We start from the raw sequence: 230686 nt of genomic DNA on the forward strand, positions 1-230686 counted from the left end.
GCGATCCAGCCCGACGCCGACGTCCCCGCCATGGGATGACCGCCGACATAGCGAGCACTCAGGCCGTGCGCGGCCACCGCGGTGGCCATCTCGGCCTTCACACTGACGACGTCCGTGACCGCGCAGGCGGGTGCGTACTGCGCCACTGCGGTCAGGACCGAGTCGACGGCTGTCATCGGAACCGCGACGACGATCAGAGCATCGGCGTCGGCTGCCCGGCGGAGCACCGCCTCGAGGTCGTCGTCCGCGTCGTATCCGTCGGATCTCGCGGCCTCCACGGACCCGGCGGAACGGTTGTATCCCCACGCGGTCCGCCCGGTCGACACGACGGCCCTGAGCAGGGAGCCACCGATCAATCCCAAGCCCAGAATGCACACCGGTCCGTCCATTCAGCACAGGTTTCCACATCCAGTGGAGGTTGACTTCGTGGACGCGTACTTCTCGGACTACCGTTGCGCGCATGGCCACAAAGCGTGGGGGCAAAAGCGCCTCGTCGGACCGCGACGACGACCTCGAAGGTTTCGCCGTCGCGGTCGTGCGTGAAGAAGGCAAATGGACCTGCACCGCCCTCGGCAACGACGCGTTGGTCAGCTTGAGCAAGGCAGAAACAGAGCTTCGTGAGATGCGCAGCGCCGGCGCCGTCTTCGGGCTGCTGGACGTGGACGACGAGTTCTTCGTGATCGTGCGGCCCGCGCCGTCGGGCACCCGGTTGCTGCTGTCCGACGCGTCGATGGCCATCGACTACGACATCGCGGCCGACGTTCTCGACAAACTCAACATCGACATCCCCGACATCGACGAGGACGATCTCGACGACGTCGAACCGTGGGAGGAAGGCGACCTGGCCGTGCTGGCCGACCTGGGCCTTCCCGAACCGGTGCTGTCGGTGATCCTCGCCGAAACCGACCTCTATCCCGACGAGCAGTTGGGCAACATCGCGAACCGGCTCGGATTCGCCGACGAGTTCGCTGCGGTTCTCGACAAACTGTCTCGGTAGTGCGCGACGACGACTGGATGCGGCGGGCTCTCGACGTCGCCGCCGGTTCGTCGGGCGACGAGGTGCCGGTGGGTGCCGTCGTGGTCGACGCCGACGGCACCGAGATCGCGGCGGCGGCCAATGCTCGCGAAGCGCTCGGTGATCCCACGGCCCATGCCGAAGTTCTCGCGCTCCGGGAGGCCGCGAAGAAGCATGGTGACGGGTGGCGGCTGGGTGGCTGCACCCTGGTGGTGACGCTGGAACCGTGCACGATGTGCGCCGGAGCTCTCGTCGCCGCCCGCGTGGAGCGGGTGGTGTTCGGTGCTTGGGAGCCCAAGACCGGCGCGGTCGGGTCACTGTGGGACGTGGTGCGTGACCGTCGACTCACCCACCGGCCACAGGTCCGGGGTGGTGTCCTCGAAGACGAGTGCGCAGACGCCATTCGCACATGGTTTTCTCAGCGACGGAGCGTTTAGCAGCGGTCGCGGTTCGGGTATCTGCAGTAACGACGCAACGTTGCGTCGCCTGCCTTGCCGAAATGGAGGGGCGGAAGATTCATGCAGTACCAAACCGTGAAGGGACCAGCAATGGGACTCGACGACAAGATCAGCAACAAGAGCGAAGACCTCAAGGGCAAGGCCAAAGAGGGAGTCGGCGCTGCCACGGGCAACGAAGACCTGCGCCAGGAAGGCAAGGGCGACCAGGCCTCCTCCGCCGTGAAAGACGGCGTCGAGAAGGTCAAAGACGGAATCAGCGACATCAAGGACAAGCTGACCGGCAAGTAGTTTCGGGCCGCTGACGGCTGATTTCGGTTACATGCCGACCATCGGGTAACGTACCCGCCGGTGGCGTGTCCGAGCGGCCTAAGGAGCGCGCCTCGAAAGCGCGTGACGGGTAACCCCCGTCCGAGAGTTCAAATCTCTCCGCCACCGCCAAAGAGCCCCTCATCTGCCACAGCAGGTGGGGGGCTTCTTCGTGCATTCACAGTAAGTCCACAGCAACTCGGACATTCGCGACGTTGAAGCTGCAACTACACTGTGAGCCATGAAGAAGTGGTGGATTGCCCTCGTCGTCATCGTGATCGTCGCGCTCGGCCTGTACTTCGGGCCGAAGATCTACGCGAACGTCTTCGCCGAGGACGATGCGCCCGCCGCATCGGTGTCGACGTCGGGCGTGCAGGCGGCCACCGGCAGCATCGACGGCTCGTTCACCGTCGTACCCGGTGACGACGCCAACAAGACCGCCGCCGGGTACACCGTCGCCGAAGTGCTGAACGGTTCCGACGTCACCGTCGTCGGCTCCACTCCGGACGTCTCCGGTTCCGCCACCGTCGCCGACGAGAAGTTGACCGCCGGTGAGATCACCGTGCAGACGGGCACCATCACCACCGACAGCGATCGTCGCGACAATCAGTTCCGCGGCAACATCTTCGACGTGGCTGCCAATCCGACTGCGACCTTCACCGTCACCGCGCCGGCCGACCTTTCCGGCATCCCGAAAGATGGCACCACCACGACGGTCGACGTGACCGGAACGCTGTCGCTCAAGGGCGTGACCAAAGACGTGACGGTGCCGATGCAGGTGCTGCAGTCGGGTGAGAACCTCATCGCGTCCGGCAGCATCCCCACCACCTGGACGGATTACGGCGTGCAGCCCCCGTCGCTCGGATTCGTGACCGTCGCGCCGACGGGGTCGGTGGACTTCCTGGTGACGTTGGCGAAGTCGTAGCTCCCGCCGCTGCGACTCAGGGGCACCCTCACGCCGATAGATCGACTCAGGGCGCCCCTGACTCGGTCGGGTGACCCGCCCCCGACTCAGCCGGTTCGCGAGAGTCGACCGGCACCCACCCCGGCGGCCCGAAGACGTACCCGAGTTTGGCCCGTAACCCGTTGGCGCCGCGCACATCTCGGGCGATCGCCTCGTACTCCCGCGTCTGCAACCGGACGATGTTGTACGTCTCGACCGGCTTGGTCAGGCCGTAACGGGGGCGCGACGTCTCCTCCGCGTAGGTGCCGAACAGTCGGTCCCAGATCACCAGGATCCCGGCGTAGTTCTTGTCGAGGTACTGCGGATCGCTACCGTGATGAACGCGGTGGTGCGACGGAGTGTTGAACACGAACTCGAACCAGCGCGGCATGCGGTCGATACGTTCGGTGTGGACCCAGAACTGGTAGACGAGGTTCACGGAGAAGCCGACGAACACCATCCACGGCGGTATCCCGATGAGCGGCAACGGAATCCACATCACGAGCTCACCGCTGTTGTTCCACTTCTGACGCAGCGCGGTGGCGAAGTTGAAGTACTCGCTGGAGTGGTGCGCCTGGTGTGTGGCCCAGACGATGCGGGTTCGGTGCGCGATGCGGTGGTACCAGTAGAACAGCAGGTCGACGCCGATCAGCAGGATCAGCCACGTGTACCAGGCGTCGGCGGGGAGGTGCCACGGTGCGACGTGGTCGTAGATCAGTGTGTAGACGACCAGGCCGAGCGCTTTCCACGCCGCGGAGGTGAGGATGGAGACCAGGCCCATCCCCAGGCTCGCCCGAGCGTCCTTGGTCAGGTAGGTGCCGTGTTCGAGTTTGACCGCGGCGACCCACTCGACGACGAGGAGAAGCACGAACGCGGGGACGGCGAGCGCGACGGGGTCACGCAGCAGCTGCGGCAGCGAGTTCCACGCGTCGGCGATCATCGCCGCAGTTTACGTGACGCGCGTCACCGGTATTCGCGGAGCAGCGGGCACTCGAACGGGTTCCGCTTGGACAGTCCGACCTGGTTGAGGTACCGAACGACGATGCCGTAGGACTTCAGCAACGTGGTTTCGGTGTAAGTGACGCCGTGCTTGGCGCAGTGCTCGCGCACGAGCGGACGCACCTTGCGCAGGTTGGGTCGCGGCATGCTCGGGAACAGATGATGCTCGATCTGATAGTTCAAGCCGCCCATCATGAAGTCGATCACGACGCCGCCCTCGACATTTCGTGACATCAGAACCTGGCGACGCAAGAAGTCGACCTTGGCGTTCTCCGGGACGATCGGCATGCCCTTGTGGTTGGGGGCGAACGATCCGCCGAGCAGAACACCGAACACGGCGAAGTGGACGAGGATGAACCCGACGGCGAAACCGGGGGACATGAAGAGGAAGGGCACCACGAAACCGAGCGTGAGGCGGACGGCGATCAGCGTCAGTTCCGTCTTGCGGCGCTTGATCTTCCTGTCGCCCAGAAGCGTCTGCACGCTGGCGACGTTGAGCGCCGCACCTTCGAGAGTGAGCAACGGGAAGAACAGCCACCCTTGGCGGCGGGTGAACGCCTCGGCGAATCCGGTCCGCTTGTGCGCGTAGGCCGGTACGAACGCGAGGAGGCCGTCACCGATGTCGGGGTCGACGCCGATCTGGTTGGGCGCCTTGTGGTGACGGTTGTGTTTGCCCTGCCACCAGTACAGCGACAGACCTGCGAATGCGCCGGCAATGATGCGCGCGGTCCACTCGTTCCATTTGGCGGAGTCGAACATCTGCCGGTGGGCTCCGTCGTGTCCGAGAAAGCCGAACTGGGTGCTGACCACGGCGAGAACCGCGGCCAACGCCAGCTGCCACCACGAGTCGCCCAGGAACGCCGACGCAACCCATACGCCGAAAAACGCTGCGACAGTGGCGATTATGCGTGACCAGTAATAGCCGTGTCGTCGACCGAGAAGTCCTGACTCCCGCACCTGGACGGAGAGCTCGGTGTAGGTGCTGACGTAGCGAGCAGCGGGTCGCTCGACGAGCGGACCTGTCGATGCAGCAGTCATGAATCCTCGTCGCTGTGGCGGCCCCGAGCGCCCCGGACGCGGATCGCGTCGACGGTTGAGCACCCACGAGAACGAAATCTCCGGACTCGGAGCCGTGCATTCCCGTTGACCTGCCCAAGTGTGGCACAGGCGACCCCGCACGTCGACAGCTCCGAATCGGGGCGGTTCACCCTGTCCGTCGCTGCACGTTGCTAGTGTCGAAGCAATCAGGCGACCGTCGACGAGAGTGTGTGCGGCGACAGACGAACACTCGAGCCCAGTGGTGTCCGATGTCGGTTTCGCCGCGAACGGAGCGCCGCAGAAACATGAGCACCCATCAATTGCTCGCTCAGAAGGTCGCCCGCTACCTCGAACGTCGGCTGTCCAAGCACGACATCACCAGCCCGGTCGGCGGCGACGTCACCGCGCAAGGGCAACTGCGCGAGAACGAGTACGCGCAGCTCGAGACGGACTGGGAGAGCGCTCTCGCCATCGCCGCCATCCCGTCGAAGCCCGGTCCCACCGCTGCCGACACGACCAAGCTGGACGAGCTGTCCAAGCGATACGGGATCAGCTGACACGCCCCGTCCGTGCACGCCATCTCGAATCGATGGCGTAGGGTGGAAGTTGTCGGATGATCTTCAGGCATCGAGCCGAAGCGTCACCTGCACGTTGGAGTCCCAACGCACGCCGACACACCCACACTGACATGTACGTCGATGTCCCTTATCGAAGGGGTTTCCATGGAACCCAACCCGTTGTTTCTCGCACCCAGCGATCCTGATTCCGAAATCGCCGAGGCCGCTGCCAATTCGCCGGTGACCGACACGGCCACTCGCCCCGCCCCGTCCTACACCGGGCTGTTCTCCGAAGCGCCGTAAGGCATTCCGCGGGCCTCGTGCCGGATGGTTCGCTCCATCCGTTCCGTGGCCTTCCGAAGCTCGCGCCGTCGTAGTGCGGCTTCGAAGCGTTGCCGTGCAACGTCTCCCACCGGAGTGAGCGGTGGAACCGCGATGGCCTTGCCGTCGGAATTCACCGCCACCATCGTGAAGTAGCAACTGTTGGTGTGCCGGGTGACGCCGTCGCGAATGTTCTCCGTCTGCACGTGAATGCCGACCTCCATCGAGGTCTTGCCGGTGTAGTTGACCGACGCGGAGAACGTCACCAACTCACCCACGTGGATGGCCTCCCGGAACACGACCCGATCCACCGAGAGTGTGACGACGTACGCCTGCGCGTATCTGCTCGCACACGCGTACGCGACTTGGTCGAGAAGTTTGAGAATCGTTCCGCCGTGGACATTCCCGGAAAAATTGGCCATGTCCGGTGTCATCAGCACCGTCATGGAGGTCGTGTGCTTCGAATCCGACATGTTTTTTCCTTCTCGACTCGGAACAGAGCGTGTCCCTCTCGACTCGAGACACAAGGTATCGGTGTCCGGCCTCACCCGCACCCGGTGTGCATTAATTGCTCCGCGGTTGCACAGTTGGAGGCATGACAGAGACCTCCGTGACCACATCGGTGGTCAGGCGCATCAGCGACGGTCGTGAGCAGGAGTTCGTGGCCTGGACCGACGCCGGCATCTCCATCGTGCGCACGTTTCCGGGCTTCCTCGGTGGCGGTTGGCTCCGGTCCTCGTCGGATCCGTCCGAGTACTACGTGCTCTACCGCTTCCGCGACAACGCGACGCTGGACGACTGGCTCGCATCCCCGCTGCGGAAAGCGTGGGTTGCCCGCGGCGAGGGAGTGGCCGACGACCATGCGACGCATCGCCTGACCGGCATCGAAGGGTGGTTCGAACCGCAGTCGAATCTGACCAACGCCGTGCGCGTCGTGGGGGCGCCGCCGCCGCGCTGGAAACAGGGAATCACCATCTGGATCGCGTTCTTCCCGCTCAGTCTGGTGCTCAATGTGCTTGTGGCGCCGCATGTTCTGAACGTCGTTCTGCGGACCCTGCTACTCACACTGATCAACACGCCGTTGATGGTCTACGTGCTGTTGCCGTTCATCACGGCCCGGCTGAAGCCGTGGCTCTCGCGCTGATCTGTGCCGGACTGTCCGCAGGGCATGATTGACTCCCCCAATGGACTTCCTGGTCGACTCTGTCGACTTGAACGAACCGCCGCCTTGGTCACGCTCTAGGCTGCGTGCGTTGGGCAAAGCGCTCGTTACCGCTACCGAACCACCCGGTGGGTGCCCAACCTATACCGACGTTATGTTGTGGCACAACGAGTTAGTCGCAAATGTGGCGGCAATTGTTTACTTGGGGGAGTGGTCGTCCTTCGATCACGATCGCATGGATGTGACATCCAGACCGAAAACACTGGACACACTGTTGCAGAAGCTTCGGCGACTAGTCCGCACCTAACGCTCGACGCCGTGCAAGACCTCGCGGGCGTGCGAGTAGATGCGGACTTCAGTCTGACTCAGCAGCTCGCGATGGCCAACGAACTGGCAACGCACTTCGGCGGGCAAGGAACGCAGGTCAAGGATTTGCGAGATAATCCGCATAGCGGATACCGAGCAGTCCACGTTTGGCTCCGCCTACCTGCCGGAAGGGTTGAGATCCAGGTGAGGACACTTGGCCAGAGTGCTTGGGCAAACATGTACGAGGCAGCAGGGGACAAGTTCGGCCGAGGGATCCGGTACGGAGAAGCCCACCCGGAGCCTGCTGTTCAAAGTCTGGTGCTAAGCCTCCATGAGGCAGCTCAGCAACTCGCAAGCGCAGAACAGTTTCGTCAGCGCCTCGAAGATCGAGCGACCGAAGTCGCTTTGCTTGCGCAGCACGCAGGTCCTGATCAACAAGCAGCGCTAGAGGTGTTCCGTCGTGAAAATGAGGAAAGGCTCGCTGAGCTTCGCGTCCTCGATAAACGATTCAGGGATGTACTTCTCGATACGAAACGTATGATCGAGGATATGGAGTTGGACGACTGATGGCAGGCTACGTGATTCAGTTCAATAGGCTGACCAGGGAGCGGCGGGTTCGTGAGTTCACTGGTGCGACCGGTCCCCGCGAAGCGATGGCCTACCGCTTGGAGCTTGAATCCCAGCGGACGGATGAGAACGTCGAGATCGCTGCGCTCACGAGCCGGTCGCTCGGGACTCTCGAGCGCACTCATTCGCGGTACTTCACAGGCAGAGAGCTCACCACAATTTGATGACGGTCAGCGGGCGACTCCCTAACGTGCCGCGTTCTTGATGAACTCTTCCACTCCCGATTCGGGAGCCACGCCCGCGAAGTAGCCGCCGCGCACGTGGCGTCTCGTCGCGTGGTCGTCCGTGGCGCGGGCAGCGGAATGCCACAGGTACGCGTCGTGCAGGATCACGTCGCCGCGCTCGACGTAGACGGCCACCTCGCCCCGCACCTTCTCGAAGCCGAGGGGCATCGGAAACGGGGGTGGGGTGGTCGAGCGTCCGCCGGTGGCGCGCGCCGTTGCCGGGACCTCGACGTTGTTGATGTTGCGGTAGGGCGCGGGCGTCGCCCACAGATGGCTGCCGGGTACCACGCGAAGAAACCCGTTGGCGGGCGAGGTTCCGTCGATGTGGAAGGTGAACGCCGTCGACGGCCAGATGTCCAGGCTCGGGCTGGCCTGCCAGTCCGAGTGCCAGCCGATGCGCGTGTAGCCGGACTCCTTGCCGGGCCGCGCATCCTGGTAGACGACGCCGAACTGCTCGCTGTCGCGCAGCCACGCCGTCTCTCCCAACAGGCGACGAACGGCGTCGACCAGAATCGGGTGGGTGACCGCCTCGTGGACGGCGGGGGAGAGTTCGTTGACGAACTCGACGTAGTTGGCGAATTTCTCCGCCTTCGCCGCCTCGTCGAGGAAGACCGTCGATCCGTAGCGTTGGTCGAGTTCGCCTGCCACGACGGCATTTTGGGCTGCGACGCATTCCGCTTCCATCCGGTCGACGTCGGCGGCGCTCTGCATTCCGCGCAGCACGGCGTACCCGTGCATCGAGTAGAACCAGGCGAGACCGTCGATGTCGTCGGCCGAGAACACACCGGGTTCGCTGAGGGTCGTCATGGACGCTCAATTTAATGTCATCGGCGCCGATCGGCACGTCGGGCGTGGGTGTCGGGCGTCAGTACTGTGTGGCACGTGCACATCACCGCGAAAGCCGACACGGCAGTGCGAGCTCTCGTGGAAATTGCGGCGCGGGGCGGCGGCGCGGTCAAGTCCGATGCTCTGGCGGCAGCCGTCGGTGAGTCGTCGAAGACGCTCGAGGTCGTGCTGGCGGATCTTCGTCGCGCCGGCCTCGTCTCGGCACGTCGCGGACCGGACGGCGGGTACTGGCTGGCGCGCGACGCGTCGGACATCTCGGTTGCCGACGTCATTCGGGTGGTCGACGGTCCCTTGGCGTCCGTCCGGGGCCGTCGGCCCGAAGAACTGACGTACGACGGTCACGCGGCGCCCCTGCAGGACGTATGGATTGCGGTGCGGACCAACATTCGCGCGGTTCTCGAACAGGTGACCGTCGCCGACGTCGCTGCCGGTGTCGTTGCCCCCTTCGTTCGGGAGCTGACCGAGCAGCCGGGTGCGTGGCTACGGCGGTCGTGACCAAGACCACAACTTTGCACTCACACGCAACTTTGCGTGGTTCTGCATAAATCCGTACCGTTGTTGTGGTGAGCCCCAACCCGAGCCTTCGTGACCGCAAGAAGGCCGCCACCCGCGCGGCACTCAGCGCTGCGGCCATCAAACTGGGTCGTGCGCTGGGTTTCGAGGTCGTGACGGCCGAGGCCATCGCGGCGGAGGCGGGTGTGTCCACACGCACCTTCCACAACTACTTCTCCAGCAAGGAGGAGGCGGCGCTGCACTATCTCGAAGAGGGCGCCTACGAATGGGTCCAGCTGCTGCGTCAGCGGCCGGCCACCGAACCGTTCTGGGAATCGTTGCGGCACATCGTGCTCGGGATCATCGACGACCCCGAACGCGACATCCACGAGACGATCGAGGTGGCGAAGATGGTCGAATCGACGCCCAACCTCCTGGCCCGGAAGCTCGAGCTCGACAGCACGCTGAGTCAGGCGTTCACCGACGCCATCGCCGAGCGGATCGGGATGGATGCCCGCGCCGATCTGTATCCCCGCATGCTGCAGTCGATCATCGGTGCGGCCGTCAGCGCGGCGCTGATGTTGTGGGAAAGCGGCCAATCGCACGCATCGTCCGCACGTGAACTGGTCGAACAGTCGCTCGCCCAGCTCGAACAGGGTTTCGTCCACCCGGTTCCACTGAACAAGAACCAAGGCTGAGAAGAACCAAGCCCAAGAAGAACCACGCCAGAAACAACCACGTCACCGAGGAGTCCACCGTGGCCACCTATCTCTACCGAGTCGGCAAGTTCGCCTACCGGCGAAAAGCCGTCGTGCTCGTTGTCTGGCTCGCACTTCTGATCCTTGCCGGGGTCGGGGCGGCCACACTGTCCGGCCCCACGTCCAACGCGTTCTCCATTCCGGGAACGCCCGCCCAACAGGCACTGGACCTGCAGTCGGAGCGTTTTCCGGCGGCAGCGGAAGATCCGCTGACGGCCGCCACGGCGCAGTACGTCTTCCAGGCTCCGGCCGGCACCACGCTGGACACGCCGGCCAACAAGGAGGCGATCGACAAGGTCATCGCCGACATTCGCGGCATCGGCGCGGTGGAGGATTCGGCCAAGGTCGATCCGGCGGCAGGGCCCGTGCCGGAAGGCGCGAAGCCCATGCTCGATCCGGTGGCCGGGAACCAGTCGATCGTCGACACCTACGCCAAGTCCGGGGTGGCCCCCGACGTCGCCGCAGCCAACGCTGCCGCCGTCTCGCCGCTCTCGCCGGACAAGACCATCGGCACGCTCGAGGTGCCGCTCTCGGGCACCGTCTCCGACGTCACCGCCGACACCCGTGCGCAGCTCGATCAAGCGGCGCAGCCGGCGCGTGACGCCGGGCTGACCGTGGAGATCGGCGGCAGTGCCATGCAGGAGAACACACCTCCCGGTGGCACCGCAGAGCTCATCGGCCTCGGTGTGGCCGCCGTCGTGCTGGTCGTCATGTTCGGGTCGCTGGTCGCCGCCGGTCTGCCTCTGATCACGGCCATCGTCGGTGTGGGTATCACCAGTCTCACCATCACGACGGCTACCGGTTTCGCCCAATTGACCCAGTTCACACCGATTCTCGCGTTGATGATCGGTCTGGCGGTGGCCATCGACTACTCGCTGTTCATCGTCGCTCGATTCCGCAACGAGCTGTCCAACACCGGTGACCGCGAAGAGGCGGCGGGCCGAGCGGTCGGAACCGCCGGTAGCGCAGTCGTTTTCGCCGGTACGACCGTGTTGATCGCCCTCGTCGCGCTGCGCGTCGTCGGCATTCCCTTCCTCTCGCAGATGGGTCTGGCCGCCGGATTCGGCGTCCTGGTGGCGGTCCTCGTCGCACTGACTCTTCTCCCCGCCGTATTGGGGCTGTTCGGCCGAAAGGCGTTCGCGGGCAAGGTCCGCTCCGTTCCGGACCCCGAGCACAGCGAGAACCCGACCAACGGTCTGCGCTGGGTCCGCCTCGTGGTCAAGCGCCCCGCACTGTTCCTCGTCGCCGGTGTGGTGATTCTCGGTGTCATCGCAGGCCCCATGACCGGTCTGCGACTGGCTCTTCCCTCCATCGCCACGTCCGATCCCGGAACGTCCGTGCGTCAGGCATACGACCTTGTCGACAAGGGCTTCGGTCCCGGACGCAACGGTCCGCTCCTCGTCGTCGTCGATGCGGCCGACGTGCCGGAGGCCGACCGCGCCGCGGCGTTCTCCCGAGTGGTGGAGCTGGCGGCGTCCAACCCCGACGTCGCCAATGCGCAGCAGGCCGGTGTCAACCAAGCCGGCGACACGGCCCTGGTCTCGGTCACCCCGAAGAGTTCGCCGAACAGCGACGCCACACGCGATCTCGTGAGCTCCCTGCGCGACGCGGAGCCGGGTCTGCAGTCGCAGTTGGGCGTCAAGTATGGCGTCACCGGTCAGACGGCGCTCGAACTCGATGTCTCGCAACAGCTTCAGGATGCGTTGATTCCGTACCTTGCAGTGGTGGTCGGCCTTGCGTTCCTGCTCCTGATGGTGGTGTTCAGGTCGATCCTCGTGCCGTTGACGGCCACGGTCGGCTTCCTGCTGAGCGTCCTCGCGACGTTCGGTGCGACGGTCTTCATCTTCCAGGAGGGCGGACTCGGCCTCATCTCCAACCCGCAGCCCATCGTCAGCTTCATGCCGATCTTCCTGATCGGTGTGGTGTTCGGACTCGCGATGGACTACCAGGTGTTCCTGGTCTCCCGCATGCGCGAGGCCTACGTCCACGGTGCGGACGCTCAGGAAGCGATCGTGACGGGCTTCAAGTTCGGGGCCCGAGTCGTGGCCGCTGCAGCCGTCATCATGATCTCGGTCTTCGCCGCGTTCATGCTCGAACCCGACGCGTTCATCAAGTCGATCGGCTTCGCTCTGGCGGCGGCCGTGTTCTTCGACGCCTTCGTGGTGCGCATGGTGCTGATCCCGGCCGTGATGTCTGTGCTCGGCGACAAGGCCTGGTACCTGCCGAAGTGGCTGGACAAGATTCTGCCGAACGTCGACATCGAAGGGGAGAAGCTGCAGAAGGTGCTCCACGCGGACGAAGCCGACAAAGACGTGGTCGAAGCCCGGTGACGTCCGCCGTGGTGGAAAGCGGGTTCGTGCGCAGGGCGACCGGGAAGGTCGTAGCCCGGTCGCCATTTTTCAGCGGTAATGTCGTCACGTCATGCTGATCTCGCTGCTGCGCACCTACCTCGCGCCATACCGCCGCCCCTTGGTGGCGGTGGTGGTGCTCCAGCTTTTCGCCACGGTGGCGTCGCTGTATCTGCCGAGCCTGAACGCCGACATCATCGACAACGGCATCACACGGGGCGACACGAACTACATCCTCTCGACCGGTGCCGTCATGCTGGCGGTGTCCTTCGTGCAGATCATGTGTTCCATCGGCGGCGTCTACTTCGGTGCCAAGGCGTCGATGGCGGCCGGACGCGACATGCGCGGAGCGTTGCTCGACCGCGTGGGTACGTACTCGGCGCGTGAGGTCGGCAGGTTCGGTGCGCCGTCGCTGATCACTCGCAACACCAACGACGTTCAGCAGGTTCAGATGCTGATCGTGATGGGCTGCACCATCCTGGTCATGGCGCCCATCATGTGCGTCGGCGGTGTGTTCATGGCGCTGCGTGAAGACCTCGGACTCTCGTGGGTCCTTGCCATCGCGGTGCCCGCGCTGGCCATCTCCATGGGTCTGATCATCGTGCGGATGATTCCCGGCTTCAAGCAGATGCAGACGCGCATCGACACCGTCAACCGTGTTCTGCGCGAACAGATCACGGGTATCCGCGTGGTGCGCGCCTTCGTGCGCGAGCCGTACGAGATCGCCCGATTCGACGACGCGAACTCCGAACTAACCGCCACCGCGTTGCGCGTCGGCCGGTTGCAGGTGTTGCTCTTCCCCGTGGTCATGCTCATCAGCAACCTCACCTCGGTGGCCGTCATCTGGTTCGGTGGGCACGCAATCGACCAGGGACGCATGGAGATCGGGTCGTTGACCGCGCTGCTGAGCTACATCATGCAGATTCTGATGGCCGTGATGATGGCGTCGTTCATCGCGATGATGGCGCCGCGCGCGTCGGTCTGTGCCGAGCGCATTCAGGCCGTCCTCGACACCGAGTCGTCGGTTGTCCCGCCCGCAAAGCCGGCCTCGTTCCTCACCTCCCCGTCCACCGTCGAGTTCGACGGAGCCGGATTCTCCTACCCCGGTGCAGAATTTCCGGTGCTGTGCGACGTCTCGTTCACCACGCGAGCAGGAACCACCACGGCGATCATCGGCAGCACGGGCTCGGGCAAGACCACACTGGTGAACCTTCTTCCGCGACTGATCGATACGACGGCAGGCGCGGTGCGTGTGGGCGGCGTCGACGTCCGCGAGCTCGGTCTGCAGGATCTGCGCGCCGAGATCGGTCTCGTGCCGCAGCGGCCCTACCTCTTCTCGGGCACCATCGCGTCGAACCTGCGCTACGGCAAGGACGACGCCACCGAGGACGAGATGTGGGAGGCCCTCGAGATCGCGCAGGCCGCCGACTTCGTGCGGGCCATGCCGGACGGTCTCGACACGGCCGTCACGCAGGGCGGTACGACGGTCTCCGGCGGGCAGCGCCAGCGCCTGGCCATCGCACGCGCGGTGATCCGTCGCCCCAGCGTCTACCTCTTCGACGACGCGTTCTCCGCGCTCGACCTGACCACCGACGCCAACCTGCGTCGGGCGTTGCGCCCCATCACCCGCGACTCGTCCGTGATCGTGGTCGCGCAGCGTGTGTCGACGATCCGTGACGCCGAACAGATCGTGGTGCTCGACGACGGCCGGATGGTCGGCGTCGGGACGCACGAGGAGTTGGTGGCGTCGTGCCCCACCTACGCGGAGATCGTCGACTCCCAGGCCGCAACGGCGAGCGTCTCGTGACGCGGCCAGGCGGGCCGATGGCGGCCGCACCCGGAGCGCCCGGCACCAAGGCGATGACCTTCGGGCCGTCCGTCAAGCGACTGCTCGCGCGATTGCGGCCGCAGCGCGCCATGATCTCGGTCGTGCTGATCCTGGCGTCGGCCAGCGTCGTGCTGACTGTGTTGGCTCCCAAGATTCTCGGCGACGCGACGAACCTGATCTTCGACGGCATCGTCGGACGGCAACTGCCGCCCGGTGTGTCCAAGGACGACACGGTGCAGAATCTGCGCGACGCCGGTCAGGGCACCTTCGCCGATCTGGTGTCCGGGATGAACGTGACCCCCGGCGCGGGAATCGACTTCGACGCCGTCGGCCGCGTGTTGATGATCGTCCTGGCGCTCTATCTCGCGTCGTCGCTGCTCGGTTGGGTGCAGGGGTACCTCCTCAACGTCGCGCTCCAGAAGACCATCAAGAAGCTGCGCACCGACGTCGAAAGCAAGATCCATCGACTCCCCTTGAGCTACTTCGACTCTCACAAGCGGGGCGACGTTCTCAGCCGGGTCACCAACGACATCGACAACGTGTCGCAGAGCCTGCAGCAGACGCTCAGTCAGCTGGTCACGTCGGTTCTGACCGTCGTGGGCATCCTGGCGATGATGCTCTACATCTCACCGTTGCTGGCTTTCGTTGCGGTGCTGACGGTTCCGGTGTCGGTGATCGTGACTGCGCGGATCGCGAAGCACTCACAGCCGCACTTCGTGGCGCAGTGGAAGCAGACCGGTTCGCTCAACGCTCAGGTCGAAGAGGCATACACCGGGCACGAGCTGGTCAAGGCCTACGGCCGTCAGGAAGAGACCGAGCGCGTCTTCCACGAGAGCAACGAGGGGCTCTACCAGGCAAGCTATCGGGCGCAGTTCATCTCCGGAATCGTCATGCCCGCCATCATGTTTCTGGGCAACATCAACTACGTCATCATCGCGGTCGTCGGCGGGTTGCGAGTGGCCTCGGGCACGCTGAGCCTCGGTGAGGTGCAGGCGTTCATCCAGTACTCGCGCCAGTTCACGCAGCCGCTCACGCAGATCGGGTCGATGGTGAACCTGCTGCAATCGGGCGTCGCGTCGGCGGAGCGCATCTTCGAGATCCTCGACGCCGAGGAAGAATCGAAGGACCCGGTGCCGTGCGAGACCCCCGAGAGCCGAAGCGGACGAGTCGAATTCGATCACGTGTCGTTCCGCTACGAGGCGGACCGCCCACTGGTGGAAGACCTGTCGTTCGTGGCCGAGCCCGGACAGATGGTGGCGATCGTCGGGCCCACCGGCGCAGGCAAGACCACGCTGGTGAACCTGATCATGCGGTTCTACGACATCGATTCCGGGCGCATCACCCTGGACGGCGTCGACACGCGGAGGATGACCCGCGACGACCTGCGGGCCCGAACCGGCATGGTGCTCCAGGACACCTGGCTGTTCGGCGGCACGATTCGCGAGAACATCGCCTACGGCGATCCCACTGCCTCCGAGGACAAGATCATGGAGGCAGCGCAGGTCAGTTACGTCGACCGGTTCGTGCACTCGCTGCCGTTGGGCTACGACACGGTGATCGACGGTGAGGGCGGAAACGTCAGTGCCGGTGAGAAGCAGCTGATCACCATCGCGCGGGCGTTCCTCGCCAACCCGTCGATCCTCATCCTCGACGAAGCGACGTCGTCGGTCGACACCCGCACCGAGCTGCTCGTGCAGAAGGCCACCGCTGCATTGCGCAGCGACCGTACGAGTTTCGTCATCGCGCATCGTCTGTCGACGATCCGCGATGCGGATCTGATCCTGGTGATGGAGAACGGATCCATCGTCGAGCAGGGCACGCACGAGCAGTTGATCGATGCGCGCGGTGCGTACTACCGCCTCAGTGCGTCCGGCCTCGAGGCCGCGTCCGATTCGATGAGCCGGTGACATTGCCCTACTTCGACATCGGAACGCGGATAGACGGGCAGGCCGGAGGCCGGTCGACATCGAACGGTGAGCTCGGTCGAACCGGGGTGATCCATACCCCCCACGGCGACATCCGCACCCCCGCGTTCATCGCGGTCGGCACCAAGGCCACGGTCAAAGCTGTTCTGCCCGAGACAATGAAGGACCTCGGGGCGCAGGCGGTCCTCGCGAACGCGTACCACCTGTATCTGCAGCCCGGTTCGGACACCGTCGACGAGGCCGGCGGTCTCGGGAAGTTCATGAACTGGGACGGTCCGACGTTCACCGACAGCGGCGGCTTCCAGGTCATGTCGCTCGGTGTCGGTTTCAAGAAGGTCATCTCGATGGACAGCACGCGAGTGCAGTCCGACGACGTGATAGCCGAGGGCAAGGAACGCCTCGCGCGCGTCGACGACGACGGGGTGACCTTCAAGTCGCACCTCGACGGCTCTCGCCACCGCTTCACCCCCGAGGTGTCGATGCAGATCCAGCATCAGCTCGGCGCCGACATCATGTTCGCGTTCGACGAGCTCACCACCCTGATGAATACCCGCGGCTACCAGGAACTCTCGGTGGACCGCACCCAGGCGTGGGCCGTCCGGTGCGTCGATGAGCACGAGCGTCTCACGGCCGAACGGGTCGGCAAGCCGTACCAGTCATTGTTCGGCGTGGTGCAGGGCGCGCAATACGAAGACCTTCGACGCAAAGCCGCACGCGGCCTGGCGGCGTTGGACTTCGACGGATTCGGCATCGGCGGAGCGCTGGAGAAGCAGAACCTCGGCACCATCGTGCGGTGGGTGAACGAGGAACTGCCCGAACACAAGCCGCGTCACATGCTCGGGATCAGCGAGCCCGACGACTTCTTCGTCGCCATCGAGAACGGCGCCGACACCTTCGATTGCGTCAACCCGTCACGCGTCGCGCGGAATGCGGCGATCTACACCCGCGACGGACGCTTCAACATCAACACAGCACGCTTTCGTCGCGACTTCACCCCCATCGACGATCAATGCGACTGCTACACCTGCGCCCATTACACCCGCGCCTACATGCACCATTTGTTCAAGGCGAAGGAAATGCTCGCCTCGACCCTCGCCACCATTCACAACGAACGGTTCACGGTGAAGTTGGTCGACGACATTCGTGCGTCGATCGAGGCCGGGCGGTTTCAGGAGTTCAAGGCAGAGGTGCTGGGGCGGTTCTACTCGGCGCGGTAGCCCCCTGTTTTCCGGTGATCACGGCCAAAATGTTCGCTTTCTGCTTATTTGCGCGCAATTTCGCCGTGATCACCGCGGTCCTGGGGGCCTACACCTCGTACGTCGGCTCCCGCTTCTTCAGGTACGCGATGACGCGGTAGGTGATCGGCATGACCAGCACCTCGGCCAGCGTCTTCCACAGGAACCCGACGATCACGTAGTTGATGAAGTCGGCCCATGTGCTGATCCCGATGACGCCCGCGGCGATGGAGCAGAAGATGAGGGTGTCACCGAACTCGCCGACGATCGTCGATCCGAGCAGGCGCGCCCAGAGATGCTTTTCCTTGGTGCGTTCCTTGATCGCGACGAGCACGAGCGAGTTCAGCAGCTGCCCGACGAGGTAGCCGGCGAGTCCGGCTAGCACCAGTCGCGGCACGACACCGACAACCGTTTCGAGCGACTGTTGGTTCTCGTAGAACGACGCCGACGGAAGCTCGATGGCGATCCAGAAGCACACCGACGTCAGGATCAGTGAGGCGAAGCCCAGGTAGATGGCTCGGCGTGTGGCTTTGAAGCCGTACACCTCGCTGAGCACGTCGCCGAGGATGTAGGCGAGCGGGAAGAGGAAGAACGCGCCGTCGGTGTTGATCGGCAGAATTTGGAACGGTCCGAGGAAGACGTCGGAGCCGGAGAAGAACGACACGCCTTTGCTGGCGGTGACGTTGGAGATGAGGAGGGTGGCGGTGAAGAGCGCGACGATGGCGGCGTAGTAGCTCCCGTTGACGCGAGCGAACACCGCCTGTCCAGAGTGCGGCTCTTCGGTTGTTTCTCGAGTATCGGTCATGGGGGCAATACAAGCACCCGACCGTCGACGCGAGCGAATCCGGCGAACTACGCCACCCGGCCGCCGGTGACCACCCGATAGGCGAAGGTGCCGGCGATGATCGTGACGGGGATCGTGATCAGCAGCCCGAGTCCGAGAGGAATGGCTCCCAGGATGTTGATGCCGATGCACGCCAACGCCAACACGAACAGGGTGCCGACGTTCGACGAGATCGCCTGCGCGCTGGCCTTGATCGCCCCGATGGGTCCGAGATCGTGGTCGAGGACGAATTGCAGTGTCCACCACGTCAGGAAGATGGCAATGATGCCGGGAATGATCAGCAGGATGAAGCCGATTCCGGTGAGCAGTCCCACCAGCACGCTCGACAGCACCACCGTGAGTACGTTGGAGAACTGGAAGAACGCCGCGAACGTGGGCTTGTTGCCGTCGGTCTCGTGCAGGGCGCCGCGGACGAATGCGGCGTTGAGCAGATAGCTGACAACGGCCGAGGCCAGCGTGCCCAGGATGTTGAGAATCGAGAACGTTGCCGCCAGATCGGTTGTGTCGCTGCTGAAGCCGCCGGTGAGGAAATTGACGACGATGGAGACGACGGCGGCGATCACCATGATGCCGACCCATACGCCGGCGTTGGCCTTGAACTTGTTCCAGCCGTACGAGAGTGCGTTGCCCACCGTCAAGGTCGGGGCGCCGCCGTACCCGTATCCGGCGTCGACCGGATTCATGGGCGGGGGCGGCGGATAGTTGCCGAAGTTCTGCTGAGGTGGCGGATAGTTGCCGTAATTCTGCTGCGGCGGCGGGTAGCTCCCGTAGTTCTGAGGGGGCGGCGGATAACCACCGTAGTTCTGCGGAGGCTGGGGGTTCTGGCCGTAGGGATCAGGCCCGCCTTCGTTTCCCAGCGGTGGATGCTCGTACGGGCTTTTGTCCGATCCGTCGGTCATGCCCACAGAATAGTGCCTGCATACGACAAAAGGCGCGGACACATGTCCGCGCCTTTCGTCGACGTGCAGATCAGTTCTTGACCACCTGGGTTCCGCCGGCGAGTTCGTCGTGCTTTCCCTGCTTGGTCGGGCTGTTGTTGATGGTCACCGCGATCACGATGTACGCGATGAGAACCAGCAGGCCGCCGATGAACGGAATGATGCCGAGCAGGAGGAACGAGTTGCGGATCGCCGACTGCTGAGGCGTGGTCCGCGCTGCACCGCCGGGTCCCCGAACGCCCAACCCCAGCGCGCGCTTTCCCAGCGTTGCGCCCTGCGTCGTCTCCATGGCGACGAAGTATCCGAAGCCCAGGATGCCGACGAAGACGCCGGTGAGGGTGACGTCGCCGATGCTCGCGAAGATCACCACCAGGATCGTCGCGACGATTCCCACGATGATCCCGTCGATGATGCGGGCACCGAAACGGACCCCGAGACCGGCGGGCGTTCCGCTACCACTCGGATTGGGAAATCCGCCGTACTGCTGGCCCTGATCGTATTGCGGCTGCGAGGAGTAACCGCCCTGCTGAGGCTGCCCCGGGTACCCGCTCTGCGGTGGGGGCGGGTAGCCGCCGCTCTGTCCGTACTGCGGGCCGCTCTGGGGCGGTGGGTACTGGCCGGGTGGGGGGTACGAGCCGGGAGGCGGGTACTGGCCGGGCGGGGGATACGAACCGGGAGGCGGGGTTCCGCCCTGTTCGCCCTGCGGTGGGTTTCCTTGCGGGTTCTGATTCGGGTCGTAACCGCCAGAAGTCATGTCGTCCCTGTCGTGGAAAGGAAATGGTCGCGTCGCCGCACACCCTACGTCGCGGCGACGCTGCTGCCTAGCTTTTACAACCGAACGACCCACGGTGCGGACGGAACCGACGTCGGATTCCACCGCTCCAACAAGTCGGCCGCATCGGTCGCGGGAACGCCGAGCGAATCGGCGACCATCCGAAACACATCCGATGGGGACTCTCCGAGTTCCATTCTGTCCCTGAGAGTTACCGCGCCGTCGCGTTTGGCCAATCGCTTGCCGGTCGGGCCGAGTGCGAGCGGAACATGGACGTACTGCGGAGGTTCGATCCCCAACAGCGTGGCCAGGTACGACTGCCGGGGAGCGGAGGTGAGCAGATCGTCGGCTCGTACCACCTGGTCTATTCCCTGATCGCCGTCGTCGACGACCACGGCGAGGTTGTAGGCAGGAGTGCCGTCGCCCCGGCGAAGCACGAAATCGTCCACCACGCCGGTGAATTCGTCGTGAAGGAGATCCTCGACCGTCCACGACGACGTGCCGGACCGCAACCGCAGCGCGGCCGGACGGACTGCTCGACGGGCAGAGCGCTCCGCGTCTGTCAGAGACCGGCACGTGCCGGGATACGCACCGTCCGGTGCATGCGGCGCCGACGCTGCGTCGAGGATTTCTCTACGGGTGCAATAGCACTCGTAGACCAGATCGGCAGCGACCAGCCGATCGATCGCCGCGTCGTACAGTTCGCGGCGTTCGGACTGTCGGACCGGCTCTCCGTCGAAATCGATTCCGAAAGCACGTAAATCGGCGATCTGACGAGCTTCCGCGCCGTCCGCAACACGGTCGAGGTCCTCCATTCTCAGCACGAACGCCCGGCCCGTGGAACGCGCGAAGAGCCACGCCAACAGCGCCGTTCGCAGGTTCCCCACATGCAAATCTCCCGACGGACTCGGAGCGAAGCGCCCGGCCGTCACTGCCGCCCCAACAACGCGTCTCGCTCCTCCACCGTCACCGCCCGAATCGACTCCACGACGGCGGCAACCTCGGGTCGACGCAATGCTTCGGGCCGCGCGACCAACCAGTAAGACAGTCGGACGGTCACGTTGTCCGCCATCAAACGGATCAGGTCGTCGTGCCGGTCGGCCATGAAACAGGGAAGCAAGCCGATTCCCGCATGCGCTCGGGTGGCCTCGACGTGAACGAAAACGTTTGTGGAGGTGACCGATTCGTGCATCGACGGGGCGATGCTACGAGCCTGGTCCAGGTCGTCGACCGCCAGGACGGAGTCGATGAAGTAGACGAGCCCGTGGCCGGCCAGGTCGGCGACTTCCCGCGGTTCCCCGTGCGTGTCCACGTACGTTCTCGAGGCGTACAGGCCCAGGCTGTAATCGGCGAGGCGTATCGACTCCGCTCGGTGGACCTGCGGCTGCCCCACAACGACTTCGACGTCCATGCCCGACCGTTGCTGCGACGCCCGCCTCGTGGTGGCGACGATCTCGACGGTGATGCCCGGGTGTCGTTCGCGGACACGGGCGGCGGCAGGAGCCACCACGTACGCGCTGAATCCGTCCGTCGCGGAGATGCGCACGACGCCCTCGAGTTCGCCGGTCCGGTTGCCGGTGACCAACCCGCGCAGGACGGCGTCGACGGACTCCGCGGCGTCGAGTGCGGTCCGGCCCAGCTCCGTGAGTTCCCAGCCGCCGGCTCCCCGCACGAGGACGCGGCCGCCCAGCGCCCGCTCGAGGGCGGCGATCCGCCGCGACACGGTGGTGTGGTTGATGCCCAGATCGTCGGCGGCCGCGGTGAACCGGCCGGACCGTCCCACGGCCAGCAATATGAGGAGATCGTCCGGGCTGGGCAGCGGCCGACCTGCGTCCGACTTTCCCGCAGTAGACACGGCCACATCTGCATCTTTGCAGAGGGCGGGTGCAATTCGGGTCATTGTGGACGACACCCCTGTGCGCTGATACTCCTAACGGACGGCAGTATGTGCACTGCGTCACATATCGAGGAGAAGCAATGACAGTCGACAGCACAGCCCGCGCCGAGGACGACAGCGCGCCCAGCGGTTTGAAGAAGGTGGTCGCGGCGTCCATGGCCGGGACCGTGGTCGAGTGGTACGAGTTCTTTCTCTACGGAACCGCCGCCACTCTGGTCTTCAGCAAGATCTTCTTCGCAGAGGGGACGAGCGAGCTCGACGCCATCCTCGCCTCGTTCGTCACGTACGCCGTCGGATTCGTCGCGCGCCCGTTGGGCGGCATCGTGTTCGGACACTTCGGTGACAAGTACGGACGCAAGAAGCTCCTCCAGTTCAGCTTGGTTCTCGTCGGATCCGCGACGTTCCTGATGGGATGTCTGCCGACGTTCAACCAGATCGGTTACTGGGCCCCGGCGCTGCTCGTGACACTGCGATTCATCCAGGGATTCGCGGTCGGTGGCGAATGGGGAGGCGCCGTTCTTCTCGTCGCCGAGCACAGCCCCAACAAGAGTCGCGGTTTCTGGGCGAGCTGGCCGCAGGCCGGGGTGCCCGGAGGAAACCTCCTCGCCACCGTCGTGCTGCTCGTGCTGACCACCACGCTCTCCGACGACGCCTTCCTGAGCTGGGGATGGCGCGTGGCTTTCTGGCTGTCCGCGGTCATCGTGTTCGTCGGCTACTACATCCGCACCAAGGTGACCGACGCCCCGATCTTCCTCGAGGCGCAGAAGCAGACCGAGATCATCAAGGCCGCGTCGTACGGCGTCTTCGAGGTCGTCAAGCGCTACCCGCGCGGCGTGTTCACCGCGATGGGCCTGCGATTCGGCGAGAACGTCATGTACTACTTGGTGGTCACCTTCTCGATCACGTACCTCAAGGTCGAGGTCGGCACCGACACCAGCACGATTCTGTGGTGGATGCTCATCGCGCACGCCATTCACTTTGCTGTGATTCCTCAGGTCGGACGCCTCGCGGATCGCGTCGGACGCCGACCGGTCTACTTCGTGGGTGCGATCACGGCGGCAACGTGGGGCTTCTTCGCCTTCCCGATGATGAACAGCGGCCACAACGTGGTCATCATGCTGGCCATCATCATCGGCCTTCTCTTCCACGCATTCATGTACGCGACGCAACCGGCGATCATGGCCGAGATGTTCCCGACGCGCATGCGGTACTCCGGTGTGTCGCTGGGCTACCAGGTGACGTCGATCGTCGCCGGTTCGCTGGCACCGATCATCGCGGTGAAGCTGCTCGACGTGTACGGCTCGTCGGTTCCGATCGCGCTCTACCTCGCCATTGCCTGCGCCATCACGGTGGTGGCGGTCGTGGTCGCGCGTGAGACCAAGGGTCTCTCGCTCGAGAGCATCGACGTCGCCGACGCCAAGAACCTCGCGACCGAGGCGGAGCTGTCGAAGGTCGGGTTGAAGTGAGCGATCTGCAAGGTCGCTCGGCGCTGGTGACGGGGGGCGCCAGCGGAATCGGCGCCGCCTGCGCCCGCCGCTTGGCCGAACGCGGCGCGCGTGTGACGATCGCCGACGTCGACGAGACGGCGGCCAAGGAACTCGCCACCGAACTCGGCGGCGAAGCGTGGGGTGTCGACCTGCTCGACACGGCCGGTCTGGAGTCGTTGTCGCTCGACGTCGACATTCTGGTCAACAACGCCGGTATCCAGACCGTTGCGGCGATCGTCGATTTCGAACCGGCGGCGTTCCGGCGAATTCAGACGCTGATGGTCGAGGCGCCGTTCCTGCTTGTACGAGCTGCGTTGCCGCACATGTACGCTCGCGAATTCGGGCGCATCGTCAACGTGTCGTCGGTACACGGACTTCGCGCGTCGGAATTCAAGGTGGCGTACGTGACCGCCAAACATGCTCTCGAAGGAATGTCCAAGGTGACCGCCCTCGAAGGCGCGAGTCACGGCGTGACCAGCAACTGCGTCAACCCCGGATACGTACGAACCCCGTTGGTGGAGAAGCAGATCGCCGATCAAGCGAAGGCGCACTCGATACCCGAGAGCGAGGTGCTCGAGAAGGTGATGCTGACCGAGAGCGCCATCAAGCGGCTGGTCGAGCCGGACGAGGTGGCGTCGTTGGTGAACTGGCTGGCGTCGGACGACGCCGGCATGGTGACCGGAGCGTCCTACACCATGGACGGTGGCTGGACCGCGAGTTAGCTCGCGGTCACCGCGGGCCGAAGCGAATCGACGCCGCAGTCGGCCATGAACTCGTCGAAGACGCGATCGAAGCGGTCCGGGAGATCGAGGTGCGGGAAATGCCCTGCGCGCGGGAAGATTTCGACCCGCCCGTGGGGCAGTTCTGCGCGTGCGTTCTCGGTGTGAGCCTGGGGAATGATCGTGTCGCGCTCGCCCCAGATGAGCAGCGCCTGAATGTCCTGATACGCCGCGAAATGCGGTGTCGCGCTCACGGTCTGGCCGCGGAAGCTGATGACGGATCGAGCGGTGGCTAGGAATGCGCGGCGAGTCTTGGGGTCCTGGACGGACGCGAAGGCGCGCCACGCTTCCGTCGAGCTCGCGCTCATCGGATTCAGGCCGATCTTGCTCAGGCCGTCGAGCGCGAGGTCGATGCCGTCACGCACCTTCTGTGAGGCGACGACGGGAAGGACGAGTTCGCTGCCGGGAAGGGTGGCGGCGCGCAGCAGCGGGCTCACCTCGGGTCCCAGGCCGCCGCTGGCGATCAGCACCAGGCGCTCGACTCGGTCGGGGAACAGGTACATCGTCTGCATGGCGATGCCGCCGCCGAGCGAGTGGCCGACGAAGGTTGCCGAGTCGATGTCCAGTGCTTTCAGCAGGTCGCGCACCGTGGCCGCGTGCGCGCTGAGCGAGTAGTCGCCCGCGGGCTTGTCGGACTCGCCGTGGCCGAACAGGTCGGGAACGATGACGCGGTACCGCGTGGACAGCGACGTGACCTGCGGCGCCCAGTTGTGATGTGAGCCGAGCAGGCCGTGGATCAGGACGACGGCAGGGCCCGAGCCCTCGTCGAGGTAATGCAGTTCGTCGCCGTGCAGTCGGAGCGTGTGCATGTCCGTCTGTCGTGCCATGGTGAATCCCTTCGATGGTGCAAGAGTGAATACCTCTCGCCTACCCAGTGTGCGCTTCTCGACCCCTTTACACAGAACAGCTCGCTGTATCGGCCAAACACGCTAGTCGCACACAAACTTTCTCCGGGCCCGTTGTGGTTGCTCCCTTGTATTCGCTGCCGCCGCCACCGCGGCTCGGTCGCAGGTCAGCGCACGGTTCGTCAGTGCGTCAACGCCACCTTGACGGCGACGACGATCGTCGCGGTGATCGCGAGAGTGATGCCGGCCGCCACCGCCCGCCACGAGAGGCGTTCGCCACGCAACCGCTGCGCGAGCAGCGGAATCCCGGCAATTCGGGCAGTGACCAGCGCCGACGCGGCGATCTGAGCGACGCCCGTCGGAACCACCTGGAGCCATCCGAGCCCGAGAAGAACCGTCGGGATCAAGCCCGACGACGCGATGGGGACACTGTCCCGCAACTCTTCGAGCCAATGCCGTCGACTCCGCTGCTCGGTGGGAAGCATCGCCGCAGCGACGCTGTCGGCGAAGATGTGCGCGAGGAAGGTGGTCACCGTCGTGCCCAGTGCGAGCGCCGTGGCCGAGCCGTCGTCGATACTGGCCGTCGACGCGGCGACGATCACCGCCAGGACGAGCACGTTGCCGTAGACGTACGACGACAGCCGGGCGGACGCGCGAGACGGGGACAGAATGCCCTGCGGCCTAGTGGTCACGTAGCGATGCAGGGCACGCACTCGTCGGGGCAGCGGCATGGTGGTCGATTCTGTCAGGGGCGTGTCGATAGTGTGCGGTGGTGACGGAACTGGTGCGTGGGGTCACCTGGCCCCGTCTGCGACCGGAGCTGGCCGTGTCGGACGTCGAGACGGGACGGATACGCAGGATCCCGCTCGACTCGGGGTTTCTGTCGTTCCGAGTGGTGGGTGAGCGGGGACGAACCTACTGCCTCGGCCGTTCCGCAGCCGACGGCGACGGTGGTTCGATCCACATTCCGTGTCCGGATCGGGCGTACGCCGTGTCCGGAGGCCAGTGCGACGAGTGCGCATCGAAGGATCAGTTCAGATTCGTTCACATCGTGCACCGACAGAACTTCGTCTCCAAGGACATCGAAGCAGCTGTGATGCAACCACATTGGCTGTACGTCGCCACCTTCGCCGGTGGTGTGAGCAAGATCGGTACCGCGGCCGACACACGAAAGTGGGGACGGCTCGCCGAACAGGGTGCTCTCGTGGGCCGATACGTCGCGCGCGGCGCGGACGGTCGCGTCATCCGGGAGATGGAAGACGCGGTGACCGCGGGTATCGGACTGCGCCAGGCGGTTCGGGCGTCGGCGAAGGCGATGGCACTCGCGCGGCCGATCGATCTCGCCGAGTTGGATGCACTCAACTCGGCCGACGCGCAGCAGGCGCGAGAGCTGTTGTCGGGCTCGGACTTCGGTGAGGGATCGGCGACGGTCGACGACACCTGGGACCCTCCGCCGGGACGCGATGCCCTGATCGACGCCGGTGAACGAATCGCCTATCCGGCAGACCTCACGCAGGGAGCTCACGGATTCTCGATCGAATCGGTGGTCGGATCCGCCGCGCTGGTCGCCGTCCCGGAGGATCCGACCACGGCATACGTTGCGGATCTGTCGAGGCTCAAGGGTCGGCGCATCGAGTTCGGTGAGTACCGCACCACCATGCCCGCGGTTCAGGCCGTGCTCTTCTGAGATCGGTCGACGACAACGGAGAAGCCCCCGACCTGTGACAGTCGAGGGCTTCCCGTGTGGCGGAGGATAGGGGATTTGAACCCCTGAGGGCGTTAACCCAACCCGCGTTCCAGGCGAGCGCCATAGGCCACTAGGCGAATCCTCCGTGTGGGAGCATACCGGCGGAACCCCCTGAGAGACGAATCCGGTCCGGATTGCCGGATGGGCGCAGTGTCCGACTACAGTGGTCCCCGGATCCCGCGCGGCGCGCATCCTGTGAACTCCCCCAGGGCCGGAAGGCAGCAAGGGTCAACGGGCTCTGCCGGGTGCGCGGGGTCCCCTTACCTCCCTCCTCAGGCGTTCGGAAGGCCTTCTCGCATGCCAGCCCAGACTCAACTCGGACTGATGAATCGCGACGAACTCGCCCGAGAACACCAGAAGCAGCAAGCCAGGTACGACGAACTGAAGGCCCGCGGGCTCAGTCTCGATCTCACCCGCGGCAAGCCGTCGCCCGAGCAACTGGACCTGGCGAACGAGCTGTTGTCGTTGCCCGGTGACGGCAACTTCACGGACGCAGCCGGAACGGACTGCCGCAACTACGGCGGGCTGACCGGGCTGCCGGAGCTGCGCGAGATCTTCGGCGAGCTTCTGAACGTGCCGGCCTCGAACCTGTACGCGGCGGGCAACGCGAGCCTCGAACTGATGCACGACCTCGTCGTGTACTCCCTGCTCCACGGCAACCCGGATTCGCCGCGGCCGTGGTCCGCCGAACCGGTGGTGCGCTTCCTGTGTCCGAGCCCCGGCTACGACCGCCATTTCGCGATCTGCGAACGCATGGGCATCGAGATGATCCCCGTGGGGATCGGTCCGGACGGGCCGGACGTCCACGAGATCGCGCAGCTGGTCGGGAGCGACCCGACCGTCAAGGGCATGTGGGCCGTGCCGAACTACTCCAACCCCACCGGAGCCGTGTTCTCCGAGGACGTCGTCCGCGCTCTGTGTGACATGCCCACTGCTGCACCGGATTTCCGGCTGTTCTGGGACAACGCGTACGCGGTTCATCCGCTGATCGAGGATTTCGCACCGTCGTACGACGTCCTGGGTTGGTCGCGCGACGCGGGAAATCGCAACCGGCCGTACGTGTTCGCCTCGACGTCGAAGATCACCTTCGCCGGTGCGGGAGTGTCGTTCCTGGGTTCGTCGACGACGAATCTCGAGTGGTACACCAAGCATCTGGCCATTCGCAGCATCGGACCGGACAAGCTGAATCAACTTCGGCACGTGCGTTTCTTCGGCGACGCCGACGGTGTCCGTGCCCACATGGCGAAGCACCGTGAGATTCTGGCGCCGAAATTCGCGCTGGTGCAGCAGATCCTGGACGACCGGCTGGGTGCGGCCAAGGTGGCGTCGTGGACGGATCCCAAGGGTGGGTACTTCGTCAGCCTCGACGTCATGGACGGCACCGCAGCTCGGACCATCGCCTTGGCCAAGGACGCCGGTATCGCGCTGACGGCGGCCGGGTCGGCGTTCCCGTACAAGAAGGATCCGGACGACCGCAATATCCGTCTGGCGCCGAGCTTTCCGTCGCTGAGCGAGGTCGAGGCGTCCATGGACGGAGTCGCGACCTGCGTCCTGCTCGCGGCCACGGAGAAGCTGATAGCCGACGAGTGACCCTGGTCACGTTTGGGCGTGATGGTGTTACTTACCCCAAACCTGGTGGCGTCGAACAGGTTCGATGCCCAAATGCGTACTGCCCCGTCTGTTTTCCGGTGCTACCTTCTGTCACGCCGATTCGTCTGTCGGCCGTGATGGGGGGAAAGCATGCGGGGTGCCCGCGGACTCGTGTCTGCGACGGTGTCGACTCTTGCCGTTGCATCGCTGACCGTGTTGTCGAGCTCGCCTGCGGCCGCAGAGCCGTGCGGTGGCGTGCCCGGCACCGGAATCACCGGCGTGGGCCTGCCGTTCCAGCAGCCCAGCGGCATTCAGGGCCCCGTTCCGTACTACCGGGGTGCCAACACGAACACGGTGGCCTGGGTGACCGGACCCGCCAGCGCCAACAACACGTTCGAGCGCTTCGGTATCTCCGGCACCGATCTGGGCATCTCGTGGGACAACGGCGCCGGCCAGACCCTCGTCGCCTTCGGTGACACGATCGGCAACTGCACCGTCCCCGGCGGCGAGTGGCGCCACCAGGTTCTGCTGCGCAGCAACGACTCCAACCTCGCCGACGGCATGAGTCTCGACGAGGCGGTCTCCACGGTCAGTCCGAGATTCGCCACGCAACTTCTCCCGACGCTCGGCATCGCGCCCGTCGAGACCACCGTGATTCCCACCGCGGCCATCGCGGTCGACGGCGTCCAGTACATGAGCTTCATGTCCGTGCGGGCATGGAACGGCAGCACCTGGTCCACCAACTACTCCGGCATCGCCACCTCCCGCGACAACGGGCAGACGTGGGTCTCCGAGCCCGGCACCCTGCGCTTCAACTCCGGTGTGCCGATTCCTGGTACCGAGCAGTTCAACGCGCGATTCCAGCAGTCGGCGTTCGTCCGCGGCAACGACGGCAAGGTCTACCAGTACGGAACGCCCAACGGGCGCCTCGGATCCGTGTATCTCTCGCGGGTGGCGCCGGACGCGATCCTCGATCTGAACCGGTACGAGTACTTCACCGGTGGAGGGTGGTCGTCGGACCTCAATGCGGCCGCGCCAATCGTGCGTGAGCCGGTCGGCGAACTGTCCGTCGCCTGGAACGCGTATCTCGGCAAGTACGTCATGCTGCACGGCAACGACATCGAGGGACGCATCGTCCTGCGCACCGCTCCGTCGCCGGAGGGGCCGTGGAGCGGCCCGACCACCCTCGTCGTCAACTCCGAGCTCGGCGGTTACCCCGGCAGCGGTCTCTACGCCCCGTACATCCACCCCAAGTCGTCCGGCAGCGACCTCTACTTCACGGTGTCGCAGTACTCGTCGTACAACGTCATCCTGATGCACACCGATCTGGACGCGATCGGCTGACGCTGACAGGATCGTCGCCATGGCCACGACCTTGCACCTGGTAGGCGACCCCGCGGCCGACGAGCTGCTGGCGTCGGACCCCCTGGCACTGCTGATCGGGATGCTCCTGGATCAGCAGGTTCCCATGGAGTCCGCGTTCGCCGGACCGAAGAAGCTCGCCGACAGGCTCGGTGAGTTGGACGTCCACACGATCGCCACGATGAACCCCGACGAATTCATCGAGATATGCGCGACGCCGCCGGCCGTCCATCGATTCCCGAAGTCCATGGGCAAGCGCATTCAGGACATGTGCGCGGCGATCGTCGAACGGTGGGACGGTTCTGCGGAGGCCATCTGGACCGACGGCGACCCCGACGGCAAGGAAGTGCTGAAGAGGCTCAAAGCGCTCCCCGGATACGGCGATCAGAAAGCCCGGATCTTCCTCGCGCTGCTCGGCAAGCAGATGGGCGTCGACCCGGACGGGTGGCGCGACGCCGCCGGCGCGTACGGCGACGAGGGTTCCCGCCGCTCGATCGCCGATGTCGTCGACGAGAAGTCGTTGCACGAGGTGCGCGATTTCAAGAAGGCAGCGAAGAAGGCGGCCAAGGAGTCCGCGGGGTAAGCCGGACGGAATTATCAGCTGTCGGGGGCCGCCGGTACCCTTTCGGGCGTGGCCCTGTACCGGAAATACCGCCCAGCGACGTTCGCAGAAGTGGTCGGTCAGGAGCACGTCACCGAGCCGCTGTCCGTCGCTCTCGACTCGCATCGCATCAACCACGCCTACCTGTTCTCCGGCCCGCGTGGCTGCGGCAAGACGTCGTCGGCGCGCATCCTCGCCCGCTCCCTGAACTGCGTCGAGGGGCCCACGTCCACGCCCTGCGGTGTCTGCAACTCCTGTGTCGCGCTCGCTCCCGGAGGCCCCGGCAACCTGGACGTGATCGAGCTCGACGCGGCCAGCCACGGCGGTGTCGACGACACGCGTGAACTGCGCGATCGCGGCTTCTACGCCCCGGCCGAGTCTCGGTACCGCGTCTTCATCGTGGACGAGGCGCACATGGTCACCACCGCCGGATTCAACGCGCTCCTCAAGATCGTCGAGGAGCCGCCCGAGCACCTCATCTTCGTCTTCGCCACCACCGAACCGGAGAAGGTTCTCCCCACCATCCGCTCGCGCACCCATCACTACCCGTTCCGACTGCTGGCGCCCACCGCCATGCGCGGCCTCATGCAGAAGATCTGTGCCGAAGAGAACGTGACCGTGCAGGACGCGGTGTATCCGCTCGTCATCCGCGCTGGTGGCGGTTCGCCGCGCGACACGTTGAGCGTGCTCGATCAGCTTCTTGCCGGCGCCGGTGACGACGGTGTGCGATACGAGCGAGCGCTCGCGTTGCTCGGTGTCACCGACGTCGCGCTGATCGACGAAGCGGTCGACGCATTGGCCGCCCAGGACGGAGCCGCTCTGTTCGGCACCGTCGAGAAGGTCATGGACGCCGGGCACGATCCGCGACGCTTCGCCGTCGACCTGCTCGAGCGGCTGCGCGATCTCATCCTGATCAAGGCCGTTCCCGACGCAGCCGAACGCGGACTCATCGACGCTCCGGCCGACCAACTCGATCGCATCCGAGGTGAGGCCGAGAACATCGGGCCGGGCACCTTGGCGCGGTACGCGGAAACGGTGCACGCAGGGCTCGGTGAGATGCGCGGGGCGACGGCGCCGCGGTTGCTGCTCGAAGTCATGTGCGCGCGCATGCTGCTGCCGTCCGCCTCCGACGCGGAATCGGCTCTGCTGCAACGCCTCGAGCGACTCGAGCGGCGTCTCGACGTCACCCTGCCCGACGGCGAGCGGCCGTCTGCTCCGGCGGCCGAGCGCGCCCCCGAGCCGGCCAAGCCGGCCGAGGGGCAGCCGGTGTATCGACGGCCGTCGGCGCCGGCAGCGTCGGCTCCGGCGCCTGTGGCTCCGGTGGCAGCGCCGGAACCTGCTCCGGCGCCCGCTCCCGCGACCCCCGCTCCCGCTGCTCCCGCTCCTGCTGCTCCCGCTCCTGCTGCTCCCGCTCCTGCCGCGAGTCAGGGGTCCCCTGAGCCCGATAGATCGACCGAAAGTGCCCCTCAGTCGGATCGGACGGACGCCGCTCCCGCTCCTGCTGCGAGTCAGGGGTCCCCTGAGCCCGATGGATCGACCGAAAGCGCCCCTCAGTCGGATCCGGCGCCGGAAACTCCCGACCCCGCTGTGTCGGGCGAGCCAGACGTCACCGCGGTTCGCGCTGTGTGGTCGGAGGTGCGGGCCAAGGTGCGCGAACGCAGCCGCACGGTCGAGGTGATGCTGTCCGGCGCCACCGTGCGTGCAATCGAGTCGGGTTCGCTTGTGCTGGGCCATGATTCGGCGCCGCTGGCCAAGCGTTTGATCGAGCCGCGCAACGCCGATGTCATCCGTGACGCACTGCGCGACGTGTTCGGCGTCGACTGGACGGTCAGGTGCGAGGTCGGTGCGGAGCCGCATCGTCAGGCCCCGGCGCAGCGCGCACCGGCACCCGAGCAGCCCAAGGCCGCGCCGCCGCGCTTCTCGCGTCCGAGCCGAGCCGCACCCGCAACCACCCCGTCGTCGTCGGATCGGTCGAACGGTGGCTCGCCGCGGGCCGACGACATACCGCCGCCCGCCGAGGAGCCCGACTATCCGGACGACCCCGGACCCGCCTTCGCCGACTACTCGGGTCCGCCGCCTCCCGAGAGCCCGGAGGACGAGGAAGAGCTGATGAAGCAGGCGAAGGAGCCGGTGGATCCGTCGACGCGGCGCGATCCCGACGAGGTTGCGCTCGAGCTGCTGCAGAACGAGCTGGGTGCGATTCCGCTCAAGGACGTCTGAGCGTTCTCCGACGCGGAAACGCCACGGTGCAGTCACTTTCTGCGCTCGTTTGGGTCCTGTCGGTGTGTGGTCGGCGCGCATAACATGGTGGCGTCGAGGTCTCGATCTCGTGGGCAAGGGCGCCTCGCGCCTGTCCCCATGGCAACGAACATCCAGCCATGACCACATCATCGGAAAGGATCTGCGCGCTGTGAGCACAGAGGCATTCATCTACGAAGCCATCAGAACACCGAGGGGGAAGGGCAAGAACGGCTCCCTCCACTCGATCAAGCCGATCGATCTCGTCACCGGGCTGATCGACGAACTGCGTCGACGCTTCCCGGACCTGGACGAGAACCGCATCTCCGATGTCATCCTCGGCGTCGTCTCGCCCGTCGGTGACCAGGGCGCCGACGTCGCCCGCGCCGCCGTCAACGCGGCCGGAATGCCGGACACGGTCGGCGGAGTGCAGATCAACCGCTTCTGCGCGTCCGGCCTCGAAGCCGTCAACATGGCGTCGCAGAAGGTGCGCTCCGGCTGGGACGAGCTCGTGATCGCCGGCGGTGTCGAGTCGATGTCGCGCGTACCCATGGGATCGGACGGCGGACCGTGGGCGCTGGACCCGTGGACCAACTACCACACCTCCTTCGTGCCGCAGGGCATCGGCGCCGATCTGATCGCCACCATCGAAGGCTTCTCGCGTGAGGACGTCGACGCGTACGCGGTGCAGTCGCAGGACCGCGCCGCAGCCGCCTGGTCCGGTGGCTACTTCGCCAAGTCCGTTGTGCCGGTCGTCGATCGGAACGGAATCCTCGTTCTCGACAACGACGAGCACATGCGCCCCGGTTCCACCGTCGAATCCCTCGGCAAGCTCAAGCCTGCCTTCGAGGGCATCGCGGCCATGGGCGGCTTCGACGACGTGGCGCTTCAGAAGTACCACTGGGTCGAGAAGATCAATCATGTACACACAGGCGGTAACTCGTCCGGAATCGTCGACGGAGCGGCACTGGTGCTCGTCGGCAGCGAGCAGGCCGGCAAGGATCTCGGTCTGACCCCGCGCGCCCGCGTCGTCGCGACCGCCACCAGCGGCGCCGATCCCACGATCATGCTGACCGGGCCCACACCTGCGGCGCAGAAGGTGCTCAAGCAGGCCGGGCTGACCGTCGACGACATCGACATCTTCGAGCTCAACGAGGCCTTCGCGTCCGTCGTGCTGCGCTTCCAGAAGGACCTGAAGATCCCGAACGAGAAGCTGAACGTCAACGGTGGCGCCATCGCCATGGGTCACCCGCTCGGTGCAACCGGCGCCATGATCACGGGCGTCGTCGTCGACGAGCTCGAGCGTCGCGGCGGCCGCTACGGGCTCATCACCCTGTGCATCGGCGGCGGCATGGGCGTGGCCACCATCATCGAGCGAGTCTGAGGTACTGAAACATAATGTCTGACAACATGATTACGTGGGATCAGGATGCCGACGGCATCGTCACCCTGACGATGGACGACCCGAACCAGGGCGCCAACACGATGAACGAGCTGTACAAGGACTCGATGGGTGCCACCGTCGACCGCCTCGAGGCCGAGCGCGACTCGATCACCGGCGTCGTCATCACCTCGGCGAAGAAGACCTTCTTCGCCGGTGGCGACCTCAAGAACATGATCAAGGCCGGCCCCGCCGACACCCAGCAGGTGTTCGACGAGGTGCAGGGAATCAAGGCGCAGCTGCGCCGAATCGAGAAGCTGGGTAAGCCGGTCGTGGCCGCGATCAACGGCGCCGCGCTCGGCGGCGGCCTCGAGATCGCTCTCGCGACCCATCACCGCATCGCCGCGAACATCCCGGCCGTTCAGGTCGGACTGCCCGAGGTGTCGCTGGGTCTGCTTCCCGGCGGCGGTGGCGTCACGCGCATCACGCGCATGCTCGGTATCCAGAACGGCTTCATGACTGTCCTGTCGCAGGGCACCCGATTCAAGGCGCAGAAGGCGCTCGAAATCGGACTGCTGCACGAATTGGTCGACACCGTCGAGGAATTGGTCCCGGCCGCCAAGGCATGGATCAAGGCCAACCCCGAGGGCGGCGTCGCGCCGTGGGATGTCAAGGGCTACAAGATCCCTGGCGGCACTCCGTCGAATCCCTCACTGGCGTCGATCCTTCCGGCGTTCCCGTCGAACCTTCGCAAGCAGATCAAGGGTGCGCCCATGCCGGCGCCGCTCGCGATCCTCTCGGCTGCGGTCGAGGGCGCCCAGGTCGATTTCGACAACGCATCGACCATCGAGTCGCGCTACTTCACCTCGCTCGTCACCGGCCAGGTCTCGAAGAACATGATCCAGGCGTTCTTCTTCGACCTGCAGGCGATCAACGCCGGTAAGTCGCGTCCGGACGGCTACGAGAAGACGCAGTTCAGCAAGGTCGCCGTCCTCGGCGCCGGCATGATGGGCGCGGGTATCGCGTACGTGTGCGCCAAGGCCGGCATCGACGTCGTGCTCAAGGACGTCGAGCAGGCCGCCGCAGACAAGGGCAAGGCGTACTCCGAGGCCATCGAGGCCAAGGCGCTCTCGCGCGGCAAGACCACGCAGGAGAAGTCCGACGCTCTGCTCGCACGCATCCATCCGACCGCCGACGCCAAGGACGTCGAGGGAGCAGACCTCGTCGTCGAGGCCGTGTTCGAGTCGGAGTCGTTGAAGCAGAAGGTGTTCCAGGAGATCGAGGACCTGGTGGCCCCGACGGCGCTGCTCGGCTCCAACACCTCCACGCTGCCGATCACCTCCCTCGCGACCGGTGTGAAGCGGCAGGAAGACTTCATCGGAATCCACTTCTTCTCGCCCGTGGACAAGATGCCGCTGGTCGAGATCATCCGCGGTGACAAGACCTCGGATGCGGCTCTGGCCAAGGCATTCGACCTCGTCCAGGCCATCAAGAAGACGCCGATCGTGGTCAACGACAGCCGCGGATTCTTCACCTCCCGCGTCATCGGCACCTTCATCAACGAGGCCATCGCCATGCTCGGTGAGGGTGTCGAGCCGGCAACCATCGAGCAGGCCGGATCGCAGGCCGGGTATCCCGCACCGCCGCTGCAGCTTTCGGACGAGCTCACGCTCACGCTGATGCAGAAGATCCGCAAGGAGACCTACGACGCCGTCGTCGCGGCCGGTGGAACGCCGCCGGTCGATCCCGCGGGCGAGGTCATCGACAAGATGGTCGACGAGTTCGAGCGTCCGTCGAAGGCCAAGGGCGCCGGGTTCTACGAGTACGTCGACGGCAAGCGCACCGGCCTGTGGCCGGGTCTGCGTGACGCGTTCAAGTCCGGTACGTCGGAGACGCCGTTCCACGACCTGATCGAGCGCATGCTGTTCATCGAGGCCATCGAAACGCAGAAGTGCTTCGACGAGGGTGTTCTCACCTCGACGGCGGACGCGAACATCGGCTCGATCTTCGGCATCGGCTACCCGGCCTGGACCGGCGGTGTGCACCAGTACATCGTGGGTTACGAAGCCGCCGACGGCTCGATCGGCCAGGCCGCATTCGTGGCTCGCGCAGAAGAATTGGCGAAGACATACGGCGAGCGGTTCATGCCGCCGGAGTCGCTGCGCTAGGGGGCTGCGCCACCCGTGCGCGATTTCCGCCCCTATGGGGGCGGAAATCGCGCACGACGTTGGGTCACGAACGCCCCGTACCGAGAGGTGCGGGGCGTTTCGTCCGTTCGGGTGGCGCGAGATCGCGGCCGACTCTAGACCCTGTGCGCGATTTCCGCCCCTCTAGGGGCGGTTTTCGCGCACAGGGTTGTGCCACTCCGGATGCTCGTTCTCGGCCCACTCCGTTGTCACCGATCCAGTGCGCATGCCGCGCATGGCTTCCGGATCGCGGAACGCGTAGACGATGTGGCCAACCACCAGCAGCCCGAATGCCAGGGCGAACCAGTCGTGCACGAATGTCGCTCCGGTACGCCAGGACAGCGGGCTCCAGTCGGGGAAGAACATCACGGTGCCGGTGATCAGGAAGACGATGATCGATCCGGCACACAGCGCCCCGTTGAGCTTCTGACCGGCGTTGAACTTGCCCACGCCCGCAGCTGCGAGGCGACGACCCTTGGAACGCAACCACTTCCAGTCGTCGGCCACGAACCGGTTCAGCAGCGACAGGTCGGAGCGGTACGCCTTGGACACGACGCCGAGGATCAGCGGTACCGGAATCAGGAAGCCGCTCCACACATGGATCAGTTCCACCACATGGCGATTGCCGACCAGAACGGCCAGTGATCCGTTGTACAGGACTGCGGCCGTCAGGATGCAGACGATCACGGTGGCGCCCATGGTCCAGTGAACGTACCGTTCTACCCGGTCGAACCGGTGCCGCTCAGCTTGTCGGGTCATCGTCACGTCCGTTCGATGCGCCGACCCAGCCGTCGATGGAGTATCCACGCGTCTCCCAGTAGCCCGGGACGACGTCGCGGGTCAGCTCGATTCCGCCCAGCCACTTCAGGCTCTTGTAGCCGTACATCGGTGCGACGAACAGTCGGACCGGGCCGCCATGGTCGTGCGTCACCGGGCCGTCGATCATGGTCAGCGCGACGAGGACGTCGTCGCGTCGCGCTTGGTCGAGAGTCAAACTCTCCGTGTAAGTTCCGTCGAACGAGGTGAACCGGACCGCGGTGGCATCCGACGTCGGACCGACAGAGTCGAGGATGTCGGACAGTTTCACTCCGCTCCAGGCGACTTCCGGAACCCGCCACCCGGTGACACATTGGAAGTCGCAGGTCAACGACGTCTGAGGCATACCGTTCAGATCCGAAAGACTGAGTGTCCGAGCTGATTTCACCAGACCGCCGACGGTGAGTGCGTAGTTCGTCTCGTCCTTGCGTGGCGCGCCCCGTGTCACCGAGTAGAAGCGGAACGTGTTGCCGACGGGTATCAGGCCGATGAGTCCGGTGGGATCGTGGTTGCCGATCGGTCCGAGGACGCTGGCCAGACCTTTCTGGATCGCCCCACCGCCGACGATCCCGGCGACGCCCGCGACCGCAAGTCCGAGCACCACCCGCCGGCCCACCGGGGCGCCGGGTACCTCTGTTCGTCTGGCCATGGACTCCACTGTCCACCGAATTCGTTGTTCCGTCACGTTCGAGCAGCCCGCCGGGGATACGGTGGAGCGGTGAAGAGCCCTGTGGTTACCGTCATCGGCGTCGTCCTCGTCCTCGCCGGCCTGCTGTTCAGCCTGCAGGGGTTCGGGGTGATCGGTGGAAGTGCGATGAGCAACACCACGACGTGGTCGGTCCTCGGACCGATCATTCTGATCGTCGGAGTCGTCCTGGTGGTGCTGAGTCGGGGCGGAAGGTCTAGCTACTTCGACTGATTCCTGCGCCACCGCTGAATCAGCTGCGATGCGATGAACAGGGCGATGACGATGATGGCGGCGCCACTCATGTCAGTGGCCCTCGACGTCGGCTCGAGCATCCCGTCGACGTGGTGTGACAACCGTCGTACGAAAGTCACCATGATGGCGCGGTCATCACACCTGACGCGATACCAGGAATCGCCAAGGACCAGATCTCGCTGAACCCGGCCTTGCGAAGGACGAAGTACAGACGGATCGACACGACCAGAGGAGATTTCTACTGGGTCGACTGCCGCAGCGCCACTTTCACCACTTTGCCGCTCGCGTTCCGCGGAAGGGTGTCGACGACGATCAGTTCCTTCGGGTGCTTGTATCGGGCGAGATGTTCGTCGAGCCACCCGGTCAACTGGTCGAGAGTGAGATCGACGGTCGGGTCCGTCAGCGCCACCACCGCGACGGGTACCTCACCCCACCGGTCGTCGGGCCGCCCGATCACGGCTGCCTCGAGAATCCTTGGGTGCGAGAACAGTACGTTCTCGACCTCGGCGCAGTAGATGTTCTCCCCACCGGAGATGATCATGTCCTTCTTGCGATCGACGACGAAGACGAAGCCCTCCTCGTCCTGCCGCACGAGATCACCCGAATGGAACCAGCCACCGCTGAACGCGTCGGCCGTCGCCGTGGGGTTCTGCCAGTACTCGTGCATCAAAGTCGGCCCACGGTAGACGATTTCACCGATCTCGCCGCGGGGTACGTCGTTCATCTCGTCGTCGACGATGCGCGCGGCGATGGTGGGGATGACCGTTCCGACCGACCCGATCTTGCGTAGCGCGTCCTCACCGTCCAGAACGCAGGTGATGGGCGACATCTCGGTCTGACCGAACACGGCAACGTTCAGAGCGTCGGGGAATGTCTCCGACATGGCGCGCAGGACCGTGTCGGACGCCGGCGCCGCGCCCCACGAGATGACCCGCAGTGCAAGCGTTCTCGGGTTGCGTGCCTGTTCTGCGCACATCGCTTGCCATTGCACGGGAACCAGGAACAGGGTGGTGACACGTTCGGCTTCGAGAACGTCGAGCAGCACCGCGGGATCGAAGGCGCCGACGGGGTGGATCACCGTCGGAATGCCCAGCAGCAGAGAGGGAGCGAGGCTGCCGAGGGCGGCGATGTGGAACATGGGGGAGGCGCAGAAGCCCACCTGGTCGTCGCCGTACATGTGCAGCGCGCGTAGGCACGTCAGCGCCTGCGCCTGCATGTTCGCGTGCGAGAGCACCGCGCCCTTGGGGCGTCCGGTGGTGCCGGAGGTGTACATGATGAGTGCGGGAGTGTCGTCGGGGACGTCGACGTCCGGCGCTGGTTCGTTCTCGTCGAGCAGCGAATCGAAGTTGCCACCGCCGACGGCGATCGTCTCGGTCAACGAGCCGACCTGTCCGGCCACGGCCGACGCGAGGGGTTCGAGGGTGGTGTCCGTGATCAGAAGCGTCGCCCCACTGTTCTCCGCGAGGTAGACGACTTCGGGCGGGGTCATGCGGAAATTCACCGGCACCGCGATCGCTCCGAGCGCCGTGACGGCCAGGACGGACTCGAGGTTCTCGGGCCGATTCAACATCAGGATCAGTACGCGGTCGCCGAAACCCACACCGCGCCGGCTCAGCGCTCCCGCGAGCCGGTCCACGCGGTCGTCGAGGCCGGACCATGTCGTGGTCGCGCCGAGAAAACGCAGGGCGACGCCGTCGGGATTCATCATCGCGTGCCGCCGGACCTGGTTGTTCCAGTTGTTGCGTCGCGCGCTGTCGGGTTGGTGACTCACGGCTGGGGAGGTGGCCATGCCGAGAACGATCCCACGGGGTCACCCCCGCTGTGCGCGATTTCCGCCCCTCAGGGGCCGGAAATCGCGCACAGCAGGTGCGGAGCGCCTACCCCTCCCACCACGGGCGAAGCGGCACGTGCGCGTTCGACTTGTCGTCGAGCTTGACCGCCAGAACCTGGTGCAGCTGCACCACGTTGCGCTCGAAGCCGAGACGCGAGCCGGCCATGTAGAGGCCCCACACCTTGGCGGTGCCGATGCCGACCTCGGCGACGCAGGCGTCCCAGTTGTCGACCAGGTTGCGGCACCAGTCGCGCAGCGTGAGTGCGTAGTGCTCGCGAAGGTTTTCCTCGTGCCGAACCTCGAGGCCCACGTCCTGCATCTCGGTGATGATGCGCCCCGACCCGGTCAGTTCGCCGTCGGGGAAGACGTAGCGGTCGATGAAGCCGCCGGCGCGGCCGTTGCTCCGGTTGTCCGGGCGGGTGATGCAGTGGTTCAGCAGTCGCCCGCCGTCGCGCAGCTTCGACTTGATGAACTCGAAGTACGCCGCGTAGTTGGCGACGCCGATGTGCTCGGTCAGTCCGATCGACGAGACCGCGTCGAACCCGGTCTCGGTGATGTCGCGGTAATCGGAGAACCGGACTTCGGCGAACTCGGAGAGGCCCTCGTCGACGACGGCCTTCTGCGCCCACTCCGCCTGCTCACGTGAGAGCGTCGCGCCGATCACGTGGACACCGCGCCGGGCGGCGTAGCGGACCATTCCGCCCCAGCCGCAGCCGATGTCGAGCAAACGGTCGCCCGCTTTGAGGCCCAGCTTGTCGAAGACGAGGCGGTACTTGTTCTCCTGGGCGTCCTCGAGCGAGGCGTCGAGAGTGGGGTACGCAGCGCACGTGTAGGTCATCGACGGCCCGAGCACGTACTCGTAGAACGTGTTCGACACGTCGTAGTGGTGATGGATCGACTCCGCGTCGCGAGTCTTGGAGTGGCGCAGCCCCTCCGCGATCCGGCGCCACCGCGGCAGCGACTCCTGGGGCGGCGGGGCGATGGGCCGAAGCAATTCCCACCCGAGCGAGCGCGTCACCATCGCGAGTGTCTTGGCGGACGGACGCTTGAAGCTGAGGTCGTCGCCCATGACCTTGAGCACCTCGTAGGGGTCACCGGGGTGCACGCCCTCCATCTCGAGGTCCCCGGAGACGTAGGCGCGGGCCATGCCGAGATCGCCGGGAGCCGTTGCGAGGTAGGTCGTTCCGCGCGGGTTCTTGAGAGTCAGGCCGTACGGAGCGTCGGGCGCACCGGCGGTGCTGCCGTCGTAGGCGCTGAACCTGAGCGGGATCTGACCCTCGGCGAACTCTTCGAGAATCTCGGAGATCGTGAGCTTGCGATGAGTGCTCGTCTGTTCTTTGAATGTCGTCATTTGCGTTGCACCGCTTTCGAATACAAATCCAGTAATCTCGAATTCGGGTCGTACTTCTTCTTCAACGTCGAGTACACCTCGCCGCCGTAGAGCACGTCGAATTCTTCCTTGTCGTAGAACGCGTCGGAGTAGAGCGACTTGTGCCCACCCTGCTCGGACACCTTCTTCTCTATCAGCCGATTGGCTGCTCCTTCACGCTGCCCGTCGACTTTGGGCACCGATGACCAGAAGCCGATGTTGACGTACGTGCGGTGTGGCTCGAGCGGGTAGAGGGGCCACGTGCGTGGACCGACCTCTGCGCTCGGGTCGTGAGCGGAGTAACCACCCGATTCACGAAGCCGCAACGGACACAACCACAGTGGCTCGATGGGTATTTCCTCGAGGAACCAGTGGACGAAATCGGCCGTCTTCTCGATCGGCACCTCGACGTCCTGCACCACCCGCTCGCGCGGCGGGTTTCCCTTGCGCTTCTCGAGGCGGTCGCCGATGTCGTATTTCTGGTCGAGTCCGATCAACTTCCAGTAGAAGCTGCTGCGGCGGTACTTCTTCGGCCAGAACCGCCGGATCGTGGGGTTCTGCGCGCCGAACGCGCGGGAGCACCAGAACCAGTCCGTGTCCCACCGCCACAGATAGTCGCGGATGGTCAGTCGATCGGTCTTGGGGGTGTCGCCGTCGTGCTGGATCGAGCGGTAGAAGATCTCGGATCCGGTGTAGTCGCTGACGGGCCCTTCCTCGGCGGTCTGGACGCCGAGGGTCAGGTAGGCCTCGTCCGCGGTGAAGACGACACCGTCGAGGTAGTCGACGGCGATACCGTCGTAACTGCGCTCGGCGACGATCTTGTCCATCGTCGTCTCGAGCGTCTTCAGGTCGTGGAAGCGGACGTGGCGCAACGCCACGTAGGGGAGGACCGGTTCGAGTTCGATGCGCAGTCGGGTCGAATATCCCAACGTCCCGTACGAGTTGGGAAAGCCCTCGAAGAGGTCCGCATGCTCACCGTTCGGCCGCGCGGTGACGATCTCGCCCGAGCCGGTCAGCACGTCGACCTCGAGCAGCGACTCGTGCGGAAGTCCGCTGCGGAACGACGTCGACTCGATCCCCAGCCCGGTGACCGCCCCGCCGAGGGTGATCGTCTTGAGCTGCGGGACGACGAGAGGAACGAGTCCGTAGGGCAGCGTCGCGTCGACCAGGTCCTCGTAGGTGCAGACGCCGCCGACGTCGGCTGTGCGCGCCTCGGGGTCGACGGAGACGACCTTGGCGAGACCCGACACGTCGAGCCCGGGGGCGGTGTTCTTCGGACGCGCGCGGAACAGGTTCGACGTCTTCTTGGCCAGTCGGACGGTGGCGCCGGCCGGAATGGCGCGGTAGCTCTCGAGCAGACGGGCGACTCCGGCGGCGTACGCGGTTTGTCCCATTTCGAGTGGGGCGCCGGTTCCGTCGGCATGATGATCGACAGTGAGAGCCACGCGAGAACGCTATATCGCGATCGTTCTCCTAGCTACCGAAGGCTCACCGAAACGGCGAAACGTCACACAAAAGTTGCGGCAGGGTCGCCCCGCCGTCGCACGCACGTCGCCCATTGGGAAGATGGGTGCCCACATCACTACACAGCGTAGGAGGAACGGCATGGCGCAGGTCAGTGCATCCAGTTCGCTCGACATCTCGGCGGCGCCCGACGCAGTGCTGCGGGCAGTGTCGGACTACGAGACGGTTCGGCCGCGCATTCTCTCCGACCATTACCGCAACTACCGCGTCGAGCAGGGCGGGCAGGGCACCGGGACCGTCGCGGGGTGGACGCTGCAGGCGACCCAGAAGCGGCAGCGCGACGTCCTCGCCACCGTGTCCGTCGACGGGTCGACGGTCACCGAGAAGGACGCCAACTCCTCGATGGTGACCACCTGGTCCGTCGCCCCGAACGGGCAGGGCTCCACCGTCAGCACCACGACGCAGTGGACGGGAGCCGGCGGCATCGGCGGATTCTTCGAGAAGACGTTCGCGCCGCTGGGACTGAAGAAGATCCAGGCCGAGGTTCTGCAGAAGCTGGCCCGCGAGGTCGAGTAGCTAGGCTGTAGGCATCTGTTTTCCCTTTCGAGAGGACACCCACTCGTGCAACCCGGTCAGCAACCCGACATGGCACAGCTCATGGCTCAGGCCCAGCAGATGCAGCAGCAGCTGATGACGGCCCAGGCCGAGATCGCGGCCGCCGAGGTCACCGGTCAGGCCGGGGGTGGGCTGGTGACCGCGACGGTCAAGGGCAGCGGCGAGGTGGTCGCGCTGGCGATCGACCCGAAGGTCGTCGATCCGGACGACGTCGAGACGCTGCAGGACCTGATCATCGGCGCCATCGCGGACGCGTCGCGGGCGGCCTCCGAGGTTGCGACGCAGAAGCTCGGCCCCCTGGCCGGTCTCGCCGGCGGCGGTCTGCCCGGACTGCCCGGGTTCTAGGACCTGACGCGTGTACGAAGGTCCGGTTCAGGATCTGATCGACGAACTGGGCAAGCTGCCCGGCGTCGGCCCGAAGAGCGCGCAGCGCATCGCCTTTCACCTCCTCGCTGTCGAGGCTCCCGACATCGATCGTCTGCAGCGCGCGTTGCAGAAGGTGCGCGACGGGGTGCAGTTCTGCATCGTGTGCGGAACGGTGTCCGACAAGGAGATGTGCCGGATCTGCTCCGACTCGCGGCGTGACCGCACCAAAATCTGTGTGGTCGAGGAGCCCAAAGACGTTCAGGCCGTGGAACGTACACGTGAGTTCAAGGGTCGCTACCACGTGCTCGGCGGCGCGCTCGACCCGCTGAGCGGTATCGGGCCCGATCAGCTGCGCATCCGAGAGTTGTTGACACGCATCGGCAATCAGGTCGATGGCGTGGACGTCTCCGAGGTCATCATCGCCACCGACCCCAACACCGAAGGCGAAGCGACGGCGACCTATCTGCTGCGGATGCTCCGAGACTTTCCGGGGTTGAGCGTCACGCGTCTGGCCTCGGGCCTGCCGATGGGCGGGGACCTCGAGTTCGCGGACGAGCTGACGCTGGGCCGGGCGTTGTCGGGCCGGAATGTGATGAAGTAGGCGCCTTCGGCGCCCGTGCGCGAATTAGTGCCCTCCAGGGGCGGAAATCGCGCACAGCGGTTATCCACAGACCAACCGTTTCCCCAGGTCGCAGTCAATCCTCCGCCGCGTCGATGCTCCACCCTCGTCTGCATGGGGGACGACTGGCAGGAACTTCTCGACATGCAGGACGGCGTCGTGACCACGGCTCAGGCCCTGGCACACGGCTTCACGGAAAAAGGAGTGCGCCACCGGACCCAGTCCGGGCAGTGGGTTCGCGCGCTGTTCGGAGTCCTCGTCGTGACCAACGGCGCACTGACCCGCGATCAACAGCTGCGCGCGGCCCTGCTGTACGGCGGCGCCGGAGCGTTGCTGTCCCATCACAGCGCCGCAGAAGAATGGGGAATGAGCCGGGCGACGGCCGGCCCCGTGCACGTCACCCGGCGATACGGCGCGTCCAGCGTGAGCGCGCCGTCACGAACTCGACCGACGACGCCGAGGCCGACGGGGTCGGGCCTGGCCCTCGTCCACCCCGGTGTCGTCGTGCACCGATCCCGAGCACTGCGGCACATCGGCGTCGACGGCGAGCTCCCCAGGACGTCCGCCGCGGACACCGTGCTCGATCTGGCGCAGAGCGCACCGAACCCACGTGCCGCGATGTGCGTTGCGGTGGACGCGATGTCGTCCGGTCGCGTCCAGCCGTCGACCATGCGGCGGCGCATCGAGTACCGACGACCCCGGCGGTACCTGCGGGCAATCTGCAGGACGCTCGACATGCTCGAATCCGGGGTCCATTCAGTGCTCGAGCATCGCTACGTTCTCGACGTCGAGGACGCGCACGGTCTCCCGCACGGCCGGCGGCAAGCGCCGCACGTGGTCGACGGGCGGGTCCTGTTCGAGGATCTCGACTATTCACCGGACGGCGTGCCGCTTATCGTGCGGCTCGACGGTCAGGAATTCCACACCGCCGTTCAGCGACGGTTCCGCGATCGTCGGCGCGACAACGCGTCGGAGCTCGAGAAGCGGCCGCGCCTGTCGTACGGGTGGGACGACGTGACCGGTGATCCGTGCGGTGTCTACCGGGAGGTCCGGGCCGTGCTGGTCCGGGAAGGGTGGCCCGACCTCAGCCATCCGTGTGCCCGGTGCTCACCGCTGTGCGCGATTTCCGCCCCTGGAGGGCACTAATTCGCGCACAGCAGGGGCTCACCCCGCGCAGTGCAGGGGGTTCACCCCGCACACAGCAGCCGCTCCTCCAACTGCTTGCGCCCCCGGTTCAACCTCGACTTCACCGTCTGCACCCCCACACCCTGATGCTCGGCGATCTCGGCGTAGGACATGTCGCCGAACTCGCGCAGCACCAGTGCAACCCGGAACTCCTCGGGGATGTCCGCCAGCGCCGTGCGTAGCTGGTCGCGGGCGGCCATCCGGTCGCCGAACGACGAAGCCGCCCCGTCCTCGAGGTGCACGGGTTGCTCGGGATCGTTGAAGTCGACGGTGTCGGTCTGCGGCTTGCGCCTACGCACCAGCGCCAGAGCCGCATTGGAGGCGACGCGGTGTAGCCACGTGGAGAAGCGCGCGTCGCCGCGGAACTTGTCGAGGTGCTGCCAGGCGGCGATCAGCGTGTCCTGCACGGCATCCTCGGCGTCCTGCCGATTCCCCGCGATGTTCAGGCATACCGCCCACACCCGATTCTTGTGCAGCCCCACCAGCTGACCGAATGCATGCTGGTCGCCGCCCCGCGCCGCCATCAGCAGCGCCGACTCGTCCAGCGTGGACCCGGCGAGGTCAGTCATGCCAGTGGTGGTCGTCGTTCGGGTGATCGGCCGGGTGCGCATCGTCGACGATGTGGTCCGTGGGATCGTGAGACGGCGCGTCCAGCGTGATGCCGTCGTCGTCATAGGCACTGTCGTGACCGGAGGAGTCCTCAGAGGAATCCACAGAGGAACCGTCGTGACCGTGATCCCCGACCCCGTGATCCCCGACGTCCGAATCCATCGACTCGGGCACGATCAGATCGTCGTCGTACTCGACCACGTCGTCGTCCATCTCGGGGACGACGCTCGGATCGGACTCGGCAGTGTCCGGATCGAACGCGACCTGCAATGCGTTGTCCCACAGCGAGTCCGGCATCACGTAGTCCTGCGCGAGATCGAGCCCGAGCGTGGCGGCGATCGTTGGTTCCTCGGTCATGGCGTTTCCTGTCTCACGAGATCAGTCCGGACCTGGTCAGGAACGTCTTGCCCTGATCGACGCCGATCAGGCCGTACACGTCGACGCTCAGGAAGGTGCTGTTGTTGGCGTAGCGGATGATCGTTCCGTTGGTGCCTTCGGCGCCGGGCGGCCGAACCACCGCTGCCGCAGTGCGATTCGTGTTCTCGACGACGGCGTCGCCGGGGTCGCCTCCGGCTCGGTTGGTCACCACTTCGCTGCGGGCCTGCTGCTCGTCGATGGTGAGGAAGATCGACGCCCGGTCGACGATGTCGGTGGTGGAGATGACGAGACCGTCGACGACGGGCGCGTCTCGGGTGAAGTTGCAGCTGATCTGCAGAGCGTTGTTGTTGGTGAAGGACAACTGCTTGCAGTTCGTGAGGTCTGCGGACAGTGCGGTCGGTACCGCGGCGAGGATCTCGTCCTGCGTCGCGGCCAGGGTGACGGGGCCACTGGCCGAGGTCGTGGTGGTCGAGGGCGACGCCTGCGTGTCGGATCCCGAGTCTCGTGTTGCTAGAAAGGCAACCGCGGCTCCGACGGCGAGCACGGCGACGGTGGCCGCGGCCACGATCGGCAGAGTCTTGCTTCTCGCCTTCTTCTCGACCGACGGCGGCGGGGCCTGCGGCTGCTCCCAGCGCGCCATGAGGGCGTCGCTGCCGGTCATCGGCGGTCTGGTCGGATGTTCGGCGAGCCACGAACTCAAGGCGCCCTGCGCCACGACCGTTTTCGGGTCGTCGAGTGTCGCGACAGGACCGACCTCTTGAAGCGCTCTGTGCACCAGTGGAATACGAGAGGTACCGCCCGTGAGATACAGCGCGCTGATCTGATCCCGATCGATGATTCCGGCGTCGGCGAAGGTCGCCCGCGTCAGGCGCACGGCCGCGTCGATCGGGCCGGCGATCAGCTCGTCGAACTCGTCCCGCGTGAGCTGAAGTGTCTCGTGGAACCCACTGCCCGCCGCCGTGATGGTGGCCGACGGCGCTTCGGAAAGAAGCTCTTTGGCGCGGCGGATGGAATCGTCGAGTTGCTGCCGGACGCCGGGCGGCGCCTCCCTGCGCAGGTACTGCACCAGCTCGGGCGATCGTGCGTCCAGTTGATGATCGACCCACTGCCGGATCAGCGCGTCGAGATTCTTCCCGCCCAATCCGTTGTCACCCCGCGCGGCGAGCACGGTGAACGTCCCGTCGCCGTTCTTGGCCAGCACCGCGACGTCGAGTGTGCCGCCGCCGAAGTCGAAGACCGCGATCTTCGCTCCGTCGGCCAACCGGTTGCTGCGCGCGTAATGAGCTGCGGCGGCGCATGGTTCGGAGATAGTGCTGATCGAACCGGGAGGCATTCCCTGCGACGCGGCGTCGATCAGGGTCTGGATCTGACTCGGCGACCACGCTTCGGGATGGGTGAGCACCAGATGCTGCGGGAGTTGGCCGGCGTGCGCCGCGGTCGCGCGAGACAACACGGCGCGCAGTACCGCGGCGATCGGAGCGGACGTCGGGATCATGAACCCGTTGACTGCGATCGAGGGTTGTCCCACCAGACGTTTCGGCGACGGCAGGAACGCACCGGGGTTGCGTTGCGCTTCGTTGAGGGCGTGGTCACCGACTGCAATGCGGTCGGGCGCGTCGACGAAGACGGCGGACGACATCAGGTTGCTTGTGTGCGAGAGCGACAGCGTCTCGACCGCGCCACTGACCGCGGCCGAGTGGGCGGCCGCCGTGTTCGACGTTCCGAAATCGACGCTGAGCAGCCAATCGGACGGCGTCATCGCGGTGTTCCTCCTCGGTGTGGTTCGCACATGATTACATTCCCCGTCCCTCGGCAAGAACCGTGTAGGCCTGCACGACGTCCACCAACGCGGCGTCCTCGGCTGCGGTGACCGTCGACATGGCCTGCGCCCGGGCGTTTCCGAGCTTGGTCATCGCGTGTGAGCGAACGTGGTCGACGCTCGCGTCCGGTCCGAGCCCCAGACACTGTGCGGGCGTGTGCCCGGTCAACAGCGTGCGCAGTTCGTCGACCAGCGGTGCGCGTGGATCGGCCACCAGTACCCGCTGGAGATCGCCGAGCAGTGCCACCCGCAGCATCGCCGGGTCGCTGCGCATCGAATAGGCGATCGCTCGAATGTTCTCTCGGGCCGGGTGCGCGTAGGCGAGTTGATCGACGTAGTCGAGAACCCGGCGAGCGCGAGAGAGGACCGCGAACTCACCGAGAGAGGTGTGCAGGACCCGATTGAGCTCGGCCACACCCGATTTCGCGGCCAACCACTCGTTCAGCGCCGCCGCGCCTCGGTGCGCGATCTCGCGACCGTGCAGAATTCCGTATTCGCCCAACAGATCCAGGAGGCGATCGCGCACCATCGGAGACAGCGGACTCGGCGCGTCGGACTCCAGGACGTCGATGAGGTCGAGCGGATGCAGCCCGGCCAACGACGCGAGCGCACGCGCATCGTCCTCGACCAGCGCGCCCGTGTGCGACGTCTGGGCCATGAGTCCGGAGATCGGGACGACGGTCGCCACCGTGTCGGCGAGGTCGTGTGCGACCGAGCGTGCGTGTTCGCGCGCGTGGTCGAGCGGATCGCGGCGACCGAGCGCTCCCTCGCCGAAACCGTCGGCGCGCGAGAGGACTCCGAGCGTGTTGAGCGGCGAGAGCGGGAGCTGCTCGAGGAACGCGAGTTCGTCGACGCGCGGGGTGGAGTCGAACAAGAACACCGCTGCGTCCGCGTCCACCGACGCGGTGCGGGTCTGCTCGAACCCGTCGATGAGGACGCGTCGAGTGGCCCGCTCGTTGCGCGTGGTGAGCGTGGCCAGGCCGGGAGTGTCGATGAACGTGAGGTCGCGAATGGCGGCCGAGGGCAGCCACCGATCCACGTAGGCGATGCGTTCCTCCGGAATCGGCAGTGTCGCAACCGAACCCGGAACCAGGTGGACGGGGTGGCGGGTGCCGTCGACGGCGACCGCATCGGCACGTGACGGTGCGCCGTTCTGATAGACGGTCACCACCCGCGTCGCCTCGAGGGCGGCGGTCTCGGCGACCGGCGCCCCGATGAGGGCGTTCACCAGCGTCGACTTCCCGGCCTTCAGGCGGCCGACGACGACGAGGCGCGGCGGCGCCCACAGCGTCGCGCCGATTCTGTTCGCGTGGTCGACCAGGTCTCCGCCCAGTCCGGCGAGTCGATGCAACCCGCGGTCGAGAACGGCATGGACCGGTCCGGGCGCGCCCGCGTTCACGACGCGGCCCGCAGTTCGTCGAGCATGCGTTCGGTCTCGGCGAGACGCTTGTCGATCACGTCGCGGTTGTTCGTCAAACGCTTGAGCTCCTTCTCTCGACGTGCCGCGTCGGTGGAGCCGGCCTCCTTCGCGACGGCGATCTGCCGCTGCAGCTCCTCGATCGAGGTGCGCATGTATTCGCGGTACCGCACCACGATCTCCGGACGAGCCTGTGCCATGGCCATTTCCAGCAATCGTGCGGTGACCGTCTTGGTGAGCGCTATGGTCTCGCGCAACCAGGTGAGCAGATTGGTCTTGCCGGTGCGCATGGCGCGGAAGCCGAGATTGACTCCCACCCACAGTGTTCCGACGACGGCACCCACGCCGAGGAAGGCGGACAGTCCGACCAGACCGCCGAGGGTCGACGATCCCATCACGCCCATCGTCAACAGCGTCGGGTCGAACAGTCCGTGTCGCTTGCTCCCCACCTGCGGTCCTTCGATGTTCTGGGCGCCGAGGGAGTCGACGATGCGTGTGCAGATCTGTTCCCACACGACATCGGAATCGAACCTCGGTGCGACGATCGTGGTGTAGAGCCGCTCCAGGAAACCCGACATCGACTGTGCGAGAGCCTGTTGCAGCTCCGCTTGCATGTCGGCGGTGAACTTCTGGGGACTTCGGCGCAGAACCTCCATGCCGTTCTTGTTGATCGTGTTCGTCCATCGCTGACGGATCTCTTCCAGACGGCGATCACTGTCGTCGATCGACTGCTGGCGCAGCTGCGTGAGGTCGCGCGCGAGGTACTGCTCCCATTCGCGGCTCTCGTCCTTGAGGCGTTCGAGTTCGGCGAGTTGAGCGGTGAGATCGGGGAGCGTCTTGCCGCGACCCTCGACGGCGGCGAGTTCCGAATCGACGCGCCGCTTGATGGTCGACAACCCCTCACGCGTCGTGCGAAGAGCGTCCATCATCGGCAGGTCCTCGGCGGAATCCAAGCGTCGCAACAGTTCCGAGCGCAACGCCGTGATGCCCGACGCCTCCTCCGCATGGTCGCGCGCCGGCCCGGCGGGTATCTCCGACGCCATGACGGCCCGTAGGCTCGACACCCCGATCACGGTGACGTCGCGATGCAGGTGCTCGGCGAGCAGGCGACGATTCTCGTCCGCGATCGCCTTCCACCGGCGAAGGTTCTTGTCCGTCTTCGTTACCGCGACGATCAGGGCGTCGACCGAGGCACCCGCGTCGCGGATGAAGTCCATCTCCGGCGCGGACAGGGGAGACGAGGCGTCGCACGCGATCACCAGCACGCACGCCTGCTGCGCGCTGTGCTTGGCCAGTGTGGCCATCGACGGATCCAGTCCGCCGACGCCCGGAGTGTCCACGATCGTCACGCCGGGGAGTGCGGTGTCCGTGATCGGGATGCTGGCTCGCGTGGGCAGCGACTCGACATGGGCGTCGCGCACGTACTTGCCGCCGACGGTCACCCAGTCCTCGAGGGTCGTGAGCGGTACCTGCTCGGCCCGACCCGGGAACAACAGATCGGCGGTGCCGTCGAGCGGCGGGTCGTTGGTGGGGCAGATGCTCACCGCGACCGTGGTGGCGACGCCGACACCCACGGGGGAGAGGTCACGCCGGCCGACGAGGGCGTTGGCCAGCGAACTCTTGCCTCGTTTGACCTCGCCGACGACCACGACGGTGCGCACCTGACTGTCCCGCTCCGCCTTGCGGGCGGCGAGGTCGGCCACGTCGTCGAGCTTGTAGGCGCGCAGAACCGAAGCTGCGGCGCTCAGGACCGGGTGAATGTCGGTCATGTGGTCCTCCTTGCGTGGCATCTGATTCGGAACCGATCGGTCCGGTGCTCGTCGTGGGTGGGATATATCGTTGCACCGACTCAGGACCGGTTCACGGATGGACCGGTCACGATCGACGACGAGAGGGATTCTTGTGCGACCGACCATCGTCCGGGTGATCGCAACGGGCATCGCCGCTGGGTGTGTTCTGACGTCCTGCAGTTCCACCGTCCAGGGAACCGGTGTCGCCGCGGCGCCGGAGATCGACATCGCGAGCCTCGACACCGGTGATTTCCCCACCGATCCGTCGCCGCCGTTCGGCACGGTGGATTCGAACGATCCCGTGATCACCGACCTCGAGGGCCAGCGGATGGCCGAGTTCGTCACCATCCCGTTCGAGGTGGTGCCCGGCGCCACGGAACCGGAGCAGCCGACGGCGGTCATCCGCAGCGAGAAGTTCCTCGACTCGCCCTTCGGTGGCCGAGAGGACATGGCTGCCGCGTCGTCGCCCCCCGATGCCCCGCTGATTGCCGGGTTCGTCGCCACCGCGAGTACACCCGCCGTAAAGAACACCGATCCGAAGACCACGATCACCGAGATGGTGCTGCGCTACGCCACCGCGGCCGCGGCGACGGCCGCCGCTCAGGCGATGAACGACGTGTCCCATCAGCCGGCGGCCGAGTTCACTCGCGCCTTCGCGCCCGCCACCGTTCCCGAGCTTCCCAATTCCCTGTCCAGTACCTGGAGCTACGCCGGAGATCCGGGACTCGGGGCACCGTCGTCTGGCCTGAGCGTTTTTACCCCGCACAACTCCTACGTGATCTACACGAACGTGTCCGTCCCGACCGGCGATGCCGCCACTCTGCCCTCCATCGTGAGCAAAGCGCTGAGCCTTCAGTTGCCCCTGATCGACACCTTCCCGCCGACGCCCACCCGATCGCAGAACGGCGGCGTCGCGCCGACCATCCAGATCGACCAGAACAACATCCTGATCTACGCGATCCCGAACACCGACGAATATCAGGCGTACGGGACCAACCGCGCCGTGTACGGGCCCCGCGGTCTCGCACTGCAGTTCACGGACCCCGCGTTGGTTCTGAAGACGTTGCAGGACGTCGGATCCGATCACAACGCCACCTGGAAGACGACGGTCACCCGCGCCAAGTCGGAGGACGGTGCCAAGAAGATCATCACCGACTTCGTCAATTCCGACCTGTCCCTCGGCAGCCGCCGCGACGACCCGCCCAAGAACCTTCCCATCGCTCAGTGCGTGGTCAAGGACGAGGCGATCGGGCAGGTCACCAGCTGCTATGTCCAGGTCGGCCGGTACGTGGGTCAATTGACCGACCTGGACAAGACCACCGTCGATCAGGCGATCTCCGCGCAGTACGTCATCCTGACGAAGGCCGACCAGAACGCTGAGTAGCACCGGCCCGCGGCTCTAGATGTGGTGGTCGTACGACGACTCGGTGGCGGAGGTGTCGCCGCCGGCGTGCTCGAGGTTGGTCTCGGTCTCCGGCGCCGGGTCGTATGCGCCGGACTCGGTGATGTCGTAGGTGCCGTCGCCGTCCGTGTCGAGCTTGGTGGTGTCGAACTCGCCGTCGAAGTCGGTGTCGGTGAGCTGCACGTCCGCCTGACCGTCGCCGTCGACGTCCACCAGTTTGTAGTCGACGATGCCGTCGCCGTCTGTGTCGACCTGCACGACGTCGACCTTGCCGTCACCGTCGGTGTCCCAGACCGCGACGTCGTAGTCGCCGTCGGCGTCCGTGTCGGTCAGGGTGACCTCGTCACCGGCGACCGTGCCGCTCCAGCTGTCGTCCGACGAGGTGCTGGTGGAGACGTTGCGATCCGCCGACGACGAGGGCGCCGGTGCCGGTTCGGGGTGAGGCGTGGGTGTGGGGGTGGGGCTGGGGGCGCTCGAGCGGGAGCTCGAGTCGGTGTCGTAGTAGCCGTCACCGTCGGTGTCGGTCTCGACGGTGTCGTAGTAGCCGTCGCCGTCCGAGTCCGTTTCACGCTGGTCGGCGTAGCCGTCGCCGTTGTAGTCGGTGAGCTTGACGTCGGCGACGCCGTCGAAGTCGGTGTCGTCTTCCTCGATGTCGGTCACGCCGTCGCCGTCGAGGTCGACCAGGTACACGTCGTTGGTTCCGTCGCCGTTGGTGTCGAATTCCTGGCTTGTCATCGCATTCTCCGTGTCGCTCGTAGTTGTTGTCGATCGTTCACAGCATTGGATGCGGCCCGGGGTGGTGAATGTTCCCGGCCAACGAAAAAAAATCTGCTGTGCGCGATTTCCGCCCCTGGAGGGCACTAAATCGCGCACAGCAGGGGGCTACTCACACGCGGCGCAGCCGCTCCCTCCGCAACTGCTCCACATCCTCGAGCACGAGCGGCGCCAACGTCGTCCCCATGGCCCGCTCGAGGAGGTAGTCCGCCAGCTCGGGATTGCGCGCCAGCGCCGGTCCGTGCATGTACGTGCCGATGACCGAACCCTGGACGACGCCCTCGTTCCCGTCCCCGACTCCGTTGCCGACACCGGAGTCCACCCGCGCGAACGCGGTGGCAGCAGGCCCCAATGTGGTTCCACCGCGGTGATTTTCGAATCCGGTGAGCTTCTGCGTCAGTCCGGCGAGCGTGGGAGTCGTGGTGACCTCGCCGATCGAGCGGGTCTGCTGCGGCGAGGTGGTGACATCGAGCATCGACACCCCGTCGACGCGTTCCCCCGAACTCGTCTCGTACCAATTGCCCAGCACCTGAATGGCCGCGCAGATGGCCAGAACGGGGGCGCCTCGCTCGGCCGCCTTCTGCAGCCCCGGGTACCGCGCCAGGTGTTTGGTGGCCAATCGCTGAGCCGAGTCCTCCGCACCGCCGAGAACGTAGACGTCCAGCGAATCGGGTACGGGATCGTTCAGCGTGATCGAGACGACCTCCGCGGGGATGTCTCGCATCAGAAGTCGTTGCCGCAGAACGAGAGCGTTGCCACTGTCGCCGTACGTGCCCATCACGTCGGGGAGGACCAGCCCGATCTTCACCGTGTCGGTCATCGTGCGATCGCCCTTCCGAGATCACGGAACGCCGTGTAGTTCGCCAGCACCTCGACCCGACCCGGCGGGCAGGACGCAATGGCCTGCAACGGGTCTCGGACCACGGTATGGGGTGAGCCTGCGTAGGTCAGTCGCACACCCAGATCGGTGGCGCGCTCGCCCGAGGCGACCACCTGCACGCCCTCGAAGTGCTCGAAGCGCACGTCCCACAGCCACGACAGGTCTTCACCGTCCGGCACCTGCCCGTTGACGGCGATCACGAGGCCTTCGACGTCGGGGTCGATCATCGACAGCGCTTCCTGCCAGCCGGCGGGGTTCTTCGCGAGAAGCATTCGTACGGAATGGGATCCGACCTGGACGGTGCTGTAGCGGCCCGCCACCTCGTTGACCGTCGACACGGCCGCGACGGCGTCCTCCACGGACGCCCCGAGTGTCACCGCGGCGGCAACGGCCTGAGCGGCGTTGCCGCGGTTGGCGTTTCCGGGCAGCGCAAGCGACATCGGGATCTTCACGCCGTCCGGGCCGTACAGAAATTCCGAGTCGAGCCACCAATCCGGTTCCGGTCGTGCAAAATCCGAACCGGTGCTGCGCCAGTGCGGACCGTCCCAGACGATCGGTTCCCCGGTGCGCGGGCAGCTGACGGAGTCGCCGACCCAGCCGCCGCCCGCCGCGACCCACACCACGTTGGCAGCGTCGTACGCCGCCGACGTCATCAGGACGTCGTCGCAGTTCGCGATCACCACCGTCTCGGGATGGCGTTCGAGCCCGGCACGGAGCTTGCGCTCGATCATGTTGATCTCGCCGACGCGGTCGAGTTGGTCTCGGCTCAGGTTGAGGAGCACCACAGCTGCCGGGTTCACGGCGTCGCAGACGTGCGGGACGTGCAGTTCGTCGACCTCGAGCGCCGCCAGAGCGGCGGTGCGATTCACGTTCAACGCTGCCACGATCCCGGCGTCCATGTTGGCGCCGTCGGCCTGCGTGGCCACCTCGCCGAGTGTGGCGAGGGCAGCTGCGGTCATACGCGTCGTCGTCGACTTGCCGTTGGTCCCGGTGATCACGACCGTGCGCCGACCGGCTCCGAGCTGCGCCATGATCGTCGGATCGATCTTCAGCGCGATCAATCCGCCGATCATCGAGCCCTTTCCGCGGCCTGCCTTCTGAGATGCCCACGCCGCTGCGGACGCCGCGCCCAAGGCGAGACGGCCGCGTGTACGTACACGCTTGTCGACCATGGCGCCGAGTCTCGCACAAACTCGGTGTCCATCCGATGCGGCCGTGACTACCCTCGGCGCATGGCTTGGACGACGATCACGGACGCCGACGAACTTACCGCCCTGATGGGAACGCCGTCGTTCCGTGCGGCGAACAAGGACCGATCCGCGCTGCATCCGCTGGACCGGGAATGGTTGGCGGCGTCGCCGTTCGTCGTCGTTGCGACCTCCGACGCCGACGGTCGATGCGATGTCTCACCGAAGGGTGACCCGCCCGGCCACCTGGTCCACGTGATCGACGACACCACCATCGCCCTCGCCGAGCGACCGGGCAACAAGCGCATGGACGGCTACCGCAACGTGCTCGTCAACCCGCACGTCGGTCTGAACTTTTTCGTTCCGGGCCGCGGCGACACGCTCCGGATCAACGGCCGCGCGTCGCTGGTCACCGATGCGCCCTTCTTCGACGACCTCGTCGTGAAGGGCCACCGGCCGATCCTGTGCCTGGTGGTCGAGATCGAGCAGATCTTCCACCACTGCGCGAAGGCGTTTCTCCGCTCACAACTGTGGGAGCCGGACACCTGGAACCCGTCGGTGCTGCCGTCCGTGGCGGTGATGAGCAAGACCTTGATCCCGGACAGCCCCGAAACGCTGGCCCAGCTCCAGACCTATTACGGAAAGGCGTACAGCGAGGGGCTCTACCGCGACGTCTGATCAGTCGTTCGCGAGGATGCGCTCGATGTCGTCGAGCACGGCCTGTCCGCCCTTCGGCCCGACGCCCGTGATCCAGTACGACTGGTCGACGGCGTGCGGATCGGGGAAGGCCGACGCGTTGGCGGTGACCACGGCCGGGATCGACGACGGATCGCCCGGGGTCGTCGACGTGATCACCACCAGATCGGCCTTCGCCTCGGACACCAGCTCCGGGGAGAGGTCGATGCTGATCTCATCGGTCCACTCGGGGCGGGGCGGCGTGGTGAATCCGGCGCATTCGAGGGTGCTGCCCGCGAAGGACAGCGGCCCGTAGAGCGTCAGCAGATCCTCGCGAGGTCTGATCAGTTGTGCCGTGCGACCCGCGGTGGCGAACTCGGAGGCGATGCCCTCGCACCGGGCGCGATAGTCGTCGAGCAGTGGCTGCGGGTCGCGTCCCAGTGCGGTGCCGACGAGTCGCACGTTGTCCTGCCACGGGTCCGACTGCGACGCCATGAAGACGGTCGGTGCGATCGCGGCCAGCTGGTCGTAGATCCCGCCGTGTCGGGTCTCGGTTCCCAGAATGATGTCGGGGTCGAGCGCCGCGATCGCCTCGATGCGCGGCTCGGCCACCGTCCCGACGGTCTCGATGTCGGCCGCCTCCGGGCCGAGGTAGGGCGGCACTCCGGTGACCTCGCTGAGCACGGCGGTTCCGACGGGCACGATTCCGAGCGCCACGGCGGTGTCGAGTTCGACCGGCTCCAGGGTGACGACCCGCATCGGGTCGGCCGGCACCTCGGTGGTGCCGCGGGCGTGCGTGACGGGTCGAGTCTGCGCGTCCGACCGGTCGTCCGAGGTGTCGGCGGAACAGGAGGTCAAGGCGAGTCCACATGCGGCGAGTAGCAAAATTCGTCTCATGTGAGGGGACCCTAACTCACTGGACGCGCCAATTGTGGTGCGTCGACGGCGACCACCGGCGCCGACTTCGCCGCCCGAAATCCCCACCCACATCCGCCGATGACGACGGCCGCGCCGATCAGGGACACGACGCTCGGGGTCTCGTGGAGCACCAGCCACGACGCCGCGATGCCCACCACCGGCACCAGCAGCGAGAAGGGTGCGACGGTTCCGGCCGAGTAGCGGCCCATCAGCGACGTCCAGATGCCGGTGCCGACGAGGGTGGCCGGCCCGACGATGAACGCGAGCCCGGCCAGCGCCGTCCACCAGGTGCTGCTGAACGACGTCGCGAGTGCAGACCACCCGGCGGTCGGGCCTTCGAAGGCGGCCGAGAGGGCGAGCATCGGCAGCGGCGGGACGACGGTCATCCAGAGCATGAGTCGCATCGGACTGTCTGCTCGTGCCAGTCGACTGCCGAGATTGCCGAAGGCCCAGCCGAGTCCAGCGAGCAAGGTCAATAGGACGGGCAGGAGCGACGCTCCGACCGCTCGGTCCCACCCGATAAGGACCATCCCGCTGATGGCGACGGCGATGCCGATCCACTGCCGCCCACTGACGTGCTCGCGCAGCAGGATCGCACCCAGGATCACGGTGAACGGCGCGGACGATTGCAGAACCAGCGAGGCCAGGCCGGTCGGCATGCCCACGTGCATCGCGGTGAACAGAAACGCGAACTGCAGGAACCCGAAACCGAAGCCGTACAGCAGAAGCCATCTTGTCGGTACTGCTGGCCGTGGCACGAAGAGAACGACCGGGATCGCGATGACCAGGAAGCGCAGCGCAGCGAAGAAGAAGGGAGGGAAGTGATTCAGTCCGGCGCGGATCGCGAGGAAGTTCAGCCCCCACAACACCGCGACCGAGACGCCGAGGAGTTTGTCGCGTGTGGTCACAGCGACAACAGTGACGATTCGAAATGATCAGCACAAGCGAATTCTCGTGACGTATCCATGTAGTTTTACTTCATGGATGCAGAGCGTCTCAGGGTGCTGCGCGAGCTGTCCGACCGAGGCACCGTCGCCGCGACGGCGGCGTCGCTGTCCATGACCCCCTCCGCGGTGTCGCAGCAGCTCAAGGTGCTCGCGCGCGAAGCCGGCGTCGACCTTCTCGAGCCGGACGGCCGACGCGTACGCCTCACGGACGCCGGCCGAGCGCTGGTACTCCGAGCCGAGGACGTGCTCGGCGCCCTCGCCCGCGCCGAGGACGAAATGGACTCCTACCGCGGATCACCCCGCGGGACGGTGCGAGTCGCGATGTTCCCGTCCGGAGCGGCGCTGCTGCTGCCTGGTGTGCTCGACCGTCTCGACGGAGTCGGCCTGGTGGCCGGCGACGAGGATTACCCCGCGTCCGACGTCAACCGCTTGCTCGCCGATTACGACGTCGTCCTGACCCACCGCGACGAACGAGCTCCGTCGACCGCTGCGCCGCGCGTCGACGTGCGCACTCTGATGCGTGAACCCATCGATCTGGTCCTGCCGAACGATCACCGTCTGGCGGACGCGTCGTCGGTCGACATTCATCAACTGGCGGGCGAGCGGTGGATCAGCGTGCGCGGCGGTTTCCCGGTCGACGACGTGCTCAACTCCATCGCCACGGTCACCGGGATGCAGCCGCGAGTAGTGCAGCGCATCAACGACTTTCGAGTGACGGAAGAGCTCGTGGCACGTGGTCACGGGGTGGCCCTGATGCCGCGTTACGCCTCGACTCATCCCGACGTCCGACGCGTTCGGCTGGGTGGGGTGCGGGCCGCGCGGGTCTACGAGCTGGCCACCCGGCCGGGGGCCGACCAGCGTCCTGCGGTGGCGACGGTGATCGGGGCGTTCGAGGCAGAGTCCGCTGTGCGCGAAAACCGGCCCTAGGGGGCCGGTTTTCACGCACAGGTTACTTCTGGGCCCTGTTGACCGCCGACACCACGGCCCGCAGCGAGGCCGTCGTGATGGAGGTGGCGATACCGACACCCCAGACGGTCACACTCTCGCCGCCCGGACCCGTCACAGACGCTTCGACGTAGGCCGCTGCCTGCGCGTCGTCACCGGCGGACATGGCGTGCTCGGAGTAGTCGAGGACGCTGACGTCGTACCCGACGGTCGAAAGTGCGTCGACGAACGCGGCGAGCGGGCCGTTGCCGGCTCCGGTGATCTCCTGCTCGGTGCCGTTGATCTTGACGGTGGCGGTGATCGAATCGATGCCGCCGTCTTCCTCGGCGGCGGTGACCTTCTGTCGCATGCGTTCCAGCGGCCTCAGCGGCGCGAGGTATTCCTCGGAGAACACGTCCCACATCGCCTTCGGCGACACTTCGCCGCCCTCGCCGTCGGTGACGCGCTGCACCAACTGCGAGAACTCGATCTGCAGTCGTCGCGGCAACGCCAACCCGTGGTCGGCCTTCATGATGTAGGCGACGCCGCCCTTGCCCGACTGGGAGTTGACGCGGATGACCGCTTCGTATGTCCGGCCGACGTCCTTGGGGTCGATCGGCAGGTAGGGAACCTGCCAGAGAATGTTGTCGACGTCCGAATCCTGCTCGTCCGCAGCAACCTTCATCGCGTCGAGGCCCTTGTTGACCGCGTCCTGATGACTTCCGGAGAAGGCGGTGTAGACCAGATCGCCGCCGTACGGATGCCGCTCGTGCACCGGCAACTGGTTGCAGTACTCGACGGTGCGGCGAATCTCGTCGATGTTGGAGAAGTCGATCTGCGGGTCGACCCCGCGGGTGAAGAGGTTCAGGCCCAAGGTCACCAGGCAGACGTTTCCGGTGCGCTCACCGTTGCCGAAGAGGCAGCCCTCGATGCGATCCGCGCCGGCCTGGTAGCCCAGTTCGGCTGCGGCCACGCCGGTTCCGCGGTCGTTGTGCGGATGCAGGCTCAGCACGATCGAGTCGCGGCGGGCCAGGTTTCGGCTCATCCATTCGATCGAGTCGGCGTAGACGTTGGGCGTCGTCATCTCGACCGTGGCAGGCAGATTCAGGATCATCGGGTCCGAGGGCGACGGATTCATGATCTCGGTGACGGCGTCGCACACTTCCTTCGCGAACGTCAGCTCGGTGCCGGTGTACGACTCGGGCGAGTACTCGTAGCGCCAGTGCGTGTCCGGGTACTTGGTCGCTTCCTCGAGGATCTTGTGCGCACCGTCGGTGGCGATCTTCTTGATGGCGTCGCGGTCCGCGCGAAAGACCACGCGGCGCTGCAGAATCGACGTCGAGTTGTAGAAGTGCACGATCACCGATCGCGCACCTTCGCATGCCAGGAACGTCCGCTCGATCAGTTCGGAACGGCACTGCGTCAGGACCTGGATCGTGACGTCGTCGGGAATGGCGCCGTCTTCGATGATCTCGCGCACGAAGTCGAAATCGGTCTGACTCGCGGACGGGAAACCGACCTCGATCTCCTTGTAGCCCATACGAACCAGCAAATCGAACATACGACGCTTACGCGCCGGGCTCATCGGATCGATGAGGGCCTGATTGCCGTCGCGCAGGTCCACCGCGCACCACTGCGGTGTGCGATCGATGACCTTGTCCGGCCACGTGCGGTCGGGCAGCGTGACGGTTTCGACCTCTTCGGCGAAGGGACGGTACCGATACGTCGGCATCGAAGAATTCTTCTGGGTGTTCCATACCGGCTGATCCGTAGGCGCGGGACGGGACGGGGTGACGACGGTGTGAGTTCCGGACGTGAATGCGTCGGCGGGTGACATAGCTGATTCTCCGTGTTTTGAAAGCTCGAAACCGGGAGACCCGGGAGACCGGCGCAACGAAACCCCGCGACGGGAAGCCGGTCTATGGAATCAGACCCCGCCGCGGCTGCGAAGAAGAAGCGCGCCGTACGTGTGCGCTGACCGAAGCATGGCCGTCACCCTACTCCAGCTTCGGCCGCCTTTTTCCGCCAATCCTGGTCGGGTTCGAACGGGCGACCGTCGGGTGTCGCCCAGCACTGCGCCAACAACCCGTACCCGAGCTCGTCGACGCGGGTGTGGCCCGGCCAGACCCGAGCGGTCCAGTCGCGATTGTCGTGGGCCGAGTGCTCGGCGGCCATGGCCGCGCCCACCAACTCGAACTGCAGGTCTCGCCGAAGTTCCAGCGCGGCCGACGGCGGATCGGTCTCCAGGCGGTCCAACAGCGCGGTCGACACGGCGACGACCCGGCGATCGCTCCACCGCAGCCACCGCTGGTAGGCGTGCGGCGACACCAGCCACATCGCGGCCAGGGCACATGCGACTCCGAGTGCCGTCTCCACCAGTCGATCTACGCCGAGGGTCACGGCGTTCGCCCCCGGGTGCGACGCACCGCCGATGAGCAGCGCCAGTGGTGTGATGAAGGTGACGGCGACCGCGTAGTTGCGGGCGATGTAGAGCTCGATGAGGAACTGCAGTGCCATCAGCACCATGATCAGCACGATCCCGCTCGGCGACAGCGACCAGGCGACTGTGAACAGCACCACTCCCGCGGCCGTGCCGACGAGGCGATGAATGCCGCGGACCGTTCCGCGGCGGCGGTCGGGTCCGGCCTGCAGGACGAGGACCGCAGAGATCACGGCCCAGTCGGGGCGGCCGAGCCCGAACGCGATGGTCAGCGCGCCGGCTGCGGTCGACGCGACGAGGACGCGCAGGGCCGTCGTCGCGGCATGGGATTGATACGTGGCGGCGCGGCGCAGTCGGTACAGAACTGTCGGTCGCGCCAGCGGAACCTGACGATGACCCACGTCGGTGGCAATCGAAGCAGCGGCGGGCGGAGTGCTTACGGCGGCGAACGCGACGTGCGCCTCCCACAAGCGGGCGACCAGCGGGTTGTCCGGTCGGCGCACCGGCACCTTCGCGTCGTGCAGGGTCGACCACGCGGCGTGCAGGCGGACGGCCGCCGCGTGCCGCACGTGCGCCACGTGCTCGCCGTCGGCGTGGACATCGGTCACTCGGGCGACGGCCGACACCGCGGCGTTCACGGCGTCGTCCTGCGGTTTGGTCGGTCGCCACAGCACGCCGGACATGCCCACGAGGAGCGAGGACACCACTCCGATCGCTACGCACGCGACGTTCGTCGTGGTCGCGATCCCCGCCGCCGGCAGCACCGACGAGACACCGCAGACCAGGACGAAGAAGAACGGACCCGGCGGGCCCAGGCGCAACGCGTCGACCGCGAAGGTCGACACCACACCTACCGTCACCATGGCCGCGACGACCGCCCACGCGCTTCCCGTCTCCCCGGCCAGCCCGCCGAGCAGGGCGGACACCATCAGCGCGGCTCCCGCGGTGAGGATGATCGCGGGCCGCACTCGGTAGGCCCGACCTTCGCCGTAGACGATAGCGAAACCACCGGTCACGGTCAGCAACGCCTCGCTCTCGAACCCCGCCGCGAAGGCGATCAGCGCCGGAATACCGAAGGCGAGTGCAGCGCGCACTCCGCCCGGCCAGCGAGTGCCGACGGAGGGAAGTGCGAACAGAAGACTGCGCCGACGTGCGACGGGTGGAAGCGGGGTGGTCACCCGCCGATTTTAGGGTGACCTCCGCAGTCGGTAGTCTCAGCATCTGCATATCCCGCCAGCAGGAGGTAAGTGACACCGTGGCTCTCGTCGTCCAGAAGTACGGAGGGTCCTCGGTGGCGACCGCCGAGCGGATTCGCCGCGTCGCTGAACGGATCGTCGAGACCAAGCGCAAGGGCAACGACGTGGTGGTCGTCGTCTCCGCGATGGGTGACACGACGGACGAACTTCTCGACCTCGCCCAGCAGGTCTGCCCGGCGCCGCCCGCCCGCGAGATGGACATGCTGCTCACCTCCGGCGAACGCATCTCCAACGCACTGGTGGCCATGGCCATTCACTCGCTCGGCGCCGAGGCCCGCTCCTTCACCGGATCGCAGGCCGGCGTCGTCACCACCAGCGTGCACGGCAACGCCAAGATCATCGACGTCACCCCGGGGCGCGTGCGTGACGCGCTGGACCAGGGCTCGATCGTCCTCGTCGCCGGCTTCCAGGGTGTGAGCCAGGACAGCAAGGACGTCACGACGCTCGGACGCGGTGGTTCCGACACCACGGCCGTCGCCCTCGCCGCCGCGCTGAAGGCCGACGTGTGCGAGATCTACACCGACGTCGACGGCATCTTCACCGCCGATCCGCGCATCGTCCCCAACGCCCGCCACCTCGAGACGGTCTCGTTCGAGGAGATGCTGGAAATGGCGGCGTGCGGCGCGAAGGTCCTGATGCTGCGGTGCGTGGAATACGCGCGGCGCTACAACGTTCCCGTACACGTCCGCTCGTCGTACACCACCAAAAAAGGGACCATCGTGTCCGGATCAATGGAGGACATCCCCGTGGAAGAAGCCATCCTCACCGGCGTTGCGCACGACCGCAGCGAGGCCAAGGTGACGGTCGTCGGCCTTCCCGACGAGCCCGGCTACGCAGCCAAGATCTTCCGCGTGGTCGCCGACGCCGAGATCAACATCGACATGGTTCTGCAGAACATCTCCAAGATCGAAACCGGCAAGACCGACATCACCTTCACCCTGCCCAAGACGGACGGGCCGCGCGCGGTCGAGCAGCTCACCAAGATGCAGAGCGAAATCGGCTTCACACAGGTGCTCTACGACGATCACATCGGCAAGGTGTCCCTCATCGGCGCGGGCATGAAGACGCACCCGGGCGTGACGGCGACGTTCTGCGAGGCTCTGGCCGACGCGGGCGTCAACATCGATCTGATCAGCACGTCCGAGATCCGAATCTCCGTGCTGTGCAAGGACTCCGAGCTCGACGACGCGGTTCGTGCACTGCACGCCGCGTTCGAACTCGGCGGCGACGAAGTAGCCGTGGTGCACGGCGGGACCGGAAGGTAGACACTCGTGGGACTCGCTATCGGAGTAGTAGGCGCGACCGGCCAGGTCGGCGCCGTCATGCGAAACCTGTTGCAGGAGCGCAAGTTCCCGGCCGACTCGGTCCGGTTCTTCGCCTCGCCGCGCTCTGCCGGTAAGACGCTTCCGTGGGGCGACGGTGAGATCACCGTCGAGGACGCCGCCACTGCGGACCCGTCGGGCCTCGACATCGCGCTGTTCTCCGCCGGCGCCACCATGTCTCGCGAGCAGGCACCGCGTTTCGCCGCGGCCGGTGTGACCGTCATCGACAACTCGTCGGCGTGGCGCAAGGACCCGGATGTGCCGCTGGTGGTGAGCGAGGTCAATCCCGAAGCCACGAAGAACTTGGCCAAGGGCATCATCGCGAACCCGAACTGCACCACGATGGCCGCGATGCCCGTGCTGAAGGTCCTGCACGACGAAGCGGGCCTGCAGCGGCTCATCGTGTCGAGCTATCAGGCCGTCTCCGGCAGTGGGCTGGCCGGAGTCGAGGAGCTCGCATCGCAGGCGCGCGCGGTGATCGGCGACGCCGAGAAGCTCGTGCACGACGGAAGTGCCGTCGACTTCCCGGCCCCGAACAAGTACGTCGCTCCGATCGCGTTCAACGTTCTTCCGCTCGCCGGCTCGCTGGTGGACGACGGATCCGGCGAGACCGACGAGGATCAGAAGCTCAGATTCGAATCGCGCAAGATCCTCGGGCTGCCGGACCTGCTGGTCAGCGGCACCTGCGTGCGCGTGCCGGTCTTCACCGGGCACTCGCTGTCGATCAACGCCGAGTTCGCGAACCCGCTGTCGGTCGAACGTGCGCAGGAGCTGCTGTCGTCCGCGCCGGGCGTCCGGTTGGTCGACGTGCCGACACCTCTGCAGGCCGCCGGTATCGACGAGTCCCTCGTGGGCCGCATCCGTCAGGACGAGGGTGTTCCCGACGGCCGCGGACTCGCGCTGTTCGTCTCCGGCGACAACCTGCGCAAGGGAGCGGCGTTGAACACGATCCAGATTGCGGAGCTGTTCCTGTAGTCGACGAATCGAACGGTCGGCCGTTACATACCGGTCGGTCGTAACGCTGCCGGTGGATCGGGCGATTCCACTGGTATGAAGCCCGCCGGTACGAAACCCGTGCCCACAACCCAGCGACCGTTACAGGCGGACCGTGTCCCCCTGATCAGGTCGCTGCTGTTCGCCCTGCTGCACCGCTGATCAGAACTGCGACTTGGGCATGATGATCCACAGGAGCAGGTAGAGCACGAACTGCGGTCCGGGCAGCAGGCAGGACAGCACGAAGATGAGCCGAACGACGTTCGGGCTGATGTTGAAGTAGTTGCCGATTCCTGCGCAGACGCCGGCGATCACCTTGCCGGAGCGGGGGCGGATCAATCGTCGTGCGGGTGCGTTCATCTGGATTCCTTCTGTCGGGTGCCTTGGTTACAACATCGTGTGCTCAACACAGTGCCCGAGGGCGATCCGCTCGTGCATCGCCCTGGAGTCTGACAACGACCCTGAGGTGTCTCAGGGTTCCATCGCCGAATTCTCTTCCGAATGCCGGAAGGTGCGTGCCGCGAGTCACACGGGCGGATGCACACTTTCCTCCATGACTGCAATCGTTCGTAACCAGTGGTACGTCGCCGCGTACGGCCGTGAAGTGAGCCGCGACCTGTTCTCCCGCACCATCTGTGGGGAGCCGATTCTGTTCTGGCGGACCGAGAGCGGCGAGGTGACCGCCATGAGCGACCGGTGCGTGCACCGCCGCTTCCCGCTGTCGCAGGCTCCGAGTCATCTCGTCGACGACACCGTCGTCTGCGGCTACCACGGCTTCACCTACGGAGCCGACGGCGTGTGCGTCGCGGTTCCCGGGCAGAAGCGAGTGCCGCGCACCGCGCGCCTGACGTCGTACACCGTGGTCGAGCAGGACTCGTTCGCGTGGGTGTGGATCGCCGATCCCGATCGGCCTGCCGAGCCGGACCCGGCGACCATCCCGCGCGCTCACTGGCTCGACTCCCCGGACTGGGACGTCGTCAACGGGGTGGAGCACATCGACTGCAACTTCGGGCTGCTCGTGGACAACCTCCTCGATCTGTCCCACGAGACGTACCTGCACGGCGGGTACATCGGCACCCCCGAGGTGGCCGAGACCCCCATCACGACCGAGGTCGACGACGAAGCGGGCGTCGTCTACGTCTCTCGGCACATGGACGACGCGGAGTGCCCGCCGTTCTACTCGAAGTCGACCGGGGTGCAGGGGCGCATCACCCGCTGGCAGGACATCGAGTACACCCCGCCTTGCCTCTATCTGCTGCACAGCCGAATTGCGCCCGTGGGTGCGGCACTTCCCGCCGACGACGGCACCGACAGCGAGGCGTTCCACACCGAGATCGTCTACGCCATCACACCCGAGACCGAGAATTCGACGCACGACTTCTGGTGCGTCGCACGTGACTTCGCCCAGGGTGACGACGAGGTGACCACGTTCCTGGCCGAGAACAACCGCACCGTCGTGATGCAGGACGTCGTCGCTCTCGACGTGCTGCAGAAGGCGCTCGATTCGGAGAAGGCCGGTTACCAGGAGCTGTCGATCAACATCGACGCCGGGGGACTGGCGGCGCGTCGTCTCCTGGCCGCCATGGCCTCCCCGGCCCCCGCTTCGGCATCCGTGAGCTGACCGTGGAGCCGACACGCATGCTGCGCGGCAAGAACGTCATGCGCATCGTCTGGGTACCCGGAACCGATCTGTTGCAGGGTGAGTGTCATTGCGGTGCAACCCATGTGGACGAGGACCCTGCGGCCATGTGGGACTGGTTGCTGGCCCATCCGATCGGACACGACGCACCCGCGGTCGAGGCGGTGGAACGCACCCTCGCCACCGTGGGATGAGCGGACGTACTGTGACGGTGTGCCTCGCACCGGATCGGTCACCGTTCGCGCATTGCGCCTGCTCGAATCGTTCACTCCGGCGACGCCGACACTGACCCTCGCCGAGCTTGCGCGCCGCTCCGGATACCCCCTGACCACCACTCACCGGCTGACGTCGGATCTTGTGGAATGGGGGGCGCTGGAGCGAGATGCCCACGGGCACCTGCGTATCGGACTTCGGCTCTGGGAGGTGGCGTCCCTGGCTCCGCGGGGTGCGCAGCTTCGTGAGGTGGCCATGCCCGTGATGGAGGATCTGTCCCAGATCACGCACGAGAACATTCAGCTCGGGATCCTCGACGGGCACGACGTGATCTTCCTCGAGCGCATCGCGGGCAAGAACGCGATCCCGGTCCGGACGCGCGTCGGTGGCCGATTCCCAGCTGCGGCAACGGGAATGGGTCTTGCTCTGCTCGCCCACGCCGATCCGGCGATTCAGGAAGCGGTGCTGTCCGGTCCGCTGCAGCGCTTCACCGACCGCACCATCACGGACGCCGACGTTCTGCGCCGAACCCTCGCATCGGTGCGCCTCACGGAGGTCGCGATCAGTGATCGGCAGGTGACCATGGACGCGGTGTCCGTTGCGGCGCCGATCTTTTCGCGGCCCGGAGTGGCGATCGCCTCGGTGTCGGTGGTCGTGGCGGCCGAGACCGCCGACACGGCGTCGTTGGCCTTGCTGATCCGGGCGGCAGCGCGAACCATCGGGCGGGCGCTTGGCTACGAGGCACGTTCGGCCAGGTAGGGCGTTCTCACCCCAGAGTGCTCAGAAAGCGTTCCGCGACAGCAAGAGTGCCGTGTGTGAACGCGGATCCGAGTTCACGGGCGGTGTCGGCCTCGGGGTGCGAAGCGATCCATGCGGTCAACAACATTCGACGCATCGCGACGAACGTGGGGAGTTCGGCGACCTCGTCGGCGGACAGGGGCGTCACCGTCCGATATCCGGTGAGCCACGCGTCGACGAGGTCGGGCACATCGTCCCGGTCCTCGATGAACGACAAAGACGCTGCGAGGTCGTAGAGGAACCATCCGAAACCGCAGTCGTCGAAGTCGATCACGGTGACCGCGTCGCCCGACACCATCAGGTTCGCAGCCCTCAGGTCGGAGTGGACGAGTCCGAATCGGTCGGCCCCGCAACCGAATCGGGCCAGACGCTCCTCGATGGTCCGAGCGCAGCGGCCGAGGACGTCGCGTCCGTCGTCGTCGAGTCCGAGGCTGTCCTGCCACCGACCCCAGTGTCCGTTCGGTCCGAGCTGTTCCGAGAAACCCCACGTCATCCGTGAGAACGCCTGCGGGCGTGTCCATGTGCGGGAGTGCTGGTGCAGTCGAGCGGTGACCTCGCCGATCTGCTCGAACCACGGCAGTAGGTCGTCCTCGTCGGGTGCGTGGCCTTCCACCCAGTCGAAGAGCACCACGTGCCGCGGCCCTGATGCGGTGTCGACTTCACACACCCGGTCGCCGGTGAGGGTTCGCGCGACCGCGGGTGTTCGGACGGTCCGGTCGGCGCGCAGCTTGTCGATCCACGCGAGTTCGCTTTCGATGTCGCGGCGCGGGTGGTAGCCGTCTCGGTGGACCCGAACCGCGTGCCGGCGGCCGGTGGGGGCGTTCTGTACCGAGAAAGTGACGTTTTCGGACACGCTGATCAGGTCGAGCTGGGATGTAGAGGCGAACCCGTATTCGGGCAGAGCTGTGCGGGCGATGGTTTCCGATCGCGTTGCGATGGAGCGGTAGTCGAGCGCGGTCATCGCGCCGACGTCTCGTTGGTGCGCCGCAGACCAGTCAGGGTGTCCGTCATCAGGACATCGTTCACCACGGGCCGGGTCCGCTCTGCAGAACCCTCGACGCAACTTAAAGTCAGGCTGGACTGTTTGTCGTTTCGCGTCTACTGTCGTGGACGTGACCACCGACACACCTCCTCGCCGCACGCAGCCCGAGCGCACCGCCCTGATGCGCGCGCGGCTGCTGGACGCCGCAGTCGAGAGTCTGGTCGAACTGGGCTACGCGAAATCGTCGACGCAAGAGATCGCGCGCCGCGCAGGAGTGTCCCGCGGAGCGCAGCTTCACCACTTCCCGACCAAGGAATCGCTGGTGGTCGCGGCGATCGAGCACCTGGTGCAGAAGCGCCTCGAAGAGCTGGTCGCCGCTGATCGCGAAGCCGGCCTCGACATCCTGCTGGACGCGTTCTCCGGCCCCCTCTTCTACGCGGCGCTGGAACTGTGGGTTGCCGCCCGCACCGATTCCGCACTTCACGCGGCCATGGTTCCGCTCGAACGCACCGTCACCGAGGCGTTGTCCGAGGGTGGACGCGAGGTGTTCGGCGACGCGATCAGCGGCGAGGCACTCGAACTCAGTATCGAACTTGCACGAGGACTGGCGGTGTCGGCGATCTTCCGCACCCCCGAAACGGATACGACACTCCGGCAGCGGCTGCTCCCGGTGTGGGAAGCGATGGTGATGAAGAAATGACCCGACAGTTGGAAAGGCCGGAGGCCGGCCCGAAAAAGCACGTCAATATGTTGATCGTGGGCGCCGGTTTTGCCGGGATGGCGCTCGCCGCACGGACCTTGAAGAAGGACCCCTCCGCGGATCTTCTGGTGATCGACAAGGGGCACGACGTCGGCGGAACGTGGCGTGACAACACCTACCCCGGTGCCGCCTGCGACGTACCGACGGTTCTGTACTCCTTCTCCTTCGCGCCGTACGCCGACTGGTCGCACACGTTCGCGCGCGGACCCGAGATCTACGCATACCTGCGGAAGGTGGCCGACGACTTCGGGATTCGCGAGCATCTGCTCACCGACTGCGAATTGCTGGGCGCCCGGTGGGACGACGAGGAACAGCGGTGGGAGGTCAGCACCAGCGCCGGCGACATGACCGCGAACATTCTCGTCGCCGCCACGGGGACTCTGTCCACCCCCAGCCTTCCCGACGTTCCCGGCCGGGACACGTTCATCGGCAGCATGTTTCACTCGGCAACCTGGGATCACGACGTCGACCTGCGGGGCAAGAGGATCGCCGTCGTCGGGACCGGGGCATCGGCCGTCCAGTTCGTCCCGGAGATCGCGGACGACGCCGAGCACCTGTTCGTCTTCCAACGCACCCCGGCCTGGGTCATTCCGCGAATGGACCGCACCCGCGGCGCCGTCGAGCGGTGGGCGTACCGGAACGTACCCGTCACCCAGAAGCTGATGCGCGGACTCAACTACAGCTACCGCGAGGTCTACGTCGAGATGATGGCGAAGCGGCCACGGCTGTTGGCCATTGCGCACCGTGTTGCTCAGGCGCACATGCGACTTCAGGTGACCGACAAGTCGCTTCGCCGCAAGCTCACTCCGGACTTCGTGATCGGGTGCAAGCGCATGCTGCTCTCGAACGACTGGCTCAAGACGCTGGACCGTCCCGACGTCGATCTCGTCCCCAGTCGACTCACCGCCATGACGGAGAACGCCGTCGTCGACGCCGAGGGGCGTGAGTACCCGGTGGACGCGGTCATCTTCGGCACCGGTTTCACCCCGACCGAACCGCCTGTGGCACACCTGCTCACGGGCCGCGACGGCCGCACTCTCGCGCAGCGGTGGGCGGGAAGTCCCAGCGCGTTCCGCGGCACGACGATCAGCGGATTCCCGAACCTGTTCATGATGTACGGCCCGAACACCAACCTCTCGCACAGCTCGATCGTCTACATGCTCGAATCGCAGTCCGCCTACATCGAATCGGCCGTGGAGAAGATGGCCCGCGACGGTATCGCCTCCGTGGAGGTGACCGACAGCGCGCAGCGTCGGTACAACACCGATCTCGACAGTCAGCTCGAGGGAACGGTGTGGAACACCGGCGGCTGCTCGAGCTGGTATCTCGACGCCAGCGGACGCAACTCGGCGATGTGGCCGTCGTTCACCTGGCAGTTCCGCAACCAGACGAAGCAGTTCGATCTGGAGAACTACAAGACCCGCACGGCGCAGAAGGCGGTCACGGTATGAGCTTCGACTACGACGTTCTGATCATCGGTTCCGGGTTCGGCGGCAGTGTGTCCGCCCTGCGGCTCACCGAGAAGGGCTACCGCGTCGGCGTTCTGGAGGCCGGCCGACGGTTCGAGGATTCCGACCTGCCCAAGACCAGCTGGCGGCTGCGCAAGTATCTGTGGGCACCGGCGCTGGGCTGCTACGGAATTCAGCGAATTCACCTGCTGCCGGACGTGCTCGTCATGGGCGGCGCCGGCGTGGGAGGCGGTTCGCTGAACTACGCCAACACGCTGTACCAACCGCCGTCGTCGGTGTTCGAGGACGACCAGTGGGCCGACATCACGGACTGGGAAGAAGAACTCACCCCGTACTACGACCAGGCTCGCCGCATGCTGGGCGTCGAGGACAACCCCACCATCACTCCCGCCGACAAGGTGATGAGCGACATCGCCAACGAGATGGGCGTCGGCGACACCTTCACGACCACGCCGGTCGGCGTCTTCTTCGGAGAGGGCCAGCGCGGCAAGAACATGGCCGACCCGTACTTCGGTGGAGCCGGCCCCGAACGCACAGCGTGCACCGAGTGCGGCTCGTGCATGACCGGATGCCGGGTCGGCGCCAAGAACACCCTGGTCAAGAACTACCTCTACCTCGCCGAAAAGGCAGGCGCGCAGGTTCTTCCGCTCACCACGGTGCGCACCGTCCGGCCGAGGCCGGGTGGCGGCTACGAGGTGGTGACCCGCCGTACCGGCGCGAAACTGCGCCGGAAGGAGACGGTCCTGACCGCGCAGCAGGTGATCTTCGCGGCAGGAACCTACGGAACGCAGAAACTGATGTTGCACGCCAAGGCGATCGGTGATCTGCCGCAATTGTCGGACCGGCTCGGGTCGGTCGTCCGAACCAACTCCGAAGCAGTCCTCGCCGCCACGGCCCACAACCGGGACATCGACTACACCGAGGGCGTCGCCATCACGTCCTCCTTCCACCCCGACGATCACACGCACGTGGAGCCGGTCCGATACGGCAAGGGCAGCAACGCGATCGGACTGTTGCAGACAGTGTTGAGCGACGGTGGTGGTCGCGTTCCCCGTCCGCTCAAGACATTGGGCGTGGCGCTGCGCCACCCCGTGGCCGCGCTGCGGAGTCTGTCCGTCCGGCACTGGTCCGAGCGGACCGTCATCGCCCTGGTGATGCAGACCGACGACAATTCGCTCGAACTGGGAACGAAGCGTGGGCGGCTCACCAGCCGCAAGGGACCGGGAGATCCGCCCCCGTCGTGGATCCCGCAGGGCCACACGGTGGTCCGCAAGGCGGCCGAGAAGATCGGCGGTGACCCGGGCGGGTCGTTCGCCGACGTCGTCAACATCCCCATGACCGCACATTTCCTCGGCGGCTGCGTCATCGGGTCGTCGCCCGATCGCGGTGTGATCGACGGCTACCAGCGGGTCTACGGATATGACGGGCTGCACGTCGTCGACGGGTCGTCGGTCAGTGCGAACCTCGGCGTGAACCCGTCGCTCACCATCACCGCGCAGGCCGAGCGCGCAATGGCGTTGTGGCCCAACAAGGGCGAGCCGGACCCGCGCCCCGAGGTGGGCGACGGCTACCGGCCGACGAAGGCCGTGAAGCCGGAGCGCCCCGTCGTTCCGGAGCACGCGTCGGGAGCGCTGCGGTTGCCGCTCTTCGTCGTGAACCGGGAAGGCCGGAGGCCGGCCGACATGAACCGGGAAGGCTGAGTTTTATGTGGAGTGTGGTCGAATCGGCCATCGACGAATCCGAAACTCTGCCGGTGAGCCCGCCGCCTCCGTGGCCGGCTCCCGTCCGAGCAACCATGTGGTGGCACAAGGCAACCGACGCCGGTCGCGCGTTGTCGACCATCGACGGAACGATCCCGATCACCGTCGGCGCGGTCATCGACTACCTCGACTCACCGGTCGGCCCCTACCGCGAAATTCTGGCCAGTCCGGTCACGGTGAAGCCGGGGCGCGGACTGGGATTGCTGCCCCGTGTCGCCATTCCGTTCATTGCCGTGGATTCCGACGCCTCGGTACACGGCGGCCGGACACACTGGAACCTGCCGAAGGTGTTCGCCGACTTCACGGGCGACGTGCTGGGTGAGTCGGGTGCCGACGGAGCGGGGTGGTCCGTGCGCACGGTCGCGGCGCCGTCCGGACCGGCGTTCCCCGTCGCAGCGGTCACCGGTTTCGCGCAGCCCTCGAGCGCGGGCCTGCTGCTGGCGAGCGGGCGGGTTCGAGGCCGGGCGCGGTTCACGACCGTGACCGTGACGTCCGACGGCCCGACGCTGAGCTCGTGGCTGCCGTCCGGGACGTACCGGGGTGTGCAGGTGGTGTCCGGGAAGATCGTCACCGGCCCGGCGAGGACGTTCCGGCGCTGAACGCCTCTTGACGGAGGCAAGCTCTCGACGAACAATTGGGTGAAATTTCACCCAACCGCCCCGGAGGTCGTCGTGGCAGATGCCGCACTCGAACAGTTGATGCACGCCAACCTGCTTGACGTGTTCGGCGAACGCTCCCCCGAGCGCCGCATGGATGCGATCCGGCGCACGTACACGGACGACGTCGTCGCTCTCGACCCGGAAGGTTCGGTCCAGGGGTACGAGGCGCTGTCGAAGAAGGTTCAGTCGATTCTCGACGGCGCCCCGGGTTTCGTCTTCCGCCCCGACGGCGCCGTCCACCAGGTGCAGGATGCGCTTTATCTCGGGTGGACCCTGGGTCCCGAGGGTCAGGATCCCGTCGCGCGGGGAGCCGACATGGCTTTCGTGCGAGACGGCCGCCTCGCGAAGGTGTACACCGTCCTGTTCGGCTGACGGCGCCGCGGTGAGCAGGTACGAGGTTCCGGCGGAGTCTCCCTTCGCGTTGTTGAGCGACACCGAGATTCGAGCCTGGTACGCCTACATGAAAGTTCACTTGCGGCTGCGCTACGAGATGAACCGGCAGCTGCGCGACGACAGCGGGGTGTCGCTCGCCGACTACGACGTTCTCGTCGCACTGACCAGCGAGACCACCGGAACCATGCGCATCACGGACCTCGCCACGCGGATCGGCGCCGAGCGAAGCCGCGTCTCGCATCAGGTGCAGCGCATGGCAGAACGATCGTTGGTCACCCTCGAACCCAACCCTGACGACAAGCGGATCACCGACGTCAGCCTGACCGGCGTGGGTCGAGACCTCCTCACGCGGGCGGCGCCGAATCACATCGCGTTCGTTCGATCGGTGTTTCTCGATGCACTCGATCCGGCACGGACCGAGCTCATCGCCGAGGCGTTCGAGGCCGTCTACGACAAGCTCGTCGAGCACGGCACGTTGCCTCGGCCGACGGACAGACCGTGATGGTGCCGGTCGACCGTCGTAGCCTCGGGTCATGACCGCCGAACCGTTCGAAGTACGTGTCAGCGACGCCGAGATCGCCGACCTCCGTGACCGTCTGGCGCGGACACGGTGGCCCGAGCCGGAGCCGGTGAACGACTGGTCGCAGGGCGCGCCGCTCGCCTACGTGCAGGACCTGTGTCGAACGTGGGCACAGGACTACGACTTCGGATTCGCCGAGCGCCTCAACGTGTTTCCGCAGTACCGCAGCATCATCGACGGGCTCGGAATCCACTTCGTACACGTCACCTCGCCCGAGCCGAACGCGTTTCCCCTCGTGCTCACCCAAGGGTGGCCCGGCTCGGTACTCGAGTTCCTGGACATTCTCGGTCCACTCACCGACCCGCGGTCGCACGGCGGGGAACCGTCGGATGCCTTCCACGTCGTCGCGCCCTCGTTGCCCGGCTACGGGTGGAGCGACAAACCGTCGGAAACCGGGTGGGGCGTCGAACGGACGGCTCGAGCATGGGACGCGCTGATGGTCTCGCTGGGCTACGACCGATACGGGGCGCAGGGCGGTGACTGGGGCTCGGCGGTGTCGGGTGCGCTCGGCGAGGTCGCACCCGAGAGGGTCGCCGGCGTTCACCTGAACATGGGCGCCGTTCGGCAGGGCATCTTCGACGACCCGACGCCTGCCGAGCAGGCCAACCTTCGAGCGGCCAGAGAGTTTCAGCGCACCGGTCGGGGCTATTCGGGCCAGCAGGCAACGCGCCCGCAGACGCTCGGGTACGGGCTCACCGATTCTCCCGCCGGTCAGGCTGCATGGATCGCCGAGAAGTATTGCTCCTGGACCGACGGCGGTGGTCTGCCCGAGACCGCGGTGACGCGGCAACAGATTCTCGACGAGATATCGGTCTACTGGTTCACTGCGTCGGCGACGTCGTCCGCGCGCCTGTACTGGGAGAGTTTCGCCGACTTCCGGGACCAGGTGACCGCCCCCTCGGGACTGTCGGTGTACCCGGCCGACATCGCCCGACCGTCGCGCCGTGAGGCCGAGCAGCGGTTCACCGATCTGCGGTGGTTCGAGGAGTTGCCGCGAGGTGGTCACTTCGCCGCGCTGGAGCAACCGGCGTCGTTGGTCGAGCAGATCCGGGGGTTCTTTCGGCTGGTGCGCTGACGGACCCCAGGTTTGCGGGTGTGTGTGCAGGGAACCCCGAACCATGACCAAGCCCACCACCAGTAATTCGGGGATTCCGATAGCCAGCGACGATCAGTCGCTCACCGCAGGCACGCAGGGACCGATTCTCCTTCACGATCACTACCTCATCGAGAAGATGGCCCAGTTCAACCGCGAGCGTGTACCGGAGCGCGTGGTGCACGCCAAGGGCGCCGGCGCGTTCGGTGAACTGGTGATCACCGGCGACATCAGCAAGTACACCAAGGCGAAGGTGTTGCAGCCCGGCGCCAAGACCGAGATGCTGGCGCGTTTCTCGACCGTCGCGGGCGAGCAGGGCAGCCCCGACACCTGGCGCGACCCGCGCGGCTTCTCGCTGAAGTTCTACACCGACGAGGGCAACTGGGACATGGTGGGCAACAACACCCCCATCTTCTTCGTCAAGGATCCGCTCAAGTTCCAGGACTTCATCCGCAGCCAGAAGCGCATGCCCGATTCCGGTCTGCGCGACAACAACATGCAGTGGGACTTCTGGACCCTCTCGCCCGAGTCCGCACACCAGGTCACCTGGCTGATGGGTGACCGCGGTATTCCGAAGTCGTTCCGCCACATGGACGGATTCGGTTCGCACACCTATCAGCTCATCGCCGAGGACGGAACGAAGACCTGGGTCAAGTTCCACTTCAAGACCGACCAGGGCATCGAATACCTGACGCAGGACAAGGCCGACGAGCTCGCGGGCACGTCGCCGGATCATCACCGGCAGGATCTCTTCGGGTCGATCAAGAACGGCGATTTCCCGAGCTGGACGCTGAAGGTGCAGCTCATGCCGTACGACGAGGCGGAGAACTACAAGTACAACCCGTTCGACCTCACCAAGGTCTGGTCGCAGAAGGATTACCCGCTGATCGAGGTCGGCAAGATGACCTTGAATCGGAACCCGGAGAACTTCTTCGCGCAGATCGAGCAGAGTTCGTTCGAGCCGTCGAATCTGGTTCCCGGAATCGGTGCCAGCCCGGACAAGATGCTGCTCGGCCGCATCTTCTCCTACGCCGACGCACACCGGTACCGCATCGGCGCCAACTACGCGCAGCTGCCGGTCAACGCCCCCAAGTCCGAGGTCAACTCGTACTCCAAGGACGGCAACATGCGCTACGCGTACAACTCGGCGTCCACACCGGTGTACGCGCCCAACTCGTTCGGCGGCCCCGCTGCGGACACGAACAAGTACGGCGACGACGGCGAGTGGGACTTCGAGCCTCGCTTCGTGCGGACGGGCTACGTGGAGCATCCGGAGGACGGCGACTTCGTACAGGCGGGATCTCTCTATCGAGAGGTCATGGACGACGCACAGCGTGACCGTCTGGTCGAGAACATCACCGGACACGTCCTCAACGGCGTGGCCGAGCCGGTGCTGTCGCGCGTGTTCGAGTACTGGACCAACGTCGACCCGGAACTCGGCAAGAAGGTCGAGGAAGGCGTTCGCGCAGGACAGGGGCAGACGGCCCCGACCACCGGCGCAGGCGCTGTCGACGACCCGAGCGACGAGGCCGCCAAGGTCTGAAACAATGCGTGCATGACCAACCCCATCACCAGCACGCTCGATGCAGGACAGCAGAAGATCGCCGGCGATGCCCTCCAGGGCACCGTCGTCGATCTCATCGACCTTTCGCTCATCGGCAAGCAGGCTCACTGGAACGTGATCGGCAAGAACTTCCGGTCGGTCCACCTCGCCTTGGACGAATTGGTCACCGCGGCACGTGAATTCACCGACGCTGCTGCCGAGCGCGCCACGGCGATCGGTGTGAGCCCGGACGGCCGCGCCGCCACCGTGGCCGCCGACTCGGGCGCCAAGGGCGTCGACGCCGGCTGGACCAAGGACGGCGACGTCACCGACGCCATCGTGGCGAACCTCGGTGCCGTGGTCGACCGTCTGCGCGGTCGTGTCAAGGACACCGCCGAGGCGGACCCGGTCACCCAGGATCTGCTCATCGGGATCACCGCCCGGCTCGAGCAGCTGCATTGGATGTGGCAGGCGCAGAGCGCGTAGCGCCGGTGCGGTCACGCGCGAAGATCATCGACGCAACTCTGCGGGTGATCGCCGACGAAGGCTTCCGAGGTGTGTCCATCGCCTCGGTGGCCCTCGCGGCCGGCGTGTCGCGCCAGACTGTCTACTCGGTGTTCGGGACGCGCGAAGATCTCGTCAGTCAGTCGATGATCGCGCTCGCGGCAGACGTGTTCACCGACATTCGCTCGTCACTCGTATCGATCGACGATCCGACGTCGTACGTGGTCGAACTGATCGTGGCGGGCCGGGCCACCGTGCGCGCCCATCCGGTGCTCGCCACGCTGCTCACGGGCGATTCGCACAACCCGCTCAACGAGGCCGACGTGATCGAGCGGGCCAAACCCATTGTCTTCGAGTTCCTTTCCCCGATGGCGACGATGCACCCGGACATCGAGCCGATGATGGGCGACATCGTTCAGTTCGTCGCGCGTCTTGCGCTGTCCGTCGTCGTCTACGACGACTCGGCGATCCAGGCGGACGACGATCTCCGGAGGTTCTTGTTCAGGTGGCTCGGCCCCGCCTTGCCGCCGACGAGAAAACCTTGACACTTCGGATCAATACTGTCTAGTTTTACTCCCGACGGCCGCGTGTGCGGCCCGAGAGTTGGGGGGCTCGTCTCATGCGCGATGTGTCGCGTCGATCGTTCATCACCGGTGCTGCTGCGGTCGGCGCTGCGCTGGCCGTTGCGCCGCGCGCCGCGGCTCGGCCCGCACGAGTTCGGCTGACGCGTGAGGACCACCGCGTCGTCGTGATCGGGTCCGGGTTCGGCGGCGGCGTCACCGCGCTGCGGTTGGCGCAAGCCGGTGTGCCCGTGACGGTTCTGGAGCGCGGCAGGCGCTGGGTGACCGGCCCGAACGCGAACACGTTCGCCAGCGCGACCAATCCGGACCGGCGGATGCTGTGGTACGGCTCGACCAAGAATCTGTTCGGTCAGCCCCTCGACGTCGCTCGGTACGCGGGCCTGGTCGAGGCGGTGCCGGGCGAGAACATGACCTCCCTGTGCGCCGCCGGTGTGGGCGGTGGTTCTCTCGTGTATCAGGGAATGACGTTGCAGCCCAGCGAAGCCGCGTTCGCCACTCAGTTTCCGGGCAGCCTCGACTGGGGCGAGCTGAACCGCGTCCACTATCCGCGCGTGGCCAAGATGCTGCACCTCGCGGAAGCGCCGGACGAGCTGGTCGACAGCCCCACCTACGCGGCCCCGCGCGCATTCGCAGCCAACGCCCGGAGAGCCGGCTTCCCGGTGTCCAAGATCCCCATGCCGATCGACTGGAACTACGCCCTCGACGAATTGAAGGGCAAGATGAAGCCGTCGTACACCAACGGCGACGGCGCCATGGGCGTCAACAACGGCGGCAAGTTCTCGGTCGACGTCACCTACATCGCGGCCGCCGAAGCGACCGGACTCGCGACGGTCCAGACCCTGCACAACGTCTCACGCGTCGAACGAGATCCGGCCGGGCGGTGGGTCGTTCACGTCGACCGGACCGACGACGAAGGCAACGTTCTCGAGAACAAGATCCTCACCACACCCACCTTGGTGATGGCGGCCGGCACGATGAACACCACCAGGCTCCTCATGCGGTCGGCGGCAACGGGGGGCATTCCGGACATGCCGGACGACCTCGGGGCCGGGTGGGGGAGCAACGCGGACCGGATCTACGTATGGACCAGTGCAACACAGGATTTCGGCGCTGTTCAGGGCGGACCGGTGGTCTACGGAAGCCTGAACTGGGACAACCCGCAGTCCGCCTTCACCGTGATCCAGGCCTCGATACCTCCCCTCGGGATCAACCCGCGCAGCACGATCGTCGTCGGGTACGGAGTGAGTTCGTCGCGAGGGCATTTCGAGTACGACGCCGGACGTGACGACGCAATTCTGCGCTGGCCGCGTGACGGGGACGCCGCCATCCAGAACGGATTCATCGATCCTGCCGTGCGCGCGATCACCGGACCGGGATCGATCGTGACCGACACGAACTCGGTCCTGCCGTCGACATGGCATCCGCTGGGCGGCGCGGTCATGGATTCGGTGTGCGACCTCGAAGGCCGAGTGAAGGGTCAGAAGGGCCTCTACGTTCTAGACGGGGCACTGATGCCGGGCAACACGGCGGCATGCAATCCGTCCATGACGATCGCCGCCGTGGCGGAACGAGCGCTCGACCGCATCGTGGCAAACGACGTGGACGTCACCATCTGAGACGGTTCGCCCGGCCCCCCGCCGGGTACACGGGCGAAATGACTGACCTCCGCGTCGACGGCTACACCGGCATCGAGAATTACGCGGCCATCGGCGACGGACGGACCGTGGCCATGATCGCGCTCGACGGTCGCGTCGACTGGTTTCCGGTCCCCAATCTGGATACGCCGCCCGTCTTCTCCGCTCTGCTCGACGCCGAGCACGGCGGCTACATCGAACTGTGCCCGGTCGATAACTTCACTGTCGACAGGCACTACGTCGACGGGACCAACGTTCTCGAGACCACGTTCACCACGTCGACCGGCTCGGTGCGGGTGACCGACTCGCTGAACACCGGCGTTGCGGGGCGATTGCCGTGGAGCGAACTGGCACGCCGCATCGACGGCGTCTCCGGGTCCGTGTCGATGCGGTGGAAGGTCGCGCCGGGCACCTGCCTGGGCACGGCGTCGCCGTGGCTCTACGACACGGTGCACGGACGAATCCTCCGCGTCGACGGTCTCAACCTCGGCGTCCGCACGCTGGGACTGGACGAGGGCGACGTAGAGGTCGACTCCCAGTCCATCGGCGGAACGTTCACGGCGACAACGGATCAGCGGTATCTGGTCGGTGTCGTCGGCACCGAGACCGAGCCGCTGTTCCTGCCCACGCCCGAGAACGTCGACGCCGGAATCGACCGAACCGTTCGAAACTGGCAGACCTGGTCGGACGAATTCCGCTACGAAGGGCCGTGGGCCGACCAGGTGCGACGCAGCGCCCTGGCATTGAAGTTGTTGATACACAGCCCATCCGGTTCGGTCGCCGCGGCCGCGACGACCTCCCTGCCGGAGCGCTGGGCCGGCGGCAAGAACTGGGACTACCGCTACGCCTGGGTACGCGACACCGCCTACACGCTGCGGGCACTCATCCGCTTCGGCCTCCGCGAGGAAGTGCACGCGGCGGTGGCCTGGCTGCTGAAGATCATTCGGCTCAACGGCGAACTGACACAGGTGTTCTACACCCTCGGCGGCGAAATGCCCGGCGGTTCGGTCACGCCGGACGTACCGGGCTGGCGCGGCATCGGCCCCGTCGTCGGTGGAAACGACGCCGCATCGCAACTGCAGCAGGGCATCTTCGGAGACCTGTTCGACATCGTCTCCCTCTACGTCGACGCCGGCAACATCCTCGACGCACCCACCGGCCGGTTGCTGGCCACCATCGCCGACACCACCTGCGACATCTGGCAGAAGCGCGACGCGGGCCTGTGGGAACTGCCTCAGGAACGGCACTACACGTCGTCGAAGATGGGGTGTTGGCAAGCCCTCGACCGCGCAGTGCATCTCGTCGAGCAAGGTCAGATCCCCGGTCTCGCCGACCGGTGGGTGGCCGAGCGAGACCGTATCGCCACCTGGATCGACGAAAACTGTTGGTCCGACAGCAAGAAGGCCTACGTCTGGTACCCGGGCAGCGACGACCTCGACGCCTCGGTGCTGCTGCACGCCGGCAGCGGATGCGTCGACGAGAAAAGAATGTCCTCGACCGTCGACGCCATTCGCCGTGAGCTGGGACACGGTGATTTCGTTTACCGATATTCGGGTATGGAGACCGTGGAGGGAACCTTCGTCGCCTGTGCGTTCTGGGTGGTGTCGGCTCTCGCCGAGGTCGGTCGCGAAGCAGAGGCGACAGAACTCATGGACCGACTGGTCGTACAGGGGAACGACGTCGGACTGTGGGCCGAGATGGTCGACGTCGACCGAGAATGCTTCCTGGGCAACTTCCCTCAGGGTCTGTCTCATCTGGCGTTGATCAATGCCGCGCTGACGATCGCAGACGATCACGATCAGGCCAAAGAAGTCTAGGAGAATGCAATGGATCTGGGAATCAAGGGAAAACGCGCGGTCGTCACCGGTGCGGACTCCGGAATCGGTTGGGAGACAACCAGAATGTTGATCGAGGAAGGTGTCCGAGTCATGGTGACGGACGTCGATCTCGAGCGGCTCGAGAAGGCTGTTGCCGAGCTGAATGCTCCCGCCGGGACCGTCGCGGCGATCAAGGCCGACGTCACCGTTCCCGAGGACGTCGAGCGACTGCACACCGCGGCCGTGGACGCACTCGGCGGAGTCGACATCCTCGTCAACTGCGCCGGGGTCACCGGCGCGCAGGGACTGTTCCACGAGATCGACGACGACGGATGGAATTCCACCATCGAGATCGATCTGCTGGGACCGGTACGCGTGGTGCGTGCCTTCCTCCCCGAGTTGCGAGCCAACGGCTGGGGCCGGATCGTCCTGGCCGCGTCCGAGGATGCCGAGCAGCCGTACGTCGACGAACTTCCCTACTGCGCAGCCAAGGCGGGGATCCTCTCGCTGGTCAAGGGACTGTCGAAAACCTATGCGTCCGAGGGTGTTCTGGTGAACGCCGTGTCGCCGGCGTTCATCGAAACGCCGATGACCGACAAGATGATGGAAAAGCGTGCCGACGAGCGAGGCACCGACTTCGACGAAGCGGTCTCGAGCTTCCTCGACGAGGAACGGCCGTTCATGGAGCTCAAGCGTCGAGGTACCCCCGCCGAGGTGGCGTCGGTGATCACGTTCCTGTGCTCGGAGCAGGCCAGTTTCGTCAACGGATCCAACTACCGGGTCGACTCCGGTTCCGTCGCAACCATTTAGGAGTTCTTTCATGACCAATTTCGGATACACCCTGATGACCGAGCAGAGCGGTCCCAAGGAACTGGTGAAGTACGCCGTCGCCGCGGAAGACGCCGGCTTCGACTTCGAGGTGTCGAGCGACCACTTCTCCCCGTGGCTCGCCGCACAGGGTCACGCGCCCTACGCGTGGACGGTGCTGGGCGCCGTGGCGCACGCGACGTCCCGCGTGCACCTCTACACGTACGTGACGGCTCCCACCATCCGGTACCACCCGGCGATCGTCGCGCAGAAGGCGGCGACCCTGCAGATCCTCGCCGACGGCCGCTTCACCTTGGGTCTGGGCAGTGGCGAGAACCTGAACGAGCACGTCGTCGGCGAAGGATGGCCGTCGATCGACAAGCGGCAGGACATGTTCCACGAAGCACTGCAGATCATCCGCGAGCTGCAGAGCGGTGAACTGCTCACCTGGGCGGGCGAGCACTATCGCGTCGACTCGGCGCGTCTCTGGGACACACCCGACGTTCCCCTCGAGATCGCCGTCGCGGTGTCGGGCGACAAGTCCATCGAGCGGTTCGCTCCGCTCGCCGAGCACCTCGTCGCGGTCGAGCCGAAGGCCGAACTGGTCACGAAGTGGGACGAAGTCCACCCCGGCGGCAGCAGCAAGAAGATCGGCCAGATTCCGATTTCGTGGGACCCGGACGAGAAGGCGGCCACCGAACGCGCCCACGACCAGTTCCGCTGGTTCGCCGGTGGCTGGAAGGTGAACGCCGACCTGCCGACCACCGCCGGATTCGCGGGAGCCACGCAGTTCGTGCGCCCCGAGGACGTCGCCGAGACCATCCCGTGCGGACCCGACCTCGACAACATCGTCGAGAAGGTCAAGCCCTACTGGGAAGCCGGCTTCACCGACATCGCGCTCGTGCAGATCGGTGACAAGACCCAGGATCGGTTCCTCGCCGAGGCCGCGGGGCCGCTGCTGGAGAAGTTGCGGAAGGCGTCGAGCTAGACCATCACCGGAGATCGTCATCGACAGAGCCGGGCGGAGAATCCACACTGGACCTCATGGCCCCGCTCGCACTCCGCTCGCCGACCGTCTTCGCGGTGGGACGTGAGCGGGACCGGTCGGGGTCGACGGCCGATGACGTCGCGGGGTGGGAAGAGCACAACGCTCGCTCGCTGATCGCGCTGGAATGCAGGGAGCCGGCCGCGGAGTTCCGCGGAGTCGAGGCCAACCTGCAGCTGGACCAGCTTCACTTGGCGCTCGTCCACGCCGACAATCACCACGTCGATCGGTCCGCCGATCTCGTCGACTCCGATCCGACCGACTCGTTGGCGGTCTACGCGACGCTCGGGGGGCGGTCGGCGATCAGCTGGCGCGGCGGCCGCGAGGTCATCGGTGCCGGCCAGATCATGGTGCTCGATCCGGACCGGCCGTTCTCACGGTCGTTCGCAGGCGGTGTGCACGAGCTGGTGGTCAAGATCCCGCGCACGGTCGTGAGCGATGTCGAGGTGACCACACCGGTGGTCACCGACAGTGCGCTGGGTCGCGCGCTCGTCGAGTCCGTCTCGAGGTCCATCGCCCGAACGCCATTGCCGTCGCCCGACGAGGACACGATCGTCGACTTCGTCACCGCGATCGCGACGGGTGGACGGGGCGATCCCACAACGATGCGGCGCGCCGAAGCCCGCGCCTTCGTCGACCGGCATTTCACCGACGCATCGCTGTCGGCCGGGGACGTCGCCGCCGGTATCGGGGTGAGCGAGCGACACCTGTCCCGTGTGTTCGCGGCCGCCGAGACGTCTGTCCCCCGATACGTCCTTGCTCGTCGACTCGACGCGGCCTTCGCTCTGCTGTCCACGTCGCCCGAACTCTCGACGGCGACCGTCGCCGCGCGATGCGGATTCACCTCGGCCGCGCACTTCTCGCGTACCTTCGTCCGCCGCTTCGGTGTCACCGCCGGTCAGGTTCGTCGCCCCGGCCGGTGATGCTCATTTCCGCCATTTCCTTCCGTCGTTCGTGCACTCCCATGTTGTGACCCATGACACTCGTGGAAGCGTTCCGACGAAAGGACTTCCACGATGCCGGTCTTCGACGATGGTCAGGCAGATACCGCAGTGCCCGGTTCCGCGACGGTCACCACCGACGTGCTCGTCGTGGGATCCGGTCCGGCAGGCGCATCCGCAGCATTGATGTTGTCGACGCTGGGCATCGACAACATCATGATCACCAAGTACCGCTGGACGGCGAACACTCCGCGTGCCCACATCACCAACCAGCGCTCGATGGAGATCTTCCGCGATCTCGGAGTTGCCGAGCAGGTCCTGGCCGACGCGACGCCTCACGAACTGGTGGGTGACACGGTCTTCTGCACGTCGATCAGCGGCGAGGAGATCGGCCGAATCCGAACGTGGGGAACGCATCCCGCACGCGAAGCCGACTACCGGTTGGCCTCACCGATGTTGACGGTCGACGTCCCGCAGAACTATCTCGAACCGATTCTGGTGCGCAACGCCTCGATGCGCGGAACGCACACCAGGTTCTCGACGGAGTACCTGTCCCACCAGCAGGACGACGAGGGAGTCGACGTCGCGGTGCGCGACCGGCTCACCGGTCACGAGTACACGATTCGCGCGAAGTACCTGATCGGGGCGGACGGGGCTCGCTCGGCGGTCGCCGCCGATCTCGGTCTGCCGTACGAGGGAAAGATGGACATCGCCGGATCGATGAACATCACCTTCAAGGCGGACATCGAAGCGCACGTCGGGCACCGACCGTCGGTGCTGTACTGGGTGATTCAGCCCGGCTCCAACGTCGGCGGTATCGGCGCCGGACTCGTGCGCATGGTGCGGCCGTGGAACGAGTGGCTCATCGTCTGGGGATACGACATCGCCGGTGACCCGCCCGTCGTGGACGAGACCGCGGCAACGGAGATCGTGCGAAACCTGTTGGGAATGCCCCACCTCGACGTCGAGATCACTGGAACATCACTGTGGGGCAACAACGAGATGTTCGCGACCGAGCTTTCGCGAGGACGAGTCTTCTGCGCCGGCGACGCGATCCATCGGCACCCGCCCAGCAACGGGCTCGGATCGAACACGTCGGTCCAGGACTCCTACAACCTCGTGTGGAAGCTTGCGGCGGTGCTGAAAGGCCAGGCCGATCCCTCACTGCTGGAGACCTATTCGGACGAACGCGCTCCCGTCGCGCGCCGAATCGTCACTCGCGCCAACAAGTCCAGCCGCGAGTTCGTGGACATCTTCGTCGCACTCGGCGTGACCGAGGCGAAGACCGAGCAGGAGATGGTCGATCGCATCGAGGAGCGCAAGGCCGACACTCCGGCGGGCCTCGCCAAGCGGGAGGCGCTGAAGAAGGCAATGGAGCTCAAGAACTACGAATTCAACGCGCACGGAGTCGAACTGGGTCAGTTCTACACCTCGTCGGCCATCGTGAACGACGACGGCGCACGAATGCCGGAACCGACTCGCGACCCCGACCTCTACCACCAGGTGTCGACGGTCCCCGGCGCGCACCTCCCCCACGCCTGGGTGGGAGACAGCACCGCGACCAAGGCGATGATGGATCTGGCGCCTTACACGCAGTGGACTCTGGTGACCGGAATCGCCGGTAGCGCATGGGAATCAGCTGCGTCCGCGGTGGGTGCCGACATGGGAATCGACCTCGAGGCGGTCGTGATCGGGCCCGGCCGAGCAGTGACGGATCTGTACTTCGACTGGGCATCGCTGCGAGAAGTCGAGGAGAGCGGCGCGCTGCTGGTTCGACCCGACAAGCACATCGCGTGGCGGTCCATGGGCATGCCCGACGATCCCGCGGACACACTCGCGTCCGCTCTGAAACGTATCCTGGGTCATGACCGCTGATGCGCTTCGATCACGAAACGCTGCCCCAGCGAGTGTCTTTCGCACCTGGCGGGGCGGGCGGCGCGGTGGCTGCCGAGATCGAGACGCTCGGCGCGCACAGGGTGATGGTCGTCGCCTCACCGCGCGACACCGCCCTCGCGCACCGACTGTTGAAGGGGGTCGACGTTGCCCTGTGGCACGACGAGGTGGTGATGCACGTGCCCGTTGACGTCGCCGACCGGGCGCGTGCGGCGGCGAAGGAGCACGACATCGACGCCGTGGTGTGCATCGGCGGTGGATCGGCCACCGGACTCGCGAAGGCCGTCGCCCTGACCACACGCGTTCCCATCGTCGCCGTGCCGACCACCTACGCCGGTTCCGAGGCGACGAACGTGTGGGGTCTGACCGAGAACGGGACGAAGACAACCGGAGTCGACCGAGCGGTGCTGCCGGTCGCGGTGATCTACGACGAGTCTCTGACATCGTCGCTGCCGCGAAACATGGCCATCGCGTCCGGGCTCAACGCGCTGGCCCACTGCGTCGACTCGTTGTGGGCTCCTCGGGTCGATCCCATCGACACGGCCCTGTCCGCAGAAGCCATGCGTGCGTTGCATTCCGGACTCCTGGCGCTGCACGGCGACTCCGACAGCGGGCACGGTGACCTTCTCTACGGTGCCTACCTCGCGGGCGTCGCGTTCACGTCCGCGGGCTCGGGGCTGCACCACAAGATCTGCCACGTCCTCGGCGGAATGTTCGACCTCCCACACGCCCAGGCCCATGCAGTCGTGCTCCCGCACGTGTTGGCGTTCAACGCACCGAACGCACCGCACGCCGCCCGGACTGTTGCCGACGCCTTCGCTGCCGGCGATGCGGTGCCCGCGCTCGTCGACCTGTGCCACCGACTGGGCGCCCCGGGATCGTTGCGAGAGTTGGGTATGCCGGACAACGAAATTGCGCGTGCCGTCGATGACGTTCTGGCCGTCGCGCCGCCGAGCAACCCGACACCCGTCACCACCGAGAACATCACCGCGTTGCTGACCGCTGCCCTGGAAGGACACGACCCGAGATGACCGACGAACAGACCGCACGCGAGATCGAACTGATCGAACGCGTCGAAACCTCGTTCGCAGGATGCGGCGACGATCGCCTGCGCGAGGTCATGCAGGCCTCGGTGCGCCACCTGCACGCCTTCCTGCGCGAGGTGCGACCCACCGAGGAGGAGTGGACGACCGCCATCGAGTTTTTGACCGCCGTCGGACACATCACCGACGACCGACGGCAGGAATTCATTCTGCTGTCCGACGTGCTCGGTGTGTCCATGCAGACCATCGCCATCAACAACCCGGCGCACGAGAATGCCACGGAAGCAACGGTGTTCGGACCGTTCTTCGTCGAGGACAGCCCCGCCGTCGAACTGGGAGGTGACATCAGCGGCGGTGCGCCGGGTCAGCCGTGCTGGGTCGAAGGAACCGTCACCGACGTCACCGGCCGTCCCGTCTCCGGCGCCCGCATCGAGGTGTGGGAGGCGGACGAGGACGGGTTCTACGACGTTCAGTACGACGACGACAGAACCTCCGGGCGCGGGCACTTGTTCACCGACGACGACGGCGCGTACCGGTTCTGGGGCGTGACGCCCACCCCGTACCCCATCCCGCACGACGGTCCGGTGGGCAAGATGCTCGACGCCGTCGGCCGGTCACCGATGCGCGCCTCGCACCTTCATTTCAAGGTGGACGCTCCGGGGATGCGCACCTTGGTCACCCACATCTTCGTACGCGGTGACGAACTATTGGACTCGGATTCGGTGTTCGGAGTGAAGGATTCGCTGGTGAAGGACTTCGTCCACCACAGTGGCGACCCGACGCCGGACGGTCGCGACGTCACCGACTGGTCGTCCGTCGAGTTCGACATCGTGTTGGCGCCGGCGCCGTGACTGCGCTGTGCTGTGCTGTGCTGTGCGCGAATTAGTGCCCTGGGGGGCACTAATTCGCGCACAGGGGGTCAGAGCAGATCAGAGCGCAGGCCCGCGAACAGCGTCGTGCGGCGGAGTATCACTGTCCTGAGCGAACTTCCGCTGCAACTTCTCCGAGTTCAGCAGCATGTTCAGCAGAATCGCAGTCAAGGCGCCGGCGCTGATGCCCGAATCGAAGATGGTCTGGAACCATGTCGGGAAGTCCTCGTAGAGCGTGGGACTGACGGTGGGCAGCAGCCCCACGCCCACCGAGATGGCCACGACCAACACGTTGGTGTTGTTGAACTCGACCTGGCTGAGCGTGCGGACACCGCTGGCCGCCACCATGCCGAAGAGGGCGATACCGGCGCCGCCCAGAACGGAGAGCGGTACGCCTTCGACCACAGCGCCGAGTTTGGGCAGAATTCCCAACAGAATCAAGATGACGCCCGCAAAGGATGCGACGTGTCTGGTCTTGACTCCGGTGATGGCGACGAGTCCCACGTTCTGCGCAAAAGCGGTGTAGGGGAACGTGTTGAACACCCCGCCGAGGACCGTCGACAGTCCGTCGGCGCGCAGTCCGTCCGACAGCTGTCGGGGTTCGACCTTTTTGTCGACGATCTCTCCGACTGCAAGGATGTCGCCGGTGGTTTCGGTCATGATGACCAGCGCCACGATGAGCATCGAGATGATGGCGGTGATCTGAAAACTGGGCAGTCCGAAGTGGAACGGTGTGGTGATGCCGAACCAGTTCTGCTCACCGACGCCGCTGAAGTCGGCCTTGCCGAACGGAATTGCCACCAGCGTGCCGATGACCAGTCCGATGAGAATCGACAGACGTTTGACCGACGACGGTCCGAACCGTTCGAGCAGAATGATGACGACCAGCGTGAACGCACCGAGGGCGATGTTGGCGGGCGACCCGAACTCTTCGGTCACGCCGGGCGTGCCTCCGCCGAACCAGTTCGCCGCCACCGGCATCAGCGACAGGCCGATGATCAGGATGACGGTGCCGGTGACCAGCGGCGGAAACAGATGCAGGAGTTTCGCGAAGACGGGAGCGAGCAGCATCATGAAGATGCCGGACGCGATCACCGATCCGTAGATCGCCGTGATGCCGTATTGCGAACCGATGGTGATCATCGGCGCCACCGCGGCGAAAGTGCAGCCCTGCATCAACGGTAGTCGAACACCGAAGCGCCAGAACCCGATTGCCTGAATCAGCGTGGCGATGCCGGCGACGAACAGGTCGGCGGTGATCAGGTACGGCAGATCGGACGACTGCAACTTCCCCTGCGCGACAAGGGCTCCGCCGACGATGAGAGGCACGGCGACGGCGCCCGCATACATCGCGAGCACGTGCTGCAGTCCGAGCGGAGCAAGTTTGGCGAGGGGTGGGATGTCGTCCACGGGATGTGCGCCCTGACGTCCACCGGTGATCTTCGACAACGAAACCATCTGGTCAGTCTGCGCCATGTCCGTTTCCGGCGTCCGGCGTTCGGGTTACCGGCGTTTTACGGCACCAGGGAGGGAATGTTCTTCGAGATCGACGACGTCAGCACCTTCCCCACCACGAGGGCGAGACCGGGGATCGCGGAGTCGAATCCGATCGTGTAGTCGAGCGTCGTACCGCCGGTGGTGGTCGGAGTGAGGACCTGCTTTCCCCAGTGGCCGCGCAGTGGACTGCCCTTGGTGATGCGGTACTCGATCAACGAGTTCGGTTCGGACGTCGTCGTGGTCTCCTCGAACCCGGGCAGCGGCCCCAACTTCAGTGAGCGGGTCGAGCCGACACCGTTGCGGGAGGTGTCGCCGTCGCGCACCCGAGTGATGTTCGCGCCGAACAGCGGCCCGAGGTTCTCGTGCTCGGACAGCGCTGCGAACACCACCTCCGGCGGGGAGGTGAAGGTGTGGGTGACGTGAACTCTAGTGGGTGCGGCCATGCGTCGCATCATTGCAGGTCCGCGTTCTAGCAGTCGGTTCAGTCCAGAAACCGTCGGCAGTTGACGCGGCCTGCGGCCAGCACCTCGTCAGAGGCGTCCGTGTCGGAGATCGCCCGCGCGAGTTGCATGGTGCCGACGAGTGCGGTGATCAGTCCGATGGCGTCGATGCGGGCGCGGGCCGGGTCGGTGGCGTGGACACGATCGGCCAGCAGGCCCAGGATCGTCTCGATCTCAAGGGTGTACGGCTCGCGCACAGCATCTTTCGATCGTGCGATGTCGGACAGAAGTGCCGCCGAGGGGCATCCGTCCGCGGGATGATCCCGGTGGTCGGGGGAGAGGTAGTCGGCGATGAAGGCGTCGAGGGCACCGCGCTCGTCGGGTAGCGACGCGATGGCGTCGTGCTGGGACCGAAGCTGATCGGTCACCGCCGCCGCGACGAGCGCGGTCTTCGACTCGAAGTGCGCGTAGAAGGCGCCGTTGGTCAGGCCCGCGTCCGACATCAGTGTGCTCACGCCGGATGCGTCGATCCCGTCGGTCTTCAGTCGGCGGCCCGCGCTTTCGATCATGCGTGCTCTCGTCTGTTCCTTGCGCGTGTCCTGGCGGGTCATCCGAATGTCCTTCCCGGTTGTGGTCGAGCCCTTGCGTAACGACGACTGTAGTGCATAGTCTTACGGTCATAATATTACGATCGTAAGATAAATCGAAAGGACGGCGATGACGTCGACGAGGGGAGCGCGCCACGACCTGCGCGGCGCGGTCGCGGTCGTGACCGGCGGTACCAGCGGTATCGGGTCGGCGACGACTGACGAGTTGGTGCGCCGCGGCGCGCGGGTTGCCGTGATCGACATCGATCCGGACACCACGCGGATCGTCGCCGCGCGACATCCCTTCTCCGCCATCGGCGTGGTCGCGAACGTGACCGACCGCGGCGCACTCGCAGCGGCCGTCGACGAGGTGGTCTCCCGATACGGGCGGATCGACATCGCGATCGCCAACGCCGGCGTCCTCGCCCGAACCGCCACGTTGCGCACGACGCGACCCGAGGACATCGACCGACTCTTCGCGGTCAATCTGACGGGAGTGCTGAACACCGTCCAGGCCGCGCTGCCTCAGGTGGTGGCCAACAAGGGCCAGATCGTGCTGCTCACCTCGGTGTTCGCATTCCTGAACGGAATGGCGACGATCCCCTACGCGATGAGCAAAGCAGCGATCGAGCAGCTCGGGCGCGGGCTGCGCGTCGAGATGGCGCCGCACGGTGTCGCGGTGACCACGGTGTACTTCTCCCTCATCGACACTCCCATGATCGCGCAGGGAGTGGACGACGACGCCGCAGCGCTCGAGGTCATGAAAGTGCTCCCGCGCCCCCTCCTCCAGCGCCTGACCCCCGCCGACGCCGGTCGAGCCATCGTCGACGGACTCGAGACGCGCGCACCTCGGGTCATGCGGCCGGCGCGGTGGATACCCTTCTCGATCGCTCGCGGCCTTCTGGGGCCCGCCCTCGACTCGATGCTCCTGCGCGACAAGCGCTTACGAGCTGCCTTGAACACCCTCGACACCCGTCAACCCCCTGCGCAGATGCGCCTCGCCACACCCAAGGAGAACCAACTGTGAATGCATCCACCCCCGCCGCCACAACCCGCCTCGCCACCGTCTGGCGCGACGCACCGACCCAGTTCGTGAAGGTCGACGGTTTGCCGTTCGCCTACCGGGAGCTCGGCCCCGTCGGTGGTGTGCCGGTGGTGTTCCTGCACCACTTCACCGCGGTTCTCGACGACTGGGACCCGCGGGTCATCGACGGTGTCGCCGCAGGCCATCACGTGATCACCTTCGACAACCGCGGCGTGGGCGCCAGCGGCGGGTCGGTTCCCGCGGATCTGGAGGCCATGGGTGCTGACGCGGTCGCGTTCATCCGCGCGCTCGGACACACCAAGGTCGATCTGATCGGCTTCTCGCTCGGCGGGGCCGTGGCGCAGATGGTCGCGCTCCAGGCGCCCGACCTGGTCCGGAAGATCGTTCTGACCGGTACCGGCCCACGAGGAGGAGGCGGCATCGACAAGATGGCGCGCATCGTCGGATGGGCATACGTGAAGGCCCTGCTCACGCGACAGGATCCGCGACATTTCCTGTTCTTCCCGCGCACCGCAGAGGGAAAGCGCGCGGCGCGCGACTACTTCGACCGCCTGGCGGAGAGGACCGACGATCGCGATCGGCCGATCTCTCCGTGGGCGGGACTCGCGCAGCTCCGCGCGATCGTGCGTGGCGGCAAGACGCAGCCCGACGATCTGTCCGTCATCACCGCGCCCGCGCTCGTCGCCAACGGAGACCACGATCTGATGGTCGCGAGCGAGCATTCCGTCGACCTGGCCCGTCGGCTGCCCAATGCGACGGTGACCATCTACCCGAACTCCGGACACGGCGGCATCTTCCAGTACCACCGCGAGTTCGTCCCGTCCGTGGTCGAGTTTCTCGACGCCTGACCCTCGCCGACAACGCGTACATTCCTGCGTCGCAACGAAAGAGAAGACATCATGTCCACCACCTCGCCCGTCGTCCTCGTCACCGGGGCGTCCTCCGGCATCGGATCGGCCGCCGCGAAACTCTTCGCCGCGAAGGGGTACCGCGTCTTCGGTACGAGCCGTGACCCGGCACGGCTCGACCCCGTCGACGGCCTCGAGTTCGTGGCGCTCGACGTGACCGACGACGCGTCGGTGGCCGACGCCGTCGCAGAGGTCGTGAACCGAGCCGGCCGCATCGACGTCCTGGTCAACAACGCCGGTGCCCTGCTACTGGGCGGTGCCGAGGAGAGTTCGCTAGCCCAGGTCCAGAAATTGTTCGACACCAACTTCTTCGGCGTCGTTCGCATGACCGATGCCGTGCTGCCACACATGCGCGCCCGGGGCAGCGGCAGGATCGTCACCGTCGGCTCGTTGGTGGGCGTTCTGCCCACGCCGTACACCGTCTTCTACTCGTCGTCGAAATACGCACTCGAGGGATACTCGCAAGGGCTGGACCACGAACTGCGTGAGTTCGGAATCCGATCCATTCTCGTCGAACCCGGGTACACCGACACCGAGATCGACGCGAGCCTCTGGACGAGCGATTCTCCCATCGCCGCGTACGAGGCGCGTCGGGCGCAGGCGCGAAAACTGATGGCGGGCAACGTGAGTGGCGCCGACTCTCCCGAATCCATCGCTGCCGTCATCGTCAGGGCAGCGACGTCGACGAAGCCCAAGCTGCGTTACCAGGCGGGCACCACCGCTCGCGTGATGACCAAGGTCGTGCGTTTCGCTCCGACGGCGCTGCTCGACGCTGCGATCCGCCGGACCGCCAAGCTGCACAAGCCTGCTCCCGCTGCCTAGCCGGTCATGCCGCCGGCTGTCATGATCGACTTCGGCGTCGTGTCAGCGAGTTTCACGGGTACGAAAAAGCCCCGGCCAGGTTTCCCTGGCCGGGGCTTTCATTCGTGTCTCAACCACGAGTCGGGGTGGCGGGATTCGAACCCACGACCTCTTCGTCCCGAACGAAGCGCGCTACCAAGCTGCGCCACACCCCGTGTTTGTGCTGACGACGAAGTCTATCGCACCACTGCTGCCGAACGCGAAACGCCCTCGTCGGAACCGATTTCCGGACGTCGGTGCGGAGCCGGAGTGAGGGTGAGCAGCGTCGCCTCGGGGCGGCAGCAGAACCTGGCCGGAGCGTAGGGCGACGTGCCGATTCCGGCGGACACGTGAAGCTGCGTGTGGGCACCCCACCGCGACGGTCCCTTCACGCGTGAGCGATCGAGCTCGCAGTTCGTCACGAGTGCGCCGTAGAACGGCACACACAGCTGACCACCGTGGGTGTGGCCGGCGAGGACGAGGTCGTATCCGTCGGCCGCGAAACGGTCCAGCACCCGCGGCTCGGGGGAATGGGTGATGCCGAGGGTCAGGTCCGCGATCGGGTTCGGAATGCCCGCGATGGTGTCGTAGCGGTCTCGCTTGAGGTGCGGATCGTCGACGCCGGCCGTGGCGATGCGCACACCGGCCACCTCGAGCTCACGCTTGACGTGGGTGACGTCGAGCCAGCCGCGCTCGGTGAACGCGGCGCGCAGGTCCTGCCACGGCAAGGGCTCGCCGAACACCTTCTTGTGGCTCTTCTTGAAGTACTTGAACGGGTTCTTCGGCTTCGGCGCGAAGTAGTCGTTGGAACCGAAGACGAACAGACCCGGACGAGCCAGCAACGATCCCAGCGCTTGCACCACAGCAGGGACGGCCCGCTGGTGGGACAGGTTGTCGCCGGTGTTCACCACGAGATCCGGCTCGAGGCGGTCCAGCTCGCGAAGCCAGTTCTGCTTCATGCGCTGATTGGGCATCATGTGCAGGTCGCTGAGGTGCAGAACGCGGATCGACTGGGATCCGGGCGCCAGAACGGGCATCGTTACTTCGCGCAGCGTGAACGCATTGCGCTCGATGAGGGTGGCGTACGCCAGACCTGCGGTTGCCGATCCGGCTGCGGCCAGGGCGACACGAGCAGGGGTCGAAGTGGTGACTATCGATTTGCCGGGCACCTCACCGACGATACCGTTTACGACCATGGCCGAGAATTCTGATTTGGAAAAGCGCCTCCGGGCGGACCTCACCACCTCGATGAAGGCGAAGGACGCGGTGCGCACCGGCACGCTGCGCATGATCATCTCCGCACTGACCGCCGAAAAGGTGTCCGGTAAGGAAGCGCACGATCTCACCGACGACGACGTCATGAAGGTGCTGGCGAAGGAATCGAAGAAGCGCGGCGAATCTGCGCAGATCTACGTCGACAACGGACGCCCGGAACTCGCGGAGAAGGAGGTCGCCGAGGCGGCCATCATCGACGAGTACCTGCCGGCACCGCTCTCGGACGACGAGCTCGCATCCATCGTCGACACCGCCATCGCGCAGGTCACGGAGGAGATCGGCGAGCCGCCGGCGATGCGTCAGATGGGCCAGGTCATGAAGATTGCGACCGGTCTCGCGGCCGGGAAGGCCGACGGATCCCGCATCTCGGGGGCGGTTAAGGCCAAGCTTTAGCTCCTGTGCCCTTCAACCCCTGTGCCTCAAACCCCTGTGCGCGATTTCTGCCCTCGGAGGGGCGGAAATCGCGCACAGCGGTACAGAGGGGTCAGCGAGGCGGCGCCGTCAACCCCGGAATCGCGGGGATCGTGATGCCCGGCGGCAGCGCGGGGATGCTGATTCCCGGTCCCGGTGACGGCGGTGCCTCGCGGACCGAACCGTCACTGACGTAGATCGTCACCGTCGAGCCGGGGATGGCGGATCCGGACGGGGACACGCTCGACACCGTTCCGGCTCGCTGCGACGACGCGGTGCTCGCGACCTGCACCTGGAACCCGGCCGCCTGCAGCTGGGCGCTGGCCGAAGCCTGGCTCAGTCCGACGACGTTCGGCACCTGCCCGTTGGCCGACCCGCGGACGAACTTCTGATCCACCGGCGGAAGCGCGATGTCACCGAAGTTCGTGGCGATCGGGTCCATCGCGTCGAACCAGGTTCGGGCCGGCTCGTTACCGCCGAACAAGCTTCCGGAACTGCACTGCCGCAGCGGGAACGAGCAGATCTCGCTGGGCGTGGGGGAGTCGCCGTAGGTGTAGACGGCGGCCGCGTAGCGGTTGGTGAACCCCAGGAAGCCGGACGAGCGGTTCGACTCGGTGGTTCCCGTCTTGCCGGACATCGGCAGGTTCCATCCGGCCGACGCCGCAGCCGACGCCGACGTACCGCCGGCCTGATCGTCCTTGCTCATCGCGTTGGCGAGGGTGTTGGCCAGACCGGGGTCGACGACCTGCTCACACGCCTGCTGGGTGATCGGCACGGGCTTGCCGTAGCGATCGAAGATCGAGTCGATCGGGTTGGGCGGGCACCACTTGCCGCTCGACGCCAACGTCGCCGCCACGTTCGACAGCTCCAACGGGTTGACGTAGGTGGGGCCGAGGGTGAACGAACCGAGGTTCTGCGACTTCTGGAAGTCGGCCATCGACTGATCGTCGCCCTGACCCGCCGAACCCGGATCCGCGTACGACCGCAAGCCCAGGCGCACCGCCATGTCGACCGTCGGGGTGACGCCGACGGACTCGATGAGCTTCACGAACGCCGTGTTCGGCGACTGCGCGAGCGCGTCGGTCACCGAGAGCGACGCCGGATAGTTGCCGGCGTTGGTGACGCAGTAGGTCGACGGCGGGCAGCCGCGGGCACCGCCGTCGCCCAGGCCCTTGACCTCGACGCGCGGCGGAACCTGCAGAACGGCACTGGTTCCGAGGCCCTTCTCCATCGCCGCGGCGGTCGTGAAGACCTTGAAGATCGACCCGGCGCCGTTGCCGACGAGCGAGTGCGGTTGAGGTTGGACGGTTTCCTCGTTGTCACCGTTGAGTCCGTAGGTACGCGAGCTGCCCATGGCGAGGACGCGGTGCGAATCCTGTCCCGGCGCGATCACGTTCATGACCGTCGCGACGCCGTTGACGGTCGGGCTGGTGTTCTCGACGAGAGCCGCCTTGGTCGACGACTGCACGGCCGGGTCGAGGGTGGTCTTGATCAGATACCCGCCCTTGTCCACCTGCTCCTTGCTGATCCCGGCGTTGGCGAGGTACTCGAGCGCGTAGTCACAGAAGAAACCGCGGTCGCCGGCGGCGATGCATCCGCGGGGCAGCTGCTCCGGGGTCGGCAGGACACCGAGCGGCTCGAGTTTCGCCGCCTCGATCTCGGTCGCTCGGTCCGGAATGTTCTGAATCATGGTGTCGAGCACGGTGTTGCGCCGCTCGAGCACGCCGTCGGGGTTCGTGTACGGATTGAGTGCCGAGCTGGACTGCACCATTCCGGCGAGCATGGCGGACTGGGTGAGGTTCAGCTGGCTCGCGTCGATACCGAAGTAGGTGCGCGCGGCGTCCTGAATCCCGTAGGAGGAGTTACCGAACGGAACCAGGTTGAGGTACCGGGTGAGGATCTCGTCCTTGGTCAGTTTCTTGTCGAGCGTCAGCGCCATACGGATCTCGCGGATCTTGCGGGCGGGGGTGGTCTCGATGGCGGCGCGGCGTTCGGCGTCGGTCTTCGCGACGACGAGAAGCTGGTAGTTCTTCACGTACTGCTGATCGAGCGTCGACGCGCCCTGCTGAACCTGGCCGCTGGTGGTGTTGGTGAGGAACGCGCGGAGGGTGCCCTGCCAGTCGACGCCCTGGTGCTCGGCGAAGCGGCGGTCCTCGATGGAGACGATGGCGAGCTTCATCTCGTTGGAGATCTTGTCGCTCGGCACCTCGAACCGTCGCTGCTCGTAGAGCCACGCGATGGGGTTGCCCGCGACGTCGGTCATCGTGGAGACGGCCGGTACCGTTCCCTCGACGAGTTCGGCCGAGACGTTGTCCACGGTGTCCGCCGCGCGGTTGGACGCGAGTCCGAAGCCGCCGGCCAACGGGAACATCACACCGGCCAGTAGTGCACCTGCCAGAGCCGAGCATCCGGCGAGCCTGGCGACTGTTTTTCCGATCGACACGTCTACAAGGTACCTGGGTCGAGAAAATGGGCCGATTCTTCGGCGTGAGCACGGCCGTACCAGAAAAAAGGCCCCCCGCCTTGCTTACGTCACAACCTTTACCCTAGATTGAACCTCGACGGTGTGATTCAGCTAACAGTCGCATCGGAAAGTGGGGTGTCCCGCACTCAGATGTGCTGCTGAGCTGCTGGAACATCGGTGAACGTCCTTGCGCGGTGTTCGCATAGATAAAGGGGTCTGCAATGCAAACGGAAATGACGAACGCTTCGGTCGAGGTCGGCGAAGCAGAGGCGCGCATCGCCTGGGTTGCCAAGGCGCGATGCCGCGGCGTCGATCCCGATCAGTTGTTCGTGCGGGGGGCCGCGCAGCGCAAGGCAGCGACGATTTGCCGTCACTGCCCCGTGCTGATGCAGTGCGGAGCCGACGCTCTGGACAACCGTGTCGAGTTCGGCGTCTGGGGTGGGATGACCGAGCGTCAGCGCCGCGCATTGATCAAGCAGCACCCGGAAGTGGATTCGTGGGCCGAGTTCTTCGAGAACCAGCGCCACCACCAGGCAGCCATCTGACCTTCGTTCACACGGCCGGCTACACGGCCCTGGTCAGCTGATCGGCCACCGCTCGCAGCGCGTCCAGATCGGACACCTCGAACGGAAGCGACGGGACACCCACCACCGGTACTCGTGGGTGCGCAGCGGTGAACCGTCGCAACAAGCCGACCTCACGTTTGGCCGTCACGGCCCGATTGGCGTGCACCCGCAAGATCCCTGCCGTCAACGGGTCGCTGTCCTGAAGTTGATCGGCGGCAGTCACCGCATGATCGGCCGACAACTCGCTCAGCGTCGGGTGGGTCCTGTTCAGCACCAGGCCCGCGAGCGGCATCTTCTCCTCCGACAGACGATCGACGAAGAACGACGCCTCGCGCAGCGCGTCCGGCTCGGCCGCCGCGACCACGAGGAAGTACGTCCCGTCCTGTCTCAACAAGTCGTACGTGTGCCGGGCGCGTTCGCGGAACCCGCCGAACATCGAATCGAGCGACTGCACGAAAGCCGAAGCGTCCGAGAGCATTTCGCTTCCGACGATGGACGACACGCCACGCATCGCAAGACTCACGGCGCCGGTGACGACGCGGCTGATGCCGCGTCCCGGAGCCATCAGCAGCTTGATCATGCGCCCGTCGAGAAACGATCCCAGACGTTGCGGTGCATCGAGGAAGTCCAACGCGTTCCGTGACGGCGGGGTGTCGACCACCACCAGATCCCAGTCGCCGCTCGACGCCAACTGCCCGAGCTTCTCCATCGCCATGTATTCCTGTGTGCCCGAAAACGACGACGCCACAGTCTGATAGAACGGATTGTCCAGAATCTGGCGGGCTTTGTCGGGCGTCGAATGCTCGAGCACCATCTCGTCGAAGGTGCGCCGCATGTTCAGCATCATCGCGTGCAGCTCGCCCGTGCCGCCCGGTCCCAGCTTCACCGGTTGCGGATTGTTGTCCAGCTCGCCCACGCCCAGAGCCTGCGCCAGGCGACGCGCGGGATCGATGGTGAGGACCACGACGCGTCGGCCGTTCTCCGCTGCGCGCAACGCCATTGCGGCCGCCGTGGTGGTCTTGCCGACCCCGCCGCTTCCGCAGCAGACGACGATTCTCGTCGCGGGATCGGTCAGGATGGTCGACACATCCAGTGTGGTCATTTGACACCCTGTTCCGTCAGCTGCGCGGCGAGGTCGTAGAGCCCGCCCAGATCCATACCGTCGGGAAGCATTCGGAGCGCCAGTCGCGCCGCGTTCAGCTCGTGGAGTCGGCGGGCACTCTCGTCCTGCGCCGACAAAGTCGACGCGTGTTCGATCGACTCGGTCAGCAGACCGGCGAAGTCGTGCTCGGACAACGAGATTCCCGCTTCCTTCAGGCTCGCTTCGACCTGAGCGGCGTCGATGTTTCCGTCGGCGACGCGGGCCAGTTGCTCACGGGGGATGAACGACTCCTCGGTGCGATTCACGATGACCGTTCCGAGGCGAAGGTCGGCGGCTTCGAGTTCGGCGACCGCGTCGGCGGTCTCCTGCACGGGGAGCGCTTCGAGAAGGGTGACCAGATGCACCAGCGTCTCCTCGGAGTGGAGCAGTCGCACCACACCCTCGCTCTGCGACCGGATGGGGCCGCCCTTGGCCAGATCCGACATCGCCTTCGTGACGTCCAGGAAATTTCCGATGCGGCCCGTCGGCGGGGAGTCGACCACCACCTCGTCGTACACCCGCTTGCCCGACTTGTCGGTGCGCACCACGCACTCCTTGACCTTGCCGGTGAGCAACACGTCGCGCAGTCCGGGCGCGATGGTGGTCGCGAACTCGATGGCGCCGACGCGGCGCATGGCGCGCCCGGCGAAACCGAGGTTGTAGAACATGTCGAGGTACTCGAGGAACGCCGTCTCGATGTCCACCGCGAGCGCGTGTACCTCGCCGCCGCCGTCCGCGGCCGCCACCTTGGTCTCGACCGGCGCCAACGGGGGGACGTCGAAGAGTTGGGCGATTCCCTGGCGCCCCTCCACCTCGACCAGCAGAACCTTGCGGCCACCGGCGGCGAGCGAGAGCGCCAACGCCGCTGCGACGGTGGATTTCCCGGTTCCGCCCTTGCCGGAAACGAAGTGGAGGCGAGCGCGGTCGGCCTTGGCGGGCCATCCGGTGGTGTCGACAGTGGAGGTCACATCGCCAGCGTAGCGATAGGCTTTGCCCTCATGAGCGCATCGACGACGTGGGAATACTTCACTGCCCCCCTGCTGATCCACAACACCAAGACCATCCTCGACAACTTCGGTTCCGACGGGTGGGAGCTGGTGACCGTTCTCCCCGGTCCGACGGGCGAGCAGCTGGTCGCGTACTTCAAGCGTCCGAAGAGCTGACCGCCGTGCCTCCCAAGGACAATCTGGCGGCGCTGGGGCTCGAGCTCCCTCCCGTCGTTCCGCCCGTCGCGTCGTACGTCCCCGCGGTGCGGACCGGCTCGCTCGTCTACACCTCGGGTCAGCTTCCGATGGTCGACGGCAAGCTTCCGCTGGTCGGCAAGGTGGGCGCCGAGGTCACGGCCGAGCAGGCACAGGATCTCGCACGGACCTGCGCGTTGAACGCGATCGCGGCGATCGACGCCCTCGTGGGAATCGACGCGATCGTCAAGGTCGTGAAGGTGGTCGGATTCGTCGCGTCGGCACCGGGATTCACCGGTCAGCCCGGCGTGATCAACGGTGCATCGAACTTGCTGGGCGACGTGTTCGGCGACGCCGGCGTGCACGCACGCTCGGCCGTGGGTGTGGCGGAGTTGCCGCTGAACGCGCCGGTCGAGGTGGAGTTGATCGTCGAGGTCGCGTAAGCGGCTGCGGTGCGGAGCACCTCTCACACAGCGGTGCGGAGCACCCGTTCGATGATTTCCTGCAGATACAGCCCGCGCCGCGCCGAGCACGCATGCTCGCGCCCGGTCCGCACCGATTCGAGAAACTCGTCGAGCAGCACGCGGTAGCAGTCGGCGGCGGGTGTGGTGCGGTCCGACAGTTCGCGCACACCACCGCTCCCGCTGACCGTCACCTTCAGCACCGACGGCATGACCGGCGTACGCATCGACAGCACGACGCTCGACGTACGTGCGTTGTGCGCCAACGTGATCGACCACGTGTCGGTCGCGTCGTCGCGGCGGGTCGACACCACGTCGGTGACGGGTCCGAGCGCGCAGTCGAGAAGGTCGAACACATGCGGGCCCACGTCCATCAGCGCCCCGCCCTCCTGACGCCAGATCGACGACGAGTACTCGCCGCCGAGCAGCGCACCCGACAGCCAGGTGCCCGTCGCGGCCGCCCAGTCGTCGCCGTCGAGCGAGTCGAGGAATGCGCGCGTCTCGGGCGCGAACCGGCGGGTCAACGTCACCATCGACATCACACCGGCGCGGTCGATCTGCTCGACGAGGCGCTGCGCGTCGGCTAGCGAGCCGGCTATCGGCTTGTCGAGGAGCACGTGCTTGCCCTTGTTCAACGCCGTCGACGCGAGCTCGGCCTGCACCGCGGGCGGGACGGCGAACGCCACGGCGTCCACCGCGTCGATCAGTTTCGCGACGTCGTCGAACACGTCGGCGCCCAGGTCCAGTGCCTGTTCCGGTCTGCGCGCCCACACTCCGGCGAATTCGATGTCGGGATGTGCCGTCAACGCCGGCGCGGCTGCGGTGTGTGCCCACGGTCCGGCGCCGATCACTCCGATTCGCATGCCGTCGACCCTAAACGGATACGGTGAGGCATGGCCCTAGAACACCCTGCGTACGAGCAGCTTCGTCAGGTGACACCCACCGCGGCAGTGCTTCTCGCGCGGAACCCCGGGAAGATGACGCTGGACGGAACCAACACCTGGATTCTGCGCGGGGCGGGCAGTGACGAGGTTGTCGTCGTCGATCCGGGGCCACGCAGCCGCGCCCACGTCGACCTCGTTGCGCAGCAGGGCAAGGTGGCGCTGATCCTGGTCACTCACCGCCACCACGACCACACCGGGGGCATTGCGCGACTGCACAAGCTCACCGGCGCGCCGGTTCGAGCCTCGACGGAAAGCTTCCTGCGCGGCGGTGGATCCGTGCTGTCGGACGGCGAGGTCGTCTCGGCCGCAGGAGTGGAGCTGACCGTCGTCGCGACCCCCGGCCACACGGCCGATTCGGTCAGTTTTCTCATGGACGACGCCGTCCTGACCGGCGACACCATTCTCGGCCGCGGCACCAGCGTCATCGACTCGAGGGACGGGACGCTGGGCGATTACCTCTCGTCCCTGGATCGGCTCGAGCAGGTGGGCGAAGGCCGCCGCACCCTGCCCGGACACGGACCGGACCTACCCGACACCGCACTGGTCGCCCGCGAGTACCGCGCGCACCGTGAGCAGAGGCTGGATCAGGTCCGCGAGGCTCTGGCCGTTCTCGGCGACGGTGCGAACGCGCTGAAGGTGGTCAAGCACGTGTACGCCGACGTCGACAAGAAGCTCTGGCCGGCCGCGCGAATGTCGGTCAAAGCCCAGCTGGAGTACCTGCGGAGCTGAGCCTGCTACCGAGCGCGCCGAGCCAGTCGCTCGGAGTCCGAGATCAGCACGCTCTTGCCCTCGAGGCGGAGCCATCCGCGGTGGGCGAAGTCGGCCAGGGCCTTGTTCACTGTTTCACGTGAAGCACCGACGAGCTGTGCGATCTCTTCCTGCGTGAGGTCGTGCGTGACGCGGAGCGAGCCGGCTTCCTGCGTACCGAACCGCTGAGCCAGCTGCAACAGCGCCTTCGCGACGCGGCCGGGCACGTCGGTGAAGATGAGGTCGGCGAGGTTGTTGTTGGTGCGACGCAGACGACGAGCGAGGACGCGCAGCAACTGCTCGGCGATCTCGGGACGCTGATCGATCCACGCCTTGAGGGCATCGCGGTCCATGCTGACGGCGCGCACCTCGGTGACCGTGGTCGCGGACGACGTGCGGGGGCCCGGATCGAAGATGGACAGCTCACCGAACATGTCCGACGGACCCATGATCGTCAGCAGGTTCTCACGGCCGTCGGGCGACTTGCGTCCGAGCTTCACCTTGCCGGAGACGATGATGTAGAGACGGTCGCCGGGTTCGCCCTCGTTGAAGACGACATGGCCACGCGGAAAATCGACGGGCTGAAGCTGCTTGGTCAGTGCAGAGACCGCCGACGGTTCTACCCCCTGAAAGATGCCGGCCCGTGCCAGAACCTCGTCCACGTGTGCTCCTTTTGCGACTCGACTAGCGTTCATGCGTTACGCACGCGAAGCAGAGTCTACGTCCCACCGGCCCATCGCGAGTGATCGCAGCCACTCGACGCGTTCCCGATTTGCCTCAGCTGGCGCGGCGGGCGTGATCGTCGAGCAACGAAACCTCTTCGGCAGGGTCTCCGTCGATACGCCGACGACGGCGAGCGAATCGGGCGAATGCGTTGGGAAAACCGTCGCTCGCGAGCGTGGCGACCTCGTCGCTGCTGGCCTGATCGACGAATTCCTGGACCTCTTGCTCACGGACGCCGACCCTGTTGAGGCGCGATTCGAACCGCTCCATCGCGAGCGCGAACAGCGTCAGCAAAATGGGGAAGAGAACCACAGCGAGAGCCTGCATAGGAGGAAGTAAACACGCTCGAGGTCTCGAATAGAACACGAGCGTGCACTGACCGAGTGAAGAGTGTCGGTGGCGTTCCGTAGAGTCGAGACGTGCCGAAGACAGCTGGGGACAGCCCCGACGTGCGCAAACTCGACGAGACGCCCATCGGGCTCAAGCGTCGGGCGCGCAGGATGAATCGCCGTCTCGGCGAAGCGTTTCCCCACGTTTACTGTGAGCTTGATTTCACCACGCCGCTCGAACTCGCCGTGGCCACCATCCTCTCGGCCCAGTGCACCGACGTCCGGGTGAACCAGACGACGCCTGCTCTGTTCGCGAAGTACCGAACCGCTCGTGACTACGCCGAGGCCGACCGCACCGAGCTCGAGGAGTTCATCAGGTCCACCGGCTTCTACCGCAACAAGGCCAACTCCCTCATCGGTCTCGGCCAAGCATTGCTCGACGGGTACGACGGGGAAGTGCCGCCCGATCTGAACAAGCTGGTGAAGCTGCCCGGGATCGGCCGGAAAACGGCCAACGTGATCCTGGGAAACGCCTTCGACATTCCGGGAATCACCGTCGACACCCACTTCGGCCGACTGGTTCGTCGCTGGCAGTGGACCGAGGAGGAGGATCCGGTCAAGGTCGAGCACGCCGCCGGCGCTCTGATCGAGCGCAAGGAGTGGACCGTCCTGTCGCATCGGGTGATCTTCCACGGGCGACGGGTGTGCCACTCCCGCAAGCCGGCGTGCGGAGTCTGCGTCCTCGCGAAGGACTGCCCGTCGTACGGGATCGGTGAGACGGATCGGCTGAAGGCCGCCGCGCTGGTCAAGGGGCCCGAGACGGAGCACTTGTTGAAACTGGCTGGCATCGAGGCGTGAGTAGATCGTCCGCGCTGCGGTGGAGCCTGGCTGCTCTGGTCGTGGTGATCGCGTTGATCGTCGCCATCTGGCCGCGCGGCAGTGACGAGCCGACCGGTCCCAGTTCATACGACGAGTTCCGGAACTCGATCGGAACGGCGACGCAGCCGCCGTCCACGCCGACCGACGCCGACCTGTCCGGTCTGCGCGCGGCGGCCGCTCTGTCGGCGTGCCCGACGCCGTCGGCCGGTTCGACCGCGTCCGGTCCCCTCGACGGTCTGATGCTGACGTGCCTGGCGGACGGCTCGCCCGTCGACCTCGGACGCGCGCTGGCCGGCAAGCCGGCGCTGATCAACCTGTGGGCCTACTGGTGTGGTCCGTGCGCGGAGGAACTGCCGTACCTGCAGCAGTTCGCGGAGCGCGCGGGCGGTGCCGTTACCGTGTTGACGGTGCACGAGGATCCCAAGCAGGACAATGCTCTGACCCGCCTGACCGATTACGGCGTCCGGCTGCCGGGTGTGCAGGACGGCTCGGCTCGCGTCGCCGCAGCGGTGAGCGCGCCCAGCGTCCTGCCCGTGTCCGTTCTCGTCGCCGCCGACGGATCGATCGCGAAGGTTCTGCCGCAGCCGTTCCGTAGCGTCGACGACGTGGCCGGGGCTGTCACCACCTACCTCGGGGTGACGGCGTGAGCGCGCCCGGTTGGTTGCAGGGCCTGGACGACGCCGTGCTGTTCGATCGTTCGCGCATGAATCAGGTACTGGATCGGAAGCCGCCTCCCGGCTCGGACCATCGCGACGCCGCCGTTCTGGTTCTGTTCTCCGGGTCGGACGGTGACGAACTTCCCGCCGACGCGGATGTGCTTCTGACGCAACGGGCCTCGTCGCTGCGGCAACACGGTGGACAGGTTGCGTTTCCCGGCGGGGTGGCCGATCCGGGAGACGACGGTCCGATCGGCACCGCGCTGCGCGAGGCCGTGGAGGAGACCGGACTCGACCCGTCGGGAGTCGAGCCGCTGGCGGCGCTCGACGCGATCTACGTTCCGCCGTCGGGTTTCGTGGTGACCCCCGTGGTCGCGTACTGGCGAACGCCGTCGCAGATCGGGGTGGTCGACACCGCCGAGACCGAACGCGTCGTGCGGGTCAAGGTGTCCGACTTGGTGGACCCGGCGCGGCGTTTCGTCGTCCGGCATCCACTCGGCTATCAGGGCCCGGCGTTCGGAGTCGAGGACATGCTGGTCTGGGGTTTCACGGCTGGAATACTGTCCGGCGTGTTCGACTCCATGGGCTGGGGGCTGCCCTGGAACACAGACGATATTCGTGATCTCGATGCCAGCATCGAGGCAGCAGGGGCGGGAATTCAGCGATGACCGGATCGACGTGGCTCGACATCGGGGTGGCGCTGGTGGCGCTGCTCGCCGCGTCGTCGGGGTGGCGGCAGGGAGCCGTGGCGTCCGCGCTCGCGTTCCTCGGCGTCGTGCTCGGTGCGGTGGCGGGCATCCTGCTCGCTCCACGTGTGCTGGTCCATGTCGACGACAGCCGCATGCGCGTGCTGGTCGGCATCGGCCTGATCGTCGTTCTCGTGGTCGTCGGCGAAGTGGCCGGCATGGTTCTGGGTCGCGCGCTCCGTAGTGGAATGCACAGTCCCGCAGCACGTTCGGTCGACAGCACCATCGGCGCCGCGCTCCAGGCCGTCGCCGTTCTGGTAGCGGCGTGGTTGCTGGCCATCCCGCTCACGGCATCGTCGCAGCAGAGTGTCGCCGCCGCGGTGCGTGGGTCCGCAATTCTCAAAGGGGTCGACGATGTCGCGCCCGAATGGATGCGAGAGATTCCCAACGAATTCTCCGCTCTGCTCGACACGTCCGGCCTTCCGGACGTCATCGGTCCGTTCGGCCGCACACCCGTCGCGAACGTCGAGCCGCCCGACGGCAGCGTCCTCGCGCTTCCCGTCGCGGCAGATCTGCAACGCAGTGTGGTCCGCATCCGAGGTGTCGCGGAGAGCTGCCAGAAGGCGCTCGAGGGATCCGGTTTCGTGATCGGCAACCAGCACGTCATGACCAACGCGCACGTCGTTGCCGGCACCTCCTCGGTGACCGTCGACTCGTCGGGCGGGCCCCTGGCCGCTCGGGTGGTGCTGTTCGATCCGTCCGTCGACATCGCCGTCCTGGAGGTGCCGGACCTGACCGCGCCCGTCCTGCCCTTCGCGTCGGCCCCCGCCCAGTCCGGCCAGGACGCCATCGTCCTGGGGTACCCGGGCGGCGGACCGTACTCGGCCAGCGCCGCACGGATTCGGGAGATACTCCCGCTCTCGGGTCCCGACATCTACCGGACCGGGACGGTGAACCGTGAGGTCTACACCGTGCGCGGATCGATTCGGCAGGGCAACTCGGGCGGACCGTTGGTGACCACCGACGGCCAGGTACTCGGCGTCGTTTTCGGTGCGGCAGTGGACAATTCCGATACCGGGTTCGTGTTGACGGCCGGCGAGGTGGCCGACGAGGTCACCGCCTCGCAGCAAGCGACCGCGGCCGTGAGCACCGGGGCCTGCATCGTCTGATCAGTGTTGGTCGAGTGGTCAGCGCTGCAGATGTTCCAGCAGCAACCGCTGCACCTCGGCCGGCGCTTCCTGATGCGCGAAGTGCCCGATATCGGGCAGTGAGCGCAGGTCCATGGCCGGCGCCCACCTCGAGTCGTGCCGCACCGTGCCCGTCAGAACGTACGGATCGGCGTCGCCGTGAATGTGCAACGCCGGAATCTCGGTGCGCACGTCGACGGCTTTCCTGAACCGGCGCCCTTCGGATCGGAACTGGCTGCGGAAGGCCCAGCGCTGGTACTCGAGCGCGCTGTGCGCCGCACCGGGTATCTGGATGGCGGACCGCAGGGTCGTGGCGGTCTCGCGGAAATCGTCGGTCTCGGGCCACGCGGGGCCGGAACGTTCGCGGAGCAAGCGTTCCACTTCGGCGCCGCCGGCGTAGGTCAGCTTCGCTTCGGGACGCAGCGGGATCTGATAGCGCAGGAAATACGGCACCAGCGCGTTGCGCTGGCCGCGGTCACGGATGGTCTGTCGCCGCAGTGCGATCGGATGCGGGGAGCTCACCAGCGCGATCGAACGAACGAGACGCGGATGCAGGGCAGCCACGGCCCAACAGACGAGACCGCCGTCCGCATGACCGACCAACGCAGCGTTCGTGTGCCCCATGGCCCGAATGAGACCGGTGATGTCGCCGGCGAGGGTCCATCCGTCGTAACCGCGCGGGGGTTTGTCCGAGTCGCCGTACCCACGCAGGTCGACGGCGACCGTGTGAAAGCCGGCGTCTGCCAGGGCCGTCAACTGGTGACGCCACGACCACCAGATGTCGGCGAAGCCGTGGAGCAGTACCACCAGTGGGGTGTTCGGCGACGTGGGACCGGCTTCGACCACGTGAAAACGGATGCCGTTCGCACGCACGTCGAGATGACGCCAAGGGCCGGGGTATCGGACGGTGGACGGATCGGGTGCTGCCATGTGCCGGGTGGGTCAGCGGTGCTTATCGACGCTGGGGGTCGAGGGTCCGAGGGTCGAGAGCCTTGTCGAACGCCGGCGAGTTCAGCGCGCTGTCGCCCGGCTTGCTTCCCGTCGGGAGAACCGACGACGCCTGCTTGAGCGAGTCGATCGTCTTCTCGGGTTTGCGCAGCTTCTTCACCCTCAGATAGCCGACGAAGGCCAGCAGGGCCGTCACCACGATCATGATCAGGAAGACGATGAGGAACGCGAGCCAGCGATCGACCCAGATGTTGAGCAACTCGGCGAGGAAAAAGAAGAAGAAGAACGCGCTGAAGATGAGCACGGCGAGCGCGAGGATGAACAGGATGCTGCCCTGCAGACCCTTCTTGATCTCGCCGGTGACCTCGGCCTTCGCGAGCTCGACCTCGGCTCGAACGAGGGTCGACACCTGGGACGTCGCGTCCTTGACCAGGTTGCCGATGCTGGCCGTACCCGGCGCGTGTGCGTCGACGTCGGTCAGCGGGATGGACGAGATGCTGCTGGGGACACCGTCGCCGGTTCCGCCGATCCCGTTGCCTCGGCTGCTGCTCACTGCGTGGTCCCTTCGATGATGAAAAGTTGCTCGGTGCATACCCTAGCCGTTTGCCGACCAGCCACCGGCTTACCCGCCCGGCGCACCGGTCACACGCACAAGTGCAGGTTGCCTAAACGCCCGAACCTCCCAACGACACTCGTTCGGTCGGGTAACTTGCACCCGTCACTACATGCTGTCTTCAGGAGTAACTCGTGAGCACCACATCGGCAGCAAAATCCGACGTCGTGGACGGAGTACCGCGCAGCCGGATCGTCGTCGCCTCGATGGTCGGCACGTCCATCGAATTCTTCGACTTCTACATCTACGCAACCGCGGCAGTGCTGGTATTCCCTCGACTCTTCTTCCCGTCGGGCAACGACACCACCGCACTGCTCGCGTCGTTCGCCACGTTCGGACTCGCGTTCGTCGCCCGCCCGCTCGGGTCGGTGCTCTTCGGGCACTTCGGTGACCGCGTCGGACGAAAGGCCACCCTGGTGGGGTCGCTGCTCACGATGGGTATCGCGACGTTCCTGATCGGACTGCTCCCGACGTACGGCAACGTGGGCATCGTCGCGCCGATGCTGTTGGCGCTCATGCGCTTCGTGCAGGGACTCGGCCTCGGCGGTGAATGGAGCGGAGCCGCGCTGCTGGCGACGGAGACCGCCAAGGAAGGCAAGCGCGCCTGGGCTGCCATGTGGCCTCAGCTCGGCGCACCCATCGGCTTCTTCATGGCCAACGGCCTGTTCCTCATCCTGACGCTCGCCATGGGGTACGACTCGGCGACGTCCGGTGCGGAGCACGCGTTCCTCACCTGGGGCTGGCGAATTCCGTTCCTGCTCAGCGCGGTCATGGTGATCATCGGCCTCTACGTGCGACTGAAGCTGGAAGAGACGCCGGTGTTCAAGCGCGCGCTCGAGCGCGGTCAGAAGGTGAAGACCCCGGTCGCCGAGGTGTTCCGAACCAGCTGGCGCCCACTGATTCTCGGCACGTTCGTGATGCTGGCGACGTACACCCTCTTCTACATCATGACCACCTGGGTGGTCAGCTACGGCACCGGCAAGGTCGTCGACCACAGCGGAGTCAAGGTCGCCATCAAGTACACCGACTTCCTCGGGCTGCAGATCATCGCCGTGCTCTTCTTCGCGGCGTTCGTTCCCGTGGCCGGGTGGCTGGCCGACAAGTACGGACGACGCATCACTTTGATCGTGATCACGTCGGCCATCATCGTCTTCGGGCTGAGCTTCCACTGGTTCGCCGCTCCCGAGAGCGCCACCGCCGGTCGCATGCTGCTGTTCATGTGCGTCGGTCTCGCGCTGATGGGTCTGACCTTCGGACCTATGAGTGCCGTTCTGCCGGAACTGTTCCCGACCAACGTCCGCTACACCGGATCCGGCATCTCCTACAACACGGCGAGCATCCTGGGCGCCGCGGTGGCACCGTTCATCGCGACGTACTTGGTCAATTCGTACGGTGTGGGCTGGGTCGGTGTGTACCTGGCGATTGCCGCCGCGCTGACGCTGACCGCGTTGGTCATCATGCGCGAGACCCGGAACGAGTCACTGGACACGCCCGTATAAGGCATGCCTAAGCTGGGTCCGTGGACTCCAGCGCTGTACTTCGTCGAACCGTCGCCCGCAACGGCCGACGCCTCACGATCGGCACGGCGCTCATCAGCGTCCACCAGGTGTGTGAGGCGTCGGTTCTGGTATTGATCGGGATCATCGTCGACCGCGCGGTGGGTACGGGAAGCGTCACGTCCATCGTCCTGTGGATCGGCGCGCTCGCTGCGCTCTTCGTCGTTCTCACCACGGCGTACCGCTTCGGCGCACGCCAGCTCATGATCGCCATCGCATCGGAGGGCCATCGACTCCGAGTCGAGGTGGCGGCAAAGATCCTCGACCGCCGCGGAATTCGGACCGACCTCCGGTGGGGCGAAATGTTGTCGATCTCCACCACCGACGCCGACAACACCTCGTACCTGCTCGACTACGTGCCGCGGGTGGTCGGCGCACTGGTGGCGACTGCGGTGGCCGCGATCGTCCTGCTGACCATCGACGTCCCGCTCGGGTCCATCGTCGTCATCGGCACCCCGGTGGTCCTGGGTCTGTTGGCGATGAGCTCGCGGCTGATCACCGAACGTGTTGCACGACAGCAGAAGCTGGCGGGTGCGTCGTCGTCGACGGCGACGGATCTGATCACTGGCCTTCGACCGCTGCGCGGGATCGGCGCCGAGGACGCTGCCGCGGCCCGCTACCGCGAGGTCAGTCGCGAATCGCTGCGCGCCACACTGGCTGCCGCGCGGACCCGGGGCGCCTACGCGGGCGTCGCGGGAGCGGTCGGGGCGCTGCTCGCAGTCGGAATCGCCCTGACGGCAGGGTGGTTCGCGCTGGACGGCCGCATCAGCGTGGGTGAGCTCATCACGGTGATCGGGTTGGCGCAGTTCCTCATCGAGCCCCTGGGCATGCTCGCCCTCGCACCGGGGTGGGTCGCCGAGGCGCGCGCGTCCGCGAATCGCATTGCGATGGTCATGAATGCGGACGTCGTGCACGACGGCGGGACGACGCCCGTGACCGGTTCGGGGCTGGCGCTTCACGACGTGAGCGCCGGCACCTTGGATCGACTGTCCCTGACGGTCGAGCCGGGGGAGTTCGTCGGCGTCGTCGCTCTCCGCACGAGTGACAGCGACGCCCTCGTGCAGTTGCTCGCGGGCCGGCTCGGTCGCGACCAGTACACCGGGACCGTGGTGGTGGGCGGCGCCGAGGTCGAGTCGGCCGACCTGGCGGACCTCCGATCGGCGCTGCTGGTCGAACCGCACGCCACCGACTTGTTCTCCGGGACAGTGCGTTCGAACATCGGGGCAGGTTCCCACGACGATGTGGAGCAGATACTGGCGGCCTCCGCTGCTGCCGATGTGGTCGACGAGCACGGTATGGATCTCGCGGTGGCCGAACGTGGGGCCAGCCTGTCGGGTGGTCAGCGACAACGGGTCGCGCTCGCACGTGCGCTTCTGGCGCGTCCGAAGACGCTCGTTCTGCACGAACCCACCACCGCGGTCGACTCGGTGACAGAACACGCGATCGGCCGCGGTATCGCCGAGATTCGGCATAGCATCGAGTCGCGTTGCAGCACAATGATTGTGACCAGCAGTCCAGTCCTACTGGGCGCCACCGGGCGGGTCGTGGTGATCGACAACGGGCGCGTGGTGGCCGACGGAACGCACAGCGACCTCGGCCACGACCCCACCTACCGCGCCGCGGTGTTGCGATGACGACCGAGGAGATCCTGCCCGTCGCCTCCGGCCGCGAGACGTGGCGATGGCTCCGCTCGGAGCTGAAACCTCGGAGGCGACAGGCGATGACGACTGCCGTGGTCGGAATGATCGGAGCCGCGGCGTCGATCGTCCCGTTCTACACGATGTCCATCCTGATCGACGAGGCGACGGCCGGTTCCCCGGCGAGCGCAATCGTGCCCATCGGCATCGCGATCACGCTGGCCGCCGTGATCGGCGGTGCCGCCACCGGGTGGACGTCGTACCTCGTCAGCCGTCTCGGCGAGACGATTCTGGCCGACCTCCGCGAAGGCGTCGTCGCCACCGCCCTGCACATACCCACGCAGAAGCTGGAACGAATAGGCAAGGGCGACGTGCTCTCTCGCGTCGGCACCGACGTCGCGACCGTGGCGAAGGCGGTGTCGTCGGTATTGCCCGTCGTGATTTCCGGCGTCCTGCTCGGCGTTCTCAGCGTGGTGGCGATGGCGGGCCTCGACTGGCGACTCGGTCTCGCGGGGCTCGTGGCAGTACCGGCGTATGTCCTGGCGGGCCGGTGGTACCTACCGCGGTCGGCACCGCGATATGCGCAGGAGCGCAGGGCGATCGGACGACGATCGAGTGTGCTGATGGAAAGCATGCAGGGTGTGCACACCGTTCATGCCTACCGGTGGGAGGAGGCGCACCAACGGCAGGTCGATACGACGTCCGCCGCGGTGCGGGACATCTCGATCGGCGTGTTCGCGTTGTTCACCCGGTTCGTCGGCCGAGTCAATCGAGCGGAGTTCATCGGCCTGTCGGTCATCCTGGTGACCGGGTTCCTCCTCGTTCGTTCCGGTGAGGTGAGCGTCGGTCAGACCGCCGCCGCCGCACTGTTGTTCGCGCGATTGTTCAACCCGGTGGGCATGGTGCTGTTCATGTTCGATCAGGTGCAGTCGGCCAATGCCAGCCTCGCCAGACTCGTGGGAGTGGTGTCCGAAGAGTCGTCCGTCGCAGGTCGCTCCTCGGTGCCGGCGGGCACGGTCCTGGATCTCCACGGGATCGAATTCGCCTACGAGCCCGGCGTTCCCGTCGTGCGCGGTGTCGACATTCGCGTCGACGCAGGGCAGCGGGTGGCGTTGGTCGGCTCCACCGGCGCCGGAAAGTCGACCATCGCGGCGATCGCTGCCGGTGTACTGGAGCCGGACGCAGGACGAGCGACGATCGGTGGGGTGCCTGTTGCGGACGTCGGCCACGGCTGCGTCGCCATCGTGAGCCAGGAGGTCCACGTCTTCGCCGGACCACTCGTCGAGGATCTGCGGCTGGCGCGGCCGGCGGCCACGACCGACGAGGTCCTCGCGGCCCTGGACGTCGTCGGCGCGCGTGACTGGGTGGACGCGTTGCCCGACGGCGTCGAGACCATCGTGGGCGAAGGCGGTCACCAGGTCGGCGCGGCGCACGCACAGCAGTTGGCGTTGGCTCGAATCGTGTTGCTGGATCCCGCCGTTGTCGTTCTCGACGAGGCGACCGCCGAAGCCGGCAGCCTCGGAGCGCGCGATCTCGAGCAGTCGGCCGCCGCAGCGACGCGGGGACGCACGACGCTGGTGGTCGCGCACCGGCTCACCCAGGCTGCGACGGCGGATCGAGTCGTGGTGCTCGAGCGTGGCGCCGTCGTGGAAGAAGGAACGCACGACGATCTCGTCGCGGCGGGTGGTCGGTATGCCGAGCTGTGGGAGGCGTGGGAGGGCCGCTGAAAACCGCTGTGCCCCTGAAAACCGCTGTGCCCCTGAAAACCGCTGTGCGCGATTTCCGGCCCCCGGGGGGCGGAAATCGCGCACAGCAGCACAGCGAGTGAAAGCTACGAACCGCCCTTGATCGCCTCGAACACCGCCGGGTCGACCAGGGTCGAGGTGTCACCCAGGTCGCGGCCTTCGGCCACGTCACGGAGCAGTCGGCGCATGATCTTCCCGGACCGGGTCTTCGGGAGCTCCGGCACGACGGTGATCTGCCGCGGCTTCGCGATCGGTGAGATCTCCCGCGACACTTCGGCTTTGAGCTCGGCGATCAATTCGTCGCCGGTGTTCTCGACGCCGCCGCGCAGGATCACGAACGCCACGATGCCCTGACCGGTGGTCTCGTCGGTGGCGCCCACCACGGCGGCCTCGGCGACGGCGTGGTGACCGACCAGCGCGGATTCGACCTCCGAGGTCGAAATGCGGTGGCCCGAGACGTTCATGACGTCGTCGACGCGTCCGAGGACCCAGAGGTCACCGTCGTCGTCGAACTTGGCGCCGTCGCCGGCGAAGTACCAGCCCTCTTCGGCGTAGCGCGACCAGTAGGTGTCCTTGTAGCGCTCCATGTCGCCCCAGATGCCGCGGAGCATGGACGGCCACGGCTCGTCGAGCACCAGGAACCCGTTTCCGCCGGGGCCCAACGGCTTTGCCTCGTCGTCGACGATCTTGGCGGAAATGCCGGGGAGCGGAGTCATCGCCGATCCGGGCTTGGTGGCGGTGACGCCGGGGAGCGGCGTGACCATGATGGCGCCGGTCTCGGTCTGCCACCACGTGTCGACGATGGGTGCCGAACCGGATCCGATGACCTCGCGGAACCAGCGCCACGCCTCGGGGTTGATCGGTTCGCCCACGCTGCCGAGCAGACGGATCGACGACAGGTCGTGCGCGTCGGGGATCTCGCGTCCCCACTTCATGAACGTGCGCACCAGCGTGGGTGCGGTGTAGTAGATCGAGACCTTGTACTTCTCGATGATGTTCCAATGCCGGTGCTCGTCAGGGGAATTGGGCGTTCCTTCGTACACGACCTGAGTCGCGCCGTTGGAGAGCGGTCCGTAGACGATGTAGCTGTGTCCGGTGACCCAGCCGATGTCGGCAGTGCACCAGTAGACGTCCTGGCCGGCCTTGTGGTCGAAGACGTAGTGGTGGGTGTACGACGTCTGCGTCAGGTAGCCGCCCGAGGTGTGGATGATGCCCTTGGGCTTTCCGGTGGTGCCGGAGGTGTAGAGGATGAACAGCGGGTGCTCGGAGTCGAAGGGCTGCGCCTCGTGCTCCGGGGATGCGGAGCCGACGGTCTCGTGCCACCACAGATCGCGGCCTTCGGTCCAGTCCACGTCGATGTCGGTGCGCTTGACCACGAGGACGTGCTCGATCGACGCGGCTCCGTCGACGGCGGTGTCGACGGACTCCTTGAGGGAGGCCGCCTTGCCGCGGCGCCACTGGCCGTCCGTCGTGACGACGAGTTTTGCTTCGGCGTCGTCGATCCGGGAGCGCAGAGCGGTCGAAGAGAATCCGGCGAACACGACGCTGTGCGTCAGACCGAGGCGCGCGCAGGCGAGCATGGAGACGATGGCCTCGGGGACCATCGGCATGTAGATGGCGACGCGGTCGCCGGCCACGAGGCCCAGTTCGGTGAACGCGTTCGCGGCGCGCGAAACCTCGGCGAGGAGGTCGGAGTAGGTGATGTCGCGGCTGTCGCCGGGCTCGCCTTCCCAGTGGATTGCGACGCGGTCACCGTTGCCGGCGAGGACATGCCGGTCGACGCAGTTGTAGGCGACGTTGAGTGTGCCGCCGACGAACCACTTGGCGACGGGTGCGTCCGACCAGTCGAGGACGTCGGTGAACTTCTCGACCCAGCCGAGGCGCTCGGCTTGCTCGGACCAGAACGCGAGTCGGTCCTTCTCGGCCGCGGCGTAGAGCTCGGCGCCTGCATTGGCCTGCTCGGCGAACTCGGCACTGGGTGGGTAGGACACTTCGTGCTCGTTCACTGCTGACTCCGTCATCCGAACGCGACCTCTTTCGCTCTGCTGCTGGCTTCCTGCGAATGTGAGCGTAGTCACGTATCACGTCGGGGTCACCGTTGCATCGGTGTGCAACCCCGCTTCCTGCGGTGTGTGGTCGAGTACCCGCGATGGGCGGTTACCTCGCACGATGACGGGTTTTGCCGGGTTCGCGAGCGTGGGTTTCAGGCTGTCGGACCGGTGATGTCCAGTCCTGTCAGGTTACGGCGGCGTTTCGGGCCGCATCGTCGAACTACTCGATTTGGGGGGACTCGACGACAAACCCAAAAGGTGTGTCTACAGTCAAGCGAATATTGATCGTTGCACCTGCGAACCACGCGTTCGGTTGTGTGCGATCACCCCTATGTTTCGCGGCGTCGGACCGGTCATCCCCGAGCCGACTCGCGGCGAAACCAGGGCGCGGTGGGTGCCGCGCCCGAGCACCGATGGAGGAACAACTTGCGCGCAAGACGCATATTGACGGCCGCAGCAGCGGTTGTCGTTGCCGGAGCGATGATCACCGCGTGCGGTGGCAGCGGAGGCAGCGACGGTGGTAGCGGAGGCAGCGGCGGCGGGATCGTCACCGCCAACGGCTCCGAGCCCCAGAACCCGCTCGTACCGACCAACACCAACGAGAACGGCGGCGGCCGTATCGTCGACCGGCTGTTCGCCGGCTTGACGTCGTACGACGCCAAGGGTGTTCCGTCCAACGAGGTGGCCGACTCGATCGACACCACCGACAACATCAACTACGACATCAAGATCAAGCCCGACTGGAAGTTCACCGACGGCACGGCCGTCACCGCGAAGTCGTTCGTCGACGCGTGGAACTACGGCGCCCTCGGGACCAACGCGCAGCTGCAGCAGTCGTTCTTCGAGCCCATCCTCGGCTACGACGAGGTCTCGGCCGAGACCCCGACCGCGCAGACCATGTCCGGCCTGAAGGTCGTCAGCGACACCGAATTCACGGTTCAGCTCAAGCAGCCGACCATCGACTTCGAACTGCGTCTCGCCTTCACGCCCTTCTACCCGCTGCCCGAGGCCGCGTTCAAGGACATGAAGGCGTTCGGCGAGAACCCGATCGGCAACGGCCCGTACAAGCTGGCCGGCCCGGGCGCATGGCAGCACAACGTGCGCATCGACCTGGTGCCGAACGAGGACTACAAGGGCAACCGCGTCCCGAAGAACTCGGGCCTGGGCATCGTGTTCTACAGCTCGCTGGACACCGCCTACGCCGATCTGCAGTCGGACAACCTCGACGTGCTCGACACGATCCCGCCGAGCGCCCTGCCGACCTTCGAGTCCGATCTGGGCGATCGCGCACTGAAGACCCCGACCGCGCAGAACCAGACGATCACCATTCCGGCTCGCCTTCAGCACTTCTCGGGCGAAGAGGGCAATCTGCGTCGTCAGGCGCTGTCGATGGCCATCAACCGCGACCAGATCACCCAGCAGATCTTCCAGGGAACCCGTAAGCCGCTCGACGACTTCACCGCGTCGACCCTGCCCGGACACAGTGACTCGATCCCGGGCAACGACGTCCTGAAGTACAACCCGGACCAGGCCAAGGCATTGTGGGCGCAGGCCGACGCCATCTCGCCGTGGTCCGGTCAGTTCGCCGTGGCCTACAACGCCGACGGTGGGCACCAGGAGTGGATCGACGCGATGACCAACAGCATTCGCAACACCCTGGGCATCGAGGCAGTCGGCGCACCGCAGCCGACGTTCGCTCAGGTCCGCACGCAGATCACCGATCGCACCATTCAGACCGCGTTCCGCACCGGCTGGCAGGGCGACTACCCGTCGCTGCTCGAGTTCCTCGAGCCGATCTTCGTGACGGGTGCCGGTTCCAACGACGGTGACTACTCGAACCCGGCCTTCGACGCCGCACTCCGCGACGCCGAGGCTGCCCCCGATGCACAGGCTTCCTACGACCTGACCAACAAGGCGCAGGAAATCCTGATGAAGGACCTCCCGGCGATTCCGCTGTGGGACTACATCAACGCAGCGGGTTACTCCACCACCGCAGGTGACGTCCAGATCGCATGGAACGGCCTGCCGGACTACGAGAACATCACCAAGAGCTGACCCGAACATGACACGCGGGGCGACCGAGAGGTCGCCCCGCGTGTTCTCTTCACACGGAAAGTGACCTGATGACCTGGTACATCGGGCGACGCGTCCTGCAGATGATCCCGGTGTTCATCGGCGCGACCCTCCTCATCTACGCAATGCTCTTCCTCCTTCCCGGAGACCCCATCGCGGCTCTGGGTGGTGACAAGCCCCTGACGCCGGCCGTACAGGCCGCGCTTCGAGCGCGCTATCACCTCGACGACCCCTTCTATCTGCAGTATCTGCAGTACATCAAGGGCATCTTCACCCTCGACTTCGGAACGTCGTTCTCCGGACGGCCGGTGTCCGAGGTCATGGCCCAAGCCTTCCCCGTCACCATCAAGCTCGCCGTGATGGCACTGATCATCGAAGCCGTCTTCGGCATCGGGTTCGGTGTTCTGACCGGCATCCGCAAGGGCGGAATCTTCGACGGCACGGTGCTGGTCGTCAGCCTCGTCGTCATCGCTGTCCCGATCTTCGTGCTCGGCTTCCTCGGCCAGTTCTTCCTGGGCATCAAGTGGGGAATCGCTCCGGTCACCGTGGGCGGCGACGCCACGGTCGGCAAGCTTCTGCTCCCCGCGTTCGTCCTGGGCCTGGTGTCGTTCGCCTACGTTCTGCGCCTGACCCGGTCCTCGATCATCGAGAACCTGAACGCCGACCACGTCCGGACCGCGACCGCAAAAGGGTTGGGACGCAAGCGCGTCGTCACCGTGCACATTCTTCGAAACTCGCTGATCCCGGTGGTCACGTTCCTCGGCGCGGACCTCGGTTCGCTGATGGCCGGTGCCATCGTGACCGAGGGAATCTTCAACATCCCCGGTGTCGGCGGAACTCTGTATCAAGCCATCGTGCGGCAGGAAGCTCCCACCGTCGTCTCGTTCGTGACGGTGCTGATCGTCATCTACATCGTGGCGAACCTGGTCGTGGACCTGCTCTACGCCGTACTCGATCCGAGGATCCGTTATGTCTGACCCGAAAGAGCGTGCCGCACAGCCGTATTTCGTCGCCGGCCCGTCCGAGGTCGAGGTGGCTGCCATCGACAGAGTGGACGAATCGGGGTCACCGGCCGGCTTCTGGAAGGACGCGTGGCTCGGCCTGCGCAAGAGCCCGCTGTTCATCATCTCGGGTCTGCTGATCGTGTTCGTCATCGTCGTCGCTCTGTTCCCGGGCTGGTTCACCAGCCAGGATCCGCGCTACTGCAACGGCGACTTCTCGATGGCGTCACGCATGCCTGGCCATCCGTTCGGGTTCGACCTGCAGGGCTGTGATGTGTACGCGCGCACCGTCTACGGCGCCCGCGCATCCGTGACCGTCGGTGTGCTGTCGACACTCGCCGTCCTGCTTTTCGGCGGCATCCTCGGCGCGCTGGCCGGCTTCTACGGTGGCTGGCTGGACTCGCTGCTCTCCCGCGTGACCGACATCTTCTTCGGCATCCCGCTCATCCTCGGTGCCATCGTGCTGCTGCAGGTGCTGCGTGATCGCAACACCTGGGTGGTGGTCGGCATCATCGCAATCTTCGGCTGGCCACAGATCGCCCGCATCGCGCGCGGCGCAGTGCTGTCGGTCAAGAACGCCGACTTCATCACCGCCGCAACGTCGTTGGGCGTCAGCAGGTTCCGCATCCTGCTTCGACACGTGATTCCCAACGCGCTCGGACCGGTCATCGTCACCACCACGATTACCCTCGGCGTCTTCGTCACCCTCGAGGCGACACTGTCGTACCTCGGTGTCGGACTCCCGCCGTCCATCGTGTCCTGGGGCGGCGACATCAGCACCGGCCAGTCGCGACTGCGGTCGGGCTCACCTATTCTGTTCTATCCCGCTACGGCACTGGCGATCACGGTGCTCGCGTTCATGATGATGGGCGACGCGTTGAGCGCCGCCCTGGATCCGAAGTCGAGGAAGCGATGAACTCGCCAGCTGACAAGCCACTACTCGAAATCAAGGACCTCCAGGTCTCGTTCGGGTCCACACCCGCCGTGCGCGGGGTCTCCCTGACGGTCTACCCGGGCCAGACCGTCGCGATCGTAGGCGAGTCGGGGTCGGGCAAGTCCACGACCGCGCACGCGATCATCGACCTGCTTCCCGGCTCCGGAAAAGTCACCGGTGGTGAAATCCTCTTCGACGGAACCGATGTCACCAAGGCGTCGAAGAAGGAGATCATCGCACTGCGCGGCGAGCAGATCGGTTTGATCCCACAGGATCCGATGTCCAACCTGAATCCGTTGTGGAAGATCGGTTTCCAGATCGAGGAGACCTTGGCGGCCAACAACGTCGCGAAGGGAAAGGCCGCCAAGAAGCGCGCCATCGAGCTGCTGACCGAATCGGGGATGTCGGACGCCGACAAGCGGGTAAATCAGTATCCGCACGAGTTCTCCGGCGGTATGCGCCAGCGTGCGCTCATCGCGATCGGACTCTCGTGCCGGCCGAAGTTGCTGATCGCGGACGAGCCGACGTCGGCTCTCGACGTGACGGTGCAGCGCCAGATCCTCGACCATCTCGAAGGTCTCACCACCGAATTGGGCACCGCCGTTCTGTTGATCACGCACGACCTCGGTCTCGCTGCCGAGCGCGCCGAGCACCTGGTCGTGATGTACCGGGGGCGCGTCGTGGAATCCGGTCCGGCACGGCAGATTCTGCAGAATCCGCAGCACGAGTACACCAAACGGCTCGTCTCGTCCGCGCCGTCGCTGTCCTCGCGCCGACTCGAATCGGCCAACAAGCGTGTCGAAATTCGCGAGCAGGCCGTGGAGCATGCTGCCGAGCTGGTCAAGGACGTCGACGACGTCGGCACGGTCACCGACGACGTGCTGGCGGTCGAGGGTCTGACCAAGTCGTTCAAGATTCGCGGCGGCGCCCCCTGGAAGTCGACGGACTTCCTCGCCGTCGACGACGTCTCGTTCACGGTGCCGCGAGGGACCACCACGGCCATCGTGGGAGAGTCCGGGTCCGGTAAATCGACTGTGGCGCAGATGGTTCTGGGGCTTCTTCCGCCGACGTCGGGAACGGTCGAATTCGACGGGCAGGACGTGTGGAAGCTCGGTCGCAAGGAGCTGTTCGCGTTCCGTCGTCGGGTGCAGCCGATCTTCCAGAATCCCTACGGCTCACTGGATCCGATGTATTCGATCTTCCGCACCATCGAGGAGCCGCTGCGGACCCACGGCATCGGCAGCAAGAAGGAGCGCGAGGCGCGGGTCCGCGATCTGCTGGACAAGGTGTCGTTGCCGTCGTCGGTCATGCGGCGATTCCCGAACGAGCTGTCCGGCGGCCAGCGTCAGCGCATCGCCATTGCGCGGGCACTGGCGCTGCAGCCCGAGGTGGTCGTGTGCGACGAGGCCGTCTCGGCTCTCGACGTGCTGGTCCAGGCTCAGATCCTGACCCTGCTCAACGATCTGCAGGCCGAGTTGGGGTTGTCGTACGTGTTCATCACGCACGACCTCGCCGTGGTGCGGCAGATCGCCGACCGAGTGCTGGTGATGCGGTCCGGCAAGGTTGTCGAGGCGTCGTCGACCGACGAGGTGTTCGCGAACCCGAAGGACGAGTACACGCAGAATCTGCTCAATGCGATTCCGGGAGCGTCTATTCCGTTGGGGGCGTGACGCTCAGGTAGTCGGCGTTGCCACGAATCGCGGCCTGGTACCGCTGAATCTCGGGGCCGCCGATGTCGGCGATCAGCAGCAGGGTCTCCGCGAGCGCCTCGCTCGCCCGTCCCGCGGCGTGCAGCGACAGCGCGTGGAAGACCCTGAGCGAATCCGAGTGCGGGAACTCGGCTTTCGCGTCGTCGAGGACGGTCAGCGAGTCGTCGATCCGGCCGAGGTTGCGTAGCGTGCTCGCGTACTGGAGCAGTGCTCGACGCCGCCGATCGCCGGAAAGTCCCGCCTCGAACGCCTCGCGGTAGTACCGCTCGGCGGTGGCTTCCTCGCCCGCTGTGTCGTAGCTGCCGGCGAGTTCGAGCAGGACGGCTGCGCTGCCGGGATGAGCGCCGAGAAGCTCGGTGAAGTACGCGATGGTCGGGGCCATGTTGTCGCGATCGCGGACTCGGAGTCCGTCTTCGATCGCCGCCTCGAGTTCCGGTGACGGGTCCATCGCCCCATCATTCCAGCCCTGTAGCGTCGCGTTTCATGACAGCTAGCGCAGATCCCCTCGGGCCTATCCTCGCGCTCCCCGGCGTACGCGAGGTTGCCGAACGCTCGCGCGACGCCCTCGGTGCCGTGCACCGGCACAAGTCGAACCGCCGCGGGTGGCCGGCGTCGGCTGCCGAGGCCGCCGTGCGTGCGGCACGAGCGTCCGCGGGGATCGAGGGTGCGTCGCTGGACCTGCCTGCGGAGGGCGAATCGGCGGATCCGATTCTGGCCGGGGCACTTCGGGTGGCGCAGGCCTTGGACGGTGACTCGTTGCCGATCATGGTGACGACGTGGCAGCGGGCTCCGCTTCAGGCGCTCGCGCGTCTGCATCTTCTTGCGGCCGCCGACCTGGTGACCGATCACGAGGAGTTGGGACGTCCCCGCGGGGACGCGTCCGTCGCCGAGCGGCTGGGTCTGCTCGCCGACCTCGTGACCGGCGGCACCCGAGTTCCGGCGCCGATCGTCGCGGCCGTCGTACACGGGGAGTTGTTGTCGGTGAAGCCTTTCGGAACCGCGGACGGCGTCGTCGCGCGCGCGGCGTCACGACTGGTGGCGGCGTCGAGCGGACTCGATCCGCACAACCTCGGTGTTCCGGAGGTCAGCTGGTTGCGCCGAGTGGGCGCGTACCGCTCGGGCGCCGACGGGTTCGCCGCCGGCACCGAGCAGGGTGTCGGGAGTTGGGTGCTTCTGTGCTGCGGTTCGTTCGAAGCCGGTGCGACAGAAGCGCTCTCGATTGCCGATGCAGCGTCGGCCTCGTAACACGAAGACGGGCGGCGGAGCCGATGTAAGTCGACTTCGCCGCCCGTGAGCACGGACTATCCGGTTACCAGGCGTGCAGGGTGGGTTGTGGTGGAGACCTTCTCCACGAGGCCTCGGCGAAGTGGTCGAACAACTGCCGGTTCACGCCGACCGCTGCCCGAGTTTCGCAGGCCCACAACACTTGTGCCATTGTAGCGGCGAGCTACGCGTGGGTGCCTGATGTCCGTGCTGGGAAAGCCCGGCTGGGAGAGCGATCCTTCTCTTCCGGCCCGCTCTTGGCCTTCCGTCTTCCCGTGACTCATTTCTACCCTGTGACTCGCCTCACAGCAAGGGGTGGAACCTCAGCGTTTTCTGCGAATCAGGCCATAGGTTGCTGCACCTGCCGCGACGGCTGCGAGACCGACGGCCGCCGCGCCCGCCACGGTCCCGGACGAGGGTGTCTGAAAGCGCGCCCGCAGCGACACGGGGTTGGAGAACGTCAGAATCGGCCACCCGTTCGCCGCCGCTTCCTTGCGCAAACCGCGGTCGGGATTCACGGCGGTGGGATGCCCGACGGCTCCGAGCATCGGAAGGTCCGTGATCGAATCGGTATAGGCGTACGACCGTGCCAAGTCGTAGTGCTCGGTCGCCGCCAACGCTTCGATGGCCTCGACCTTTCCCGGTCCGTAGCAGTAGAAGTCGATCTCGCCGGTGTACTTGCCGTCCTCGACTTTCATGCGCGTGGCTGTGCTGTGGTCGGCCCCGAGCGCCTCGGCGATGGGGGAGACCACTTCCTCGCCCGACGCCGAGACGATTACCACGTCGTGGCCGCGCAACTTGTGGTCGGCAATGAGGTCTGCGGCTTCGGCGAACACCAGCGGATCGACGATGTCGTGCAACGTCTCCGCCACGATGGCGCGAATCTGCTCGACGTCCCAGCCGGCACTCATGTTGGCGATGTGGATCCGCATGCGTTCCATCTGATCGTGGTCCGCGCCGGACACCAGGAACAGGAACTGCGCGTAGCTGCTCTTGAGCACGGACCTGCGATTGATCAATCCCTGATCGAAGAACGGCTTGCTGAAGGCCAGCGTGCTCGACTTGGCAATGATCGTCTTGTCGAGGTCGAAGAACGCGGCGATACGCGTCGGCGTCGATCGGTCGGCTGTATCCACGTGTCTCAGAATAGGTGGGAGCCAATTCGATCCCTGCGAACAGTCCGAGGACGACGCGGCGAGAGGGCACTCGGGTGTATTCTCTTTCTTACCCGGACTCGATCCGGGTGTGTTCAGCCCGACCCCCCGGGGCTGAACGCCCGACGACCCCCGCCTCCTCCCCCCTTGGCGGGGGTCGTCCTCTAAACATCCCGTGCCATAGCGCAATTCGTAGTTTGCGCAAACACGGTTTTGCGCAAATCCCTGATTCATCCACAGGCCATTCCTTCATCCACAGGTAGCCGGTCGACCCCTGGCGCGGCGGATGCGGACCACGCAGGCTCGACTGGTGACCACATCCCGGACAGCAATGCTCGTGACGATCGACACCGCACTCGCGTCAGCAGTGCGCCGCGTCGCCGCAGCAGCGGACCGCCCCCTCGACGAGGCCGCGGAACTGTCCCGTCGGTCCCAATGGGACGAGCACACGATCGTCATGCTCGACGCGCCCGCGGCATTCTCCATTGTCGAACAACGACTCCCGCGTAGACCGGGAGTCGTTGTCGTGGCGGCGGGGGACGCGGGACTCGAGCACTGGAGAGCGGCGACCGCGGTGGGCGCCGAGCACGTCGTCGCTCTACCTGCCGACGAAGAATCCCTCGTCGCACTGCTCGCACAGTCGCGGGAGAATCACGGGCACGGCGACGGTGGAGTCATCGCCGTGGTGGGCGGGTGCGGCGGTGCAGGAGCGTCGACGTTCGCCGCCGCGTTGGCGTTGTACCCCTCGGCACGACGACGAATTCTGCTCGACGCGGACGGCGAAGGCGGCGGGCTCGATCTGGTCCTCGGGTGGGAGGACCGTAGCGGGCTGCGGTGGCCCGACCTCGTACTCGACGGAGGTCGCGTCGCGGCGGAGGCGCTGCACCACGCGCTTCCCGTCGACGACGGCCTGGCTCTGGTGTCGGTGTGCCGTGAGTCGTCGGCTGCGCTGTCTCCTCGCGCCGCGGCTGCCGTCGTCGACGCGGGACGGTCTGCCGGCGATCTCGTGGTGTGCGACGTTCCGCGGCACGTCGACGCGGTCGCGGACACGTTGATCGAATTCGCCGACCTCGTCGTGCTCGTGGTTCCCGCCCGGGTACGAGCCGGCGCCGCCGCAGGACCCGTCGCCCGACGACTGCGCGCGGCGAACGCGAACGTCGGGGTCGTGGTGCGCGGACCGTCACCGGGCGGACTCCGTGCCGCGGACATCGGGGAGATGGTGGACCTGCCTGTCCTCGTCGGCATGCGGCCGGAGCGCGGACTGGACGCCATGCTCGACCGAACGGGCCTGAATCTCGGCCGACGCTCGCATCTTGCGGCTGCCGCCGAGGCGGTCCTGTCGGCGTTCGGAGCCAAGCCCGTGTCCGGCGGGTGGCCCACATGAGCGGCTGGGTGTCTCCCGATCTGCTCGACCGCGTTCGTGACCGGCTCGCCGGATCGTCCGAGCCGCCGACGGCCGCGCTGTTGGCGGCGGCCGTGCGCACCGAGTCGGGCGGGATCCTCGGTGACACCGACCTCCTCGCAGCGCTGCACGTACTCGACACCGAGTTCACCGGTGCGGGACCGCTCGACGCGCTACTGCACGATCCCGGGGTGTCCGACGTGCTCGTCACCTCCGCGTCGCACGTATGGGTGGACCGCGGTGACGGTCTGGAACGAGCGTCGGTCACCTTCGCCGACGAAGCCGCGGTCCGGCGACTGGCTCAGCGTCTCGCGTTGTCTGCCGGGCGACGACTCGACGACGCACAACCCTGGGTCGACGGACGGCTGCCGGGAGTGGGAGCAGGCAGCTTCGGCGTTCGTCTGCACGCGATGCTCGCTCCCGTAGCGCAGGGCGGAACCTGTCTGTCGCTGCGTGTCCTGCGACCGGCTACTCAGGGTCTCGACGCGCTCGCCCGGGCCGGGACCGTGGAACCCGGCGCTCTCGTTCTCCTTCGCCGCATGGTGAGGGCGCGCGTTGCGTTCCTGGTGGTCGGCGGAACCGGCGCAGGAAAGACAACCCTCCTGGCCGCGCTGCTGGGCGAAGTGGACGCCGCCGAACGCATCATCTGCGTCGAGGACGCCGCCGAGTTGTCCCCGAATCATCCGCACGTGGTTCGGCTCGTCGCTCGCCCTCCGAACGTGGAGGGGGTCGGCGAGGTCACGGTGCGTGACCTGGTTCGCCAGGCCCTGCGGATGCGGCCGGACCGCATCGTGGTCGGCGAAGTTCGCGGCGCCGAAGTCGTGGATCTGTTGACGGCCATGAACACCGGTCACGACGGCGGCGCCGGCACGGTCCACGCCAATGCGACGGACGAGGTGCCCGCCCGACTCGAAGCGCTGGCGGCGCTGGGCGGATTGGATCGTGCGGCTCTGCACAGCCAGCTCGCTGCGGCCGTGCAGGTCGTTCTGCACGTGAATCGGTCCGCCTCCGGCAGCCGACGGTTGGTGCAGATCGCGGTGGTCGGCCGGGCGGCGGACGGTCTGGTGACCATCACACCGGCGTGGGACGGAACCGAACACGCCGCGGGCGCCGAACGGCTCGAGGCGCTGCTTCGCGCACGTGAGGCTCTGTCGTGACCGTTGCGATTCTGCTTGTTGCCGTGGCCGTTCTTTCGTGGCCCGTACACCAACGACGACTTGCGCCGGCGTCACGATCTCGGCCGGTGCCGCAGGTATCCGGCGCTCTGCTGGTGGTTCTCGGGTCGGTCACGGCGGCCGTCGTGGCGGGCATCTCCGTCGGTGTTGCCGCGGCTGCGGTAGGTGCGACGCTACGGCTGCGGCACCGACGACGTCTCGAATCCACCCGTCGTGCAGACGAATTGAAGGATCTGGTCACCGGACTCGACACCGTCATCGGTGAACTCGACGTCGGCGCACACCCCGCCGCAGCCTGCGAGTCCGCAGCGCAGGAATGTGCCGTGCCGACGGCTTTCGCAAGCGCTGCGGCTCGAGCGCGTCTCGGCGGGTCTGCCGCCGACGCCTTCGTGGTCGACGCGGGGCGCTGCTCGGTCGAGATCGGACGCATCGGAGCCGTGTGGCGGGTGGCCGAGGCGCACGGGCTGGCGCTCGCCGTGCTGCTCGACGCCGTGCGGACCGACCTGTTGGGGCGCAGGCGATTCGCGCGCCGCACCGAGGCATCGCTCGCGGGCGCCCGAGCCACCGCAGCCGTTCTCGCCGCGTTGCCGCTCGTCGGGATTGGACTCGGACAGATGATGGGGGCGTCACCGTTGACTGTCCTCTTCGGTGGCGGGCTCGGCGGCATCCTGCTGATGGTCGGCGCGGGGCTGGTGTGCGCCGGGTTGTTGTGGACCGACGCCATCACTGCGAAGGTCGCGAAATGACCTGGGCGTGCGTTCTTCTGGCGTCGGCGCTCCTGGCCCTTCCTGTGGCCGGACCGCGCAGCGTACGGGCCCTCGTTGTGGTCGACGCGACCGACGCTGCACCGCAACACGATCCGATGGCTATCGCCGGTGCCTTCGACCTTCTGTCCGCCTGTCTGCGTTCCGGGTCGACGCTGGCCGCCGCGGCATCGGCCGTTGCCCCCACTGCGCCCGAACCTCTGGCGTCGGCGCTCGCGCGTGGGGCACACCTACTCGAGCTCGGCGCCGATCCGGTGGTGGCATGGGAGAGCGTGGCCACCGACGCAGAAGGAGAAGCGTTGGCGCGCATGGCCAGGCGGTCGGCACGGTCCGGGTCGTCGTTGGCCGACGCGATCACCGAGCTCGCCGCCGAACGTCGGAACGGCGCGGAGGACGCTGCGGTGGCGGCGGCCGAGCGCGCCGGCGTCCTGATCGGTGGGCCACTGGGTCTGTGCTTTCTGCCCGCGTTCGTGTGCCTGGGCATCGTGCCGGTCGTGATCGGCCTGGCCCGAACAGTGTTGAGCGGCGGTCTGCTGTGACCGTGCCAGGAGAACTTCGGTGCGGATCGTCCGCGCCGAACATCGAGGGGGAGAACGACGATGAAGAATCTGAAGATGCGGCTGATGCTGTTGGCGGTGGAGGACGACGGAATGTCGACTGCGGAGTACGCGATCGGCACCATCGCCGCCGCGGCGTTCGGCGCGGTGCTGTACACGGTGGTCACGGGCGACAGCATCGTCTCGGCCCTGACGGGAATCATCGACAAGGCGCTGAACACTCAGACCTAGGAGCGGTGACCGTCGAAGCAGCGCTGGCGATCACGTCGATCATCGCGGTGGTGGTGCTGTGCCTGGGTGCGGTGTCGACGGTGACCGCGCACATCAGGTGCGTCGACGCCGCTCGGGAGGCCGCGCGACTGGCTGCGCGTGGTGACATCGTGTCCGCGTCGAGCGCTGCGGCAGCCGTCGCCCCGTCGGGTGCTCGCGTGGACATTCGGGACGACGGCATGCGTGTGGTCGCGAGAGTGATTGTGCCGTCGCTCTTCCCGTCGGTGGAGGTGTCGGCGGAAGCCGTGGCGATGAAGGAACCGTCGGATGCCGACGGCTGAGTTCTGCACGGACGACGAGGGCCTCGCTTCGATACTGGGGGCCTTCGTCGTCGCCGCCATCGTGGTGGTGACGGCGTTGGTGCTGTACACCGGTGGTGCGGTGGCTGCGCGTCATCGAGCGCAGTCTGCTGCCGACTTCGCCGCGCTCGCAGGGGCGAGCGCGCTGGACTCCGGGAATGTGGCGGGGTGTGATGCCGCGCGCGAGATGGCCGCCGCGAACGGTGCGGAGCTCGACGACTGCAGGGTCGAGGACTGGGATCTGCAGGTCCACGTTCACGTTCGAACGGCACTGTCTCGGTTCGGTGTTCGCGATGCGGTGGCGGTGTCGCGGGCGGGGCCGGTGGAGGGCTGACCCGAGAACCTCACGCCGTCGCCGCCCCCAACTCCACCAACAGCACCCCGGCCACGATCAGCCCGATCCCCGCGAGCATGCGCCTGGTGAGGGGTTCGCGGAACAGGAACTTCGATGCCACCGCGGTCAGGGCGACGCCGCAGGCCACCCAAATTCCGTAGGCCACTCCTAGAGCCAAACCTTGTCTGAGAACGCCGATCAGCCCGAGGAAGCCGCCCGCGTATCCCAGGACGACCAACACGTAGAACGGCTTGCGGCCGAGCGCCGCAACGCGCAGTGACAGCGTCGCCATCACTTCGCACAGGATGGCCGCGACGAGGAACACGTACGCCATCAGGGCGCCGCGGAGGTATGAGAGCCGTTCTCCACCAGGAGAACTCCCGCGATGATCAGTGCGATGCCGCAGAGCATCACCACGGTCAGCGCCTCACCGAAGATCAGGGCGGACAAGACAGCGGTGAGTGCGACACCGCTGGCTCCCCATATGCCGTACGCGACCCCGACGCCCATGCCGCGCGAGAGCACGACGGCGAGTCCGACGAACGCAGCCAGGTAACCGAGCACGACCACCCCGTACAGCCAGGGCTGAGTCTGAGCCCCTTTGAGGCACAGGGTCGCGGTCACCTCGGCGACGATGGCGCCGGCGAGGACGAGCCACGTGAGAGTGCCAGCAGCGCCGCTGCTCCGATCGTCCACGCATTGAGCGTATCGAGTGCCAGCCGCTCGCTGTATCCCGCGCCGATACCCCAGTGCCCTGGTGCGACGAAGGTAATTCCGCCGACGACGGACACCGCGGTACACGCGACGGTCCACCACCGCAGCGAGCCTCGATAGTCGACGGCGAGGGCGATCATCCCGGCCACTTGCAGGCCGAAGTGAACCTGCGCTGCCGACGCGTGGAGAACGGGAACGGTGTCGAGAGGGACGAAGCCGACGACGATCGTCGCCACGCCCGATGCTGCGACCAGGCCGTACCCCCACCGCGCGACGGTTCGAGCCGACTCCCGCGCGAGAAGCAGCGCACCTACGGCAGTCGCTGCACCGACGCCGACGAAGGTGGCGTTCATGACTGCGTGGTCGGGCGAGCACGCTTTCGCGCATGTGACTGCACCGAGGTCGCTGATGAGGTTGTCTCTGACCCGGTATGGAGTCGTCCAGGACGACGCGACGACCACCTGCAGCGGCCAGTACAGGGCGGTGGCCACCCACAGTGACAGAGCGGCCCGCCGAGGTTTCATCACATCACGCTACTGGTTGTCGCACATCTGTTGAGCGAGCATGATTGAGTGAAATATCTGTGACCTGGATGTACTGACAATCCACCGTACGAAGTGAGGGCTCGCATGTCGGCAATCGACAACGTGAAGGACGAGGCGAGGTCCCGGACGCGCTGGCTCGCCATGCACGGCTTCATCCGGTTTCTGGCCAAGCGGGGCGTGAAGATCAACGACCCGCAAGCCAAGCTGATCATGGATCCGGCCACGCGTGAGGATCCGAAGCCCGTCTACAAGCAGATTCGCGACACCGGCCCGGTCTACAAGTCTCGCGTCGTCTATCTGACCGTCGATCACAAAGTCGTCTTCGATCTTCTGCGCTCCGACGATTACCGCACCGTCGTTCAGGGCGCCAATCTTCCCAAGCCGCTGCGGGCGATCGAGAAGCGCACTCGAACCAGCGCGTTGCATCCGTTGGCGCCGCCGTCGTTGCTGTCGGTCGAGCCGCCGTCGCACACCCGCTATCGCAAGGTCGTGTCCTCCGTGTTCACGGTGCGAGCGGTGAATCAGATGCGAGATCGCCTGCAGGTGACGGCGGATCAGCTTCTCGACGAGCTCGCGGCCAGTGGTGTCGGCACGGTGGACATCGTCGACGCGTACTGCTCCAAGCTTCCGGTCGCCGTCATCAGCGACATTCTCGGTGTCCCTCCCGAGGACCGTGACCGCATCCTGCAATTCGGCGAACTTGCCGCTCCCAGTCTGGATTTCGGCCTGTCCTGGAAACAGTTTCGACTGGTCGAGAAGGGACTTCGCGGCTTCGACGAATGGCTCGCGGGCCACATCGAATACCTTCGCGCCAACCCGGGCGACAACCTGATGAGCGAGTTGATCGCGTCGTCCGACGACGGCGTGTTCCTCGACAACCGCGAACTGCGCGCCACGGCCGGCCTCGTTCTCGCCGCCGGCTTCGAGACGACGGTGAATCTGCTGGGCAGCGGAATCGATCTGCTCATGAAGAACCCCGATCAGCTCGCGCGGCTCATGGAGGATCCGACGTTGTGGCCGAACGCGATCGACGAGATGCTTCGGCTGGAGTCGCCCGTTCAGATGACTGCGCGGGTGTCGAAGCATCCGGTCGAACTCGAAGGCCATTCACTCGGTGCAGGCAGCACCGTGGTGTGCGTTCTGGCCGGAGCCAATCGGGATCCCAATGTATTCGACGATCCCGACGCGTTCGATGTCGGCCGCTCGAACTCGAACAAGCACCTGTCCTTCTCCGGTGGTCGGCACTTCTGCCTCGGCGCGGCTCTGGCGCGAGCGGAAAGCGAAGTGGCACTTCGTACTCTGTTCGGGCGCTTCCCCCACCTGTCGTCCGCCGGCGCCGGAGTTCAGCGCGACACGCGCGTGCTGCGCGGATACCTCTCGCTGCCGGTCCATCTCGGTGAACCGGCGACGATCGACGCCTAGCTACCTATCGCGGTGAGGACGGCGTCGAGCACTCGCACGGCGCCGTCCTTGTCGAGCGGCTCGTTTCCGTTGCCGCACTTGGGAGACTGGACGCAGGACGGGCACCCGCTCGCGCACTCGCACGAGGAAATGGCCTCGCGTGTGGCGCCGAGCCACTCGCCGATGACGGCGTGACCGCGGTCGGCGAAACCTGCGCCGCCGTCGTATCCGTCGTAGACGAACACCGTGGGCAAGCCGGTGTCCTGGTGCAAGGCGGTCGACACGCCGCCGATGTCCCAGCGATCGCACGTCGCGACCAGCGGTAGCAGGCCGATAGCGGCGTGCTCGGCGGCGTGCAGCGATCCGGGGAACCGTGCGGGCTCGATCCCGCTGGCCTCCAACAACTCCGGGCTGATGGTGTACATGACGGCGCGGGTGTTCAGACGCTGGACGGGCATGTCGAGATCGACCGAGTCGAGCACCTCGCCGGACGGGAGCCGGCGCAGGTAGCTCACCACCTGATGGCTCACCTCCACCTGCACCAGGGCGACGGTCACGTCGCCGTAGTCACGAACGTGGTGGACGTCGTCGATGAGAATTTCGGTGACTTCTCGCGCCGATGTCGTCCACTCCGGTTCCTCCGGATGGACGATCGCGAGATGGTCGTCGAAGTCGAGAGAGTCGACGACGAACGTCTCGCCCTGGTGAATGTGCACCGCACCGGGGTGGGTGGTGGCTGGGGCGCGGCCGCCGTCGACGGTACCCAGGACGCGACCGCTGTGTCCGTCGACGATGGAGATCTGTGATCCGATTCCTCCCCGGATGTCCACGGCGGCATGGGGAGTGGCGCCCGCGGTCACATGCCACCCGTGTCGGCGTCGGCGGATCGCTCCCTGCTCGGCCAAGGACGCGACGACGGCTTCCGCGTGCCACTGGGTCACCTCCGCGTCGGTCAGCGGAAGTTCCAGAGCGGCGCACAGCACCTGTGGGCCCAGTACGTACGGGTTGGTGGGATCGGTGATGGTCGCTTCGATCGGCTTGTCCAACAACGCCGCCGGGTGATGCACGAGGTAGGTGTCGAGCGGGTCGTCGCGTCCGACGAGGATCACCAGGGAGCCCTGCCCACGTCGACCGGACCGACCGGCCTGTTGCCAGAAGGAGGCGACGGTACCGGGAAATCCGGCGACGACCACCGCGTCGAGTCCGGCGATGTCGATACCGAGTTCGAGCGCGTTCGTCGTCGCCACTCCGAGCAGCCGGCCGTCGGACAGCGAGCGTTCGAGAGCCCGGCGGTCCTCGGCGAGGTAACCGGCTCGATACGCGGCAATGCGTTCGGGGAGTTCGCGATCGACGTCGGCGAGCAATCGCTGCGCGCCGAGCGCAGCGAGCTCTGCCCCGCGGCGTGATCGGACGAACGTCAGGGTTCGCGCACCTTCCACCACGAGGTCGGCCATGATGCGCGCGGCCTCGGATCCGGCGGCGCGCCGCACCGGCGCACCGTTCTCGCCGGTGATGTCGAGCAGTGGGGGCTCCCAGAGCGCGATGGTGCGCGGGCCGTGCGGTGATCCGTCGTCGGTGATCTCCGCGCAGTCCATTCCGATCAGACGCGACGCTGCCGCACCGGGTTCGGACGCGGTCGCACTGGCGAGAACGAACACCGGATTGCCCCCGTAGCGCGCGACGAGTCGACGCAGTCGGCGGATCACCAGGGCAACGTTGGATCCGAAAATGCCTCGGTAGGAATGGCATTCGTCGATCACGACGTACGCGAGGTTGCGGAAGAAGTGTGCCCAGCGCTGGTGTCCCTGCAGCAGCGAGATGTGCAGCATGTCCGGGTTGGTGAAGATCCACCGCGAGTTCGCGCGGGCCCACTGCCTGACCTCGAGGGGAGTGTCGCCGTCGTAGTCGCTGGGCCAGATGGGCGGAAGGGCCTGATCGGCGAGCGCGTCGGTCAGGTCGGTCGCGGCCGTCAACTGGTCTGCCCCCAGGGCTTTCGTGGGCGCGAGGTACAGCGCGGTGGCACGCGGATCGGCGGACAGCGTCGTCAGGATCGGCATGCGGTACGCCAACGACTTTCCCGATGCGGTTCCAGTGGAGACGACCACGTTGGTGCCCTCCCACACCAGATTCGCCGCGTCGGCCTGATGGGTCCACGGCGCCGGAATGCCGCTCTCGACGAAGACTCGCTCGATGTCGCTCGGCAGCCACTGCGGCCAAGGGGCGTAACGGGACTCGCGACCGGGCAGCTCGGCGGTGAAGGTCAGTGGAGATTCGCCCGACGGGGTGCCCGCGAGTGCCCGGCCGAGAAGCATGCCGCCGAACGATTCGGTGGAATGCGGGGCAGTCACGGGAATGTCGGTCTCGATTCTGTGATCGTAGGGGTGTTTCGATGGTATCCAGCAGGACTGTCGGACAGCTTTTCGTGCTGGTCAGGGCCGATTTTGTTGAATGTTCCAGTTGGACAAGCGTTCAAGATCAAGTTTTTTCCGAAAAGTCTGTTCTCCGACTGTTGCACGGGCGTTTGACGTGGTTGACTTAGCCCCGGTCGCAGTTTCTGTGTTCGCGTAAAAGCTCGCAGGATCTATTGTTGCGAGCGCCGTGCTTGGAAGCTCTGCCCGACGGGGGTGTCGAATCCTGAGGGGGAATCAAAAGTACTGCGGTCGGAACCGGCCCGATGAGCTGTAAGTGCCGTTCATCGCATCCGGTGTACAAGAAGAAGGATAGACAAGCATGGCACAGGGAACTGTGAAGTGGTTCAACGCCGAAAAGGGCTTCGGCTTCATCGCACCCGAGGACGGCTCAGCTGACGTCTTCGTTCACTACTCCGAGATCCAGGGCAGCGGCTTCCGCACCCTCGAGGAGAACCAGCGCGTGGAGTTCGAGGTCGGACAGGGCACCAAGGGCCCGCAGGCCACTGGCGTTCGCGCGGTCTGATCGACCCCTCTCGTCCCCCGTCACCGTTCGCGGTGGCGGGGGACGAGTCGTTTGTGGTGCAGAACCTGATCATGGTGACCTAGGGTCGGCCTGTGGGTCAGCTGTCCTTCTTCTCCGCCGAATCGGTGCCGCCTGCGGCCACCGATCTCAGCGGGCTGTTGGCAGGACCCGGCCAACTCGTCACCGTCGCGGGCACGGGCAGCCCGGAGGGCGGTCGCTCTGTCACGGGCAGCCCGGAGGGCGGTCGCTCTGTCACGGGCAGCCCGGAGGGCGGTCGCTCTGTCAAGGCGCGCATCTCGGTGGTCGTCGACGACGACTACCGCGCCCACGCCATCGCCGACATGATCGAGGAGACCGGCCTCGACGCCGAGATCACCCGATCCGAGGAGGACCGCCCACTGGTCCGAACAGGCGCGGTGGCGGATCTGCGGGCGCTGGCAACACAGTGGACCAAGGGTGCGGTCAAGTCCGTGCCCGCCGGATGGGTACCGGGGCCGCGGGAGCTGCGCGGCTGGGTACTGGCGTCCGGTCGCATCGAGGCGGGCGGCGAGCGTTTCGTGCTCGGTCTCGATCCCCACGCGCCCGACACGCACTCCACGCTCGTCCAGGCGCTGATGAGAGCGGGCATCGCGCCCACCCTGGTGGGCTCACGCGGCACGACGCCGGCGTTGCGCATCACCGGCCGCCGCCGGTTGACCAGACTGCTCGAGAACATCGGTGATCCGCCTCCGGGCGCCGAAAACGCAGGTGGCTGGCCACGGGTCTAGGGCCGGTTCGTCGGCTTCGTGACGTACGGTGCTGCGCGGTAGCAGGTGTTGGCCGTGGTTGTATGTCAGTCTGTAGGCAGTGGTCGCAGGTGGATCTGCGCCAAGAAGACGGTTTTTCGGGAAGGTTCGGCACCAGGTGGCAGCAGGGGACAACAAGACGAGCGGTTCGACGGGATCTGGCGACGTGCGCCGTCTCGTCATCGTCGAGTCACCCACGAAGGCCAAGAAGATCGCCCCGTATCTCGGTAAGAACTATGTGGTCGAGGCCTCGGTGGGCCATATCCGTGACCTCCCGCGCGGTGCTGCCGACGTCCCCGCCAAGTACAAGGGCGAGTCCTGGGCGCGTCTCGGCGTCGATGTCGACCACGATTTCGAGGCTCTCTACGTGGTGAGCCCCGAGAAGAAGGGAAAGGTGGCCGAGCTCAAGTCGCTCCTGAAGGACGCCGACGAGCTCTACCTCGCCACCGACCCCGACCGCGAGGGTGAAGCCATCGCCTGGCACCTCCTCGAGACGCTCAAGCCCAAGGTGCCGGTACGCCGGATGGTCTTCCACGAGATCACCGAGCCCGCCATTCTCGCCGCTGCGGAGGACACCCGCGATCTGGACACCGACCTGGTCGACGCCCAGGAAACGCGACGCATCCTCGACCGCCTGTACGGCTACGAGGTCAGTCCGGTGCTGTGGAAGAAGGTCATGCCGAAGCTGTCGGCCGGCCGAGTCCAGTCCGTCGCCACGCGCGTCATCGTGCAGCGCGAGCGCGAGCGCATGGCGTTCCGCACCGCGTCCTACTGGGACATCTCTGCTCAGCTCGACGCCGGCGAGTCGGCGTCCCCGCGCAGCTTCGGTGCGCGCCTGGTGAACGTCGACGGCAACCGGGTGGCGTCCGGCCGCGATTTCGGTGCCGACGGCTTGCTCAAGTCCGACGGCGTGACCGTGCTCGACGAGGCCCATGCCCGACGGTTGGCCGAGGCACTCGACGGTGTCGATCTCACCGTCGCGTCGGCGGAGAGCAAGCCGTACACGCGCCGTCCGTACCCGCCGTTCATGACCTCGACGCTGCAGCAGGAGGCGGGCCGCAAACTGCGTATGTCCTCCGAGCGCACCATGCGCATCGCGCAGCGGCTGTACGAGAACGGCTACATCACCTACATGCGTACCGACTCGACGAACCTGTCGGCGTCGGCCATCGACGCTGCTCGCCGTCAGGCCGGGGAGCTGTACGGGCCCGAGTACGTCCACGACACCCCTCGGCAGTACACCCGCAAGGTCAAGAACGCCCAGGAAGCGCACGAGGCCATTCGCCCCGCGGGCGACTCGTTCGCGACTCCGGGTCAGCTGCACAGCAACCTCGACACCGACGAATTCCGTCTGTACGAGCTGATCTGGCAGCGCACCGTCGCCTCGCAGATGGCCGATGCACGCGGAACGACTCTCTCCCTGCGTATTTCGGGTACGGCCGGAACCGGCGAAGAGTGCACCTTCGCCGCCTCGGGCCGCACCATCACGTTCGCCGGCTTCCTCAAGGCCTACGTGGAGAGCGTCGACGATCAGGCCGGTGGCCAGTCCGACGACGCCGAGTCGCGACTTCCCGTGTTGGAGAAGGGGCAAGCGGTCACCGCGACGCAGCTCGATCCCGACGGTCACACCACCAACCCGCCCGCCCGCTTCACCGAGGCGTCGCTCATCAAGACGCTCGAGGAGCTGGGAATCGGTCGCCCGTCGACGTACTCGTCGATCATCAAGACCATCCTGGACCGCGGATACGTCTACAAACGCGGTAGCGCTCTGGTGCCGGCGTGGGTCGCGTTTGCCGTAACCGGTTTGCTGGAAGCGCATTTCGGCCGTCTGGTCGACTTCGACTTCACCGCGGGCATGGAGGACGACCTCGACGCCATCGCCGGTGGACGCGAGCAGCGTGGGCACTGGCTGTCGGGCTTCTACTTCGGCGGCGACTCCGGAGTCGAAGGGTCCGTTGCTCGTTCGGGCGGTCTGAAGAAGATGGTGGGGGAGAACCTCGAGGAGATCGACGCTCGCGAGATCAACTCCATCCGCTTGTTCGACGACGACCAGGGTCGCGAAATCCACGTTCGGGTAGGACGTTTCGGTCCGTACCTCGAGCGGATGGTGAAGAACGACGACGATCCGGACGGCGATCCGATCTCGCAGCGCGCGAACCTTCCCGACGATCTGCCGCCGGACGAGCTCACCCTCGAATACGCCGAGAAGCTGTTCTCGACTCCGCAAGAGGGTCGCAAGCTGGGCACCGACCCGGACACCGGTCACGAAATCGTCGCCAAGGAAGGTCGATTCGGTCCGTACGTGACCGAGATCCTTCCGGACCCGGAAGTGCCCGAGTCGCAGCCGGACCCGGTGCCGGACATCGTCCCCGTGGACGATTCGTCGGGCGGCGGCGGCACGGCCACCAAGGTGAGGGCACCCGCGAAGAAGGCGGCCAAGAAGGCCGCTGCCGCGGTCAAACCCCGCACCGGTTCACTGCTCAAGTCCATGGACCTTGCGACCGTCACCCTCGACGACGCACTCAAGCTCCTGTCGCTGCCGCGCGTCGTCGGCGTCGACCCGGAAACCAAGGAAGAGATCACCGCGCAGAACGGCCGGTACGGCCCATACCTCAAGCGCGGCACGGACTCTCGCTCCCTCGCCACGGAGGACCAGATCTTCACGGTCACCCTGGAGGAGGCCCTGAAGATCTACTCCGAGCCGAAACGACGCGGCGGGCAGGGCGCGGCCAAGCCGCCGCTGCGCGAGCTCGGGGTCGACACGGTCAGCGGACAGCCCATGGTGATCAAGGACGGCCGCTTCGGCCCCTACGTCACCGACGGCGAGGCCAACGCGAGCCTGCGCAAGGGTGACGAGGTTGCGACCATCACGGACGAGCGGGCCATGGAACTGCTCGCCGACCGTCGCGCCCGCGGCCCGGTGAAGAAGAAGGCCACCAAGAAGGCGCCGGCCAAGAAGGCGCCCGCGAAGAAGACGGCGGCGAAGAAGACACCAGCCAAGAAGACGGCTGCCAAGAAGACCACGGCAGCCAAGAAGACGTCAGCAGCGAAGAAGGCGCCGGCCAAAAAGGCGCCGGCCAAGAAGACAGCGGCCGAGAAGACGGACTCGACGCAGGACTGAGGGGAACTGCTGACAGCCACTGCGTTCCGGCGAACCGTTCTCGCTCGGATCGCTGCGCCGCTGTAGAGGATTCAGGCGTTCCCGGATGGGACAGCTGCTCCGCCACGAGGATCGACGCTCACGGCCATGCGACCGATTGCGTCGGCGATGATCTCCGGGGAGGTGCCGATGTTCATGCGCGCCCAGCCGTGTCCGGGGTCGCCGAACCTCGGACCGTTGCTCAGTTTCACTCCGGCGCGGGCAAGGAAGATCTCGGCGGGGTCGCCGTCGAGTCCGAGTTCGCGGCAGTCGAGCCAGGCGAAGTAGGACGCGTCTCCGGGGGCGTACCCGACGGCGGGGAGTGCGTGGGCGAGGGCGTCGGATGTCACCTGCGTGTTGTGTTGGAGTTCGCGGAGGAGACGGTCGAGCCAGGGCTCCGAGTCTCGATAGGCTGCGATCGAGGCTGTGACACCGAGATGCCCCACTGCCCAGGCAACTTGATCGCTGAACGTCGGCAGGTCGTGACCTACGAGAAGTCCGCACTTGAGGCCGGCGATATTCCATGCCTTGGATGCACTGTGCGCGGCTATCGCACTGCTCCCTGCAACGGACAGGTACGGCGTGAACGTGTTGCCGGGCAACGTGAGTGGCGCGTGGATCTCGTCCGAGATCACACGGACGCCGTAGCGATCGGCGAGGCCTGCCAGAGCGATCAGTTCGTCTGCGCTGTGCACGGTTCCGGTGGGGTTGTGGGGGTTGGCGAGCAGCATCGTTCGGGTTCCGGCCCGCATCGAGTCCTCGATACCTTCGAGGTCCAGCCGCCCGCCGCGTTCGACGTCGAGGAGCGGTACTGCGACCGGGTGGACCCCCGACGACAGGAAGTAGGAGAAGAAGGACTGATAGACCGGCGTGGTGACGATGACGCCGTCGCCGGGGGTGCACACGTGTCGGAGCGTGTCGGTGAGTGCAACGCCGACGTCGGTGAAGGGAATCACGCGCTGTGTGACCCGCCAATCCCATCGCCGCTCGGCGAAGTCGCCGAACACGGCGGGCAATGCGCTGTCGTGCGGGGCGTAGCCGGTGTCCGATCGATCGATGGCGGCATGTAGGGCGTCGGCAATCGGTCGAGCCAGGATGGTGTCCATCTCTCCGACCCACATCGGGAGTATTCCGTCGGCGTGGGCGCCTTCCCATTTGGCGCTCGATCGAGTGGAGTACAGCTCGTCGAGTCGGGATCGAAGAATCGGCGAGTGATCGGTGGCGTCGGGCACCGACTCACCATATGTCGCCGCCGGGCGTCGATCCATCAGCGGCGCACTTTGACTCGATACATCGCAAAGTCTGCGCGCCTGACCAATTCGTCCAGATCGGGGGGCATGGGGCCGGGGACCCACACGGCCACTCCGACGCTCACCGACACTTCGGCCGTCGAGAGTCCCTCGGACGCTTCGGTTCCCCGTTCGATGGCTTCCGCGCGGCCGACGCCGGGCAGCACGACCACGAATTCGTCGCCACCGACCCGGGCGAGGATGTGCTCGGTGTCGAACGTGGACGTCAGAACGGTCGAGAGCCGGAGCAAGGCCGCGTCTCCGGCCTCGTGTCCCGCGCGGTCGTTGATCTGTTTCAGGCCGTCCACATCGAGATACAGAACGCTGACGGGCAGCGCCGCTTTCACGCACGACTCCAAGGCGGCGGCGGCGCGCCTCTGCATTCCGCGCCGATTGAGAAGCCCGGTCAGGTCGTCTCGATGGGACAACGAGTCGGCGTGTGCGCGGGCCTCGTCGACGGCACGGTACCTGGCCCACAGCAATGCGATGGTCTTGAACCGAACGTAGTGGATCACGGCTACCACCAGCACCGTGCGGAGCATCGAGATGACGAATGTGACGACGTCCACCCCGGTGCCGAATGCCAGTGCGATCGCCGTCCAGGCGAGCATGGCTGCCGCAGTGAGGACCACGACGTGCGCACGACGTTGCAGCACGGCCGCGAACGCCAGCACCGCCAGGACGAGCCCGAAGGCCGGGTAGGCAGAGCGCGCACCGGCGTACGCGATGGTGGGGCTTGCGACTATGACGATCGCCGCGATGAGTGTCACGACATCGGTGTGACGATAGAACCAGGTGGCGGCGCTCGTGTGGAGAGCGTAGAAAGTGCCGGCGGCGATGACCGCCACCACAAGGGTGAACGATTTCGACCACCACGGGAAGTCGAAATCGCTGCCGGTCATCATCCAGGCGAACACGGCTACGAAGATGACGCTGCAGATGCCTGCGATGCCGGACAGCGACTCGACGATGACGAGATCGGAGCGGACCGGATCGTTCTCGTAGGCAGTGCCGCGCCAGAGCCGACGGCTGCGACGGACGGCAGCTACCCACGAAGGTACTGGGGGCTTCTTCACGTCCTCGATGACCGTCCTGTCGAATGGCCCCCACACCGTGTTCGACACACAATCTACCTTGCCTCGGCCGCTCGCTGTGTTCGATCACCTACCGCCTGCGGGCCACGAAGGTCATCTGCACGGGCCGCCCCTCACCGGCGATAGTGTGACGGCCAAATTCCGTGGCGCCCGGGTGACAGGATGCCGTTGGGATCGACGGCATCCTTGAGCGTCTCTGCGAACCGCCGATACGCGTGGTCGCCGAAACTCAGCTGGTCCTGGGCGAGGTCCATGAAATCCAGATGCGCTCGGTACTCGCAGTAGCCCTGCTGTGCGAGTTGTCGGAGCAGGTGTGTCGCCGTCTCCAGTGCCGCCTTCACCTGATTCGGATCGTCGCGCACGTAGAACACCGGTGTGACGACGGTGGCCGACCGGTCGTTGGTGACGAAGATGGCGGCAGAGTAGTTCACTCCCGTGCGGGCGACGACTTCCGCGCGCACCTGCCGCATCACCCCCGCAACCTCGGCTCCGCGGAGCGGAACGACCGGAGAGAAGCCGACGTGTCCGACGAAGTCGGGGAGGACATCGAGGATGTCCCGGCTCGGAACTCCGCCCGACAACCTGTCCATGAAGCCGGCGGATTCGAGTGTGTGCCAGTTCTCGGCGGTGTAGGTCGCAGATCGCGTGACCGTTCCTCCCTCGATCGCAGACCACGCCTCTCGGATCTTGCGTTCGTGGAGGTCCAGGGTGTCCGGATCGGACCACAGCGCCGTGCGAACACCCCACCGTCCGATTCCGGTGTCGTGGGCCAATGCGTCCAGTTGCTCGTCCGACCACGTCGGTGCGACGAAGCTCGGAAACTTCCCTCGATGCTCGGGAAAGTGAACCTCGCCCGCGGTCAGCATGTCCTGAATGTTCGGTACTCCTCGGAGAATTCCGGCTTGCCGAAGTTCGCGGACGATATCGATGGCGGCATCGAGCTGGTGATCGCGCGGAATGGACAGGTACAGAGGCGAATACGCTTCGGGGCGCTTCATCAGCCACACGCCCATCCGCGTGACGATGCCGTAGTTCGACTGCATGAACAGCGGATCCAGCACCGGCCCGAGACCCCGTTTGTACGTGTGCCAGGATCCGTTGCCCTCCTGCGCCCCCATGCCGGTGCGCAGGAGTGATCCGTCGGCAAGCACCACCTCGAGTCCGCACTGTGCGGAGAAGTCGGATCCCGCCGGCATGAACGTGATTCCGTTGTCCAAGGAATTGCCGATCACCGAACCCCAGCCGATGTCCGGCACCGATACGAGAAGCTCGTCACCGCGCGCGTGCAGCTCCTCGTAGAGGTCGAACCATCGGACACCCGGTTCGACCACCGCGTAGGCGAGTTCGGTATCGACCTCGAGTATGCGGTTCATCCGTCGCAAGGAGATCAGGACCGAGCCGCGTACTCGGGCGGAGGGTCCGCCGTACCCGTTGTTCCTGCCCTGCGACGACGTCCAGATCGGAACCGAATTCGCATTGGCGACGCGCACCAGGTCCTGAACCTGATCGGTCGACGTGGGGAAGACGACCAGAGACGAGTCGTGGGTTCGGTCCTGTGGGAACCAGTAGGGGTCACGGTAGGTGTCGCGCTCGTCCTGTTCGATCAGAGCATTCTCGCGTCCGACGACCGATACGAATTGCTCTCGCACGCGATCGCTCAGGACGAACGGATCGGGAAGCGACCCCGAGGTCGTGAGCTCGGTCGCGGTGTTCGAAGTCATGGTTTCCTCACGGATGTCGGGAAGGCGGTGAAGGGTCGGGTGCTCTCAGATGGGGTAGTGACGCGAGCCGGACTGCACGGTGATCCATCGCAACTCGGTGAACTCCTCCAACGCGGCCCGTGAACCGAATCGTCCCCATCCGCTGGCGCCGACACCTCCGAACGGCATCTGGGGTTCGTCGTGGACGGTTGCGCCGTTGATGTGACAGATGCCCGATCTGATGCGCGAGGCGACGCCGAGTGCGGCCGCTGCGTCCCCGCCGAACACGGCGGCAGACAGCCCGTACTCGGTGTCGTTGGCCACGGCGATGGCCTCGTCGACCGTGTCCACCTCGATGATGGACACCACCGGACCGAACGACTCCTCCGCGTAGATCCGCATGGACTTGTTCACACCGCGGATCACCGTCGGCGCGACGAAGAGTCCGCGGGCCGTTCCGCCCGTCAACGCCTCGGCGCCCTTCGCCGTCGCGTCGTCGATCAGGGACACGACGTGGTCGACGGCTTTGGTGTGTACCAGCGGCCCGATCTGAGAATGGGGATCCGACGGTGCTCCGACCACCAACTTCTCCGTGCGGGCGGCAAGGCGAGCGCAGAATTCGTCCGCGACGTCCCGCAGCACCACGATGCGCTCGGTCGACATGCAGATCTCGCCCTGGTTCATGAATGCGCCGAAGCTCGCCGCGGCCGCAGCCTCCGCGAGATCGGCATCGGACAGGACAAGGAACGGCGCCTTCCCTCCGAGCTCGAGGAGGACACGGGTCAAGTGGCGCCCGCCGAGTTCTCCGATTATGCGTCCGACTCGACTCGAGCCGGTGAAGTTGACGCGTGTGACCGCCGGGTGCGCCACCAACGCTTCGACGACCGCGGGACCGTCTTCGGGCGCGTTGCTGATCAGATTGACCACGCCGGGCGGAATGCCGGCATCGTGAAGAACCTCCACGATGGCCGCCTGGGTACACGGTGTTTGCTCGGAAGACTTGAGTACGACGGTGTTTCCCCACACGAGGGGCCAGACGATCGATCGCACACCCAGAATGAGCGGCGCGTTCCACGGAGCGATTCCGACGACGACACCGACCGGTTGACGCACTCCCAGAGCCGTCAGACCTGGCACGTCCGACGGAATCACCTCACCGACGGCTGAATACGCCTGTGCTGCAGCTTCTGTCAGCATTCCTCGCGCGACGTGAACGTTGAACCTGCACCACGGCAAAGTCGCGCCCATTTCTCGGCTCATCATCGCCACGATGGCGTCGGCCCTCTCGCCGAGGATTGCGGCCGCCTTCTCCAGGACGGCGCGGCGAACTGCGGGAGCCGCGGTGGACCAGTCGTCGAAGGCCGCTGAGGCCGCATCGACAGCTCGCGTGACATCGTCCACGGACGCCGCCGCGACGTCGGCGATCGGATCGCCCGTCAGGGCTTCGGCTGTCTCGAACCGTCGATCGTTCTGGGCGGGAACATGTTCACCGCCGATGAACAAGTCGATGGTGCGGGTGTCGACATCGGTTACCGTCATATGGATCGTCTACCTCCGTGAGAGCGGCCGATGCCGCGCGAGTCGTAGTGTGCCGATGCATCCGTGGCGATCTGCCTGCGTGGTGGCCCGCGTCGTCATGCGGGCGGCAACCGCTTGGACTGATGCATGTGTGCCACCTTCCACCCGTTCTGGGTGTTCCGCCAGACTCTGGTCACCACTTCCTCGATCGGGAACGGCGGCAGGTCCTCGTTGAACACGATGTGCATCTCCTGCAGGCAGGACACGACGGCTACGTCGCCCCTGACGGTGACCTTCGAGTCGCGAGCCCGAGCGACGACGGTGCGCCGACGAGCGGACTGGAACTCGACGAAACTGTCGACCGCATCGATCTTGCCGACGGGTCCGTGCACAGCGTGGCTGTTGTCCAACATCAACTCGCGCAGCGCCTCGAATCCGATTGTCAGCGCGCGCAACCACTCCGCCTCTGCTTCGAGAACTGCGGCCTCTACGTCGTGATCGTGAGAAATGGTGGTCATAGGTCCAACTCCAGAATGTTCGAATGGGATCGTGAAGTACAGGTAGCGAACTGTCCGCGCTCACGCTCGCGTTCGGTGAGTACATCGTCTCGATGAGCGGGTTCGCCGGCGAGCACGGTGACGATGCACTCACCGCAGATTCCTTGCTGACACGAATGTGGGGCATCGATTCCGTTGTCCAACAATACCTCCAGCACACTCTGCGATGCCGGGACACGAAACTCGGTTCCGCTGCGCGCCAGGCGGACCGTGAAGTCCTCCCCGACGTCCGACGCAGCTGCCGCCTCCGACGGAGTGAAGCGCTCGAGGTGTATGGACGACGACTCCCACCCTGCGTTCGCCGCGGAGGTGATCACGAAATCCATGAAACCGGCTGGACCGCAGACATATACGGCAGTGTCGCTTTCCGGTCGGCCCACGTCGGTCGCCACCGTGAATCGCTGATCCTCGGGGCCGTCGTCGAAGTGAAAGACGATCCGTGGATCGCCGTCCAGTTCGTCGGCGAAGGCTGCGTCGGCGCGCGTGCGGGCGCAGTAGTGCATCTCGTACGGTGCGCCCGCAGCATCCAACTCGTAGGACATCGCGAGCAAGGGAGTGATGCCGATTCCGCCCGCGACGAGGACGTGGCGTCGTGCGTCGGGCGATACTCGGAACCGGTTCCTGGGCTTGGATATTCGAACCGAGTCGCCTTTTCTCAACTCGTGCATGCCCTGCGAACCACCACTCGAGTCGAGCTGCAGCAGAATACCGAGCCGATACCGAGACCTGTCCGTCGGTGGTCCGCACAGCGAGTACTGGCGAACGACGCCCGATCGAGAGTCGACGAGTACATCGACGTGTGCACCCGCGTCGAAGGCAGGCAGCTCCGCTCCGTCCGTGCGGACCAAGTCCAGTAGCACGATTCGCTCGGTGGCGTCTCTACGGCTCTCGACCACGGTGTCCAGCCAGTCGTTGGTCATATGCGTCCGTCAGACTCCCGCTTCGGCGGCGGTACGCGTACCACGCGTCGCGGGTGCCTCGACGGGGATCACACCGGAATCGACATGACGGACGACGCTGCCGTCGCGCTCGATGTTCAGCGGGTCGCGCCCGTCCTCGACGTCCTCGACCATGGCCGCAAGCATGCGTCGAAGCATGACAACTCCCCGGTCCGCGGTTGCCAGTGTCTCTTCCGAGTGGAGGGTGATCGGCCCCTGTGAACTCTGTGCCTCGGTGTCACCGGGCGTCCGGTGCTTCTCGTCCTCGGTCATCTCGAAGTTCTGCTTACCGTCCTGGCTGATGCCGAAGGCGAACTCGTTCATTCGTTGCGGACTCGTCGAGCGGAAGGAGAAGAAGATTCGATGACTGGTGTCGTCCGAGGGAACTACCCACATCACCTGGTCCTGCCGCACACCCGGCGTGACTCTGACGTAGTCGGGTAGAGCGAATATGTTGGGCAGTTGCAATTCGACCATGAAACCGAGGTCGGTGACCGAGCCTGTCTCGTCCGGCTGCTCGAACCGATGAATGTATTTGAGGCCGTGCTCGGTTCGCTCGTACGTGACCCGGTCGGCGATGGTGGGAGCGTGGAAGAACTGCTCGGGATAGCCGAACGTTCCGGTGCCGAGCATCTGGTAGCCGCTGTGTGTCGAGTGAAGCCACGTCACGTGCGTGGGGTCCGCCGCGTTCTCGTAGTTCTGCAGCCAGTTGAAATCGCTCGGCATGCCGGTGATGGCTGCATGCGGAACGGGCCAACTGGCGTAATACTTCTCGCCGTCCCCGAGATTCTCCAACGCGTCGAACCGGGGCAGTAGCGGCTTACGTTCGGGCGGGCCCATGTACACGAAGACGAGTCCGTATCGCTCCTCGACCGGGTACCAGGGCTGGCGGACCTTCTCCCGCTTGAGTCCGCCACCGGGCTCGAGAGCCTGATCGAGACAATGACCTTCCACGTCGAATTTCCACCCGTGGTAGCAGCAACGAACGCCGTCCTCCTCCACCCGCCCGTAGTGCAGGCTCGCTCCGCGATGGGCGCATCGTTCGAAGACGACGCCGGGCCGACCCTGTCCGTCACGGAACACGACGAGGTTCTCTCCGAGAATTCGGGTGCGCTCCGGGAGCGCACCGGCGACGAGCGCCTCGGAGCTGGCGATCGGGTGCCAGTATCGCCGAAGTGCTTCGCCCATCGGTGTTCCCGGGCCCACCTCGGTCAGTCGTGCGTTGTGCGAGGGAGTGGGGCGTCCGTAGCCGGTTCCGCTGTCGACCGTTGCCGTTGTCATCGAATGTTCTCCTGATTCGTCGTACGAAATGTGTGTCGTGTGTCGAATGTCGTGTACGGGTTCACCCGACCAGGTCGCCGATCGCATCGCGGGCTTTGCCGGCGATGACTCCGTCGGTGGTGTCGTCTGCCCCACCCACACCGATCGCGCCGATCACCTCGCCGTCCGCGGTGACGATCGGGACGCCACCCGCGACGGGAAGCAGCTGCGAGTCCACGAGGTGTACCGGTGCGTGCGCCATCGTGGGTGATGCTGCGAACGAAGCGAATTGCGCTGTTGTCTTTCCGCTCACGGCAGAGGTGTAGGCCTTGCGGCGTGCTGTCTCCACGCCGAGAACGCCGACTCCGTCGTCGGCCAGCAGCGCCTTGAGGATGCCGCTGCGGTTGACGACGACCACGCAGACCGCCCTTCCGTCCTGCCGGCCGGATTCGACGCCGTGCTCGGCTGCCGTCCTGGCCATCTCGTACGTGAGTGGTTCTCGCATCTGTGAATCCTCGGGTCGTGGGTGTGAAGGTGAACGCGGAAGCGGATCGAGTCGTCAGACCGAGAGCGTGTCGACGGTGGTGAAGGGACCGCCGCCCATCAGGTTTCGTTCCTCGGGCGGGATCGGCTCGAGGTCGACTCGGACGTCGATACAGGTGGGTCTGCGGGACGCGAAAGCGGCTTCGAGCGCCGGCCGCAGATCGGCCAGGGTGTCGACGTCGATTCCGTTGGCGCCGAGCGCTCGCGCCACTGCGCTGTAGGAGCCGTTGGCCAAGCGGTTGTGTGTGACTCGGTCCTTGCCGAACAACCACTCCTGGGTGTGCAGTGTCGCACCCCAAGCCTGGTTGTTCAGGACGACGACGACGACCGGAAGTTCGGCGCGAACCATCGAATCGAACTCCGCCAGTGAGTATCCCACTGCCCCATCGCCGGTGACGAGTACGGTGGCGCGGTCGCGGTCGGCGTATTGCGCTCCCAGGGCAGTACCCATCTGGCATCCCATGGAACTGAGATATCCGTGGCCGAGGAAGTGGGACACGTTCGCCGAAGCGATCACCTCCGACAGCCAGAGCTCGGTCAGAGCGCCGTCCACCACGACGACCGAATCGTCCGGAACGGTTGCGGCGATGGTCCTCACCGCGACGTACGGGTGAATGGAACCGGTGTGGGCCTCGGCCTCCGCGACGAGTGTTGCCGTGTTGCGCGCGACAGCATCCGTCAGCCGAGTGAGCCACGCTTTGCGTCGCGCTGGAGGGGTTCCCACAGCCGGTGACTGCGCGAACGCGGACACGGTGGCAACCGGATCGGCTTGAACAGCGATCTCGACGTCCTGGAGTCGGCCCAACTCTCGCCCGTCCGGATCGATCTGGAACACCCGAGCAGTCCTGGGCACCAGTGCACCGGTGCCGAATCGGGTCGGTAGGCCGAAGCGAAGTCCGAGCATGAGCACCACGTCCGGTCGGTCGTCCGGTGGCAGTGTGTCCAGTGACTGTACGAGACCGACGTGCCAGTCCGAACCCGTGACCGCGCCGAGCCCCTCGTAGTCGGAGAACAGTGGAATGCCTGCACGCGAAGCGAATTCGTGCAGATCCACCCGCGACGTCTGCGATCCGAACGCATGACCGACCAGCGCCACCGGTCTCTGCGCGGTGCTCAGGGCGTCGAGAATTCGATCTGTCGCATCCTTCGGCGCGCACCCGAAGCCGTCGATCGTGGTGCGATAATCCTCCACCGCATCCGTGTCGACCGACTGCCTCAGTACGTCCCACGGTATGTCGAGCAGGACCGGGCCTTGCGGCGTCGACCGAGCAGTGCGCACCGCCTGCGCAAGCAAACGGGGAATCAGATCGGCTCGGGTGACGCGATGAGCGAACTTCGTCACCGGCGCCGCCATCGCAACCTGATCGAAACCCGCCTGTTGGTCGTTCACCAGATCCATTGCCAACGGACCGGATCCGGCGATGTACACCATCGGAGTGCGGTCCATGTGCGCGTTTGCGATGGAGGTCAGCACGTTGGTGAATCCGCCGCCGGCGGTGACGACGGCGACCCCCAGCTCTCCGGTGACTCGCGCGTAACCCTCGGCGGCGTGTCCGGCGTTCATCTCGTGGCGAACGTCGACGATGTCGAGGTCCGAATCCAGTGCGGCCTGAAAGATTCCGTCCACGTGTGCTCCGTTGAGACTGAACAGCACTCGCACTCCTGCGTCGAGGAGCCCTCGGACGACGAGCTCGCTGCCGGTTGTGGATGTCATGGAAAGTGTGGACCTTTCGGGTGATGGAGGTCTGTCGCCGATTTCTGTCGAGTCATGCTCTGCGGGCCGAAAAATATTGCTGTGCAACGGCATCTACCGGGTCGTAACCGTAGATCCACGCATTGTCGGTCAGGGGGTCGCTTGCGGAATACGCTCGGTCACGTGCGCGCTGCGGGGCACCGTCCGGCAGATGGTTGACGTGCGATCGGCCGTGCGAGACCTGCTGCATCCGAGACGTTCTCGGGCGCCGAATCGATTCGTACGCGGCGATGGCCGACTCGACGTCGTGCCGGTCGTCGGTCAGGCACAGGGCAAGTACGGCAGCGTCCTCGATGGCCTGCGCCGCGCCCTGTGCGAAGAAGGGGAACATCGGGTGCGCTGCGTCCCCCAACAGCGTCGCGTTGCCTCGGTTCCACCGCTCGAGTGGCTCGCGGTCGAGAAGCGCCCATCGCCCCGGGGTATCGGCTGCCTCGATCAGCCTCACCAACCGCGGATCCCACCCGCTGAACTCGGCCACCAGTTCTTCGGTCGTCGCCGTCGCCGTCCACGACTCGATCGTCGCGTCGCTGGTGGGTGCGAAGGCCACGAGGTTGATGTACTCGCCGCCCGACACTGGATAGTGCACGAGGTGGTGGTCCGGACCGATCCAGAGACTCTGCGCCGCCCGCACCGCGAAATCAGGTGCGCGAGAGGCCGGAACGAGAGCGCGGAATGCGCACAGGCCCGATTCCCGCGCGGGCAGATCCCCGACCACCGATCGGCGCACGATCGAATGCACACCGTCCGCTCCGATGACCAGTCCGGGCCTGATCTCGGTCCCGTCGTCGAACTTCACCACCGCCCGACCGTCGTCGAACTCGACCGACGTGGCGCGCATGTCGAGTCGGACCGATGATTCGGGTAAGGACGACGTCAGGGCATCGATCAGATGTGCGCGGTGGGCGCTGTAGGTGTGCTCGCCGTAGAGCTCACGGCACGCTGTGTCGAGGTCTTCCGACGACAGTACGGTCCCGTCCTCCCACCGCCGAAACTCCCATCCGACATTCAATTTGACGGCTCGCTCGATCAACCGATCCAGGACGCCGAGCCGGCGCAGCTGTCGTCCTGCGTTCGGAGCGATCACGAGACCTGCACCGATCTCGGTCAGCGCGCGTGCCTGCTCGTAGACAACAGGAGCGAGGCCTTCGGCTCGGAGAGATGCGGCTGCCGCGAGGCCTCCGATTCCACCGCCGATGATGGCGATGTCGATAGTCGCTGGTGCCATGATCGGGTAGAACCCCTTCGGATGCTTGTCTGAATACGTTGTCCGGCAATGCAAATGCAGAGTCCGATAAGTATTGCGTCGCGGACGGATTCTGTGAACGGCGTTGTTCATCCAACGGATATCGCATAAACTCGGCACATCGTGGTACCGAGGAGATCGCATGTCGCGCACGAACGAACCGGGCCGGACCGTCGCATCTCGTCTGTCCGACATTCTGTTTGCCTTCGATTCCGGGCACACCGAACTGAGCCTGTCCGACCTCGTTCGTAGGACCGGGATGCCGCACGCGACGGCCCGCCGGCTCGCGCTCGAGCTCACCGAGGTCGGGGCGCTCGAGCGTGGGCCCGACAACATGTTCTGTATCGGACTGTCGCTGTGGCGATTGGGCACGCTGCATCCGCGTGCCGAGGCACTTCGAACTGCGGCCCACCCCTTTGTCGAGGACCTGAGCACAGCGCTGCACCAACATGTCCAACTCGCAGTCCTGCAATCGGACAAGGCCGTCGTCATCGAGCGTCTGTCCGGTCCCAATGCCATCGAGCTCAAATCTCAGATCGGCGGGTTCTTGCCGCTTCACTGTTCCGGTGTGGGCAAAGTTCTTCTCGCCCACAGCAGTCCCACGTTCATCGACCAGGTGCTGTCGGACCGGCTTCGGCGCTTCACTCGAAAGACCATCGTCGATCCCGAGGTGCTGCGGAGAGAATTGGCCTTCTGCCGGGCCACCGGAACCGTCGTGGTCAACGAAGAGTTGAGCGAGGGGGCCCAATCGGTGGCGACGCGAGTCGTCGACCACCGTGGTGTGGTCGTCGCAGCCCTGTCGGTCGTGGTCTCCGCCGGATCTATCAAACTTCAGGCCGCGCTCCCGACGCTGGTAGCGAGCGGACTCGGCATCTCGCGCGCGCTGGGCTGGAAGCCCGGAATCGCGATCCGCACCGGTCCCTCGGCGCCGGACGGTCCCGCAGTGGAGCCGTGAACGGCGGGTGCCGTCACATCACCGGTTGACGACGGGACATCTGTTGAAATCCCAGCTTCCATCCGTCGGTGCCCTCGAACCAGACACGGGTCACGCCGGCCTGGATCAGAAAGGGAGTGAGGTCGGCATCCATCCTCACCCGCATACGTTGATGGCAGGACACGATGGCCACGCCCGGATGCTCGACGAGAAGGACATCGGTCGTGCCGGCGTCCTCGACACGTCCCATGGTGGAGTTGTAGTCGAGGAATTCCTCGCGGCCGTGGATGTAGCCGACGGGACCGTGGACCACGCTGCAGTCGTCGAGCATGAGTTCACGCTGTTCGTCGTTGCCCTGCAGTATCGCTCGAAGCCAGGCCTGCTCCGCGGCGTCGACTGTTCTCGGGGTCGTCGTCGCGGTCACGGATGTCGCGTTCATGGATACCGTTCCTGTCGGTAGAGGGATGTGCAGGTTCAGCAAATCTCATGAAGGCACCCACCGGCGCGCCGATGTTCGTTGAACGGACGACCGGCCCACACCGGAGCTCGTTCGCACGACAATGGCCGCGCGACGATCCACGAGACGGTAGATCGCGCGAGACGAAGGAGTGGCGGACGTGAGTGAGAGACTGGTCGGAAGAACTGCCGTAATTACCGGTGGCACTACAGGAATTGGCCAGGCTATCGCCGTCAGGTTGGCGGCGGAAGGTGCTGACATCGCGGTCGCCGACCTCGACGACGCGTCGGAGACCCGGACGCTCGTCGAGACGAAGGGGCGCCGGTTCGTCAGCGATCGGGTCGACATCTCGAGCGAGAACATGATCGAAGCCTTCGCGGAGAAGGTCCGCAACGAGTTCGACAGCGTCGATATCGTCGTCAACAACGCCGCGGTGGTTCTCATGGGGGACTTCAAGAACGTAACTTTCGAGGATTGGCGAAAAACGTTCTCGGTCAACGTCGATGGTGCATTCCTTACGACTCGGGCCTTCCTGCCCGACCTGGAGCGATCGGTAGCCGGACGCATCATCAACGTGTCGTCATCGAGCTACTGGACCCCGCCGCCGCCCTTCGTGTCGTACGTTTCGGCGAAGGGAGCGTTGAACGGCTTCACCTCGGCGCTGTCCGCCAGCCTGGGTCCTCTCGGGATCACGGCGAACAGCATTGCCCCCAGTCTGGTTCGGACCGCGTCCTCGGTAAGCAAGACCGACGAGGCGTTCTTCGAGAACAGCGTTCGCCTTCAGGACGTCAAGCGCACTCAGTTGCCCGACGACGTCACCGGCGCGGTCGCGTTCCTCGCATCCGACGATGCCGAGTTCGTTACCGGTCAGATCCTCGTCGTCGACGGGGGCAGCACACGTCGATGACCCGACGTTCTCACCGGCCGCCGTCGACGATCGACGCCACGGCGGCCGGAGTCGACGCGTCGAACATCTCGCGTACCGTGATCTCCACCGCGAACTCGGCCCACAACCGGCTGACCAGCTTCGCCGCGGACAACGAATCGCCTCCGAGGTCGAAGAACTCGTCGTCCATTCCTACCCGGGACACCCCGAGAACCTCGGCGAACAGATCTGTGATGGTCTTTTCGCTCTCGGTCGTCGGTGCCCGGTACGGAGCGCCGGAGGAGTATTCCGGGACCGGCAGCGAGGAGTAGTCGAGTTTTCCCACTGCCGTCAGGGGTAACGCGTCGATCACGGTGACCACGGATGGGACCATGTGGTCCGGAAGGCTTTCGGCCACGAAATCCCGGATCCGTCGACCGATCGACGCGTCGTGAGGCGAGTTGGCGAAGCGCCGAACGTCGAGGTCGCCGGGATCGTCGGAGCGGAAAATGTCCGTGACCGCTGCGTCCCTCACCGAGTCGGGTTCGACGAAGATCGCATCCATGTAGCCACGCGTCGACGACATCGTCACGTAGGTCCGGAGATCGAACGTCGACCCGAGAGAATACAGCTCCTCCGGCAGGTGGCCGTCGAGTCGCTTCGTATCCTCGGACCCGAGAATCGCTTCGCGCAGTGCATGATTCGGATACTCGTCGGCATGCGGTTCGGATTCGCGTCGTACCGCGGATCCACACGCGACTTCGTTCCGCAACAGCGCATGCGGAATGCCGCTGACGCGGACGGATCCGGACCGCGCCTCGCGCGCAGCAGCCGGCAAGGATGCGGGACCCTCGTAGGCAATTGTTGCACTGTTCGCGAACGAGACCACGTGCGCCGGTCCCCTCTGCAGGGTCACGTCGTAGCGATATCGAGTGAATTCGTCTGCAGCCCAACCGCGTTTGACCTCGATTCGAACCGCGACGATAGCGTCGGAGTTGTCCTGGTCGAGCGGGCCCGCGAGGCCGGAACCGAAGAACGACGGAGACACGAGGAGTTCGCGCTCACCGCCGATGCGGTCTCGAACCCTCTCGAACAGCGGCCGGTTGTCGTTGCGGCCTCGTGCGAGTTCGACGTCGGTCGCCAACTCGACCAGAAGGTCGGCATTGCGGACGTCGCCGATGAAGATCGAGCCTCCCGGAGCGAGCAAGGTCAATGCCGATCGAATGACGGACCGTAAGTAGTCGATGCTCGGGAAGTACTGAACCACCGAGTTGAGAACGATCGTGTCGAAATATTCGACCGGTAGGCCCGCCACGTCGTGAGCAGGTCGTACTTCCGCACGCACTTTTCTCGAATCGTGATCGTCGGTCTCCCGTGCCCACGTCATGAGCCTGTCCACGACCGTCGGGGAGAGGTCCGTTCCCCAGTATTCGTCGCAGTGTGACACCAGGCGTGAGAGCATCAACCCGGATCCCACCCCGATCTCCAGGATTCGTCGAGGGCGCAGTGCCAGAATGCGTTCGACGGTCTCGTCTCGCCATTCGCGCATGTTCGGGAGCAACATGGATGCTCCCGAGTACGTGCTGATCCACCCGTTGAAATCTTCGCCGAAGTCGACCTCCTCGGTCGGGCTCGCGTCGTCGTTACCCAGATTGGTGCCCGTGTAGACCTCGTCGTAGACGCGACCCCACCGATCCACCACGTCGTCCTCCAACGCCGTGTCGACTGTGCTGCGATCGAGAACGACGTACGCCAGCAGATGAGTCGGCGCACCCGAACCTGTGGCGTCGTGCGGTGTCACGACCGCGGCCTCCACCGCCGGGTGCGACGACAGTGCGGCCTCCACCTCGCCCGGCTCGATCCGGAAACCCCTGATCTTGACCTGTTTGTCGGCTCGGCCGAGGAAGTCCAGGTTGCCGGATTCGTTCCACCGCACCACGTCACCGGTGCGATACATACGATCACCACGAACGGCCGGATCGGCCACGAAGCGCTCGGCGGTCGTCGCGCTTCTGCCCCGATAGCCGCGCCCGACCAGTGTGCCTCCGATGTACAGCTCACCACTCTCGCCCGGGGGCACTGCATCCAACCATTCGTCGAGCACGTACAACCGCACGCCGGTGACGGGGCGACCGATGGGGACCGCGACCCCGTCGTCTTCGCCCGCGTCGTGAGCGGTGACGAAGACGGTGGTCTCGGTGGGTCCGTACACGTTCACGATGCGCGCCCGCGGAAGTCGCCGCCGGGTCCGGTCCACCAGGGACGGTGGAAGTGGTTCACCTATGAAGACGATTCGGTCGACCGAGAGATCGTCGCCTCGTCGATCGACCACCGCACCGAACGCAGACGGGATCGCCGAGATCACGGTAGCGGTGGGGGACGAGACCAGGCTGTCCTGCACCATCTCCACACACCCACCGCTGCACAGGGTTCCGAAGATTTCCAGCACAGACAGGTCGAACGATGTCGACGTGCCGGCCAGGACCCGATCGGTCGGTCCCAAGCCGACGACATCGGCAGCCATCGTCACGAATTCGAGCAGGTTGCCGTGAGTGATGGCCACTGCCTTCGGGCGGCCGGTCGATCCCGATGTGTACATGACATAGGCAAGGTTGTGCGGCCTGATTTCCGTCGACGACGCTCGGGTCGGACGATCGTGCGTCGTCGCGATTTCTTCGCCCACCGTGATCGTCTCGACGCCGCCGGTGGACACCGACTGCGCCGCATGACGATCCACGAGCACGACCATCGGTCGGGCGTCGTCGATCATGTAGGCCAGGCGTTCGTCGGGGTAGGAGGGGTCCAAGGGCATGTACGCGCCGCCGGCGAGAAGGACGGCCCACAGTGCGACCACGAGATCCGTCGATCTCGTCATCGATACCCCGACCACGGTGTCGGGGCCCACTCCGCGCTCGACGAGCGCAGCAGCTAGGTGGGTGACCGACTCTCTTACCTGCGCGTAGCTCACATCGTTCGAGTGATGCGCCACCGCGGCGGCCTCGGGGGTCTCGCGCACCCTGGTGTCCAACAGGTCGAGGACAGTGCCACCCGATCGTGAGACATACTGCGTCGTAACCTCTCTCGAAGTCGTGCTCCTCACGCGAGTGCTCCTGTCGTCTCGGGGTCTGCTTCGTATGTCGGGTTCGAGGGGCCTTCGTCTACGAGGTCGGGCAGGGCGCGTGCGATCTCGAGAGCCAGCCTCAACTTCACGGGATCGTCATCGATCGGTCGCCCCAGCAATCGGACGGCTTTGGCAACTCGATAAGCCACTGTGTTTCGGGCGACGTAGAGCGTTTTCGCCGCTTCGAGTCGACTCCTGCCGAAAGCCAGGTACACCCGAAGTGTTTCGCGCAGCTCCTCGTGGACTCGTCCGGGACGACCCAAGCCACCGAGCGTGTCGACGACGAACCACCGAGCCTGCTCACGGTCGCGAGTCAGCATCGCCACGATTGCGACGTCGTCGTACTGGACGACCCGGCGTTCTCGCGACCACACCCGCTCGAGTGCAATTCTGTCTGCTTCGCATGCTCCGAGGTGGCTACGTCTGATGCCGTCGACGCCCGAGGCGCACGGACCGACGCTCACGCGCAGACCGGCCGGAATCGGACCGAAATCGGCGAGTGCACTATCGATCGAGCGTGGTGGAGAACAGGACCAGCTCGCCCAGATCTCCACCCGTCCGCAGTCGGCAGAGACGATCGTCGATCTGCTACAGCCGAGAATCGCCGGGATGCGAGAGGCGAAACGGTGCAGTCCGGCGCCGTCGTACCCGTCCGGGGGTGTGTCGGTGTCGTCGGACAATCTGAGAACGAGGGCCACAGTGTGGTCCGAGGGGTCGATTCCCAAGTGTTCTCGAACGTCCGAGTCGTCGACCGACCGGCCGTCGACGATGTCATCCGTCAGACGAATCCGATTCGGGTCGAACCTCACCGGCCACCGCTCGTCCGAGTGAGATATTCGATCGAGATGCAGTGCGCGGACTTTCGTCATTCGGGCACGGTACGTCCGAGTTTCGGCCGATAGCAACACCTGTTGTAATACATGGTTCTGATAGTCGGTATGCCGCTCGTGAATACTGACCGAAGCGGACCGAATTCGTCCCCATTGGCCTATTGTCGCCTGGAATCTTGTAATCCCGAATCGATTCCGAGGCCGTGGGATACAGTCGAATCGGTCTTCCATCGAAAAATGCGAAGCTTGGGGGCATCGTGGTCGAGTTGCATCCGTTGTCGTGCATTCAAGAACTGATGCTGGCGTACAGTGCTCAATTCGGATTCGACATCTCTCTGTGGAATCAACAAATTATTTTCGAATTGAATCAATTGGACAGTGGACGTATCGAATCGGTGCTCCGGGACTCGAGCGACCGTCACTCGATTCTCCGGACACATCTCTGCGTGCGGGACGGGAGTCACGGTCAAGCGGTGGAGGATGTCGGGCATCGTCTCGAACATCGTTCGTATGACGAACGCACCTTGGATCCCGAGAAACTGGAAGCGCAGCGCCCCTTCGACTTGCTCGATGCACCGCTGTGGCGAAGTGCTGTGGCCACCGACCGCGACGGACGAGCAAGACTGATCGTGACGTTCAATCACCTTCTTGCGGATCGGCAGTCGGACCGGATGTTTGCCCGCGAGTTCGTCTCGCTCTACGACGGAAGTGCTTCACCACTGTCGGTCGAGCCGGCCCCGTACTCGGATTTTGCGCGATGGCAGCGATCGGCGGTCGCCGATTTCGTCACCTCGTCCGCTGCGCTTGCCGGGTGGGCCGAGTACGAGCGAACGATACGCGCAATGCGCATGCCCCCCGAGTCTCGACGAACGTCCCCGGTCGACGATACCGTGAGCATCCGCTCGGAATGTACATGGTCTCTTTCGCGAGAAGACACTGCTCGAATTGCAGCACACGCGAAGTACGTGCGAGCGAGTGTGAATTCGGTGCTCACCGCGGCGGTGTCGACCGCTCTGGCGCTGATGCCCGATCTGGAAATCGGACTTCTGATCGGAGAGCGCTCGACGCGATATCCGCACCGGTTCTCCGATACTCTCGGGCCGTTTCCCGATCCGTGGCCGATCAGTACCCCACTCGATCGGTCCACCAATTTCGCGGATTCGCTGGACCTGGTCCGTCGTCGTGGTCTTGCGGCCATCGACGCTCCACTGCCCTTCCATGCGCTGTTGTCGCGAGTTCCGTGGCTTTCACGCGAATTCAGGGAATCAGGTGCGCCGTTCAAAATGTTCTATCAATTCTTCGGTGACAGTGACTTTTCGCTGCTCAGCGGAAGCCGCACGTCGGCAGTGCGATTCCCGGCGATGTTCGGCGAGCACAGCGACGTCTTCGGGATCCACGCGATGATGGGCCTTCGCGGCGGAGAGCTCCACGCAACCGTGGCATACCGGCACAGCATCGACGGGCGAACAGGGGTTGCCACCGCCGACATCGACTCCCTTGCAGAGGCGATGTCGGCGGTGCTCGGTCGTCAGTGCGGACACGCGGTGAACATCGTGGTGTCACACGACGCAGGCTGACCGATTTTCAGGACTGAGCTCGTACTGCAAGACGACTGACGCGGTAGATCAGCAGCCCGTCCACCCACAGCGCGCCGTCCGCGGTGACGGTGACACCACCGTCGGTCCGTTCCACCGTGAGGATGTCCGCGGTCACGGTGATTGTCCGATTCTTCGGAGTCACCTGACCCCGGTAGATCCACTCGACCGACGTCTCGAGGGCGCTCGGTTCGAACGCCGCCCGATCCGGATCTGCAAGATCGGTATGGATGACGAAGAACTGAACCAACTGACAGATGGCCTGCACTCCGAGGGAGCCCGGTTGTACCGGGTCCTGGAAAAAATGCGCCGCGAAGAACCAGTTGTCCGGGGAGACATCCTTTTCCGCCCGGAGCCGGCCGATTCCTGCCGATCCTGCTGTCGGCCACAGACCGGTCACGCGATCGATCATCTGAAGCATCGGTCCGGGAAGGGCCAGCGAGCGTCCGAAGTATCGCTCGGGCCGAGTGGACAGGTCGATCCTCGAATTCGATTCGGCGCCGACGCTTTCCAGATCGGACGAGTCCGGCTCGATCCCGACCTGCGTATCGAGAGCTTGGCGCGGAAAGAAGCCGAACACGGTGTGCAGGGTGCACCACGGTCGACCATCGGCCAGAGCTTGCGCTTCGAACGACTCGATGATCACATCGGAATCCTGGACGATCCGAGTCAGTCGGACCGACGTGGTCAGAACACCGGTCGAGGGACGGACATGTTCATGGAACACCGCCGACCCCTGCAGATTTCGGAAGTACAGGTCGTTCGATGAGTCGAGCGCGCTCCCGAGATAGCCGGCAAACCAGCCGCAGGCTTGCAGTACCACTTCCATCGACACGGCCAAGGGCATCGTCGCCCGGTCGTTCTGTTCGAAGAACCACACGTCGTCGGGAACGTCGTACTCCACGACGATTCCCGTGCCCTCTCGAACCTTCCACGCGGGACCGTCCGACGACACGGCTCGTGTGACGAAGTGGAACGGCGGCGCCGGGAGCCGAGCTGCGCGTCGAACCCCGTCGAATAGTTCGTACGGGGGACCGAATCCGTCACTCGGCTTTCCCCACGCACAGGCGAGCATTGCCGCATGACCGAACGTGAAACCCTCAGTGCGCAAAACGCGATCGGACTCGTCGAGGCCGAGCAGGCCCCCGAGCGTGTGCGGTTCCACCGGCTGCCCGTCGAGCTGGACGGCGGGCGCGGTGAGGGCGCGCCAGTGATCCAACGGCCAATCGGGAACCAATCGAAGATGTGCCACGCCGATATGGCACGCCTTGATGCCGTCGACGGTGCACAGGACATCTGCGATGACGGTCGGTTCCGGACCGGGCACGACATCGTGGACGAACACCTCGTACACGACCGACGACGACGTGGGGACGACCTGACCTCTCAGGTCGAAGCCGAAGGCGACATCCGGAGCAGGTTCGAACCGCCAACCGTCGCGGTCGGTCGTGTACCCCGATGCAGCGAGGTAGAACGCCATCGCTTGCATGCACCCCTCTGCCATGAGTGTTCCTGGCATACACGGATCGTTCGGGAAGTGCGCGTCGAAGAACCACAGGTCGGGAGTGACGATCATGCGGGCGCGCAGGTACCCACGCTTCCAGGGGCCTCCCGTCGGATCGAAATCGGTGACTTCGTCGATGAACCTGCCGTCTCCGTCCGCAATTCGGGGTGTACGAACGTGGGTGTCGGTCATCTCCCAGCCCGGCCCGAAACAATCGGTGACCCTGCCTCGAGCGAAGGCGGCCACCTGCTCGACACCGAACGATCGCCGCTCGCACACCAGGGGAGGCGGCGGAGCATCGTGATCGAAGGCGGGACCCGGTCGAGCGGGCTCCCACGACAACCCGGTTGCGTTTCTCAGTTCGTCGTCGGTGAACATCCCCGCCTGGCCGTCTGTGATGGACAGAGTCCACACGTCGCCGACATAGCATTCCATTCGGAACGTGAACAGCGGAGGATCGCCGAACGGGACGTACTCGTCCAGCGTGATCTCGAACCGAATGTCGTCGCCGGGACGCGGCAGCGGTCCTCGGTACCTCACCTGACAGCCGAGCAGTCGGTACACGCGGTTGCCACGCGAGAGCGTATCGGCGCCGATCCATGCCAGCGAGATCAGACTCGCCTGGCCCGACTCGGCCAATGCTCCCGCGCACATCCGTCCGGCGGTGTCGAGATACCACGCGTCGCCGGCCACCGTGCTCCGAGTCCATATCGTCGACGCACCCATATCACCCTGCGCCGCATCGATTCCCAAGACCTCGTCGACCAGGAGCAGAGGGGGAGAGGGCATCCTGATCCGCCGCACCGCGGAGTCGAGGTGGGCGAGGCCCGGACCCAGCACGGGAATCACGGTGTCGGTCGCGAAGTGCTCCAACTGGGCGCGATCGAAGGACGGTCCCCTGGGCGCAGTGAGGCCCGTCGCCGGGCTCGGCGCGGTTACAGGAATCGGCGCGGCGGCGGGAATGGGCCGGATTTCGACAGTCGGCTCCGGAGTAATCGTCGGACGTTGTGGTGCGAGATCGACAGGCGCAGAGGAAATGTGGGATGCGGGACGACTCGCCAGGGGCACCGAGGCACCCCGTGTCAGACGCTGGGTAGCGCTGAGTCTGGTCGAAAGAAAGTGCCGGTGGGCCTGTGAGAGAACCGCCAGCATCTCGCGGTGGGTCTCTCCGACCACGCGATACGTATCCGCATCGAGCCCATGCGGGACCGAAGCCGGCTCCTGCGCTGCAGGATGGAGCTCGGGAGGGGACGGCGCATCGGGAGGGGCCGGCGCATCGGGAGGGGCCGGCGCATCGGGAAGGGCCGGCGCATCGGGAAGGGCCGGCGTTCGGACCTCCGGCGCGTGCGCGGGGAAGGACATGGGCCTCGAGTGCGCGATGGGTGCCGAATAGGCCTGTGTCAGATAAGCATTCAATGCGGCATAGTCGGCAGGAACACCGGCGGCGACAAGACGGGCTACCGACGTCACCAGAGCATCGACATCGCGCCCGTCCGATGAGTCGAGCGCGACGACGACGTGGTCCCGATCGCCGAGAATCCTGTCGATCCACGACGAACACAGCGTTCGTGGACCGTGCTCGACGAATATTCGCCCTCCGTCCTGCCACGCCTGCTCGACAGTCGCGGCGAAATCGATCGCACCCAGTTGCTGCGTGGTTGCCGCCCGAGCGGCGGCTTCGGTCGTCGGCCGATACCACGTCCCCGTGGAGCACGTGTAGGTTCTCAATCCAGTGTCCACCGTCGGCATCCAGTAGGTCGCCAACCACTCCTCGGTGTTGGATCCCAGCTCGGGAACGTGAGCGGGGATGTCGTACTCGATCGGAACCACGATCATGTTCTGCAGCGCTGCAACGACTCTCGCGCAGCCCTCGGCCCCTCCACCGATCACGCACGATGTCGGTGCGTTGACGACCGTCACGTGTACCGACGGTTCGGACGCCAGCGCGTTGCGGACGTCCTCGACCGGGCCCTCGACGAGGTAGCTGACCCAGCGCGTCTCCGTGATCCCGGCCCGGCTCCACGCGTCCTTCACGAGTTCGAGTTCGGTGCCCGCTACGTCGAGTGCCACGGCAGCGTCGGACACCATCGACGTGATCGGCGTCGGATCGGGCCAGGCCCCCATGGCGATCAGCGCTGTGAGTTCACCCGAGGAGTACCCGATCGTCGCCGACGGACGGATCCCGAGCAGATCACCGGAGATCCTGGCGTGAACCTGCCCGATCACCGACGCGCCCCATACCTGGTGCATCGCGTGGGCCGGCCGCGGTCGGTGCTCGTACGCCCAACCCACGAGAGCCGCCAGTGGGCCGGACCGATCCGCCACCGACTCGACCGCGTCCGGGAACGCCAGCAACAATTCCCGGCCCATTCCGGCGTAGGCCATCGAACCGCCGGGGAAGACGAACACGACGTCTCCCTCGGTTCTGCCCTCCCCGAACCACACTCCGACCGGCAACCGGCCACGGTCGACGAGCCACCGTCGAGCCTGTGCGACACGCGATTCGAACTGCGCCGCAGTGGCCGTCACGACCAACCGAACCGAGCCCGTCGACGACTCCGTGCCTGCGTCGAGAGCCGCCTGCAGCTCCCCAGTGGACTCGCCGCTGAACACGTGCAGTGTCGGCGGCTCGCTCTGCAGGAAGGGCGCGCAGTCTGCCGGTTCCAGTCGAACGCCGGCAGTGTCGCGTCCGAGTGCGCCCACCACGACGTCGACCGGGTGCTTACCCAACGACGGTGCAGCCGAGGTGAACTCGCGCGGCTCGGCGCGGTGCCGACACGCGAGAACCGCGATCGCCACGGCGAGGAGTCCGTATGCGGCGTGGGATCGCCCGAATGCCGTGGACGGATCCCACGATGCGCGCCGCACGGTCCCGTCGTCGTCACCTATGCGGAGAACGTCCTGGCTGTCATCGGTCGACCGCTCGCCGATGACGGCCAGAACCGAGTCTCCATCGCGGCGGGCATCGCTGAGTCGTTTGAGCACCAGCACGACGGCCGCATCCCCCGGCGGCGTCTCCACCCCCAGATCGCGCAGCGCCCGGGTGTGAACCGCCTCGTCGGACAGATCCACCGCGCCGACGACGGCCGCATCCATGTCGCCGCGGCGCAGCCACTGCTCGGCCATCTCGAGTGCGACTGTGCCGGATTGCTCCTCAGCACTGACGGTGAACCCGGGTCCGGTGATTCCCAACTGCGCGTTGATCCTGTTGGCCACCACGTTGGGCATCGATCCGGCCACACCGGCCGGTGTCTGGACCGGCCGCACCGAGCGGCGCACGATGTCGACGAAGTCCGAAGGCAGCGCGTTGCCGTCCGCGTCGGTCCACCCCGGGGCCCGCCACCGAGCGGCGTAGCGCGATACATCCGGGTCACACCCCATTCCGATGATCACCATGGTGCGATCGGAAGGCAAGACCGTCCCGCGGGCCGCATCGCGGGCGGTCTGCAGGAGGAGGACCTGTTGCGGCTCGGCGTCGGCCAGGTCTGTCGGCGGAAACGACACGCCGTCGAGATCGACCGACACGTGCGTGCGCCGACTCGCCCGCTCCCGGCCGCACATGCAGTCCGCGGTCAGGTCCACTACTCCGTCACCGGTGCCGACGTTGGCGCTCAGGGCGACCACGGCGATCTCTGTCACCGGCGTGGGTCGTGCCGGTGCGGGTACGGCCGGCGAGCCCACCGAGTCGCCGGTCCAGGCGTCCACGATCAGATGTGCATTGTTGCCGCCGAAACCGAATGCGCTGATGGCGGCTCGCCGCGAGCCTGTCCAGTCCTCGCGCTCCACAAGGGGTCTCAGTGGCGTGTCCTGAAGGACGGCGGACGGATCGTCGACGTGGAGCGTCGGCGGACGTGTCCCGGAGCCGAGTGCACCGAGAATCTTGAGCAGACCCGCTGCGCCGGCCGTGGTGAGCAAGTGCCCGATGTTGGACTTGAGCGAGCCGACCGGAAGGTCGCGACTGTCTGCGAACACCTGTGCCGTGCTTCGTATCTCGGCGGCGTCACCGATCGGAGTTCCCGTTGCGTGACACTCGAGCAGACCGACGGTCGCCGGATCGATACGTGCCGATCGGTATGCGGCCAGCATGGCGGCAGCCTGTCCGGCTTCGGACGGCGCGAGCACTCCACCGGCGCGTCCGTCGTTACGCAGGCCGATCCCTCGGATCACCCCGTGGATGTGAGCGTCCGATGCCAGCGCGTCGTCCAAGCGCATCAGAGCCACCACCGCAGCACCTTCGCCCGGTATCAAGCCGTCCGCATCCCGATGGAACGGCCTACTGCGTCCCGTTCGGCTCAGTGCCGACAGGGTGCAGAAACTGACATGGGTGAACAAGTCGTCTGCGCGGCTCGATCCACCCGCCAACATCACGTCCGCGGAGTGATCACGCAAACGGTTGCACGCCAATGCAATCGCATACAGAGACGATGCGCAGGCCGCGTCGAGCGCATATCCGCCAAGACCCAGATCGAGAGTGCGCGCTGCCAGCGCGGTCGGCAGCGCGGACAGAAAGCGGTTCAGCGGATTCGCACGTCGCCCGAACGACGACGGTCGTCGACCCGCAGCGCCGTCCTCACCTCCGAACCAAACGTGCTCGGCGTAGTCCACGGCGCCGGTCGACGGATAGGACAGATTGCCCATGATGATTCCGGTTCGGCCGCGTCGAGACTGCTGGCCGGACTCGGTCAGGGCAGCGTCGGCGCATCGAATGGTCCAGGCGAACAACGGATCCAGTGATTCGCTTGTCAAGGGTGTCTGCGTCCGCAGGTCCGTTGCCTCGGTTCGTCTCACGACGGACGCAAGTGCCGAGTCCAGGGACCCGCGAAGAGCGGATCCGACGGTGTCCGCGCCACGATCGGTGACGTATCCGCCGATGTCGCCCCAGGTCTTGTCCACGCTGTCGCCAGGGGTTCCCCGTACGGTGTTCCGCGGCACCCGCCACCGATCGTCGTCGACCGTCGACAGACAGTCTTTTCCCTCGGCGATGTTGTGCCAGAAAGCGTCCGGCGTCGACGCTCCGGGCAACACGCACCCGCGGCCGACTATCGCGATCGGCTCACTCACCGCGATGCCCAGCGGCCGACGTCACGCGCATCGCCTCGGCGTGGCGGTCCGTTCTGCGTACCAAGGACACACCCATCAACTGTGTGACGACAGAGCCCTCGCCGTCGAGAACGGCCACATCACACTGTGCGGTCAGGTCGTCGTGGCCGCGTGATTCGACCACGACACGTGCGCCGGGGCCGACGGGACCGCTCATGGATACGGTGGCCGCAGCGACCGCCATGGGGAGGAACGCAGCACCCTCCACGTGCTCTGCCCAGAGCAGGGCGAGCTGCAGGCCGGCATCGATCGCCAGGGGATCGGAATGCAGCGCTTCGCTCTGCCAATCCATCGCATCGACACCTGTCACCTGCGCGCAGCCGCCGTCGGAATCGAGTCGGTCGATCCGTGATAGAGCGCGAAAACGAGGACCGTGGAACAGAACCGGTGACCGGTAAGGATCTGCGAGGCCAGCGGATCCTGCGGATCCCGCGGACCACCGACGCACGTCACCTCCGGCCGCGACGGTCGCCTCGTAGTGTCTGCCGTGCCGAGCGCTGCGCACCTCGAGTGCGAGTCCGTCGACCGAGTGCTTCGACACGATGTGCAGATCGTGGCTCCCGGTGCCGAAGTGCTCGAGTTCGACGCCGCGGACGACATCGAGATCGGTGACGGTGAAGGTCTGCGAGGCCGGTCGCCACGCACGAGCGGCGCTCAGGATCCATTCCAGGACGACCGTCATCGGAACCACCGGCTTGTCGACGGGTACGTGGTCGGCAAGATACGCATGCGTCGATGCGTCTACGTGGACGGTCCCCATCACGTCGGACGTGGTCCGCCGGGACATGGAGCCGTCGCCACCCGAGGCGATGATGCCGATGCGAACCGGGCCGGGGCCCCGATCCAGTTCGTGCGCAAACGCATCCGATCCTGCGTCGAGTGGCACCAGTTGGGCTCCCTTGCTCAGGAAATGCTCGCGAAGGCCTGGATCGACCATGCCGCCATCCCACGGGCCCCAATCGATGGACCGCACGATGCAGTCGGGATTGCGCGTCGCAACGGTGCCAGCGACCTGGCCGAGCACTTCGTTGGCCATCGCGTAGTCGCTCTGCCCTACGTTTCCGAAACGTGCTGTGACGGAGGAGAACACGAAGAGAGACTGGATCCGGTCGAGATCCACCGCATCGAGCAGATTTCGCAGACCCCGGACTTTTGTGTCGAAGACCGCCGCGAACTGCTCGTTCGACTTGTCGATCAGGTACCTGTCCTGGACTACGCCGGCACCGTGAACGATTCCGGTGACAGCACCCGATTGCTCACTGACCATGCGAAGTGTCTCGCGGACAGCATCGGCATTCCGAATGTCGACGTCACGATATTCAGCATGAGCGCCGACCGCCTTCACGCCCGCGATCGTGGAGCGTATTTCTCGCACCGCGAGTACGTGGGACGCCTGTTCGGCGATTGCGGCCGGTCCCGCGGCGAGACCGTCGCGTCGAGCGATCGAACTCAACGCGCGACGCAGCTGGTGTTCGTCTGCGGCCGATTCCAACTCGGCCGGCTCGTCGGTCAACTCCGTTCTGCCGAGAAGAACCACGGTCACCGATCGGGCTCCACCTCGCACCATCCGCTCCGCCAAGGCGTGTACCGAGCGTGCGGTGACTCCCCGTCCGCCCCCCGTTGCAACGATCACCTGATCGGAATCAGCGATCGGACTGCGGGCCTCGCCGGTGTCCGAGGGATCGGAGGGATTCGAGGTGACATTGTCGAGAACACTGCGACTGCCGTCCGCGCTCAACCCGACGTCGCGTTGCGAACCTCCGCCGAGCAGTTCGGCCACCACCGCGGCTGCGATGTCGCCGGCGGGCCGCGTTCCCGTATCGATGTCGATCGCCTTGCAGACCGTGCGTTCGAGCTCCAGATCGACCGTCCTGGCCAATGCGGCAGCGCCGCCGGTCCACGCTCGGATTCCGGCTCGACCCGAGAGTCCGAAGTCGCCACCGGTGTCCTGAACGGTGGCGATCGACTCGAGTACGTCCGAGCCTTCGGCGACGACGGTACGTACGACATCGAAGACGGTCCGGTTGAGCTCGGTGGCCTCGTCGACCGTCGCAACGTTCTTCAGTGCGTCGAGTACGACGAGAGAAGTGACGGTCCCGTACGAACGATCGGCAACGCTCGCGTCAGCGAGTACGGCGTCGATCCCGTGCTCGACCAGCAGCGAGACGACTGCGGGGGCTGTCCCGCCACCGTCGTCCGTCACGGCAACGGTGCCACTTCGCAGGCCCGGCAGCTCGAGACCGGGGATCGGGGCCCCGACCATGACCGAATCCGACCTGATCAGTGCGCTGCCCGGGGTGGCGGTTGCGGTTTCTGTGATAGCCGGAGTCTCGGTGGCTTCCGAATCAGGTTCGGCGCCGGTGGAATTCATCATGGATTGGAATCGGTCGGCGATGCGGTCGACGGTGGTCAGTTCGGCGAGTTGTGAGACGTCGAAGTCGATGGAGGCGAGGTCGGGTAGTCGTTTGCGCAGGTCTGCGAGGATTTCGACTCGTTTGATCGAGTCGATGCCGAGGTCGGCTGCGAGTTCCATGTCGGAGTCGATGACTTCGGCGGGGAAGCCGGTCTTGGCGGCGATGACGTCGATGAGGGTCTCGGTGACGTTGTCGGGCGCAGGTGGAGCCACGGGTGCCAGTGCAGCCGCGGGAGCCATCGGAACCGCGGGAGCCATCGGAACCGCGGGCGTGGCGTCGATCCGTGCAGGCTCGACGGCGGGGGCAGAGTCCGCACGCGGTTCAGCGTGCGGCGCCGTAGAGGTCGGCGGAGATGCTGGCTGCTGCGGCCGAAAGTACTGCTCCTCCGGCATATCCGGAATGCGAGCGCCGGTGAAGGTCGCTTCGATCGTGGCCAGATAAGCGCGATGCGAATCCGCCATGACTTGCGCGAACATGGTGTGGGCCTCGGCCGTCTGACGCTGCGACTCGCGGAAGGCACTCAACCAGCCGTCCTGCGCCACGTCGGCGGCCCGTGCGGGGAGTGGCGTCGGTGTGGGGAGCGGTGTCGGTGTGGGGAGTGGTGTCGATGTGGGGAGTGGTGTCGATGTGCGCAGCGGCGTCGGTGCAGGGGGCGGTGTCTGTGCGACCTCGACGACAGGACTCGAAATATGTTGTCCAGCACCATTCTTCGGTCGAGGAAGAGGCTCGGGAGTGCGTGTCGCCCGAGCTACGTCCGGGCGCACGGGCGCTGAATCGTCCACATGGTTCGCCCCGTTCACGGGAACGCTCATGCGTGGAGCGGTCGCCGACACAGGTTCCGGCTCGGCGTCCCACCACGATCGATAGTCCATGGCAAGCCCAGCGACCGCGAGGGTACCTATTCCTTCCTGCAAGGCGGTGATGCCGTGCCGCCCCTTCCGGTCGAGCCCGACAGCAAGGTGCTCTCTGCCCTCGAGAATGCGGTCCACCATTCCGGTAACCGATTGACCGGCACCGACTTCGACGAATGTCCTGACTCCCGCTTCGTACATCGCTTCGATCTCGTCGACGAAATCGACCGGAGACACGAGCTGCCCGGCGATGCCGCTGCGGATCGCATCGACATCGGCGGTGTAGAGCGCGCCACCCTCGTTCCGATACACGTCCATCGTGGGGGCAGAGATCGGCAAGGTCTGGAGAAAATCGGACAGTGGCGCGACCGCGGACTGCATCTGCGGTGAGTGGAACGCCCCGGAGATACGCAGACGTCGAACGGTGATCCCATCGTCGACGAGTCTCGATTCGATCGATTCGATCGATGCAACGGAGCCTGCCAACGTCACCTGCCGGGGTCCGTTGTGGTTGGCGACGACGACATCGTCGAGCCCGCACTCCTCGATCACGTGCTCGGCACCGTGCCGCGACACCGCCGCCGACAACATTGCGCCGGGCGCGGTCGATGCATCGCGCATGACCTCACCGCGGACACGCGAGAGGCGCAGAAGAGCTTCGTCGTCCAACGCTCCGGCTGCGCGAAGTGCCACCAGTTCGCCGAAGCTGTGTCCCGCAACGCAATCGGGTGTCAGGCCGAGACCGTCCAATACGCGCATCAGGGCAAGACTGTGGGCCGCGAGGGCGGGCTGGGCCCACTCGGTGCGGGTGAGCAGGTCCTCCGACGCATCCCGTTCATCGTCGGAGAACGACGGAACCGGGTGCACCACGCGGTGCAGCGGCATGTCGGCAAGAGAAACGAGCTCGGCATCGTCCCACGCCGACCGTGCCCGCGGGTCCGTCATCGCGAGGCTCCCGCCCATCCCCACGTATTGCGCACCCTGTCCGGGAAAAACCCAGGCGCACTTGAGGTCACCGTCAACAGGCCGGCCGGAGTACACCATGGCGTCCGGAGTCGCGAAGGCGTCGTCGGTGGCCGAGTCGATCAGTGACCGAAGCCGCCCGAGCTGTCTGGACAGGTGTTCGGTGTTCGTCGCCACGACGGAGAGACGGTGGGGTGCAGCACTGTCGAACGACAGCTGTGACTCGTGAGCGGTGAAGGCAAGACTCGACGGCGAGTTCGTCAGCCGTTCGGCGGCGGCGACCAACTCCTCGGTCGAGGCCGCGGACAGGAGCACCAGTTCGGAGGGATTCACGCGGGTCAGCGGCGCCGGCTTGGCGACCGATCCGGAGTGAGGTGTGTACTCCTGCAATGTCACGTGGAAGTTCGAACCTCCGAACCCGAAGCTGGACACGGACGCTCGGCGGCTTTGTCCGGGCGCCTTGATCCACGGCCTCGCCTCGGTGTTGAGATAGATGGGCCCGTCGGTCAGGTCGAGGGCGGAATTGGGTCGATCCACCTTGATGGTGGGCGGCAGAACCTTGTTGTGCAGAGCAAGAATGGCTTTGAGCATTCCCACTGCTCCCGCCGCGGACTTGGTGTGTCCGAACTGAGATTTCGCCGACCCGAGTGCGCACCACTGGGAATCGGATCGGCCCGATGCTGCGAAGACCGAACTCAATGCGGTGAACTCGGCGGCGTCTCCGGCTCTGGTTCCGGTGCCGTGGCTTTCGACCAGGTCGACCGAATCGGGTCCGTAGCCCGCGGCTCGGTATGCCCTATCGAGAGCGCGCGACTGTCCCTGTGGCGCAGGGGCGTAGATGGCGCCGCCTCGCCCGTCCGAGGAGCTTCCGACACCGCGCACGACCGCGTAGATCCTGTCGCCCTGCTCTTCTGCGTCCGACAATCGTTTGAGCGCGAACATGACGATCGCCTCACCCAACATCGTTCCGTCTGCCGCGTCCGAGAACGGCCTGCAATCCTCGGTCGGAGACAGCGCCGGAGTCTTGCTGAAGCACATGTAGGTGAGGATGTCGTTGAGCGTGTCGGCGCCGCCGGCGATGACGGCATCCGCTGCACCGCTGGCAAGCTCGCCGACCGCGGTCGACACCGCTGCCAGGGAGCTGGCACATGCGGCATCGACCGACATGTTGGTCCCGTGCAGGTCGAAGCAATTGGCGATTCGACCGGCAACGACATTGGGGAGCATTCCCGGGAACGTGGATTCCTGCCACTGCGCGTACTGATCTGCGATGCGGTCGCAGATCCGCTGCGCCTGATCTTCCTCCACACCGGTGCTGCGCAGTGCGGACAACCATACCGGTCGTTGCATTCGATTGCTCATCGTCCGCTGGAGATTCAGGGCGCCCGTACCGATGATCACAGCGACCCGCTCGCGGTCGAGTTCCTCGGCGCAGTTCTTCTTGACGTCCTCGAGCAACCGCTCGGCCACCACAAGCGAGAGCAGCTGAGTGGAATCGGTGGCGGACAGTGTGTTCGGGGAGATCCCGTACCGGGTCGGATCGAAGTCCACGTAGGGCAGGAAGGCGCCGCGGCGTCCGTATGTTCGATCGACCGCGGACGGATCGGGATCGTAGTAGTCCGACACATTCCAATGGCTCGCCGGAACGTCGGTGATCAGATCGTCTCCTTCGATCACCGAGCGCCAGAACGACCGGGACGACGATTCCCCCGGCGTCAGCGAACCGATGCCCACAACTGCGATTTCGACCTGCCGCATGTCGTGATCGTCGACCGGAAGATGATTCTGAGGCATGTGTTTTCCCGTTCTCAGTGGATGGGCAGGGTAGTGGCGACGTCTCGAGCGGGCATGGCGTCGATGCGCCGGGACTCGTAGGCGAAGGCTGACGTAGGTAGACGCAGACCGCACGTTCGTAGTTGGTGCAGCCTGGTGACGACGGCTGCGCCGCCGAGGAGGTTACGAGCGATCTGGACGACTGTGCGGTTGTCGGGATCGGCGAGATACCCATCACGAGACCAGCGGTTGAAGGCCCCCATGGCCGGACCGCACCATATCTGATAGTCGTGTCGCCGATCGGAGTTTCCCGTGACGGGCCAGCGGCTGGACTGCCCGAGGTAGGACCGAAAGATCAGTGCCATACGGTGTTTTGGATCGACAGCCGCGCGCTCGAGTTCTGCGCTGTCACGATCTTGCCAGTAGGCGACGGTGTCGGCCCACGCGGCGTCGACGGTGCCCCGCAGTACGTCGCGCTCGAGCCTGGCCTTCTGGCGGGCCGGGATCGTGTCGAGACTGTCGAAACGGCGGTACAACTCGGCCAACATGTTCGCACGGTTCGCGAACATCGTTCCGCGGTGCAGAACCTGTTGTGTAGCACCGAGTTCGAACATGTCGGCAGAAGGGGCCGTCGTCGTGTCGGTGATGTCGGCCTGCGCGAGGAGTTCTTTGGCCTCGGACACCAATCCGGATTCGACCGCGGCCTGGTTCACGGAGCCGGTGAGGACGTAGTCCGCGCCGAGCGCGAAGGCGGATGCGACGGAATGGGGAGTGCCGAGTCCGCCTGCAGCCCCGACGAGTGGTGACCGCTCGAACCGGAAGCGGCGAACGCAATCGTCACGCACGGCGGCAACCGCCGGCAGAACCACGCCGAGAGGGCGATTGTCGGTGTGGCCGCCGCTGTCCGCCTCGACTGTCACGTCGTCGGCGACGGAAACGAGTGCTGCGAGTGCCGCTTCTCGGTCCGTGATGAGATCGTGGTCGCGAAGGTATGTGATCAGGTCGCCTGGCGCGGGGGAGAGAAAGAGCTCGGCGACTTCCGGTCTCGACACTTTGGCTATGAGGGTTCGAGGGCGGACGACATTGCCTTCGTGGTCTGTCGTCAGGCCGGAGATCGAGCATCGGACGACAGAGGGGGCGAGCGACATGAATGCCGAGGCGGACACGATGGGTACGTGGCGCGACAACACGATCTCGGTGATCGCTTGCTCTCGATCGGGCTGGTGAGGTGCGTTGATCAGGTTGACGCCCCAGTTTCGGCGGCCGGGCAGCGCGCGATGCAACTCGTCCACGGCCCGCTCGACACGCTCGCGGTCCAGTCCGCCCGAGCCGAATATCCCCACGAATCCTGCTCGGGCCAGTGCGATCACCATCGATGTCGTGGCAATTCCCTTGGCCATCTCGCCACCGATGTAGGCATGGAGCGCATCGTGCTTTCGCGCGAAGTGCGAATCACCGAGGTTCTGCGGAAGCAGTGGCGGGAGTGAGCCGATCAGGTCCACGTCGTGCAGCGTCCGAAGACACTGCTCCGTCTCTCCTTCTGCGCACATCAGTCCGACGGAGCCCTCGTGCCGGTTTCGCACCACGTGCACCCCCAGGTCGGCACGTCGAGCGAGATCGACCAGCGGTGTACCGGCGTACACAGGGGCAGAAGTAGCGCAATCGGTGGCCAAGGCACCCTCCATCGGGACGACGTTCGCGGCGACAACCACTGCGACGTCGACGATGGCGATTGCTCCCGCAGCGGTGGGCCCGAGACGGGGCCCGAGCACGACGAGACGAAGAACCCCGACTGCCCTGTCCATCAGTTCTATCAGTGTCGCGAGTCACAAACACTGGTCCGAGACACCAGTCGTCGTCGACGGGGAGGACCGATGGCGTTCTGCCGGAGCGACATACACGGCGTCCGGTGTCCGCCGCCGCACATTTGGTGCGCCGGCCCATTGTGCGGAGCGGTGTTCGAGGTCATGGTTTGCCGACCAGGAGTGACGAGCGCGGAGGCCATCGATGAGCAGTGCACAGATCCGGATCGACCTCGGTGGGGTGCAGGAGACCCTTTTGTGGCCGTTGTATTGCCGTGCGGCCGAGGCGGCGAGGTCGGATGCCGTGTTGCGCGACGCCCGAGCGATCGAGCTCGTCGACTCGATCGATTACGCGTTCGCCGAGAGATTCGGCGACCCCGATGTGGTGTTCGCGCTGCGCGCTGCGTGTTTCGACGCGGCTGTGCGCGACTTCTTGGTCGAGAACCCGAAAGGGACCGTAGTGGCCCTGGGTGACGGTCTGGAGACTCAGTTCTGGCGTGTGGACAACGGTTCGGTGACGTGGCTGTCGATCGACCTCGATGTCCCAACCACGTTGCGGCGCAAATTGTTACCTGACGATGAGCGCAATCGGGCCATGGCGTGCTCCGCTCTGGACACGTCATGGTTCGACTCGGTGGATCCGAGCGACGGTGTCTTCATCACCGCTCAGGGGCTTTTCATGTATTTGGAAGGGTCCGAGGTCTTCGAGCTCATCCGCCGGTGTTCGGAGCAATTCCCCGGCGCAAGCATGATGTTCGATGCGGTACCGAAGTGGCTCACGAGAAGTTCCAGAAGTGGAACTCGGTTGTCACGCATGATGATGCGCGGTCGATCGGACGAGAACAGCTACGTGTTACCCCCCATGAGATGGGCGATGAGCGTCGACACGATTCGACGCAGACTGCTCGACCTTCCGGGCGTCGCCTCGACCGAGATTCGTAGCTTCCCACCCGGCCGCGGCTTTTCGATGGGGACCCTCTACCCGGCGGCCGTCACCGCGCCACTGGTGCGGAAGATCTGTCCCAGCAATGTTCTGGTGACGTTCGGGTCCTGAATCGGTGCAGGCAGCCTCGAAAGCCATTGTCGCGCCGCAATCGTGGAGACAGCGCGTCCACGGTGATGCTGTCGCCGATCTTCGGCCATGCAGCACACGCATGAGAGGTGCGTCATTGTCGGCGTTGTGCGTAGCGCAGAGGCAAGGCATCTTGTGATGGAGACGACATCCGCACGCCCCGAGCACATTCGGGCTGCGCAGACAACGGAACCGAGGAATGCAGTGAGCAGAATAGTGATCAGCGGTGCGTCGGGCGACCTCGGCCGACGCGTCACCAGTGGTCTTCTCGAGCGCGATCCCGACAGGGAACTCACCTTGGTGACCAGGTCACCTGCACATCTCCCTGCGCCCGCGCATGCCGTCTCGGTTCGCGCGGGTGACTACCAGGATCGATCGCTGCTGACCGAGGCTTACCGGGACGGCGACATCCTGTTCCTGATCAGTGGACTCAATCTGGGTCGACGGATCGACGAGCATCGGAACGCGATCGAGGCCGCGAAGGCGGCGGGGATCCGTCACATCGTCTACACCTCGGTCGGCGGGGTGCAACCCGGGAACCCCGCACTCTCTGCCATCGATCACCTCCAGACCGAGTCGGACCTGCGTTCGTGCGGAATCCCCGTCACCTTCCTCCGCAATCAGCTCTACGCCGAAATCGTCGCGGCGATCTGGCTCGCGCCGGCGGCCGAAGAGGGTGTCCTTCGGATGGCATGCGGACACGGATCGCTCGCGCCGGTGTCCAAGATCGACATCGCGAATGTCGCGGCGACGATTCTCGACGATCCGGACCAGCACCAGGGCGCGGTGTACGAGATCACCGGTCCGGAGTTGCTCACGATGACGGAGATCGCCGAACTCGGATCCGCGACCTGGGGTAGGCCCATCGCGTACGAACCCGTGTCCGCAGCGGACCGCCTCGCGTACTTCGACTCCGTTGGCTTGCCGAGGACTTACGACCCGACCATGCCGGCCAGCGCCGACGGCCACATGTGGGCCAGCGACGAATTGGTGTCGGCCGACCTCGCAGTGGCACTCGGTTACCAGAAGCTGCTGTCCGGACATGTCGAGCAGATCACCGGACGTCCGCCCGCCCCGCTGCGCTCGATTCTGCGGGAGCTCCGCGGTGTCCGGTACGACCAAATCGCTGCGTCCCGCTGACCGCAGCGGCCAGATGTCGAGCTCACACGGCGGACGTGTCGTGCTCGTCGACCGCGTGTCGAGCTGCGATGTACCCGAATGTCATTGCGGGTCCGATGTTGATGCCCCCGGAAGGGTAATGGCCTCCCATCACGCTGGACTGGTCCGAGCCCACTGCGTACAGACCGGCGATGGGTCGGTCGGTGCTGTCGAGCACCCGAGCGGCTGCGTCCGTGGTGATTCCAGCGAACGTTCCAAAACTCCCGGGCACGAGTTTGACGGCGTAGAACGGCCCTTTCTCGATCGGAGCCAGCGTGGGGTTGGGGAAGGGGTTGTCGGGGTCGCCGGAACCGCGATTGAACGGTGTGGCGCCGCGGTGAAATTCCTCGTCGACTCCCTTCCGCGCCCCTTCGTTGAACGTTGCCACCGTGCGTTCGATCTGCGCGGGATCGACGCCGCACTTCTCGGCGAGCTCCGCCAGTGTTCTGCCTCGGTGTAGGTAGCCCGACCGGACGTAGGGCCACACCGGTATCGGGCGCGGCTTGGACATGCCCAGGGGATACAACCGTTGAAATCTGTGGTCGCTCACCAGCCAGGAGCAGACTTCGTCTCCTTCGGGCACGGCGTCGAGCATCGCTGTCGTGTAGTCGTGGTATCCGTCGGCTTCGTTGACGAACCGTTTGCCCGATGCGAGGACGCCGATGACCCCGGGTTTTCCTCGGTCGAGGATGTGCGGGAACACCCCGGTGGCGCCGTTGCGGTAACGAACGAGCGAAACCGGACAGTAGGCCACGGGTGACGCCAGGGTTGTGTCCAGTCGGCCACCGACGGTCTCGGCGAGCGCGATGCCGTCGCCTGTGGTGGTGTCGGGGGCGAGTGTCCAGTGTTCCCGCCCGGTGGGGGTGCGAGGGAAGTACCTCTTTCGCATGGGGATGTTGTTCGGAAATCCGCCGGTGGCGAGTACGACTCCACGCGCAGCGGTGATCGTCATCGGTCCGGTGGGTGTGTCGATGCGTGCGCCGGTCACACGTCCGTCCGTATCGGTGAGGAGTGCACGCGCCGGGGAACCGACAAGTATGTCGACCCCGAGATCGTGTGCCGATGCGAGCAGTCGACCGATCAGGGCGGTGCCGTTGACGAGTTGCATTCCTTTGCGGGCGGTGGCCAAGTCGAGGATGTGGCGGGTGACTCGGCGTGCTGCGTGTGCGAAGGCCTTCGGTGAACGGGTGGCGTGCAGGAAGGCCTGCAGGTCAGGTCCTGCCATGATTCCCATTCCGAGGAAAGAAGTTTCGTACAGTTGCCATCGAAGCTTCGCGCGGACGTCGGCGGGAATTTTGTAGGCGTCGATCGGCTGCGGGGCGACGGAGCGGTGGCCCGTTCCGGCGCCAGGGGTGTCGCCGTGAATGTCCGCAATCTGTGTGCCGGCGACGAACTGCAGCTTGGTCTCGTTCTGGAAGAAGCCGACCATTTCTGGAGCGTTGCGCAAGAAGGCATCCACTTTGGCCGAGTCGTAGTTCGCCCCGAGTCGATTCCGGAGGTACGTGCGTGGCAGCTCGATGTCTTCGTCGACTCCGTCGGCAACCGCGAGTGGGTTTCGAGGCGCCCACATCCATCCACCCGACCATGCCGTTGCTCCGCCGCAGACGTCTGCTTTTTCCGCCACGACGACTTTCGCGCCGTGATGTGCTGCGGTGACGGCGGCTGCGAGACCGCCCGCTCCCGCGCCGATGACGAGAAGGTCACACGATTTTGTGTCGGTCATCGCTGCGCCTGTCCTGTCCACTTGTAAGACCACAGACTGGCGACGAGCGCTACGGTGCACGCGGCGGCGAGCAAGATCGCCACTGGGGTGTAGCTACCGCTGCCGTCGATCAGAGCGGTTGCGATCAGCGGAACGAACCCGCCTACCGCGCCTGCTACGGCGTAGCCGAATCCTGCTCCGCTATAACGAATTCGAGCGTCGAACATGTCGGTGAACCAAGTCTGCTGCACCGATGCGGAGATGTTGTGTCCGAGGTTGATGAGGAGGAAGAAGCCGAGAATCATCATCGGCATCGAGCCGTGCTCGAGTGCTGAGAAGAACGGAACTCCTGCCGCGGCCGCACACACCGGTCCGACGACGTAGAACCAGCGCGAACCGAATCGGTCTGCGAGCGTTCCCCACAGCGCTGTGGCAGGCACGGCGAGAGCGAGAGCGACCATCGATGCAGTGAGCACGCTGCTGGGGGGAGTGTCGGTGTAGTTCTTGACATACACCAACGAAAAGGTGAAACCCAGGTAGAACGTGCATTGATCGACCAAACGCATCCCGATGATTGCCAAGATTTGCTTGGGGCTGGTCCGCAGCGCCTCGATCAGCGGCGCGCTCTGCTTCTTCTGCGCCGCTTCGAGTTTCACGAACTCTTTCGATTCGGGCACACCGCTTCGGATCCACAGTCCGACGAGGGCGAAGGCAATGGAGACGAGGAAAGGAATCCGCCACCCCCAGGCTTCGAACTGCTGCTCGTCGGTGAGCGTGGTAACCAGCGAGAAGGCGAGCGTTCCGAGCAACAGGCCGAGGAACGACCCGATCTGGACTCCGCTGGCAAGGAAGTTTCTCTTGTGCTTGGGAGCGTTCTCCACTGCCATCAAGGCAGCGCCGCCCCACTCGCCTCCCACCGCGATACCTTGAATCGCTCGTAGAGTCACCAGCAGAACAGGTGCGGCAATACCGATGGCGGCGTACGTCGGCAGGAGTCCGATGGCCGTACTGGCCAGGCCCATGATCAAGATCGTGATCACCAGCATCTTGCGTCGCCCGACGCGGTCACCGAAGTGACCGAATATCGCGCCGCCGATCGGCCGGAACACGAAGCCCACCGCGAACGAACCCAAGGATGCGAGCGTTGCCGCCGTCGGATTTGCCGACGGGAAGAACAGTGGCCCGAACACCAGGGCGGCGGCGGTGCCGTACAGGAAGAAGTCGTACCAATCGACGATGGCGCCGACCGTGCTTGCCATCGCTGCGCGACGTGATCCGCCCCCGAGGGGTGCGGACGACGCGGCGACGGGGCTCGATGCGAACGGGCTCGAATCGGGTTCGGGTACAGGCGGTTTCAGAGTTGACATTCTCGGGCCCTCTCGGTGACGGCGATCGACGTGATCAGGAATGTTGCGAAGTACGCGGTGTGATGTTTCAATGACTACGTAGTCATTTGTGATCCACAGCATAAGTACATCCAGCGCGAACCGTCAACTCCCACCCACGATCTATCCGAAGGACCGTTCATGCACCGACCGATAGGACTGGCACATCTGTCCGCGCTCTCTCTACCTCCGCACGAATTGGTCAGCGCAGCTGCACAAGTCGGATACTCATCCGTCGGTGTTCGGGTCCATCCGGCCACCGCGTCGGAAGAGCAATACCCGATGACAGCGCATTCGTCGATGTCGCGGCGGACACGGACCACACTCGCAGACACTGGACTGAGAGTGTTCGATGTCGAGGTCTTCACCCTTGACGGGGCACGAGGCCCCGATCAATGGATGCCGGTGCTGGAAGCGGGCGCGTTTCTCGGCGCCGACGTCCTCAACGTCATCGGCGGCGACCCAGAGCGAAATCGTCTGCTCGACAGTCTGGCGCACCTGGTTCATGACGCAGCGCAGTTCGGTATCGCCGCCTCGATCGAACCGATTTCGTATCAGCACGTCGACACCTTCACCGACGCCGCGGCCGTCGCACGACACACTGGGTGCGCGATCATGCTGGACGTCCTGCACTTCGTGCGTGCCGGAGGAACCATCTCCGACCTCGAGGCAGCACCCGGCGGCGCCGTCCGCGTCATCCAACTCTGCGACGGACCGCCGACCGTCCCCGCGCTGCCGAATCCGCACACCATGCCACTGGGACAGGACACCAACGGCTCACCTCGCCAGATCGAGTCTCGGGCCAAGCGCCTCGTTCCGTCTACCGGATCCTTTCCCCTGGTCGATATTCTGCGGGCACTACCGGGTGTGCCAATCAGCGTCGAGGTCCCCGACGTCGATTTCGTCGAAACCCACGGTGCCGGGGCGCATCTCACACGATTGTTCACCGCGACGAGCGAGCTCGTCGCATCCGCCGACCACGACTCCATGGAGATTTCACGATGAGCGCACCGCAGACTGCTACCGAGCTTCTGCCGACCACGGCAGACCCATCGACCTGCTACCCGGAACGCTTTCGCGGCCGCACGGTCCTCGTCACCGGCGCCGCCGGAGGCTTGGGATCGGTTACGGCCGACCGTCTCGAACGTGAAGGCGCAACGGTAGTTCGCACCGACGTTGCCGGCGGCACGCAGGGCGACCACACCATCACAGCACTCGACGTCACCGACAGGGATTCGTGGAACCGCGCGCTCGACGACATCATGTCGACGCACGGCCGACTCGATGCTGCCCTCTTCGCGCACGGAATCCAAGGGCCCGAAACGCCGCTCACCGAAATGTCGTTCGACGGCTGGGCGAAAACTCTGAGTGTCAATCTCGACGGCTGCTTCCACGGACTGGCCGCAATTCTTCCCCTGATGACATCACGCGGATACGGACGGGTGACGATCCTGTCGTCGATCTCGGCGCGAGAGGGAAACCCGCACCAAGGCGCCTACTCCGCATCCAAAGCGGGGGTCGTGTCCTTGGTGAAAACAGCAGCGAAAGAGGTTGCTACACGCAATGTTACGGTCAACGCCATCGCACCATCGATGATGGACACACCCATGCTGGCCGACCTCAGCCCCGAACGCAACGCCGCGCTCCTGGCCCGAGTACCGATGGGCAGGGTAGGAAGCACGGCGGAGTTCTCTGCCCTGGCCACATGGTTGCTGTCGACCGAAGCCAGTTACGTGACGGGACAAACCCTGGACCTCAGCGGAGGCCGCAACACGGCCTGATACCCGCCGCAGTCGATGTTCTCGGCCGACCACACTGCGCACGGTAGTGTCTCCGGTGTGGTGACCAGCGTCGACCTAGCCGCTCACCTCGGCCTGAGTCAAACCACGGTCTCGCGGGTCATGCGGGGTGATCCTGCGGTCTCCGAACGCACCACGAAACGAGTTCTGGAAGCGGCCCGTCAACTGGGCTATGTACCCAACTCGGCGGCCCGAAGTCTCGTCACGCGGCGCGCCCGTGCCGTTGGGGTGGTCGTAGCAGACCTCAGGTCACCGTTCTACCCGACGGTCGTCGACGCGATCCAACATCGTCTCGCCGAACGCGGATACCGAATGGCCCTCATCCGAGACCCCGACGACGCCGACGGTATCGACAGCGTCGACGTGCTCGATCCTGCGACCGTTGACGGAATGATATTCGTATCAGCACGACAGAACTCGCTCACCGTCCGCAAAGTGTTGGCGCGCAACACACCTGTGGTGCTTCTCAGTCGAGACGACCCTACGCTCGATCTCGAAGTCGTGTTGTCCGACGATGTCGGTTCCGGCGAACTGGTCGCCGAACATCTCACCGCTTTGGGACATCGGGACATCGCCATCCTCTCCGTCCCGCGCGACCGCACGAACGGAGCCGCACGTGAAGACGGCGCATTGCAAGCCCTCGCCCGTCGCGGAATCGGTGTCCCCAGCGAGTACATCAAGCGAGCCACGATGACCCATTCACACGGAGTGGAGATGGCGACGACGCTACTGACGCTTCCGAAGCCGCCCACCGCAATGTACTGCGTCACGGACGAACTGGCGTTCGCTGCACTCGATGCGGCGTCCAGAATGGCTGTCGCGGTGCCAGGTGAGTTGTCGATCATCGGCTTCGACGATTCCCCACAGTCGCAATGGGCGATGATCGATCTGACCACTGTTCACCAGCCCATAGACGACATGGCAGCGGAAGCTGTGCGCCTCCTTCTCGCACGGTTGGACGACGACGCGCCCGAGAAGCCGGGGCCGCGAGTATTTCCCGTCAGCCTCGTTGTTCGTGGAACCACAGGCCCCGTCTTCCACCGCACGTGAAGTCGACTCGGTCAACGGGCCGCCACGACCATCGAGTCGTGAACGAGGTCGCTCAGCAATTCCTGGACATGAGAACCGTCGGCGTGTCCGTACATGACCAGATCGGGACGGATCAGAACCACGTCGGCGCCGAGGCCATCGATCAAGGTGCCGTAGAAGCCGTCCACATCGCGTACCACGTCGCCGACAATCACCTGCTGAAGACCGATCGCATCGAGGTTGCTTCTCAACTCGTCGGACTGCCGTGCAAGCACGTCTTCGCGTGCTATCAAGACGAACCCGAACTCGAGTATGTCGTCGAATGGGGTTGTCGAATGATCTTTCTCGACTTTTCCCTGGCCGGGAACGGTACCCGCACCCGGTTGCAGTGATCCCGATGTGGTGCGGCGCAGCACTCCGGCAGTCAAAACGGGAAACTTGGGTTTCGGCGCCACGTTGAACCGGAACATCAAGTCGCGCAGTGTCGCAAGCACCCGATTGGTCGTGTTGGCAACTTTGCCCAGTGACCGCGATGCAAGCATGAGCTGCTTCGCGTGCGGTTTGCGCTCGAGCTCGTAGGTGTCCAGAAGTGACTCGTCGGCAACGCCGCGCACCACCAGATCCAACTTCCACGCGAGGTTGATCGCGTCGCGGATTCCCGAACATGCGCCTTGACCCATGTAGGGCGGGTTCGTGTGCGCTGCGTCGCCCACGAGAAAGACGTTGCCCTTACGCCATTGATTCGCCAGGCGACATTCGAACGTGTACACCAGATTTCGAATCAGTTCGACGTTCTCGGCATCGATGTCGTGGTACTGCTTCAACATGCGAAACGCCGCCTCGGGGGTATCCATGTCTTCCGTTTTTTCGTTGTCGAGCAATGCGAACTCGAAACGCTGACGTTTGCGGCCGATCGGTATGAACATGTAGCCGCGCGCGGGGTCGCACATTTGCACTGCATTGCTGTCGAACTTGGCCGGCAACGGGGCAAGGGGTTCGGTGTCCACGCACATCCACCGCTCGTTGAAGCCGAAGTCGTGGCGAGATATGCCCATCGCCTCGCGGACGAAACTGTTGGAGCCGTCCGATCCGACGAGGAAGCGCGAGCGGACACGGATGGTGCGGGGTTCGGTGCCGCGCTCGGAGTTGCGGCGACGTTCGGTTGCGGTGAGCACGGCGCCGGATTCGTCCTGCATCAGTCCGTCCGCTGTGTAACCGCGCAGAAGACGTACGTTCGGCGCCGCCTCGATCCGGTCGAGCAGCGCTCGCTCGATGTCGGGCTGATGCACGGCGAGGTGGTCGCTCCACAACATCTTGTGAGAGTTCCCCGCAGCCACGTCGAGAAGCATCTGGCCTTTGGTGTTGAACCACCCGTACTGCGGTGTCGTCCACGAGTCCCTGAGCGCCTCCTCGGCGTCGCACGCATAGCTCAGTAACCGGGCTGTCTCCCCGTCGATGTGAGTCAGGCGCGGCTTGCCGTACAGCTCCGGCCAACGCTCCACCACGGCAACGCTGTGCCCCTGCTGACCGAGCAGCGATGCCAGCGTCAGCCCGGAAGGACCGAGTCCGACGATTGTGATGTCCGCGTCGACATCGGTTGGTTCTGTGGTCGTGTCGTTCTGCTCTTCGGGGGTGGACTCTTCGGGGGTGGACAAGTCGGCGATCTCGCGTCCGTGCTGCAGTTGTTCGGCAAACCAGTCGCTCACCATCTCGTTGCGTTCGATGCTGTGGTTGTAGACGGTGTGTTCGCCGTCGGGCCAGAACATCGTCGATCGTCTGTCGTCCGTCGTGAGGAGAAGAAAGGCATCCTGCTCCTTCGTGCCGACAAGCGGATCTGCCCCTCCTCCGACGACGAGCACAGCACCATCGACACGCTGGACCGACGGAACGATCGCGAAATTGTCCAGTGTCAGAGCCAACTCGTCGTCGTCGGTCGTCCCGAAGAGGGGGTACATCGATTCCCGTGCGGTTCTGAACCGGGGAACCACAGGTGACGACGGTGCTCCGTTCACACACAGCGCGTGTACCCGAGAGTCGGCGATCGCGATGTTGGCTGCAAACAACCCACCGAAGCTGTTGCCCCACACTCCTATCGAACTGCCCGTGACAGAGACGAGGTGATCGACGAAGTAGGAAAAGATGCTCGATGTCCGGTGGCTCAGTGTCATTCCGGTGTCGATGCGAGTCAAGCCCTGCCCGGGGCCCTCGGCAAGTACGACGTGGAACCCGCGGGCCGCCAGGGTCTGCGCCTGACCGAGATAGACACTGCCCCAACCTGTCAGGCCCCCCACGATGAGTACGCCGCCGATCGCGGCACCTGTCGGTGCCACTTCCCAGCCGTAGATCTTTCCCGTGGGTGTGTCCAATACCAGTTGTCGAATTTCGCGGTGCGTCGCGCAGTGGGACGACATCGCTTGTTGCGCTGCATGATAGAGCTCCTTTTTGCGCCCCGCGTCGTCGTTGAGCGGTAATTGGGCGCACTGCAGAAGTGCGGAGACTGCGCTCCAATCGACCTCGCCGGACAGCGGGTTGTCGGCTTGGAGTTGGCGGGCGTGCGCTTCACACACGTCGTCCCACGATCGGTCTGTGCTTTCGCTGGTCTCCCGGTGAACGATTTCGGCCGTGGCCAGCGCTACGCCGTAGTCGACCATTCTGGTCACGGGTATTGCTCGGCGGATTGCATCGAGTTGTTTGACGCGATCGCTGTCCATGATCGGTTACCTCTTCGTTGGCGTCGGCGTCGGTGCCGACGCGGTGCAACTGAGTATCGTGGCCTGCATCACATCCGTCTACAAGAAATTGGGCGAGAACAGTTATCGTGATTCGCGATGACAGATATGGATTTGAATTTGCTCCGGCTGTTGGTCGCTCTGAACCGGACGCGGCACGTCGGAAGAGCAGCCGAAGCGCTGGGGATGAGCCAGTCCGGCTTCAGCACGGCCTTTGGCCGTCTTCGCAAGCAACTCGGCGACGATCTGTTCGTTCGCACGTCGACAGGAATGAAACCGACGCCGCGCGCTGTCAACCTCGTCGAGTCCGCAGCGCCGGTCCTCGAACTGCTGGATTCCGAACTGTCCGGCTCGCGCCCTTTCGACCCCGCTGCGTCGACGGTCATGTTTCGGTTGTCGATGACCGAAGTGGCCGAGGTGGCGTTCCTGCCACGTTTGGTCGATGCAATGAGCGTGGAAGCTCCTGTTGCGACCCTTCACGTGACGTCGCCCATCTCCGGCAGGCTCTATGAGAACCTGACGTCCGGCGAGGTGGACCTGGCCATCGGTTCGTTCCCGGAGCTCGATCGCTCGAAGCTCCGTCGGGTGCAACTGTTCCGTCATCCCTACGCGTGCATGGTCCGACGTGATCATCCGGTGGTGACCGACGGACTCTCACTGGCGGCGTACGCACGGCTGCGACACGCGGTCGTTGCCAGTCCCACGCATTCCAACCGGGGCATCGACCGCGCACTCGATGCGCTGAAGGTCGAACGCGACATCGCCATCACGGTCGTGAATCACCTCAGCCTTCCATCGCTGATAAGCAACTCCGACCTCGTCTCGACCGTCCCGTTCTCCACTGCGCAGTACATGGCTCGATCGGGCGACCTCGAGGTGCTTGCGTTGCCGTTCGGACCTGTCGAATTCACGATCTCGCTGTACTGGCATCAACGCACCGACCGCGACCCCGCAGCAATGTGGCTGCGCGGCCGGATGCGTTCGCTCTTTCAGACCGATTGAGGCTCCAGCTACGTTGGCGCGCTGTTAACGCGTGCAAAGTGCGATGAAAAACCCGGTTCGTGCTTTATAGTGCACTCATGAGTGTTGTTGCCGAATCGTTGGCTCTCGCCATCGGCGCCCGAGTGCGCCGTGAGCGGCAGGCGCGGTCGTGGACACTCGATCGGCTTGCACTCTCCTCGGGGGTCAGTCGGCGCATGCTCGTGAGCGTCGAGCAGGGCTCCGCCAATCCGAGCATCGGCACACTCCTCAAACTCAGCGACGCGCTCGGAGTCGGTCTGCCCGCGTTGGTGGAGCCGCCCGTGGAGTCGCCGATTCGGGTGACTCGGCGCGGGCAGGGCGCGACCCTGTGGGAGGGCGCAGGGGGCGGCCGCGCGCAACTGATGGCCGGCACCACCTCACCGGACGTCATCGAACTGTGGGACTGGACGCTCGGTCCTGGCGACGAGCACCGAAGCGACCCGCATGCCGGCGGGACGCGCGAGTTGATCCATGTTCTGGACGGAACCGTCACGGTCGAGTGCGCCGACAGGTCGGAATGCCTGGCCACCGGTGACGCCATGAGTTTTCCCGGCGACGTCTCGCACGCGTACATCAACGGCTCCGCCATTCCAGCGCGATTCGCGCTCACCGTCTTCGAACCCGACGTCGGTCTTGCCTCCTCCACATCGCGAACGGACACGATCGATGCCTGACTCACTCGACCTCGACGCCATCGTGGCGAGCGCACACGTCGACCACGAGGTGTACGCACTGCGCCCCGACTATCGTGCGTTGCTCATTGCGGTCGACGGACTGGTCCCCGCCCCGAGTGATGCCGTCGGTGAAGCGCTCCTGGTCGAGGCCGAGTCCGCGGCGCGGGAACAGCTCTCGAGCACTGCGCCCGAACAGCTTCCACATGTTGCCGCGTGGCGCGAGGCCTATCGAGCATTCGGGGCCAAGCCGCAACGGACGCGGCCCAGCGTCGAGGCGCTCTTGCGCCGCACGAGTTCGGGACTGCCTCGCATCAACCGTCTCACCGACGTGTACAACGCGGTCTCTGTGTTGCACAACATTCCCATCGGCGGCGAGGACCTCACTCACTACGTAGGGGCGCCGCGGCTGGTGCGCGCCGTGGGCGACGAGCCGTTCGACACCACGAGCCAGGGCGAGCCGGCAACCGAGTTCCCCGAGCCGGGGGAGGTGGTGTGGCGCGACGACGACGGAGTGACGTGCCGGCGATGGAACTGGCGGCAGTGCAGCCGAACTCAGCTCACCGACAGCACGACCACAGCTCTGTTCATTCTCGACGCGCTCGCACCGATCACTCCGCAGTCCCTGTCGAACATCGGGGAACAACTGTGCGGCCATCTGTCTCGGCTCGGCACGGACGTCCGAATCGCGACACGACTTCTGTCCAGTGAACACCCGAAGGCCTGAGGATCGAGATGTTCGTTCAACCCTGGGACGCACCGATCGACGCGGGCGAGTGGCGCGCGTGGCTCGCAACGACCGACCGCTTCGGCACGCTCGTCGTCAACAACACCGACGCCACACTCGCCCCCGTTGTCGTCCCAACGCACTTCACCGTCTCCGGCGATGACGAGTTGCTCGTCCACCTCGCCAGACCGAACCCGATCTGGCCGCATTTGGCTGCTGCGCAACAGGTTCGACTGTCGATCATCGGTGACTACGCCTACGTCCCCGGTTACTGGCGCGCCAAGGACGGCATTCCGACGGAGCACGGCGTGCCGACGAGCTATTACGCCGCAGTGCAATTCGTGTGCCGACCCACTATCGTCGACGACCCGCAGGCGAAGGCGGATCTGCTGGCCGCGCAGCTGGCCGACTTCCAGCCCGAAGGTCGTCACGCCCCGCTCGTCCCCGGTGAACCACCCTAGGGCCGCATGCTGTCCGGCATTCGCGGAATTCGATTGACGGTGCTCGAGGTAGACGCCAAGTTCAAATTCGACGATGCGAAACCCGTCGACTTTCGCAGTCGCGTCAGCGCGCTGCTCGACGAGCGTGCGCACGGACTCGACGCGAGCGCAGCAACTCAGCAACGCCGACGGCTCGAGCGGATCGACGACTGGAACACATCGACACCGAACGGAACTGGACAACGATGACGACACGCACACCCGACGACAGGTCGACCAGAGCGGCCCTGCACCCGCAATCGTTGGCGATTCGAGCCGGCCGGGGGTCGGGCCAGGCGGGCGATCCGGTCAACGTCCCGATCGTGATGGCCTCGAACTTTCACGCAGCAGCGTCCGGAGAGCCGGGTGGTCGCGAGTACTCGCGCGACGATGGGACCGACGGGTGGTCAGCGCTCGAGGACGTCCTGGGCGCGCTCGAAGGCGGGATCGCCACCGCGTTTTCCTCCGGAATGGCTGCTGCAACAGCGGTATTGGACACCATGCCCGCGGGCTCGGTGATCGTCGCGCCGGACGGATGCTACGCAGGCGTGCTCGCCGGTCTAGCCGACGGACACGACAACGGTCGATGGACAGCGCGTTTCGTCGACATCACCGACACCGCGGCGGTATCGGCCGCGGTGGAGGACGCGGACATGGTCTGGATCGAGTCGCCCACCAATCCACTTCTCGGTGTTGCCGACGTTGCCGCAGTCGTCTCGGCAGCTCGCGCTGCCGGAGCGCTGGTGGCGTTCGACAACACCTTTGCGACGTCCTTGCGTCAGCGTCCGCTCGACCTCGGCGCAGATATCGTGGTGCACAGCGCCACGAAATTCGTCGGAGGCCATTCCGATCTCCTCCTCGGTGTGGCCGTGGCCAATGACCCTGCGCTGGTGGCGAAGCTGCGCCGCCGCCGTGAGGTCGGCGGCGCAACTCCCGGATCGCTCGAGGTCTTCCTGGCGCTCCGCGGCGTCCGCACCATGAGCCTGCGATTGTCGGAGAGCGAGCGCAGCGCTCGCGAATTGGCCTTTCGGCTGCAGCAATTGCCGGGTGTGACCCGTGTGCGCTACCCGGGACTTCCCGACGATCCCGGCCACGAGCGTGCTCGACGTCAGATGAGCGGTTTCGGTGCGATCCTGGCGTTCGAGCTACCCGACGCGGCCTCGGCGGACGCGGTGTGTGACGGCGTCGAGTTGGTGGTGTCGGCCACCAGCGTCGGCGGCGTCGAGAGCACCATCGAGCGCAGAGCCAAATTGCCGATGCAGGAACATGTTCCAGCGGGTCTACTCCGGTTGAGCGTCGGCTACGAGCATGTCGACGACCTGTGGAACGACCTCGAATCGGCGGTGCGACGGGCTACCGACCACCTCACGGTGCGTCCGTAGCACGCACGCGACGTTCGCGTCGGACGATCCGCCGACGCGGTGCGGCGTCGAAGGTAAGGTCAGGCACCATGCCGCACATCGCGATCGAGTACACCCGTAACCTGGCCGACGTTCTGGACGTGACCGCCGTGGTCGACTCCCTGCATTCGACCGCTCAGCGCCTGGGGGTCTTCCCGCATTGGGGCATAAGGACTTTCGCCACGGTCATCGACAAATCACGCGTCGCGGACGACGTGGTCGACGGGTCCAATGGATATGTCCACGTTCGTGTGAAGATCGCCGGCGGGCGTGCCAAGGAAACGGTGGGGCAGATAGTCGACGAGTTCCGCGAGGCGTTGTCGACGGCGCTCGCGGACGTGTGCGCATCCCGACCGGTGGGTTTTCAGCTCGAGGTCTTCGAGTTCGACCCGGCGACCACTCGGTCGGGTGGCAGCATACCGGGATCTCCGACGGCCTCGGCGCGACACTGACGTCGATCGGGCCGTCGATGCGATGAGGGTGTGTCCGGACAGGAATGATCGACAGCCGGCGCGGCGTGAACTACACCACGTCCTTGGCTCGGTCGATGCGCGCTGTGCATACCCGCCCGACGCGGGAGTGGACCTGACCGGGAACGAAAAAGTGCCCAATTGTCAACCCTGTTGTGACGGAAGTAACGTGACGAGCGTCTCAGACTCAAGCGAAAGGCGCTCACATGCAACAGGATTCGCTCCTCCTCGATTCGGAACCGAGTACGACGGACCCCCTCTTCTCGCCACTTGTGCTCAACACGACGCCCGTTCGCAATCGGTTCTACCTGCCGGCGATGCAGCGAGGATCACGCGGATACCGCCCCACGGCCGGGATGGCACAGACGTTGCGGACCACCGCCGAGCAGGGACCCGGAGTCATCATCACAGAGGGCGCCGCACCGGAGCATCCTGCCGGTTATTGGCAGCCCGCGTTCAGCATTCTGGGCCGCGAGACTGCCGACGACTGGGGTCTCGTGGTCCGCGAAGTGCTCGGCACGGGCGACGTCGTGGTGCTCATGCAACTGTGGCACCCGGGAGCTCTGCGCCTCGTTGTCGACGGGATCGAGAATCCCTACCCGGATCACCCCGCGTGGAGCCCGTCGGGTCTCATCCAGGAGGGCCGGCCCAACGGTGTCGCCATGACCCGCCAGGACCTGGAGGACACCAAGAATGCCTACGTGGACAGCGCCCGCATCGCGCAGAGCCTCGGGGCCCACGGGATCGAGTTGCACTGCGCCCACGGGTACCTTCTCGACCTGTTTCTCTGGCACGAAACCAACCTTCGCACAGACGTATACGGCGGAGCGACCCTCGCGGAGCGGGCCTCTTATCCCGCCGAGATCATCGCTGCGATCCGTGCCGCCACGAGTGAGGACTTCATCATCTCGGTGCGATTTTCGCAGTGGAAGGAAGTGGATTACGGGGCCCGGATCGCCCAGCACCCGGACGATCTGGGGCCGTTCCTGGAGCGGATGGAGCGCGCGGGTGCGAACGCGTTTCACATCTCGGCGCGACGATTCGATGCGGCTGGGTGGCCCGAACTGGACCCCCGCAAGAGCGTGGCGGCCTGGGTGAAGACCATGACCGACCTGCCGGTGATGACCATCGGAAGCGTCGGACTGTCCACCGACCTGGCAAGCGACGTCTTCGACAACAAGGATCCCCTCCTGCAGGTCGAGGACGACGTCGTTCGAGTGCGCGAGGGCTTGGCTCGAGGTGACTTCGACATGATCGGCGTCGGCCGCGCCCAGATCTCGAACCCCGACTTCGTCGATCGTGTTCGGCGCGGCGACTACGACGGGATGCGCGACTTCCGTAAGTACCGCGATCTCGCCGAGGCGTACGAAAGTTATTCGCACGAAGGGCAACTCGTCGATCAGTCGAGAAAGGGTGACTAGCGGATGACTTCTACCGAGCAACCCGACTACTGGTGGATGCACGGGCTTTTCGACCCGCCGCCGCGTCCCTCGGGATTCGAAGGTTCAGATCGAGACGAGTTCGACGTGATCGTCGTCGGAGCAGGAATGGCGGGAATGTGCACAGCCATCCTGGCGCACGACAGAGGAGCCGAGGTCGTCGTGCTCGAGGCGTCCGACGAGGTGGGCGGTACGACTTACAAGTCCGGCGGAGCGATGTGGATTCCGGACAACGCGATCATGCGCAGCCTCGGTTTGAGAGATGATCGAGACACGGTGCTGCAGTACATGATCAAGGTGGCGCACCCGGACAAGTTCGATGCTGACGCAGAGTTCTTCGGTGTCGAACCGTGGCAGTGGAACACAGTGACGGCGTTCTACGACAACGCAGCCCGAGCGATCGACGCGCTGGTGGACGCCGGCGCCTTCCACGTCACGTTGTGGCCCTCGTTCACCGAGCGCTACCCGGCCATTGTCAGCTACCACCCGGAGTTCGACGAATCCATTCAAGGGTTCTACCGCCACCTCGGGCCCGCCCGTGCGGACGGAACCTGTGGACCCGGCGCCGAGCTCGTCGACCAATTGGGAGCGGCGCTGCGCCGGCGCGGTATCGAGGTGCGCACCGCTCACCGGGTGCAGCGGCTGCTGCAAGACGACGACGGGGCAGCCGTGGGAGTCGGGGGAGACTGGGGAAACGTCTTCGCACGACGCGGCGTGGTGTTCGGCAGCGGAGGTTTCGCGCACAACGCTGACCTTGTGACCGAGTACTGGCGAGGCCCGCTCTACAGCAGCTGCGCTGTGTCGACCGCGCAGGGCGACCTGATTCCCATGGCACTGGACGCCGGCGCCGAACTCGCGCACATGCGTAACGGTTGGCTTTACGAGGACATCCTCGAGAAGGCTGCCGAGAATCGGGTGAATCAGGACAAGGGAATACCGGTTCCGCCCGGGGACAGCATGATCTACGTCGACCGCAACGGGCGAAGGGTCGTCAACGAGAAACTCGTCTATCAGGACCGCAACCGTGTTCTCTGGGAACGCGACGAGACCGGGGATTACCCGAATCGGGTGTTGTTCATGATCTACGACGATTATGTAGCGCACGACGAGAAGCCGACTCTGTTCTGGGACATGTTCCGTGCTCCCAAGCCGTACATCATCGAGGGGCGTACGTGGGACGAGTTGACTCGGCGAATTCGGGAGCGGTTGGCGAGTTTGACGTCGACCGTCGGCGACTTCGAGCTGGCTTCGGATTTCGCGGAACAACTGAGCGAGACGGTGCAGCGTTTCAACAAATTCGCCGAGGTGGGAGTCGACGACGATTTCCACAGGTGCGAGAACATGTCCGAATACGACTGGCACGGTATCGCCCGACCGGGCAACGACAAGAACCCCGGGATGTACCCGCTATCGGAGTCGGGACCGTACTACTGCGTCCTGATCTGCGGAATGGTGCTGGACACCAATGGCGGTCCCAAGACCGACGCCAACAGCCAATTGCTTCGAGAAGACGGCTCGGTCGTTCCCGGACTCTACGGAGCCGGAAACTGTGTCGCCTCTGTTGCGGGTGACGGTTATCTCTCGCTGGGGAGCACCCTCGGCCCGGCGGCGACATTCGCCTGTCTGGCTGCCGAGAGCGTTACTCGAGAACCGCTGCGCGACAACACAGCAGTGCGAGCTCGCATCGGTTCCAGGGCGACGACCGGCTGAACGGGAGTATTCGACCCCGATGGATCCGTCGGTTCAGCCGACGGATCCATCGGTTCCACCCACAAGGCTTCTGAGGTCGAATTCGGTGTCCGTCACCTGCTGGGGGGTCGGCGATACCCCGGCAGCGAGCAGCCTTCGGGAGGTGATGTGGTCGCGGACCCGATTGACGGACTCGACCGACACCAGGGTGTCGCCCGAATAGCAGAAGATCGAGAATGCTCCGCCCTCCAGCGACCCTCGAACTACCTCGCGGTCGCAACCGGAAGAGATGCCGGCAATCTGCAGCTTGTTCGAGTACTGAACTGTCCAGAACCAGGGGACGACCGAGTACTCGGACGCGCTGCTGCACAGACGAGCTGCCACGAACCGCGCTTGGTCGACGGCATTCTGGACCGACTCCAATCGGATGCGGCCTCGGCCGTCTGCGCGGTCGTACGTCGCGCAGTCACCCACAGCCGAAATGGTGGGATCCGATGTCAGGAGGCTGCGGTCCACCACAACGCCGTTGTCGACCCGTAACCCCGCGTCGGCCGCCAACTCGACGTTGGGTACGACCCCGACCCCCACGACGACGAGGTCTGCGGTGACGACTTCACCATCGGTGAGCAGAACACCACTGACCCGACCACGTTTCGCCACAATGGATTCGACGCCTTTTCCCAACTTCCACCGCGCGCCGCGGCGCTGATGTTCGGCGACGAAGAACGAGGACGTCGTCGCGGTGACAGCGCGGGCCATCGGGCGGTCGAGAGCCTCGACGATGGTGACGTCGATGCCCCGCGCGGTCGCCGCAGCCGCTACTTCGAGACCGATGAACCCGCCGCCCACGACGACGACGGCTGTGCACGAGGACAGGGAGTCGTTCAGAGACCTCGCCTCGTCGAGAGTGCGGAGGTAGTGGACGCCGGACGCCGCCGAGCCAGGAACGGAAAGAACGCGGTTGCGAGTACCCGTTGCGAGAACGAGATGGTCGTACTCGAATCGTGCGCCGCTCTCCGAAACAATCTCCTGCGCAACACGATCGATGGATGTCACCGCGTCACCGCGAATGAGATCGATTCGATTGTACGAATAGAAGTCCAGCGGTTGCAGCGACACGTCGACGTCGCGATCGGCCTGGCCGAGGCACGCCTTGGAAAGCGGTGGGCGCTGATACGGGACGGCCGTTTCGTCGCCGATGACGGCGATGCTCCCGTCGAAATCGAGGTCGCGTAGCGTGCGTGCTGTTTCGAAGCCCGCCTGACCTGCCCCGACGATGACGACTCGAGCGCTCATCCCCACGTGACCGGCAGCTCGGACAGTCCGCGGAAGAACCAACCCTGCCACACCGATGTCCGCCGGTGGTCCACGGTCAATCCCGGAATCTTTTCGTACAGCAGTGGAATTGCCACCTCGCCGATTCCCATGCGGGCCGCCCAGTGGCCGGCGCACAGGTGCACTCCGCTACCGAAAGCGAGGTGAGGTTGCTTCGGGCGCGTGATGTCGAACGAGTCGGCTTCCTCGAAGATTGCCGGATCTCGATTGGCCGCACCCACGACGACACCGATGGCTGCTCCTGCAGGCAGTGCCACATCCTCGATCATCACCTCGGTGGTGGTCACTCTGCGGTACATCCCGATCGGGGACGCCCAGCGCACTGTTTCGTCGAAGACGTCGGGCCACAGCGAGGGATCTGCACGTACGCGGTCTCGTTGCTCGGGGTTGTCGGTCAGCGCCCACACTGCTGCAGTGATGGCGTGTTGGGGCTCGTTCATTCCTCCCGAGACGATCAGGTTGATGTTCGCGCTGATCTGCGAGAAGGAGAGGTCGGAGGCGACGAACGCGGACAGGATGGACCCGTCGGGATGCGAACGGTAGTAGGGAACAAGTTCGCGAAGCGACTCCGAGATCTCCTCGCGAGCGTCGTCGTTTCGGGTCCAGGTGTCGGCGTCGTCGACAAGGTTGCCGATTCCCCCCACGAGGGCGTGCGACCAACGCCGCATCGTCGACTCGGACACACCCCGGAATCCGATGAGATCGATAAGGTTTCGAGCTGCCACCGGGGCTGCGTAGTCGCGGTTGAGTTCCGCCTCGTCGGGCCCACGCTCGACCAGTGCGGACAGATGCGTGCGCGCGTTTCGTTCGAAGATGGACATCCAGTTCTCGCGGAGGTTCTTCGGGCGTAGTGCCGGGTTGACCACTGTGCGCTCGGCTGCGTGCTCGGGGTCGTCCTTGCTCAGCATCGGCGGTGCGCCCATCGAGCGGGTCATCGTTGCGCGCGGGCCGCTCACCGCTGCGCTGAAGGTCTGCTGATCCGCCTCGATCGCGCGACAAGCACGAGCAGAGGTGACGAGGTACATGTTCAGTGTCGGCGCCCATGCAACCGGTGCTTCCGACAGCAGACGGTGGTAGGTCGGGTACGGATCCACTGCCATGTCCGCTGGGTCGATCCAGCTCGCGACGGGGGGTTCGGCAAGTGTCGGTCGGCCCATTCGTTACGTCCTGACTCAGGCTCGGGCAGCTCGCCGGCGATGCGGGAACTGACGTGACGGTGATCACGTGTATTCAGCCTGGATCGGTCACCGTGCCGGTGTCCACCGCAACATCTGCATAGATACCCGAACGCATTGGAATAAGGAAGTTTTGGCGACTTCGTCTCGTGAGCCGGGGGGATGGATGTTCGATGGTGGTCACGTGGAGCGCGTCGGTGGCACGCGCAACGCGTCAGTGCCTACCGATACCGCGGGAGTCTCCATTGCCGAAGATCACATTTCACCATCAGTCCGGACGCTCGGAAGTCGTCGACGTCGACGAGGGTGTGACCGTCATGAGGGCAGCGCTCTCACACGGCATCGGTGGAATCATCGGCGAGTGTGGCGGCCAGGCCATGTGCGCTACGTGCCACGTCAACGTGCGTGAGCCCTACATCGACCGCCTGGCGCCGATGAGCGAGGACGAGGACGAGATGCTCGATTGCACGGCGAGTCCTCGCGATGATCGTCGTAGCCGATTGGGATGCCAGATCGAGATGGGTGCCGGTCTCGACGAAGTGGAACTCGACGTTCCCTGGTCGTAGGAAACTCGGGTGGGATTCATGAGTGCGCATGTGCGGGACGATTCCGCGTCGGTCGACCCGATGATGGACGAGATCAGGCGCATCCTGAGTGGTAACTCCCATCTGTCCGACGATGCCGACGAGCATTTTCGAAAACTCGCGATGTTGTTGACCGAGTTCGACGGAAACCGAAGCATTCCTTTGATGGGAGTTGTGGGCCACGTCGGAAACTATTGGCGTAACTGGCTTCTCGTGATCTCCCGGGCCGGTCCACTACGTCCGTCTGCCATCCGTCGACTCCTGCAGGCCCTCGATCCCACGCATCCGCTCTCGCAGAAGATGCTGACCTACAACCTTCGGATGCTCGAACGAGACGGCATGTACACCCGGACGGAGATCGCGGACGTGCGCCGCCACGTCGAGTATCGACTCACTCCGTTGGGCTCCGAACTCTCCGATCTCATCATGCATCTGATCGGTTGGGGTCTGCAGCACTCGGACGAGATCGAATGTGCACGCGCGGTTTTCGACAGTGCCGGCGGGCAGGACTCACCGGCCGCTCACGCCTAGAAGTGGCGCTCGAAGCCGGCGTCCGTCCGTGAAGGCGTGAGCCGACTTCGGGTTGGTAGGTCTATACCGGCGGAGCGGTGAACAAACCTTTGTCCGGATCGTTGAACATCGCGCTACTGACCCACTCGCTCATCGGGTTCGAGGTACCCCACTGGTCGGACGTGGCAGGGTCGGACGTGTCGTAGATGCTCGGATGCCAGGTGTCCTCGTCGAGCTGGAGGAGCTCGGTGGTGTACTCCATGGTGTTCCCGTTCGGGTCCGTGAAGTAAGAGAACGTGTTGTCCCCGGCCGCATGCCGTCCCGGCCCCCAAATCTTCGGGACCTCGGCCCGCAGCAGTCGGCCCGTGGCAAACATGTACTCGTCGAGGCCGCGCATCTCGAACGAGATGTGATTGAGCGAGGTGTGCGGGCACCGCGATACGGCGATGCTGTGGTGCTGGGGTCCGCAGCGTAGAAAGAACATGAGATTGCCCAGACGGGGGTGGTCCAGGGTGTCCGAGAGGCGGAACCCCAGGTGCTTGCTGTACCAGGCAACGGTCTTCTCGGGCTCCGGTGAGTTGAGTACCACGTGAGACAGACGTACCGGGATTGACTCGCGTACCTCGATCTTGCGGTGCTTTCGGAGAGCGACGTCCGCGGAGGCCTCCACGACTCGACCGTCGCCGTCGAAGAATCGGAATCCGTAGCCGCCGCCCGGTGTGTGCAGTGTCCCCGGTTCGGTGATCAGTGACACCCCACCCGCTATCAGCGAATCCGCAAGCGCGTCGACTCCATGGCTGTCCGCCACGCCGAACGCCACGAGGTCGAGTCGCTTGTCGGCGTTGTCACGCACACGGACGATGTACTGCTCCGGCGAGCCTTCGGCGGCGAAGTAGGTCAAACCGGACTCGGTCTCGGTGGCTGTCAATCCCCAACGGCCGCCGTAGAATTCGACCTGCTTTGCAAAGTCCGGGACGGCGATGTCCACGTGGCGCAGGTGTGTGATCGGGCTGAATGTCATGATTCTCCTCGAGATATGTGGGTCTGCGGTCTACGACAGGGGTCCGGGGGAGGGCACGACCGTGGTGTCGAGGGCGTGCCGAACAGTGGGGATCATGGTCACCAGAGTGTCGAGTTCATCTGCGCTGTCGGCGATTCCGAGCACATAACGATCGGGTCGCAGTACCGCTGCCGCGCCGTTCGGACCCGCAAGTGCGGTCACCACGGCTGGATCGGTGACGACGGCCGTGTGCACGTCGCCTACGAGCGCGTCTCGGACGGAGGTCGGGATCGCCTCGAGCAGGGTCAGCGGGGCCGCGACGACGAAGCGCGGACCGATCTCGTCGTCCAACCGGCGACCGTCGTCCAGGAACGGTTGAGGTGCAAGAACTCCGGCGCGTGGATCCCGTTCTCCCACATGCAGACCCGGTCCGAGCGGCGGGGCGGGCGGCGGGGCCGACGCCAGCGGGTTCTCGCGAATATGGGCGTCTCGATGAGCGGCGACGACCGGGTCGACGGTCTGCAGGATCTCCGCCATCGTCGCGGCCTTCTCCACCCAGTAGTGAGCGTGCGGTCGCCGCTCGCTCTCGTAGGTGTCGAGAAGGTCCGGGGACGCCAGACCCTTCGATACGAGGCCGAGTTTCCAGGTCAGATTGGCGACGTCGCGCATGCCGGCGCACAGACCTTGACCGAACAAGGGGGGCGCTTGGTGCGCTGCGTCTCCGGCGAGAAATACGTTGCCGGCGCGCCACGTCGTGGCCAGTCGCGCTCGGAAGGTGTAGATCGCGACCCGATCGGGGGTGAAGCGCGACACCGGAAGTGCGCCGCAGCTGACTCGTTCGAGTGCTTCCGGCGTGACGATCTCGGCGGGATCGTCGTCGGGCATGACCTTGAACTCCATGCGGACGCGATCACCGGGGAGTCTCACCCACATCGCGGGTCGGGTGTGATGGCCCAGGAACACCATGTCGCCTTCGATGGGGTGGTCGCCGCCGTCCCGGTCCAGCAGTCCGTCCACGACGAGCCACGGGTCGTCGTTGCCGAGTTTCTCGGTGGTGATTCCGGCCAGGCGCCGCACCGTGGACGTCGCTCCGTCCGCGGCGATCATCCACCGCGAGATGAGTGTGTAGGTTTGCCCGTCTGCGTCGGAGACCGTGCTGTGAACCAGTCCATCGATCTGTTCGATGCTGGTCAACGTGGTTCGGGTCCGCAGTTCGGTTTCGGGGTAGGAGACCGCTTTGTCTCTGATCAGGTGTTCCATGTCCGGCTGATGGAACATCATGTCCTCGTGCCATCCCTGGGATCCGAGCGATCCCGTGGGGTAGGAGAACAGGGTTTCGCGCGCCTCGTTCTCCATGCGTAACGACTCCATCGGGTTGCACACCGACATGGCGGCGTCCGCGACCCCGATCGCCTGAAGGCTCCGCATCGTTTCGCCGTCGAAGTGCACCGCGCGCGCCTGCGTCCACACGGAGCCCTCGCGATCGATGCAGATGGCGGACACGCCGGCCCGGCCCAGACCGGCAAGTGCACTCACTCCGACGGGGCCGCCCCCGACGATCACTACATCGCAGTCCACGACTTGCTCCTTGCTGTACTAGACGTCTCGTATCGCTGAAGCTAGCATATGAGTATGCGACGCACATCACAATCATCGAAATCGATTTCGGCCTCGTGGAATTCGGCTCGATCCGGGCAGATCCAGTGACCATTACCGAATCGGTTTTCGTGGTTCCGGCGCTGAGCGCCATCGCGCGGCAACGCGGATTCTTCGACATGAACGGTGTCGACGTGGCGACGGTTCACACGCCGTCCTCGGCGTCTCAGCGTGCAGATCTGGACAGCGGTGCGGTCGACGTGGCGGTGACTGCCACCGACAACATCCTCGCCTGGAACGCGTCCGGTTCGGACGTCGTTCTCGTTGCGCAGATCGAGACCACGACGGATCTGGCACTGGTGTGTCGGACCGGACTCGGACCGCTGGGGGTCGCCGGACGGTTTCGTCTCGCCGTCGACGCCCCGACGAACGGATTCGCGATCGTGGCGTACGCGATGCTCGCAGACCAGGGACTGGCACGCTCCTACGCCGTGGTGGAGGTAGGGGGTGTGCGCGAGCGTCTGGCTGCACTCGACTCCTCCACAGCGGACGTGACATTGCTGGCGCCGCCGTTGCTCGACCACGCGATCGAGGAGGGAATGACGGTCGAGACCCGGGTATCGGAGTGGCTGCCTTCCTATCCCGGCCTGGGTGTGGTGACCGCCCGACAATCGCCTCCTGCCGTGCGCGCGCAGGTACACGCCTACGTGCGTGCCCTTGCACAGGCGAACGACTGGATGCGAGACGCCCCGGAGTTCGAACTCCGAGCGGCCCTGGACGAGTGCGACATCCGGGGAGCGGCAGCGACGTCGGTGAAGGCAAGGATTCCATCCACCCTCGCGCCGACGGTGGAAGCGCTGCGGGTGCTGGGCCGGTTGCGGCGAGACACCGGCACGACGATCGACGGCCTCCCCGATGTCGGGACCATGGTGAACACCGACGCGGTCTCGTCGCCTGGACTTCAGGACTGAGACGGCGACTCGGGCGGACGAGGCGAGTGCCTCGCCGCCCGACCGCCGTCACCGTCACACGGTTGCGGTCGAGGCACCCGCGGAGACGGCGCCGGAACGCTTGCGAGCGATCGATTCTGCCGACTGCGGCTCGGTTCCGATGAGTACGAACAACATTCGCGCCGTCGTATCGGTGCGGTTGGACCAAGCGTGGGACGTGGCGCGTTGCACCACGACATCACCGGCGTGCAGAGTCGATTCGTCGTCGTCGAGAATCAACGTCACCTCACCACTGAGAACCACTGCGTAGTCGATCGAGTCGGTGCGATGGAACCAGAAGTGCTTGCTCTGCGCCCGCTCCTTCCCGGCCTCGTTCTCGGCGTGCCCGTCGAGCTCGGTGAAGATGACCGCCTCCGCTTCCTTCGGGTAGACGGAGTCCGGCGGGAAGTCGACGATGCGCATGATCGTCTCGCCCGTCGCCGGGAACGAGGGGATCACGGTGTCCGACGACGCAGCGTCGACGTCGGATGCATGGTCGATGGGATCGGCGGTGGTCATCCACGGCACGGTCGCGCCGAAGCCTGGAATCGTGTCCGACGTCCAGTGGTGCGGAGCGTTTCCGTCGGAAAGTACGACGGACCGGCCGTCGTCGTCGTGTCCCGTCACCACTCGCCGGACCGGCTGGCGGGCGCTCACAGCGACCAGTCCTCGTGCGGGTAGGGGCGAGGTGTTGGCCACCACGGGGCCTTCTCGCGTTCCATGGACACCGGCGTCCTGAGCGTGCCCACGCCTTCGAGTTCCAGTTCCAGAACGTCGCCCGGCTGGAGGAACCGGCCGATTTCCACACCCGCGCCGAAGCCCATGGTCCCCGATCCGATGATGTCTCCGCACTGAAGCCGATCGGCGATGGAGACGTAGGCCAGCAGTTCGGCGGGGGTGTAGACGAAGTTCTCGACCTTGGTCTCCGACACCTGCTCGCCGTTGACCCGCACCTGACCGACGAGCCCCTCGATCGATGCGATCTCGTCCATGGTGGTGATCCACGGACCGATGGCGTAACCGAAGTCCTTGCACTTCTGCGGGCCCATTCCGATGGCCATCTCGGCTCCCTGGACATCGCGCGCGCTCAGGTCGTTGAAGATGGTGATCCCGAAGAGGTGATCGAGGGCATTGTCGGGAGTGAGGTCGCTACCCGACCTGCCCACGACGTAGCCCACCTCGAGTTCCCAGTCGAGCATCTCGGTGTAATCGGGGTACGGCAGAACTTCGTTGTGGCCGTAGGACTTCGCGGTTGTCCCCTTGAAATATCCGGGGCGTTCGTACAGAGAGCGAGCGGGCTGCGCTTTCGCGACCGTGCGATGGAAGTTCTGGATGTGCGTCTCGAACGTGAGCCCGTCGCGGATGACGGGCGAGTCGACAGCGGCGCGCCAGGACACGTCGTCGATGGGGTGGGAAGCGTCGTCGCCCGCGGCGAGCGCCTGCTGTGCTGCGTCCAGGAAGAGATCACCGCCTCCGATGCCCGCCGACATGCTCGACGGGAACACGGTGCGCGCGACGATCGCCGCGCGGTCGGGTTCGGTGCCCCTGCGGGTGAGGGTCAGCGCGTACGCGCGGGCCAGGTCGACCACCCGACCCGCGTCGGTGTCGACGGACACGATCCTCAGCTGTTCGCCGTCAGGCGTCGGAACCGCTATTCGTCCCAGTTTCACTGTTGTCTCCCAATCTCGGGTTCGGTGGCCTCGGTGCGCTGTCCTTCGAGGCTTCGGGTGCTATACGAGTCGTATCGTATAGCTTCGTCTTCGTCGATGAGGGTGGATTCCACGACGGGAAAGCCGCAGGCCGAAAACGATCCGGTCCTCGACTCGAAAGGATACGATACGGACCGTACTGAACGACGCGCGTGCACCGTTCATCTGGAAAGGACCGACTCCGAGTGAGTACCCACAGCCGACAGCCGAGCCGAATGCCGCTGTTCCTGACCGACACCGACGTCGACGCGATGTCGGATTGGCAGGATGCGATCTCGGCCATCCGAGCCGCCTACTCCGCGAGTGCGGACGACCGACGCACGCCCGGGCGCATCTTCGCGCAGACCGAGCGTGAATGGATGCGCATCATGCCGTCGGTTCCTGCCAGCGGGCAACTCTTCGGAGCGAAGTCGATCGTCGGATCGTTCGCCGACGGTCTGAACGTGAGCTACCTGATCACCCTGTTCGACAAGGACACCGCAGATCTCGCCGCGCTGGTCGACGGCAATCGGGTCACGGGACTGCGCACCGCGGCAACCACCGCCGTGGGAGCACGCGCCCTCACACCCCCGCGGCCGGTGACCTTGGGGGTCGTCGGATCGGGATTCGAAGCCAGGTCCCACGTGAGCGCGCTGTCGCACGTGCTCGACATCGCCGGTGTTCGTGTCTACAGCCCCACCGAAGCCAATCGCGATCGGTTCGCCGTCGAGGTGAGCGAGCAGCTCGGTCTCGACGTACGTGCGGTCGGCTCGGCTCGGGAAGCGGCCGAGTGCGATGTCGTGTTGTGCGCCGCGCGATCTCGCGACGAGACGCCCACGGTGCTCGCGGACTGGGTGGGGCCGAACTCGACCGTGCTCTCGATCGGATCCACGACACCGGCTCAGCGCGAGCTCGATGCCGAGCTGATTCGTCGCGCCGGCGTCGTCGTGGTGGACACCGTGGAGGAGGTGGTCCACGGGAGTGGCGACATGATCGCTGCCCGCGCCGACGGGGTCGATGTCGATGGGCTCGTCGTCCCGCTGTCCGATCTCCTGGGCGGGCAGTTCGTACCCGACCTCGAGCAAGGAATTCGGATCTACAAATCGACGGGCTCCGGTCTGCAGGACGTCGTGGTCGCGGAGATGCTCGTCGATCGCGCACGGGCAGAAGGCCGAGGCACAGTTCTGCCCGTCGGCATCGTCACGAGTCGAAAGTGAATTGAGGACAACAGCAATGGTCGACTACACACCCACCGAAGCCCGAGCGTGGGCTCGAAAGACCTTCCAGGGAACGATTGCGGTCACGCAGCCGTCGTTCTCGGCGGACTTCTCGCGTCTCGACGACGATGCCATCCGGCACGACATACTCAAACTGAAGGAACTCGGATTCGCCGGCACGCTCCTGGTCGCCGAGGTCAACATCACCCCCGAGGAGAACGCGCGGATGACCGCCGTCGCGCGGGAGGCGGGAGGGCCCGATTTCGCGCTGTTCTTCCACGCCATGTTCGCCACGCTGGAGGAGAACATTCACGCCGCCCGGTTGGCGGAGGGCGCCGGCGTCGACCGCGCCCTGCTCGCGTACCCGTCGTCGTTCTGGCCGACGTCCTACGACGAGGTCTTCGACTACACGAAGACCTTCTGTGACAGCACCGGACTTGCCACGATGCTCTTCCCCCTGCCCGCATGGGGTTTCGAGCGAATCCATCCGGCCGGAATGAGCGTCGACTTCGTGCGTCGAGTTCTCGACGGAGTGCCGAACATCGTCGCCATCAAGTCCGAACAAGGTTATCCGGGCATTCCCGGTGTGATGGAGATGTATCACCACTTCCGCGACGAAGTTGTCATCTCCTGCCCGATCGAAGCGGAAACGATCCCCCTGATGTCGGCGCTCGATTTCCAGTTCTCGGGTACCAGCAACACCAACTGGATGAGCGACTACTACCCGCGTGCGTTCGAGCTGGCCCGAACCGGCCGATGGGAAGAGGCCATGGAGCTGTATTGGCAGGTTCATCCCGCCAGACTTGCCAACAGTGCGGTCTCGGCCACCTCGACCCCGGGGACGAGCACGATCAATCGCACTCAATGGAAGTACCAGGAGTGGCTTGCCGGATTCAACGGTGGCGCGTTGCGTCCGCCGGCCCAGCGGCTGCCCGATCGGTTCATGAAGCAACTGCGCGGCGCCTTGGTCGCGTCCGGCCTACCCGTCACCGACTCGCCGGACGAGGACTTCGTCCGCGGTCGCCACGCCCGCTGATCGACATGACAAATACCGACTGTGCCACAGCATGTTTCGAGGAGAGACGATGACGACAACCCTGACCGGGCGACGCACGGACCTGTTCATCGGCGGCGAATGGATCGACGCCGCCAACGGTGACCGTATCGAGGTGATCGACCCGTCCGACGGAACCGTGCTGGACACCGTGTCCGACGGAACCATCGATCACGCCATCGCCGCGGTCGACGCCGCATCCGACGCGCTCGCGGCGTGGTCGGCGACCGCACCGCGTGATCGAGCCGAAATACTCCGGCGCAGTTACGAATTGATGACCGAACGTGCAGACTCCCTGGCAGAACTCATCTCGTCGGAGAACGGAAAGGCGCTGGCCGATGCCAAGGCGGAGGTGTCCTACGCCGCGGAGTTCTTCCGCTGGTACTCCGAGGAGGCGGTGCGCAACATCGGCTCGCTGTCGCTGGCACCGTCGGGACGCAACCGAATCATGGTCGAGCACCGCCCCATCGGAGTCTGTGTCCTCGTCACCCCGTGGAACTTCCCGGCCGCGATGGCGACGCGCAAGATCGCTCCGGCGCTGGCGGCAGGGTGTTCGGTGGTCCTCAAGCCCGCCACGCTGACACCGCTGACTGCGTACGCGATCGCCGACGTGCTCGCCGAAGCCGGCGTTCCGTCCGGTGTGGTCAACGTGATCACCACCAGGAAGACGGGACCCGTCGTCTCGGCGATGCTGACGGATCCCCGTGTACGACTGCTGTCGTTCACCGGATCCACCGAGGTGGGACGGACCCTTCTGAAGGAGGCATCGGGGCAGGTTCTCAAGTGCGCCATGGAACTCGGCGGTAATGCGCCCCTGATCGTCCTCGATGACGCGGACCTCGACGTCGCACTGGACGGGGCGATGCTCGCGAAGATGCGTAACGGTGGGCAGGCCTGCACCGCGGCCAATCGCATCCTCGTCCATCGATCGATCCACGACGAGTTCGTGCGCGGTCTCGCATCTCGGATGAGTGCGTTGACGGTGGGTGCCGGCGTCGAGGCGTCGACCGAATGTGGACCACTCGTCGATGCGAAGAGCGTCGCCAAGGTGCACGAACTGGTGGAGGAAGCGGTCAACCGCGGCGCACGCGTCGTCACCGGCGGCGAGATACCGAGCGGACCCGGATTCTTCTACCCGCCCACCGTCCTGACGAATGTCGACCCGGCGTCGGACATCGTGCGCACGGAGATCTTCGGTCCGGTGGCGGCGATCACCACGTTCGACCACGACGACGAGGCGGTCGCAGCGGCGAACGCTTCCGAGTACGGACTCAGTGCGTACGTGTTCGGACGTGACCTCTCACGGGCGTTGTCGGTCGCGGGCCGGCTAGAGAGCGGGATGGTTGCGGTCAACCGAGGCCTCGTGTCGGACCCGGCGGCTCCGTTCGGAGGAGTCAAGCAGAGCGGCCTGGGACGAGAGGGCGCTCACGAGGGAATGCTGGAGTACACCGAAACTCAATACACGGCGGTGGATTGGTGAGTGGGGTAGACGATCCCCACGGCTGGACACCCGCTCCGTCGACAGCCCGGCACCTCGTCGAGTTCACCGACTACCTCCTGACGTCGAAGACGGTCGACCCCGCAGTCTGCGCCGACTACTCGACTCTCTGGACATGGTCGACGACCCAGCCCGAGCACTTCTGGCGGTCGTTCGCAACGTTCGCCGGAATCGAGCTCCAGACGCCGGCCGGGGTGACCGCGGTCCCGGAATCGGTGTCGGGAGCGGGGTGGTTCCCGGGATCGACCCTCAATTACGCCGACGAGGTGTTTCGCCGCGACAGATCGGGTGACGCGATCATCGCGGTCGACGAGGACGGTACGGCAGTTCACGTCTCGTGGACGGAATTGCGTGGACGCGTGGCGTCGGTGGCCCTGTTCCTGAAGGAATCGGGGGTCGAGCCCGGAGATCGGGTGGCGGCTGTACTGCCCAACCGGACCGAGGCGGTGGTGGGACTGCTTGCCGCGGCGTCCGTCGGTGCGGTGTGGTCGGTCGTGGCGCCGGAATTCGGGGTGGAGGCAATCGTGTCGCGCCTCGGCCAGCTCGAGCCGGTCGTGCTGTTCGCGACCACCGGGTACGACTACGGAGGCAAGCGACGGGACCGAGAGGGCGTCATCGTCGACGTTGCGCGCGGCATCCCCTCGCTTCGCGAGATCGTCTGGGTCGGTCCTCGTCCCGAGGCCGACGCGGCGCTCGGGCGATCGTGGGACGAGATCCTGTTGCACGACACGCCTTTGAACGCAGAACCCGTCCCCTTCGACCATCCGTTGTGGGTCCTGTTCTCCTCGGGGACGACCGGGGTCCCCAAGGGAATCGTCCACGGGCACGGCGGAGTCGTGCTGGAGCACCTGAAGACCTGGACGCTCCATGCCGATCTCGACCCGGGCGACAGACTGTTCGTCGTGGGATCGACGAGCTGGGTGGTGTGGAACACGCTGGTGTCCGGACTGCTTCGCGGCGCGACAATCGTTCTCCTCGACGGCAATCCGGCGTATCCGACGCTCGGACGTGTCTGGCAGGTGGCCGCGGAGCACGGTGTGTCCGTACTCGGCCTCGGTGCGGGATATGTCCACGCGAGCATGCACGCGAACCTGCCGATCGCCGATACGAACGACCTGTCGGCCCTTCGCATGGTGCAGGTGACGGGTTCTCCGCTGTCGATCGACGCGTACACCTGGCTTCACCGCTGCCTCGGCGACATCTGGCTGGGATCGGTCAGCGGCGGCACCGACGTGGCGGGCATCTTCCTCGGCGGCGCGCCCTCCGAGCCCGTCCGGCCCGGCAGGTTGCAACCACCCGCCCTGGGAGTGGCCGCCGCGGCGTGGGACGTGGACGGGCGGCCGGTGGTCGGCGCCGCTGCGGAGCTGGTCATCACCGCGCCGATGCCCTCGATGCCCCTGTACTTCTGGAACGACGCCGACGGATCGCGCTATCGCGACTCCTACTTCTCCGTCTACCCGGGCGTGTGGAGGCACGGCGACCTGGTCGAGTTCGCGCCCGACGGATCGTCGGTCATCGTCGGCCGCTCGGATTCCACGTTGAACCGCAACGGAATTCGACTCGGTCCGGCAGATCTGTACCGAGTCGTCGAAGCACTGCCCGAAGTCGACGAGGCACTGGTTGTGGGCATCGAGAACGGCGGTGACTACTACATGCCGATGTTCATCGACGTGGCCGACGGTGTCGACGACGAGGTCGCCGTCACCGCGGTGTCGTCAGCGATCCGCGCGTCGCTGTCGCCGAGATACGTTCCCGACGACATCATCCCGGTACGCACGATCCCGCACACTCGGACCGGCAAGAAACTCGAGGTGCCGGTGAAAAGGGTTCTGCAGGGTGTCCCCGTCACGGACGTCGTCGATTCCGGATCCGTCGACGACGCTTCGGTGTTCGGCGAGATTCGTATGGAGATGACCCGTCGACGGCCGGGGTTGTTCGCGTGAGCATCTGCCCGTCCGTCGAGGAGATGTTGGCGCGCGACCACAGTTCGACGAATCTCGGAATGCGGGTGCTGTCCGCGGAGGACGGCCACGCGGCGGTGACTCTGGTGGTGGACCCGTCCTGGGTGAACGGGCACGGACTTGCGCACGGCGGGTTGGTGTTCAGCCTCGCCGACACCGCGTTCGCCTGCGCTGCGAACAGTCGCGTCGCGGGGACCGTGACATCGGGCGCCGAGATCGTCTACTACTCGCCCGCCCACGAGGGTGACACGCTGGTGGCCGAGGGCGTCGTTCGCCACGTGGCCGGCCGTCACAGCCTGGTCGACGTGACCGTCAGGCGGGGGAGCACCGTGCTCGCCGAATACCGCGGACGTGGAGCTGTCGCACGGGATACAGCCCCGCGACCACGATCGACCACCACCGATATCCACCGAGGAGAGTGACCACATGACGCGATTCGCCCTGGGGACCTTCGACGCCGGGGACGGTCCGTATCCCGGACTCGTTCTCGACGGGAACATCCACGACATCCGTGATTTCACCGACTACCGCTCGATCCGGGAGGTGCTGCAGGACTGGCAGTCTGCGCTCGACCGACTGTCGACGGAGGCGGATCGTCCGTCGACGCACCCGACCGCCGCCTCCGCCGTGCGCACCTTGCCGCCGGTTCTTCCCGCCGGGCAGATCTACGGCGCCGGCGCGAACTACCGCGAGCACGTGATCCAGTTGGCGGTTGCGCACAGGCTGGGATCGGACGGCCTGTCGGAGGCCGAGCTGGCGCAGGAAGCTGCTCGCGACATCGACGAGCGCAAGGCGAACGGCGAGCCCTATGTGTGGACGGGGGTCGCCTCGGCGGTCAGTGGCGCGTACGACGACGTGGTTCTCCCTGCCGCGTGGGACGACCATGACTGGGAGCTCGAACTCGGTGTCGTCATCGGACGACGTGCGCACAACGTCTCGGTAGGAGATGCTCTCGATCATGTTGCGGGGTACACCATCTGCAACGACTTGACCACCCGGAGCCTGGTCCCGCGCAGGGACATCGCGATGATGGGTACCGATTGGCTGCGCGCGAAGAACTTCCCGACTTTCTTCCCCACCGGTCCGTGGATCGTTCCCGCCCAGTTCGTCGCCGACCCGTCGAACCTCGGTATTCGTTTGTCACTCAACGGAAAAGTGATGCAGGACAGCAATACCGGTGACATGGTGTTCGGGCCGGCGGAGCTGATCGCCTACATTTCCCGATTCGCCACACTGGAGCCGGGTGACATGGTGATCACGGGATCTCCCCCCGGAAACGGATCGCACTGGGGACGATTCCTGCGGCCCGGTGATGTCATGGAGTGCGAGATCGACGGTCTGGGAAGCCAACGCACCGAGTGTGTTCGGGGAGGGTGATCAGTTCTAGGCATTCGCCTTTCGCAGATTCGCCGCTGCCGACTTCAGGTCGAACTGGAGGGTCTGCAGGGTGTCGAGATCGATCGTGCCCGGCACGGCCAGCAGCGCGCGTGCGGAGGTATGAGCCACAGGGTGATTGATCGATTCGACGCACACCAGTGTGTCCTGCTCGTAGCGCAGAATCGAGAACTTGCCTCGGTCGACATCGCCGACGACGGTGACCGGGCCTTCGCCGCGGGCGATGCCGGCAATCTGTATCTTCGTCGGGCCCTGGTGGCTCCAGAACCACGGGAGCCGCTCGTACACGGCGGGTTTCCCGGTCAGGGTTGCCGCCAGCGTTCGTGCTTGGTCCACCGCGTTCTGAACCGACTCCAGGCGAGTGTGAGAACCGCTGTGAAGGCATGGAAATCGGACGCAGTCCCCGATCGCCCACACGGAGTCGTCGTTCGTTCGCAGATACTCGTCGACGACAATGCCGTTGTCGGTGAGTATTCCGGCCTCGGCCGCCAGGGAATCCTCGGGCAGCACTCCGACACCGACGACCACGAGGTCTGCGCGATACCGGGCTCCGTCGTCCGTGACGACGCTGTGCAGCCGCGGCCCGTCACCCTCGAGGGCGGTGACCGTCCGATCGAACACGAACCGGACTCCCCGCGCCGTGTGCGCGGCACGGACGTGATCGGAGATGTGCGTGGACACAGCACGACCCATCACGCGCGACCCCAGTTCGACGACGGTGACGTCGAGGCCGCGGTCGAGTGCGGCAGCGGCGAGCTCGAGACCGATGAAGCCGGCCCCGATCACGACGACAGACCGCGCGCGGTCCAGTTCCGATCGCACCCTCGCAGCATCGGCGGCATCGCGCAGACGGCATACTCCGTCCAGGTCGACTCCGGGGACGTCGAGCCGACGATGGCGGGCACCGGTCGCCAGGACCAGCGCCGAGTAGTGAAGCTCGCTGCCACTGGCCAGGGTCACGGTGTGCCCGTGCCGATCGATCGAGACCACCGGGTCGCCTTCGATCAGGTCGATGTCTTTGTCGTGATAGAACTTTCGGGCTCGTAGCGGTAGAAGGTCTGCATCGTCGGTAGATTTCAGATAGTCCTTGGACAGAGGTGGGCGCTGATAGGGCAGCCCGGCCGCGGCGTCGATGACAGTGACCTGACCCGAGAACCCCTCGGTCCGTAACGAATCCGCGAGTTGTACTCCGGCGTGACCGGCACCGACAACGACGATGTGACTCACTGTCACACCTGTTCTTCCGGCAGGTCGACAGCGATTTCGCCGAGACCGTCGGTGGCGATGATCTGACAACCCAACCGCGACCTCGATGGGTCACGTTGGGTGGCAGTGCAGTCGAGCATCTCGTCCTCGTCTTCACCGATAGGGGGCAGCTGCGTGAGGTAGTCGTCGTGCACGAGAACGTGGCACGTGGCGCACATGGCCTGTCCGCCGCACTCGCCGATGATGCCGTCGATTCCGTTCGACACCGCGGCCCTCATGATGGACGTGCCGTCGGCGACGTCGAGCGTGTCGGTGCGGCCGTCGGAATGATGGAATCGAATCTTGGTCATGATGTCGCTTTCACTTGTCCCAGGTCACGGGAAGGGAGGTCAATCCGCGGAACACCCAGCCGTTCCACTCGGTGGTTCGGCCCCGGTCCACTTGTAGGCCGGGGAACTCGTCGTAGAGCTTGGGGATCGCTATCTGTCCTACCGAGGATTTGGCTGCCCAGTGCCCCGCGCAGAGATGTACGCCGCTTCCGAACGCGAGATGAGGCTGCTTCCGACGATGGATGTCGAACTCGTTCGGACGCTCGGAGATGTGATGGGCATCCCGGTTCGCGGACGCCACGACCACCCCCAGCGGAGCGCCTGCAGGCAGGGCGATTCCGCCGAGCACGGTCGGTCGAGTGGTTTCACGGGGGTACATACCGATGGGGGAGAGCCAGCGGACGGTCTCGTCGAACACCGATGGCCACAAGAGGGGGTCCGAGAGCACGGCCTGCCGCTGATCGGGATGGTTGTCCAGCGCCCACACCGTGTTCGTGACCATGTGCTGTGGTTCGTTCATTCCGCCTGCGATGGTCAGCTTGACGTTGGCGGCCACTGTCCGATGAGGCAAGCCGCTCCCGACCAGCGCAGAGGTGATCGAGTGGTCGGGGTGCGCGGTGTAGTGCGGGATCAAATCGGACAGGAGCTCGTCGATTTCGATGCGTGCCGTGTCGGCCGCGAGCCAAATGTCGGCGTCGTCGAGCAGATTGCCTGTGCCGGCTATCAAGGCGTGCGACCAACGGCTCATCGTTGTCGGGTCGACGCCGGGGAGGCCGAGCATGTCGATCAGATTCTGCGACGCCAGCGGTGCAGCGAAGTCTCGATTGAGCTCGGCGTTTCGCGGTCCCGAGTCGGCAAGGACGCCGAGGAAGCGTTCGGCGTTGCGCTCGAAGATGGGCGCCCAGACTTGGGCGATGGCCTTGGGTCGAAGGGTGGGGTTGATGGCCTTGCGTTCGATCGCGTGCTCGGGGTCGTCCTTGCGCAGCATGGGCGTCTCACCCAGTGCGCGAATCATCGTCGCGCCGCTACCGCTGACGCCGGCGGAGTACACAGTCTGATCGAGTTCGACGGCATGGCACTCGTGGTAACCGGTGACCAGGTACTTGTTCAGGGCCGGCACCCATGCCACGGGCGACTCTGTGCGGAGCCGCGCGTACGTGTCGTAAGGGTCTCGCATCATCGTCTGTGGATCTACCCAGTCAGCAACGGGTGCAGTAGTTCCCAGCGTATCGGTGTAGTCGTCTCGGTCGTGATCGTCGGAGCGTGAGGTGTCCGTGCCGCCCGAGGCGACCGGGCAGACGGCTCCCGTCGCAGGCATCTCGTACACGCCAGGTGCATCCGTCATCGCGAACCTCCGTTGCGTTAGGTGGATCACATTCAGCGATCAGTTCATTCCACATCACAGTCCAATTCGCGTAAAGTGCGGATAAGTACGCACAAACCGCTATTGAATCGAAGATGATGGCATCGTTCACGTTGCGCCAACTCGAACTGTTCTGTGCCGTGCCGGATCATCCGACTCTCGGTGCTGCCGCCGCGGCCCTCCACATGTCGGAATCCGGGTTGTCCCACGCGATCACCGAACTGGAACGCACTGTGGGAGAGCAGCTCTGCGTGCGACGCAAAGCTCGAGGGGTGCAGCTCACTCCTGCCGGCTTGTTCTTCGCCGCTCATGCGCGGGCTTTGCTTGCCGACGCCGACGAACTCGCGAGCCGGCTTGCGGCAGAACGTGGAGACTTGTTGGGCCCGTTGTCGATTGGATGCTACGAGGGAATATCGACGACCATTCTTCCCCCCGTTCTGGACGGCTTCGCCTCGAACCATCCGCGCGTCGAAATCACCGTGCACACGGGAACAGACGACGAACTACTGCCCATGCTGAGATCGGGGCAGCTCGATATTGCGATCACCTACGACATGTCGCTGACCGGCGAGTTCCGCAGTCGTCGCATCTACGACACCGAAGTGCTGGTGGTGCTCTCGGAGCATCATCCCATGTCGACTGCTGATGTCGTGACCCTGCAGGACCTGGAATCGGAACCCTTCATCCTCCTCGATACCGCCCCCAGTGCAGCCAACACCGCACGTGTCTTCGAAGAGGCCGGTATCGTCCCGCCGACGGCGCTAGCAGTACCCAATCTGGAATTGGTTCGCGTACTCGTTGCTCGTGGGCTCGGTTACAGCCTGCTGATGTGGCGGCCGAACTACTCGATGACCACGCTCGAGGGCAGGGCGGTGGTGATGCGGCCGCTGGAACCTCAGACGGGGGTGTCCTGTGTGGTCGGCGTGTGGCCGAAGCACGCGACCCTCAGCCGTCGGGCGGACGCGCTGCTCGCGTACCTCGCCGATGAACTCGGCCACGCGGCGGTGGCCGCGACATCAGCTGGGGGCGAAACCCTTCAGAGCAGCATCGAGTAACGCGTCGGTGTGTGCAGGGTCCAATTCACCGGTCTGGAAGAGCAATCGAAAATAGATCGGAGCGTAAAGCGTCTCGGCGATGAGGTCGGGAGCCAACCCGGGCGCAATGTCTCCCTCGTCGATTGCACGTTCTATCAACGACAGTGCCGCCTCGACGCGTCCTTTCCAGAACCGCTCTTTGAACTCTTCGAGAGTTGCTGCGTCGTACTGGCATTCAGCGATGAGCTGGGCAATCAGTCGACCCTCGGGCCCGTTGTACACCCGAGCCAGTGATGCGAGGTGGTCTCGGAGGGCCGCAAGCGCAGGCCCATCTTGCCGCACTGGCGTCTGCACCACGTGGTTGTCGATGAAGGAGTCGATCACGATCGCTGCCTTGTTGGGCCACCACCTGTAGATCGTCATCTTGCTGACGCCCGCCTGGCGGGCGATCCGTTCGATGGACAGTTTCTGCAGGGTCACCGACGGCGCATCTGCCCGGCCGTCCAGCAGGTCCATGGTGGCCTGGAGGACCGCCTTTCGGCTCGCTTCGCTTCGTACCGCCATGTCGCAAGATGATACGGCTCGTATCGATCGGACGGGCGGACGGTGGAGACACCTGCGCCCGAGCCGCACGGCTCGGTGCCTGCGGATAGCTCACGATTTCGTCGAGCTCACGGCCTCAGTAGCTCTGTCGTTCCGGTTCGTTGGCGGCGCCGGAGGGGTCGGAGCTGCCGATGAAGCGTTCGGCGAGTGCTTCCGACCCGCGCGCGAGCAGAGCGGCATCGGCGCCGACGAGCAGGAAGGTTGCGCCCTGTGTGGCATAGGCATCGGCGATATCGGGGTCGAATGCGTTGACGCCGAACGCAATACCGGTACTCGCGAGAGCGTCGAAAGCCCGCGTCACCGCCGATACCACCTCGGGGTGAGTTTGCTGACCGAGCAGGCCCATGGAGGCGGCAAGGTCGCTCGGTCCGAGGAACACACCGTCGATACCAGGGGTCGATGCAATCGCGGCAGCGTTGTCCACGCCCTCGGCGGTCTCGATCTGAACGAACACCGAGACGTGGTCGGCAGCCTCGCTCAGATAGTTCTCGATGCGATTCCACCGCGCGGATCGCGCGAGGGAGCTTCCGACTCCGCGTCGTCCGATGGGTGGGTAGTGAGCCGCCGCGGCGACGTCGGCCGCTTCGGCTGCGGTCGACACCATGGGCACAAGAAGGGTGCGAGCGCCGAGATCGAGGACTTGTTTGATCGTCACGGTGTTCGCGGCAGGAACGCGCACCACCGGCGTCACGTCGTATCCGGAGACTGCATAGAGTTGCGCCAGAACGGATTCGAGCCCGTTCGGCGCGTGTTCCATGTCGATCAGGACCCAGTCCAGGCCGGACCCTGCCATGATCTCCGCGGCGACCGGGGAGCCGGTGGTGATCCATCCGCCGTAGAGAGGTCTGTCGGCCGCAGACAGCGCGTCGCGAAGGGTCGAGCTCAGACGAAGCGGCACGAGATGGTTCCCAACGGTCCGTAGTCGGCGGAGATACTGTCACCGAGTTGCACCCACATCGGCCTGGTGAACGACCCCGCGAGCACTATCTCGCCGGAGCCGAGGGAATCGCCGTGCTGGGAGAGCTTGTTGGCCAGCCAGGCAACGCCGGTCGCAGGATGGTTCAGGACGGCGGCGGCCACACCGGACTCCTCGATGGTTTCGTTGCGGTAGAGCAGCGCCGAGATCCACCTCAAATCCACCGCCCGTGGATCTGTCGGATTGCCCCCGTAGACCACCCCGCCGAGGGCTGCGTTGTCGCTGATGGTGTCGACGATCGTGCGGCCCTCCATTTCGAGGCGAGAGCTGAGGATCTCGAGCGCAGGCACGACGTAGTCGGTGGCGTCCAGTACGTCGAAGATGCTCACGTTCGGGCCGGTGAGGGGTTTGCCGAGGACGAACGCCAACTCCACCTCGATCCGAACGTTGGAGAATCGGCCGTGCTCGATGAGCGAGCCGTTCTCGAAGACCTGATCGTCGAAGATCGCCCCGTAGTCGGGCTCGGTGATGCCCGTCGCCACCTGCATCACCTTGCTTGTCAGTCCTATCTTCCGGCCGACAAGCCTGCGACCCGATTCGACTGCACGACGGCGCCATTCGTTCTGTACGGCATAGGAGTCCTCCACGGTCATGTCCGGATGGTCCACGGTCGGTCTCGGAATTGTCGCTCGCTCGCGTTCGGCTGCGGCGAGTCGATCGGCAATGTCGGTAATGGTCCGGTCGGACAGCATGTGGCTCCCAGTTCGATTGTTCGAGTGCGGATCAGAGTTGAGCGCCGAGCTTGAACTCACCGAGCTTCCAGTCGGGAAGCGACTCCTCGTCGTCCTTCCGGGTGTAGGAGAAGCCGTCGGCTCCGATGGTGACGGCCATCTCCGAGGCGTCGGTTCGTGCGACGACAGGCTCCGGGTTGCCGTCCAGATCGAGCACGATCGACGCGTCGGTGTACCAGCTCGGAACCACCGGGGTTCCCCACCAGTCGCGACGCTGATTGTCGTGCACGTCCCATGTCACTACCGGGTTGTCGGGGTCGCCCGTGTAGTAGTCCTGGGTGTAGATCTCGATGCGATGCCCGTCCGGATCACGGAGGTAGAGATAGAACGCGTTCGAGACCCCGTGCCGCCCCGGCCCACGCTCGATGTGATCGGACATGCGCAGTGAACCCAGCTTGTCGCAGATGGCGATGATGTTGTGCTTTTCGTGAGTCGCGAATGCGACGTGGTGCATGCGAGGTCCGTCGCCGCCGGTCATGGCGGTGTCGTGGACGGTCGACTTACGGCGCATCCATGCCGCGTAAGTGGTACCGGCCTCGTCCTGAATGTCCTCGGTGACCCGAAAGCCCAAGTCCTCCATGTACTTCACGGCCCGCGGAACATCGGGGGTCACCTGGTTGAAGTGATCGAGGCGCACGAGGGCACCGGGTGAGTAGAGGTGGTAATGCCACGCCAGGCGTTCGACGTGCTCGACGTCGTGGAAGAACTCGTACGGAAACCCGAGCGGATCCTGTACGCGCACCGAGTCACCGATGCCCGCGGTGAAACCATGCTCGTTGCGCTCGACCCGGCAGCCGAGTTCGGTGTAGAACGCCACCGCACGGTCCAGATCCTCCGGGCTGCGTACTCGGTAGGCGAACGCTGCAACTCCGGCGACGGGACCTTGTCGCAGAACGAGATTGTGGTGGATGAACTCCTCGAAGGACCGCAGGTAGACGGCGTGCTCGTCCTCCTCGGTGACGACGAGGCCGAGCACGTCGACGTAGAACTTTCGCGAACGCTGGAGGTCGGTGACGACCAATTCCATGTAGGCGCAGCGCAATACGTCCGGTGGGGTGGCAGACGGGGTGGGAATGCGGTCGATGCTGTCAGGGGTGGTGGTCATGGCGGTGTCCTCGGATGTGCCCGGGCGTCCCGGGCGGGTGGGGGCGACTCTGGCTGTCGACATGCGGTCAGTGAGTGGCGCCGGCTTTGCCGAAGGTGGGGTTGTGCACCGTGCCGAGCGTGATGTGCACGGCCTGCTGGTTGGTGTAGAAATCGATGGAGCGATATCCGCCCTCGTGCCCGAGTCCGGATGCCTTCACTCCGCCGAACGGTGTTCGCAGATCACGCACGTTGTTCGAATTCAGCCACACCATCCCCGCCTCGATTGCCTGCGAGAAGTTGTGTGCACGTTGTAGATCGGACGTCCACACGTACGCGGCGAGTCCGTACTTCACGTCGTTCGCCAGCCTCAGTGCGTCGGCGTCGTCCTCGAACGGGGTGATCGCGACGACCGGCCCGAAGATCTCCTCCTGGAAGATGCGTGCCTCGGGTGCGACGTCGGCGAAGACCGTGGGCGCTACGAAGTTTCCGGTGTCGAAGCCCTCCGCTCGACCACCGCCCGCAACGAGTCGCGCCTCGGAGATGCCGATCTCGATGTACTCCATCACCTTGGCGTAGTGCTCGGGGTGCACCAACGCGCCCACCTCGGTGGCGGGTTCGTTCGGGTAGCCCACGACAACTCGGCGCGCCTGCGCCGCATACCGTTCGACGAACTCGTCGTAGATCGACCGCTCGACCAGAATGCGGCTACCTGCTGTGCATCGCTCGCCGTTCAGGGAGAAGACGCCGAAGATCGTGGCGTCGACGGCGGCATCGAGGTCAGCGTCGGCGAAGACTATCGCGGGGCTCTTGCCGCCCAACTCCATCGACAGTCCCTTGAGGTACGGGGCAGCGTTACCGAAGATCAATCGACCTGTGCTGGACTCGCCAGTGAACGAGATCAAGGGAACGTCGGGATGCTTGACGAGAGCGTCGCCCGCGTCCTCGCCGAGTCCGTTGACGAGGTTGAACACGCCCTCGGGCACGCCCGCTTCCTCGAAGATTCCGGCCCACAACGACGCGGACAACGGGGTGAACTCGGCCGGCTTGAGCACCACCGTGTTGCCGGTTGCCAAGGCGGGAGCCAACTTCCACGATTCGAGCATGAACGGTGTGTTCCACGGGGTGATGAGGCCGGCAACGCCGATGGGGGTGCGGTTGACGTAGTTGATCTGCCGGCCCGGAACCTTGTACGTGTCGTCGGCCTGCGCAACCACCAGGTCCGCGAAGAATCGAAAGTTCTCTGCGGCGCGGCGAGCCTGCCCCAGGGCTTGGGTGATGGGCAGTCCGGAGTCGAAGGATTCCAGCTCGGCCAGCCGGGCGTCGCGGGACTCGACGATGTCGGCGATGCGGTGCAACACCTTCGAGCGCTCACGCGGAATCATCCGGGGCCAGGGGCCGTCGGTGAATGCCGTTCGTGCCGCAGCGACGGCGCGATCGATGTCGGCCTTCTTGCCGGCCGCAGCCTGCAGGTAGACCTCGTTGGACACCGGATCGAGAACGTCGAAGGTGTCCCCGTCGACGGAGTCGACGAACGAGCCGCCGATGTAGTGCTGAATTCGGGTGGGAAGGTCTGCCGGGACGAACCGTCGCTCGGTATCGGGCACGGTGTCGGTCATGGGGTCTCCGTTCGGGTTGTCATCGGATCAGATTCGGGGGAGCCCGAGGTTCTCACCGGGATGCTCGTGGGTCAGGTAGGCGTCGAGAGTGGCGGAACGATGTCGCCGGGCCGCGTCTTCGATCTGGGTCAGTGGGGCGTTCGTCTCGATCAGTCGGACGATCTCCTCGTGCTCGGACACCGATTCGCGCGCGCGTCCCGGCACGAATGTGAACGTGGATGCACGTAGGTGTCCGAGACGGCTCCATTCCGCTTCCACCAACGCGGCGAGCCGGGGGTTGGGGCATTTGGCGAACAGAATGGAATGGAATTCCTGGTTGAGTTCGGTGAAGAGGCGCGGCTCGAACTCGCTGAGCGAGTCGATCATTCGATCGTTGACCGAGCGTGCTCGCCGGACGTCGTCCTCGGACAGGCGCCGGGCAGCCATCGCGGTCGCTGCGCCTTCGAGCACACTCAGCGCCTGCATGCTGTACCGGTACTGGGAGTCGTCGACCATTGCGACGTGCGCTCCGACATTGCGCTCGAACGTCACCAGGCCTTCCGCTTCGAGCTGCCGAATGGCCTCGCGGACTGGCACGACACTCATGTCGAGGTCTTTGGCGATTGCGCCGAGAACGAGCCGATACCCGGGCGTGTACTCCCGGCGCGCGATGCGGTCCTTGACGTAGTGGTACGCGAGTTGCGACTTGCTCCGGGTCACCGGTGCTCCTGAAGCCATTGCTCGTACCGTCCCTTCCACTCCGCGTTCGGGGGGAACAACCCGTCGACGGGGTGACCGGCCGCGACCTGCTCGGCTACCCACCCGTCCTGTGACTCCTGGGCCAGCGCCGCGTCTGCGACCTCCTCGACGAGGTTCGGAGGGATGACGACGACACCGTCGTTGTCCCCGACGATGACATCGCCCGGCTGCACCGTGGCGCCGCCGCAGGCAATGGTGATGTCGTGGTCCCACGGAACGTGCCGCCGACCGAGGACGGCAGGGTGTGCGCCGGACGAGAACACGGGCAACCCGATCTCGGCGACGGCATCCCGGTCTCGCACGCCGCCGTCGGTGACAACTCCGGCTGCACCTTTGGCGTGGGCGCGGAGCGCCAGAATGTCGCCGAGGGTTCCCGACCCCGTTTCTCCGCGGGCCTCGATGACGATGACCTCGCCCGATTCGACGGCGTCGAAGGTACGTTTCTGGGCGTTGTATCCGCCGCCGTGCGAGTCGAACAGATCCTCACGATTGGGAACGAACCGCAAGGTACGGGCCGTGCCGACCAGCTTCACGCCCGGACTCAACGACGACACACCGTCGATGCTGACATTGTTCAACCCGCGTTTGCGCAGCTGCTGAGACAGACCGGCTACAGGTACCTCTCGAAGTTTTGCGCGCAACTCGTCGGTGAGGTCGAAGGCGGGCGCCGGCTCGGGGAGACCTGCCGCCGCAGCGGACCCCCATGCTTCTCGGCGCTGAGTGTCGTCGACAGACGGCAGGGAACCGAGTGATCCGTCGAACGGGTCGGTGCCCTGAACGACCGTCGTCGTCAGCGTGCCGGAGCTGGGCCGAGTGGGGGAGTCGGGCGCGTCGACCTCGACGTCGATCACGTCACCGGGGACCACGACCGAGGACCCGGCCGGTGTGCCGGTGAGGACGACGTCGCCCGGCTCGAGGGTGAAATGTTGGGAGAGGTCCGCGACGATCTGCGATATCGAGAAGATCATTGCGGCGGTGGTGTCGTTCTGCGCCAGGGAACCGTTGACCCATGTGCGTACGCGAATCGCGGTCGGATCGACATCTCGCGCGTCGATGACCCTCGGGCCCAGCGGTGTGAAACCGTCTCCACCTTTCGAGCGAAGGTTGGACCCCTTGTCGTTCGCGCGTAGATCGTAGAGGCCGAAGTCGTTGGCCGCGGTTACCCCGCTGACGAAGTCCCACGCGGAGTCGACGCTCACTCTGCGCGCCGGCGCGCCGATGATCACCGCAATCTCACCTTCGAATGCGAGAAGCTCTGTGCCGTAGGGACGTTCGACCGTGCCGCCGGACTTCGACACCGAACTCGATGGCTTGACGAAGTACGACGGGTGTTGTGGGCGACGGCCACGTTGATCGGCCCGTGAGGCGTAGCTCAAGTGGACGGCGATGACTTTTCCCGGCCGCATGGGGAGCTCCGCGGAGTCCGGCGCGTCGTCGGCGATCATGTGTCTCCTGCGTATCGGGGGTCTTGCATCGTATTTCAAATAATATACGATGAGTGACGCAGATCGCAACGGCAGACTCTTCGAGGCCCACGGCACAGGAGTTGCGACACACATCAGGAGCCAAGCAATGAGTGCATCCCACGAACCCGGACCTACCGGTTCCACCACGGACAAAGAGCGTCGACGGGTCGTGTTCGCGGCTGTCGTCGGGAGAACCGTCGAGTGGTACGACCACGAGGCCGAGCAGTCGGTAAGCCCGATCAGAACGATGGCGAAGGTCTGAGATGCAATTTCATCACGACGGTTACGTGTCGGGCGACCCCCGCGTCCAACCCGCAGCAGGCGTGGGCGTGGACCGACCGGACGACTTGCCCGACGAGGTCGACGTACTGATCGTCGGTACCGGTCCGGCGGGGATGACGACTGCGGCCCAACTGTCGCAGTTCCCGAACATCACCACTCGTATCATCGAGAAGCGAGCGGGCCGGCTTGCAATAGGCCAAGCCGACGGTATCCAAGCGCGCAGTGTCGAGACGTTCCAGGCATTCGGATTCGCCGACCGAATCACCGCCGAGGCATATCGCATCACCGAGATGGCGTTCTGGAAGCCTGACCCGACAGACCCGTCGCGCATCGTGCGCACCGCTCGTACCCCGGACGACGCCACCGGGATCAGCGAGTTCCCACACCTGATCGTCAACCAGGCCCGCGTGCTGGACTACTTCGCCGAATTCATGGTCAACGCGCCCACCCGTATGCGACCGGACTTCGGGTACGAGTTCCGCACACTCGAGGTCGGTGACGGCGAGTACCCGGTGACGGTTACCTTGGCGCACACCGGTGGTCCCTTTGCCGGCCGGGAGCGCACCATCCGAGCCAAGTACGTGGTCGGATCCGACGGCGCCCGCAGTGCCGTGCGTGACACGATCGGCTGCCGTCCCGTCGGTGACAAGGCCTTTCACGCGTGGGGAGTCATGGACGTACTGGCGGTGACGAATTTTCCCGACATCCGTACCAAGTGCGCCATCCAATCCGGCTCCGGCGGAAGCATTCTGCTCATTCCGCGCGAAGGTGGTCACCTCTTCAGGATGTACGTGGACCTGGGCGAAGTAGCTCCCGACGACAATGGCAGTGTCCGCAATACCAGCATCGAGCAGATCATCGCGCAGGCAAACGACATCATGCACCCCTACTTTCTCGATGTTCGAGATGTGGCCTGGCACAGCGTGTACGAGGTAGGTCATCGCGTGACGGACCGCTTCGACGACGTACCGGCGCATCTGGTCGGTGAACGCGCACCGCGGGTGTTCATCACCGGCGATGCGTGCCATACGCACAGCGCGAAGGCCGGCCAGGGGATGAACGTGTCCATGCAAGACGGTTTCAACCTTGCCTGGAAGCTCGGTCACGTTCTCTCCGGCCGCAGCCCGGAGGCCCTTCTCGCTACGTACACCGCAGAGCGACAGGTGATCGCGCAGAAGCTCATCGATTTCGACAAGCAATGGTCGTCCATGATGGCGGCTCGCCCCGAGGATTTCGACAGCCCGTCCGAGTTGGAGGACTTCTACGTCAAGACGGCCGAGTTTCCGGCGGGCTTCATGACCGAATACACGCCGTCCATGATCGTCGGCTCGGCCGAGCATCAGGACCGCGCAACGGGATTCACGATCGGCAAACGATTCAAATCCGTCCAGGTGACGCGGGTGTGTGACGGAAACCCCGTCCATCTCGGCCACCGACACGAAGCAGACGGCCGCTGGCGAATCTATGTGTTCGCCGATACCGCCGGCGGGGCACTGGCCCGACTGGCATCGTGGCTGACGGATTCTCCGGATTCGCCGCTCGTTCGATTCACACCTGTCGGCGGCAGCTTTACCGATGCCTTCGAGGTGAAAGTTGTCCATCAGCAGCCGCATACGGAAATCGATATCGGCCAGGTTCCCGCGGTGTTTCTGCCGAAAGTCGGCCGCTTCGGACTCGTCGACTACGAGAATGTGTTCGCTGCCGATCCGGCGTGCGACATCTTCACCGAACGCGGAATCGACCGCGCCGGCGCCGTGGTGGTAGTACGACCGGATCAGTACGTGGCGCAGGTATTGCCACCGACTGCGGCGGACGAACTCGCCCAGTTCTTCGCCGGCATCATGGTTTCGCCGGCATCGTGGGAGTTGGCGGGACACAGCGTGTGATGCGCATACGAACATCCCGGCGTCGCAATCGAATGCGCGACGCCGGGATGCCCTGGTGCTGTGGTTGGACTCAGTGCTCGTACGTGTCGAGGTCCCGGTCCTTGGACTCCTGCGCCAGGGCGATGAACACCGCGCTGATGACGGCCAGCCCGATCATGTAGAGCCCCACCAGGTTTGTGGAGCCGCCACCCGCTGCTTGGAGCGAGACGAGGATGACCGGGGTGAATCCCGCGCCGAGGAGGGTGGCGGCCTGGTAGCCGACCGATGCTCCGGTGTAGCGCGCGGAGGTGCCGAATTGCTCGGCGATGTATGCCGCCATGGGGCCGAACGTCGCGGACTGCACCAGGCTGAAGCCGAGCACGAAGGCCAGCGTCACCAGGAGCGCGTTTCCGGACGAGAGCATGGCGAGTACCGGGAAGATCACCACGGCAAAGACGCCGAGGCCGGTGAGCATGACCGGTCGTCGGCCGACGCGGTCGGACAGCCGTGCGAATCCGAGCAGAGCGAAGATCGCCACGAACTGACACACCGCGAAACCGAGAAGAACATCGGAGCGGGATACGCCCGACTTGGTGGCGTGACCGATGGCGAAGGTCGCGAACATGATCTGGATGGCGACGCTCGCCATGCATCCGCCGGCGACGAGAATCAGGTTCTTCGGGCGCCGAAGAATGCTCATGAGGGGAACGGCCGCACGGGCACTCGAAGCCTCCGCCGCGCTGCGCTCGAGTGCCTGCGTGAACACCGGGCTCTCGGAGACTCGGCTCCGTACGAAAAGGCCCACGATCAGCAGAACAGCGGAGAGCAGGAACGGGATTCGCCAACCCCAGGAAAGGAACTGGTCTTCGGGTAGCAGTGCAACCGCGGCCAGAGCCAGAGTTCCCAGCAACGAGCCGGTCGGGGCGCCGGCGTTGGTGAACGCAGCCGCGAAACCACGACCGCGGCCGCCGACGTGTTCGAGGGACATCAGTGTCGCCCCGCCCCATTCGCCGCCGATGGCAATGCCTTGCAGCACGCGAAGCAGGATCAGCATGATGGCCGCCCAGGACCCGATGGCGGAGGACGGCGGGACCAGTCCGATCAGGAACGAGGCGGCGCCCATCACCGTCATCGACACCAGCAGCATCGACTTGCGGCCGTATTTGTCACCGAAGTGTCCGAAGATGACCCCACCGAGAGGTCGGGCCAGGTACCCGGCCGCGAATGTCCCGAGCGAGGCGATGGTGCCGGCAACGGGGGAAAGGTCGGAGAAGAACACGGGTGCGAATACGATCGCCGCCGAGGTCGCGTACAGAAGGAAGTCGTAGTACTCGATTGTGCTGCCCAGGTAGCTCGACAGCACGACACGCCTGATTTCGCGCCGCCTGGAGTCGGGTACAGCCTCGATGTCGTCGAGTGCGAGCGGTCGAACCGGTGTCGGTTCCACGGGTGTGGTCATGATGGATCGATGTTCCTTTGCTGAAGATCCTGTGCAGCGTGCTCGAAACTGCAGTCCATTGGTGTCCGCCGAGGGCGGCCGTCGTACGACCGGCCGCCCCCGGGGAGGAACTTGGTTGTGCTGAAGGCTCGAGGGCGACGAGCCCATCAGGCGACGGTCACGCCACGGTGGCGTCGATCTTGTCGTAGCGCACTTCGCGAACCCGCTCCATGACTGCGGCGAGCGGTTCCGGCTCGCGACCGGTGATCTGCTGCACGTGGCGGCTCTGGAGCGCCTGATAACCCTGCGCCAGACCGACTTCCGCCGACACCAGCTCGTCGCTGGCCCACAGGTGACCGTCGGGGCTGGGAGGCATGTTCGGGTCGTATGTGCGCGGAATTCCGACGGCGTCGAAGAACGCCAGACGTTCTTCCTCGGAGACCGGCCGGTACTCGACGGGCGAGGAGTGCACGTGCGAAGCGAGTGCAGCGATCTGGTGGAAGTCGAGCAGTTCGGGACCGGTGATCTCGTAGATGCGCCCGGCGTGCGCCTCCGGGTGCATCAGGCATTCTGCCGCGCATCTGGCGACATCTTCTTTCGCGACAGGAGCGAACATTCCGTCTCCGGTGGCCTGCGACAGGACGCCCGAGGGTACGGCCGGTGCCACGAGGATGTTGCTGACGATCTCGGCGTAGAGATGGTTGCGCAGGAAGGTGTAGGAAATGCCGGAGTCCCGAAGGTCGGCCTCGGTCTGGAGATGATCGCGAGCGGACAGTGCCGGATTGCCCGGCTGAACGCCGCCGACCGAGGTGTAGACGATGTGGCTGACGCCCGCGTGTTGCGCCGCGGCGATCGCTGCGCGGTGTTCCGACACCCGCCGCCCGAGATTGAGACCACTGATGAGGAAGAGCACATCGCCACCCTCGTACGCCTCCTGGACCGTCGGGGGGTACTGGTAGTCGCTGTGCCGGATCTGCACGGTGTCCGACGCGAGTTCGGCGAGCTTCTCGGGGGTGCGGGTGGTCAGAATGAGCTCACGATGGGGGTCGGCGTCGAGAAGCAGCCGTGTGACTCTTCGACCCAGGTCGCCCGATGCTCCGCTGATGATTGTTCGACTCATGTGCACTCCTTGTGGTGGGCGGTTGGACTGTGTCGCACCGCAGCCGCGTCCTCTGTTTGTGACGTGCGCTACATCGCAACACTGGGGGGCGCTTCTGGTCCACAGCCAAGATCGTCGTACAGACAATGCGTTTCGAGTATCGCCGCAGGTCAGCGTCCGGCGACCTGGTCCGTGCACCCACCGTCCGGGCCGACCGTTGCCGAGATTTTCGACGCGATCGCCGCGAGTTGCTCGACTTCGGCCGGTGTCAGTTGGTCGAAAACGAGTTCTCGCACTCGCCTTACGTGAGCGGGGGCCGTTTTCGTGACTTTCGCCCAGCCGGTGTCGGTCAGGGTTGCCAAGGTGCTGCGACCGTCGTCGGGATCGGGACGGCGTTGCACCCAGCCCTGATCGGAGAGTCTGTCGATCACCTTCGACAGTCGCGACAGCGTGCTGTTCGCGATGCGAGCGAGGTCTCGCAGGCGCATGGTCCGCTGCGGCGAGGAGGACAGGCTGGACAGGACGCCGTACTCGATGTGGGTGATTCCCGCGTCCCGCCGCAACTGGGTGTCGAGTGCGGAGGGAAGCCACATCACGCTCGACATGAGCGCCATCCAGGCGGTTGCTTCGTTCTCGTCGAGCCAGGGGGGTTCCTCGTCCGTCATGGACCGAGCCTATCGGGAATTTACTTGACACGGAAAGTATTGAAGTAGATGATTTAACTTGCCAAGGAAAGTTAAATCGCATCCGATCACCCACGAGAGAAGCACAAAATGACTACCGCAACGATTTTCGGCAAGGGCAACATGGGCACGGCGATCGCGGGTGTCCTCGCGGCCGGCGGTCTCGACGTTCAGCACATCGACACCGACAGCGTGGACGCGAAGGTCGTCGGCGACCTCGTCGTACTCGCCGTCCCGTACTCGGCGTTCGGAGAGATCGTGGCTGCCTACGGCGGCCAGTTCGCCGGCAGGACTGTCGTCGACATCAGTAATCCGGTCGACTTCGGTACCTTCCGACTGGCTGTTCCGTCCGACGCATCGGCTGCATCCGAACTGGCCGCGAAGCTGCCGGACGCCCGGGTCCTCAAGGCCTTCAACACAACCTTCGCGCCCACACTCGCGAGCAGAACGGTAGGAGCGAACCCGACGACGGTGCTCGTTGCGGGCGACGACGACGCGGCCAAAGGCACTCTTGTGGAGGCGATCACGGCGGGTGGAGTGCAAGCGCTGGACGTCGGGGCGCTCTCCGCGGCCCGGGAGCTCGAGGCCATCGGCTACCTACAGTTGCAGCTCGCCATCGGCGAGAAGATCGCCTTCACCGGTGGATTCTCGGTGGCGAAATGACGAGCACCGCGCCCGCAGGGGCGTACGCGGACCTGCTGGCCCGAGTTCTTCCCGAGTCCGAACCGCATCCGACGTGGACGCCCGACTACGGTTCGATGCCCGCCCTGTTCGTCAGTCACGGCGCCCCGCCCACTCTGGACGACCCGATCTGGTTGGACGAGTTGTATCGATGGGGCCGCGCGCTGCCCAAGCCGAAGGCCATCGTGATCGTGTCCGCCCACTGGGAGGACGCCCCGCCCGCCTTGTCGGGGACCGCGGCGGGGACGCCGCTTCTGTACGACTTCGGCGGGTTTCATCCGCACTACTACACGTTGAAGTACGCAACCCCGGATGCGTCCGATCTGGGTCGACGACTGGCCGGCCTACTGGGAACCGGTGCCTCGGTTCACCGATTCGCGAATCGCGGTCTCGATCACGGCGCCTTCATTCCGCTCATGGCCATGTATCCAGCCGCCGACGTTCCGGTGGTCCAGCTGTCGATGCCCAGCCTCGATCCACAAGCGTTGCTCAGTCTCGGCGCTCGACTGCGTCCGCTGCGAGACGAGGGTGTGTTGGTGATCGGTTCCGGCTTCATGACCCACAGTTTCGCGGTCATGCGACAACCGAAACTGGTGGCGCATTCGGCGGCGTTCGACGAATGGGCTCTCCACTGCGTCCAGAACGGAGACGTCGACTCGTTGATCGACTTCCGGCGCCGGGGTCCAGGGGCAGGAGTCGCTCATCCCACCTCCGATCATTTCGTCCCGCTGCTGCTGTCGCTCGGCGCGGCGGACGATCCGCAGTCCGCCACTTCCGTGATCGACAGATTCGTGTTCGGAAACTCGACGCGATCGCTCCAGGTGGCGTGACGAGCAGGTGCGATGTGTTCGGCGCATGGGGTCGCTCAATTTTGTGTGCTTGCGGCCAGGGGCTACGCGTCACATTCTGGAATGGCCAGACGTGATCGGGGTCACCAACCCCGGCGGATACGTCCTCACGAACGAAAGAGAACCGACATGACCGCAATCGCCACACCCGAGCTCGCTGACCTCGACACCGACGGCGTATCGGACGCAGACCTGGTGGCTCGCGCCACAGCGCTGATTCCGCTCATTCGCGAACACGCTGCCGAGGCGACGAAGAACCGCAAGATCTCGCCGGAGGTCATCGACGCCATCGCGTCGGCCGGGCTGTTCCACGTCATGGTTCCCAAGCGCTGGGGTGGACAGGGTGCAACCTTCAAGACGGCGTGCGACGTCGTCGCCGAGATCGCGCGCGGTGACGGATCGACCGGCTGGGTGACCGCACTGACGCTGCTCGCGACGGCGTACGGCGCAACCAACACCACTCAGGCCCAGGAGGACGTCTTCGGCGCGAATCCCGGTGCCCGAATCTGTGGCATCTTCTCTCCCGGTGACAAGAGCGAGAAGGTCGAGGGAGGGTACCTCGTCAGCGGAAAGTGGCCGTACGCCTCGGGATCGTTCGCAGCTCAGTGGGCCAGCCTCACCATCACCCTCGAGGGTGGTGCTCCCGGAATGGCATTGATTCCTGCAGAGGCGTTCACGATCGAGCCGACCTGGTTCGTCGCCGGCATGCAGGGAACGGGAAGCGACACGATCGTGGTCAAGGATCACTTCGTGCCGGAGTACCGCGTCCAGCCGGTTGCCGACATGTTCGCGTCCAAGTTCCGCTCGCCGTTCACCGACGAGCACGTGGCCTCGATGCCGTTCAACGCGGTTGCCGCGGGCATCCTCGTCGCGCCCCAGATCGGTCTGGGGCGTCACGCCCTCGAGCTCACACGCGAGAAGCTTCCGAAGAAGCCGGTGGCCTACACCGCATACGGTCAGGCCAAGGACTCGCCGACCCACCAGTTGGGTGTGGCGCGCGCTGCAACCAAGCTCCGTCTCGCCCAGCTCCTGCTGGACGCGATGGCAGCAGACATCGACGGTGCCGCGGAGAATCACGAGCTGCCGAGCCCGGAAATTCTTGCGCGCATCCGTAACGACACCGGGGTGGTCGCCGAGTTGGTCAAGGAGGAGATCGACTACCTCCTCACCGCCAACGGCGCCGGCTCGTTCGCAGACGTCAACGTTCTCGGACGCATCTGGCGTGACAGTGAGACGGCATCGCGCCACGCTCTGGTGACGCCCGAGATCGGCCGCGAGGCCTACGGTCGCCAGCTTCTCGGCAACTACGATCCGACTATCGGGTTGTGAGAGCGATGACCACCGCTGTGGCACAGTCGCAATCAGAGCAGTCGCCCACGAGTGCGGGCAGCACCGCCGACTACCGGTACGTTCTGAGCCACGTCCCCACCAGCGTGTCGGTCATCACGGCGATGACCGAGGGTGGGCCCGCGGGAATGACCGTGGGAACCTTCACCTCGGTATCGCTCGATCCTGCGCTGGTCGCCTTCTACGTCGACCTCGGTTCCACCACGTGGCCGGTCCTCGCCGAGGCGGAGCACTTCGGAATCAACGTCCTCGGTGCCCATGCCGGCGATCTCTGTCGTGCGTTCTCCCGGCGGGGTGCCGAGCGGTTTCTCGGCGTCGATTGGACTCCGTCGGCTCTGGGAGTGCCCTGGCTGTCCGACGCTATCGTCACGATCGACTGCACTCCGCACTCGGTGGATCGAATCGGTGACCACCTTCACGTGGTCGGGCATGTCGAGGCCATCGCGCAGCAGCGCGCCGACGAACCGCTGATCTTCTTGCGGGGCGCGTTCTTGGATATGTCGGCGATCGCTGGTGGGGGGCCGCAACAGTGATCGTGGAGCACGTGGAGATGCGCGTTCGGGAGGGTCGAGCCGAGGAATTGGCCAGTGGGTTCGACGAGATTCGCGCGCTGCTGCTGGCCGCGCCCGGATGCTCCGACGCGGCGCTCGTTCCCAGCGTCGATCGGGAGAACACCTATCTGCTGACAGCGCACTGGAAGCGGCTCGAGGACCACACCGAGGTGTTCGCGGGTTCCGAATCGGGCGCTCGTGTGCGCGAGATTCTCGAACCACTCTGCGCAGAGATGCCCCGGGTGACCCACTACCGGTACTGAGTCGTTCGACGCCGTAACCAAGGCCCCTGCCATAGCTGAAAACTATGGCAGGGGCCTTTTATTCATATTTGTCAGATGGCCATGGACGGCGAAGACTGTGTTCCACGCCATAGTTCCCTAAACGAGTGAGGATGTTCGCCATGATCGACGTCACTGTTGACTTCGCCCGATGTGATGCCAACGGCACCTGTGCCGCGCTGATGCCAGACGTGTTCCGCATCGGCGACGACGGCCTGCTGATCCAGCTCGCCGAGTCCGTGCCCGACGACCGAGACCAGGACCTCGACGAGGCCATCCTGTGCTGCCCGATGGGAGCGATCTCGCGCGCATGACCACTGCACACGCCTTCGACCCGTTCGCACCCGACTCGCCCACTCATTCCGGTGGGGCGGTCGTCGGGCAGTCGCTCGTCCACGGCGACTACGGGTATGCCGTTCTCGATTTCGCTCTCGCCACGGCGGTCCTTCGTGACACTCGTTTCATCAACGCAGCGCTGACGCTAATGGAACAGTTCGGTATCACCGACGGGCCCGTCCACGACTTCAGGGCCCGCAGCCTCATCATGGCCGAGGGTAAACGACACATCCGCTTGCGGACCCCGCTTGCGCGGTTCATGGGTCCGACGATGGTCGAGGACATTCGCGCCGAACTGCGCACGATCCTCGCCGACATCGATCCGGGTGGCCGCTCCGAAGGCCCGGTCGACTTCAACGAGACAGTGGCACGGAAGATTCCGGCACGGGTGTACTGCCTGCTCGCCGGAGCGCCGGCCGAGGACGCGGCCCTGGTCGCACGACTGTCCGCCGGCACTCTTGCTCTGCTGCAACGCGATCCGAGTCTGAAGGACTCCATCCTGGAGTCGTACGACGAACTTTTCGCGTACCTGAAGTCGCTCATCGCCCGCAAGCGCGAGCAGGGACTCGGCAGCGACATGCTCTCGTTCCTCATCGGACAGGAGATCGAGGGAAAGCTCGATGCCGAGGAACTGCTGAGCGAGGCGACCGCGATGCTCGAGGCGAGCTCGGTGAACACCTCTCATCAGACCGCGCTTGTCGTGTGGACTCTCCTGCGCGATCGTGACACTTGGAATCGATTGCAGGAGAACCGATCCCTGATTCCTGCGGCGGTCGTCGAGGCGTGCAGGCTCTACCCCCGGCCCGGCATCGTCAGCAAGATCGCGTCCGAGGACATCGAGCTTGCCGGCACCACCATCCCGGCGGGATCCGACGTCCACGTCGCCGTGTGGTCGGCCAACCGCGATCCCGCTCGCTTCGAGAATCCGAACGAGTTCGACATCGATCGCGAACGTGTGCAGCCCCTCACCTTCAGCACCGGACTACACGGCTGTCTCGGCCAGAGCCTGGCCAAGGTCGAGATGGAGGAAGTGGTCGGATTTCTGCTCGACCGCTACCCCGACGCCACGGTGGTCGACGACGGCACGCGGATCGGCCACGGTGGTGGACGCTGGCTCGTCGACTCGCTCGCCGTCGACCTCGGGCCCGCACGCGAGCGCCGACCCGCCGCGGGGGCCGGAGCGTGACCGCCGCGACCATCACGGAAAGTCTTGCGCGGCAATGGGCGGACACCGAGTTCGACGACCTCCCGCGCGATGTCGTCGCCGGAATCAAGGACCACATCCTCGATACCCTCGCGGTCGCGCTCGTGGGAGCGAGCACCCCCGAGGTGTCGGCGGTGATCGACTCGTCGGTTCCGTTCTCGTCCTCGCCGACCGGGTCCGTGGTGTGGGGTACCGGACACCGATTCACCCCCGCCCACGCCGCACTGGTCAACGGAACCTCGGCGCACGCCCGTGATTTCGACGACGGCGGCGGCGCCGGCCACGCCGGTTCCACGGTGCTCCCGGCAGCTCTGGCAGTGGGCGAGCACGCCGGATCCACCGGACGGCAAGTGATCACGGCGGTCGTCGCGGGATACGACGTGGGTTATCGCGCTCTGCAGTCCCTCGGCGGCTTTGCCGCCCACACCGATCGGGGATGGCATTCGAGCGGCACCATGGGCAGCTTCGGCGCCGCGGCCGCCGCCGCATCGCTTCTCGGTGCGAACCGGGAGTCCTTCGCCGACGCCTTGGGTATCGCCGGGTCGTTCACCGGAGGCGTGTGGGCGTTCATCGACGACGGCGCGCTGACCAAGCGAATTCATCCTGGCAAAGCCGGCGAAACCGGTGTCGACGCCGCCGTTCTGGCCGTCGGTGGTATCACCGGTCCGCGGCGAATCTTCGAGGCCGCTTGGGGCGGACTGCATTCCGTCCTCGCCGGTGGCGTCGGCCATCCGGATCGAGCGCTGCACAACCTGGGTGTCGACTTCAACGTGGCATCCTCCTATCTCAAGCCGTACGCCTGTTGTCGCGGAAGCCATTCCGCGGTCGACGCCGTCCGGGCCCTGATCGCCGAGCGCGGTCTGACGCCGGAGACCGTGCGTTCGGTGACCATCACCGCCGGCACCACCGCGGTGAACATGCTGTCGGTGTCGCCGATCGAGAACGTGTTCGACGCCCAGTTCAGCCTCCCCTACGCTGTCGCCCTCGCCCTGTGCGGCAGCGACCTCGGACTCGCGGACTACGACCCACCACGCAACGGCGAGGCACGCATCGCCGAGATCCTGGAGTCGATCTCCATGGTGGTCGACGATTCCATTCAGATCGAGGACGGACCGCGGCTCACCTTCGTACTCACCGACGGCGAAACGGTCACCGTCGAGGCGGGGAACCCCACCGACGCGCGAGGATCCGCTGTGCGCCCGCTCTCCCACGACGAGGTCGTTGCCAAGGCCACGTCGGTGCTTCGCCCACTGGGTGGGGACGTCGCCTCCCGCTTGGTGTCCGCCGTCGAAACCCTCGACGACGCTCCAGATCTGACCGAACTCCTTGCCGTGCTCGCGGCCGAAAGGGTGCTTTCATCATGACCACACCCGAGACGATTTCGCGGACCGAGGTGATCTCGGCGGAACCGGTCGAGTCGATGTCCGCACTTCTCGACATCGACGTACCCCACGCCCTCGGCGACGCAGTTCCGCCGATCTGGCACTGGCTGCATCTGCTTCCTCGGGACCCCCAGGCCGACCTCGGCGAGGACGGCCACCCGGTGGTCGGTATCCCCGCCCCTCCGGGAGGCGGCCGTCGGCGCATGTTCGGCGGCGGGCGCGTCACCACGTTCGGGACGCTGCGCATCGGCGAACCGGCGACCAAGGTGACCTCCATCGCGAAGTCGGTGGACAAGGTCGGCCGGACGGGAGCGCTCACGCTCACGACCGTGTTGCAAGAGATCTCCCAGAACGGCGAGCTCGTCATCCGGGAGGAGCAGGACATCGTCTACCGGGAGGGCGGGTCCGCGCCACTCCCGGCGCCTGCTCCGGCCGCGGATCCGGTGCGCGAACCGTCGCTGTCTCTTTCGGTGAACGAGGCGCTGCTGTTCCGTTTCTCGGCGTTGACCTACAACGCGCACCGCATTCACTACGACCTGGACTGGTGCCGCCGCGAGGGATACGACGGATTGGTGATCCATGGCCCGCTTCTGGCGTTCCTGATGGCCGATCACATGCGGCGCCAAGGTATCTCGCTTGTGAACCGCACCTTCGGATACCGGCTGGTCTCCCCGATGACCCG

Annotated in this window: 212 protein-coding genes, 3 tRNA genes and 1 other RNA gene (2 of these 216 only partly in view); 125 read left to right on the forward strand and 91 right to left on the reverse strand. The window is 65.5% G+C overall.

The genetic code is table 11. The features are described from left to right. A protein-coding gene (locus AC59JP_RS11935) for a prephenate dehydrogenase (protein WP_497325988.1) crosses the window boundary here: on the reverse strand, positions 1-389 show its start. It extends 550 nt beyond the left edge of the window; 389 of the gene's 939 nt are visible here — the first part of the coding sequence; its start codon is at positions 387-389; its stop codon lies off the left edge, out of view. Positions 390-460: 71 nt separating this feature from the next. Here AC59JP_RS11935 and AC59JP_RS11940 point away from each other — a divergent pair, with 71 nt between their 5' ends. The 5 genes from AC59JP_RS11940 (at position 461) to AC59JP_RS11960 (ending at position 2704) form a co-directional block, all read left to right on the forward strand. Further along, positions 461-997: a tRNA adenosine deaminase-associated protein gene (locus AC59JP_RS11940; RefSeq protein WP_497325989.1), complete on the forward strand. Its 537-nt coding sequence runs from the start codon at positions 461-463 to the stop codon at positions 995-997. Between the two features lie 17 nt (positions 998-1014). Continuing rightward, positions 1015-1452 carry a nucleoside deaminase gene (locus tag AC59JP_RS11945; protein ID WP_497326485.1) on the forward strand — a complete coding sequence of 146 codons (438 nt, stop codon included), beginning with the start codon at positions 1015-1017 and terminating at the stop codon, positions 1450-1452. A 111-nt stretch (positions 1453-1563) separates the two neighbouring features. After that, positions 1564-1761: a CsbD family protein gene (locus AC59JP_RS11950; RefSeq protein ID WP_497326486.1), complete on the forward strand. Its 198-nt coding sequence runs from the start codon at positions 1564-1566 to the stop codon at positions 1759-1761. A 59-nt stretch (positions 1762-1820) separates the two neighbouring features. Continuing rightward, positions 1821-1911: transfer RNA gene (locus AC59JP_RS11955), tRNA-Ser, on the forward strand. 109 nt (positions 1912-2020) lie between these two features. Then, the gene (locus AC59JP_RS11960; protein ID WP_497325990.1) at positions 2021-2704 is read left to right on the forward strand and encodes a YceI family protein; all 684 of its coding nucleotides are present in this window, start codon (positions 2021-2023) and stop codon (positions 2702-2704) included. 46 nt (positions 2705-2750) lie between these two features. Here the strand turns inward: AC59JP_RS11960 and AC59JP_RS11965 are convergent, their stop codons facing one another. Continuing rightward, complete coding sequence (locus tag AC59JP_RS11965; protein ID WP_497325991.1) at positions 2751-3662, reverse strand: sterol desaturase family protein; 912 nt, start codon at positions 3660-3662, stop codon at positions 2751-2753. A 23-nt stretch (positions 3663-3685) separates the two neighbouring features. Next, entirely contained in the window at positions 3686-4759 is a 1074-nt protein-coding gene (locus tag AC59JP_RS11970) for a fatty acid desaturase family protein (protein ID WP_497325992.1), read from the reverse strand. Between the two features lie 305 nt (positions 4760-5064). Here AC59JP_RS11970 and AC59JP_RS11975 point away from each other — a divergent pair, with 305 nt between their 5' ends. Continuing rightward, the gene (locus AC59JP_RS11975; RefSeq protein WP_497325993.1) at positions 5065-5316 is read left to right on the forward strand and encodes a hypothetical protein; all 252 of its coding nucleotides are present in this window, start codon (positions 5065-5067) and stop codon (positions 5314-5316) included. A 272-nt stretch (positions 5317-5588) separates the two neighbouring features. Here AC59JP_RS11975 and AC59JP_RS11980 read toward each other — a convergent pair whose 3' ends face one another. Next, the gene (locus tag AC59JP_RS11980; protein ID WP_497325994.1) at positions 5589-6110 is read right to left on the reverse strand and encodes an acyl-CoA thioesterase; all 522 of its coding nucleotides are present in this window, start codon (positions 6108-6110) and stop codon (positions 5589-5591) included. A gap of 122 nt (positions 6111-6232) precedes the next feature. On the opposite strand from AC59JP_RS11980, the gene AC59JP_RS11985 reads away from it, so the two are divergent. The 3 genes from AC59JP_RS11985 (at position 6233) to AC59JP_RS11995 (ending at position 7896) form a co-directional block, all read left to right on the forward strand. Continuing rightward, on the forward strand, positions 6233-6781 hold the full coding sequence (locus AC59JP_RS11985) for an antibiotic biosynthesis monooxygenase (RefSeq protein WP_497325995.1): 549 nt from the start codon (positions 6233-6235) through the stop codon (positions 6779-6781). A gap of 336 nt (positions 6782-7117) precedes the next feature. Then, entirely contained in the window at positions 7118-7672 is a 555-nt protein-coding gene (locus AC59JP_RS11990; protein ID WP_497325996.1) for a RelA/SpoT-related domain-containing protein, read from the forward strand. Next, complete coding sequence (locus AC59JP_RS11995; RefSeq protein ID WP_497325997.1) at positions 7672-7896, forward strand: hypothetical protein; 225 nt, start codon at positions 7672-7674, stop codon at positions 7894-7896. Before AC59JP_RS11990 ends, AC59JP_RS11995 begins: the two co-directional genes overlap by 1 nt. Positions 7897-7917: 21 nt before the next feature. On the opposite strand, the gene AC59JP_RS12000 is transcribed toward AC59JP_RS11995, so the two are convergent. Continuing rightward, positions 7918-8763, reverse strand: a complete 846-nt coding sequence (locus AC59JP_RS12000; RefSeq protein ID WP_497325998.1) for a phytanoyl-CoA dioxygenase family protein — start codon at positions 8761-8763, stop codon at positions 7918-7920. Between the two features lie 75 nt (positions 8764-8838). On the opposite strand from AC59JP_RS12000, the gene AC59JP_RS12005 reads away from it, so the two are divergent. The 6 genes from AC59JP_RS12005 to tgt all read left to right on the forward strand — a co-directional run bounded on the left by AC59JP_RS12005 (position 8839) and on the right by tgt (position 17370). Continuing rightward, on the forward strand, positions 8839-9297 hold the full coding sequence (locus tag AC59JP_RS12005; protein ID WP_497325999.1) for an RrF2 family transcriptional regulator: 459 nt from the start codon (positions 8839-8841) through the stop codon (positions 9295-9297). A 68-nt stretch (positions 9298-9365) separates the two neighbouring features. After that, on the forward strand, positions 9366-9992 hold the full coding sequence (locus AC59JP_RS12010) for a TetR/AcrR family transcriptional regulator (RefSeq protein WP_497326000.1): 627 nt from the start codon (positions 9366-9368) through the stop codon (positions 9990-9992). Between the two features lie 59 nt (positions 9993-10051). Then, complete coding sequence (locus AC59JP_RS12015; RefSeq protein ID WP_497326001.1) at positions 10052-12382, forward strand: MMPL family transporter; 2331 nt, start codon at positions 10052-10054, stop codon at positions 12380-12382. 91 nt (positions 12383-12473) lie between these two features. Then, entirely contained in the window at positions 12474-14207 is a 1734-nt protein-coding gene (locus AC59JP_RS12020) for an ABC transporter ATP-binding protein (protein ID WP_497326002.1), read from the forward strand. 17 nt (positions 14208-14224) lie between these two features. Then, positions 14225-16135, forward strand: coding sequence for an ABC transporter ATP-binding protein (locus AC59JP_RS12025; RefSeq protein WP_497326487.1), 1911 nt, complete (start codon positions 14225-14227; stop codon positions 16133-16135). Next, positions 16132-17370: a tRNA guanosine(34) transglycosylase Tgt gene (gene tgt / locus AC59JP_RS12030; protein WP_497326003.1), complete on the forward strand. Its 1239-nt coding sequence runs from the start codon at positions 16132-16134 to the stop codon at positions 17368-17370. Before AC59JP_RS12025 ends, tgt begins: the two co-directional genes overlap by 4 nt. A gap of 88 nt (positions 17371-17458) precedes the next feature. Here the strand turns inward: tgt and AC59JP_RS12035 are convergent, their stop codons facing one another. The 5 genes from AC59JP_RS12035 to AC59JP_RS12055 form a co-directional block, all read right to left on the reverse strand. After that, positions 17459-18193: a queuosine precursor transporter gene (locus AC59JP_RS12035; RefSeq protein WP_497326004.1), complete on the reverse strand. Its 735-nt coding sequence runs from the start codon at positions 18191-18193 to the stop codon at positions 17459-17461. Positions 18194-18240: 47 nt separating this feature from the next. Continuing rightward, positions 18241-19131, reverse strand: a complete 891-nt coding sequence (locus AC59JP_RS12040; protein ID WP_497326005.1) for a hypothetical protein — start codon at positions 19129-19131, stop codon at positions 18241-18243. Between the two features lie 70 nt (positions 19132-19201). Continuing rightward, positions 19202-19924, reverse strand: coding sequence for an RDD family protein (locus AC59JP_RS12045; RefSeq protein ID WP_497326006.1), 723 nt, complete (start codon positions 19922-19924; stop codon positions 19202-19204). 74 nt (positions 19925-19998) lie between these two features. Beyond that, a complete protein-coding gene (gene gluQRS, locus AC59JP_RS12050; RefSeq protein ID WP_497326007.1) occupies positions 19999-20874 on the reverse strand; it encodes a tRNA glutamyl-Q(34) synthetase GluQRS in 876 nt (291 codons plus the stop codon). Further along, positions 20871-21842 carry a LysR family transcriptional regulator gene (locus AC59JP_RS12055; RefSeq protein WP_497326008.1) on the reverse strand — a complete coding sequence of 324 codons (972 nt, stop codon included), beginning with the start codon at positions 21840-21842 and terminating at the stop codon, positions 20871-20873. The genes gluQRS and AC59JP_RS12055 overlap by 4 nt, the downstream gene beginning before the upstream one ends. 77 nt (positions 21843-21919) lie before the next feature. Here AC59JP_RS12055 and AC59JP_RS12060 point away from each other — a divergent pair, with 77 nt between their 5' ends. Together AC59JP_RS12060 and AC59JP_RS12065 are read left to right on the forward strand one after the other, a co-directional pair. Further along, entirely contained in the window at positions 21920-23305 is a 1386-nt protein-coding gene (locus AC59JP_RS12060; RefSeq protein ID WP_497326009.1) for an MFS transporter, read from the forward strand. 5 nt (positions 23306-23310) lie between these two features. Further along, positions 23311-24048, forward strand: coding sequence for a 3-hydroxybutyrate dehydrogenase (locus AC59JP_RS12065; protein WP_497326488.1), 738 nt, complete (start codon positions 23311-23313; stop codon positions 24046-24048). Here the strand turns inward: AC59JP_RS12065 and AC59JP_RS12070 are convergent. Continuing rightward, positions 24045-24932: an alpha/beta fold hydrolase gene (locus tag AC59JP_RS12070; protein WP_497326010.1), complete on the reverse strand. Its 888-nt coding sequence runs from the start codon at positions 24930-24932 to the stop codon at positions 24045-24047. The two genes, AC59JP_RS12065 and AC59JP_RS12070, sit on opposite strands and share 4 nt — an antisense overlap. 200 nt (positions 24933-25132) lie before the next feature. Further along, complete coding sequence (locus tag AC59JP_RS12075; RefSeq protein ID WP_497326011.1) at positions 25133-25681, reverse strand: hypothetical protein; 549 nt, start codon at positions 25679-25681, stop codon at positions 25133-25135. 41 nt (positions 25682-25722) lie between these two features. Between AC59JP_RS12075 and AC59JP_RS12080 the strand changes: the two genes are divergently transcribed. Next, positions 25723-26637: a hypothetical protein gene (locus AC59JP_RS12080; protein WP_497326012.1), complete on the forward strand. Its 915-nt coding sequence runs from the start codon at positions 25723-25725 to the stop codon at positions 26635-26637. Positions 26638-26694: 57 nt separating this feature from the next. Here the strand turns inward: AC59JP_RS12080 and AC59JP_RS12085 are convergent. After that, positions 26695-26782 (reverse strand) — tRNA-Ser (locus AC59JP_RS12085). A gap of 84 nt (positions 26783-26866) precedes the next feature. Here AC59JP_RS12085 and ffs point away from each other — a divergent pair. From ffs to AC59JP_RS12120, 7 genes are all read left to right on the forward strand, one after another. Continuing rightward, positions 26867-26961, forward strand: an RNA gene (ffs, locus tag AC59JP_RS12090) — signal recognition particle sRNA small type. Between the two features lie 33 nt (positions 26962-26994). Continuing rightward, entirely contained in the window at positions 26995-28287 is a 1293-nt protein-coding gene (locus AC59JP_RS12095; protein WP_497326013.1) for an aspartate aminotransferase type Ic, read from the forward strand. A gap of 171 nt (positions 28288-28458) precedes the next feature. Further along, positions 28459-29631, forward strand: coding sequence for a glycoside hydrolase family 183 protein (locus AC59JP_RS12100; RefSeq protein WP_497326014.1), 1173 nt, complete (start codon positions 28459-28461; stop codon positions 29629-29631). Positions 29632-29650: 19 nt separating this feature from the next. Beyond that, positions 29651-30232, forward strand: a complete 582-nt coding sequence (locus AC59JP_RS12105) for an HhH-GPD-type base excision DNA repair protein (protein ID WP_497326015.1) — start codon at positions 29651-29653, stop codon at positions 30230-30232. A gap of 48 nt (positions 30233-30280) precedes the next feature. Next, positions 30281-32470 carry a DNA polymerase III subunits gamma/tau gene (locus AC59JP_RS12110; protein ID WP_497326016.1) on the forward strand — a complete coding sequence of 730 codons (2190 nt, stop codon included), beginning with the start codon at positions 30281-30283 and terminating at the stop codon, positions 32468-32470. Between the two features lie 190 nt (positions 32471-32660). Next, positions 32661-33872, forward strand: a complete 1212-nt coding sequence (locus AC59JP_RS12115) for an acetyl-CoA C-acetyltransferase (protein WP_497326017.1) — start codon at positions 32661-32663, stop codon at positions 33870-33872. Between the two features lie 14 nt (positions 33873-33886). Continuing rightward, a complete protein-coding gene (locus AC59JP_RS12120) occupies positions 33887-36037 on the forward strand; it encodes a 3-hydroxyacyl-CoA dehydrogenase NAD-binding domain-containing protein (RefSeq protein ID WP_497326018.1) in 2151 nt (716 codons plus the stop codon). Positions 36038-36199: 162 nt separating this feature from the next. Here the strand turns inward: AC59JP_RS12120 and AC59JP_RS12125 are convergent, their stop codons facing one another. Beyond that, positions 36200-36814 carry a cytochrome b/b6 domain-containing protein gene (locus AC59JP_RS12125; protein WP_497326019.1) on the reverse strand — a complete coding sequence of 205 codons (615 nt, stop codon included), beginning with the start codon at positions 36812-36814 and terminating at the stop codon, positions 36200-36202. Continuing rightward, entirely contained in the window at positions 36798-37520 is a 723-nt protein-coding gene (locus AC59JP_RS12130) for a molybdopterin-dependent oxidoreductase (protein WP_497326020.1), read from the reverse strand. Before AC59JP_RS12130 ends, AC59JP_RS12125 begins: the two co-directional genes overlap by 17 nt. A gap of 69 nt (positions 37521-37589) precedes the next feature. Here AC59JP_RS12130 and AC59JP_RS12135 point away from each other — a divergent pair, with 69 nt between their 5' ends. Continuing rightward, entirely contained in the window at positions 37590-37790 is a 201-nt protein-coding gene (locus tag AC59JP_RS12135; RefSeq protein ID WP_497326021.1) for a hypothetical protein, read from the forward strand. Here the strand turns inward: AC59JP_RS12135 and AC59JP_RS12140 are convergent. From AC59JP_RS12140 to AC59JP_RS12155, 4 genes are all read right to left on the reverse strand, one after another. Beyond that, positions 37778-37933, reverse strand: coding sequence for a hypothetical protein (locus tag AC59JP_RS12140; RefSeq protein WP_497326022.1), 156 nt, complete (start codon positions 37931-37933; stop codon positions 37778-37780). The genes AC59JP_RS12135 and AC59JP_RS12140 overlap by 13 nt on opposite strands. A 116-nt stretch (positions 37934-38049) precedes the next feature. Then, positions 38050-39600, reverse strand: a complete 1551-nt coding sequence (fadD5, locus tag AC59JP_RS12145) for a fatty-acid--CoA ligase FadD5 (RefSeq protein ID WP_497326023.1) — start codon at positions 39598-39600, stop codon at positions 38050-38052. A gap of 88 nt (positions 39601-39688) precedes the next feature. Beyond that, positions 39689-40993, reverse strand: a complete 1305-nt coding sequence (locus AC59JP_RS12150; RefSeq protein ID WP_497326024.1) for a class I SAM-dependent methyltransferase — start codon at positions 40991-40993, stop codon at positions 39689-39691. Then, entirely contained in the window at positions 40990-42405 is a 1416-nt protein-coding gene (locus AC59JP_RS12155; protein ID WP_497326489.1) for an FAD-binding oxidoreductase, read from the reverse strand. Before AC59JP_RS12155 ends, AC59JP_RS12150 begins: the two co-directional genes overlap by 4 nt. A gap of 211 nt (positions 42406-42616) precedes the next feature. On the opposite strand from AC59JP_RS12155, the gene AC59JP_RS12160 reads away from it, so the two are divergent. From AC59JP_RS12160 to AC59JP_RS12175, 4 genes are all read left to right on the forward strand, one after another. Next, positions 42617-43051, forward strand: coding sequence for an SRPBCC family protein (locus AC59JP_RS12160; RefSeq protein WP_497326025.1), 435 nt, complete (start codon positions 42617-42619; stop codon positions 43049-43051). A gap of 69 nt (positions 43052-43120) precedes the next feature. Continuing rightward, positions 43121-43435, forward strand: a complete 315-nt coding sequence (locus AC59JP_RS12165) for a YbaB/EbfC family nucleoid-associated protein (protein ID WP_497326026.1) — start codon at positions 43121-43123, stop codon at positions 43433-43435. 10 nt (positions 43436-43445) lie between these two features. Then, positions 43446-44057 (forward strand): recombination mediator RecR, encoded by a 612-nt coding sequence (recR, locus tag AC59JP_RS12170; RefSeq protein ID WP_497326027.1) that lies wholly within the window; start codon positions 43446-43448, stop codon positions 44055-44057. A gap of 132 nt (positions 44058-44189) precedes the next feature. Further along, on the forward strand, positions 44190-45221 hold the full coding sequence (locus tag AC59JP_RS12175; RefSeq protein ID WP_497326028.1) for a type IV toxin-antitoxin system AbiEi family antitoxin domain-containing protein: 1032 nt from the start codon (positions 44190-44192) through the stop codon (positions 45219-45221). A gap of 41 nt (positions 45222-45262) precedes the next feature. Here the strand turns inward: AC59JP_RS12175 and AC59JP_RS12180 are convergent, their stop codons facing one another. From AC59JP_RS12180 to AC59JP_RS12200, 5 genes are read right to left on the reverse strand one after another with little or no spacing between them, the layout of a single operon-like run. Beyond that, entirely contained in the window at positions 45263-45829 is a 567-nt protein-coding gene (locus AC59JP_RS12180; RefSeq protein ID WP_497326029.1) for an RNA polymerase sigma factor, read from the reverse strand. Further along, complete coding sequence (locus AC59JP_RS12185) at positions 45822-46226, reverse strand: hypothetical protein (protein WP_497326030.1); 405 nt, start codon at positions 46224-46226, stop codon at positions 45822-45824. The genes AC59JP_RS12180 and AC59JP_RS12185 overlap by 8 nt, the downstream gene beginning before the upstream one ends. Positions 46227-46239: 13 nt before the next feature. Further along, a complete protein-coding gene (locus tag AC59JP_RS12190; protein ID WP_497326031.1) occupies positions 46240-48006 on the reverse strand; it encodes an Hsp70 family protein in 1767 nt (588 codons plus the stop codon). A gap of 34 nt (positions 48007-48040) precedes the next feature. Next, positions 48041-49465: a dynamin family protein gene (locus AC59JP_RS12195; protein WP_497326032.1), complete on the reverse strand. Its 1425-nt coding sequence runs from the start codon at positions 49463-49465 to the stop codon at positions 48041-48043. Then, positions 49462-51252 (reverse strand): dynamin family protein, encoded by a 1791-nt coding sequence (locus AC59JP_RS12200; RefSeq protein WP_497326033.1) that lies wholly within the window; start codon positions 51250-51252, stop codon positions 49462-49464. Before AC59JP_RS12200 ends, AC59JP_RS12195 begins: the two co-directional genes overlap by 4 nt. Before the next feature lie 133 nt (positions 51253-51385). On the opposite strand from AC59JP_RS12200, the gene AC59JP_RS12205 reads away from it, so the two are divergent. Next, a complete protein-coding gene (locus AC59JP_RS12205) occupies positions 51386-52657 on the forward strand; it encodes a DUF7373 family lipoprotein (protein ID WP_497326034.1) in 1272 nt (423 codons plus the stop codon). 15 nt (positions 52658-52672) lie between these two features. Here the strand turns inward: AC59JP_RS12205 and AC59JP_RS12210 are convergent, their stop codons facing one another. The 3 genes from AC59JP_RS12210 to AC59JP_RS12220 all read right to left on the reverse strand — a co-directional run bounded on the left by AC59JP_RS12210 (position 52673) and on the right by AC59JP_RS12220 (position 55501). Continuing rightward, on the reverse strand, positions 52673-53410 hold the full coding sequence (locus AC59JP_RS12210; protein ID WP_497326035.1) for a hypothetical protein: 738 nt from the start codon (positions 53408-53410) through the stop codon (positions 52673-52675). A 151-nt stretch (positions 53411-53561) separates the two neighbouring features. Further along, positions 53562-54269, reverse strand: a complete 708-nt coding sequence (locus AC59JP_RS12215) for a type 1 glutamine amidotransferase (RefSeq protein ID WP_497326036.1) — start codon at positions 54267-54269, stop codon at positions 53562-53564. Continuing rightward, positions 54266-55501, reverse strand: coding sequence for a MurT ligase domain-containing protein (locus AC59JP_RS12220; protein WP_497326037.1), 1236 nt, complete (start codon positions 55499-55501; stop codon positions 54266-54268). Before AC59JP_RS12220 ends, AC59JP_RS12215 begins: the two co-directional genes overlap by 4 nt. Before the next feature lie 60 nt (positions 55502-55561). Here AC59JP_RS12220 and AC59JP_RS12225 point away from each other — a divergent pair, with 60 nt between their 5' ends. Next, positions 55562-56194 carry a pyridoxamine 5'-phosphate oxidase family protein gene (locus AC59JP_RS12225; RefSeq protein ID WP_497326038.1) on the forward strand — a complete coding sequence of 211 codons (633 nt, stop codon included), beginning with the start codon at positions 55562-55564 and terminating at the stop codon, positions 56192-56194. Here the strand turns inward: AC59JP_RS12225 and AC59JP_RS12230 are convergent, their stop codons facing one another. Further along, entirely contained in the window at positions 56195-57088 is an 894-nt protein-coding gene (locus tag AC59JP_RS12230) for an ABC transporter substrate-binding protein (protein ID WP_497326039.1), read from the reverse strand. A gap of 11 nt (positions 57089-57099) precedes the next feature. Continuing rightward, a complete protein-coding gene (locus tag AC59JP_RS12235) occupies positions 57100-58017 on the reverse strand; it encodes an EamA family transporter (RefSeq protein ID WP_497326040.1) in 918 nt (305 codons plus the stop codon). A 72-nt stretch (positions 58018-58089) separates the two neighbouring features. Between AC59JP_RS12235 and AC59JP_RS12240 the strand changes: the two genes are divergently transcribed. Beyond that, complete coding sequence (locus AC59JP_RS12240) at positions 58090-58983, forward strand: LysR family transcriptional regulator (protein ID WP_497326041.1); 894 nt, start codon at positions 58090-58092, stop codon at positions 58981-58983. Between the two features lie 22 nt (positions 58984-59005). Here AC59JP_RS12240 and leuA read toward each other — a convergent pair whose 3' ends face one another. Both leuA and AC59JP_RS12250 read right to left on the reverse strand, forming a co-directional pair. Then, entirely contained in the window at positions 59006-60817 is a 1812-nt protein-coding gene (gene leuA, locus AC59JP_RS12245; protein WP_497326042.1) for a 2-isopropylmalate synthase, read from the reverse strand. A gap of 155 nt (positions 60818-60972) precedes the next feature. Continuing rightward, complete coding sequence (locus tag AC59JP_RS12250; RefSeq protein WP_497326043.1) at positions 60973-62598, reverse strand: FUSC family protein; 1626 nt, start codon at positions 62596-62598, stop codon at positions 60973-60975. A 77-nt stretch (positions 62599-62675) separates the two neighbouring features. Between AC59JP_RS12250 and AC59JP_RS12255 the strand changes: the two genes are divergently transcribed. Together AC59JP_RS12255 and AC59JP_RS12260 are read left to right on the forward strand one after the other, a co-directional pair. Continuing rightward, positions 62676-63941 (forward strand): aspartate kinase, encoded by a 1266-nt coding sequence (locus AC59JP_RS12255; RefSeq protein ID WP_497326044.1) that lies wholly within the window; start codon positions 62676-62678, stop codon positions 63939-63941. Between the two features lie 6 nt (positions 63942-63947). Further along, positions 63948-64973 (forward strand): aspartate-semialdehyde dehydrogenase, encoded by a 1026-nt coding sequence (locus AC59JP_RS12260; protein ID WP_497326045.1) that lies wholly within the window; start codon positions 63948-63950, stop codon positions 64971-64973. 180 nt (positions 64974-65153) lie between these two features. Here AC59JP_RS12260 and AC59JP_RS12265 read toward each other — a convergent pair whose 3' ends face one another. After that, a complete protein-coding gene (locus AC59JP_RS12265; RefSeq protein WP_497326046.1) occupies positions 65154-65351 on the reverse strand; it encodes a PspC domain-containing protein in 198 nt (65 codons plus the stop codon). 193 nt (positions 65352-65544) lie between these two features. On the opposite strand from AC59JP_RS12265, the gene AC59JP_RS12270 reads away from it, so the two are divergent. From AC59JP_RS12270 to AC59JP_RS12280, 3 genes are read left to right on the forward strand one after another with little or no spacing between them, the layout of a single operon-like run. Continuing rightward, the gene (locus AC59JP_RS12270; RefSeq protein WP_497326047.1) at positions 65545-66612 is read left to right on the forward strand and encodes an aromatic ring-hydroxylating oxygenase subunit alpha; all 1068 of its coding nucleotides are present in this window, start codon (positions 65545-65547) and stop codon (positions 66610-66612) included. A 2-nt stretch (positions 66613-66614) separates the two neighbouring features. Beyond that, positions 66615-66824: a hypothetical protein gene (locus tag AC59JP_RS12275; protein WP_497326048.1), complete on the forward strand. Its 210-nt coding sequence runs from the start codon at positions 66615-66617 to the stop codon at positions 66822-66824. A 19-nt stretch (positions 66825-66843) separates the two neighbouring features. After that, a complete protein-coding gene (locus tag AC59JP_RS12280) occupies positions 66844-67602 on the forward strand; it encodes an IclR family transcriptional regulator (protein WP_497326049.1) in 759 nt (252 codons plus the stop codon). Positions 67603-67609: 7 nt separating this feature from the next. Here AC59JP_RS12280 and AC59JP_RS12285 read toward each other — a convergent pair whose 3' ends face one another. Then, positions 67610-68602 (reverse strand): phosphotransferase enzyme family protein, encoded by a 993-nt coding sequence (locus AC59JP_RS12285; RefSeq protein ID WP_497326050.1) that lies wholly within the window; start codon positions 68600-68602, stop codon positions 67610-67612. A 202-nt stretch (positions 68603-68804) separates the two neighbouring features. Between AC59JP_RS12285 and AC59JP_RS12290 the strand changes: the two genes are divergently transcribed. The 18 genes from AC59JP_RS12290 to AC59JP_RS12375 all read left to right on the forward strand — a co-directional run bounded on the left by AC59JP_RS12290 (position 68805) and on the right by AC59JP_RS12375 (position 87996). After that, positions 68805-69323, forward strand: a complete 519-nt coding sequence (locus AC59JP_RS12290; RefSeq protein ID WP_497326490.1) for a TetR/AcrR family transcriptional regulator — start codon at positions 68805-68807, stop codon at positions 69321-69323. Beyond that, entirely contained in the window at positions 69320-70834 is a 1515-nt protein-coding gene (locus tag AC59JP_RS12295) for a flavin-containing monooxygenase (RefSeq protein ID WP_497326051.1), read from the forward strand. Before AC59JP_RS12290 ends, AC59JP_RS12295 begins: the two co-directional genes overlap by 4 nt. Next, positions 70831-72552 carry a GMC oxidoreductase gene (locus tag AC59JP_RS12300; RefSeq protein ID WP_497326052.1) on the forward strand — a complete coding sequence of 574 codons (1722 nt, stop codon included), beginning with the start codon at positions 70831-70833 and terminating at the stop codon, positions 72550-72552. The genes AC59JP_RS12295 and AC59JP_RS12300 overlap by 4 nt, the downstream gene beginning before the upstream one ends. Before the next feature lie 5 nt (positions 72553-72557). Beyond that, complete coding sequence (locus AC59JP_RS12305) at positions 72558-73211, forward strand: hypothetical protein (protein WP_497326053.1); 654 nt, start codon at positions 72558-72560, stop codon at positions 73209-73211. 72 nt (positions 73212-73283) lie between these two features. Further along, the gene (locus tag AC59JP_RS12310) at positions 73284-73643 is read left to right on the forward strand and encodes a nuclear transport factor 2 family protein (protein WP_497326054.1); all 360 of its coding nucleotides are present in this window, start codon (positions 73284-73286) and stop codon (positions 73641-73643) included. 10 nt (positions 73644-73653) lie between these two features. Then, positions 73654-74166 (forward strand): MarR family winged helix-turn-helix transcriptional regulator, encoded by a 513-nt coding sequence (locus AC59JP_RS12315; protein ID WP_497326055.1) that lies wholly within the window; start codon positions 73654-73656, stop codon positions 74164-74166. A gap of 31 nt (positions 74167-74197) precedes the next feature. Next, positions 74198-75319 carry an epoxide hydrolase family protein gene (locus tag AC59JP_RS12320; RefSeq protein WP_497326056.1) on the forward strand — a complete coding sequence of 374 codons (1122 nt, stop codon included), beginning with the start codon at positions 74198-74200 and terminating at the stop codon, positions 75317-75319. Positions 75320-75362: 43 nt separating this feature from the next. After that, positions 75363-76880, forward strand: coding sequence for a catalase (locus AC59JP_RS12325; RefSeq protein ID WP_497326057.1), 1518 nt, complete (start codon positions 75363-75365; stop codon positions 76878-76880). A 12-nt stretch (positions 76881-76892) separates the two neighbouring features. Continuing rightward, positions 76893-77366, forward strand: coding sequence for a Dps family protein (locus tag AC59JP_RS12330; protein WP_497326058.1), 474 nt, complete (start codon positions 76893-76895; stop codon positions 77364-77366). Then, a complete protein-coding gene (locus AC59JP_RS12335) occupies positions 77345-77929 on the forward strand; it encodes a TetR/AcrR family transcriptional regulator (RefSeq protein ID WP_497326059.1) in 585 nt (194 codons plus the stop codon). The genes AC59JP_RS12330 and AC59JP_RS12335 overlap by 22 nt, the downstream gene beginning before the upstream one ends. Before the next feature lie 74 nt (positions 77930-78003). Next, positions 78004-79581: a GMC oxidoreductase gene (locus AC59JP_RS12340; RefSeq protein ID WP_497326060.1), complete on the forward strand. Its 1578-nt coding sequence runs from the start codon at positions 78004-78006 to the stop codon at positions 79579-79581. Between the two features lie 38 nt (positions 79582-79619). Further along, entirely contained in the window at positions 79620-81416 is a 1797-nt protein-coding gene (locus AC59JP_RS12345; RefSeq protein WP_497326061.1) for a glycoside hydrolase family 15 protein, read from the forward strand. Positions 81417-81425: 9 nt separating this feature from the next. Next, positions 81426-82226: an SDR family NAD(P)-dependent oxidoreductase gene (locus tag AC59JP_RS12350; protein WP_497326062.1), complete on the forward strand. Its 801-nt coding sequence runs from the start codon at positions 81426-81428 to the stop codon at positions 82224-82226. Between the two features lie 10 nt (positions 82227-82236). Continuing rightward, a complete protein-coding gene (locus tag AC59JP_RS12355; RefSeq protein WP_497326063.1) occupies positions 82237-83211 on the forward strand; it encodes an LLM class F420-dependent oxidoreductase in 975 nt (324 codons plus the stop codon). A 56-nt stretch (positions 83212-83267) separates the two neighbouring features. Further along, complete coding sequence (locus AC59JP_RS12360) at positions 83268-84191, forward strand: helix-turn-helix domain-containing protein (protein ID WP_497326064.1); 924 nt, start codon at positions 83268-83270, stop codon at positions 84189-84191. 93 nt (positions 84192-84284) lie between these two features. Next, complete coding sequence (locus AC59JP_RS12365; protein WP_497326065.1) at positions 84285-86084, forward strand: FAD-dependent oxidoreductase; 1800 nt, start codon at positions 84285-84287, stop codon at positions 86082-86084. After that, positions 86084-87133: a maleylacetate reductase gene (locus tag AC59JP_RS12370; protein WP_497326066.1), complete on the forward strand. Its 1050-nt coding sequence runs from the start codon at positions 86084-86086 to the stop codon at positions 87131-87133. Before AC59JP_RS12365 ends, AC59JP_RS12370 begins: the two co-directional genes overlap by 1 nt. After that, on the forward strand, positions 87130-87996 hold the full coding sequence (locus AC59JP_RS12375; protein ID WP_497326067.1) for an intradiol ring-cleavage dioxygenase: 867 nt from the start codon (positions 87130-87132) through the stop codon (positions 87994-87996). The genes AC59JP_RS12370 and AC59JP_RS12375 overlap by 4 nt, the downstream gene beginning before the upstream one ends. A gap of 78 nt (positions 87997-88074) precedes the next feature. Here the strand turns inward: AC59JP_RS12375 and AC59JP_RS12380 are convergent, their stop codons facing one another. The 3 genes from AC59JP_RS12380 to AC59JP_RS12390 are packed head-to-tail and all read right to left on the reverse strand — an operon-like array spanning position 88075 to position 90562. After that, positions 88075-89472: a nucleobase:cation symporter-2 family protein gene (locus AC59JP_RS12380; protein ID WP_497326068.1), complete on the reverse strand. Its 1398-nt coding sequence runs from the start codon at positions 89470-89472 to the stop codon at positions 88075-88077. Between the two features lie 56 nt (positions 89473-89528). Further along, on the reverse strand, positions 89529-89954 hold the full coding sequence (locus AC59JP_RS12385; RefSeq protein ID WP_497326069.1) for an SRPBCC family protein: 426 nt from the start codon (positions 89952-89954) through the stop codon (positions 89529-89531). A 38-nt stretch (positions 89955-89992) separates the two neighbouring features. Next, positions 89993-90562, reverse strand: a complete 570-nt coding sequence (locus AC59JP_RS12390; protein WP_497326070.1) for a TetR/AcrR family transcriptional regulator — start codon at positions 90560-90562, stop codon at positions 89993-89995. A 106-nt stretch (positions 90563-90668) separates the two neighbouring features. Here AC59JP_RS12390 and AC59JP_RS12395 point away from each other — a divergent pair, with 106 nt between their 5' ends. From AC59JP_RS12395 to AC59JP_RS12405, 3 genes are read left to right on the forward strand one after another with little or no spacing between them, the layout of a single operon-like run. After that, on the forward strand, positions 90669-91565 hold the full coding sequence (locus AC59JP_RS12395) for an SDR family NAD(P)-dependent oxidoreductase (protein ID WP_497326071.1): 897 nt from the start codon (positions 90669-90671) through the stop codon (positions 91563-91565). Further along, the gene (locus AC59JP_RS12400; RefSeq protein ID WP_497326072.1) at positions 91562-92431 is read left to right on the forward strand and encodes an alpha/beta fold hydrolase; all 870 of its coding nucleotides are present in this window, start codon (positions 91562-91564) and stop codon (positions 92429-92431) included. Before AC59JP_RS12395 ends, AC59JP_RS12400 begins: the two co-directional genes overlap by 4 nt. 51 nt (positions 92432-92482) lie before the next feature. Next, entirely contained in the window at positions 92483-93313 is an 831-nt protein-coding gene (locus tag AC59JP_RS12405; RefSeq protein WP_497326073.1) for an oxidoreductase, read from the forward strand. A gap of 120 nt (positions 93314-93433) precedes the next feature. On the opposite strand, the gene AC59JP_RS12410 is transcribed toward AC59JP_RS12405, so the two are convergent. Both AC59JP_RS12410 and AC59JP_RS12415 read right to left on the reverse strand, forming a co-directional pair. After that, a tRNA-Pro gene (locus AC59JP_RS12410) sits at positions 93434-93507 on the reverse strand. A gap of 21 nt (positions 93508-93528) precedes the next feature. Next, positions 93529-94527: a metallophosphoesterase gene (locus AC59JP_RS12415; protein ID WP_497326074.1), complete on the reverse strand. Its 999-nt coding sequence runs from the start codon at positions 94525-94527 to the stop codon at positions 93529-93531. On the opposite strand from AC59JP_RS12415, the gene AC59JP_RS12420 reads away from it, so the two are divergent. After that, entirely contained in the window at positions 94526-94999 is a 474-nt protein-coding gene (locus tag AC59JP_RS12420) for a GatB/YqeY domain-containing protein (RefSeq protein ID WP_497326075.1), read from the forward strand. The two genes, AC59JP_RS12415 and AC59JP_RS12420, sit on opposite strands and share 2 nt — an antisense overlap. A gap of 91 nt (positions 95000-95090) precedes the next feature. Here AC59JP_RS12420 and AC59JP_RS12425 read toward each other — a convergent pair whose 3' ends face one another. Further along, positions 95091-97460, reverse strand: coding sequence for a transglycosylase domain-containing protein (locus AC59JP_RS12425; protein ID WP_497326076.1), 2370 nt, complete (start codon positions 97458-97460; stop codon positions 95091-95093). A 254-nt stretch (positions 97461-97714) separates the two neighbouring features. Between AC59JP_RS12425 and AC59JP_RS12430 the strand changes: the two genes are divergently transcribed. Beyond that, the gene (locus tag AC59JP_RS12430; RefSeq protein ID WP_497326077.1) at positions 97715-98026 is read left to right on the forward strand and encodes a WhiB family transcriptional regulator; all 312 of its coding nucleotides are present in this window, start codon (positions 97715-97717) and stop codon (positions 98024-98026) included. Between the two features lie 19 nt (positions 98027-98045). Here AC59JP_RS12430 and bagB read toward each other — a convergent pair whose 3' ends face one another. Beyond that, positions 98046-99149: an ATPase BagB gene (bagB, locus tag AC59JP_RS12435; protein ID WP_497326078.1), complete on the reverse strand. Its 1104-nt coding sequence runs from the start codon at positions 99147-99149 to the stop codon at positions 98046-98048. Further along, positions 99146-100156: an ATPase BagA gene (bagA, locus tag AC59JP_RS12440; RefSeq protein ID WP_497326079.1), complete on the reverse strand. Its 1011-nt coding sequence runs from the start codon at positions 100154-100156 to the stop codon at positions 99146-99148. The genes bagB and bagA overlap by 4 nt, the downstream gene beginning before the upstream one ends. A gap of 30 nt (positions 100157-100186) precedes the next feature. On the opposite strand from bagA, the gene sp36 reads away from it, so the two are divergent. Together sp36 and AC59JP_RS12450 are read left to right on the forward strand one after the other, a co-directional pair. Further along, positions 100187-100351, forward strand: coding sequence for a Sp36 family protein (gene sp36 / locus AC59JP_RS12445; protein ID WP_188546302.1), 165 nt, complete (start codon positions 100187-100189; stop codon positions 100349-100351). Between the two features lie 5 nt (positions 100352-100356). Further along, entirely contained in the window at positions 100357-100812 is a 456-nt protein-coding gene (locus tag AC59JP_RS12450; RefSeq protein ID WP_497326080.1) for a RidA family protein, read from the forward strand. Positions 100813-100835: 23 nt separating this feature from the next. On the opposite strand, the gene AC59JP_RS12455 is transcribed toward AC59JP_RS12450, so the two are convergent. Continuing rightward, positions 100836-101693: a Gfo/Idh/MocA family protein gene (locus AC59JP_RS12455; RefSeq protein ID WP_497326081.1), complete on the reverse strand. Its 858-nt coding sequence runs from the start codon at positions 101691-101693 to the stop codon at positions 100836-100838. A gap of 30 nt (positions 101694-101723) precedes the next feature. Between AC59JP_RS12455 and AC59JP_RS12460 the strand changes: the two genes are divergently transcribed. Then, positions 101724-102503, forward strand: a complete 780-nt coding sequence (locus tag AC59JP_RS12460) for an MBL fold metallo-hydrolase (RefSeq protein ID WP_497326082.1) — start codon at positions 101724-101726, stop codon at positions 102501-102503. A gap of 5 nt (positions 102504-102508) precedes the next feature. Here AC59JP_RS12460 and AC59JP_RS12465 read toward each other — a convergent pair whose 3' ends face one another. Both AC59JP_RS12465 and AC59JP_RS12470 read right to left on the reverse strand, forming a co-directional pair. Further along, positions 102509-103183: a Crp/Fnr family transcriptional regulator gene (locus AC59JP_RS12465; protein WP_188546307.1), complete on the reverse strand. Its 675-nt coding sequence runs from the start codon at positions 103181-103183 to the stop codon at positions 102509-102511. A gap of 115 nt (positions 103184-103298) precedes the next feature. Next, positions 103299-103571, reverse strand: a complete 273-nt coding sequence (locus AC59JP_RS12470) for a hypothetical protein (RefSeq protein ID WP_497326083.1) — start codon at positions 103569-103571, stop codon at positions 103299-103301. Between the two features lie 92 nt (positions 103572-103663). Between AC59JP_RS12470 and nth the strand changes: the two genes are divergently transcribed. Genes nth through AC59JP_RS12490 form a run of 4 tightly spaced genes read left to right on the forward strand, consistent with a single transcriptional unit; the run spans position 103664 to position 106963 of the window. Continuing rightward, positions 103664-104431 (forward strand): endonuclease III, encoded by a 768-nt coding sequence (gene nth, locus AC59JP_RS12475; RefSeq protein ID WP_497326084.1) that lies wholly within the window; start codon positions 103664-103666, stop codon positions 104429-104431. Then, a complete protein-coding gene (locus AC59JP_RS12480) occupies positions 104428-105099 on the forward strand; it encodes a TlpA family protein disulfide reductase (protein ID WP_497326085.1) in 672 nt (223 codons plus the stop codon). The genes nth and AC59JP_RS12480 overlap by 4 nt, the downstream gene beginning before the upstream one ends. Before the next feature lie 56 nt (positions 105100-105155). Next, positions 105156-105776, forward strand: coding sequence for an NUDIX hydrolase (locus tag AC59JP_RS12485; RefSeq protein WP_497326491.1), 621 nt, complete (start codon positions 105156-105158; stop codon positions 105774-105776). Next, complete coding sequence (locus AC59JP_RS12490; RefSeq protein WP_497326086.1) at positions 105773-106963, forward strand: MarP family serine protease; 1191 nt, start codon at positions 105773-105775, stop codon at positions 106961-106963. Before AC59JP_RS12485 ends, AC59JP_RS12490 begins: the two co-directional genes overlap by 4 nt. Positions 106964-106981: 18 nt before the next feature. On the opposite strand, the gene AC59JP_RS12495 is transcribed toward AC59JP_RS12490, so the two are convergent. Together AC59JP_RS12495 and AC59JP_RS12500 are read right to left on the reverse strand one after the other, a co-directional pair. Then, the gene (locus AC59JP_RS12495; RefSeq protein WP_497326087.1) at positions 106982-107911 is read right to left on the reverse strand and encodes an alpha/beta fold hydrolase; all 930 of its coding nucleotides are present in this window, start codon (positions 107909-107911) and stop codon (positions 106982-106984) included. Positions 107912-107933: 22 nt separating this feature from the next. Next, positions 107934-108482 (reverse strand): phage holin family protein, encoded by a 549-nt coding sequence (locus AC59JP_RS12500; protein WP_497326088.1) that lies wholly within the window; start codon positions 108480-108482, stop codon positions 107934-107936. A gap of 194 nt (positions 108483-108676) precedes the next feature. Here AC59JP_RS12500 and AC59JP_RS12505 point away from each other — a divergent pair, with 194 nt between their 5' ends. From AC59JP_RS12505 to AC59JP_RS12515, 3 genes are read left to right on the forward strand one after another with little or no spacing between them, the layout of a single operon-like run. Further along, positions 108677-110041, forward strand: coding sequence for an MFS transporter (locus tag AC59JP_RS12505; protein ID WP_497326089.1), 1365 nt, complete (start codon positions 108677-108679; stop codon positions 110039-110041). 20 nt (positions 110042-110061) lie between these two features. After that, positions 110062-111732, forward strand: a complete 1671-nt coding sequence (locus AC59JP_RS12510; RefSeq protein ID WP_497326090.1) for an ABC transporter ATP-binding protein — start codon at positions 110062-110064, stop codon at positions 111730-111732. Beyond that, positions 111729-113462 (forward strand): ABC transporter ATP-binding protein, encoded by a 1734-nt coding sequence (locus AC59JP_RS12515; protein ID WP_497326091.1) that lies wholly within the window; start codon positions 111729-111731, stop codon positions 113460-113462. Before AC59JP_RS12510 ends, AC59JP_RS12515 begins: the two co-directional genes overlap by 4 nt. 104 nt (positions 113463-113566) lie before the next feature. Here the strand turns inward: AC59JP_RS12515 and acs are convergent, their stop codons facing one another. Beyond that, positions 113567-115486 (reverse strand): acetate--CoA ligase, encoded by a 1920-nt coding sequence (gene acs, locus AC59JP_RS12520; RefSeq protein WP_497326092.1) that lies wholly within the window; start codon positions 115484-115486, stop codon positions 113567-113569. 525 nt (positions 115487-116011) lie between these two features. On the opposite strand from acs, the gene AC59JP_RS12525 reads away from it, so the two are divergent. The 4 genes from AC59JP_RS12525 to AC59JP_RS12540 all read left to right on the forward strand — a co-directional run bounded on the left by AC59JP_RS12525 (position 116012) and on the right by AC59JP_RS12540 (position 121209). Continuing rightward, entirely contained in the window at positions 116012-117586 is a 1575-nt protein-coding gene (locus tag AC59JP_RS12525) for a peptide ABC transporter substrate-binding protein (RefSeq protein ID WP_497326492.1), read from the forward strand. Between the two features lie 68 nt (positions 117587-117654). Then, positions 117655-118581 carry an ABC transporter permease gene (locus tag AC59JP_RS12530; RefSeq protein ID WP_497326093.1) on the forward strand — a complete coding sequence of 309 codons (927 nt, stop codon included), beginning with the start codon at positions 117655-117657 and terminating at the stop codon, positions 118579-118581. Further along, positions 118574-119521: an ABC transporter permease gene (locus AC59JP_RS12535; protein ID WP_497326094.1), complete on the forward strand. Its 948-nt coding sequence runs from the start codon at positions 118574-118576 to the stop codon at positions 119519-119521. Before AC59JP_RS12530 ends, AC59JP_RS12535 begins: the two co-directional genes overlap by 8 nt. Further along, positions 119518-121209: a dipeptide ABC transporter ATP-binding protein gene (locus AC59JP_RS12540; protein WP_497326095.1), complete on the forward strand. Its 1692-nt coding sequence runs from the start codon at positions 119518-119520 to the stop codon at positions 121207-121209. Before AC59JP_RS12535 ends, AC59JP_RS12540 begins: the two co-directional genes overlap by 4 nt. On the opposite strand, the gene AC59JP_RS12545 is transcribed toward AC59JP_RS12540, so the two are convergent. Next, complete coding sequence (locus AC59JP_RS12545; protein ID WP_497326096.1) at positions 121190-121696, reverse strand: tetratricopeptide repeat protein; 507 nt, start codon at positions 121694-121696, stop codon at positions 121190-121192. The two genes, AC59JP_RS12540 and AC59JP_RS12545, sit on opposite strands and share 20 nt — an antisense overlap. A gap of 35 nt (positions 121697-121731) precedes the next feature. Here AC59JP_RS12545 and AC59JP_RS12550 point away from each other — a divergent pair, with 35 nt between their 5' ends. Further along, positions 121732-122493, forward strand: a complete 762-nt coding sequence (locus AC59JP_RS12550; RefSeq protein ID WP_497326097.1) for a Fic family protein — start codon at positions 121732-121734, stop codon at positions 122491-122493. Positions 122494-122834: 341 nt separating this feature from the next. Here AC59JP_RS12550 and AC59JP_RS12555 read toward each other — a convergent pair whose 3' ends face one another. After that, on the reverse strand, positions 122835-123656 hold the full coding sequence (locus tag AC59JP_RS12555; protein WP_497326493.1) for an HAD-IB family hydrolase: 822 nt from the start codon (positions 123654-123656) through the stop codon (positions 122835-122837). A gap of 319 nt (positions 123657-123975) precedes the next feature. On the opposite strand from AC59JP_RS12555, the gene ssd reads away from it, so the two are divergent. The 7 genes from ssd to AC59JP_RS12590 are packed head-to-tail and all read left to right on the forward strand — an operon-like array spanning position 123976 to position 128466. Further along, complete coding sequence (gene ssd / locus AC59JP_RS12560) at positions 123976-125049, forward strand: septum site-determining protein Ssd (protein WP_497326098.1); 1074 nt, start codon at positions 123976-123978, stop codon at positions 125047-125049. After that, entirely contained in the window at positions 125046-126224 is a 1179-nt protein-coding gene (locus tag AC59JP_RS12565; protein WP_497326099.1) for a TadA family conjugal transfer-associated ATPase, read from the forward strand. The genes ssd and AC59JP_RS12565 overlap by 4 nt, the downstream gene beginning before the upstream one ends. Then, the gene (locus tag AC59JP_RS12570; protein ID WP_497326100.1) at positions 126221-126988 is read left to right on the forward strand and encodes a secretion protein F; all 768 of its coding nucleotides are present in this window, start codon (positions 126221-126223) and stop codon (positions 126986-126988) included. Before AC59JP_RS12565 ends, AC59JP_RS12570 begins: the two co-directional genes overlap by 4 nt. Further along, positions 126985-127545, forward strand: coding sequence for a type II secretion system F family protein (locus AC59JP_RS12575; RefSeq protein WP_497326101.1), 561 nt, complete (start codon positions 126985-126987; stop codon positions 127543-127545). The genes AC59JP_RS12570 and AC59JP_RS12575 overlap by 4 nt, the downstream gene beginning before the upstream one ends. A 60-nt stretch (positions 127546-127605) precedes the next feature. Then, the gene (locus AC59JP_RS12580; RefSeq protein ID WP_497326102.1) at positions 127606-127794 is read left to right on the forward strand and encodes a DUF4244 domain-containing protein; all 189 of its coding nucleotides are present in this window, start codon (positions 127606-127608) and stop codon (positions 127792-127794) included. Positions 127795-127799: 5 nt separating this feature from the next. Next, on the forward strand, positions 127800-128114 hold the full coding sequence (locus AC59JP_RS12585) for a TadE family type IV pilus minor pilin (RefSeq protein WP_497326103.1): 315 nt from the start codon (positions 127800-127802) through the stop codon (positions 128112-128114). Continuing rightward, positions 128101-128466, forward strand: a complete 366-nt coding sequence (locus tag AC59JP_RS12590; RefSeq protein ID WP_497326104.1) for an Rv3654c family TadE-like protein — start codon at positions 128101-128103, stop codon at positions 128464-128466. Before AC59JP_RS12585 ends, AC59JP_RS12590 begins: the two co-directional genes overlap by 14 nt. A gap of 10 nt (positions 128467-128476) precedes the next feature. Here the strand turns inward: AC59JP_RS12590 and AC59JP_RS12595 are convergent, their stop codons facing one another. Genes AC59JP_RS12595 through AC59JP_RS12605 form a run of 3 tightly spaced genes read right to left on the reverse strand, consistent with a single transcriptional unit; the run spans position 128477 to position 129704 of the window. Then, positions 128477-128800 carry a DMT family transporter gene (locus tag AC59JP_RS12595; protein WP_497326105.1) on the reverse strand — a complete coding sequence of 108 codons (324 nt, stop codon included), beginning with the start codon at positions 128798-128800 and terminating at the stop codon, positions 128477-128479. Next, the gene (locus tag AC59JP_RS12600; protein WP_497326106.1) at positions 128800-129090 is read right to left on the reverse strand and encodes a DMT family transporter; all 291 of its coding nucleotides are present in this window, start codon (positions 129088-129090) and stop codon (positions 128800-128802) included. Before AC59JP_RS12600 ends, AC59JP_RS12595 begins: the two co-directional genes overlap by 1 nt. Continuing rightward, positions 129087-129704, reverse strand: coding sequence for a DUF998 domain-containing protein (locus tag AC59JP_RS12605; protein ID WP_497326107.1), 618 nt, complete (start codon positions 129702-129704; stop codon positions 129087-129089). Before AC59JP_RS12605 ends, AC59JP_RS12600 begins: the two co-directional genes overlap by 4 nt. A 105-nt stretch (positions 129705-129809) precedes the next feature. On the opposite strand from AC59JP_RS12605, the gene AC59JP_RS12610 reads away from it, so the two are divergent. Further along, entirely contained in the window at positions 129810-131147 is a 1338-nt protein-coding gene (locus AC59JP_RS12610; protein WP_497326108.1) for a cytochrome P450, read from the forward strand. Here the strand turns inward: AC59JP_RS12610 and AC59JP_RS12615 are convergent. Next, positions 131144-133438: a DEAD/DEAH box helicase gene (locus AC59JP_RS12615; protein WP_497326494.1), complete on the reverse strand. Its 2295-nt coding sequence runs from the start codon at positions 133436-133438 to the stop codon at positions 131144-131146. The two genes, AC59JP_RS12610 and AC59JP_RS12615, sit on opposite strands and share 4 nt — an antisense overlap. A gap of 418 nt (positions 133439-133856) precedes the next feature. On the opposite strand from AC59JP_RS12615, the gene AC59JP_RS12620 reads away from it, so the two are divergent. The 3 genes from AC59JP_RS12620 (at position 133857) to topA (ending at position 137966) form a co-directional block, all read left to right on the forward strand. Further along, positions 133857-134060, forward strand: coding sequence for a cold-shock protein (locus AC59JP_RS12620; protein ID WP_005248460.1), 204 nt, complete (start codon positions 133857-133859; stop codon positions 134058-134060). A 92-nt stretch (positions 134061-134152) separates the two neighbouring features. Beyond that, positions 134153-134827: a hypothetical protein gene (locus AC59JP_RS12625; RefSeq protein WP_497326109.1), complete on the forward strand. Its 675-nt coding sequence runs from the start codon at positions 134153-134155 to the stop codon at positions 134825-134827. 136 nt (positions 134828-134963) lie between these two features. Next, positions 134964-137966: a type I DNA topoisomerase gene (gene topA / locus AC59JP_RS12630; RefSeq protein ID WP_497326110.1), complete on the forward strand. Its 3003-nt coding sequence runs from the start codon at positions 134964-134966 to the stop codon at positions 137964-137966. Between the two features lie 71 nt (positions 137967-138037). Here topA and AC59JP_RS12635 read toward each other — a convergent pair whose 3' ends face one another. The 10 genes from AC59JP_RS12635 to AC59JP_RS12680 all read right to left on the reverse strand — a co-directional run bounded on the left by AC59JP_RS12635 (position 138038) and on the right by AC59JP_RS12680 (position 149861). Beyond that, positions 138038-139216, reverse strand: a complete 1179-nt coding sequence (locus AC59JP_RS12635) for a MalY/PatB family protein (RefSeq protein WP_497326111.1) — start codon at positions 139214-139216, stop codon at positions 138038-138040. A 35-nt stretch (positions 139217-139251) separates the two neighbouring features. Continuing rightward, complete coding sequence (locus AC59JP_RS12640; RefSeq protein WP_497326112.1) at positions 139252-140397, reverse strand: GGDEF domain-containing protein; 1146 nt, start codon at positions 140395-140397, stop codon at positions 139252-139254. A gap of 83 nt (positions 140398-140480) precedes the next feature. Further along, positions 140481-142088 carry an FAD-binding oxidoreductase gene (locus AC59JP_RS12645; protein WP_497326113.1) on the reverse strand — a complete coding sequence of 536 codons (1608 nt, stop codon included), beginning with the start codon at positions 142086-142088 and terminating at the stop codon, positions 140481-140483. A gap of 45 nt (positions 142089-142133) precedes the next feature. Continuing rightward, positions 142134-143606, reverse strand: coding sequence for an aldehyde dehydrogenase (locus tag AC59JP_RS12650; RefSeq protein ID WP_497326114.1), 1473 nt, complete (start codon positions 143604-143606; stop codon positions 142134-142136). Positions 143607-143701: 95 nt separating this feature from the next. Then, positions 143702-144103 carry a nuclear transport factor 2 family protein gene (locus tag AC59JP_RS12655; RefSeq protein WP_497326115.1) on the reverse strand — a complete coding sequence of 134 codons (402 nt, stop codon included), beginning with the start codon at positions 144101-144103 and terminating at the stop codon, positions 143702-143704. Then, complete coding sequence (locus tag AC59JP_RS12660) at positions 144100-145062, reverse strand: PDR/VanB family oxidoreductase (protein ID WP_497326116.1); 963 nt, start codon at positions 145060-145062, stop codon at positions 144100-144102. The genes AC59JP_RS12655 and AC59JP_RS12660 overlap by 4 nt, the downstream gene beginning before the upstream one ends. A gap of 9 nt (positions 145063-145071) precedes the next feature. Further along, entirely contained in the window at positions 145072-146361 is a 1290-nt protein-coding gene (locus AC59JP_RS12665) for a Rieske 2Fe-2S domain-containing protein (protein WP_497326117.1), read from the reverse strand. Positions 146362-146422: 61 nt separating this feature from the next. Further along, entirely contained in the window at positions 146423-146845 is a 423-nt protein-coding gene (locus AC59JP_RS12670) for a GlcG/HbpS family heme-binding protein (RefSeq protein ID WP_497326118.1), read from the reverse strand. 54 nt (positions 146846-146899) lie between these two features. Next, complete coding sequence (locus tag AC59JP_RS12675) at positions 146900-148597, reverse strand: thiamine pyrophosphate-binding protein (RefSeq protein WP_497326119.1); 1698 nt, start codon at positions 148595-148597, stop codon at positions 146900-146902. 52 nt (positions 148598-148649) lie between these two features. After that, positions 148650-149861 (reverse strand): FAD-dependent monooxygenase, encoded by a 1212-nt coding sequence (locus tag AC59JP_RS12680; RefSeq protein ID WP_497326120.1) that lies wholly within the window; start codon positions 149859-149861, stop codon positions 148650-148652. Between the two features lie 160 nt (positions 149862-150021). Here AC59JP_RS12680 and AC59JP_RS12685 point away from each other — a divergent pair, with 160 nt between their 5' ends. Continuing rightward, the gene (locus AC59JP_RS12685; RefSeq protein WP_497326121.1) at positions 150022-150834 is read left to right on the forward strand and encodes an IclR family transcriptional regulator; all 813 of its coding nucleotides are present in this window, start codon (positions 150022-150024) and stop codon (positions 150832-150834) included. Between the two features lie 13 nt (positions 150835-150847). On the opposite strand, the gene AC59JP_RS12690 is transcribed toward AC59JP_RS12685, so the two are convergent. Continuing rightward, positions 150848-151252 carry a nuclear transport factor 2 family protein gene (locus tag AC59JP_RS12690; protein ID WP_497326122.1) on the reverse strand — a complete coding sequence of 135 codons (405 nt, stop codon included), beginning with the start codon at positions 151250-151252 and terminating at the stop codon, positions 150848-150850. A gap of 178 nt (positions 151253-151430) precedes the next feature. On the opposite strand from AC59JP_RS12690, the gene AC59JP_RS12695 reads away from it, so the two are divergent. After that, complete coding sequence (locus AC59JP_RS12695) at positions 151431-152177, forward strand: SDR family NAD(P)-dependent oxidoreductase (RefSeq protein ID WP_497326123.1); 747 nt, start codon at positions 151431-151433, stop codon at positions 152175-152177. A gap of 10 nt (positions 152178-152187) precedes the next feature. Here the strand turns inward: AC59JP_RS12695 and AC59JP_RS12700 are convergent, their stop codons facing one another. Then, the gene (locus AC59JP_RS12700) at positions 152188-155151 is read right to left on the reverse strand and encodes an amino acid adenylation domain-containing protein (RefSeq protein WP_497326124.1); all 2964 of its coding nucleotides are present in this window, start codon (positions 155149-155151) and stop codon (positions 152188-152190) included. An 80-nt stretch (positions 155152-155231) separates the two neighbouring features. Next, positions 155232-156125 (reverse strand): PucR family transcriptional regulator, encoded by an 894-nt coding sequence (locus AC59JP_RS12705; protein ID WP_497326125.1) that lies wholly within the window; start codon positions 156123-156125, stop codon positions 155232-155234. Positions 156126-156343: 218 nt separating this feature from the next. Here AC59JP_RS12705 and AC59JP_RS12710 point away from each other — a divergent pair, with 218 nt between their 5' ends. After that, positions 156344-157663: a condensation domain-containing protein gene (locus AC59JP_RS12710; RefSeq protein WP_497326126.1), complete on the forward strand. Its 1320-nt coding sequence runs from the start codon at positions 156344-156346 to the stop codon at positions 157661-157663. 7 nt (positions 157664-157670) lie between these two features. Here the strand turns inward: AC59JP_RS12710 and AC59JP_RS12715 are convergent, their stop codons facing one another. The 3 genes from AC59JP_RS12715 to AC59JP_RS12725 are packed head-to-tail and all read right to left on the reverse strand — an operon-like array spanning position 157671 to position 172091. Beyond that, the gene (locus tag AC59JP_RS12715) at positions 157671-164246 is read right to left on the reverse strand and encodes a beta-ketoacyl synthase N-terminal-like domain-containing protein (protein ID WP_497326127.1); all 6576 of its coding nucleotides are present in this window, start codon (positions 164244-164246) and stop codon (positions 157671-157673) included. Then, the gene (locus tag AC59JP_RS12720) at positions 164239-170307 is read right to left on the reverse strand and encodes a beta-ketoacyl synthase N-terminal-like domain-containing protein (RefSeq protein WP_497326128.1); all 6069 of its coding nucleotides are present in this window, start codon (positions 170305-170307) and stop codon (positions 164239-164241) included. Before AC59JP_RS12720 ends, AC59JP_RS12715 begins: the two co-directional genes overlap by 8 nt. Positions 170308-170321: 14 nt before the next feature. After that, positions 170322-172091 (reverse strand): PfaD family polyunsaturated fatty acid/polyketide biosynthesis protein, encoded by a 1770-nt coding sequence (locus AC59JP_RS12725; protein WP_497326129.1) that lies wholly within the window; start codon positions 172089-172091, stop codon positions 170322-170324. Positions 172092-172293: 202 nt separating this feature from the next. On the opposite strand from AC59JP_RS12725, the gene AC59JP_RS12730 reads away from it, so the two are divergent. Then, on the forward strand, positions 172294-173142 hold the full coding sequence (locus AC59JP_RS12730) for a class I SAM-dependent methyltransferase (RefSeq protein ID WP_497326130.1): 849 nt from the start codon (positions 172294-172296) through the stop codon (positions 173140-173142). Positions 173143-173364: 222 nt separating this feature from the next. Continuing rightward, on the forward strand, positions 173365-174300 hold the full coding sequence (locus AC59JP_RS12735) for an NmrA family NAD(P)-binding protein (protein ID WP_497326131.1): 936 nt from the start codon (positions 173365-173367) through the stop codon (positions 174298-174300). Between the two features lie 22 nt (positions 174301-174322). Here the strand turns inward: AC59JP_RS12735 and AC59JP_RS12740 are convergent, their stop codons facing one another. Beyond that, a complete protein-coding gene (locus tag AC59JP_RS12740; RefSeq protein ID WP_497326132.1) occupies positions 174323-176041 on the reverse strand; it encodes an FAD-dependent oxidoreductase in 1719 nt (572 codons plus the stop codon). Continuing rightward, positions 176038-177387 carry an MFS transporter gene (locus AC59JP_RS12745; RefSeq protein WP_497326133.1) on the reverse strand — a complete coding sequence of 450 codons (1350 nt, stop codon included), beginning with the start codon at positions 177385-177387 and terminating at the stop codon, positions 176038-176040. Before AC59JP_RS12745 ends, AC59JP_RS12740 begins: the two co-directional genes overlap by 4 nt. Before the next feature lie 159 nt (positions 177388-177546). Between AC59JP_RS12745 and AC59JP_RS12750 the strand changes: the two genes are divergently transcribed. The 3 genes from AC59JP_RS12750 to AC59JP_RS12760 are packed head-to-tail and all read left to right on the forward strand — an operon-like array spanning position 177547 to position 180254. Continuing rightward, entirely contained in the window at positions 177547-178410 is an 864-nt protein-coding gene (locus AC59JP_RS12750; protein ID WP_497326134.1) for a sugar phosphate isomerase/epimerase family protein, read from the forward strand. Next, positions 178407-179186: an SDR family oxidoreductase gene (locus AC59JP_RS12755; protein ID WP_497326135.1), complete on the forward strand. Its 780-nt coding sequence runs from the start codon at positions 178407-178409 to the stop codon at positions 179184-179186. The genes AC59JP_RS12750 and AC59JP_RS12755 overlap by 4 nt, the downstream gene beginning before the upstream one ends. Before the next feature lie 57 nt (positions 179187-179243). After that, positions 179244-180254 carry a LacI family DNA-binding transcriptional regulator gene (locus tag AC59JP_RS12760; protein ID WP_497326136.1) on the forward strand — a complete coding sequence of 337 codons (1011 nt, stop codon included), beginning with the start codon at positions 179244-179246 and terminating at the stop codon, positions 180252-180254. Between the two features lie 11 nt (positions 180255-180265). Here AC59JP_RS12760 and AC59JP_RS12765 read toward each other — a convergent pair whose 3' ends face one another. Continuing rightward, a complete protein-coding gene (locus AC59JP_RS12765; protein ID WP_497326495.1) occupies positions 180266-182884 on the reverse strand; it encodes a bifunctional 3-(3-hydroxy-phenyl)propionate/3-hydroxycinnamic acid hydroxylase in 2619 nt (872 codons plus the stop codon). 177 nt (positions 182885-183061) lie between these two features. On the opposite strand from AC59JP_RS12765, the gene AC59JP_RS12770 reads away from it, so the two are divergent. The 9 genes from AC59JP_RS12770 to AC59JP_RS12810 all read left to right on the forward strand — a co-directional run bounded on the left by AC59JP_RS12770 (position 183062) and on the right by AC59JP_RS12810 (position 190878). Further along, the gene (locus tag AC59JP_RS12770) at positions 183062-183964 is read left to right on the forward strand and encodes a LysR family transcriptional regulator (RefSeq protein ID WP_497326137.1); all 903 of its coding nucleotides are present in this window, start codon (positions 183062-183064) and stop codon (positions 183962-183964) included. 77 nt (positions 183965-184041) lie between these two features. Next, on the forward strand, positions 184042-184656 hold the full coding sequence (locus AC59JP_RS12775; RefSeq protein ID WP_497326138.1) for a helix-turn-helix domain-containing protein: 615 nt from the start codon (positions 184042-184044) through the stop codon (positions 184654-184656). After that, positions 184649-185380 carry a B3/B4 domain-containing protein gene (locus AC59JP_RS12780; RefSeq protein WP_497326139.1) on the forward strand — a complete coding sequence of 244 codons (732 nt, stop codon included), beginning with the start codon at positions 184649-184651 and terminating at the stop codon, positions 185378-185380. Before AC59JP_RS12775 ends, AC59JP_RS12780 begins: the two co-directional genes overlap by 8 nt. Before the next feature lie 8 nt (positions 185381-185388). Beyond that, on the forward strand, positions 185389-185841 hold the full coding sequence (locus AC59JP_RS12785) for an FMN-binding negative transcriptional regulator (protein WP_497326140.1): 453 nt from the start codon (positions 185389-185391) through the stop codon (positions 185839-185841). Between the two features lie 6 nt (positions 185842-185847). Continuing rightward, positions 185848-186069: a hypothetical protein gene (locus AC59JP_RS12790; protein WP_497326141.1), complete on the forward strand. Its 222-nt coding sequence runs from the start codon at positions 185848-185850 to the stop codon at positions 186067-186069. Then, complete coding sequence (locus tag AC59JP_RS12795) at positions 186066-187241, forward strand: trans-sulfuration enzyme family protein (protein ID WP_497326142.1); 1176 nt, start codon at positions 186066-186068, stop codon at positions 187239-187241. Before AC59JP_RS12790 ends, AC59JP_RS12795 begins: the two co-directional genes overlap by 4 nt. 68 nt (positions 187242-187309) lie before the next feature. After that, the gene (locus tag AC59JP_RS12800; RefSeq protein WP_497326143.1) at positions 187310-187711 is read left to right on the forward strand and encodes a hypothetical protein; all 402 of its coding nucleotides are present in this window, start codon (positions 187310-187312) and stop codon (positions 187709-187711) included. 224 nt (positions 187712-187935) lie between these two features. After that, complete coding sequence (locus AC59JP_RS12805; RefSeq protein WP_497326144.1) at positions 187936-189150, forward strand: oxidoreductase; 1215 nt, start codon at positions 187936-187938, stop codon at positions 189148-189150. Positions 189151-189153: 3 nt separating this feature from the next. After that, positions 189154-190878, forward strand: a complete 1725-nt coding sequence (locus AC59JP_RS12810; protein ID WP_497326145.1) for an FAD-dependent oxidoreductase — start codon at positions 189154-189156, stop codon at positions 190876-190878. Positions 190879-190911: 33 nt separating this feature from the next. Here AC59JP_RS12810 and AC59JP_RS12815 read toward each other — a convergent pair whose 3' ends face one another. Beyond that, complete coding sequence (locus AC59JP_RS12815) at positions 190912-192153, reverse strand: NAD(P)/FAD-dependent oxidoreductase (protein WP_497326146.1); 1242 nt, start codon at positions 192151-192153, stop codon at positions 190912-190914. Continuing rightward, positions 192150-193292: a cytochrome P450 gene (locus AC59JP_RS12820; RefSeq protein ID WP_497326147.1), complete on the reverse strand. Its 1143-nt coding sequence runs from the start codon at positions 193290-193292 to the stop codon at positions 192150-192152. Before AC59JP_RS12820 ends, AC59JP_RS12815 begins: the two co-directional genes overlap by 4 nt. A gap of 320 nt (positions 193293-193612) precedes the next feature. Here AC59JP_RS12820 and AC59JP_RS12825 point away from each other — a divergent pair, with 320 nt between their 5' ends. Together AC59JP_RS12825 and AC59JP_RS12830 are read left to right on the forward strand one after the other, a co-directional pair. Then, a complete protein-coding gene (locus tag AC59JP_RS12825; RefSeq protein WP_497326148.1) occupies positions 193613-193933 on the forward strand; it encodes a 2Fe-2S iron-sulfur cluster-binding protein in 321 nt (106 codons plus the stop codon). An 18-nt stretch (positions 193934-193951) separates the two neighbouring features. After that, on the forward strand, positions 193952-194482 hold the full coding sequence (locus tag AC59JP_RS12830; RefSeq protein ID WP_497326149.1) for a winged helix-turn-helix transcriptional regulator: 531 nt from the start codon (positions 193952-193954) through the stop codon (positions 194480-194482). Positions 194483-194543: 61 nt separating this feature from the next. Here AC59JP_RS12830 and AC59JP_RS12835 read toward each other — a convergent pair whose 3' ends face one another. Both AC59JP_RS12835 and AC59JP_RS12840 read right to left on the reverse strand, forming a co-directional pair. Next, positions 194544-195482, reverse strand: a complete 939-nt coding sequence (locus tag AC59JP_RS12835) for a VOC family protein (protein ID WP_497326150.1) — start codon at positions 195480-195482, stop codon at positions 194544-194546. Between the two features lie 30 nt (positions 195483-195512). Continuing rightward, positions 195513-197039 carry a bifunctional 3-(3-hydroxy-phenyl)propionate/3-hydroxycinnamic acid hydroxylase gene (locus tag AC59JP_RS12840; protein WP_497326151.1) on the reverse strand — a complete coding sequence of 509 codons (1527 nt, stop codon included), beginning with the start codon at positions 197037-197039 and terminating at the stop codon, positions 195513-195515. 125 nt (positions 197040-197164) lie between these two features. On the opposite strand from AC59JP_RS12840, the gene AC59JP_RS12845 reads away from it, so the two are divergent. Further along, entirely contained in the window at positions 197165-198028 is an 864-nt protein-coding gene (locus AC59JP_RS12845; RefSeq protein ID WP_497326152.1) for an ABC transporter substrate-binding protein, read from the forward strand. 54 nt (positions 198029-198082) lie between these two features. Here the strand turns inward: AC59JP_RS12845 and AC59JP_RS12850 are convergent, their stop codons facing one another. Together AC59JP_RS12850 and AC59JP_RS12855 are read right to left on the reverse strand one after the other, a co-directional pair. After that, a complete protein-coding gene (locus tag AC59JP_RS12850) occupies positions 198083-198703 on the reverse strand; it encodes a cupin domain-containing protein (RefSeq protein WP_497326153.1) in 621 nt (206 codons plus the stop codon). After that, positions 198700-199662, reverse strand: a complete 963-nt coding sequence (locus AC59JP_RS12855; protein WP_497326154.1) for a fumarylacetoacetate hydrolase family protein — start codon at positions 199660-199662, stop codon at positions 198700-198702. Before AC59JP_RS12855 ends, AC59JP_RS12850 begins: the two co-directional genes overlap by 4 nt. A gap of 278 nt (positions 199663-199940) precedes the next feature. On the opposite strand from AC59JP_RS12855, the gene AC59JP_RS12860 reads away from it, so the two are divergent. From AC59JP_RS12860 to AC59JP_RS12885, 6 genes are read left to right on the forward strand one after another with little or no spacing between them, the layout of a single operon-like run. After that, complete coding sequence (locus AC59JP_RS12860) at positions 199941-200951, forward strand: ornithine cyclodeaminase family protein (protein WP_497326155.1); 1011 nt, start codon at positions 199941-199943, stop codon at positions 200949-200951. A gap of 16 nt (positions 200952-200967) precedes the next feature. Continuing rightward, a complete protein-coding gene (locus tag AC59JP_RS12865) occupies positions 200968-201987 on the forward strand; it encodes a dihydrodipicolinate synthase family protein (RefSeq protein ID WP_497326156.1) in 1020 nt (339 codons plus the stop codon). 49 nt (positions 201988-202036) lie between these two features. Beyond that, a complete protein-coding gene (locus AC59JP_RS12870) occupies positions 202037-203485 on the forward strand; it encodes an NAD-dependent succinate-semialdehyde dehydrogenase (protein ID WP_497326157.1) in 1449 nt (482 codons plus the stop codon). Then, positions 203482-205446 carry an acetoacetate--CoA ligase gene (locus AC59JP_RS12875; protein ID WP_497326158.1) on the forward strand — a complete coding sequence of 655 codons (1965 nt, stop codon included), beginning with the start codon at positions 203482-203484 and terminating at the stop codon, positions 205444-205446. The genes AC59JP_RS12870 and AC59JP_RS12875 overlap by 4 nt, the downstream gene beginning before the upstream one ends. After that, the gene (locus AC59JP_RS12880) at positions 205443-205886 is read left to right on the forward strand and encodes a hotdog fold thioesterase (RefSeq protein ID WP_497326159.1); all 444 of its coding nucleotides are present in this window, start codon (positions 205443-205445) and stop codon (positions 205884-205886) included. The genes AC59JP_RS12875 and AC59JP_RS12880 overlap by 4 nt, the downstream gene beginning before the upstream one ends. Positions 205887-205890: 4 nt before the next feature. Next, positions 205891-206841 carry a fumarylacetoacetate hydrolase family protein gene (locus AC59JP_RS12885; RefSeq protein WP_497326160.1) on the forward strand — a complete coding sequence of 317 codons (951 nt, stop codon included), beginning with the start codon at positions 205891-205893 and terminating at the stop codon, positions 206839-206841. A gap of 6 nt (positions 206842-206847) precedes the next feature. On the opposite strand, the gene AC59JP_RS12890 is transcribed toward AC59JP_RS12885, so the two are convergent. Genes AC59JP_RS12890 through AC59JP_RS12900 form a run of 3 tightly spaced genes read right to left on the reverse strand, consistent with a single transcriptional unit; the run spans position 206848 to position 209739 of the window. Then, positions 206848-208086, reverse strand: coding sequence for an NAD(P)/FAD-dependent oxidoreductase (locus AC59JP_RS12890; protein ID WP_497326161.1), 1239 nt, complete (start codon positions 208084-208086; stop codon positions 206848-206850). A gap of 2 nt (positions 208087-208088) precedes the next feature. Continuing rightward, a complete protein-coding gene (locus tag AC59JP_RS12895) occupies positions 208089-208415 on the reverse strand; it encodes a 2Fe-2S iron-sulfur cluster-binding protein (protein WP_497326162.1) in 327 nt (108 codons plus the stop codon). A gap of 10 nt (positions 208416-208425) precedes the next feature. After that, positions 208426-209739: a cytochrome P450 gene (locus AC59JP_RS12900; RefSeq protein WP_497326163.1), complete on the reverse strand. Its 1314-nt coding sequence runs from the start codon at positions 209737-209739 to the stop codon at positions 208426-208428. 113 nt (positions 209740-209852) lie between these two features. Between AC59JP_RS12900 and AC59JP_RS12905 the strand changes: the two genes are divergently transcribed. Further along, positions 209853-210812, forward strand: coding sequence for a LysR family transcriptional regulator (locus tag AC59JP_RS12905; protein WP_497326164.1), 960 nt, complete (start codon positions 209853-209855; stop codon positions 210810-210812). Here AC59JP_RS12905 and AC59JP_RS12910 read toward each other — a convergent pair. From AC59JP_RS12910 to AC59JP_RS12940, 7 genes are all read right to left on the reverse strand, one after another. After that, positions 210774-211355: a TetR/AcrR family transcriptional regulator gene (locus AC59JP_RS12910; RefSeq protein ID WP_497326165.1), complete on the reverse strand. Its 582-nt coding sequence runs from the start codon at positions 211353-211355 to the stop codon at positions 210774-210776. The two genes, AC59JP_RS12905 and AC59JP_RS12910, sit on opposite strands and share 39 nt — an antisense overlap. A 115-nt stretch (positions 211356-211470) precedes the next feature. Further along, positions 211471-212292, reverse strand: coding sequence for an HpcH/HpaI aldolase family protein (locus AC59JP_RS12915; RefSeq protein WP_497326166.1), 822 nt, complete (start codon positions 212290-212292; stop codon positions 211471-211473). Continuing rightward, complete coding sequence (gene hpaH, locus AC59JP_RS12920; protein ID WP_497326167.1) at positions 212277-213062, reverse strand: 2-oxo-hept-4-ene-1,7-dioate hydratase; 786 nt, start codon at positions 213060-213062, stop codon at positions 212277-212279. The genes AC59JP_RS12915 and hpaH overlap by 16 nt, the downstream gene beginning before the upstream one ends. A gap of 31 nt (positions 213063-213093) precedes the next feature. Continuing rightward, positions 213094-214206 (reverse strand): 3,4-dihydroxyphenylacetate 2,3-dioxygenase, encoded by a 1113-nt coding sequence (hpaD, locus tag AC59JP_RS12925; RefSeq protein ID WP_497326168.1) that lies wholly within the window; start codon positions 214204-214206, stop codon positions 213094-213096. Positions 214207-214273: 67 nt separating this feature from the next. After that, on the reverse strand, positions 214274-215803 hold the full coding sequence (hpaE, locus tag AC59JP_RS12930; protein ID WP_497326169.1) for a 5-carboxymethyl-2-hydroxymuconate semialdehyde dehydrogenase: 1530 nt from the start codon (positions 215801-215803) through the stop codon (positions 214274-214276). A 27-nt stretch (positions 215804-215830) separates the two neighbouring features. Next, positions 215831-216520, reverse strand: coding sequence for a GntR family transcriptional regulator (locus AC59JP_RS12935; protein WP_497326170.1), 690 nt, complete (start codon positions 216518-216520; stop codon positions 215831-215833). Continuing rightward, positions 216499-217986 carry a fumarylacetoacetate hydrolase family protein gene (locus tag AC59JP_RS12940; protein ID WP_497326171.1) on the reverse strand — a complete coding sequence of 496 codons (1488 nt, stop codon included), beginning with the start codon at positions 217984-217986 and terminating at the stop codon, positions 216499-216501. The genes AC59JP_RS12935 and AC59JP_RS12940 overlap by 22 nt, the downstream gene beginning before the upstream one ends. 127 nt (positions 217987-218113) lie before the next feature. On the opposite strand from AC59JP_RS12940, the gene AC59JP_RS12945 reads away from it, so the two are divergent. Next, positions 218114-218269 carry a hypothetical protein gene (locus AC59JP_RS12945; protein WP_497326172.1) on the forward strand — a complete coding sequence of 52 codons (156 nt, stop codon included), beginning with the start codon at positions 218114-218116 and terminating at the stop codon, positions 218267-218269. Position 218270: 1 nt separating this feature from the next. Then, complete coding sequence (locus AC59JP_RS12950; RefSeq protein ID WP_497326173.1) at positions 218271-220175, forward strand: FAD-binding monooxygenase; 1905 nt, start codon at positions 218271-218273, stop codon at positions 220173-220175. Between the two features lie 70 nt (positions 220176-220245). Here AC59JP_RS12950 and AC59JP_RS12955 read toward each other — a convergent pair whose 3' ends face one another. The 3 genes from AC59JP_RS12955 to AC59JP_RS12965 all read right to left on the reverse strand — a co-directional run bounded on the left by AC59JP_RS12955 (position 220246) and on the right by AC59JP_RS12965 (position 223356). Next, positions 220246-221613 carry an MFS transporter gene (locus AC59JP_RS12955; RefSeq protein ID WP_497326174.1) on the reverse strand — a complete coding sequence of 456 codons (1368 nt, stop codon included), beginning with the start codon at positions 221611-221613 and terminating at the stop codon, positions 220246-220248. 157 nt (positions 221614-221770) lie between these two features. Beyond that, positions 221771-222712: an NAD(P)H-binding protein gene (locus tag AC59JP_RS12960; protein ID WP_497326175.1), complete on the reverse strand. Its 942-nt coding sequence runs from the start codon at positions 222710-222712 to the stop codon at positions 221771-221773. A 149-nt stretch (positions 222713-222861) separates the two neighbouring features. After that, a complete protein-coding gene (locus tag AC59JP_RS12965; RefSeq protein WP_497326176.1) occupies positions 222862-223356 on the reverse strand; it encodes a MarR family winged helix-turn-helix transcriptional regulator in 495 nt (164 codons plus the stop codon). A 108-nt stretch (positions 223357-223464) separates the two neighbouring features. Between AC59JP_RS12965 and AC59JP_RS12970 the strand changes: the two genes are divergently transcribed. The 9 genes from AC59JP_RS12970 to AC59JP_RS13010 form a co-directional block, all read left to right on the forward strand. After that, on the forward strand, positions 223465-224037 hold the full coding sequence (locus AC59JP_RS12970; protein ID WP_497326177.1) for an NADPH-dependent F420 reductase: 573 nt from the start codon (positions 223465-223467) through the stop codon (positions 224035-224037). Further along, a complete protein-coding gene (locus tag AC59JP_RS12975; protein WP_497326178.1) occupies positions 224034-224885 on the forward strand; it encodes a dioxygenase family protein in 852 nt (283 codons plus the stop codon). Before AC59JP_RS12970 ends, AC59JP_RS12975 begins: the two co-directional genes overlap by 4 nt. 147 nt (positions 224886-225032) lie before the next feature. Further along, complete coding sequence (locus AC59JP_RS12980; protein WP_497326179.1) at positions 225033-226232, forward strand: acyl-CoA dehydrogenase family protein; 1200 nt, start codon at positions 225033-225035, stop codon at positions 226230-226232. A gap of 5 nt (positions 226233-226237) precedes the next feature. Then, positions 226238-226783, forward strand: a complete 546-nt coding sequence (locus AC59JP_RS12985) for a flavin reductase family protein (RefSeq protein WP_497326180.1) — start codon at positions 226238-226240, stop codon at positions 226781-226783. An 11-nt stretch (positions 226784-226794) separates the two neighbouring features. Next, complete coding sequence (locus AC59JP_RS12990) at positions 226795-227064, forward strand: antibiotic biosynthesis monooxygenase family protein (protein WP_497326181.1); 270 nt, start codon at positions 226795-226797, stop codon at positions 227062-227064. Positions 227065-227195: 131 nt separating this feature from the next. Continuing rightward, positions 227196-227396 carry a ferredoxin gene (locus AC59JP_RS12995; protein ID WP_497326182.1) on the forward strand — a complete coding sequence of 67 codons (201 nt, stop codon included), beginning with the start codon at positions 227196-227198 and terminating at the stop codon, positions 227394-227396. Then, positions 227393-228604 (forward strand): cytochrome P450, encoded by a 1212-nt coding sequence (locus AC59JP_RS13000; protein WP_497326183.1) that lies wholly within the window; start codon positions 227393-227395, stop codon positions 228602-228604. The genes AC59JP_RS12995 and AC59JP_RS13000 overlap by 4 nt, the downstream gene beginning before the upstream one ends. After that, a complete protein-coding gene (locus AC59JP_RS13005) occupies positions 228601-229986 on the forward strand; it encodes an MmgE/PrpD family protein (protein WP_497326184.1) in 1386 nt (461 codons plus the stop codon). The genes AC59JP_RS13000 and AC59JP_RS13005 overlap by 4 nt, the downstream gene beginning before the upstream one ends. Beyond that, positions 229983-230686: the 5' portion of an HTD2 family dehydratase gene (locus AC59JP_RS13010; protein WP_497326185.1), read on the forward strand. The gene runs 133 nt beyond the window's last position; the window shows 704 of its 837 coding nt (coding positions 1-704); the start codon lies at positions 229983-229985; the stop codon falls past the right edge of the window. The genes AC59JP_RS13005 and AC59JP_RS13010 overlap by 4 nt, the downstream gene beginning before the upstream one ends.

Source organism: Rhodococcus sp. 320_ES (assembly GCF_059691855.1).

Excerpts from the sequence above, each read along its gene's own strand:
- AC59JP_RS11940 (WP_497325989.1), top strand. The coding sequence starts at position 461 with ATGGCCACAAAGCGTGGGGGCAAAAGCGCCTCGTCGGACCGCGACGAC.
- AC59JP_RS11945 (WP_497326485.1), top strand. The coding sequence starts at position 1,015 with ATGCGGCGGGCTCTCGACGTCGCCGCCGGTTCGTCGGGCGACGAGGTG.
- AC59JP_RS11950 (WP_497326486.1), top strand. The coding sequence starts at position 1,564 with ATGGGACTCGACGACAAGATCAGCAACAAGAGCGAAGACCTCAAGGGC.
- AC59JP_RS11960 (WP_497325990.1), top strand. The coding sequence starts at position 2,021 with ATGAAGAAGTGGTGGATTGCCCTCGTCGTCATCGTGATCGTCGCGCTC.
- AC59JP_RS11965 (WP_497325991.1), bottom strand. The coding sequence starts at position 3,662 with ATGATCGCCGACGCGTGGAACTCGCTGCCGCAGCTGCTGCGTGACCCC.
- AC59JP_RS11970 (WP_497325992.1), bottom strand. The coding sequence starts at position 4,759 with ATGACTGCTGCATCGACAGGTCCGCTCGTCGAGCGACCCGCTGCTCGC.
- AC59JP_RS11975 (WP_497325993.1), top strand. The coding sequence starts at position 5,065 with ATGAGCACCCATCAATTGCTCGCTCAGAAGGTCGCCCGCTACCTCGAA.
- AC59JP_RS11980 (WP_497325994.1), bottom strand. The coding sequence starts at position 6,110 with ATGTCGGATTCGAAGCACACGACCTCCATGACGGTGCTGATGACACCG.
- AC59JP_RS11985 (WP_497325995.1), top strand. The coding sequence starts at position 6,233 with ATGACAGAGACCTCCGTGACCACATCGGTGGTCAGGCGCATCAGCGAC.
- AC59JP_RS11995 (WP_497325997.1), top strand. The coding sequence starts at position 7,672 with ATGGCAGGCTACGTGATTCAGTTCAATAGGCTGACCAGGGAGCGGCGG.
- AC59JP_RS12000 (WP_497325998.1), bottom strand. The coding sequence starts at position 8,763 with ATGACGACCCTCAGCGAACCCGGTGTGTTCTCGGCCGACGACATCGAC.
- AC59JP_RS12020 (WP_497326002.1), top strand. The coding sequence starts at position 12,474 with ATGCTGATCTCGCTGCTGCGCACCTACCTCGCGCCATACCGCCGCCCC.
- AC59JP_RS12025 (WP_497326487.1), top strand. The coding sequence starts at position 14,225 with ATGGCGGCCGCACCCGGAGCGCCCGGCACCAAGGCGATGACCTTCGGG.
- AC59JP_RS12035 (WP_497326004.1), bottom strand. The coding sequence starts at position 18,193 with ATGACCGATACTCGAGAAACAACCGAAGAGCCGCACTCTGGACAGGCG.
- AC59JP_RS12040 (WP_497326005.1), bottom strand. The coding sequence starts at position 19,131 with ATGACCGACGGATCGGACAAAAGCCCGTACGAGCATCCACCGCTGGGA.
- AC59JP_RS12045 (WP_497326006.1), bottom strand. The coding sequence starts at position 19,924 with ATGACTTCTGGCGGTTACGACCCGAATCAGAACCCGCAAGGAAACCCA.
- AC59JP_RS12055 (WP_497326008.1), bottom strand. The coding sequence starts at position 21,842 with ATGACCCGAATTGCACCCGCCCTCTGCAAAGATGCAGATGTGGCCGTG.
- AC59JP_RS12060 (WP_497326009.1), top strand. The coding sequence starts at position 21,920 with ATGACAGTCGACAGCACAGCCCGCGCCGAGGACGACAGCGCGCCCAGC.
- AC59JP_RS12070 (WP_497326010.1), bottom strand. The coding sequence starts at position 24,932 with ATGGCACGACAGACGGACATGCACACGCTCCGACTGCACGGCGACGAA.
- AC59JP_RS12075 (WP_497326011.1), bottom strand. The coding sequence starts at position 25,681 with ATGCCGCTGCCCCGACGAGTGCGTGCCCTGCATCGCTACGTGACCACT.
- AC59JP_RS12095 (WP_497326013.1), top strand. The coding sequence starts at position 26,995 with ATGCCAGCCCAGACTCAACTCGGACTGATGAATCGCGACGAACTCGCC.
- AC59JP_RS12105 (WP_497326015.1), top strand. The coding sequence starts at position 29,651 with ATGGCCACGACCTTGCACCTGGTAGGCGACCCCGCGGCCGACGAGCTG.
- AC59JP_RS12120 (WP_497326018.1), top strand. The coding sequence starts at position 33,887 with ATGTCTGACAACATGATTACGTGGGATCAGGATGCCGACGGCATCGTC.
- AC59JP_RS12125 (WP_497326019.1), bottom strand. The coding sequence starts at position 36,814 with ATGACCCGACAAGCTGAGCGGCACCGGTTCGACCGGGTAGAACGGTAC.
- AC59JP_RS12130 (WP_497326020.1), bottom strand. The coding sequence starts at position 37,520 with ATGGCCAGACGAACAGAGGTACCCGGCGCCCCGGTGGGCCGGCGGGTG.
- AC59JP_RS12140 (WP_497326022.1), bottom strand. The coding sequence starts at position 37,933 with ATGGTGACTTTCGTACGACGGTTGTCACACCACGTCGACGGGATGCTC.
- fadD5 (WP_497326023.1), bottom strand. The coding sequence starts at position 39,600 with ATGGCCACCTCCCCAGCCGTGAGTCACCAACCCGACAGCGCGCGACGC.
- AC59JP_RS12150 (WP_497326024.1), bottom strand. The coding sequence starts at position 40,993 with ATGACGACATTCAAAGAACAGACGAGCACTCATCGCAAGCTCACGATC.
- AC59JP_RS12155 (WP_497326489.1), bottom strand. The coding sequence starts at position 42,405 with ATGGGACAAACCGCGTACGCCGCCGGAGTCGCCCGTCTGCTCGAGAGC.
- AC59JP_RS12160 (WP_497326025.1), top strand. The coding sequence starts at position 42,617 with ATGGCGCAGGTCAGTGCATCCAGTTCGCTCGACATCTCGGCGGCGCCC.
- AC59JP_RS12165 (WP_497326026.1), top strand. The coding sequence starts at position 43,121 with ATGGCACAGCTCATGGCTCAGGCCCAGCAGATGCAGCAGCAGCTGATG.
- AC59JP_RS12175 (WP_497326028.1), top strand. The coding sequence starts at position 44,190 with ATGGGGGACGACTGGCAGGAACTTCTCGACATGCAGGACGGCGTCGTG.
- AC59JP_RS12180 (WP_497326029.1), bottom strand. The coding sequence starts at position 45,829 with ATGACTGACCTCGCCGGGTCCACGCTGGACGAGTCGGCGCTGCTGATG.
- AC59JP_RS12185 (WP_497326030.1), bottom strand. The coding sequence starts at position 46,226 with ATGACCGAGGAACCAACGATCGCCGCCACGCTCGGGCTCGATCTCGCG.
- AC59JP_RS12190 (WP_497326031.1), bottom strand. The coding sequence starts at position 48,006 with ATGACGCCGTCCGATTGGCTGCTCAGCGTCGATTTCGGAACGTCGAAC.
- AC59JP_RS12200 (WP_497326033.1), bottom strand. The coding sequence starts at position 51,252 with ATGACCGACATTCACCCGGTCCTGAGCGCCGCAGCTTCGGTTCTGCGC.
- AC59JP_RS12210 (WP_497326035.1), bottom strand. The coding sequence starts at position 53,410 with ATGACAAGCCAGGAATTCGACACCAACGGCGACGGAACCAACGACGTG.
- AC59JP_RS12215 (WP_497326036.1), bottom strand. The coding sequence starts at position 54,269 with ATGACCGACACGGTGAAGATCGGGCTGGTCCTCCCCGACGTGATGGGC.
- AC59JP_RS12220 (WP_497326037.1), bottom strand. The coding sequence starts at position 55,501 with ATGGTCGACAAGCGTGTACGTACACGCGGCCGTCTCGCCTTGGGCGCG.
- AC59JP_RS12225 (WP_497326038.1), top strand. The coding sequence starts at position 55,562 with ATGGCTTGGACGACGATCACGGACGCCGACGAACTTACCGCCCTGATG.
- AC59JP_RS12230 (WP_497326039.1), bottom strand. The coding sequence starts at position 57,088 with ATGAGACGAATTTTGCTACTCGCCGCATGTGGACTCGCCTTGACCTCC.
- AC59JP_RS12240 (WP_497326041.1), top strand. The coding sequence starts at position 58,090 with ATGGATGCAGAGCGTCTCAGGGTGCTGCGCGAGCTGTCCGACCGAGGC.
- leuA (WP_497326042.1), bottom strand. The coding sequence starts at position 60,817 with ATGTCACCCGCCGACGCATTCACGTCCGGAACTCACACCGTCGTCACC.
- AC59JP_RS12265 (WP_497326046.1), bottom strand. The coding sequence starts at position 65,351 with ATGAACGCACCCGCACGACGATTGATCCGCCCCCGCTCCGGCAAGGTG.
- AC59JP_RS12270 (WP_497326047.1), top strand. The coding sequence starts at position 65,545 with ATGACTGCAATCGTTCGTAACCAGTGGTACGTCGCCGCGTACGGCCGT.
- AC59JP_RS12285 (WP_497326050.1), bottom strand. The coding sequence starts at position 68,602 with ATGACCGCGCTCGACTACCGCTCCATCGCAACGCGATCGGAAACCATC.
- AC59JP_RS12290 (WP_497326490.1), top strand. The coding sequence starts at position 68,805 with ATGCGCGCGCGGCTGCTGGACGCCGCAGTCGAGAGTCTGGTCGAACTG.
- AC59JP_RS12295 (WP_497326051.1), top strand. The coding sequence starts at position 69,320 with ATGACCCGACAGTTGGAAAGGCCGGAGGCCGGCCCGAAAAAGCACGTC.
- AC59JP_RS12300 (WP_497326052.1), top strand. The coding sequence starts at position 70,831 with ATGAGCTTCGACTACGACGTTCTGATCATCGGTTCCGGGTTCGGCGGC.
- AC59JP_RS12305 (WP_497326053.1), top strand. The coding sequence starts at position 72,558 with ATGTGGAGTGTGGTCGAATCGGCCATCGACGAATCCGAAACTCTGCCG.
- AC59JP_RS12320 (WP_497326056.1), top strand. The coding sequence starts at position 74,198 with ATGACCGCCGAACCGTTCGAAGTACGTGTCAGCGACGCCGAGATCGCC.
- AC59JP_RS12325 (WP_497326057.1), top strand. The coding sequence starts at position 75,363 with ATGACCAAGCCCACCACCAGTAATTCGGGGATTCCGATAGCCAGCGAC.
- AC59JP_RS12330 (WP_497326058.1), top strand. The coding sequence starts at position 76,893 with ATGACCAACCCCATCACCAGCACGCTCGATGCAGGACAGCAGAAGATC.
- AC59JP_RS12340 (WP_497326060.1), top strand. The coding sequence starts at position 78,004 with ATGCGCGATGTGTCGCGTCGATCGTTCATCACCGGTGCTGCTGCGGTC.
- AC59JP_RS12345 (WP_497326061.1), top strand. The coding sequence starts at position 79,620 with ATGACTGACCTCCGCGTCGACGGCTACACCGGCATCGAGAATTACGCG.
- AC59JP_RS12350 (WP_497326062.1), top strand. The coding sequence starts at position 81,426 with ATGGATCTGGGAATCAAGGGAAAACGCGCGGTCGTCACCGGTGCGGAC.
- AC59JP_RS12355 (WP_497326063.1), top strand. The coding sequence starts at position 82,237 with ATGACCAATTTCGGATACACCCTGATGACCGAGCAGAGCGGTCCCAAG.
- AC59JP_RS12360 (WP_497326064.1), top strand. The coding sequence starts at position 83,268 with ATGGCCCCGCTCGCACTCCGCTCGCCGACCGTCTTCGCGGTGGGACGT.
- AC59JP_RS12365 (WP_497326065.1), top strand. The coding sequence starts at position 84,285 with ATGCCGGTCTTCGACGATGGTCAGGCAGATACCGCAGTGCCCGGTTCC.
- AC59JP_RS12370 (WP_497326066.1), top strand. The coding sequence starts at position 86,084 with ATGCGCTTCGATCACGAAACGCTGCCCCAGCGAGTGTCTTTCGCACCT.
- AC59JP_RS12375 (WP_497326067.1), top strand. The coding sequence starts at position 87,130 with ATGACCGACGAACAGACCGCACGCGAGATCGAACTGATCGAACGCGTC.
- AC59JP_RS12380 (WP_497326068.1), bottom strand. The coding sequence starts at position 89,472 with ATGGTTTCGTTGTCGAAGATCACCGGTGGACGTCAGGGCGCACATCCC.
- AC59JP_RS12385 (WP_497326069.1), bottom strand. The coding sequence starts at position 89,954 with ATGGCCGCACCCACTAGAGTTCACGTCACCCACACCTTCACCTCCCCG.
- AC59JP_RS12390 (WP_497326070.1), bottom strand. The coding sequence starts at position 90,562 with ATGACCCGCCAGGACACGCGCAAGGAACAGACGAGAGCACGCATGATC.
- AC59JP_RS12395 (WP_497326071.1), top strand. The coding sequence starts at position 90,669 with ATGACGTCGACGAGGGGAGCGCGCCACGACCTGCGCGGCGCGGTCGCG.
- AC59JP_RS12405 (WP_497326073.1), top strand. The coding sequence starts at position 92,483 with ATGTCCACCACCTCGCCCGTCGTCCTCGTCACCGGGGCGTCCTCCGGC.
- AC59JP_RS12420 (WP_497326075.1), top strand. The coding sequence starts at position 94,526 with ATGGCCGAGAATTCTGATTTGGAAAAGCGCCTCCGGGCGGACCTCACC.
- AC59JP_RS12415 (WP_497326074.1), bottom strand. The coding sequence starts at position 94,527 with ATGGTCGTAAACGGTATCGTCGGTGAGGTGCCCGGCAAATCGATAGTC.
- AC59JP_RS12430 (WP_497326077.1), top strand. The coding sequence starts at position 97,715 with ATGACGAACGCTTCGGTCGAGGTCGGCGAAGCAGAGGCGCGCATCGCC.
- bagB (WP_497326078.1), bottom strand. The coding sequence starts at position 99,149 with ATGACCACACTGGATGTGTCGACCATCCTGACCGATCCCGCGACGAGA.
- sp36 (WP_188546302.1), top strand. The coding sequence starts at position 100,187 with ATGAGCGCATCGACGACGTGGGAATACTTCACTGCCCCCCTGCTGATC.
- AC59JP_RS12455 (WP_497326081.1), bottom strand. The coding sequence starts at position 101,693 with ATGCGAATCGGAGTGATCGGCGCCGGACCGTGGGCACACACCGCAGCC.
- AC59JP_RS12460 (WP_497326082.1), top strand. The coding sequence starts at position 101,724 with ATGGCCCTAGAACACCCTGCGTACGAGCAGCTTCGTCAGGTGACACCC.
- AC59JP_RS12470 (WP_497326083.1), bottom strand. The coding sequence starts at position 103,571 with ATGCAGGCTCTCGCTGTGGTTCTCTTCCCCATTTTGCTGACGCTGTTC.
- AC59JP_RS12485 (WP_497326491.1), top strand. The coding sequence starts at position 105,156 with ATGAATCAGGTACTGGATCGGAAGCCGCCTCCCGGCTCGGACCATCGC.
- AC59JP_RS12490 (WP_497326086.1), top strand. The coding sequence starts at position 105,773 with ATGACCGGATCGACGTGGCTCGACATCGGGGTGGCGCTGGTGGCGCTG.
- AC59JP_RS12495 (WP_497326087.1), bottom strand. The coding sequence starts at position 107,911 with ATGGCAGCACCCGATCCGTCCACCGTCCGATACCCCGGCCCTTGGCGT.
- AC59JP_RS12515 (WP_497326091.1), top strand. The coding sequence starts at position 111,729 with ATGACGACCGAGGAGATCCTGCCCGTCGCCTCCGGCCGCGAGACGTGG.
- AC59JP_RS12525 (WP_497326492.1), top strand. The coding sequence starts at position 116,012 with ATGATCACCGCGTGCGGTGGCAGCGGAGGCAGCGACGGTGGTAGCGGA.
- AC59JP_RS12530 (WP_497326093.1), top strand. The coding sequence starts at position 117,655 with ATGACCTGGTACATCGGGCGACGCGTCCTGCAGATGATCCCGGTGTTC.
- AC59JP_RS12535 (WP_497326094.1), top strand. The coding sequence starts at position 118,574 with ATGTCTGACCCGAAAGAGCGTGCCGCACAGCCGTATTTCGTCGCCGGC.
- AC59JP_RS12540 (WP_497326095.1), top strand. The coding sequence starts at position 119,518 with ATGAACTCGCCAGCTGACAAGCCACTACTCGAAATCAAGGACCTCCAG.
- AC59JP_RS12545 (WP_497326096.1), bottom strand. The coding sequence starts at position 121,696 with ATGGACCCGTCACCGGAACTCGAGGCGGCGATCGAAGACGGACTCCGA.
- AC59JP_RS12550 (WP_497326097.1), top strand. The coding sequence starts at position 121,732 with ATGACAGCTAGCGCAGATCCCCTCGGGCCTATCCTCGCGCTCCCCGGC.
- AC59JP_RS12565 (WP_497326099.1), top strand. The coding sequence starts at position 125,046 with ATGAGCGGCTGGGTGTCTCCCGATCTGCTCGACCGCGTTCGTGACCGG.
- AC59JP_RS12575 (WP_497326101.1), top strand. The coding sequence starts at position 126,985 with ATGACCTGGGCGTGCGTTCTTCTGGCGTCGGCGCTCCTGGCCCTTCCT.
- AC59JP_RS12580 (WP_497326102.1), top strand. The coding sequence starts at position 127,606 with ATGAAGAATCTGAAGATGCGGCTGATGCTGTTGGCGGTGGAGGACGAC.
- AC59JP_RS12590 (WP_497326104.1), top strand. The coding sequence starts at position 128,101 with ATGCCGACGGCTGAGTTCTGCACGGACGACGAGGGCCTCGCTTCGATA.
- AC59JP_RS12595 (WP_497326105.1), bottom strand. The coding sequence starts at position 128,800 with ATGGCGTACGTGTTCCTCGTCGCGGCCATCCTGTGCGAAGTGATGGCG.
- AC59JP_RS12605 (WP_497326107.1), bottom strand. The coding sequence starts at position 129,704 with ATGAAACCTCGGCGGGCCGCTCTGTCACTGTGGGTGGCCACCGCCCTG.
- AC59JP_RS12610 (WP_497326108.1), top strand. The coding sequence starts at position 129,810 with ATGTCGGCAATCGACAACGTGAAGGACGAGGCGAGGTCCCGGACGCGC.
- AC59JP_RS12615 (WP_497326494.1), bottom strand. The coding sequence starts at position 133,438 with ATGCTTCTCGGCCGGGCACTCGCGGGCACCCCGTCGGGCGAATCTCCA.
- AC59JP_RS12620 (WP_005248460.1), top strand. The coding sequence starts at position 133,857 with ATGGCACAGGGAACTGTGAAGTGGTTCAACGCCGAAAAGGGCTTCGGC.
- AC59JP_RS12645 (WP_497326113.1), bottom strand. The coding sequence starts at position 142,088 with ATGACTTCGAACACCGCGACCGAGCTCACGACCTCGGGGTCGCTTCCC.
- AC59JP_RS12650 (WP_497326114.1), bottom strand. The coding sequence starts at position 143,606 with ATGACGGTAACCGATGTCGACACCCGCACCATCGACTTGTTCATCGGC.
- AC59JP_RS12655 (WP_497326115.1), bottom strand. The coding sequence starts at position 144,103 with ATGACCACCATTTCTCACGATCACGACGTAGAGGCCGCAGTTCTCGAA.
- AC59JP_RS12660 (WP_497326116.1), bottom strand. The coding sequence starts at position 145,062 with ATGACCAACGACTGGCTGGACACCGTGGTCGAGAGCCGTAGAGACGCC.
- AC59JP_RS12665 (WP_497326117.1), bottom strand. The coding sequence starts at position 146,361 with ATGACAACGGCAACGGTCGACAGCGGAACCGGCTACGGACGCCCCACT.
- AC59JP_RS12670 (WP_497326118.1), bottom strand. The coding sequence starts at position 146,845 with ATGCGAGAACCACTCACGTACGAGATGGCCAGGACGGCAGCCGAGCAC.
- AC59JP_RS12675 (WP_497326119.1), bottom strand. The coding sequence starts at position 148,597 with ATGACATCCACAACCGGCAGCGAGCTCGTCGTCCGAGGGCTCCTCGAC.
- AC59JP_RS12680 (WP_497326120.1), bottom strand. The coding sequence starts at position 149,861 with ATGGCACCAGCGACTATCGACATCGCCATCATCGGCGGTGGAATCGGA.
- AC59JP_RS12685 (WP_497326121.1), top strand. The coding sequence starts at position 150,022 with ATGTCGCGCACGAACGAACCGGGCCGGACCGTCGCATCTCGTCTGTCC.
- AC59JP_RS12690 (WP_497326122.1), bottom strand. The coding sequence starts at position 151,252 with ATGAACGCGACATCCGTGACCGCGACGACGACCCCGAGAACAGTCGAC.
- AC59JP_RS12705 (WP_497326125.1), bottom strand. The coding sequence starts at position 156,125 with ATGACGAAAGTCCGCGCACTGCATCTCGATCGAATATCTCACTCGGAC.
- AC59JP_RS12720 (WP_497326128.1), bottom strand. The coding sequence starts at position 170,307 with ATGCCTCAGAATCATCTTCCGGTCGACGATCACGACATGCGGCAGGTC.
- AC59JP_RS12725 (WP_497326129.1), bottom strand. The coding sequence starts at position 172,091 with ATGGACAGGGCAGTCGGGGTTCTTCGTCTCGTCGTGCTCGGGCCCCGT.
- AC59JP_RS12730 (WP_497326130.1), top strand. The coding sequence starts at position 172,294 with ATGAGCAGTGCACAGATCCGGATCGACCTCGGTGGGGTGCAGGAGACC.
- AC59JP_RS12740 (WP_497326132.1), bottom strand. The coding sequence starts at position 176,041 with ATGACCGACACAAAATCGTGTGACCTTCTCGTCATCGGCGCGGGAGCG.
- AC59JP_RS12745 (WP_497326133.1), bottom strand. The coding sequence starts at position 177,387 with ATGTCAACTCTGAAACCGCCTGTACCCGAACCCGATTCGAGCCCGTTC.
- AC59JP_RS12750 (WP_497326134.1), top strand. The coding sequence starts at position 177,547 with ATGCACCGACCGATAGGACTGGCACATCTGTCCGCGCTCTCTCTACCT.
- AC59JP_RS12755 (WP_497326135.1), top strand. The coding sequence starts at position 178,407 with ATGAGCGCACCGCAGACTGCTACCGAGCTTCTGCCGACCACGGCAGAC.
- AC59JP_RS12765 (WP_497326495.1), bottom strand. The coding sequence starts at position 182,884 with ATGGTCGACTACGGCGTAGCGCTGGCCACGGCCGAAATCGTTCACCGG.
- AC59JP_RS12770 (WP_497326137.1), top strand. The coding sequence starts at position 183,062 with ATGACAGATATGGATTTGAATTTGCTCCGGCTGTTGGTCGCTCTGAAC.
- AC59JP_RS12775 (WP_497326138.1), top strand. The coding sequence starts at position 184,042 with ATGAGTGTTGTTGCCGAATCGTTGGCTCTCGCCATCGGCGCCCGAGTG.
- AC59JP_RS12780 (WP_497326139.1), top strand. The coding sequence starts at position 184,649 with ATGCCTGACTCACTCGACCTCGACGCCATCGTGGCGAGCGCACACGTC.
- AC59JP_RS12785 (WP_497326140.1), top strand. The coding sequence starts at position 185,389 with ATGTTCGTTCAACCCTGGGACGCACCGATCGACGCGGGCGAGTGGCGC.
- AC59JP_RS12790 (WP_497326141.1), top strand. The coding sequence starts at position 185,848 with ATGCTGTCCGGCATTCGCGGAATTCGATTGACGGTGCTCGAGGTAGAC.
- AC59JP_RS12795 (WP_497326142.1), top strand. The coding sequence starts at position 186,066 with ATGACGACACGCACACCCGACGACAGGTCGACCAGAGCGGCCCTGCAC.
- AC59JP_RS12800 (WP_497326143.1), top strand. The coding sequence starts at position 187,310 with ATGCCGCACATCGCGATCGAGTACACCCGTAACCTGGCCGACGTTCTG.
- AC59JP_RS12805 (WP_497326144.1), top strand. The coding sequence starts at position 187,936 with ATGCAACAGGATTCGCTCCTCCTCGATTCGGAACCGAGTACGACGGAC.
- AC59JP_RS12810 (WP_497326145.1), top strand. The coding sequence starts at position 189,154 with ATGACTTCTACCGAGCAACCCGACTACTGGTGGATGCACGGGCTTTTC.
- AC59JP_RS12815 (WP_497326146.1), bottom strand. The coding sequence starts at position 192,153 with ATGAGCGCTCGAGTCGTCATCGTCGGGGCAGGTCAGGCGGGCTTCGAA.
- AC59JP_RS12820 (WP_497326147.1), bottom strand. The coding sequence starts at position 193,292 with ATGGCAGTGGATCCGTACCCGACCTACCACCGTCTGCTGTCGGAAGCA.
- AC59JP_RS12830 (WP_497326149.1), top strand. The coding sequence starts at position 193,952 with ATGAGTGCGCATGTGCGGGACGATTCCGCGTCGGTCGACCCGATGATG.
- AC59JP_RS12835 (WP_497326150.1), bottom strand. The coding sequence starts at position 195,482 with ATGACATTCAGCCCGATCACACACCTGCGCCACGTGGACATCGCCGTC.
- AC59JP_RS12865 (WP_497326156.1), top strand. The coding sequence starts at position 200,968 with ATGGTCGACTACACACCCACCGAAGCCCGAGCGTGGGCTCGAAAGACC.
- AC59JP_RS12870 (WP_497326157.1), top strand. The coding sequence starts at position 202,037 with ATGACGACAACCCTGACCGGGCGACGCACGGACCTGTTCATCGGCGGC.
- AC59JP_RS12885 (WP_497326160.1), top strand. The coding sequence starts at position 205,891 with ATGACGCGATTCGCCCTGGGGACCTTCGACGCCGGGGACGGTCCGTAT.
- AC59JP_RS12895 (WP_497326162.1), bottom strand. The coding sequence starts at position 208,415 with ATGACCAAGATTCGATTCCATCATTCCGACGGCCGCACCGACACGCTC.
- AC59JP_RS12900 (WP_497326163.1), bottom strand. The coding sequence starts at position 209,739 with ATGACGGATGCACCTGGCGTGTACGAGATGCCTGCGACGGGAGCCGTC.
- AC59JP_RS12905 (WP_497326164.1), top strand. The coding sequence starts at position 209,853 with ATGATGGCATCGTTCACGTTGCGCCAACTCGAACTGTTCTGTGCCGTG.
- AC59JP_RS12910 (WP_497326165.1), bottom strand. The coding sequence starts at position 211,355 with ATGGCGGTACGAAGCGAAGCGAGCCGAAAGGCGGTCCTCCAGGCCACC.
- hpaH (WP_497326167.1), bottom strand. The coding sequence starts at position 213,062 with ATGCTGTCCGACCGGACCATTACCGACATTGCCGATCGACTCGCCGCA.
- hpaD (WP_497326168.1), bottom strand. The coding sequence starts at position 214,206 with ATGACCACCACCCCTGACAGCATCGACCGCATTCCCACCCCGTCTGCC.
- hpaE (WP_497326169.1), bottom strand. The coding sequence starts at position 215,803 with ATGACCGACACCGTGCCCGATACCGAGCGACGGTTCGTCCCGGCAGAC.
- AC59JP_RS12935 (WP_497326170.1), bottom strand. The coding sequence starts at position 216,520 with ATGGCTTCAGGAGCACCGGTGACCCGGAGCAAGTCGCAACTCGCGTAC.
- AC59JP_RS12940 (WP_497326171.1), bottom strand. The coding sequence starts at position 217,986 with ATGATCGCCGACGACGCGCCGGACTCCGCGGAGCTCCCCATGCGGCCG.
- AC59JP_RS12945 (WP_497326172.1), top strand. The coding sequence starts at position 218,114 with ATGAGTGCATCCCACGAACCCGGACCTACCGGTTCCACCACGGACAAA.
- AC59JP_RS12950 (WP_497326173.1), top strand. The coding sequence starts at position 218,271 with ATGCAATTTCATCACGACGGTTACGTGTCGGGCGACCCCCGCGTCCAA.
- AC59JP_RS12955 (WP_497326174.1), bottom strand. The coding sequence starts at position 221,613 with ATGACCACACCCGTGGAACCGACACCGGTTCGACCGCTCGCACTCGAC.
- AC59JP_RS12960 (WP_497326175.1), bottom strand. The coding sequence starts at position 222,712 with ATGAGTCGAACAATCATCAGCGGAGCATCGGGCGACCTGGGTCGAAGA.
- AC59JP_RS12965 (WP_497326176.1), bottom strand. The coding sequence starts at position 223,356 with ATGACGGACGAGGAACCCCCCTGGCTCGACGAGAACGAAGCAACCGCC.
- AC59JP_RS12970 (WP_497326177.1), top strand. The coding sequence starts at position 223,465 with ATGACTACCGCAACGATTTTCGGCAAGGGCAACATGGGCACGGCGATC.
- AC59JP_RS12975 (WP_497326178.1), top strand. The coding sequence starts at position 224,034 with ATGACGAGCACCGCGCCCGCAGGGGCGTACGCGGACCTGCTGGCCCGA.
- AC59JP_RS12980 (WP_497326179.1), top strand. The coding sequence starts at position 225,033 with ATGACCGCAATCGCCACACCCGAGCTCGCTGACCTCGACACCGACGGC.
- AC59JP_RS12985 (WP_497326180.1), top strand. The coding sequence starts at position 226,238 with ATGACCACCGCTGTGGCACAGTCGCAATCAGAGCAGTCGCCCACGAGT.
- AC59JP_RS12995 (WP_497326182.1), top strand. The coding sequence starts at position 227,196 with ATGTTCGCCATGATCGACGTCACTGTTGACTTCGCCCGATGTGATGCC.
- AC59JP_RS13000 (WP_497326183.1), top strand. The coding sequence starts at position 227,393 with ATGACCACTGCACACGCCTTCGACCCGTTCGCACCCGACTCGCCCACT.